This window comes from Rouxiella badensis (genome assembly GCF_026967515.2).
Taxonomy (GTDB): Bacteria; Pseudomonadota; Gammaproteobacteria; order Enterobacterales; family Enterobacteriaceae; genus Rouxiella; species Rouxiella badensis.
Genome location: NZ_CP114062.1, coordinates 2,522,834 through 2,753,519 on the forward strand (window position 1 = coordinate 2,522,834; position 230,686 = coordinate 2,753,519).

A 230,686-nucleotide genomic window follows, 5' to 3' on the forward strand; every position below is an offset into this window, starting at 1 on the left:
CTTGAAATCTTATTCCGAATTTAAATCCGGTGATAAAAACTTAGCATGATGAGGTTTTTTTAACGGGTAATGGTAATTATGGAATTTGCACACGCTTCGTCTTTATCGAATCAGCCAGCGGCCATGACGGCCCCTGAACTGATCACCAGGATAGACGCCCTGCCCTCATCACCGGGACTGTGGCGCTTTATAATATTATTAGCCATTGGTGGTTTTTTTGAGCTTTACGATCTATTCCAAACGGCTTATATCAGCCCGGGGTTAATTGCCGAAGGCATTTTTCACACCGGCAGTGCGGGCGTGTTTGGTATTTCCGATCAGGCCGCGTTCGCTTCCTCGACTTTCCTTGGCCTGTTTATAGGCACCAGCCTGCTCAGCCCTTTGGCCGACAAGTTTGGCCGTCGCCTGACCTTTATGTTTGCCCTGCTGTGGTACAGCTTTTTTACCCTGCTTATTGTGTTCCAGCATCAGGCTGAGTGGATCATTTTTCTGCGCTTTCTGGTCGGTGTCGGTCTGGGTATAGAGCTTGTCACCATCGACACCTATCTGGTAGAGATGGTCCCGACACGCCTGCGCAGTAAGGCCTTCGCATTCTCTTTCTTTATCCAGTTCATGTCGGTTCCCGTCGTCGCACTCATCTCATGGTGGTTCGTTCCCCACATGTGGTTTGGCCTGACGGGCTGGCGCTACGTATTGCTGGTCAGCGTGGTGTTTTCATTGTTTATCTGGATTGTACGCAAAAAACTGCCTGAATCGCCGCGTTGGCTGATGCAGCAGGGTCAGGCGGACAAAGCGCAGGAAGTGCTTGAGAATCTTGAAAAACAGTGCGGAATGGGCAAAGTCGAGCGCGTCACCCATCTGGTTACGTTACAGGATGAAGCCCAGTTTGAACGCCGCGGCAGGTTCCGTGAAATTTGGACGCCTCAGTTCCGGTCACGCACTATCATGCTGATGATTTTCAATATATTTCAGGCTATCGGCTTCTTCGGCTTCGGCAACTGGCTTCCCGCTCTCCTCACCGGGCAAGGCAGCAGCTTCACCCATAGCCTGTCATATTCGATTATTATCACCCTTGGATTCCCGCTGGGATGTCTGATTTCTGCGCTGTATGCCGACAAGTTCGAAATAAAATGGCAGGTGGTTGCAGGCGCATTGGGCGTGGTTATTTTTGGAGCACTGTTTGGTTTTCAGCGTAGCCCGTTGGGCATGATTCTTTGCGGATTCATGGTTAGCTATTGCAATGCCTGGATGACCTACAGCTTCCACTCTTACCAGACCGAGATTTTCCCGACACGCATTCGAGTGACGGCCGTCGGTTTCTGTTACTCCTTCAGCCGCCTCTCGACGGTGTTCAGCAGCATTATTATCGGTCTATTTTTGCAATACACCGGCAATATTGGCGTACTGGCTTTTATCGTCGCGAGCATGGCGATAGTGGTATTGGTGATTTCAGTGCTGGGTCCTAAAACCAAGGACATTGAGCTCGAAAACATCTGATAGGGCTTTAGCGCTGCGGGCCGTTTATTCGGCAAGGCCCGCAGCAGCGTCTTTCGCATGGATCAGGCGGGTAGCGTCGGCCAACGCTCGGAGGAATAAAGCCACATACGTATATTAAAGAGATAAAACAGTGGCATAAACAGATGCATATCCGTGCGGCACACCGGCTCAAGCTTGAGCAGCAGCAGGTTGAGTTCCGTCAGCAGCGACTGCGGCGGCGCAGCATAAATGTTCTTCAGACGTTGCTTGATATAGTTATTAATCTCAAACAGCAGCGCATCGGTATCGATACCGTTACTGCGTAACAACTCTTCGTGTCGGGCGTAGAAGTCGAATACGCTCACCCCCAACCAGATCTCGGTAATCAAATTGCCGCCCAGCGCCACGTTGGGAATAGGATCAACTTTAATGCGCGGCAAAATAATATTGACCTTGTCTAGCATCCCCGCCACGTATTGCTGACGGCCAAGCAGTGAAGATTTGTTCATCTTGACGGCCTGCGTAAACTGCAACAGATCTTTGATACCCTTACGCAATGCGCGCTTGGCGGTCCATGACGGTCGCTTGTTACGAATAATCGCGGTGACCAGCACTGCAATCAGAATCCCCACCACCGTCGAAATCGCCGAGTTGATGATGGAGAGCGGGTCGGGCCTGAAGTCATGACTCATGCCCATAAAGCTCGGGATTTGTGTCGCGATGATCAGGCCAAAGATATTGCTCGCGGGCTTGGCAATCACCATGCCCAACGCCAGCAGTCCCGGCGCAAGGCAGATAACCAGCGCTTCAAAGCTCGTCGCCCAAGGAATAAGCACCAGCGTATAAATCAGGCTAGCGGCGATGGCAATAATGACCGCTTTTAGAAACACCTGAAGCGAGGCTATTGGACTATCATGCGCCGCAAAGAAAGAGCAGGCGATAGCCGCCATCACCGGCGCCGTTCCGCCGTGCTTCCATCCCGTGCCTATCCAGAACAGGCAGCAGAGCATAGTCACAATAAAAATAGTCAGCGATGACAGGAAAATCAGCCCCTTGTCGGCGTGTTTCTTAAACAGCGTAAACTTGGCCGGATTTCTTTCATCGTTCAGCGCGTTTACTTTCTCTTTTACCCCCAGATAGGCGTGCGCGATACGGATAAAGTTTTGCAGTCGTTCGACCAGCCCGGTTAACAGCAGCCCTTCCTCGGCGTTCATCTCCCCGCTTGCATAGAGCGCTTTTATTCGCTCCTGCGAGGCAACCATTTCTTCAACCAAAACGTCTGTGCTGCCAAACTGCTCAGGATTGTTCACCCATACTAGGAAATGGCTGAAGGTTTCCGCGATAAAATCAGGGAAGGAAACGCCGTGTTCACTGAGCAGGATCAGCCGTTTTTCAATCGCGGTCAGCGTCGGGATCAGGTAGGACAAATGCTGATATTGCACCGTGACCATGCGAATGAGCGTGCGGGCCGAGTCTCCTTCATAGACACAGTGGGTGATCAACGCTTCGACATTGAGCGGATAGTTCGCCATCTGAATCATAATGTGCTCGTTCTCCAGCGACTTTTCTTTCGACACGCGTGTCAGCATTTCGCTGCAGAGTTTTTTGGCACTTTCGAACCAGTTATTGACGCTTATTTCCAGCAGCGTGCTCATTCGCACCGGGAAAATAATCATGTGAACCAGGGTGCTACAGACGATGGCGACCGTTATCTCCTCAATACGTGAAATCACGGTATAGGTGATTTCCAACGGCGAATCGACGTCAGCAAACCCCATGATTGCCGCGCTGTATCCTGCCAGCATAAACACGTAGCTTTTCGGCGTGCGGTCGTGCAACGAGAGATAGAGGCAGAAGGCAATCCACAGCGATACGCTCACGCTGAACAGCAGGGGATAGAGTACGGTGATTGGATAGATAAAAAAGATAAAAGCTCCGCCCAATAGCGTTCCCATGAGGCGGAACACCGATTTCGAGAGCGTCGAAGCTGAATAAAGCTGTGAGATGATAAAAACGGAGGTAAGTGACCAGGCGGGTTTATCAAGATTAAGTTTTAATGCGATGTATAAAGCCAAAAATGCAGCAATACAGGTTTTTACCGAGAACAAAAAAGCATTTTTTGTTAGCCACTTCATTTCTATTTAAACAAATCACGTAGATTTTAAAGCATTATTTTATACCCCCACGAAACTTGTTATCTTCTTTTGTTTGTAACAAAGATATTCACAATTATGTCTAAATAAAACAAAAAATCAGCATTAACTGACGTTAATAGGCCTTCTGGCGCTAACGTTAATAAAATAGGTATGACTGCAAAGCAAAAAGCCCGTTTAAGATACCTCAAACGGGCTATCCTTTAGCGCGCCCCTTTCATCATCAGGGCAGTGACGGCAGAGAGCAGGCAGCCCGCCAGCAGGTAGACAGCAACGCTGTGCCAGTCGCCGCCCGAAAAGGTGACCAATCCGGCAGCAATCAATGGCGTAAATCCCCCACCCACTACGCTGGCGACCTGATAACCGACGCCTGCACCGCTGTAGCGGTAGCTCGCACCAAACATTTCAGTAAACATCGGCTGCTGTACGCAAACCACCATGTCATGGGCAACATTGGCCAGCATAATCGCGAAGAAGATGATCCAGAAAATTGAGTGTGCTTCCAGCGCCATAAAGAATGGGAAGGCGCTAAAAGCACCGATTAGCGCGCCGGTAATATAAATGCACCGACGGCCAAAGCGGTCAGCCAGCCAGGCAAAGCATGGGATGGTCAGGCAGCTCAGGCCGCCAACTAACAAACCTATATTCAGGAACAGGTCGCGGGGCAAACCCAAATTCTGGGTAGAGTAGCTCAGCGCGAAGGTGGTGACGATATACATTGTCAGCAGTTCACTCAGGCGCAGGGCGATAATTTTTAAAAATGCGCTGGGGTGGCGTATCAATGCCTCCACAACCGGCAAACGCCGTTTAGCCTGTACGGCCGGTTTATGCTGACTCTGCTGTTCAAATTCGGCGGACTCAACGATGCCATTACGTACCCACAGCGCCGCCACCACCAATAACGTGCTGAACAGGAACGGAATACGCCAGCCCCAGCTCAGAAACTGTTCATCGCTGGTGAAATGGCTGATAAGCGAGACCAATCCGGTCGAGAGAAGAAGCCCGACGCCATAGCCAATCTGAACTCCACTGCTATAGAAAGCCTTTTTCTTCTCGGGCACGCTTTCGACTGAAAGCACGGCTGCGCCTCCCCATTCGCCCCCCACGGCAAAGCCTTGTATTGCGCGCAGCGTCACTAATAACACCGGTGCCCACCAACCCATCACGCTAAAGCTCGGCAACAGACCAATCAGTGCAGTGGCCAACCCCATCATCCACACGGTCATCATCAGCATGCGTTTGCGGCCAAGACGGTCGCCAAAATGGCCGAAAATTATCCCACCTAACGGTCGGAACAGAAAACCGACGCCAAAGGTCGCCAACGCGGCAATGGTTCCCATAGCCGGGCTTATCTGCGGGAAAAATTCACGGTTAAACACCAGGGCGGCGGTGATGCCATAGAGCAGAAAGTCATACCAGTCTACAACGGCGCCTGCGAAGCTACCCCAGGCAGCACGACGGGCACGGTTGAGTGAAGACGTCTCCTTACCAGGGGTAATCGAAATGAGGGTGGAGTCCATACTTGTCCTGTTTACACTTATTTTTTATTACGAGTATTGGTCGAGGATGATTTACGTTACGTCCGATATTTTGCGACGGCCCATGAGACTACCCTGACAACAGGTGCGAGGAAACATAAATTTGAGAAAAATACGCGAAGAGTTTAGCGCTAAGTCGGGTTTCATCCCAGGGGCCATAAAAAAAGCCCCTTTGTCAGAGGCTTTTAAATAATTATCTTATAGATTATGAGGTTATTGAGTTAACGGCAGAGTATTTTCTTCGCCTGGCCAACGCAGCGCCGGATAGAGCGCCATGCGAATGTTAAACAGATAAAACAGCGGCGCGAAGAGCTGCATATCTGAGCGGCAAAGTGTTTCGGTGCGCAGCAGCAGTTTATCCAGTTCATCAAGCAGCGACTGCGGCGGCGCGATGTAGATATTCCTCAACCGCTTTTTAAAATAGCCGGTAATCTCGGCCATCAGCGCATCGCTGTCCAGAGTATTGTCTTTGAGCAACTGGTGATGACGCGCATAAAAGTCGTAGCAGTTTACGCCGAGCCAGATTTCAGTGATCAGATTGCCGCCCAACGCCACACCTGGGATAGGATCGACCTTATTTCGCGGCAGAATGATGTTTATCTTGTCTATCATGCTGGCGACATACTGCTGACGCGACAGCAACGACGACGCGTTCATCTTGATCTCGGAGGTAAACTGCAGCAGCTCTTTGACGCCTCTGCGCAGCACGCGACGGGCAGTCCACGCAGGCCTTTTATTACGCAAAACGGCTGTAATGACTACGGCTATCACAATGCCCACGACGGTGGAAATAGCGGCATTGATAATCGACAGTAAATCAGGTTTGAGATTGTGCGTCATACCGATAAAACCGGGGATCTGGGTCGCAATAATCAGCCCGATAAAGTTGGTCGACGGATTGGCGATGACCAGCCCCAAAGCAATCAGGCCCGGTGCCAGAACGATTATCAGCGATTCGAAGGTAACGGTACCGGGAATAAAAATCCCGACATATATGATACTGACCGCGATAGCCACCAGTACGCCCTTCAGAAAGACTTTCATCGAGCCAATAGGACTGTCGAGTGAGGCAAAGAATGAGCATACGACCGCCCCCATCATCGGCGCCGTTGATCCGTCTTTCCAGCCGGTGCCAATCCAGAACAGGCAGCCGACCATGGTCGCAAAGAAGGCGGTAAAGCAGGAAAGCAGGATCATCCCGCGGTCAGCATGCCTTCTGATTAACTTGTCTTTATTGCGTTTTCGCTGCTGCCCCATCAAGTTCACACGCTCTTTAGCACCCAGATAGGATTCGGAAAGACGAATGAAATTCAACAAACGTTCCATCAGGCCAATGAGCAGCAGACTTTCCTCTGCGCTGATATTACCGCTGGCATAAAGCGTTTTTATCCTTTCCTGCGACGCGCCGATGTCGTCCTGAATCCACTGCGCATTGCCGCTTTCCTCCGGGCTGTTGAGCCACTGAAGAAAATGGCTAAACGACTCGGCGACAAAATCGGGGAAGCTTATCCCCTGCTCTGCCAGCAGGCTCAGGCGCTTTTCAATCGCGGTCAGGGTCGGGATAAGATAAGAGAGATGTTGATACTGTGCCCCCACCAGCCGAATGAGCTTTCTGGCCGAATCCCCTTCGTAAACCAGGTGAGTTATCAAGGTCTCAACGTTGAGCGGATAGTTAGCCATCTGCACCAGAATCTGGTCACGCTCCGGGGTGCTGTCTTTGGATTCTGCGGTCAGCAGCTCATTACAGAGGCTTTTGGCGCTGTTGTACCAGTTGTTGACGGTGCTTTCCAACAGATTGCGCATTCGCACCGGAAACACCAGCATGTGGATTAGGCTACTACAGATAATGGCGACGGTAATCTCTTCTACCCGCGAAATCACCGTATAGGTAATGCTCAGCGGCGTAGTCACATCGGCAAAGCCCATGATTGCGGCGCTGTACCCGGCCAGCATAAACACATAGCTTTTCGGCGTGCGATCGTGAAGAGAAAGAAACAGACAGACAGCGACCCACAGCGACACACTGAGGCTGAAAAGCAGGGGGTGCTGTACGGTGAGAGGATAAATGATAAAAATGAATATCCCGCCCAGTACGGTGCCTAAAAAGCGAAACAGCGCTTTCGACAGCGTGGAGGCCGAATAGAGTTGAGAGATAACGTAAACCGAGACCATGGCCCATGCGGGCTTATCGAGATTCAGCTTAAGTGCAATATATAACGCTAAAAAAGCCGCTATGCAGGTTTTTACCGCAAACAAAAGCGCACTTTTTGTTAACCATTTCATATTTTTATCAACAGTTCACAATTTTCTAAAACAGCATTTTATACCGATCGAGATAATAGTGCTGCGTTCTGCAAATATTAAGTTTGTAACAAATTGCTTACAAATACACCATTAGCAGAGAATAACGGGCAGCGAGGGGCTGCTGCCCGTGGATGCTGACAGGACACTAGATCCTGACGACGTTAGTGACCACCTGCATATAGGTCTGCGCTTCCTGGCGGAAGTTCATCTGGACACCGGAGGTGGTGTCAGTGAAGGTTATCGAGATAGCAGAACCACTGTAGGTTGAGACAACCACGTGGGAATAAGCCCCTCCTGAGTAGATGACAAACACGCGATAAGAACCGCAGGTACCTGCGTAGTTTGTCTTCAGTGTGATGTCATACATTGTCCCTTCGCTCAGGTATTTGTTGTTGCTTGAATCGGTGAGCAAAGCCAACACGCTGGTAGTACTGGTTGATGAAGCATAGGTGTTAGCGGAGCCAACCCCCTCATACAAGTAATCCTTCATGTAAAGCTTCTTGGCGAAGTTCACGTAGTCGGTGGTAGTGCTCATAAACGGCACCGACTCGACGGTGGTATTATACAGCGACAAGGTCGTACCACTATTGCCCACGCTCAGGCCGTGATCGCTATCGGTCAAGGAGTCAAAGGAGTTCTGATATTGAATATTTGAGGTATACAACAGTCCCCCGATAATTCCCGACAGGTAGCCCGCAGTAATCTGAATCTTAGCGAAGGCCGCCCTTTCGAAATCGTGCAGAATATCGAAGTAGTTAGTGGCGCTGGTATTATCTCCGCACACGTTCACGCTGGTATACGCCAGTGCAACGCCGGTGACCGTAGTACAGGAAATGGTTGCACCGGTTGTCCATGGGAAAGCCGACCCGCTGACGGCTGAAATATCTACCGTTGAGGCGACGACAACGTAGGTATTGCCTTCGTTGGTGTAATAGAAAAGGAACTCCAGCGGTGTGGTGCCGTCGGTGAGCTTCAGGCCGGTCTGACCGATAATTGAGCTTAACCCCGTGCTGCTTGAAAGCTCAAGAACCGCCAGTCGTTTACCGTTGAAGTCCCAATCGCCGCTGACCTGAGCGTATTGTCCTGAATCGAAGAACCAGACGCCGCCCCAGTAGTTGGAAGCGATAAATTTGACGAAAATCTTCCAGCCTTCAACGATAGGGTTAGTCCCTGTCGTTCCGCTCTTCAGGAATATCCCCATATAGTTACTGGTCCAATAATCCCCGGTTATCCAGTTCGACGCATTCGGCCATTGGTGGCTGCCCTCACGAACAACCGCAATACAGTTGGATGCATTACCGACGTGAATATGTGAAAGCGCGAAACCATAACCCGTACCAGCAATACCATCCGCTACGCCGCCACCGTTAAGCACGTTGATGAACAAGTTAAGACCCGTAATATTGCTCAAACTGTCACCGATTGTGATCATCGGCGTCGCATTCCAGAAGGTCGTGCTGGTCGGGAAAGAGCTCGTGGTGCTCAGAGAGTGAATAGAAATATTCAAACCGTAACTAAAGATATTACGGATCTTGATGGTGCCAGAAATCGCGTAACTCCCTGTCCCGCGAACCTCCAGGATGCCTTTACTGACAGCGCCATCGATTGCAGCCTGAATTGCCGTCGTCCAGTCACCGGAGGCAGCGGCGGTATCAGCATAGTCTTCGATGTCTATATAGCGCGCCAGCTTGGTGGTATTGGTAGACAGCTGCGTGCCGCCGGTATTGAAAGCTGCACCGATAGTACCACTCGAATAACTGATACTGCCGTCATAGCCCACATAGCCCGAACCTGTTGTTGCCCCCAGAGCCGACTGCATGGTTTCCAGCACACGCTGAGCCGCAGCGGTTTCCTGCGCAGTAGTGAATAGAACGGCAACGGTCGTTGAGGTTGCTCCAGTTTGCGAAGCGGTAATCACAAAACTGCCTGCGGTAGTACTGGTTACCGTGCCGTTAGCCACACCGGAGGAGTTGGTGGTCACTGAGGTACTGCTCAGCGTTGCACCCGTAGTAACAGAAAGCGTTACGGTTGAGCTCGCCACGGCAGCACCGGTCGAAGAATTGGTAACGATAACCTGATAGGAGTTGGTAGAGCTACCGTCTGCCTGTGCGCCGTTGGTAACGCGAGTTAAGGTGAGTGTATTAGCCATAATGAATACCTCGTCAGTTGGAGTGGGTTGGGTGGTTTGGGGTGATGTTGTGCTGTGGCGCAGGCTATTTCTGCCTGGCCTGTTCTATTTGGCGGATGCCATCGAGCTGGGTATTACAGTTTTGCAGGTCGGTCAGTAACAGCTCATTCCATAGAACGGAGGAGCCATAGGTAAGAGGGTTATCGGGTGGAGGTGAGGGGTCGCACTGCGCCAGCAGATTGGCCGGTATTGGCGTCACGGGTGTCTTGACGTACTGCGTTGTAGTGGTTGAGCAGGCTGTCATTAGCGGCAGCAGGCACAGACACCACAGCGCAAGGTGCCGTTTCAAGCAGCGTTTTAATAACGGTCTGGCGTTGCTGGCTAGCGGCCTGATTATTTTTTTGTTCATTCAGCGTCGCTCCTGAAATCTGATTGAATATGCCCACGCTTAAGGCCTGTGACTGAGTGATAAACTCAGCCTCATTTTTCTGTTCGGTAAGAGAAGAGAGTGCTTTCTCCTGTGAAACCGTCTTACCGTAAAAATGAAAGGCAATAGCCATCAACAGGCCGATGCAGGCCAGAATCAGCAGGGTAGTTATCACGGCGATTTTGTTGATCATGTTTGCCCCATTAGACAGACTTGCCGGTCAATTTCACGGCGGTTTATCAGGCCTCGATTACGCTGTTTATTGACATAAACCCATTTTCGCAGGCCGTCGCAGGCCTGCTGCGTATCACCGGCATTGAGGTTTCTTAGCAACGAAGAGTGCTGGAATGCGCTGATGCCCACGTTGTAGGCGAAAGAATAAAGGGCGGCTCGGGTATAGTTATCAACAGGCACTTTTACCGCCGCATCGACCGCTTTCTTGACCGGAGCCAAATGTTTGACCAACAGTTCCTCACACTCTTTGTCCGAGTAGTACCTCCCGGGAATGACGTCTGGCCCTGTGATGCCACTGCACACCGTCCATACGCCACCAACATCGCGGTACGGCGTACTTTTCTGCCCTTCAATGCCTTCTGGCCCACCGAGTAAAGCGATCACAATCGTTAGCGCGGTTGCCCCGCTCAACTTCACTAATTTGCTTTTTAAAACAGGTGACATCACCATCAGGTACCTACCTTGTTCATGACATCTTTTACCTCTTCAGCAACGTTTGCCGGCACGACTTCGGCATTATTTTTCCTGCCAGCGAGATAGGAGCGTAGGATCTCCGTTCTTTTTTCATCTTCGTTCTGCCTTTCTTTCAAGGCACGTTTGTTGTTGAGGTAGGAATTGAAAGAAAGCAATGCGCCAAAAATGGCACAAAACACATAAATCCATTGCTCGGTAGTCAGACCCGCCGCACTAAAGAGTGCGGTGATCGTCGCCCAGAAATGCGTCCAGAATCCGTCACTTTGTGGGTTCATTTTCATCGTCTCCACCTCCAACTGTCGTTGGTTGTGCTCTATGGTCTCGGGGAATAGCGTTAAAGCACCCTAGGCTACGTTGTGTTACACCAGGCGCTCGAAGGCCCTTCATGGTCTGTAGAAAGGAATCAATAGAAAGGGGTTGATAGAAAGGCCAATAAAAAAGGGCCACCTCAGTGACCCTTCTGAAAGTATGACCCGCCAAAAAGACAAAACCCCGCCAGGGCGAGGTTTTAAAATTTTTACAGTTACCGAACTCAGCAACCACTTTTAACAGAGTAGAGGATGATTTTCGGACCGCGTGAGTTTTTTTAATTTTTTAATATTAAGCGAGCCCAGAATATGGGCTCCATAGTGGCTCTACAGGTATTTTTCTTTCAACGCCACCAACTCTGCTTCTGCATCCTTCCCAAGGACCTTAATGCCCTGTTCGACAAAGGCAAAGAACGCTTCGCTCTTGGTTTTGAGCTCCGCAAGCGGTGACAAGGTCGTCGTATCCGTATTAGTCTTGCTCGCAGTCGTTGTATCGGTGGAGGTCACAGCGGCTTCGACAGCAGATGTTGTCGTGGCATCAGAGGCTGAGTTTGAAGAGGCAGCCATCACCTCGGTAACAACGGGAGATGCAGTAGTTGCAACCAAAGATGTCGTCGCGCTGAAATTGACGACAACAGCAGCAGCCGTTCCATCCGTTAGTGTAGCGGTCACGGTGGCGCTACCCGCGGTCAAACTGATAACGCTTGCGGTAATTTGGCCCTTCTCATCGGTAGACGTTGACACTGCGGTGACTTTTGCACCGTTATCTGCGCTAAAAGTGACACTTACGCCCGAGACGGCAGCACCGGTGTCGTCGACGACCGTGGCCTGTACGCTGTCTGCAGCGACCGCATCGGCAAGCTGATTATCCAGTACGGCTACAAGTGTTAATGTCGTCATCATATTCTCCTGAGTTATGTATGTTTCTGCGGGATTATTCGAGGTGTAATAAAGACCTTTCAGCCAGACAAGGAAGCACTTAATCATTTTGCCTGTCCTCGTGGAGGGTAAAATTGAATCCAATAAAAAAGGGCCACCGAAGTGGCCCTTTAGAACGTAAAAACCCCGCCGAAGCGAGGTTTTATGGGATAGGGCTACGTGACTCAGTAACCACTTTTAATAGAATAAACGGCTTTTTGCGGACCGCGTGAGCACTTTTTTTGGTTCTTTATAAATTTCAACCATCGGGTCCATGTCCAGCCGGGTATCGAGCGTAGCCAGGCAGCCCTCCACAAATCCTTCTGCCATTTGCAGCATAATGCGTACCAGTTTCTCATCCCTCTTCATTGCACGAGCGATCGCTCGCTTAGGCTGATTCATCACATAATGAAGAATCAGAATCTGGTATTCCTCTGGTTTAAGGTTTTTTAGTCGGGTTACGCAGCCGTCAATCAGCAGACCATCATCATCGCAGCATGAAAGTCGTGACTTATAGGTATCGGGGAGCAGGCTTCTGAAACCGGCGGCCGTTTTCTGCCAGTCAAGTTGACTGTTGTTTGCAGCTGCCCAGCCGCCCCAGCGCTCTAAAACTTGTGGTATATCTCTCATAAGATGTCCTCCAAAGGTCGCTTTTCTGCTCTGCCGCTGCGCAGTCCGATGAGATTGTGCATCGCTCTCCTAAGCTTTGTTAGCCATCAGGCTTCACAAGCTAAGTTAAGTTAGATAATATATTCAAGGTTAAATTTGATCAAATAAAACTAAGATAACTTAGTTAATTTAATTGAGAGTGGATTATGGAATCAGTTGGAGCACGACTTAAGAGGCTACGCAGGATAACCAAGACCACGCAAAAAGCCTTGGGTGAATACTGCGGCGTTTCAGATGTAACGGTGGGATATTGGGAGAAGGATCTCAACGTCCCTAAGGCAGAATCTCTGTTAAAGCTTGCAAAATACTTTAATACCTCAGAAGCTTATATACTTTATGGTACTGATTTTGCTGGACTACAGCCGCTGGTGACCAGTGTGAGAAAAATCCCTATCCTTTCCTGGGTACAGGCAGGCGTGTTCACTGAATCAGAATCAACTGAACTATTTGAGAGCGCAGATTACTGGATGGAAACCGGGTTAAGAGTCTCTTCAGACGCATTTGCTCTAACGGTGCGGGGTGATTCAATGACTAACCCTTCCGGACTTCCGAGTATTCCGGAAGGCTCGACCGTCATTGTCGATCCCCACGTCGAGGCAACAAACGGGAAAATTGTTGTCGCTCGTATTGCGGGAACCAGTGAAGCAACGATGAAAAAGTTGGTGATCGATGGTCCCAACAAATATCTGGTGCCCCTCAATCCTCGCTATGCCAATATTCCCATCAACGGTAACTGCGAGATAATCGGCGTGGTACGCGGCGTCCAGTACGAAATCTAGAGAAAGTTAGTTTTACCTGAAATAAAGAGTGAAAGCGGCAAAGTTTTCACTCTTTTTTTTATGTCGACTATTTAGCCGAAAGTTCTGGAAGTTGGGTTTAGGATCGCCTGTAAAGCTCATAAAATCGCCGATTTATCAAAAAACAAACGCGTCGTGCCGCCTGTCATCTTCGCCTTAAGACTTGAGATATCTGGAAAATAAACCATATTCAAAGTAATTTTCACCTTGTTGTAAGGAGTGACAGATGGCAGAGAAATTCGAAGCAGGTGACGTGGTACTGCTTAAATCTGGTGGTCCAAAAATGACTGTCGACAGTTACGATCAGGATGATGAGAAGTATCGCTGTGAATGGTTTGTTGACGGCAAAGTACAGCATCAGTTGTTCAGAGGCTCATCGCTTGAAAAGTACGTGTCCGTCGGATGGTAAGCTCCGTATGCTTAATAACTTCTGTAAATAGCGTTTCAAATTGAAAAAAAGCTCGTTACAGGAATTCTTATGAAATCTACCGAGGCCTGCTGGGCCAGGAGTGCGTTCTTCATGCGAATGCAGAGCCTGAGGCAAGAATAAATAGGCTTAGAAAAAAGAGAGATACTTGCTTCAAATGACGCCAGTCGCCGCAAAGTTTCTGTATAAAAACGAGGGGAAGACGTTAAAAACCGAGGAAGTGCAGATAACCCTCCTCTTTATAGCAGTTACAAAGCGTTAGAAGCCCTAATGACAAGGCTCTCGACGGGTTATTGCGAAGCGTAGAGAGTCATTAACTGTCACAATCAAACATACATGACTTTTGTCATAAAGGTATCATCGGCGGAAATTCCCACTCCGCTATATGAGATCTTCAATGAGTATAAAACGTCATCTTTTACGCCACTGGGGCCCCTACTTTGTCCTGTCCCTCTGCGCTTTCTGGTTGGCCTTCTCCGTACCTTGTGTTCTTTTGGCCCTCTACGGATAAACGTTTCTGCACTGCGCTCTTCTTGCCACCAGGCACCACATTCACTGCTTCCAGGTTGACTCACCGAGTAAAAAACGCAAAGCGAATCTGCCGCAGAGACAAAGCCAAAAAGTGGAGGTTTTGATGAGTTTTCACTTTGATTAATAAGGTGAAAATCTTTATTACATGCAGCAAACACTGACAGCACATTATCCCTACTAAGGCAGTGGTTAATGTATTACCATTCGCGTCCCCCACAAATAAGAATCATAGGTAATTCATGTCCAGCAATGTAGTTCTTCTCGCGGCCGCTTTGGTACTTGCGGTGATTGGCGTTTACTTCGGTTTCTCTGCATTCAAAGAACACAGAGTGAAATCACGTACCTTTAAGCGTTAAGCACATCTTTTAGCGTTAAGAACCGTGCAGCACGCTGTGCGGCTTACTCGCTGTTTCCATGGTGCCCGGGACGAGACTTGAACTTTGACCTGCTCCCCGTTGATTAGTACACCCCAATGTTAGTAATGTCTTCATTTGCCCCTTAAAAAAGGCATGAGTAGCTTCTTCATTTTGCATCAGCCATCAGGTTCAAGGTACACACGGGATGGGTTTTAACAGTCGTTGGGCTGCAGCGAGGGAAGAAGCCAGAGAGAAGTTTCCAGAAATAGAGTTTGATTTCACCTTCCATGATTTGAAAGCGAAGGGAATATCAGATTTAACCGGTACGCTGCGTGACAAGCAGGAAATTTCAGGACATAAAAATTCATCCCAAACGGCGATTTACGACCGGAAGATGAAGATAGTCCCAGTAGTAGGAGACCAATAATATTATGAAAGGATATTATGAAACCCCAAAAACAAAAAAACCACCCGAAGGTGGCATAACGACATTACTACTTTATTGCTTTTGATTATTCAGTAATTTTCCATGGTACCCGGGACGAGACTTGAACTCGTACAGCGCGAACGCCGAGGGATTTTAAATCCCTTGTGTCTACCGATTCCACCACCCGGGCTCCGGGAAAATTGGAGGCGCGTTCCGGAGTCGAACCGGACTAGGCGGATTTGCAATCCGCTACATAACCGCTTTGTTAACGCGCCTTAATTCTTTACTTATCTTGCTGTTACACAGAACATTGTTCTATATAATCGAATTTGGAGCGGGAAACGAGACTCGAACTCGCGACCCCGACCTTGGCAAGGTCGTGCTCTACCAACTGAGCTATTCCCGCTTTAATCAGAACTTACTGATTTTTTTAACTTATCTTCTGGCTAATTGCTTGCTGCCTTCCGATGCGTTGCATTCTACTTACCTGACGCGGTGAGTCAATAAAATTATCGACTCATCGTGATTGATTGCCGTTTTTTAAATCACTTCGATCAAGGTTCCAGCAAATCATTACGTGCGGCGAACAAATACTGGAACATCGACCAGAAAGTCAGCACTGCCGCGATGTATAAGGCAACCACGCCAACGCCCACGGCGATATCGTTTGGACGCCACAGCAGCGCCACCAGCGAAAGCATCTGCGCCATGGTTTTCACTTTACCAATCCATGAAACGGCCACGCTGCTGCGTTTACCAATCTCGGCCATCCACTCTCTCAGAGCAGAAATGATAATTTCGCGAGCAATCATAGTCGCCGCAGGCAAGGTTATCCACCAAGCGTGGAAATATTCGGCCACCAGAACCAGCGCAATCGCAACCAGTACCTTGTCAGCGACCGGGTCGAGAAAAGCGCCGAAACGTGTGGTTTGCTTCCAGCGGCGGGCAAGATACCCGTCAAACCAGTCGGTGATGGCGGCGAGAACGAAAATCAGGGCACAGGCTGCCGGAGCCCAGACGTAAGGCAGATAAAAAGCCAATACGAAGAACGGGATCATGGCAACGCGAAACAGGGTAAGGCACGTCGGTATATTAAATTGCATGTGCGTAGGTAACTATCTGTCCGATGTAGATATTATGAGTATGTTGCTACAATGACCCTAGTGTTTCAACGCATTATGGATTTTTTCTGCCAATGCGTGTGAAATACCCGGCACTTTTGCAATTTCCTCTGCGCTGGCATTCAACAACGGCTGAATGCCTCCCATATACTTCAGTAGAACCTGGCGACGTTTCGGACCGACGCCCTCTATCTCTTCAAGTGCGCTGGTATTTCTGACCTTGGCACGCTTCTGACGGTGACCGGTAATGGCATGATTGTGCGAATCGTCGCGAATATGCTGTATCACGTGAAGTGCAGGCGAGTCCGAAGGCAACGCAATCCCCTCTCCTTCCGCCTTGAAGAACAAAGTTTCCAGTCCGGCTTTACGATCTGCGCCTTTGGCAATACCAATCAGCAGCGGTTTTGATTTGTCCCAGGTAACATCGAGCTCCTTGAACACGTCTAACGCCATACCGAGCTGCCCTTTCCCGCCGTCGATAAAGATGACGTCAGGAATTTTTGCCTCTTCTATAGACTTGCCATAACGCCGATTAAGTACCTGAGTCATCGCCGCATAGTCATCGCCCGGGGTGATCCCAGTGATATTATAGCGGCGATATTCAGCGCGCACCGGACCGTTGGCATCAAATACCACACAGGAAGCGACCGTTTGCTCCCCCATGGTGTGACTGATGTCAAAACACTCCATTCGATTAATCTCGGAGAGATTGAGCGTCTTGGCTAATTCTGCCAATCGCTGGTGAATGGTCGAGCGTTCAGACAGACGCGTCGTCAGCGCCGTGGTGGCGTTAGTGCGGGCAAGTTTCAGGTAGCGAGCGCGATCCCCACGTGGCTTGCTCTGAATATAAACCTTACGCCCCGCCATCTCGCTCAGCGATTCGGCCAGCAGGTCTTTTTCAGGCAGGCTGAAGTCGAGCAGTATCTCGCCCGGCAACGTACGCGCCTGGCTTCCCTGCAAGTAGAACTGTCCTACGAAGGTTTGTACCACCTCGGACATCTCGGTGCCGCCCGGCACTTTAGGATAATAGCTGCGGCTGCCCAACACTTTGCCCTGGCGAATAAACAGTACGTGCAAACAGGCCATGCCGGATTCGAAGGCCACGCCGATAACGTCAAGATCTTCACTGTTACCGCTCACAAACTGGCGCTCGGTCACGCGGCGCACGGCCTGGATCTGGTCGCGATAGCGCCCTGCGTCTTCAAAACGAAGGTCTTTACTTGCCGCTTCCATTCGCTCAATCAGCTGCGTTACCACCTGCTGGTCCTTCCCTTCGAGAAACAGTCGCACATAGTCAACCTGCTGCTTATATTCCTCTTCACTCACCAGCCCGCTCACGCAAGGCCCGAGACAGCGGCCAATCTGGTATTGCAGGCAGGGACGCGAACGGTTGCGATAAACGCTGTTTTCGCATTGGCGGATAGGGAACAGCTTTTGCAGCAGCGCCAGCGTTTCTCGAACCGCATAGGAATTGGGGAAAGGACCGAAATACTCGCCCTTGGCATGTTTTGCGCCACGGTGAATAGTCAGTCGGGGATGATTATCGGCACTTAAAAAGATCAGCGGGTACGATTTGTCGTCGCGCAGCAGCACGTTGTACCGCGGCTGATACAGCTTGATATAGTTATGTTCAAGCAGCAGCGCTTCGGTTTCGGTATGCGTGACCGTGACATCGATTTGATCGATATTCTTGACCAGAGTCTCCGTCTTGCGACTCGAGACCTGGACACGAAAATAACTGGAAAGCCGTTTTTTGAGATCTTTGGCTTTACCGACGTAAATCACCGTCCCGGACGCGTCGTACATTCTGTAGACGCCGGGTTGGCTGGTGACCGTTTTTAAGAAGGCCTGTGGGTCAAAACGCTCATTACTCACTACCAGATAACGTCTCCGAGTTGAAAAGACCGTGGCGGATTGCCAGATGGGTCAATTCTACATCACCGTTGATATTTAGTTTACTAAACATTCTATAACGATAACTGTTGACTGTCTTGGGGCTAAGATTGAGCTGCTCGGAAATTTCGTTCACCTTTTGCCCTTTGGTGATCATCATCATTATCTGAAGCTCACGTTCGGACAGCGTATCAAACGGCGTTTCTGACTGTGGCTCAAGCTGGCTTAGCGCCATTTGCTGAGCAATATCGGAGGCAATATAGCGCTGGCCAGAATCGACCAGGCGAATCGCGTTGACCACTTCCTGTGGTGCGGCCCCTTTACTGAGATAACCCGAAGCACCTGCCTGCATCACTTTGGCAGGTAAAGGGTTTTCAGTATAAATAGTCAGCATGATTATCTTGATATCGGGGCAAAAGCGCACAATCTTCTTCGTGGCTTCAAGGCCGCCAATACCCGGCATGCTCATATCCATCAAGACAATATCGACATGGTTACTGCGACACCATTTTACGGCATCTTCACCACACTGCATCTCATCAACAACTTTGATGCCTTTGATATCCTCAAGAATGCGTCGAATCCCTGCGCGCACCAGTTCGTGGTCATCTACAAGAAGAACGCTAATCAAAGAGAATTCTCCAAAAATAAAGGGCGTCACACGGTCGTATTTTTCATTCGTTTGCTCAGCGGCATCGAGTTTTCATGTAAACAATCTGCAAAAACTGCAAAAACTGCAAAAACTGCAAAAGGCACAGAACAATACATAAGCAAAAAAAGAGTCTACAGCGTCAGGTCGAACGCGTACCAGGTAAAACCTGAAAGCAAAAACATGACTGCGGAAATAAAAAAATAAATTTAAGCTAATTAAATTAACCGGCGTATTTTACTGCATCCGAGGGAAATTAACCAAGCATTCATTGCAAAATCTTATCGTTTAAAAATGTAAAACTTAAATTCCATTCAGGAATCGATTACAGCGCAAGCACACAACAAAAGACTTTAAAATCATACAATAGCGTGTTTTACAACCCCTAATATCGAGTGCCTATCTACGATAAATATGACTTAGATCAACGATTATTTATTAACGAACAAAATAACAGCAGCCTAACCAAGGGATATATTGCTGATTTCAACGCGGATTATTTTCTTATGCTAGTTCAGTTAACGGTTTTTAATATGAAAAAAGCGCCGGTTGTACCTGAACTATTCTCAACACCTGCTTAAGTTTAGTATCCTTGACGAAGATGATTATTTTTTTACAAAGATTATAAAAAAATTAATCGGCTCGAGCGGGACTTCCGCTACAGCCTGCTCCCAGCCTGACTGAGGACTGTGCTAGTATGGCGCCACCATTTTTAGCCGCCTCTGCACGCAGAGACGGTAAAGCTATTGAACACGTCATCCAGCGGCCCGGTGAGGCCACTGGTTTTTAAGGAGATATTATGAGCGCATGTGATTTTACTACCCAGGCCAACGTTGAAACACTGGCAACCGAAGTTGCCTGTCTGAAAGCGACCCTGACACTCATGCTCAAGGCCATCGGCCAGGCTGATGCCGGCAAAGTCGTGCTTAATCTGGAAAAATTCATCTCCCAGATCGAAGATCCCCAGCAGGCTCAAATCTTCAACGCCACGCTACAGCAGATCAAAACAGGCTATCGCCAATAAGTCTGACATAACCAGACGATGCCTTTTCGAAAGAGAGCCCGCGCGGCTCTCTTTTTTTACACAGTGGCCCAACTCAGCGCCCTCCTGGCCTACCTCGCGACAGGGTAAAATCTGCTAAAATGAATCACCGTGGCCTTTAAAAGGATTGGCTCTCTCGAGTAAACAATCTGGAGTAAAAGAAAATGAGCGACAAAGATAGCGAAAGCAAAACCAAAGCAGACGATGTTCACGTAAGCGACGGGCTGGCGAAGCTGCATGAGGTCGCCGAGCAGTTGACCGAGGAAGAGCTCCATCAGCTTGCCGAAGAAGCGAAACAGGCTGCTGAAAAAGCCAAAAAGAATCCTCACGCCTGAGGGTGTTAATTTCATTACCGTCATTTTTCGGAAGTTAGCTTCACCATGCATGAGAATTTTTTAGCTGAAAACCAATCGCTTGCCGCTGTGGCAGTCGATTACCAACACGGCGATTGCGAACCCTCCCACCGTCACGGCTGTTCACAGCTTATTCATGCAGTTACCGGGGTAGTACAGGTATCGACTCATCACGGCGTGTGGATGGTCCCGCCCGGGCGCGGTGTCTGGCTCCCCGCCAACGTCACCCACAGTCTGCGCTTTATCGGTGCTGTTCAGGCGCGGACGCTGTTTGTTGACTCTCTCGCCCGTGCGGATCTGCCTGCACAGTGCCAGGTGGTGCAGATTTCTCCCCTGCTGCGAGAACTGATCCTCACCTCCTTCAGCGTGCCGGTCGACTATGCGCCCGGCGGACGCGACGAGCGCATCATCGAATTGATTCTTGATGAACTGCGGCTGTTACCGATTCTTCCCCTTCACCTCCCGGAACCTACCGACCCGCAACTGCTGACGCTTTGCCAGCAGATCCGTGATGATTTGTCGGCGGCGTGGGAGCTTGAAGAAATAGCCAACCGTCTGGCGATCAGCGGCAGAACGCTTTCGCGACGTTTTCAGCGGGAGACGGGGTTAAGGTTTAGTGACTGGGTTCGCAGGGCAAAGATTCTTTCGGCGATGAATGCGCTGGCGCTGGGGCAATCGGTGCTGGATGTGGCACTGGAGCTGGGTTATGACAGTCCCAGCGCCTTCAGCGCCATGTTTCGCAGAACGCTGGGCGTGCCGCCGAGCGAGTACTTCAATCCTGCGGCCCGAGCCGCAGAAACCGTGGGTTAGTTAACGCAGCAGCTGTGCGCTGGCGTTAAACAGAGCCTGCAGCGAGGCGCTGGAAACGTCGCTGTCGATGCCCACACCGTAAACTCTTTCTCCCTGCGGACGCTGGCAGCTGACATAGGCAACCGCCCGGCTGTGGCTCTGATGACCCAGCGTGTGCTCATCATAATCACCAATTTCCAGCATCAGGTCGAAGGAGCGATGCAGAGCATCTACCGCCGATGAGAGCAGGCCGTTACCGCTGCCGCTCAGCGTAATCTCTTTGCCCTGATGATTCACCTTGGCGCTGAAATGACGCAGATTGTTCTCGTCGCTGCGAATATCGTAGCTCAGCAGCTTCATCACCGGCTGGTCCACCAGACCATAGCGCTGGCGGAACAGACGCCATACGTCGCTGGTGCTCATCTCTTTACCGCTGGTGTCAGTCTCTTTCTGCACCGCTTTACTGAATTCAATCTGCAATCCACGCGGCAGTTTCAGCCCATGATTCTGCTCGAGCAGCCACGCCGCACCGCTCTTGCCGGACTGGCTGTTAACGCGGATAACCGCCTCATAGCTACAGCCCACGTCGGCAGGGTCCAGCGGCAGATAAGGCACATTCCAGATATTGCTTTCACGCTGCTTCTGCGCGGCAAAACCTTTCTTGATGGCGTCCTGATGCGAACCAGAGAAAGCGGTAAATACCAGCTCACCGGCGTAAGGGTGTCGCGGATGGACCGGCAGCTGGTTGCACTGCTCAACGATTTCGACAATGCCCTTCAGGTCGCTGAAGTCCAGACCCGGCGAAATACCCTGGGTATAGAAGTTCAACGCCATGGTCACCAGATCCACGTTACCGGTGCGCTCACCGTTGCCGAACAGGCAGCCTTCAACGCGGTCGGCACCGGCCATCAGTGCAAGCTCGGCGCTGGCAACGCCAGTTCCGCGGTCGTTGTGCGGATGAACGCTGATGGAAACCCGATCGCGACGGCTGAAGTGACGGCAGAACCATTCAATCTGGTCGGCGTAAACGTTCGGGCTGCTGACCTCAACGGTGGCCGGCAGATTGAGGATCATCGGGCGCTCGGCGCAGGGCTCCCACACGGCAGCCACCGCTTCACAGACTTCCAGAGAAAACTCCAGTTCGGTGAAGCAGAAAGTTTCCGGCGAGTATTCGAAGGTCCATTGGGTTTGCGGGTATTTTTCGCACAGCTGACGAATCTGTTTGGCACCGCGCACGGCCAAATCCAGCGTGGCGGCTTTATCCATGTTGAACACCACCTCGCGGAATATCGGCGACGTCGCGTTATACAAGTGCACGATAGCGCGCGGTGCGTCGATAAGCGCTTCAAACGTGCGCTCAATCAGGTCGCTGCGAGACTGGGTCAATACCTGAATCCAGACGTCTTCTGGGATGGCCTTGTCGTTAATCAAGCCACGAACGAAGTCAAAATCGGTCTGAGAGGCAGAAGGAAACGCCACTTCAATCTGTTTGAAGCCACAGCGCAGCAGCATGTCGAAGAACATACGCTTACGCTGATTATCCATTGGCTCCGCTAGCGACTGGTTACCGTCTCGTAAATCGCTTGAGCACCACTGCGGCACATTATCAAGGGTCTTACTCGGCCATTGACGGTCCGGTAAGTTTACCGTTGGGAAAGCAACATACTTCTTCGACGGGTCGGCTAACATAGTTTTTCTCCATTCTTGCGTGCGGACCAAATTCCGCTACCTGAAACAAGTATGGCGTAATGTGCCGATTGCTGCGCCTCGTTAAACGACATTCACCCTCGCATAACGGACAAAACGACTTCAGGAAGACGAGCAGTTGCTCAAAGAGTGTAAAAATAACAGTACATTCGCTATTAGATTCTGCAACGCCATAGCTATAATGAGCCGGAATTTAACATTATTATGGCAGATCTGCCTGACTGTCCTTCATCCTCAAGCAGCAGATCCCGCTATAAAAGCTGAGAAAAGAGCCAGATAGAGCCCTTATTCCATACATGACAGGAAGAAATAACCTATGCAACACGATACAGAAGTCATCAGTCAATCTGGGGACGAGACTCCGGAGCACCTGCGCAGAAATCTCACCAACCGCCATATCCAGCTGATCGCCATCGGTGGTGCCATCGGAACGGGCCTGTTTATGGGTTCGGGAAAAACCATCAGTCTGGCGGGTCCGTCGATTATTTTCGTTTATATGATCATCGGCTTCATGCTGTTCTTCGTGATGCGTGCGATGGGCGAGCTGCTGCTGTCCAATCTCGAATATAAATCTTTCAGCGATTTTGCCGCCGACCTGCTGGGTCCGTGGGCCGGATATTTCACTGGCTGGACCTACTGGTTCTGCTGGGTGGTGACCGGTATCGCCGACGTGGTTGCCGTCACATCCTATGCCCAATTCTGGTTCCCAGGGCTGTCGCAGTGGGTCGCCTCACTGATTTTCGTGCTGATCCTCTTCGGCCTGAACCTCGCCACGGTCAAAATGTTCGGTGAAACCGAGTTCTGGTTTGCGATGATCAAAATCGTCGCCATTGTCGGGTTGATTATCGCTGGCTTGGTCATGGTGCTAATGCACTACAAAACACCCACCGGCTCCGTCGCGGCGTTTAGCAATCTGTGGGACAACGGCGGACTCTTCCCGAAAGGCATCAGCGGTTTCTTTGCGGGCTTCCAGATTGCCATCTTTGCCTTTGTCGGCATCGAGTTAGTCGGTACTACGGCGGCGGAAACCAAAGATCCGAAGAAATCCCTGCCGCGCGCGATTAACGCTATTCCGCTGCGTATCATCATGTTCTACGTCTTCGCGCTGATTGCCATCATGTGCGTCACGCCGTGGAACGCGGTTGCCGCCGACAAGAGCCCGTTCGTTGAACTGTTTGTACTGGCAGGCCTGCCCGCTGCGGCAAGTATCATCAACTTTGTGGTACTGACCTCGGCGGCGTCTTCCGCCAACAGCGGCATCTTCTCCACCAGCCGGATGCTGTTCGGCCTGGGGCAGGAAGGGATGGCACCAAAAGCCTTCGGGAAACTGTCTTCCCGCGCAGTGCCGTCCAACGGGCTGATGTTCTCCTGCATCTGTCTACTGGCAGGCGTGGTGCTGATTTACCTGATCCCGAACGTCATAACAGTGTTTACGCTGGTCACCACCGTATCGGCCATTCTGTTTATGTTCGTGTGGACCATCATCCTGTGTTCGTATCTGGTCTACCGCCGTAAGCGCCCCCAAATGCATGCTGCTTCTGAGTACAAAATGCCGCTGGGTATTCTGATGTGCTGGGTGGGTATCGCGTTCTTCGCCTGCGTGCTGGTGCTGCTCACGCTGCAACCTGACACCCGTCAAGCCTTAATGGCAACGCCGCTGTGGTTTGTCATTCTGGGGATAGGCTACTGGCTGCGTTCTAAAAAGCGCGCCGCAGTGAAATAATGGCCGCCTGAAATCGGCATAAAAAATCCGGTGTATTTTGCGCCGGATTTTTTTTATCTTCGATATTTCATCATTTTAACCCTAAAAAATGCCCATCGGCGTGTCGGTATGGGCATTTCCCGTTGCGGGTCTAACCTCAACCCTGCGGTCGAATACCCTGCGTAATGATGTGCTGAAGATTAGCCACCGCCTGCTCGAAGAACGCCTCGTCGCCGAGGGTCTGTCCACTGATCGCCTCAATCTGTACGCCGAAGTCGGCATAGTGCTGAGTGGTGGCCCAGAGGATAAACAGCAAATGAAGCGGCTCGATAGGCGCGATTTGCCCGGCCTGAACCCAGCCACGAATAATGTCAGACTTCTCATCCACTAACACTTTGAGGTGTGTACTCAGCACCTGCTTGAGTAGCGGCGCCCCTTGCAACATCTCGAGGCAGAACAACCGGGATGCCTGGGGATGGTCTCGCGAGACGCAGAGTTTAAGATAGATGTACTGTTTTATCGCCTCCATCGGCTGCTGCTCGGGGCTTAGCGCCTTGAGCGGTTCGAGCCAGATGTCCAGCAGATCTTTCAGAACGGCGACGTAAAGCTCTTCCTTGGAGGGGAAATAATAAAGCAGGTTAGTCTTGGAGACGTCGGCACGCTCGGCCACTTTGTCGAGGCTGGTTCCGTGGAGCCCGTATAAAGAAAAGAATTCCAGCGCGGCGGCCATAATGGTGTTTCGCTTTGCCGCGACGGCGCGTGAACGCCGCGTCGGCGCCTTCTTGCTGCCGGTCAGTCCATCTGCTGCCAATTCTTCACCCTCTCTTCCTGTCAGTCTCGCTTTCGCTCAAGCATAACAAAACTCCCCCACTGCGACTATGCCCGTGCCTCTCTCCCCCAGGGAGAAATGCTGAAAATTCATTCAAAATTTAACATTTCCGCACCATTTTTGCTCATCCCTGCCTGATTTTCGTGCAGTTATTTTTTACCAAATGGTCCACTTTAGACCATTTGCTCTACCCTATTTCAAAAAACTTTTTTAAGACATTGATAATAAAGGTGATTTAAAAACTGGCATTGAGATTGCAATGTCAGTGTACGAGTAAGCGATTAGCCTGGCGCAATTAGGAACCCGCAGGATGCACTCAAGCCAGGCTTTCGCTGTTAAACGCTCCATGTTCCAGAGGCCAGACGGGCCTTTATCAAACAAGAGGTGTGCTATGAAAATCGGTGTCTTCATTCCTATCGGTAATAACGGCTGGTTGATTTCAGAAAACGCGCCGCAGTATCAGCCAACCTTTGAGCTGAACAAAACCATCGTGCAGAAAGCCGAGCACTACAACTTCGATTTCGCCCTTTCGATGATCAAATTACGCGGATTCGGTGGCAAAACCGAATTCTGGGAACACAACATGGAGTCGTTCACGTTGATGGCAGGATTGGCCGCCGTGACCAGCAAAATCAAGCTCTACGCCACTGCGGCAACGCTTGTGATGCCACCCGCCATCGTTGCCCGCATGGCGGCCACCATTGATTCCATCTCCAACGGCCGCTTCGGCGTTAACGTGGTGACCGGCTGGCAGAAACCAGAATACGAGCAGATGGGCATGTGGCCGGGCGATGAGTATTTCAGCAGCCGCTATGACTACCTGACCGAATACGTCACCGTGCTGCGCGACCTTTGGGGCACGGGCCACTGCGATATGCAGGGTAAATTCTTCAAGATGGACGACTGCCGCGTCAGCCCACGTCCACAGGCCGAGATGAAGGTTATCTGCGCCGGTCAGAGCGATGCGGGAATGGCCTTCTCGGCCAAACACGCCGATTACAACTTCTGCTTCGGTAAAGGCGTCAACACACCGACCGCTTTTGCCCCCACCGCCGCGCGCATGAAAACCGCCGCCGACGCAGAGAAACGCAGCGTCGCCTCCTACGTGCTGTTTATGGTCATCGCCGACGAAACCGACGCCGCCGCGCGCGCCAAATGGGAATCTTATAAAGAGGGAGCCGACAGCGAAGCGCTGGCGTGGCTGACCGACCAGAGCAGCAAAGACACCAAATCCGGCGCGGATACCAACGTGCGTCAGATGGCTGACCCCACGTCGGCAGTGAACATCAACATGGGGACACTGGTGGGCTCTTACGCCAACGTAGCAAAAATGCTCGACGAAATTGCGACAGTGCCGGGCACAGAGGGCGTCCTTCTGACCTTCGACGATTTCGTACAGGGTATCGAAAACTTCGGCCAGTTCATTCAGCCGCTGATGAAAACGCGCCAATACCTGCTCAATGATACATCCGTCGAAAAAGAGGTCGCATAATGAAAATTGTAGAAAATGCCGTTGTTCGTCGAGATCCGGGCGCTATTAACGGCGAAGTCATTTTGCCCGCACGTCCTGAATCGCTGGCGTTCTCACCGCAGCAAACCGCGCTTATCGTCATTGATATGCAAAATGCCTACGCCTCCAAGGGCGGCTACCTAGACTTGGCGGGCTTCGACGTCTCGCACACGGGACCGGTTATCGCCAACATCAAGCGCGCTATCGCCGCCGCGCGATCGGCGGGCATCAAGGTTATTTTCTTCCAGAACGGTTGGGATAACCAGTACGTCGAAGCTGGCGGCGAAGGTTCACCAAACTTCCATAAATCTAATGCCCTAAAGACCATGCGCAAACGCCCCGAGTTGATGGGCAAACTGCTGGCCAAAGGCGATTGGGACTACGACCTGGTTGACGAACTTCAGCCGCAGCCGGGTGACATCGTGCTGCCAAAAACGCGCTACAGCGGATTCTTCAACACCCAGCTCGACAGCCTGTTGCGCAGCTATGGCATTCACCATCTGGTATTTACCGGTATCGCCACCAATGTCTGCGTTGAATCAACCCTGCGCGACGGCTTCTTCCTCGAGTACTTCGGCGTGGTGCTGGAAGATGCCACCCACCAGGCAGGCCCAGAGTTTGCTCAGAAGGCCGCTATCTACAACATCGAAACCTTCTTTGGTTGGGTGTCAAACGTCGACAGTTTCTGTAATACCGTCGCGAAAACCAGCGAAAAAATGAGCCAAACGGCCTGAGAAATTAAAATCTTTAATTAATTTTAAAAAGGAAAGCACTATGCCAAAAAGCATCATCATCCCTGAAGGCACCGGCGTCCCCATTGCGCCATTCGTTCCGGGCACCAAGGCCGATGGCGTCGTCTACGTCTCGGGAACGCTGCCTTTCGACAAGAACAATAACGTCGTGTTTCCCGGCGACGCCGAGGCACAGACTCGCCACGTGCTGGAAATCATCAAAGGGGTAATTGAAACCGCTGGCGGCACCATGGATGACGTCACCTTCAACTCCATTTTCATCACTGACTGGAGCCACTACGCGGCAGTGAACAAGGTTTACGCCGAATATTTTCCGGGAGAAAAACCCGCGCGTTTCTGCATTCAGTGCGGTCTGGTGAAACCTGAGGCACTGGTAGAAATTGCCTCAATCGCTCACGTAGGCCACTAGTTTTTCCGAAATCAGACGGTGAGAATGGCATGAGCAAAACGTCCCTGTTTTACAAAATTAGCGGCAACACCTCGCCCACGGCGCAAACCGTGGTGCTCTCTTCCGGGCTAGGCGGTGTACACAGCTTTTGGAAACCGCAGCTGGCGATGCTCGAGCAGCATTTCCGCGTGGTGGTTTATGACCAGTTTGGCACCGGCGCAAGTCAGGGTACGATCCCCGCGGGCTATCGTATGGAGGATATGGCCGATGAGCTCGCCGGTCTGCTCAATACACTGAAGATTGACCGTTGTCACGTGGTGGGCCACGCGCTGGGCGGCATTATCGGCCTGCATCTGGCGCAGCGTTATCCGGCATTGCTCGAGAGTCTGGTGGTGATTAACGGCTGGGCGACGCTTGACAGCCAGACTCGCCGCTGTTTTCAGGTGCGTCAGGATCTGCTGCTTAACACCGGCGTGGAAGCCTACGTTCGGGCGCAGCCGCTGTTTTTATATCCCGCAGACTGGCTTTCGGCACACGCCGAGCTGCTAGAACAGGAACAAACCCATCAGGTTGAACATTTTCAGGGAATGGAAAACCTGCTGCACCGTCTACAGGCATTGATGTCTTCGGACCTCAGCGGCAGCCTCGATATCCTAAATACGCCGACGCTGGCCTTTAGCTGCAAAGACGACCTGCTGGTTCCGTGGCACTGCTCCACGACGCTGGCGCATAATCTGCCCAACGGCGAGCTGGTGCAGATGTCGTACGGCGGCCACGCCATGAGCGTGACCGACAGTGAAACCTTTAACCCAATCCTTCTCGAATGGCTGCTGCGCTTTGCCCCGCCGTCTGCCGAGAGCTCACAGCCAACGGAGACATCATGGCCGAAGCATTAATCACCAGCGCACTGGCGACCTTGTTCACAGAAGCCCGCACCCACAACGGATGGCAGGATAAACCGGTCAGCGACGAGTTGCTACAGCAGGCCTACGACTTAGCGCGTATGGGGCCGACCTCCGCCAACTGCTGCCCGCTGCGCGTAGTGTTTATCCGCACTAAAGAAAGTAAAGAGAAGCTGGCACCTGCGCTGTCGAGCGGCAATCTGGAGAAGACCCTGAGCGCGCCTGTGACCGCGATTCTGGCCTACGATCCGGCGTTTTATGACCTGCTGCCGGAGCTGTTCCCGCACGGCGATGCACGCTCATGGTTTACCTCCAGTCCTGAATTAGCGCACGAGACGGCGTTTCGTAATGCCAGCCTACAGGCGGCGTATCTGATCCTCGCCCTGCGCTCGCTCGGCCTGGATACCGGCCCGATGTCTGGTTTCGATCAGGCGAAGGTCAACGAAACTTTCCTGAGCGAGCAAGGTTGGAAAGCCAATTTCTTGCTTAATATCGGCTACGGCGACAGTGGCAAGGTTTACCCTCGCGCACCGCGTCTGGCCTTCGATCGCGTGTGCAAAATTATCTGACTACGGCCCCAGCGGAGCTCATCATGACATTACCTCTTAAGGACCTCCCCCTGGCCGAGCTGGCTGGTGTGGAAAAACAGGCATTTCGCGACGCGATGGCGCATCTCGGTTCGGCGGTGAACATTATTACCACCGACGGACCCGCAGGACGCGCCGGATTTACCGCCTCGGCGGTGTGCAGCGTCACAGACACGCCACCGACCCTGCTAGTCTGCCTGAATCGCTCGGCTTCTGTTTATCCGATTTTTGAGCAGAATCAGGTACTTTGCGTCAATACGCTGTCGGACCTCCATGAGTCGTTGTCCAACCTGTTCGGCGGCAAGACGCCGATGGAGGCACGTTTTTCTGCCGCACAGTGGCTAACGATGGCAACGGGTTCTCCCGCGTTGCAGGGCGCACTGACCTCCTTTGACTGCCGCGTCAGTCAGGTGACGCAGGTTGGCACCCACGACGTTTTATTTTGTGAAGTCATCGATATTTTACGCAGCGATGACAGCCATGGATTGGTCTATTTTGACCGACGCTATCATCCCCTGATGCGTCAAAAAACATCGGCCTGAGTTCAGGCCGTTTTCCTCTGTTTTAATCCTGGAGAAGATGATGGCGAATACGTGGTTTCCTCAATGGCGTAAAAGAACGGGCAGTCTGGAAGGGGCGGTAATAGCGCCGGATGAGCGGCTGCCCTTGGGGCCGACCATCATCATGGGACTTCAGCACGCGGTGGCCATGTTTGGTGCTACGGTGCTGATGCCGCTGCTGATGGGCTTCGATGCCAACATGGCTATTTTGATGTCCGGCATCGGCACACTGCTATTTTTCATCATCGTCGGCGGGCGCGTGCCAAGTTATTTAGGGTCGAGCGCCTCGTTCGTCGGGGTCGTTATCGCCGTCACCGGCTACAGCGGCCACGGACCGAATCCCAATATTGCCCTGGCATTGGGCGGCATTATCGCCTGCGGTGCGGTATATACGCTGATTGGCTTTGTGGTGATGGCGGTCGGAACCCGATGGATTGAGAAACTGATGCCGCCGGTCGTCACAGGGGCGATTGTCATGGCAATAGGCCTTAACCTGGCACCGATCGCCGTCGGCAGCGTCGCGGCCTCAATGTTCGACAGCTGGATGGCCGTCGTCACCGTGCTGTGTATCGGCGGCGTAGCGGTATTTACGCGAGGATTGATGCAACGGCTAATGCTGCTATTGGGGCTTATTGCCGCCTACATTATCTATTTTGTCATCACCAACGTGCTCGGCCTGGGAAAATCGATCGACTTTAGCGGCATCACGCATGCCGCCTGGTTCGGGATGCCAAGCTTTACATCGCCGGTTTTCGACAGCCACGCGATGCTGTTGATTGTGCCAGTAGCCGTTATTCTGATTGCTGAAAACCTCGGGCACATCAAAGCCGTCGCGGGAATGACCGGTAAAAATCTCGACCCTTATCTGGGACGCGCGTTCGTCGGTGACGGCCTGGCGACCATGCTTTCTGCCTCGATGGGCGGCACCGGGGTAACAACCTATGCGGAAAACATCGGCGTGATGTCAGTGACCAAGATTTACTCGACGCTCATTTTCGTGGCTGCGGCGGTGGTTGCTATTTTGTTGGGCTTCTCTCCCAAATTTGGTGCATTGATTCACACCATCCCAGGGCCGGTATTGGGCGGTGCGTCTATCGTGGTCTTTGGCCTGATTGCCGTCGCCGGTGCCCGCATCTGGTTACAAAATAACGTTGATTTAAACCAGAACGGTAACCTGATTATGGTCGCGGTGACGCTTGTACTGGGGGCTGGCAACTTTTCGCTGACCTTCGGTGGCTTCACCATGGGCGGCATAGGCACCGCAACGTTTGGGGCTATCTTGCTCAACGCGCTGTTGAAAAGCAGAAAGGTTAGCGTTATTGGCACAGATACTGCATTAAAAGATAACTGACGACCTCAGTTTCTCCTTAGCTCATCAACTTTGATGATCGCCAGCGGTTATTCGGTCCACCCGTCCGATTTAACCGCTGGTTTTTTTCTTTTTAAATCTCAAAAAATTTTTACAATCCAAAGCCCCACCGTCATCCTTTTCCGTCTATTGGAAACTCAGAGTCCGTACCGACCTCTGGCAAGTCATCAAGCTGTGGGCGAATACCTTCGGAAATATAGTCCTTGGCGGCTTTAACCTGTTTGTTGCCTTGTTCATCGCGAACCAGCACATGCTTGATGGTGCCATCCTGCAAAACCTCGCGATGAATTCCCGTAAATTGACTCATACCTTTACCCCTTTTCTCTTTGGATAATAATAAGCATAGCTTTTCGATGGCTTTTAGGGATTTGCGCGGGGGAATCAATTGGTGGAGAGAACATCGCGATGGGGAATTATTAACCTAACGTATCGCTTAATAAAAATCCGAAGTTTACACAGCGCCGTTTACAAATTCCTGTTAAATTAACATTATAGTCATTGACCCAGTGACAGGAAGAAAGCCGTAATACGTACAGGAGAAAGACACATTGGATGCGAGTACTATCAACACACTTTTTTTTATCGGCGCACTGTTGGTAGCAGCAAGTATTCTGCTTAGCTCGCTTTCTTCACGCCTCGGCATCCCTATTCTCGTGATCTTTCTGGCCATCGGTATGCTGGCCGGCGTCGACGGTATTGGTCATATCGCCTTTGATAACTACCCTGCCGCCTATCTGGTCAGCAACCTTGCCTTGGCCGTCATCCTCTTCGACGGCGGCATGCGCACCCGCGCCTCGTCGTTTCGTGTGGCACTTTGGCCCGCACTCTCACTTGCCACCGTCGGCGTACTTATCACTGCCGGTCTCACCGGTATGGCAGCGGCATGGTTGTTCCACATTAATATTATGCAGGGACTGCTGATCGGTGCCATCATCGGCTCAACCGATGCGGCGGCGGTCTTTTCGCTGATCGGCGGCAAAGGCCTCAATGAACGCGTTAGCGCCACGCTGGAGATTGAATCCGGCAGTAATGACCCAATGGCGGTGTTCCTAACCATTACCCTGATCGACATGATTGCCAAAGGTGAACACGGCCTCAGCTGGATGTTCCTGGTCGATGTTATTCGCCAGTTCGGGCTAGGTATTGCCTTCGGACTCGGCGGCGGCTGGCTGTTACAGCAGCTCATCAATCGCGTAACCCTACCCACCGGCCTTTATCCGATGCTGGCATTCAGTGGTGGGCTGCTGGTCTTTGCGGCCACGGTCGGCCTCGACGGCAGCGGTATTTTAGCGGTTTATCTCTGCGGTCTGATGCTCGGTAATCGGCCGGTGCGCAGCAAACACGGTATCATGCAAACCTTCGACGGCCTTGCGTGGCTTAGCCAGATTGCGATGTTCCTGGTGCTCGGGATGCTGCTTACCCCGAGTGACCTGTTGCCTATTGCGGTCTCGGCGCTGGCGCTTTCCTTGTGGATGATTCTTTTTGCCCGACCGTTGTCGGTGTTTGTCGGCCTGCTGCCGTTCCGAAACTTTACCCTGCGCGAGCGCTTCTTCATCTCGTGGGTCGGGCTGCGCGGTGCGGTGCCTATCATCCTTGCCGTATTCCCGATGATGGCTGGGCTGCCGCAGGCGCATCTGTACTTTAACGTCGCATTCTTTATCGTGCTGGTTTCATTACTGTTGCAGGGAACTTCGCTTGGCTTTGCGGCAAAAAAGGCCAAGGTGATTATCCCTCCTGCGCCGACGCCGATTTCTCGCCTGGGCCTGGATATTGATATCTACACCCAGTGGGAGCACTTTATTTATCAGCTTGGATCCGAAAAGTGGTGTGTCGGCGCCGCGCTGCGCGATTTGAAAATGCCGAAAGAAACCCGTATTGCAGCCCTGTTCCGCGGCACGGTTATGCTGCACCCTACCGGCAGCACGCGATTAAAAGAAGGCGACATTCTCTGCGTTATCGGCCAGGAAAAGGATTTGCCGGAGTTGGGTAAACTGTTTAGCGATACCAATGCGGTGGTGATGGACGAGCGCTTCTTCGGTGACTTTATTCTCGAGGCTGACGCACCGCTAGACGCTATCTCTCAGCTGTACGGGTTGAATCTCGATGACAGTATCGACAAAACGCTGTCGCTGGGCCATTTTGTGATTCAGCTGCTGGGCGGGGAACCGGTTATTGGTGACCATATCGAATGGGACGGCCTCACCTGGACCATCGCAGAGATGGAAGGCAATCGCGTCAGTAAAGTCGGGGTCCGCATCGTCACACAAACGGCGTAATGCTTTAGAGAACCTACAAAAAAACCTGCAACGATGCAGGTTTTTTATTTCAAACGGGCTGAGGCAAATTAGCTGCCGGTCTGAGGGTCTTTGTCGTAATCGGCACAGGTCTGGAAACCTTTATTCATCACGTGGCCGGTGTCATTAAGACTCACGAAATAAGTTTGCGCCTTGCCATCACGTGGCGCAACCGCGTAGGTCTGGCAGGTACCTTTCGCGTGAATAAGGGTAATTTCAGAAGACGGTGGGCCAGCAATCGCACGAACCTGTGCTCTTGTCATCCCTACTTTAACGTCACTTACGACCGGATCTTTAACATAGCTTGCCGCGCGGTCATAAGTCTGACAACCCGCAAGTACCGAAACCGCTGTAGCAACCATAATCAACATTTTCTTATTCATGACTTCTCCTCCAGAAGTGCTTTATGTCCTTTTAATCCTAGAAGAAAATGGTCGTTAATCAAATTTATAGAACTTTTATTTGTTGATTGAGGCCCGAATTCAGTTTTTTCTGATAAATATGGCCCCTCGAAGTCTTAAAATCGTGCCATTGCTGCCGCTTTTTTCGTGATATTCCAACGCTTTTGTTCTATACCTGATGAAGATAACTCATTGAGATTTATGCTGGCTGAGAAATTTATTCTCTCGATCGCGCTTAGCTCGCCATTTAATTGAATCAGACCAACGAACGCTGTGGACAAGGAGCAGTGCCAATGCCGCTGAATCGCCGTCGCTTTTGTACTCTTGTCGGTTTTATGCCGTTGCTGGCGTTGCCACGGTGGAGTTTTGCCGAACCAAGAGAGGTGGCAATGGAAATTTTGCATATCACCAAGCCTGAGGGCGGCGTCCCCAACAGTCCGCTTCCGGTCGTGATTTATCACCGCGTGATCCCCCCCGATACGGTCGATAACGCCAGCTATCTGGAGCACCTTTTCAGCGCTAACGGCTGGCCGCCACAGTGGCGCTATGGTGTTTATGCCTTCACGCATTTCCACAGCAACACCCCCGAAGTGCTCGGCGTTTTTTCCGGTTCGGCCAAGCTGCAACTGGGAGGAGCGAAAGGCGAGATAATTGAGGTTAACGTGGGTGACGTGCTGCTGCTGCCCGCCGGAGTCGGGCACAGGCAGGTTTCGGCCGACGATAACTTTATGATGGTGGGGGCTTATCCGCCGAACGTCTCCGCCGATTTATGTCACGATGAACCTTCAAAACTGGCGGCGCGCACCAAGGCGGTGGCAAAAGTTCCGCTGCCCCAGACCGATCCGGTGACCGGACATTCTGAAGGCAGCATGCTGCTGTGGCGCAATGCCGCAGCGGCGGCTAACGATAAATGAGGCACGCTTACAGCCAGTGCTGCGCGTGCACCCTTTCACCGTCGGTAAAGCGTGAAAAACGAAACGGGGCAGGATCGACAATCGGCGTGCTGCCCTGCACCAAATCTGCCATCAGCTGACCCGCCGCAGGGGCGATGCCAAAACCGTGCCCCGAGAATCCCGTTGCGACAAACAGACCGGCAATCTTGTCGATGCCAGAAATTACCGGTATGGCATCCGGCAGGGTGTCAATCAGACCTGCCCAGCTTTGCGCCACCTGTACACCGGAAAACGCCGGCAGAACCTGTTTAAGATCAACAATCATCTGGCGCAGTAGCGCACGATCCGGCGCGGGATCCAACACTCTGATACGTTCATAAATTGAGAGTTTATCGGCCTGCCCCGGTCGCCAATAGAGTGCTTCTTCGATAAAACGTGGCCCAAATCTGAGCTTGAGCGACGCGCGCTCAACCTTGAAAGCGGGCATAAACGGTCTCATAAAACGCAGAGAATCCGGCGTGATATCAACCACGCTGGAGGCCGAACTGGCGACAGTCCATCCGCCGTCAAGCCGCTTGCGCAATGCCACACTGCCGAGACTGACGCAGGAAGAAACGTCGGCCTCCAGCGGCCGCGTGCGCAGCACGGTAGAGAGCACTTTTAACTGAGGAATTTCAACACCGCAGCCTTGCAGCAGCAAACGTGACCAGGCCCCACCCGCTACCACCACCGACTGGCATTTAATCTCGCCGTGTTCGGTCACGACATGGCTAACTCGTCCGGCGCTACGTTCAATGCTGCGCACCGCACAGTGTTGTTGCAGATTAAGACCCGCTTCCATAGCGGCCATCGCCATCGCAGGTGCCGCTTTTTGCGGTTCAGCGCGACCGTCTGCTTCAGTAAATAGTGCACCAGCAAAGTTCGCCTTCAAACCGGGTATCCGCTCGGCTAACTGGCTTGGGGAAAGTATCTGGCTCGCAATATCATACTGTTTTGCCTGCGCTATCCAGCGCAAATGCCGCTCACGCTGCGCTTCAGTTCGAGTCGCGTAAATAATGCCGTGACGGCGAAATCCGGTCTCACGCCCGGTGGTTTCATTCAGGGTTTCCCACAACCGCATACTGGCGTTGATTAACGGCAGTTCACGAATATCGCGTCCGGTACGTCGACACCAGCCCCAGTTGCGGCTCGATTGCTCGGCGGCCACGGTGCCCTTTTCAAGCAATACCGTTTTCACACCCTGCTTCACTAACGCTAATGCCGTGGCGATACCCACAATACCGCCGCCAATCACCACGACCTCGGCCTCGACGGGGAAATGCTCAGAAGAAGGTACCAGATCGACACTCGGTCCCATTGCCCACCTCAATCGAATGAAGAGTAAAGATTATTACGAAACAGTGAACGTTGAGTGTACCGGAATTTTCTTGATACAGAAGGAGATTGGCGCTGAGTCGGCAGGAGAGAGAGTCTGGATGAGAGCGTTTTAAAAAGTACAGATGAAAAAAAAGCCGCTAATTTCTTAGCAGCTTTCTTATGTTGTTTATGGCGGAGGAGGAGAGATTCGAACTCTCGAATGGTTTCCCATCGCCGGTTTTCAAGACCGGTGCCTTCAGCCGCTCGGCCACCCCTCCGCAACGGAACGCACTATAAACTTAGGGGATGAGGATGTAAAGCCCGACGTTGTTCATTTGCTTGAAAAACAGACGTAAATTCCATTTTTTTATGCAAAAACTTCACCCGGCGTTTATTTGCTGATTTAGCAGACAAAAAGCGTCGATAAATCCGCCCCTTACTTAACACATCATCATCAGTGGAATGAATGACTTAATGTGAATTGATTAAGGTCTTGCCCACGACATACAATGTGGTGATTAGCTAAAAGGATGAAAAGTGAACAAACAGTCGACAAACTCGGGCAAAGCATTCTCCGGCAGAGGCCGACCGGCCGTTCCCGAAGCGGAACTTGTCGAAAAAATCCAAAATGCCACCTTTCAACTGCTGCTCCAAAAAGACGTGGAGGCACTTTCTGTCGACGAGATTGCGCGTACTGCTGGGGTTGCCAAGAAAACGTTTTACCGGTTTTACAGCAATCGCACCGACGTTTTAGAAAAAATCATCCTCGACTGGTCTTCCACCTTTACCCTTTATCATCTTCCTCTGCCTAAAAAACCGCATGACGCTATCGCTATTCTCGAGCAGTTTTTTGTCGACCTCGCAGCACGCGCTCTTTCGGAAAGATCGGTAGCATTATTCAAGTTTCTGCAAAATTCCCCCCATCAGAAAACACACTTCCTGAACCTCTATCGTGAAAGCGGCATCGACAATGCTGGCAAGATGCTGGATGCATGGCTGCAAGATTTACGACAACGGGGGATGATTGCCGCTGGCTGGCCAGAGAATGGCGCAAAACATCTTCAGGCGCTGATCATTGCTCCCGCCCTGCGTGATATTGCGCTGGGTATTCTGCCTGCCGTGCCGGAATTTGATATTCGCCCGCGGGTTCGCGAGGCACTGACATTAATGGCACCGCTGCTGGGACTGCCGCACTAAATCATCAGCTTTCCTCAAGTCGTTACATCCTTTTACGCTTTGTCCCTTACTCGCCGGTTAGTGGAGTCGTATATTTAATTAAGAAACGAATTTCGTTTCTTAATTTGCCCATACCCTTAAATAATCGACTTCACGCCGGAAATTTATCATGACCAATAGAAGAGATTTTTTACGTCAGGCCACCGTTGCCGCCACCGCCATGGCCACCAGCGGTACTGCGCTTATGGCAAGCACTTCACTCAGTCAGGCGGCAACGCCAGACGAGACAAAGGTCGGTGTAAAACCGCCGAGGCGTATCATCGCGCTCGAAGAACATTTTATGCTGCCGGAGTTTGTAGGCTATCTGGGCGAAACGCGGCAAAACATCCGCCCGTCGTTGTTCGATAAAGTGGTGCCGATTCTCTCAGACTTTGGTCAGGGGCGTCTGGAGGTCATGGAGACTAATGGGGTCGATTTTGCCGTGCTCTCGCTTTCCGGGCCGGGTGTACAGGTTGAGCCAAACGCGGCAAAAGCCGTACGGCTGGCAAAATACGCCAACGATCGTCTGGGTGCCGAGATGCAGCGGAATCCAAAACGCTACGGCGGATTCGCCCATCTGGCAATGCAAGACCCCAAAGCCGCCGCCGATGAACTGGAACGATGCGTTAAAGATCTTAACATGCAGGGGGCGATGATTAACGGCGAAACGGATGGACTTTACCTCGACGATCGCCGCTATGATATTTTCTGGGAACGCGTGCAGGCGCTTGAAGTGCCGATTTATATTCATCCCGGAAATCCGCCTGATTATCCGCATATGTACACCCAGCACCCTGAGATGTGGGGGCCGGTATGGAGCTGGGCGGTAGAAACATGCAGTCATGCGATGAGATTGATATTCAGCGGGACCTTCGATAGATTTCCTGGGGCAAAAATTATCCTGGGACACATGGGGGAAACGCTGCCTATCCAACTGTGGCGTCTCGACAGCCGCATCGCCACCGCCAATCTGAAATATACCTTGCAGCATCCACCGTCGCATTACGCGCGCAGAAACATCGTGATTACTACCTCAGGTGTATGCTCCAACCCTGCCCTTCGCTGTGCGCTGGACTCATTGGGGGAAGAAAACGTCATGTTCTCGATAGATTATCCGTTCGAGAATACTGCAGTGGCCACCGACTGGATCAGAAAAGCCAGGCTGACCGACGCGGAGAGAAACGCCGTGGCGTGGGGCAATGCTTCGCGCATTCTCAAAATAACTTGAGAAACTGAATGAGAAATTAAGAAACTGAATGAATAGGCTTTTTTGAGTGGTTGAAATGGGGGCTGCCTATGGAGGCATTGTTGCCGCCTGTGGGGTGCCAGTTAAAAATTCGGCTGCGCCCGCATGGCTCTCAAGCCAGCCTTCGGGCTGGTTTGTTTACACAGCCCCCCAAATTCCAGACACAAAAAAAGCCGCTAATTTCTTAGCAGCTTTCTTGTGTTGTTTATGGCGGAGGAGGAGAGATTCGAACTCTCGAATGGTTTCCCATCGCCGGTTTTCAAGACCGGTGCCTTCAGCCGCTCGGCCACCCCTCCGCAACGGAACGCACTATAAACATAGCCCATCACCTTGTAAAGCCGGAATTGATTCATTTGCCTGAAAAACCGCCTTTCGCGCATCAAGTGCTGATTTTATCGTCATTTTAGCGCCTTTTGTCGATTTCCTGACCGCGAATAATGGGGTATCTCTGCTTTCCTGATTCATTAAGCGTAAAGAACCGGCTTAGGGGGTAAAGAAGGGTAAACCTCCTTTGTGAGCCAGGAGCAACTCTCTATTATCTCATCCTGAATGCTTTTTCATCGACTTCAATTCTGTCGCTAAGCGAGATTAAAAAATGGATCGTATCGTTGCCTCTTCTTCTTCACGCGCGGGCTCGTTGCTCAGCACGCATCGAGTGCTACGTAATACTTATTTTCTGCTGGCGCTGACGCTCGGCGTCTCCGCAATTACTGCCACAGCAAGCACCGTACTGATGTTACCGTCTCCCGGCATGCTGCTGACGATAGTTGGCTTTTATGGGCTGATGTTCCTGACCTATCGCATGGCCGATCGCCCTGCGGGTATTTTGTGCACTTTCGCCCTGACCGGTTTTATGGGTTATACGCTGGGGCCGTTGCTGAGCTCACTGCTCGCAGCGGGCGCAGGTAACATCATCATGCTGGCTCTCGGGGGGACTGCGCTGGTGTTCTTCTGCTGTTCGGCATACGTGCTGACCACCCGTAAGGACATGTCATTCCTGTCGGGAATGATGATGGCAGGCTTTGTCGTGCTGCTGGTGGCGGTCGTTGCCAATCTATTCCTGCACATCCCGGCGCTGTCACTGGCGATTAGTTGCCTGTTTATTCTGTTCTCCGCCGGTGCCATCCTGTGGGAAACCAGCAACATTATTCACGGCGGCGAAACTAACTACATACGCGCCACAGTCAGCCTCTACGTTTCACTTTACAACGTGTTCGTAAGTCTGTTGAGTATTCTGGGCCTGTCATCACGCAGCAACTGATAGTTTCTTATTACCGGCCCAGCTATCAAGCCCTGCCTTAGGCGGGGCTTTTTCTTTGGCTGGAGGCGCTTTTTTGCTAAACTTGCGCCCTGCTTTCAAGATTTCGAAGTTAGAGGTTATATGTTGGAGTTTAACGGCCAGGTTATTGAGACCGACGCCAAAGGTTACCTGAAAAACAGCGCAGACTGGCACGAAGCGCTGGCCCCGATTCTGGCAAGCCAAGAAGGCATTGTTCTGACAGACGCACACTGGGAAGTGGTGAATTTTGTGCGCAGCTTTTACCTGGAATTCAATACCTCTCCGGCTATCCGCATGCTGGTAAAAGCCATGGCGCAAAAGCTTGGGGAAGAGAAAGGCAACAGCCGCTATCTCTATCGCCTATTCCCTGAAGGTCCAGCCAAGCAGGCAACCAAAATAGCCGGACTGCCAAAACCGGTAAAATGTATCTAACAGCGCAGGCTGGCGATTCTGGAATCAGTGGCGAATACTGAATCCTTCAAATTCTACCAGCGCCTTAGGCTCGGTTAAGAGTTTATCGACCCTGGCATACTGCGGACCGCCCTGCTTCAGCCACTCGAGTAATTGTTCGATTTCCGGCTGCTCGCCACACGCAACAACTTCGACGCTGCCGTCGTCCAGATTTTTGGTGTAACCGGTCAAGCCGAGCGCTTTGGCTTTTTGCTGAGTGGCATAACGAAAGCCGACGCCCTGCACTCGGCCATAGACGTAAGCGGCTATACTGGTTTTTGGCATAATTATCTCCTCATAGCGATGAGATCCGTTGCATTCTCTGCTTCATGCTCGGACAATGTCGCTCTTTTTTGTCTCCAGACTGATTGAACCTAATTATATGACTGCACGTTTGTATCTGGCCAAAGGCCGTGAAAAATCCCTTCTTCGTCGTCACCCGTGGGTGTTTTCCGGGGCGGTACTTCGCGTCGAAGGAAAGGCACTTTCCGGCGATACTATTGATATTGTAGACAATCAGGGAAAATGGCTCGCCACCGGCGCCTATTCTCCTCAGTCTCAGATTCGGGCTCGCGTCTGGAGCTTTAAGCAGGACGAAGCTATCGACATCGATTTCTTCATCCGCCGTTTGCAGCAGGCACAAACCTGGCGTAACTGGATTGCCAAACGTGACGGCCTTGACGGTTACCGCCTGATTGCCGGTGAGTCCGACGGACTGCCGGGTATTACCATCGACCGTTTCCAGAATTTCCTGGTATTACAGCTGCTGTCTGCGGGTGCAGAATATCAGCGTGCCGCCCTGCTGAGCGCGCTGCAACACTGTTATCCGGAATGTGCAATCTACGACCGTTCAGACGTAGCCGTGCGTAAGAAAGAAGGCCTTGAGCTGACTCAGGGTCTGATTCTCGGCGAAACTCCACCTGACCTGCTGCCCATTCAGGAACACGGCATGAGCCTGCTGGTGGATATCAAAGGCGGCCACAAGACCGGTTTCTATCTGGACCAACGTGACAGCCGACTGGCGGCGCGTAACTATGCCGCGGGCCGTAAAGTGTTGAACTGCTTCTCTTATACCGGTGCATTTGCCGTCTCCGCACTGATGGGGGGCTGTGAGAAAGTGACTAACGTCGACACTTCCCAGGACGCACTGGATATTGCTAAAAAGAACGTTGAGCTTAACAAACTTGACCTGACAAAAGCGGAATTCGTGCGTGATGACGTGTTCCAGCTGCTGCGCAAATACCGCGCTCAGGGCGAACAGTTCGACATGATCGTTATGGACCCGCCGAAGTTCGTAGAGAACAAGAGCCAGCTGGCCAGCGCTTGTCGGGGTTATAAAGACATCAACATGCTGGCCATTCAGCTGTTGCGCCCGGGAGGCATCTTGCTGAGCTTCTCGTGTTCAGGGCTGTTGCCGACCGATCTGTTCCAGAAGATCCTGGCCGATGCCGCACTCGATGCGGGTCGCGAGATTCAGTTTGTTGAGCAATTCCGTCAGGCCGCCGACCACCCCGTGACCGGCGCGTATCCTGAAGGCCTGTACCTGAAAGGGTTTGCCTGCCTGGTTACGGCTTGATTTTTGCCGATTAGGCCCCATATCTCTTTCAAGATGCTATTTTGAGGAGGTCGCTATGTTAGCAAGCAAATATGGGGTCGCCAGCAAGTATGGTATTGGCCAGCAGGTGCGCCACAGAATGTTGGGTTATCTGGGCGTCGTTATCGACGTCGATGCCGAATATTCGCTGGAGAAACCTGCGGTCAGCGAGATTGAAGCCGACGATAAAATGCGTGCCGCCCCCTGGTATCACGTTGTGATGGAAGATGATGAAGGTCAGCCGGTCCATACCTATCTCGCCGAGATTCAAATCGACCACGAGGCGCGCATCGCACATCCAGAACAAAGTTCGCTGGATGATTTGGCGGAGTCCGTTCGCAGTCAGCTGCTGGCACCGCGCCTGCGCAACTAATTTGAGGTTACCCTCAATAGAAAAAACCGGTCCACGTTGACCGGTTTTTTTATGCCTGCGGTTTAACTCATACCTTAATGCGACAGCCCAAGGCGGGGGATTTCAATTTTCGGGCATCGGTCCATCACGACTTTGAGCCCTGCCTCTTTTGCCAGCACCGCCGCGTGCTCATTAATGACTCCCAGCTGTAGCCACAGCACCTTGGCCCCGATTGCAATCGCCTCCTGAGCAACGCCATAGGCCGCTTCAGGATTACGGAACACGTCCACCATATCGACGGGGTGTTTAATATCCTCTAACGTCGCCACTACGGTCTGCCCTAGTAACGTTTGCCCTGCCAGTTTTGGACTGACCGGCGTGACCTCGTACCCTTGGCTGAGCAAATATTGCATGACGCCATAACTAGGACGGGAAGGATTATCGCTGGCACCCACCAGGGCTATTGTTTTGATTTGCTTTAGAATTTGACTGACTTCGCTGTCTTGCACGGATTTATCTCCTTCACGATAAGGTTTCCTAAGTGTAATCCAGTCTGACCAGAGTGAAGGTGTTTTCACCTCGCAAATTGAGAAGACAGTTGTTTCATCGCCAGGAATAAAAATACATTTTGTAAAACTTTGACACAATATAAGCAATATTCAATAATGAGAGAGTGAGTTATTGAGGTCTGGAGAGAAAGATGAATCTTGGTTTTATGGTTGCCGGTATTTTTATGGCTAACCTGATAGCGCCCGCTTACGCATTAAGCCTTAAGCTATCGCCAGAAATCGATCTCCTGGTTGTGGATGGAAGACTGGTTTCAGGGCCAATTTTAAAGGGCGCAGACAGTCTGGAGTTAGATGCAGGGCAGCATCAGATATTATTTCAGATAAGCAAACCCCTTCCGCAGGTGACCGCGGTTTATCACTCCCCGCCGATCATTGTCGCCTTTGATGCCAGGAATTTGCACGCGGTCAGCATCCGTTTACCTTCCTTGACAACCGAACAGGAAAGTCGTGATTTCAGCCAAAAAATGAATATCACTTTAATCGACGAAAAAGGGAATCAGATAGACTATCGACAGGACCGGCTTACGGGGCTACGAACTCACGATGCCACGAGCCTTGAAGCCGCGATGAACCAGTATAATTTATCGGGCCAGAGTGCCTCAATACCCGCCTTTGCGCTGTCGAAAAAAAGCGCGATGACGCTTAACGCCAGCAACCAGAGGCCAGAATCAGCTCGAATTGAGGGCAATGCCAGCGAGGTTTACCTCTCATTTTCTCTGTGGTCTATGTTGCAACATGACACTCGCAGCAGTACGACGGCGAAATGGTTTTCTGCTCAGTAATCTGACAATTGTCACGAATAAGGCCTGCCTGACGACATTTCCCCGCTTTATGCTTCCCTGAAAATCCGAGTTTAAGTAATCTATCAGTCATACTTTTCTTAAAGGCCAGGCTGATGGAATACACCACTCGCACGATTACAAAACAAAAACATATCGCCCTAGTCGCGCACGATCACTGTAAAAACAACCTGCTGAGCTGGGTAGATGCCAACAAGGCTCAGCTTGGCGAACATGTGCTCTACGCGACCGGTACCACGGGTAATCTGGTGCAGCAAAATACCGGCCTGCCGGTTACCAGCATGCTGAGTGGTCCGATGGGCGGGGACCAACAGGTGGGTGCATTGATTTCGGAAAGCAAGATTGATGTGCTGATTTTCTTCTGGGATCCGCTGAATGCCGTCCCTCATGACCCAGACGTTAAAGCTCTGCTGCGACTGGCGACCCTGTGGAATATCCCGGTCGCCAACAACCGCTCGACCGCCGATTTCCTAATCCAGTCTCCCCTGTTCAAAGAGGATGTTGAAATCAGCATCCCAGATTATCAGCGTTATCTGCAGGACCGCCTGAAATAATCTCAGAATAAACGCGTCGCGCATGATGTGGGCGACGCGTTTTAACCGTTACGGCTTACGCTGCGTGGGCACCCCCAGCGCCTCTAACTGCTCAATAAATACCGAGGGTCGCTCTTTGTCCTGCATCAGCCAGACCTGATGTTTCGCTCGGGTGATCGCCACATACAGCAGTCGACGCTCTTCCGCATCGGCAAAATCCTCTGGTTTAGGCAGTAACACTTCCTCCATCACTGACTCACGCGCCGCTGCCGGGAAACCGTCTTTGCCTTCATGCAGTCCAACAATTATCACGTATTCCGCCTGCTGACCTTTGCTGGCATGAATGGTCATAAAATCGAGATTCAGTTTAGGCCAACGCGTCGCCGCCTTTTCCAGCACTTCAGGCCGTAAGTGATGATAACGGGCCAGAATCAGGATCCGATCGTCGTCCTCAGCGAAACCACTCAGCTTGTCGAGCAGTTTCTCAATCTGGTCTTCCGGGAGTATGACGACGTTCTTTTTATTGCCCCGAGTGAGGCTGTTAAGCGGTTTTTTTAGCTGATGAGGATTCTGCAATACGAAACGATTGGCAATCTCTCCGATTCTGTCATTAAAGCGATAAGTGGTATCCAGTGCGCACTGGGCGCCTTCACCAAAGTGATGGGCAAACGCGGTGGTCAGCTCAAGCTCGGCGCCGCTAAAGCGGTAAATCGCCTGCCAGTCATCCCCAACTGCAAACAATGCCGTCTGGCTGTTTTGCTTACGCAGTGCGGACAATAGCCGTGCACGCTGCGGCGAAATGTCCTGAAATTCATCGACCAGAATGTGCTTCCACGGACTGACGAAACGGCCCTTTTCGAGGATATTGATGGCCTGATGGATAAGCCCGGAGAAATCGACGGCGTCCTCTTCTTTTAGTTTGGCTTTCCACGCTTTCATTAACGGAGCCATCAGGCGAACTCTTTTTTGGAAAAGCTCTCGCACCTCGTCAGAGGCCTGCTCAACCATCTCGGCTTGGCTGCCGCCGTGCGAGCGCATTAGCCCCAGCCATCGTTCGAGGCGACTCCCCAGCCGTTCGGCCAAGGCCTTGTTTTTCCAATAGTCGCCCTCAGGCACGTCCCACTCGAGCTCGTCAGTTAACCACTGACGCCAGCCGCTGGCCTGCGCTTTTTTTTCTGCGCACTGCTGCTGCCAGGTTTTCACCAGCAGGCTTCTGCACGCTTTGCTGTCGGTTTCGAGCTTACTGATTTTGGGGACTTTCTTGCTGCCTTCCTGAATGATTTGCAGCGCCAGTGCGTGGAAGGTTTTGGCTTTAATACCGTCAATCTGAAGTCGTTCTTTGATGCGGGTGTTCATTTCGTCTGCCGCCTGTCGCCCAAACGCCAGCAGCAAAATTTGTTCGGGGAGCGCTTCCTGACGACGCAGCAGCCAACCAGCCCGGGCCACTAGCACAGACGTCTTGCCGCTGCCCGCCCCCGCGAGCACCAGCACCGCGTCCTCACCGTTCACCACGGCGCGACACTGACTGTCATTGAGCGGAGAGGTCTCGACGCTGTCAAAAAAGTCACGATTTTGGCTGATAACCTGCTCAGTCCACGCCAGATTGCGCTGAACCACGCTTTGAGCGCCCTGATTCAGCCAGCGCAGGCAGGTTTCATAATCGTCACGGCAGTTGTCGAATTCGACAAGCCTTTCCACCGGAACCGGTATCGCTTCAAAGGCACGCTTAATTTTTGTCTGCACCTCGGCGAGACGTGAACGTTTGAACCAACTGTCCTGCTGCTCGATGCGGGTAATATTTTCAACCTGCTGCTGTAAAACGCCCGCACTGACCTCACTCATCTCCTGACTCCAGCTCTCCCATACCTTCAGCAAATGATGGTAGAACCTCTGCGTTTCCTGCCATTCAGTGCCATGCAGTCGGACCACCTTCTGCTCGGGAAGCTCGAACTCAAGCTCGCCCCAGACGATGCCGCGCTTGCAGCGGATGTTAATCAGCTGATTAAACGGAATTAGATAATGATGCTTATCGCCGCTGACCTCGACCCCCGCGTTCAGAAGCCGCACCCGATTGTAAGGGTGCTGTGCCAGATGCTTGCCAAATGATGTCGATTTCAGTTCCATGTTAATGCGCCATGTTTTTTAATTTTATGAGCGATACCCAAAGGGAGTTTACCTGCGATAGGCAGTGGCGCTCCAGCGCCAAAAACAGAGTAGAATACATAAGAGTAGGAATAAACGTAACGCAATGGCGTTGGAAAGCTTAAATCAAAGACGGGACTTTTTATGCGTACTGTACTGAACATTCTCAATTTCGTGTTGGGTGGTTTCTTCACCACTCTCGCCTGGCTGTTTGCCACTCTGGTCAGCATTGTGCTGATTTTTACGCTGCCCCTGACCCGCTCCTGCTGGGAAATCACCCGCCTTTCATTTTTGCCTTTTGGTAATGAAGCGGTACACGTTGATGAATTATATCCTGAAAAACGCAATGTGCTGCTTTCTGGCAGCGGTACCTTGCTCAATATCTTCTGGCTGATTTTCTTCGGCTGGTGGCTGTGTCTGTCTCACATCATCGCCGGCATCGCCCAGTGCATCAGCATCATTGGTATCCCGGTCGGCATCGCCAACTTCAAGATTGCCGCGATAGCCCTGTGGCCAGTGGGCAGACGCGTGGTGTCCGTTGAGATGGCAAAACAGGCCAGAGAGGCGAGCGCCGCGCGTTTAAGAAATAACGGACGTATCCGCTGAACCTATAATTAACCTTCTTGCTGGAGTACTCCGTGCTTTCAATTGCGCCAGGTTTGAGACGCTATGCTTACAACAGTAATTTGCTGTACAGCATTCGTATTTTTATCGCACTTGCGGGGACCGTTGCCGGTCCCTGGCTACTTTCTCAACCTAAACTGACCATTCCGCTCACGCTCGGCGTCGTAGCGGCCGGATTAAGCGATCTGGATGACAGGCTAGCGGGTCGCCTTCGTAACCTGCTGATCACACTTGTCTCTTTCTTTGTCGCCTCGGTGTCGGTAGTACTGCTTTTTCCTCATCCGTGGCTGTTCGCCGTGGGTCTGGCGCTGTCTACCTGTGGCTTTATTCTGTTGGGTGCGTTAGGACAACGTTATGCCACCATCGCCTTTGGCGCGCTGCTGATTGCCATCTATACCATGCTCGGCATTAATAACGTTTATCAGGTCTGGTATGAGCAATCTGCGCTGCTGTTGACGGGTACCGTATGGTATTACCTGCTCACGCTGACTGGACACGTGCTTTTGCCGATTCGCCCACTACAGGATAATATTTCACGCTGCTATCAGAAACTGGCGGTGTATCTGGATGCAAAATCCACCCTGTTTGACCCCGATCAAGAAGGTGATAACAGCAAACAGCTGGTCAATCTGGCGATGGCTAACGGCCAGTTAGTGACCACGCTGAATGAGACCAAAACCGCGTTGCAGAGCCGCTTAAAGGGTGACCGCGGTCAGAAGGGAACCCGCCGCACGCTGCAATATTATTTTGTGGCACAGGATATACACGAACGCGCCAGTTCGATTCACGTCAACTATCAGCGGCTTTCCGAACAGTTTCACCACACGGATATTTTATTCCGTCTGCAAAGACTCATGAGTATGCAGTCGGTAGCCTGTCAGCAGCTTTCACAGTGCATTCTTTATCGCCAAAAATATCAGCACAATCCACTGTTCGAGCGCGCCTTTGTTCGACTGGGTGAGGCCATCGAGCGTCAGATGGCGCTCAGCCCGGACAGTCGTCTTATCAAGGCATTACGTCACCTGATTAAAAACCTCCGCGCCATAGATGCCCAATTGTCTAACATCGAGTCAGAGCAGGCGCTGTCGGAAGCGGCGACCGCCGGACCTAAAACCTTTGCCGATGACAAACTCACCGGATTTCAGGATATCTGGCTGCGTATTTCGCGCCATCTGACGCCAAAGTCTGCGCTATTTCGCCACGCGGTGCGTATGTCTGCGGTGCTGCTTTTTGGCTATGCGTTTATTCAGATAAGCGGACTGAGCCACGGCTACTGGATCCTGCTGACCAGCCTGTTCGTCTGCCAGCCAAACTATAGCGCCACGCGAAGAAGATTGGCGCTGCGCGTTGTTGGCACATTAGCGGGCGTCGCGTTAGGCATGCCGATTCTGTATTTCATTCCTTCTCTCGAAGGACAAATGATTTTAATCGTCATCTGCGGGATGCTGTTTTTCACCTTTCGCAGCGTGCAATACGCACATGCCACGATGTTTATCACGCTGTTGGCGCTGCTGCTGTTTAATCTGATGGGACAAGGGTTCGAGGTTGCCATACCCCGAATCATCGACACGCTAATAGGTTGTCTGATTGCCTGGTTCGCCGTCAGCTTTATCTGGCCCGACTGGCGTTTTCGCCAGCTACCGACGGTGGTTAACAAGACCTTTTATGCTAACTGTCGCTATCTGGATGCCATTTTGGTTCAGTATCATCAGGGCAAAGACAACGGTCTTGAATATCGTATTGCCAGAAGGGATGCACATAACTGTGACGCAGAATTGGCGTCGGTTGTCTCGAACATGACCTCCGAGAAAGATAACGACAGAGACACGCTTGACGCGGCTTTCCGCCTGCTGTGCCTGAATCACACCATGCTCAGCTATATATCCGCGCTGGGCGCACACCGCGAAAAGCTTGAAGACAGTGAAACCTTGACGCTGCTTGATGATGCAACGCGCTATGTCGATAGCGCACTGCATCATGAAGGGACAGATGACTCTCAGGTCAAAGAATTGCTTCATACGCTCTCCGAACGTATTCAAGCCAAAACGACGGCGTCGGACACCAAAGAGCAACTAGTTCTGCAACAAATTAGGCTACTGCTGGAACATATTCCTGAAATGACCAGCCTTAATAATAAAATTTCCCCAGCCGGGAAAGGGCCTAACGTTTAAGCGCTTAAGCCGCTAAAACAAGGCCAGCGGAGAACCTGTGTTTTCCGCTGGCCCGACGCTAGGCCCTTATCCCCTGCTCTTCCTGAGTAAAGATATTAAACCAGTCGGTCAATCTGGCGCGCGACGGGACGGGCAACACCGACATGTGATACCCCAGAATCGCCCCTTCGAGGGCAAATAGCGTAAGGATGCCCGGCACCTTTTTCACTGAGCAGAGTTTAACGTAGGTTTTAATGGCCCCCTGCATTCGAAGTTCGGCGGAATTTTTAACGCCAATCTGCCACAGCATTCGCTCCATCGATAAATTGATATTCGGCAAATCCTTTAGCCTCCTCGGATCGTTCTTCTTCGCTGCCTTTTCAATTTGCATCCCCCGAATAGCATCATTCGCCAGCTTAATCAGCCGCTCAGGCTGCTGCCAAAGTGACTCACCCACCTGAAAATAGCGCAACAGGATCTCGATACCTCGTTTGTGATAAACAAACTGCCGCATAGCCATCTGCCTCATTATTTCTTCGTTTTCATTGGTGGCGCGCAGATACAGCTCTCCGTCCGCCACCAGCGCAAACATCGCATCACCGTACGACAGGCTGTACCCCCCGAATTGAGGCCGAGAATGAATCACACCCAAAGGTGATAACAAAGCTATGGATTGAGCAATCTTTTTTTTAGTTTCATTTAACATATTGATTTCCTTATCGCTTAATTCAAACGAAGTGAGATTTGATACTACATGAACCCTTTAAGCAAAATACTCAAACCCTCTTACGCAGCCAAATCTAAACTCTCTTTCTCGACGATTAACTTCAAGAGTTGCGAGATATCTTGGAAAAATTAGGTTGATCTCTCGCCATATGCACAGTACTGTATATCCGTACAGTAACTAACTGGTGGAACAACACTATGCGAACTCATCATCGTCATCATTCTCATTTCAGTCAGCATCCTTTATCGGCAAACGCGACGCCAATATGCCAAAATTCAACGGCTAACAGTGGCTTACTGAGCGAGTTCGTCTATAGTGAAAATCAGCCGGCTTTGACGCAATTGCTCTTACCGCTGCTCCACCATCTCGGTGCACAGTCTCGCTGGCTGCTTTGGCTTACTCCAACCCAAAAACTGAGCCGTCGCTGGTTGGCCCAATCGGGTTTACCCGTGGACAAGATAGTTCAGGTGAGTCAGCTTGAAGGTATTGCATCCGTCGATGCCATGGAGCGCGCTTTATTGACAGGTAACTACAGTGTAGTACTCGGTTGGCTGCCAGAATTAAGTGACTCAGATCGCAAAAGATTACAAGTCGCTGCAGAAACCGGAGGATCTTATGGCTTCATCATGAAGCCCCTGGAAGATCGATTTTCAGGTGCCGGACAACCTCCAGCAGTAAAAATTCATTCCTCCGTGTACCATTAATTCAATTTAGGAGTAATCTGACAAAAATAATCCGTTTATTAGTGATTCGTGCTGATTATCGCGCCGGAGCCAGTAAAAACGGGTGTTTTTGAGGTTTAAAAACACATAGTTTCGTCAACATTTTGTCTATGATGTTAAGAAATGTGTACATTTTCCCGTTTTTTTCCTGAGCGTAATCACATCAAGCTTGTAACTTTCTCGCCACGTTGTAGACTTTAGTTCGCCAAGGTTGCTCTTATAATGCCTACGAAAAGTGGCAAGTACCTAAGTGAAGCAATAACTTGGACGAAGGAATTTAACCAAGGGCTTAAAGCTTAAAGCTCAATTGCCTATTTGGATGATAACGAGGCGCAAAAATGAAAAAGACAGCTATCGCATTAGCAGTGGCACTGGCAGGTTTCGCTACCGTAGCGCAAGCCGCACCGCAAGATAACACCTGGTACACCGGTGGTAAATTGGGCTGGTCCCAGTATCACGATACTGGTTTCGCTAATGCTTACAATGGTATTGGCAACGGTCCAACTCACGACAGCCAACTGGGTGCCGGTGCGTTTGTAGGTTACCAAGCGAACCCATACCTGGGCTTCGAACTGGGATATGACTGGCTTGGCCGCATGGCTTACAAAGGCAGCGTAAACAACGGCGCATTCAAAGCACAAGGCGTTCAGCTGACTGCTAAACTGAGCTACCCACTGACTGACGATCTGGATATCTACACTCGTCTGGGTGGTATGGTTTGGCGTGCAGACGCTAAAGGTAACTTTGGCAACGGCAACCGCGTAAGCGACAACGACACCGGTGTTTCTCCACTGGCTGCAGTTGGTTTCGAATACGCACTGACCAAAAACTGGGCAACCCGTCTGGATTACCAGTGGGTTAACAACATCGGTGATGCTGCTACCGTGGGTGCACGTCCTGATAACGCAACTCTGTCTGTCGGTGTTTCTTACCGTTTCGGCCAGGGTGAAGCGCCAGCTCCAGTTGTTGCTCCAGCACCAGCTCCAGCTCCAGTTGTTCAGACTCACAAGTTCACTCTGAAGTCTGACGTTCTGTTCACCTTCGGCAAATCTACTCTGAAACCAGAAGGCCGTCAGGCACTGGATCAGCTGTACACCCAGCTGAGCTCACTGGATCCGAAAGACGGTTCAGTCGTGGTTCTGGGTTACACCGACCCAGTAGGTTCAGAAGCATCTAACCAGAAACTGTCTGAGCAACGCGCTCAATCAGTAGTGGATTACCTGGTATCTAAAGGTATCCCTTCTAACAAGATCTCTGCACAGGGTCGCGGTGAAGCAGATCAGCTGACCGGTAGCTTCGGTTACAAATCTGGTCGTGCTACTAAAGCTCAGATCGCAGCCTTCGCACCTAACCGTCGCGTAGAAATCGAAGTTAAAGGTATCAAAGACGTTGTTACTCAGCCACAGGCTTAAGTAATAGCGCTATCTTCTGATAGACCTGACTTTAAAAACCCCGCATTGCGGGGTTTTTTTTATGGCGTAAAAAGAGATAAAACAGCAGGCGGGGTGTAACCAGACGCATAAAGGGATCGCGTTAGCTTTCTTTGTTGTCGAGGATCTGCAAAAGATCCTGCTTGAGCGAAGACATTTGATTGGCGTACTTTTCTTTGCGTTCCGCATCTTCGAGCAGCTGAATGATGGTGTCCGACAGGGTAACGCCACGCCGCTGGGCCAAGGCAGCCAGTCTCTGCCAAACCAGAAACTCGAGATCGATAGACTTTTTACGCGTGTGCTGATGCTCCGAATTGAAATGACGCTTACGACGCGCACGAATAGTCTGCTTCAGACGATTATCCAGCGCTTTACTCATGTGGTTATCTATCCACTCGAGCACTTTGATCGGTTCGTTTTCTAATCGGAGAAGCTGCTCCACAGCATCCTGCGCCGCACTGTTCTCGATGTGGCGGGTGATCCTTTCACCTTCGCGGTGTTTTTTTACCAGATACTTCCATTTCCAACCGCTCTCAAGGTTTTCCAGTTGCTGATATTTCATCGCAGGCTCTTCTGTGACCATCTAACGTTGATAAGCATAGCAGCATTATGTCACTTTTTTCCCTAAATATGTCACGACATTACCAGAGGTAAGTGGTTAAATTTCACCCATAAACTGCATAATGTCACATCTGCATGGGCTAACCGTGACTCTCGTGGTATGCAGCACGGCTTATTCTTGTATAATCGCCCTTTCCCTTTTGAAGACTACAGCTAACACATTGACCAATAACCGACTTGATTGGCAGCTCTTACTGCCGGACTCTACGCCATACCAGACAATTTTTGCTACAGCGGATCAGTTGGCCCCGGTCGATTTTTCCCTTATTCAGCCTCGTCTTGAGAATGGACTTTCCCTTTTCTGCTTCCCTAATTCGCGCACGCGTTTTATGACGGTCAAAGGCCAGGAAAGTCGCGATTATCTCTCGCGTCTGGCCTCTGTCGTTAACGACCTGCTGCCAGAAGCTGAAGAAATTGTCGGCAGCCAGTACCATATTGACGGACGTCACGTTCAGGTACTGCCCGCACAGGACCCAACGGCCCCTTTCAGCGGAACGTCGAGCTGTCTTTATCAGGAATGGATTGAACCCGAGCAACTCTTTGGCTGTGTCCGCATCTATAAGGACCAGATTGAGCTTCAGCCCGGTTTAATTCATCAGGTTAATGGCGGCGTACTGATCCTGTCTATCCGCTCGCTGCTGGCCCAGCCGTTGCTGTGGCTGCGCCTTAAGCAGATGATCACCCAGGAAAGCTACCATTGGGTTTCTCCCGATGAAACGCGCCCGCTGCCGGTAAATATTCCGCCGATGCCGTTAGACGTTAAGCTTATCCTGGTTGGCGATCGCGTCTCTCTGGGCGAGCTGAATGATATGGAGCCGGAGCTGCTGGAGTCGGCGTTCTACGGTGAGTTTGAAGCTGACCTGCCTCTGGCCGACAATGACGACATGGAAAAATGGTGTGCCTATGTCAATACGTTGGCCGACGAACTCGAGATCCCGCGCCTTGCCGCCGACGCATGGCCTGAGTTGTTCAAGGCTGCGGTGCGCTTTAGTGGCGATCAGGGCTGCTTGCCCCTTTGCCCAACCTGGCTCTCGGCTCAACTGAGCGAGGCCGAGCTTTATAATGACGATCCTGAGCTCACCGCCAAATCTTTCGACGCGGCGATTTCGACCCGCGCATGGCGTGAAAGCTATCTTCAGGAGCGTATGCAGGATGAAATCGAGCTGGGTCAGATTCTGATCGAGACCGATGGAGAAGTGATTGGTCAAATTAACGGCCTGTCGGTGCTGGAATATCCGGGGCATCCGCGCGCCTTCGGTGAACCTTCACGTATTAGCTGCGTTGTGCATACCGGTGATGGAGAATTCACCGACGTAGAACGTAAGGCAGAGCTTGGCGGCAATCTTCATGCTAAAGGCATGATGATTATGCAGGCCTTCCTGATTGCCGAACTGGAGCTCGATCAGCCGCTCCCCTTCTCTGCCTCGATTGTGTTCGAGCAGAGCTATGGTGAGGTTGATGGCGACAGTGCCTCGCTGGCCGAACTGTGTGCGCTGATCAGTGCGTTGGCGATGCAGCCTATCAATCAGCAAATCGCGGTGACGGGTTCGGTTGACCAATTCGGCAACGTACAGCCTATCGGCGGGGCCAATGAAAAAATCGAAGGATTCTTCGAGGTTTGCCAACGTCGTGGATTGACCGGCAAGCAAGGCGTGATTATTCCTACGGCTAACGTACGCAATCTCTGCCTGCACCCGCAGGTTATTGAAGCGGTTCGCGATGGCAAGTTCCACCTGTGGGCGGTTGAGAATGCGGCCGATGCGCTGCCTATCCTGACCGGTTTACTCTTTACGAATCAAGAGGAAAACGAGGAAAGTCCGACGCTGTTGGGACTTATTCAGGAGAGGATTGCTCAGGCAACCTTATCCGAGCGCCCTCGTTATCCGTGGCCACTGCGCTGGTTAAATTGGTTTTCGCACAGCTGATCGGACTTGTTCGGCTTACAGCTGTTAGCTAAGATGCGTGCTTCAACAAAATAAGGCTTACATACAACATGGTAGATAAACGCGAATCCTATACGAAAGAAGACCTCGTAGCCTCTGGCAAAAGCGAACTTTTCGGAGCAGGTGGACCACCATTGCCGTCGGGCAATATGCTGATGATGGACCGCATCGTCAAAATGACCGAAGACGGCGGTAGCCACAATAAGGGTTATGTTGAAGCCGAATTAGATATCAATCCCGATCTGTGGTTCTTCGGATGCCACTTCATCGGCGATCCGGTGATGCCTGGTTGTCTGGGTCTGGACGCGATGTGGCAGTTGGTCGGTTTCTATCTCGGCTGGCTGGGTGGCGAAGGCAAAGGCCGCGCACTGGGCGTTGGCGAAGTGAAATTCACCGGTCAGGTGCTGCCAACGGCTAAGAAAGTGACTTATCGTCTGAACTTCAAACGCGTGATCAATCGTAAACTGATCATGGGTGTGGCAGACGGTGAAGTGTTGGTTGACGGCGAAGTTATCTATACCGCCACTGACCTGAAAGTGGGTCTGTTCAAAGACACCGCCGCTTTCTAAAAAATAAAGCGTTACCCAGGTAATTTTGGATTTAGGCAACATGGCGAAAGAGTGAATTTCAGGAGCTTACAGAAACAAAAGTAGGTGACTGGGGGGCATCAGAGACGCCAACGCAGCATAAATTCCAGATATGAAGGGTAAAAAACCTCCGCAGTTTGCTGTCAAATTGCGGAGGTTATCCTTTTACTGTCAGGGGTAGACTTACGCGTTAACTGCCCTAACCTCCATGGCCTCTCGCCAACCTCCAAGCCAGTGTGACCGCGCATCTATCGATTGGTAAGGACAAATTTCTTTCGAACGTCCTACAATACCTGCTTGGTATCCACGTGATTGTGCCCGTTCCAGGCGATCGCGTTTTTGTCTCTTCATGCCTCGTGTCCCTCATTATTCAGGTCAAGTGGAAAGAAAACAGTGTCCGCTTAACTGCGTCCACACCTAACAAATAGCCCCGATTCTCCCGTAGGTCAATGCGCAAAATTCACGCCACTGTCACAATATTGCGCTATCTTTATTGATTGCGCGCAAGCTAATCGCGCAGCTAAAGCCTCAGGCACCTGATCGCCAATAAAAAAATCCCGCCCCCTGAATGACCAGGAAGCGGGATTTTTTATCGAACTAATAAAAAGAATTTATCTTATTTGCAGGGCGATGCTGTTGGCTTCTTGTTCCCAACCCGTCGCCAAGGTCCTGACCAGCGCATCATAACCATCCTGATTCTGCTTCAGCTCGATATTGAAGTTATGCTGGCTGACCTGCCCATCACGCGTAAGCGTCCATGTGCCGCTGATGACGGCCTTGCCGTCATAGCGCCCATGGAACCCTGTTACGTTCACAGAAAGCTGCTCCTGATTGCCATCACTGGCCTGTTGGCCTGATACAACCCAGCCCGGCAGATTGCGGCCGAGGTAGGTTTGCAGAGTCTGCTGCAGCTGTTGGTCAAGCGGACTGGCCCACAGGTTATTGGCCGCCATCACGTACTGCACGTCGTTAGTCTGGTAAACCAGACCCGAGGTACCGAGGAAGTCGGCCACGCTAACCTGAGAAATCCACAGCTTCGGTTTTTGTGCGGCAGGCGTTAGCCCACCGCCTGCACTCACCACCGCTACCGGTGCCGAACTGTTGACAGTCGGCAGTTGGTAATAGGTTTTTTTACCGTCGCTGCTACAGGCAGCCAGGAACAACGCTAAGACGACAGGTATCCATTTCATCATTTATTTGGCCTTCTTCGGCTGAGGATCATCTTGCCCTGGGGCGGCGAATACCAGCGCATTACTCTTATGATTCAGAGTCCTGAGCACTGGCTGCAGTTCACGCAGCGTTTCATCCAGACGCTGCATATCATCGACCATCTTGTTGTAGGCCGGTGAACCAGGCTGGAAGCCCTGCATGCTGCGATTAAGCTGCAACAGCGTTTTCTGCATATCCTGCGGCAGATTCTTCATCTCTTTGCTCGAGACAATGGCGTTGAGCGAGTCGATGGTTTTCTGCGTCGATTGCAGCGTTTTCTGACTCTGCGCCAGCGTCTTGGTCGCTTCCGTAATCATTGGATTCAACGGCAAGGCGTTGATCTTATCCAGGGTTGCCATCAGTTTCTGCTGGATCTGTGCCAGACCCCCACTCACCGTCGGCAACAGCGCCTGACCATCAATAGACTTCGGTCCGGTCCAAGGCTTGGCGTTAGGGTAGAAGTCCAGATCGACGTACAGCGAACCGGTCAGCAGGTTGGCAGATTTCAACGATGCGCGCAGACCATGCTTGAGCGCCGCCTGAAGCTGTTCATCCATGTTGAAGTTTTTACCCAGCAGTTTGTTGAAACGCTCAGGCTCGATGCGAATCAAGACCGGAATGCTGTAACCGCTGTCGATCTGGCTCGCCATACCAAACTTCTCATAAGGCACCTGGCCGACCGTACCCAAACGAATACCGCGGAACTCAACCGACGCTCCCGGCTGCAGACCACGCACCGAATCGCTGAAGAACAGCACATAGTCGGTATGGTTGGTATACAGAGAGTCCTGAATGCTGCGCTGGTCGTTGAACAGGGCATAGGACGCGCTGTTGTCGGCTTTGTTACCGGCTTCCCAACCGTCTGGCACGTCGAAGCTGACGCCACCGCTAAACAGCGTGGTGAGCGAGCCCATTTCGACGCGAATGCCGGCAGAAGACATATCAAAGTTCACCCCGCTCTCTTTCCAGAAACGCACGTTGGTGGTCACCAGGCCATCATATGGCGCACGGATAAACAGCTGATAGCGAATCTTACGCGACTGCGGGTCGAAGTGGCTGGTTTCCACCGTCCCCACCTGGAAGCCGCGGAACAGCACCGGATCGCCTGGATTTAGCTGACCGGCACGGTCACTGGTCAGAATAACGCGAATACCCTGGGCGTCCGGAGAAGCCAACGGCGGTGCGTCAAGTAACTTGTATTGCTCTTTCTCTTCGCCTTTAGATCCCGGCTGAAGCTGGATATAGGCGCCAGACAGCAGCGTGCCGAGCCCTGAAATCCCTTCACGCCCAATCTGCGGTTTCACGACCCAAAACACCGAGTCGTTCTTGAGCATTTTTTCCATGCCAGAATCGAGTCGTGCCTTGATAATGACCTGCTGTAGGTCAGCGCTCAGACTGACCGTTTCGACCTGCCCCACGTTAACGTTACGGCTTTTTATGCTCGTTTTACCGGCTTCAATGCCTTCCGCCGACGAGGTAATCAGCGTCACCTCCGGTCCCTGATGACTAAAGTGATAAAACAGGATCCAGCCGCCGATGAGGGCGGTCAGGATCGGGATTATCCACACTGGAGACCAGCGCTTGATACTCCCGACTTCGGCTTCACCCGAGGTGTTTTCATCCCGGGTGTGTTTATTTTCCGCCATCGCGTTGCTCCTTATTATCAAAGGTTCCTGAGCGATCCCAAATCAAACGGGGATCGAAAGTGGTTGCGGCGAACATCGTGAGGATCACGACCAATGCAAACAGCAAGGCGCCGATATCTGGATAAATACTCATTAACTGCCCCATTCTGACCAGCGCCGAGAGCACCGCGATAACGAAAACGTCAATCATCGACCAACGACCCACCAGCTCCACCACCTCATAGATGACGTGCTGCCTCTCGCGGTCGACCCGTTTGCGGCTTTGTGCGTCCCAGCACAGCCAGGCGATCGCCAACATTTTCAGCGACGGCACCATGATACTGGCGATAAAAATCACCATCGCTATCGGATAAGAGCCCTCTCCCCAAAGGAACACCACGCCCGCCATAATGGTCGAGGTCATCTTGGTTCCCAGTGACTGGGTAATCATGATAGGCATCAAGTTGGCCGGGATATACAGCATCAGCGACGTCACCAGCAGCGCCATGGTCCACTGTAGGCTGTAGCGCTTACGCGCATGTCCCTTGCTGGTACAACGCGGACACACTGACTGCTTTGCCGGCAGTATCGCCATGCAGCATTCGCAGGAGCGCAGCCCCTGCGAGAGGCCGCTTTGCCCAACGCGTAAAGGCTGAGCAATCGTCGGTGTCGGTGCCGCCTGATTCCACAGCCAGTAACGGTCTGTGCACTGGAATGCGCGTACCTGAAGTAAACAGAACAAAACGTAGGGAATAAAGCTGGTGCCGATCCCCACTTCACCGTAGGCGATAAGCTTAACAAAGCTCACTAATACGCCGGCGAGGAAAATCTCGACCATACACCAGGGTTTAAGGTGGAACAGGATCCAAGCGATACGAATCTTCCACGCCCTGGGTAGCGGCGCTCTTCCGCAGAGGATAACGATTGCCAGCATACAAAATGCCGGAATAAGCTGGACCACAATCATAAACAGCGACGCCATACTGGCGTAGTCATCTGCCACCAGCACCTGCGGAATTTGAATCAGGGTTATCTGGCTGGTCAGCCCTTTGACGTTCATGTTCACGAACGAGAACATATTCGCCAGCACCAGCATGAAGAGTGCACAAAGCGCGTAGCCAAGCGGCCGTTTACGCGGCTCTTTCCAGCGCGTGGTCAGCGTAGATTTACAACGAGGACAGCTGGCCTTTTGGCCATATTGCAGTGCGGGCAGCGTCACCAATAAATCACAGTCGGGACACAGTATGTGCGGGTCATGAGAGTGTGAACACACATTCAACTCCTCAATGGCGAAACACGGGGAAAACCGAAAACCTTACCGCCTTCCCTTCACTGGGAAAGCGGTAAAGCCAAGACGCAACCTTAGCCGTTTTTCTGGGCTTCAAGCGCTTCCCAACGCTCAAACGCCTGCTCTAATTCGAGCTCGGCACTGGCAAGGGCATTCAATACTTGCTGGGTTTCATCGTGAGGGCGCGTAAAGAAGTCGGCGTCACTCATCTGCTTGCCGAGTTCTTCGATACGTGTTTCCAACTCACTGATTTTCTGAGGTAACTGTTCCAGCTCACGCTGTTGATTGTAGCTCAGTTTATTCGCAGTACGTTTTACCGGCTCAGCTTTTACCGCCGCCGCCGCTTTAGTCTCTACCGGTGCAGACTGACGCAGCACGCGCTGGGATTTACGCTGATGGTGCGCATCGTGATAACCGCCGACGTAGCTGTTAATCACGCCGTCGCCTTCGTAGATCCAGCATTCGGTCGCGGAGTTGTCGACGAATTCACGGTCGTGGCTGACCAGCATAACGGTACCCTGGTAGCTGTCGATCAGCTCTTCCAGCAGTTCCAGCGTTTCTACGTCAAGGTCATTGGTTGGTTCATCGAGAATCAACAGGTTGCTTGGGCGCAGGAACAGTTTAGCCAGCAGGAGACGGTTACGCTCACCGCCGGACAGCGCCTTGACCGGGGTCATTGCGCGTTTTGGGTGGAACAGGAAGTCCTGCAGATAGCCCAGCACGTGACGTGAACGGCCGTTGACCATCACCTCTTGCTTGCCTTCTGCCAGGTTGTCCATCACGGTGCGTTCTGGGTCGAGCTCGGCACGGTGCTGGTCGAAGTAGGCAACTTCCAGCTTGGTACCGCAGTGAACGCGGCCGCTGTCGGCTTCGAGCTGACCTAACATCAGCTTGAGCAGCGTCGTTTTACCACAGCCGTTCGGGCCTACCAGCGCAATCTTGTCGCCACGCATAACCTGGGCGGTGAAATGGCTAACCAGCTGTTTACCAGACACATTGTAGCTGACGTCTTCCATTTCGAAGACAATCTTGCCTGAACGAACCGCTTCTTCCACCTGCATTTTGGCGGTGCCCATCACTTCGCGGCGCTCGGAGCGCTCGCGACGCAAGGCTTTCAGTGCACGCACGCGGCCTTCGTTACGGGTACGACGTGCCTTGATGCCCTGGCGGATCCACACTTCTTCCTGCGCCAGCTTCTTGTCAAATTCGGCATTTTGCAGCTCTTCCACGCGCAGCGCTTCTTCTTTGCTGGTCAGATACAGCTCATAGTTGCCCGGATAGGACACCAGCTTGCCGCGGTCGAGGTCGACAATACGCGTCGCCATGTTGCGGATGAAGGAACGGTCGTGGGAGATAAAGATAATGCTGCCCTGGAACTCTTTCAGGAACTCTTCCAGCCACGCGATACTTTCGATATCCAGGTGGTTAGTCGGTTCGTCAAGCAGCAGAACCTGCGGTGAGCTGACCAGCGCACGGCCCAGCGCCGCTTTACGCAGCCAGCCGCCGGACAGTGCAGAAAGCTCGGTATCACCGTCAAGACCCAGCTGCAGCAGAACTTCCGAAATACGGCTGTCGAGCTGCCACAGGCCCTGGTGATCGAGGATCTCCATAATCTGCGCCAGCTTGTTCATGTTCTTCTCACTCGGGTCGCTTTCGACCAGATGTGAAATCGCGTGGTAGGCTTTGAGATGCTCGGCCTGCTCGGCAACGCCTTCGGAGACGAAGTCAAATACCGTGCCGCCGATGTTGCGCGGAGGATCCTGCTGCAAACGCGCAACAATCAGGTCCTGCTCATACACAATGCGTCCGTCATCCAGCGGCACTTCGCGGTTGAGGATCTTCATCAGCGTTGATTTACCCGCGCCGTTACGCCCAACCAGACAGACGCGCTCGTTAGGTTCGATATGTAATTCAGTGTTGTCTAAAATGGGGGCATCGCTGAAGGACAGCCATGCACCTGACATGCTAATTAACGACATAGACTTTATTTTTCCTCGCCGGCATGAGTGAGCAGCCAGCAGTTGTGAATTTGGCGGTTACGGGCAAAATCCTGAGACAGCGTTTGGCCGGTTATCTCTTTTGCATTCAGACCCAGCTTGCTCAGACCCTCAAGATCCATCTGGAATCCGCGTTTGTTGTTAGAGAACATAATGGTGCCGTTGCGACGTAAAATGCGCTTGAGATCTTTCATCAGCGCCAAATGGTCGCGCTGCACGTCAAAACTTTCGGCCATACGTTTCGAGTTGGAGAACGTCGGAGGATCGATGAAGATCACGTCAAACTGTTCATCGGCGTTACTCATCCATGACAGGCAATCCGCCTGAATCAGACGATGCTGGCGACCCGTCAGGCCGTTGGCACGCAGGTTTTTCTCTGCCCACTCGAGATAGGTACGCGACATATCTACCGTGGTGGTGCTGCGCGCGCCGCCGAGACCGGCGTGTACGCTTGCGGTACCGGTGTAAGCAAACAGGTTAAGGAAGTCTTTTCCTTTACTCATTTCGCCCAGCATCTTGCGGGCAATACGGTGGTCCAGGAACAGGCCTGTATCGAGATAGTCGGTCAGGTTAACCCAGAATTTGGCCCCAAACTCTTCGACCATCAGGAACTCGCCCTTCTGCGCCAGCTTCTCGTACTGGCTGGTGCCTTTCTGGCGCTCGCGCGTTTTCAGCACCAACTGATTGGATGAAATATCCAGCACCGACAGCGTGGCATTGATCACGTCAAACAGACGCTGACGCGCCTTTTGCGCATCAATCGTTTTCGGTGGCGCATATTCCTGTACCACAATTTTGCTGCCGTAGCGGTCAACCGCCACGTTGTATTCTGGCAAGTCGGCGTCATACAGACGGTAGCACTCAATGCCCTGCTGCTTCGCCCACTTTTCCAATTTCTTAACATTTTTACGCAGTCGGTTAGCGAAATCTTCGGCAATCTGCGCCCCTGCTGTGCCTTGAGGATTCTCTGCCAGCTGGTAGTTCTTCTGCACACATTCGAGCGGACCGTTCTTCGCCTTGAATTGACGATCGGCGCGCAGCTGCAGACAGCTCAACAGCTCCGGCGAGGCGCTAAACAGAGAAAGCTGCCAACCGCCGAACTGCGTCTTGGCGATGCGACCCAGCAGGTTATGCAGGGCAATCAGCGCCGGTTCGCTCTCGAGACGTTCGCCGTAAGGCGGGTTGCTGATGAGCGTACCTACCGGGCCTTCCGGCAGAGGATTTTTCAGCTTGCCGACTTCTGCCGCGTCAAAGCTAATGAGCTCGGCCACGCCTGCACGACGGGCGTTGGACCGCGCCATCTCGATGACACGACGGTCGATATCAGAACCGAAGAAGCGAGAAGGGGTTTCCTGAATCGCGCGGCGCGTACGCACCTGTGCTTCAGTGGTCAGTTCACGCCACAGCGCTTCATCAAATTTAGACCAGGCGGTAAAGCCCCAATGCTGACGATGCAGACCCGGCGCACGATCGCCCGCGATCATCGCCGCTTCGATAAGCAGCGTACCGGAACCACACATCGGATCGACCATCGGTGTCCCGACCTGCCAGCCGGAACGCATCACGATCGCGGCTGCCAGGTTCTCTTTCAACGGAGCCTGACCGGTCAGATCACGGTAGCCACGCTGATGCAGACCTTCGCCGCTGAGATCCAGCGCAACGCTTGCAGTATCACGCTGCAAGAAGACGTTGACACGAATATCAGGCTGCTGTTTTGCGACGTTTGGACGCTGGTCAATCTTGCGGGTGAAGCTGTCGACGATGGCATCTTTAACCTTCAACGCGCCGTACTGGCTGTTGCGGATCTCGTCATTCAGGCCGCTGAAGTGCACGGCGAAGGTTTTTTCTACGCCGAAGATAGACGGCCAGTCAATTGCCATCACGCCCAGATAAAGGTCGAGATCGCTATGAACTTTAAATTCATTTAATGGAAGAAGGATGCGTGATGCCAGTCGGCTCCAGAGCAGACTCTTGTACATCAGGCGATCGTCGCCCTCAAAATGCACTCCCCCCTGCACCACTTTGCAGGCCTGCGCACCCAGCGTTTCAAGTTCGCTTTTTAATAGTTCTTCCAATCCACGCGCCGTGCTGGCAAACAAAGAGTTCATATTGACGTAATCACCTAGAAGTTATTTCCTACAATTAAAAACAGCCCTACCCATCAATCAGGCAAGGAGTGCCCTGAGTTCCTGACGTGAAGATTCAAGTTCTGCGGACAAAAGAGCGCGCATTATAGCTAATACTGCAAGATTGTCATAAAGTCTCTGGTTACTATTCAAAAAGAGACCTATCCCGCATCATAAGCATCCTGTTAAAGGTCTGCTGATGGCGCGGCCTGGAGCCCAAAGTGATTACCCTGTCGAGATTATACGTTCACCCCGTCAAGTCCATGCGCGGTCTGCAACTGTCGCATGCTCAGGTTACAGCCAGTGGCTTGGCCTTCGATCGCCTCTTTATGCTAACCGACCCGCAGGGAAAGTTTATTACCGCCCGAAAAGACTCCCAACTGGTTCAGTTTACGCCCGCTTTGCTCCCCGATGGATTAATTTTAACCTCTCCCGATGGAAGCGAAAGCGTCTGTATAAAATTCAGCGACTTCAATCCACAGCCGCTGGAGACCGAGGTGTGGGGCAGCCATTTCACCGCCCTGACTGCGCCAAAAAATATCAACCAATGGCTGAGTGGCTATCTTAAACGCGAGGTTGAGATGCGCTGGGTCGGACCCGAGTTGACTCGTCGCGTTAAGAATCAGCCCCAGGTACCGCTCTCCTTCGCCGACGGCTTTCCTTATTTACTCATTAATGAAGCCTCGCTGCACGACCTAAAGCAACGCTGTCCGGCCAGCGTGAAGCTCGAACAGTTCCGCCCTAATCTGGTCGTTACCGGCGCTGAGGCCTATGCCGAAGACACCTGGAAAACCATTCGCGTCGGCAGCGTTATTTTTGATTTGGTAAAACCCTGTAGCCGCTGCGTGCTGATCACCATCAGCACCGAACGCGGCAGAAAGCATCCCGCCGGTGAACCACTTAAAACGCTGCAAGGTTATCGCACTTCTGAAACCGGCAGCATCGATTTCGGGCAGAACATGATTGCGCGAAACGAGGGCATTATTCGGGCGGGCGACAGTGTAGAAGTGCTGGCAACCCACCCTGCCCGTGTCTATCGCGCCGGTGACGTGCTGGAGAAGGTCTCTCTGTCGCAGACGGCCGCACAGGAGGTCGCCATTACTTATCAGGGCACCGCTTTCAAGGGGAACAATCAACAAGTCCTGTTGGAACAGCTTGAACAACAGGGATTTATCATCCCTTATTCGTGTCGTGCGGGAATCTGCGGGAGCTGCAAACTAAACGTGATCGAGGGCGAAGTGACGGCATTAACGTCCAGCGCCATCGGCAAACAGGGCAAGATCCTCTCGTGCAGCTGCGTTCCGGTGACGGATTTAATATTGGAATAAAAAGGCTATAAAAATAAAGAAACGTGGGGTTGAGAAATTACACAGCCCTGTCGTAAATATTTTCCGAAGCAATAGAAATTGGCATTAAGCGATCGTGCATCACTTTAATCGCATCGCCTAAAACCATGCCGCGACCGGCTACGGTCAGACGCTCCTGTGCCAGCAAGCACAGGCTGGCGTTATCACCAGACTCTACCACCAGCAGCGTTGCCTGCTCGCCGGACTCCGTCACGCTGACGCTGGCAAGCTGGCCATTATCGGGCTGGAAAGGACGATGCTGCTGAGTAAAATGCCAGCTCTTTGGCATCAGCGGTTTCAGGAAACGATAAGCGACCAAAGCATTAAGCACTAATTCGGCACGATGTTCAGCAGCCAATTTAATTTTCTTGCACTGCTCTTCGAAGTCGAAATAGAGCGCCGCATCATCAACGCAAAAAGTGGTTTCGGCAAACGCGTCGGGGGTCAGCATTTTAGCAGGAAAACGAGAACGGAAAATCATGCCATTGGCTAGGTCCAACATCAGTCGGTCATGTTCAGCGTCAAAATACCAACGCCAATTATCATCAGGTTTGATTTTCATTTCGTTATCCTATTGTCCATTGCCCAACGTTAACATTATTCTCGGTAACCTCTATATAGGACAAATCGCAGGTTAGCCTTGCCGCAAGAGAGATAATGACTGGGGTAGTACATTAAATGCTCAGTTAAGAAAATATAAACGAGGCCGGGGCAGAAATAAAGCCCCGACCAAGCTTTGTTTGCAAAATTAGTGTGAGCAGTAACTATATATGCATCAGAATATTTTTAATCAGCTGCGGGCCGTGATAGATAAACCCGGAATAGATTTGAATTAACGATGCACCCGCCGCCATTTTTTCACGCGCGGAGGTTAATGAATCAATGCCGCCGACGCCGATAATTGGCATCGCGCCTTTAAGTTCTGCGGAAAGCATGCGGATAATCTGGGTGCTTTGCATTTGCACCGGACGGCCGCTCAATCCGCCCGCCTCGTCGCCATAATTCAGACCAGCAACCAAATTACGCTCCAGTGTGGTATTGGTCGCAATAACGCCATCCATATTATGACGGACCAGACTGTCGGCTATTTGGATCAACTCTTCTTGAGAAAGATCTGGTGCGATCTTCACCGCCACCGGCACATATTTCTGATGACGCTGCTGAAGTTCGAGCTGCTTATTCTTGATGGAACCGAGCAGATCGTCAAGCGCTTCACCATATTGCAGGGTACGCAGTCCCGGAGTGTTCGGCGAAGAGATATTAATAGCGATATAACCGGCATAAGGATAAACCTTCTCCATGCAGATTAAATAATCGTCTTTGCCGTTCTCGACCGGGGTGTCTTTATTCTTGCCGATATTAATACCGAGCACGCCACCGAAGTGTGATTTCTTGACGTTATTGACTAAATTATCGACGCCGTGGTTGTTAAACCCCATGCGGTTAATTATGCCTTCGGCCTCAACCACGCGGAACATTCTCGGCTTGGGATTACCGTCCTGCGCACGCGGCGTTACGGTACCCACTTCAACGAATCCAAACCCCATCGCACCAAAGGCGTCGATACATTCCCCGTTTTTATCCAGACCTGCGGCCAGACCCAGCGGGTTCTTGAAGTTCAGTCCCATGCAGGTAACCGGCTTGCTCGGCACCGATTGGCGAATCAGAAACTCGAACGGCGAACCGGAGAGGCGGCTGAGTTGGCGAAACGTTAATTCATGCGCGCGCTCTGGATCGAGCTGGAAAAGTGCTTTCCTAACGAAGGGATAATACATGGATTCTCCTGAGGTCCCGGTGGCTAATGGCTGGTGGCCAGTCGGGGCGGTATTATCGGCTAAGCCATCACTAATTGGAATTGATTCCCGTCAAAAATCGGTAATCCAGGCAAACGTTTTCTTTTTGTTTTCTTCTTTAATACATCCACGTCACAGCAAATGCGCAAAGATTGGCTGATTTTCGGCTCATATCCACTTTTGGTCTAAGAATTCCCGGAATTTAGATTTCCTGTCATAAGCTATCGCCTGTTAATTTAATCCAAATTCTGAACAAATTTGTTGGTTATATAACTTACAGTTATAAGGGAGCACAATGAAAGTCATATCACTCGCAGGTAGCCCACGTCAGCCGTCACGTTCATCTGCCCTGCTTGCTCTCAGCGAACAGTGGCTCAGCGCCCGAGGCGTAGAAGTTGTGTCATACAGTCTGCAAGATTTCGCCGCCGAAGATTTGCTGTTTGCCAACTTTTCCAGCCCACAGTTAAAAGAACTGGTTGCTCAGTTGGAAACCGCCGATGGTCTGCTGATTGCTACCCCGGTGTATAAGGCTTCATTTTCCGGTGCACTGAAGACGCTGCTTGATCTGCTGCCCGAACGCGCACTCGAGCACAAGGTCGTGCTGCCACTGGCCACCGCCGGTTCAACGGGCCACATGCTGGCGATCGATTACGCACTCAAGCCGGTATTAAGCGCGCTGAAAGCGCAGGAAGTGCTACAGGGCGTATTTGCCCACGACAAGCTGGTCGGCCAATACCAGAGTTTCCCGGCAGAACTGGAAGATGAATTACAGGCGCGTCTGGATGATTCGCTGGAAACGTTTCTTGCGGCATTAGGCCATCGCCATTCGCTGGCTATCGCTCGCGCAAAACGTCAACACGCTCACGCTTAATTGGAAAAAATTTTAATGAATATTTTAGGTTCTCGTTTGCCTTCACTGTTGTCTTTGCAACCCAAGAAATGGCTGCCGCTGTTGGCTTTGGCCCTCGGCCTGTCGAGCGTCGTTTCCGCTCAGGCAGAAGAAAAAGATCCGGCTGTGTTTCACATCGCTATCCAAAAAGGCTCCATCGGTCTGATTCTGGCACAGAGTCATCACCTGCTGGAAAAACGTTTCCCGAACACCAAAATCACCTGGGATCAGTTCCCCGCTGGCCCGCAGATTCTTGAAGCGCTGAACGTTGGCAGCATCGACTTTGGCGGCACCGGCGACCTGCCGCCGCTGTTTGCCCAGGCCGCAGGCGCGGACTTGCTGTACGTCGGCTATCAGCCTCCACAGCCTAAGGCTGAAGTGATTCTGGTTCCGGAAAACAGCCCAATCAAGACCGTCGCCGACCTTAAAGGCCACACCGTAGCCTTCCAGAAAGGCTCAAGCTCGAACAATTTCGTGCTGCGTGCCCTGCAAAATGCCGGCCTGAAGTTTACCGATATCAAACCGATTAACCTTGCACCGTCTGATGCGCTGGCCGCCTTCCAGCAGCACGACGTCGACGCCTGGGCAATCTGGGACCCGTACTATTCTGCGGCCTTCAATCACGGCGGTGCTCGTGTGCTGCTCGACGGCACCACGCTAAACCAGACCGGCGCTTTTTATCTTGCACCGCGTAAGTTTACCGAAGCGCATCCACAGTTTATCTCTGAAGTCTTGCAGGTCCTGACGCAGGCCAATGGCCTGATCAAAACCGAGCAACAGCAGAGTATTCAGCTGTTGGCGAAATCTACCGGCCTGCCGGAAAAGGTCATCGCCACCTATTTCACTCATCTGCCGGACGATGAAACCATTCGCCCCGTTGATGACAAAACCGAAAAACTGCAACAGGCAACCGCAGATTTATTCTATGCGAACCATCTGCTGCCGAAGCCGGTCGAGATCAAGGATCGCATCTGGCATGCCCCTGCCGCCGCGCAATAAGACTGTTTCATAAAATTATTTCAATAACTCACATTGCTGCTTCACCGTACGCGGTGAATTAAAGAGGAATATCACATGAGTCTGAACGTATTTTGGTTTTTACCTACCCACGGCGATGGCCATTATCTCGGTACCGATGAAGGTGCGCGCGTGGTCGACCACGGTTATTTGCAGCAAATTGCCCAAGCGGTTGATCGTCTTGGCTTTGGCGGCGTACTGATCCCGACCGGTCGCTCATGCGAAGACTCATGGCTGGTTGCCGCCTCGCTGATTTCCGTTACCCAGAAACTGAAGTTTTTGGTTGCGCTGCGTCCCGGTATTATTTCTCCGACGCTGGCAGCACGTCAGGCAGCGACGCTGGACCGCCTGTCCAACGGCCGTGCGCTGTTTAACCTGGTGACCGGTGGCGATCCGTCCGAGTTGGAAGCCGAAGGCCTGTTCCTCAATCACGAAGAACGTTACGAAGCGTCGGCAGAATTCGCCCACATTTGGCGCAAAGTGCTGGAAGGCGAAACGGTGAACTTTGAAGGCAAACATCTGAAGGTCAAGAACGCCAGCCTGCTGCACCCGCCGGTACAAACGCCGCGCCCTCCGCTTTATTTCGGCGGTTCGTCCGAGGCCGCCCAAGACTTGGCCGGCGAACAGGTGGAACTTTATCTGACCTGGGGTGAACCGCTGGAGCAGGTAAAAGAAAAGATTGCTCAGGTGCGGGCCAAAGCCGCCAAACACGGCCGTACCGTAAGATTCGGCATCCGTCTGCACGTCATTGTGCGCGAAACGACCGAAGAAGCGTGGAAAGCGGCAGAGCGTCTGATTGCCAATATTGACGACGAAACCATTGCCCGCGCCCAGGCTAAACTGACCAGCACCGACTCGGTTGGCCAGCATCGTATGGCCGCGCTGCACGGCGGTAACCGTGACAAACTGGAAATTGCGCCTAACCTGTGGGCAGGCATCGGTCTGGTTCGCAGCGGCGCAGGTACCGCGCTGGTCGGCGATGGCCCAACGGTTGCGGCAAGGATGCAGGAATATGCCGACCTCGGCATCGACACCTTTATTTTCTCAGGTTATCCACACCTGGAAGAAGCCTATCGCGTGGCTGAACTGCTGTTCCCACACCTTGATTTGGCAAAAGAAGATAGCAGCGTTACCCCACTGCGCCGTAGGATTGAACCGCGTGGGGAATTGGTCGCCCACGAATTTGTGTCCAAGCGCGCTGTGAAAAGTTAAGGAAAGCATCATGAGCAACAAGACTGAACGTTGGATAAACCGCATTAGCCCCTGGTTTTTACCGGTGGTATTACTCGCCAGCTGGCAGTTGGCGGTACAGGTAGGCTGGTTGTCGAACCGTATCCTGCCTTCGCCGAGTGCGGTCGTCGAAGCCTTCTGGACGCTGGCGAAATCCGGTGACCTGTGGCAGAACCTGAAAATCAGCACCTTCAGGGCGCTGACCGGCTTTGTCATCGGCGGCAGCATCGGTCTGTTGCTCGGCTTTATTACCGGCCTGTCGCGCTGGGGTGAGCGCCTGCTGGACAGCTCAATGCAGATGTTGCGTAACATTCCGCATCTGGCGCTGATCCCGCTGGTTATCCTGTGGTTCGGTATTGATGAATCGGCGAAGATTTTCCTGGTGGCGCTGGGAACGTTGTTCCCGATTTATCTCAACACCTACCACGGTATTCGCAATATTGACCGTGGACTGCTGGAGATGTCTCGCAGCTACGGATTATCTGGATTCCCGCTGTTTTATCAGGTGGTGTTGCCGGGCGCGCTGCCGTCAATTATGGTCGGCGTGCGTTTCGCACTGGGCTTCATGTGGCTCACGCTTATTGTGGCGGAGACGATTTCCGCAAACTCCGGTATCGGTTATCTGGCGATGAACGCCCGCGAATTCCTGCAAACCGACGTCGTCGTAGTGGCCATCATCCTGTATGCCATCCTCGGTAAACTGGCCGATATCGTGGCGCGTTCGCTTGAACATGTCTGGTTGCGCTGGCATCCAGCCTACCAGAAAAAACAAGGAGAAACCGCATGAGTGAACCGACTCGCATTCCGCAAGGTACGCCGGTAACGCTGGCGGGCATTGTTAAAAATTACGGCAACCGTACGGTGCTTAAAGACATCAATCTGCGTATTTCTCCAGGGCAATTTGTCGCCGTAGTTGGCCGCAGCGGCTGCGGTAAAAGTACCCTGCTGCGCCTGTTGGCCGGTCTGGAAAAAAGCAGCAGCGGCGATCTGCTTAGCGGCAGTGCGCAGCTCAGCCAGGTCAGCGACGATACGCGTCTGATGTTTCAGGATGACCGTCTGCTGCCGTGGAAGAAAGTGATTGATAACGTTGGTCTTGGCCTCAAAGGCAAGTGGCGTGAGGCCGCCATGGCGGCACTGGAAGAGGTCGGTCTCGCCGACCGCGCCAATGAGTGGCCCGCCGCGCTGTCCGGCGGACAGAAACAGCGCGTTGCCTTGGCTCGCGCGCTGGTTCATCGCCCACGCCTGTTGCTGCTCGATGAGCCATTGGGCGCATTGGATGCGCTGACTCGCATCGAAATGCAGAGTCTCATTGAACGTCTGTGGCAGCAGCACGGTTTTACCGTCCTGCTGGTGACCCATGATGTAAGCGAAGCGGTGACCGTTGCCGACCGCGTTATTCTGATTGAGCAGGGTGAAATCGGTCTCGATTTGCAGGTCGATCTGCCGCGTCCGCGCCGTCGTGGTTCCGTACGACTGGCCGAGTTGGAAGAACAGGTACTGGAAAGAGTACTGCGACCACAGCCTGTGAGCGCTGAAGTAAAACGCGCGCAGAGATAACCCTTTCATCTTCCTCATAAAAAAGGGCGACATCACTGTCGCCCTTTTGTTTTTCAACCTTCAAATACGCGGTCAGGCATCCAGCGCCTTGCTGATTTTCTCATAAAGGTCACCGGAGAGATTCTCCAGACCTTTCAGCGTCTGCAACGCCTGACGCATCAGGTTCTGACGGTTTTCGTCATAGCGTTTCAAACGAATCAGCGGCTCAACCATACGTGCAGCAACCTGCGGGTTGCGGGTGTTGAGATCAGTCAGCATCTCGACCAGGAAGGTATAACCGCTGCCGTCTGCGGCGTGGAATGCCGCCGGATTTCCCTGTGCAAATGCGCCAATCAGTGAGCGAATGCGGTTCGGGTTACCCATGCTGAAGGAGCGATGCGACAGCAGTGCGCGCACCTGCTTCAGCACGTCCTGCGCCGGGCTGGTGGCCTGCAGAATGAACCATTTATCCATCACCAGACCATCCTGATGCCAGCGTTCGTCGTAGGCGCTAAGCAGACGGTCACGACACGGCAAGTCTGCCGCCACGGCCGCCGACATCGCCGCCAGCGAGTCGGTCATATTGTCAGCGCTCTCGAACTGGGCGCTGACCAGCTTGTCGGCCTGAGCCGCATCGGCAAAGGCAAGATAACGCAGGCAGACGTTGCGCAGCGAGCGCTTGCCAATATCGGCATGCTCAACGCGGTAGGACAGCAGGCGATTAGCGTGGTAAACCGCCAGGAACTCGTCGGCCATCTCCCCCGCCAGGCAGCGTGTAATCGACTCGTGCACCGCGCTTATCGCTTCAGGATCGATGATGTCGAACAGCTCGGCAATCTCGTTTTCTGACGGCAGCGTGAGAATCTGCGCCGCAAGCGCCGGATCGATGCTCTCGTCCAGCAGCACTGCGCGGAACGCATCGGCCACGTGCAGCGGCAGAGACAGTGGCTGTTTCTGCTGGTGACGCGCCACATTGAGCTTAATGTAGATAGCCAGCAGACTTTGCGCCGCGTCCCAACGCGAGAAGTCATTGGTCGCATGCTTCATCAGGAACGTCAGCTGGTGATCACCGTATTTATAATCGAGCTTAACCGGCGCGGAGAATTCACGTAATAAGGAGGGGATTGGCTGATAGGCAACGTCTTCGAACACGAAAGTCTGCTCGGCTTCGGTCACGTTAAGCACATTGCTGACCTTCTGGCCGCTTTGCTTGAGCTCAATCACACCGCCCTGTGGATCGTAAAGTTCGATATCCAGTGGGATATGCAGCGGAAGCTTCTCTTTCTGATCCGCAGTCGGCGGCGTTTTTTGACTCACGGTCAGCGTGTAGGTCTGCTTCTCGACGTCATAGTCGTCGCGTACGGTCAGGATTGGCGTACCGGACTGGCTATACCAGCGGCGGAACAGCGACAGGTCAACGTTGGAGGCGTCTTCCATCGCCTGCACGAAGTCGTCACAGGTCGCTGCGCTGCCGTCGTGGCGTTCGAAATAGAGCTGAATACCGGCCTGGAACTGCTGCTCACCCAACAGAGTGTGCATCATGCGGATCACTTCCGAGCCTTTGTCATACACGGTTAGCGTGTAGAAGTTATTCATTTCAATAACTTTGTCTGGGCGGATTGGGTGCGCCATCGGGCTAGCGTCTTCGGCAAACTGTGCACCGCGCATCACGCGGACGTTGTCGATGCGGTTCACCGAACGAGAACCCAAATCCGAACTGAACTCCTGGTCGCGGAAGACGGTCAGGCCCTCTTTCAGGCTCAGTTGGAACCAGTCGCGGCAGGTCACGCGATTACCGGTCCAGTTGTGGAAATATTCGTGGCCAATGACGGCTTCAATGCCCAGATAGTCTTTATCGGTCGCGGTTTCTGCTTTTGCCAGCACGTATTTGGAGTTAAAGACGTTGAGGCCTTTGTTTTCCATCGCGCCCATGTTGAAGAAATCAACGGCAACAATCATGAAGATGTCGAGGTCATATTCCAGATTAAAGCGCGTTTCGTCCCACTTCATGGACTGCTTCAACGACTCCATCGCCCAACCCGCACGATCGAGGTTGCCACGATCGACGAAGATTTCCAGTGCGATATCGCGGCCTGAACGGGTGACGAACTTGTCGCGCAGCACGTCGAAGTCACCGGCAACCACGGCAAACAGATAGCAAGGTTTCGGGAACGGATCCTGCCATTTGATCCAGTGACGTCCGCCTTCCAGCTCCCCGCCATCAACGCGGTTGCCGTTAGAGAGTAAATAAGGATAGAGCGACTTGTCGGCCACAATGCGTGTGGTGAAACGTGCCAGCACGTCCGGGCGGTCAAGATAATAAGTAATGTGACGGAAACCTTCCGCTTCACACTGGGTACACAGCGCTTCACCAGAGAGATAAAGGCCTTCCAGCGCGGTGTTTTTCGCAGGATGAATCTTGTTAACCACCTTCAGCTCAAACGCTTCAGGCAGGCCATTGATGACCAGCTGGCTTTCTCGCAGCTGATAGTTTGGCCAGTCCTGACCGTTAACTTTAAGGCTTATCAACGTTAGGTCTTCACCGTCCAGAACCAGCGCAGCGCCTTCGGCACCCAGACGCTTGATCTGGCTGACCGCAGTCACCGTAGTGGTCTGTGCATCAAGATCAAAGTCAAGGTCGATATCGGTGATGGTATAGTCTGGCGCACGATAATCGTGGCGATATTTTACCTGCGGTTGTGATGTTGCGTCGGTCTGTTGTTCTGTTTGCAGCTGGTCAGTCATAAAAGAACCTTTTGGCGTTTTCAGGAGGATACGCGTGACGCGATTAAAATAAACTTTATCACAGAAGGTGAAAATTCCCAGATTGTTACCCCAATGGCCGCGGCAACCGGCGAGCTTTTGCCCAAAGCGGTCAGTACTGCTTCATAAAGATAAAAAATATTGCGCTCAACATTTCACCTTTCTTTAACTTTTTTGTGCTATTTCAGTTAACACTGCCAATAAATAATTTCGCCGGTCGGCAATTTCATTTTATCGAATCGAGTCAGCCTTTCTGCCCATCAAAAAACGATCAACCTCATGTATTTTATAATAATTAACTAAAAGACATTATTATTTAACGGGTTATATCGTTGTTAACAATCTTCGGAAATCCGTGTTTAATATCCTTAACAAGGCACATTTGGCCCTCGACCTGGCCCGATGAATTGTGCTGAGATGAGGGTTCATTGACTTGATAATGCGGTATACTTCCCGAACTTTGCCGTTTAAATCAGGCTAAAACAAACACGATACTCAACGTTTTTGGAGTTGCTTCAGGGACGAAGAGTAGTACTCAGCGTCACTGACGTTGCAGTAAGGCATTGAGCGAACCCAACTAATGCCGCTGCAGCTTCCAGGACGAAGAGTATGGCCTGTTGCTTTTGACGAGGATGTCGCGCATGACCCCATACGCTTCCCCGATTTTGACTTCGTTGTTAGACACCGACGCCTATAAGCTTCACATGCAGCAGGCGGTTTATCATCGTTACGCGGATAGCCGCGTGGTCGCCGAGTTCCGTTGCCGTGGCGACGAACTGCTGGGCGAATACGCAGAGGAAATTCGTCATCAGGTTGAACTGATGAGCGAGCTGGCGTTGAGCGAAGATGAATTTAACTATCTTTCCGCCCTGCCTTTCTTTAGTCAGGATTACCTGCAATGGCTACGCACATTCCGCTATAACCCTCGACACGTCGAGGTGTCCAATCGCAGCGGTCATCTGCATATCCGTATCGCAGGCCCTTGGCGTGAAGTGATTATGTGGGAAGTTCCGCTGCTGGCGGTAATCAGTGAAGTGGTGCATAAACATCGCTCTCCAGGCGTCACGCCGGAAATGGCGGTCGAACAGCTGCGTAAGAACCTGCAGAAATTCAAACAGGAATCTGCCGATATCGACACTTCAGCCTTTAAGCTGATGGACTTCGGTACCCGCCGCCGTTTCTCCGGCGAGGTGCAGCGCGCGATTGTCAGCACGTTGAAGCAAGAATTCCCGTATCTGGTCGGGACCAGCAACTACGATTTAGCCCATAAGCTACAGTTGAATCCCGTGGGTACGCAGGCGCACGAGTGGTTCCAGGCGCATCAGCAGCTAAGTCCGGTTCTGGCTAGCAGCCAACGCGCGGCGCTGCAGGCGTGGCTTGACGAATACCCGGACCAACTGGGGATAGCACTCACCGACTGCATCACTATGGACGCTTTCCTGCGTGACTTTGGCCCCAAGTTTGCCAACGCCTATCAGGGTCTGCGCCACGACTCTGGTGATCCGTTTGAATGGGGTGAAAAAGCCATCGCCCATTATCAAACGCTGGGTATTGACCCCATGACCAAGACGCTGGTGTTCTCCGATAACCTGGATCTCGATAAAGCGCTGGATTTGTATCGTCACTTCCACACGCGGATTAAACTTATTTTCGGTATTGGTACCCGCCTGACCTGTAATATTCCGCAGGTCAAACCGCTGAATATTGTTATCAAGCTGGTGCAGTGCAACGGCAAGCCGGTGGCCAAGCTGTCCGACAGCCCGGGTAAAACCATTTGTCAGGACAAGGCTTTTGTGAAGGCGTTGCGTAAAGCTTTCGATCTGCCGCTGGTGAAGAAAGCCTCCTAATCATCCGCACTGCTTTTGCATTTCCGTCTTCCCCTCCCACAGGTGGGGGAAGACGCGAAAGAACGTCAATTGAGGTTCCTGCGTCCTCTTCTCTTCATCTATATCCTCTTCTCTCCTTATATATAGAAAGAAAAGCGCAATGAGCGATTTTTTCGCCACTTTCACCCTCTCAGGTTTTGCCGTGTTTAAACTAATCGCGGTAATGGCACAAATGTTGCGGTCGCAGGGCGATTTCTGCTTGTGTCCTGAAAAAGGCTAAGTAACATAGCAAAACCCTTTCGTTTAAGGTGTGTGGCTTTTTCATACAGGTTTTTTATACATATTTAAAACCATCGGTATCATCAGAACTATTTTAAGAGAGAAATCTATGAGCGTTGTGCCTGTAGTCGACGTACTGCAAGGCCGTGCTGCGGTTGACAGTGAAGTCACCGTACGCGGTTGGGTACGTACCCGGAGAGATTCAAAAGCTGGCATCTCCTTCGTCGCCGTTTATGACGGCTCCTGCTTTAATCCGTTACAGGCCGTCGTTAATAATTCTTTGCCTAATTATCAGGATGAAGTACTGCGCCTGACCACCGGCTGTTCTGTTGAAGTCACCGGTACCGTAGTGGCATCTCCTGGCGAAGGCCAGAGCTTCGAACTACAGGCAACGGCAATCAAGGTCGTTGGCTGGGTTGACGATCCTGATACTTACCCGATGGCGGCAAAACGTCACAGCATCGAATATCTGCGCGAAGTAGCTCACCTCCGTCCGCGCACCAACCTCATTGGTGCCGTTGCGCGCGTTCGCAACACCCTGTCGCAGGCGATTCACCGTTTCTATCATGAAAACGGCTACTTCTGGGTTTCGACTCCGCTGATCACCGCTTCAGATACCGAAGGTGCAGGCGAGATGTTCCGCGTTTCAACGCTGGACCTGCAAAACCTGCCGCTTACCGACAAAGGCGAGGTTGATTTCAATGAAGATTTCTTCGGTAAAGAAGCCTTCTTAACCGTCTCTGGACAGCTGAACGGTGAGACCTACGCCTGTGCGTTGTCCAAGGTTTACACCTTCGGCCCAACCTTCCGCGCAGAAAACTCCAATACCAGCCGCCACCTTGCCGAGTTCTGGATGGTTGAGCCGGAAGTGGCTTTTGCCACTCTCGACGACATCGCCTCACTGGCTGAGAGCATGCTGAAGTATGTTTTCCAAGCCGTTTTGGATGAAAGAGCGGACGATATGGCATTTTTCGCAGAACGCGTAGACAAAGATGCTGTTTCACGCCTTGAACGATTTGTAACCTCAGATTTCGCGCAAGTTGACTATACCGATGCTGTTAAAATTCTGATCGAATCCGGTCAGAAATTCGAAAATGAAGTCTCCTGGGGCGTCGATCTCTCTTCTGAGCACGAGCGTTACCTTGCCGAGAAACATTTTAAAGCGCCGGTTGTGGTTAAAAATTACCCTAAAGATATCAAAGCCTTCTATATGCGCATGAACGATGACGGTAAAACCGTTGCCGCCATGGACGTTCTGGCTCCGGGAATTGGCGAAATTATCGGCGGTTCTCAGCGTGAAGAAAGGCTAGATGTGCTGGACGCTCGACTTGAAGAAATGGGCCTGAATAAGGAAGATTACTGGTGGTATCGCGATCTTCGTCGCTATGGCACCGTACCTCACGCTGGTTTCGGTTTAGGCTTTGAGCGTCTGGTTGCTTACGTCACCGGCGTGCAAAACGTGCGTGACGTTATCCCATTCCCACGTACTCCGCGTAACGCAACATTCTAATTATTTAAGAGTTATTAATTTAACAACTTTAGATACAAATCTAAGGCCAGCGATGCTGGCCTTAGCTATTTTTAAACGTAGATCCCTGTCACAAAGTTCCCTAAATTTAATATTTAGTAACACATTTTTTCTTACTGAAACATAATTAGGTGTTTAGTAGCATTTTCGATGTAGATTAAGCTCACCCTCAATGGAACACTGCGTTCAGACACAGGAGACACCAAACTATCAACAATAGTTCTGTAAATTATTGTAGGCAGTGGCAAGGTGTCCAAATAACTCCAATGAGGGTAATAAAATAATGATGAAGCGCAACATTCTTGCAGTGGTAATTCCAGCCTTGTTAGCTGCTGGCGCAGCTAACGCAGCCGAAATCTATAACAAAGACGGCAACAAGCTGGATCTGTACGGTAAAGTCGACGGTCTGCATTACTTCTCTGACGATTCAAGCAACGATGGTGATGAGACTTACGTTCGTTTCGGCTTTAAAGGCGAAACGAAAATCAACGACAACATCACCGGTTACGGCCAGTGGGAATACAACGTTCAGGCTAACAATTCAGAAGGCAATGACGCACAGGACGGCAACAAAACGCGTCTGGGCTTCGCTGGTCTGAAATTCAACGAATACGGTTCATTCGACTATGGTCGTAACTATGGTCTGATGTATGACACCATCGGCTGGACCGATATGATGCCAGAATACGGCGGCGACTCTGGTTACTCAGACGGTTACCTGTCTGGTCGTTCTACTGGTGTTGCAACTTACCGTAACCACAACTTCTTTGGTCTGGTTGACGGTTGGGACTTCGCCGTTCAGTACCAGGGCAAAAATGACCGTACCGGCGACGACGTTCTGCGCGGCAACGGTGACGGCTACGCGCTGTCAACCTCTTACACCTCTTCAATGGGTCTGGGAATCGTAGGTTCCTGGTCTGAGTCTAACCGTACCGATGCTCAGAAAGCATTGACCTACGGCGAAGACAAAAACAAAGCACGCAGCTGGGGTACCGCGGTTAAGTATGATGCGAACAACATCTACATCGCTGCTCTCTACACCGAAACTCGCGATGCGGCTCGTATCACCAACAACAACCTGACCACTGATAACGACGGTTTCGCTAACAAAGCGGTGACCACTGAAGTTATCGCTCAGTACCAGTTCGACTTCGGCCTGCGTCCGTCTATCGCCTACGTTCAGTCTAAAGGCAAAGACATCGAAGGTATCGGCGATGCTGACCTGTACAAATACTACGAAGTTGGCGCAACTTACTACTTCAACAAAAACATGTCTACCTACGTTGACTACAAAATCAACCGTCTGGACGACAACAACCCACTGGGTCTGGCAACCGACGACGTTGTTGCCCTGGGTCTGGTATACCAGTTCTAATTTAGCCTAAACGCAACGCCTTCGGGCAAAGCAACAGGTTAAAGAAACAGGCAGAGCTTCGGCTCTGCCTTTTTTATGTCGCACCGTATTTGCTTTCTTCCTTTATAAATGCGCCGTTCTTCGCGGTAAATTCTCATCGCTTATGCCCTTTTTGTTGTCCAGTTTCATCAGAAACTTTAATGCTGAAGCCCTGCTCACAACTCTGCTTTCTTTTTCTCGCAAACGGTTGGCAAAGAATAAATCTGGCGGTAACCTGAACGCCTCTTTCTGTTGATAACAGGTCATGGAAGTATCCAAATGTTTGAAAAAATCACTGCCGCACCCGCTGATCCGATCCTGGGTCTAACCGATCTTTTCCGCGCTGACGATCGTCAGAATAAAATCAACTTGGGGATTGGTGTCTACAAAGACGAAACAGGTAAGACGCCGGTTCTGGCCAGTGTTAAAAAGGCCGAACAATTCCTGCTGGAAAACGAGACTACTAAAACCTATTTAAGCATTGACGGTCTACCCGATTTCGCTCATTGCACTCAAGAGTTGCTCTTTGGCGCTGACAGCGAGATAATTCGCGACAAACGTGCACGCACGGCTCAAACGCCGGGCGGTACGGGCGCACTGCGCATTGCGGCTGATTTCGTGGCCACGCAGACCACCGCGACACGCGTCTGGATAAGTAACCCAAGCTGGCCTAACCACGTCGGCGTGTTTTCTTCGGCAGGCCTCGAAGTCGCTGAATACAATTACTACGATGCACAAAAACACGCACTGGACTTCGACGGCATGCTGAAAAGCCTGAGTGAAGCCAAGGCGGGCGACATCGTGCTGTTCCACGGCTGCTGTCATAACCCGACCGGCATCGATCCTACCGTCGATCAATGGAAACAGTTGGCGGATCTTTCCGTGGCTAACGGCTGGTTGCCCCTGTTTGACTTCGCGTATCAGGGGTTCGCTAAAGGTCTGGAAGAAGATGCTCAGGGCCTGCGTATTTTCGCCGCCAAGCATGACGAGCTGCTGGTTGCCAGCTCCTATTCCAAAAACTTCGGCCTGTACAACGAACGTGTCGGCGCCTTCACGCTGGTAACCCGCGATGCAGAAAACGCAGACCGCGCATTCAGCCAAGTGAAATCGGTTATCCGCACCAACTATTCCAACCCGCCGGCGCACGGAGCTTCCGTGGTTGCGACCATATTGGGTAACCCTGCTCTGCGTGCACAGTGGGAGCAAGAGTTGAGCGACATGCGTCAGCGTATTCATCGTATGCGCCAACTGTTTGTGACGACCTTGCAGGAAAAAGGCGCGAAGCAGGACTTCAGCTTTATCATCGAGCAGAACGGCATGTTCTCCTTCAGCGGCCTGACCAAAGATCAGGTACTGCGCCTGCGTTCCGAATTTGGGGTGTATGCGGTGAATTCCGGGCGTATCAACGTAGCCGGTATCACGCTAGACAATATGGCGCCGCTGTGCGAAGCCATCGTCGCTGTGCTGTAAGCGATTTTTAGACACTAAAAAAGCCAGCCGGTGACGCCGAGCTGGCTTTTTTTATGCATTATCGTCGAGACGTTTTAAAGAAACGGGTTGTTCAGTCTTTCATAGCCCAGCGTCGACATTGGGCCATGCCCCGGTAGGAAAACAATATCATCCCCCAGCGGCAGCAGTTTGGTTTTGATCGAGTTAATTAAGTCTTCATGGTTGCCACGCGGGAAATCGCTGCGCCCCACGCCACCTTTGAAAATCACATCTCCCGAGACGGCAAATTTGGCCGCCTGGTTAATAAAGACGATGTGTCCCGGCGTGTGTCCCGGACATTCGAGTACGGTCAGTTTTTCTTCACCCACCTTCACCACGTCGCCTTCTTCGAGCCAGACGTCCGGCGTCAACGCGTCGCAGTGCTCGAGACCAAACATGCGGCTTTGTTCCGGCAGGCCAGCCAACAGGAACTGATCTTCTTTGTGAGGACCGACAATCGGCACCTGATAATAAGCGGCTAATTCTGCGGCAGCGCCAACGTGATCGAGGTGTCCGTGAGTTAACAGTACCTGAGTCAACGTTACGCCCAATGCGGCAACTTCAGCTTTGATCTTTTCGGCGTCGCCGCCGGGGTCGACCAGCGCGGCCTCATTGGTTTTAGGGCAGGAGATAACCGAACAGTTCTGGCTGAAAGCCGTAACAGGAATAATGTGATATTTCATAGGGCTCCACAATAATCTGGCCTAAAAATAGGCCAGATTAGATATTACGCACAGGATCAGGACCAGCTTCGATTGGGTCCAGTATCGATGTGCACAAAGTCACTTCGTGGATAATATCCTACACCACCCATCCGCATTTTTAATGCTGCTTTGCGGATATTTGCCAATTCAACGCCCTCAATGTGGAAATCCATCGCTCTGCCCAGCGTGTGATAGCTGTGTTTGGCGACGCCACTGCCCGGCTTGCGCAGCATATTATTGGTCGCCAACGTACGATAGCCCGAAACGAGCTGTACGGGTTTGTTGGTGCCAAGCGCAATCTGGAGACGATAGAGGTGATCGAACAGTTGAGGGTCGATGTTTTTAACCTGACCGCCAGCACGATAATCGCGGAACAAATGATTCAGTCGTGCCAACTCGTCCCTGTTGTATTGCTTACCATCAAAAAACTCAGTTTTGAGGGTTTCACCAGTGTGGAGGTTGTTAATCACCAAAACACGAGGTCTTGGTGTGGCAAGCATGGCAAATGCATCGTTTGGGAGCATCGCCATACCCATGGCAGCACCGCCAAGTGCCAGCCATTTTCGACGATATTTATCTATTTGGTCCATGTAAACGTAATTACCCGATAGCTATATCTAAGAGAAGGTTGTAATAAAGGGCCAATTTCTGACCCCTCGCAACCATAACCGCCTTGATTAGGTGAGTCAACCGGACAAAACAGGCTTTGAGAAGCCTGATTTCGCCGGATGTCTCAGGGTCAGGTCGGTATTTCAGACAGTTATCAGGTTAAAATTACTGCATTTATTACAGCAATTTTTCGGCTTGTGATGAGATTTGCGCGCCAGATCGCGCGGTGGAATCATAATTGTAAATATCTGTTCTAAACTGCGGCTTACCATCTTCTGAGACCCAAGCCGTTAAATAGAACAATTTAACCGGTATATGATGCCTAATTGGCACGAATGTCGTGCTTCCGCCCTTCACTGTCGACGAAATTCTTGCATCATTCCAGCCCGTGTCCTGCAACAGCATATTGGCCAGCTCAGAGGCCTTATTGACGCGCACGCAGCCCGAACTCAGGGCACGGACATCACGCTGGAACAGATTATGATTCGGCGTATCGTGGAGATATATCGAATCTGAACTCGGCATGTTGAACTTGTAACGACCCAGCGCACTCATCGAGCCCGCCTGCTGGCGCACACGATACGGGAAGTGGTCAGGTGAGATCATGCTCCAGTTAATGGTAGAAGGATCGACCACCTCGGCGTCATTGCTCCAGCCGGACAACAGCGTAAATCCGTGCTTTTGCAGATATCCCGGGTCACGCATCAGCTTCGGCACAATGTCTTCCCGCACCAGCGAGGTCGGCACATTCCACGGCGGATTCAGCACCACGTTGCTTAGCACGCTACTCATCAGCGGCGTTTTACGGCTCGGACGGCCAACGATGACGCGAGACGTCAGTACTTCACTGCCGTTCAAATAGTATTTCAGCGAATAGTTGGGAATGTTCACCATGATGCCAGTGTTTACATCACCCGGCAGAATGCGCAGACGCTGGATATTTAGCGCCAGCAGCGTCGCACGGATCCGCGGTGAGGCGTTAAGCCATTGGCGCGTGCTCGGCCCGATAACACCGTCTGGCTCCAGGCCTTGCCACTTCTGGAAACGTTTCACGGCCTCCACCAGCTGCGGCGTATAAATGTTGTCGGAAATCACCACAGGTGCGGCCGTTGCCGTTGTCGTGCTGCCCTGCGGCGCATCAGGCGTCGGAGCGGGTAATACGTCATGCACCGACGTGGCTGACGGACTTACCGCCGGGGTCGGTTTCTGGGTTTTTTCGGCCGTTTCGTCTACCGAGAAATCCTCAACGTTATTATTGGTCGGATTTTGGGCGATAGTTTCTGCAGTAGGCGCAGGCGTAGAGTTATCGGTGACGTCGATCATCGACGCACTGCGAGACAGGATCTGGCGCAGCGCAGGCACATCATTGCTCACCTGCCCCGGACGCAGACTTGCCGGGCTGGTCATCTGCGGCCAGGCTTGAGTATCCGCCAGCAGGTGCTTCAGCGCGGCATGCATCTTTTTATACTGCGGATGCTGCGGTTCTAGCGTGGTCACAAAGTGCTCGGTGGTGCCATGACGCACCGCCAGCTGCCACTGATTAATCACGGTCAACGGTGGCGTGGTCATCTTGTACGGCGTATTGCTGTATAGCCAGTTGCTGCCGTTAATCTCGACCCCGCTGGTAAACTGCAGATAACCGAGCATGGCATCTGAGAGCACCACGTCACGTGACATACCGGTGACTCTTGGGTCGGTCAACCATCTTACCCATTGGGTAAACTGCGGCTGAATGCCGGAAAGGGCCACCTCAGCCAGCTGCTGCTGGAACTGATGGACCGCCTCCCGATCTTGCCACAGGGGCTGCATATGATTGGCGGCGTAGAGCGACGCCAGCGTAGAAAGGTAAAGCGGCTTCACACCCGCTGGCAGCTCGGCCTGCAGTTGACTAAAGCTTTGCACGCTGGATAGCGTGGTGGTTCGGACCGGCATTCTTGGTACAGCCGCATAGCTCTGGGTTAATGGGGCAATACTCGCTGCCAATAAACTACTGGCCACCAGCACCCTGAGAGACTCTTTACGCTTAAGCATCATCCCCTGCCTCACTTAAATACCACGATGAAATAACTGCCGGAATACTCAAGCAAACTGCCCATAGATTAAGTATATAGACAGAATCTTAACTTTGCTCAGGTCGACAAGATAATTGCCTCCTCAGTCATAAGAAGACTCTATGTTACTGGCTGGGCGAATTAAAGCCTTACACCCTGCTTTATTATTTCAACCTGGTTGAATGTTTAAAAAAACGACAATAAAAACAAAAAGCCTCAACCCATATTATTTGGTCGAGGCTTTTATTTGAGCAATGATTTTGCTGCTTTTTTTTGCGAGTAAATGTTGCAACCGGGGAGCAACAATATTGCAAATAAGCGTTACAGACGATAATTAGCCTTCAGCGGCTATATTCGCCTCACTATTTTCAATAGCCGGAAGTTCTGCCGCAAAACCTCTCAGACCGACCACGTGAACGTGCTCGGTATTCTGGAAGACTTTACGCACCAGTTTATAAGTGGTGCCTTTTTCAGGGCTGATATTTTCCGGTGCTGCGATAATAAGCTGCATCTGCAAACGGTCGCACAGCTCGAATAACGTGGCGATGGATTTAGCATCCAGACGCGCGGCTTCATCGAGGAACAGCAGACGACAAGGAGAAATATCCTTACCGCGCAGGCGGCTCGATTCGTCTTCCCAGCTCTGCACCACCATCACCAGAATGGACATCCCAGTACCGATAGCCTCACCGGTCGACAGCGCGCCGCTCTCTGCACGCAACCAGCCATCGGAACCACGGTTAACTTCCACTTCCATCTCGAGATAGTTACGGTAGTCCAGCAGCTCTTCACCGATGGTCTGCGGCGTACGCTGCCCCATATCAATCTGCGGATTCAGACGCTGATACAGCTTCGCCAGCGCCTCGGAGAAGGTCAGACGATTGCTGGTGAACAGGTCCTGATGCTGCTCCTGCTGTTCAGACAATACGTCGAGCAGGCCAGAATGCGCCTCCCGCACGTTGACGTTCAGACGTACGCTCTTCACCTGTCCGAAGGCCACGGCCTGCAGACCCTGGTTCAGCATGCGAATACGGTTCTGTTCGCGCTGAATAGTTTTGCGGATGATGTTCGCCACGCTCTTCGAGCTAATGGCCAGCTGCTGTTCGCGGGCAGTCAGCTCTTCGGTCAGGCGGCCCAGTTCAATTTCCATCTGTTCGATGGCTTCGACCGGGTCGTCGGTGCGGATAATATCCTGACGGATACGCTCACGCAGGTGCTGATACACCGCGATATAGAACTGAATCTTGCGCTCAGGGCGTTTCGGGTCTTCGGACAAACGCAGCACGTCGCGCAGGTGTTCGTTGTCAGAAACGGCGAGGCGCAGCGCACCCAGCGATTTATCCGACATAGAACGCAGCTCGTCGCCGTTCATATAAGCCAGCTCACGACGGTGCAGACGGCGCTCAACGCCATTGTCTTTCACCAGACGCATTACCGCACACCATCCCGCTTTCGAGGTGACAACCTGCTCGCGGCTCTGATGATAATCGCGTTCAAGCTTGCGCAGTTTCTTCTGCAGATTGTCCATCTCGGCTTCACAGAAGGTAATCTGTTTCTCGAGCTGATTGCAGCGGGCACGGTTGGTACTGAGTGACTGATGCAGCTCATCGCGACGCGCACGGGCGCGCGCTTCGGCGTTAGGGTCGGCCTGCACGCCGATGTCCTGTAGTTCCTGGCTCAACTCTTTAAGCATGTCACGCTTGGCTTCGAACGAACTCTTCAGCGACGCCAGAACCTGGCTGTACTGAGTCAGCTGCGTCTGATGCTGGCGCACCTGCTCACGGGCGCGGCTTCGGTCGGCCTCTGCGCTTTCAAGACGGCTGCGCAGTTTGTCGTTGAGATCGGCATTTTCGTTCAGCATGCCGGCAGAGTCGGTATAGCTGAAGTGCGCACGACGCTGCACCACTTCTGTCAGGGCAAACGCCTGCTGCTTGGCCAGACGCTGCGCGTGCTGCGACTGGGCATAATCTTCTTTCAACTGCTCGTGCTGCTCGGGGTCACTCTGCAATACCGACACCAGCGGCTCCAGCTTGCTCAGAGACACGCCGTGCTGCTGGATAAAGCGGGCAGCATCCTGCGCTTCTTCGAATTCTTCACGAATTTCTTCAACGCGGTCGATTAGCGTTTCGTCACACAGCAGGCCAACGCGAGGTTGCAGCTTGTTAAGCAAAGCCACCGCCTCCTTCGCCTGCTCGTACTGCTGGCGCTGCTGCTGATTCTGGCCTTCGTGGGCGCTTAACGCACGCTCAAGCTCGCCGCGACGGGCGCTGAGTGAGCGGATATCGGCTTCAGGGTCGGCATCAAACGCGACCGCGAGGTGGCTGCCGATGAAACGGCTGAAGGCCTGATGCAGGCGCTGAATTTTCTGTACGTCGAACGACAGGTTCGCGTAACGCTCGGACAGAGTTTCACGCTCTTTGTGCAGCACTTCTAAACGATTTTCACGCGCAGCGCGGCCAAACAGCGGCACCTCAGGGAAGTGCGAGTAGCGCCACTGACGGTCACCGGTTTTAACCAGCACCGCGTTTTGCATTTCTTCAACGGCAAACACGCTGTCATCGAAGGACTGTGGGTCGCCTTCGACCAGATACAGGTCTTCCGGGCAGTCGTCGAGACCGTCGAGCTGATCGCGGATGCGGGAAAGGTCGGGCACCACGATAGCGTGGCGAGACGGCCCATAAAGCGCGGAGAAGTAAGGCGCGTCGTCGATGGTCACATCGTCATAAATTTCAGACAGCAGCACGCCGCCGAAACGTTCGGCAAGAGCTATCATGCGCGGGTCTTCTGCGCCGCTCGGTTGGCTCAGACGGGTAATCTGCCCTTCAATTTTGCGCTTGCGGGCAGCAACCTGATCGCGTTCAACGGTGGTATCACGCTCGGTTTCGAGCAGCTGCTGCATAAACTCGGTGACCTGCTGACTGCTTTCCAGCGGCTCTTTGCTCTGCTCGCTCAACTGACTTAGTGCGTCCTGCGCCGCCAGCCAGACAGGCGCGCGGGTAGTCAGTTCACGAATACGTGCCTGAATCTGCTCAAGCTCCTGACGCATCTCCATGCGGCGTTCACCTGCCTGAGAGACTACGCTGTATAGCTCTTCAATCTGTACGTCCAGCTCGCGCTGAAGTTCGTCGAGATCCTCCGGCTGCACGTCTTGCCCGGTACGCTTGCAGAAATCCTGCAGCTGGCGCTCGGCGTCCTGTTGCTCGCGCAGACGCCCTTCCAGCTCGGCGAGGCGCATGCGCAGAGGCTCTACGCGCTCGGCCTGATGCTGCTGGGAAGACCAGTCGCGCAGCAGTTCGCGCGCGGTTTGCCAGGCTTGGCTGCGGCTCACTTCACCGGCGATTTTCACCACCAGCTGGTAGGCATTTTCAAACTGACTGTGCGCAGCCTGGGCGACGCTCATCTTTTGTTCGAGCATCAGCAGGACTTCTGTCGCTTCCTGCTCGCGACCGTGGAAGGTTTCCAGCCAGTCTTCACTGTTTTCAACGGTCAAATCAGGCAGCTGACAGAGCTCACGTGCACGCTCAATGGCCTGCAACGCCTGCTGATACTGAATGGCGCGCGTCTGCTGCACGTCCAACGCCTGCTGGTAATCAGCGAGCTGGCTTTTCAGTTCATCAACTTCAATTTCGGCGGCTTCGGCGCGGGCTTCATGCTCGGCGTGAAGCTCGCTGGCTTCGGCAACCACCTCATTCTGCTCTTCGAGACGGTAGGTCAGCTCTTCTAAATCGGACTGATAGCGTTCGATTTTTTCCTGCTGGCGCATCGCGGTCTGCACCAGATTCAGGTGATCGCTGGCGGCCTGATAGTCGGTTTCGAGGTCGCTCTGAGCGCTACTCTGCTCGGACAGTTCGCGCGCCATTTCGACGTGGCGATACTGTTCGCTGGCCAGCTGTTTACGGCTGGAAAGCAGCTCATTACGCAACACCAATGCCCCATCGAGATGGATGCGACGATCGTTGGCATGACGCATATAGTCGGCTGAAACGTAGGAAGTCGCCTCAGAAATCAGATGCTTGAACAGGTCGCGGTCCGACTGGGTGACGCGAATAGCTTCGAGCGTCATGCGGTTTTCGCGCAGCGCAGCTTCCATGTCCTGGAACGCCTTACGCACGCCGCTGTTTTCTGGCAGCAGGTAGTCACGCAGCGAGCGAGTAATGGCGCTGGAGATACCGCCGTACAGCGAGGCCTCAATCAGGCGATAGAACTTGCTGCGATCGGAGGCTGAGCGCAGGCGACGCGGGATAACGCCCAGGTCGAACATCAGCGAGTGGTAGTCGGTGATGGAGTTGAACTGCTTGAACTGCACCCCTTCCATCTCTTCGACGCGGTCTTTCAGCTCCTGGAGAGAGAGTACCCGCGCCTGACGGTCACCTACGGTCTCGGTCAGGATTTCAGTCGGTTGTACCGAGGTCGGCAGTCCCTGAATGGTAAAGGGCTTGATGTCGACCTTGCGGTCACGACCGGCTACCTGCTGTAGGCGTACGCCAACAATTACGCGCTGGTGGCGAGAGTTGACGACGTCGAGCGCGGAATAACACACGCCCGCACGCAGTTTCCCGTGTAAACCTTTGTCACGCGAGCCCGAGGTCGCCCCGGCTTCGGTCGTGTTACGGAAGTGCAGCAGGGTCAAATCGGGGATAAGCGCCGTGACAAACGCGGCCATGGTCGTTGACTTGCCCGCACCGTTACCGCCGGAAAGCGTGGTCACCAGTGAGTCGAGGTCAAAGGTCCTGGCAAAAAAGCCGTTCCAGTTAACCAGCGTCAGTGAGCGAAATTTACCGCGTTCAATCATTCCTGTTCATCCTCTGCACCTTCTGGCCCATGGTCTGCCTGCGCTTCACCCTCTTCGCTCTCATCGTTGAGCGACAGGCTGCTTTCAATTGGCATCGCTTCGCCGTCGCGGATCATACGCAGCTGCGCTTCACGCGCGTCATCACCGCTGCGAACGTCTGCGCCAAAGCGGAACACGGCTTCGGTAATTCTAAACTTGGTGCTGTCAGGGCCCATAAAATAAACCATGCCAAGTCTGCGCAGGCGGTTGAGCGACGTCCTGACTTTTTCCTGAAGTTTTTGACGGTCGAGATCTGAACCGGTAGAACGCTGGTTAACGTATTTCAGCAGTTTGCTTTCATCCGCCAAACTCAGCAATTCATCATATAACTCTTGCTGAGTGAAAATGCCTTCATGCGCCAGACGCTCAGGACTCAGGTATAGATAACAAAGAATTTTACCGACCATCATGTCCAGCTCAGACAATACCGAGCGTGGGATTAGCGTGGTGGAGCGCGGACGAAGGTAGAAAAACCCTTCAGGCGCGCGGATAAGTTCTACGCTGTAACGACTGTAGAAAAGCTCAATCTCATCCTGATAATCCATCAGGAAAGCGTGGTTATCTAATTCATCAATACCGATATGACGGCCAGAACGAAGCTGACTGTCGAGAGCCGGAAACAGGGAATTAGCCAACGCCTGTGCCAGCTTGGCTGGCATTATTTGTTCAATATTTGTCGATGACATGGGCCTGCACCTTGGCTCCGTAATCATTGATTGCCTGCCACTGTGCCGGCAACCCTGAAAAATCTGCTTCAGCCACACCAAGGCGTACTGCCTGGTCGACCATGATTCGCGCAACGTCAAAATGGCGCACGCGAGGATATTGTTCGAGGTAATCGCGCATCACCAGCCCCAGATTCAGCGGCACTTTGTCCTGCTGATAAACCCGCAGCGCCTCTTCAATCAAGGCGGCAAGCTGTTCGCGGATCTCGCTGAACTCTTCAAATTCGAGGTCTGGAGGAAGTTCGCCGGTGACCTCATCGCTGCGCAATGCCAACTCTTCGTCGCGCATGTCGAGCAGGCGATCGGCGTTGGCAAAGGTGAGGGTCCACGGATTATCGAAGTAATTTTGCACCGAAAGGCGCAGACGCTGAGCGAACACGCGGTTTTTATCCATATCGATAGCGGTACGGATAAACTTGTGCACGTGACGGTCATAGCCAATCCACAGGTCAATCGCCTGCTGACCCCAGCTGGTAATGCGGTCCAGTTTGTTTTGCAGGTCGTAAACCAGCTTGTCGATGAAACCGAGATCCGGTCCGCTCAGCGTGGCATCCTGAATGCGCAGTAGATGCGCCTGAAGCAGATCGCCCGCGGCCTCAAGCGTGTCCTGAAGTTCACGCAGCGTGCCCGAGGTTTCAGACAGCAACAGCTCACAGCTAGAAATGGCCGCACGCCAGTCCTTGCTCAGTAGCGCAGCGATATCGTCTTTCACACCCTGCTGCTGTTCGTCCATGATGCGTTGAGTCATGTCGATACTGTCGAAGATTTCTGCGACCGAGTATTTAAGCGGGGCAAAGACGTTGCGATGCCAGTGGAATTCGTCACCGCCTTCCTCGGCTGCATCCGCCGCGCGTTTAAGTTCTTGAGCAACGATGGACAACTGCATAGAGAGGCGCAGCGTGGAAAACTCACGCTGGCGAATGTAGTAATCGGTGATGCCAATACCCAGAGGCGTCAAACGATAAATCGCGTTACCGTCTGCCTGTTCACTGACAAAGCGGTTAAGCAACCGTTGGCGCACCATATCATTGATAGCGTTGTTGGCGCGTACGGTAATGGTTTCGTTGGTTTGCTCAAACCCCTTGCTAACGTGGCGAAACGCATCAATCAGTTCGCCCTCGCTCATTTCTCCGTCAAGACGCTCGCCGTTGAGGGTGGCAATCGCCAGAAGAAAAGCCAGTCGCTCCGTCGGCAATGAAATTGAGAAATCATTTTTACGTGCCCAGGCCACCAGTTCGGGGACAGTCTGGGAAAATTCACTCATAATTCGTCCTTCCGGTCGGGTTTGTGCGCCATCACGTGGATGTATCGCCCCAAACTAACAAAAGGCTCCTGTCGGCAATAACGCTGTTCCAGCGCCAGAAGCTCGTCAAAATCCTGTTTATGCTGTTGCCTGTTACGCAGATAATCGTGGAATACTCTCACGCCGGTCTTGCCGGTAATCTGAAGTCCCATTTCCTCTAACCACCGATAGACGTTTTCTGGCTCCAGTGGATAGTCGGGCAGCAACGAGCTTTTTTTTATTTTGGGTAACCCTGCTTCGACATGGCCAAAATTACCCAGCACCATGTGGCGCATCAGCAAACCTTTGACGTTATAAAACATCAGAGAAAGTGCGCCACCGGGTAGCAGACAGTCGTTCAAAGCCTGAAGCGCCTGCTGCGGTTCTGCTAGCCATTCGATTACAGCATGAAACAATATCAGATCAACCGGCTGTTCCAAATACTGTGCAACGTCCTGAGCGGGGCATTGTACAAATTGCATGTTGTCGCTCACACCTTTTTCGGCGGCGGCGGCCTGCGCCCGCTTGATCATCTCACCGGAAAGATCGCACAACAATACCTGATGTCCTAAAGCGGCCAACTCGCAGGCCATTTGCCCTTCGCCACCGCCGGCATCAAGTATACGCAAAGGACGCTGTGGAAGCTTGGTTAAAAGTTCACGCAGGTCCTCTCCAAGCACCGCCTGGCGAATACGTCCTTTGGTCGTTCCGTAGATATTGCGCGAAAATTTTTCTGCCATATCATCGAAGTTGCGACCCTGGGGAGACGGTTCTACCGTCACTGTACGTTTTTTTTTGCTCAACTTTTTGTTTTACCAGTAGGCAGACAAACGAATTATGGTGCTATTTTGGCACAGGCTGGCAGAGAATAAATCATCCTGACCAAGAATCTCACCCGGATGCCGTTTTTTCACACAAAAGGACCGATTATCTGATGTTTTTTGCCCTGAAAAAATTTGTCGGCGGCTTAATGATGCCATTACCCCTTTTACTGCTAATGATGGCGGTAGCACTGTGCCTGCTCTGGTTCAGCAGAAGGCAAAAAACGGGAAAAGTCATTTTTTTGGTCAGTTGGTTGCTGTTGGCGCTGTTGAGCCTGCAACCCGTCGCCGACAGGCTACTGCGACCGCTGGAAAATACCTTTCCAACCTATCGCGGCCAAGGGCCGATTGACTATGTCGTGGTGCTTGGCGGCGGCTATACCTACAACCCTGCGTGGGCGCCCAGTTCAAATCTCATCAGCAACAGTTTGCCTCGAGTGACCGAAGGGATACGTATCTACCTGATGAATCGGGGAGCTAAGCTCATCTTTACCGGCGCGGCGACGCCGACGAATCCGGTGAGCAGTGCCGCAACGGCAGCCAAAGTGGCGGAAAGTCTGGGCGTTCCTGCGAAGGATATCATCACCCTCGACCAGCCAAGAGACACGCGTCAGGAAGCCCAGCAGGTGGCGCAACAAATTGGTCATCAACCTTTCGCGCTGGTCACGTCGGCCAATCATCTGCCGCGTGCGATGGTGTTTTTCCAGCAACAGGGTTTAGCGCCAATTCCGGCACCGGCCAATCAGCTGGCGATAGACTCACCGCTCAACCTGTGGGAGAAAGTCCTGCCACAGTCGCTTTATCTGTCTCATTCAGAAAGAGCCTGGTACGAAACGTTGGGGCGCCTGTGGCAGAAGCTGACGGGCAACGACGTGCCCAAACAGTCGGTTAGCGCCACCTCACAGTAGCGCGAGTCCGTTATTTATTGGCAAAGAAGGCGCGCACACGCTGCAGATCTTCTGGTGTATCGACACCCACGGAAGGAATTGCTTTCGCTACTGCCACGTGGATCTTCTCGCCATACCACAGCACGCGCAGCTGCTCGAGGAGCTCGATTTTTTCGAGCTGGCTCGGCTCCCACTGGACGTAACGGCGAATAAAACCGGCGCGATAGGCGTAAATGCCGATGTGGCGCAGGAAAGTATCGCCGATGGTCTCTTTCGAGCTGGCAAAACGCTCACGTTCCCACGGAATAGTGGCACGCGAGAAATAGAGCGCAAAGCCCTGTGCATCCATGACCACTTTCACCGCGTTGGGGTTAAACGCCTCTTCGGCGTCTTCAATCGGCACGGCCAGCGTCGCCATTCCGGCACCGCACTGTGCCAGGTTATCGGCGACCTGACGAACGATCACCGGCGGGATCAGCGGCTCGTCGCCCTGCACGTTCACGATGATTTCATCGTCGGCGAACCCGCATAGCTCGATAACCTCAGCCAGACGCTCGGTGCCAGACTGGTGATCAGGGCGGGTCATACAGACTTCCCCCCCCGCGGCTTCAACGGCGGCTTTGACATCCGGATGATCGGTCGCGACGATAACGCGTGAAGCTCCCGACTCGCGGGCGCGCTCCATGACGTGAACAATCATCGGTTTGCCATCAATGTCGGCCAGCGGCTTGCCGGGCAAACGGCTAGAAGCATAGCGAGCAGGAATAATGGCAACAAAACTCATGGATGGATCTCGTCGGCAGAGAGTGAACGCGCTTCTACTTCGAGCAGCACGGGAATACCGTCGCGAACCGGGTAGGCCAGGCCGTCTGCTTTACAGACCAACTCTTGAGATTCTTTGTTGAAATACAGCTTGCCGTTGCAAACAGGACAAGCAACGATTTCGAGTAAACGATGATCCATAGATCCTCCGTGAGGCGTAGTTAGAGCACTCACTTGCGTCAAAAAACGGACGACAGGTAAGTCATTATGGTGACAGAGAATAGCACAGCGCCTACCCGCCGTTAACTGTTCGGGCTTAAGAAGTTTTTGCGCGGATATTGCGAATTCTATTAGGCAGGCGTATGATTTTTTTGTGACCAATGTCACATAAAAACACTTACTCAAGAGCCAAGAAATGAAACTTTTCCACAAAATTATCGCTATGTTCGCCAACTTCAGCAACTAATGCGCGTTGGTAACGGGTAAACGGCTGCCGACTGCAGCCGTTTTCTATTTACGCCTCCTGCCAATGTCTTACGGCAATAGACTCCAGCCCTCTTCCCAAAACGTTTTCAGCATCTGCGGAATATTGCCCAGTGTCACCTGAGTCGCCCCCTGCCAGCGCGCAAAGCGGCTAATCGCCTCGGTAATATCCTTCACCCTGCGCGGCCCAATGTTAACTCCCGGTTCAAGATGCAGACTTTTTATCTCGAGAATCCCCTGCTTACGGTGCATTTTGGCATCTGTACGGCCAATGATTTCACCACGATTGAGGATAGGCAGGGTGAAGTAACCGTATTGCCGCTTGGCCTCGGGGGTATAGCACTCGATACGATAGTCAAAGTTGAATAGTTCAAGCGCGCGCCGACGGTCCCAAACGACGGGGTCAAAGGGTGACAACAGCGTGGTAACGGTAGAGGTTATCTTGCCTGCCTCGGCCTCGGCCAAAAGGCGGTGCAGAGACTGATGAACATACAGCGGAGAGCTGAAACCGGCGACCTCGACGGGCGTAATAAGGCCGAGATCCAGAAGCTGGGCAGTGAGTTTTTTGCTGTTAACGCGCTTTAGACGATAATAGTCCGCCAGCCACTCTATTCGAAAGATGCCCAGCGCCTGCGCCGAGCGGCAGAGCATGTCGAACTCGGCGTGTTCCTGACTCAGCGTCTGGGTTGCGTCGTCCCAATGCGGCAATATATTGCTACGCAGGTCGTAGACGCGGTGGAAATTACGCCGTTCTGCCACCATCAATTCACCGGAGGTGAACAATGTTTCCAAATGGCGCTTGTGCGGCTTCCAGTCCCACCAGCCGGTGCTTCCTCGCTTATCCAGCGTAAAATCCGCCGAACGTACCGGTCCTTTTTCAGCAATATGATCGAGCAGATCCTTGATGTCAGATTCGTGCTTGTCGAACCAGGCCTGATTAAATTTCCAGCCCATGTTTTGCGGATTCAACATACGATGACGCAGCAGACGGTAATCTTCGACGGGGATAAAGCAGGCCTCATGCGCCCAATACTCGAATATTTTGCGCGCTAAAAGCGCCTCTTCGAGCCATTCGGAAGGGTAGTTTCCAAGGCGGCTAAACAGCACCAGATAAGGGCTACGCGCCACGACGCTGATGGTATCAATTTGCAGAAGCGCCATTTTTTTGATAGCAGAGAGCAGATCATCAGGTTTCGCCTGACGTTTTAGGGGATTTTGCAGCTGTTGTGCGGCGAGATGTAGCGTGCGCGCAGTAGAGAGGGAGAGGCTTGCAGTAGGCATATCGATATCCGTCAAAGGATTAGGTTGCGGATATCGATAGCATATTTTTGTCAGGGGGTAAAATTCACCGCCGCTGAACCTGGCTTAGAAGGCAATAACGTCCGCTGCCGCCGGGCCATGAGTCGAACTGTTGTAAATGGTGAATTCTACACTCTGGCCTGGATTAAGCGATTTATTACGCGTATTCGCAATGGAATTACGGCTTACATAAATCTCTGAAGTACCATCGAGTGGAGAAATGAAACCGTAGCCTTTAGCCGGGTTGAACCATTTAACTAAACCCATTTTTAACATCATAATTTTTATTTCCTTAATTTCGGGCATCCATGACAACGCTTTTTATTATTGTTCGGATGCGTTTGCCCATACTAAAGTTGTTCTTATAAAAAACCTCTAATGAGCAAATTTTGAACCCACCATTGGGGCAGGCATTTAGTCGAGTCAATCGCCACTTCACTGTAGCTTGTTGAATTTGACAACAAGAACAGATGAGAGTTCACAGAAAGTAACCCATTTCATTTTGCCGTAAGGCAACGATGGCCATTTTTATAGAAAGAATACTTATGGGGGGTGATGGGAAGGTTCGTCTTTTTAGCGGAATCAAACTTTTGGTGGAAACAAACAGGAAGATAACGTCTTGGGAGGAACAAATTCACTATAGGGTTAACAACTTTTTGTTGTTAACGATACTGCCTCATAAATAGCTCTGTAATCACAGGCCGTGCAGCATTAACTCATATAATGCTACGCAGGTCAAGTTTTAATCACGATTTCGTGACTAACGAGCTGATGCCTTCAAGCAACGAGGTCGCACCAGGTTCTGAGAGGTATGCATCAACCGGCAAATACCACCAGTTGGCCTGCGCAAAACTACGGCACTTCACTGCATCCTTTTCAGTCATCAGCAAGGTTTGATTATCAGTGGCCAATGCCGCGAGCTGCGCAGACTGGTAGGCCTGATGATCGGCAAAGGAAACTTCACGCTGCGTATGAACGCCGAGCTGGTTGAGCGTGGCAAAGAAACGAGGAGGATGTCCGATACCCGCCATCGCCACCACGTCAGACAACGTTTGCGCCTGGCGCTTCTCGCCGGTCAACACGTTCACCACGTTCCCGGCCTGAAGCCGCATGCCTATCTCATCGCCCTGCCCCTGACCGTCGCCGTTGACGATAATCGCATCGACGCTTTTCAGCCTTGAAGCTCTTTCACGCATCGGTCCGGCAGGAAGCCAGTGGCCGTTGCCGAAACGGCGCACGCCGTCAACCACCACTATCTCGAAATCACGCTGTAATGCGTAATGCTGTAGCCCGTCGTCGGTCACGATAATGTCGACAGAAGAGGCTTTCAGCAGGGCTTTGACGGCGTCGGAACGCACGGGAGAAACGGCAACCGGTGCGCCGGTGCGCTGAAAAATCAGCACCGGCTCGTCACCGGCCTGTGCCGTAGACGTCCCCTCATCAAGTATTAAAGGATAGCTTTCAGCCTTGCCACCGTAACCACGTGAAACGACGCCAACGCGTAATCCCCGCTGCTGCAGCTGCTCGACGAGCCAGATAACGACCGGAGTCTTACCATTACCTCCGGCAGTCAGATTACCGACGATCACCACGGGAACCGGTGCTCGCCAGCTTTTCTTCCACCCTTTTTTATAGCTAAAACGCAATACCAGCGTGATCAATCCATACAGCCAACTGAGTGGCAGTAACAGCAAATAAAGTGCCGATTGACCCGACCAGATGCGCGCTATCATTGACCAAACTGCATCCGGTGAAGCTGGGCATAAGCCCCACGTAGCTCAAGCAGTTCGCTATGCGTTCCGCGCTCAACCACTCGACCATCTTCGACAACCAGGATCTGGTCAGCTTTTTCGATGGTAGAAAGACGGTGCGCAATCACCAGCGAGGTACGGTTTTTTTGCAGTTCGTCGAGAGCAGACTGAATCGCACGTTCGGACTCTGTGTCCAGCGCAGAGGTTGCTTCGTCGAGGATCAGAACCGGTGAGTCACGCAGCAGCGCACGCGCAATCGCGATACGTTGGCGTTGTCCGCCTGACAGCAGCACGCCGTTCTCACCGATGACCGTATCAATACCGTTATCCATTTTGCTAATGAAATCCATGGCATGTGCCATAGTTGCGGCCTTGATAACGTCTTCACGACTGTACTTTTCAGTACGTGCATAAGCGATGTTGTTGGCAATGGTGTCATTAAACAGATGCACGTTTTGTGAAACCAACGCAACCTGATCGCGCAGCGACGCAAGCGTGTATTCGCGCAGGTCGTGGCCATCGAGCAGGATCTCACCTTCCTGAATGTCGTAAAAACGGGTCATCAGGTTGGCAATCGTTGATTTTCCAGAGCCTGAACGTCCCACCAAAGCAACGGTTCTGCCTTCAGGAATTTCAAAAGAGATGTTTCTAAGGGCCGGTTTTTCGCTTTTGCCATAGCTAAAGGTGACGTTTTTGAACTCGATGTCGCCTTTTGCGCGCTCAACGGTCAGCTTGCCTTCGTCTTTCTCTTGTTCCATATCGAGGATACTGAACAGGGTCTGACAGGCTGCCATACCACGCTGGAACTGGGCGTTAACGTTGGTCAAAGATTTCAACGGACGCATCAGTGCGATCATTGAGGAGAAGACCACGGTGATTGTACCGGCAGTCAGCGTTTCCATCACGGATGGGAAGCTCGCGGCATAAAGCACGAAGGCCAGCGCCAGTGAGGCAATCAGCTGAATGATCGGATCAGAAATAGAAGATGCAGAAACCAGACGCATGCCCTGACGGCGCATGTGGTTGCTGACTTTATCAAAACGCTCGGTTTCAACCGTCTGACCACCGAAGATAAGCACCTCTTTGTGCCCTTTCAGCATCTGCTCGGCACTGGTGGTTACCTGGCCCATGGTGTTCTGCATATTCTTGCTGATATTACGGAAACGCTTGGACACTACGCGAATAACCGTAGAAACGATAGGCGCGATAATGACCAGAATGACCGACAACTGCCAGCTGTAGTAGAACATCATGATGAACAGGCCGATAATCGACGCCCCTTCACGTACGACGGTGACCAGCGCGCTCGAGGAGGAGGAAGCAACCTGCTCGGAATCATAGGTGATACGTGACAGTAGCGTTCCGGTGGACTGCTGATCAAAGAAGGCCACTGGCATTCTCATCATATGGCCAAACAGCCGGCGACGCATTTGCATCACAACTTTTCCGGAGACCCAGGAAATACAGTAACTTGAAACATAGCCACTGACCCCACGCACCAGCATCAATCCAATCACGACCAACGGCATCCACAGCAATACGGAGCGATCGGTTTTACCAAAGCCGTCATCCAGCAGAGGTTTTAGCAGCGACAGCATGAGGGTATCACCGGCGGCATTGACCACCAGCGCGATAGCGGCGGCAATAAGCCCGGCTTTAAAAGGTGTGATCATCGGCCAGAGGCGACGGAATGTCTGCCAGGTGGAGAGATCTTTATCATTCATCATGCAATTAACCAGCAGCGAAATAAACAGCGGCCTATTCTACGCATTATCTCCTCTAACGCCAAACCACTGATGATACCAACGTGGCACTAATTGATCACGCAGGCCTTTAATTACCCAATAATTGTTGAAAAAAAACGCACTCAACTGCCCTGCACGTGAAGTATCGTGCCAAATCATCTCGTTTTCGCGATATCGATTTTTTATTTTTTGCGCCGGTAAACGCCATACGTTGTAGCGAGACGCCGAGGCGATAGCGACTTCTGCCCCCGAGGCTCGCAAGAAAGGCCCGAAGGAGGAGGTGTTACTGCCGTGATGTGGAACCTGCAGTAAATTAACCTGTAACCTCGCCCTGCTCTGCTTTACCAGTACAGTTTCGGCAGCACGCTCAATGTCGCCGGTAAGCAGCACGCTAAATTTATTATCGCTGACGCGTACGACGCAGCTGTCATCATTGCCGGCATGGTCTTTCAGCGCGGGGGGCCAGAGCACCTCAAAATCCAGTTCCTGCCACCGCCAGCGCTGTCCTTTCACACAGGGTAAATTTCCTTTAAAAGAGGTCCGCAGACTGGCAGAAGGAAAAGCGGCGCGCACCTGTTTGGTTCCTCCGTTGTGGTCCATGTGGCTATGGCTGACGATTATCTGATCGAGCACGATGTTGCGCCACTGAAGATAAGGCAGGATTTGCATCTGCGCCTGGGACCCCGTCTCCCAACGGTTTCCGGTATCATAAAGTACGCCTCGCCCGTTCTTCTCGATTAATACTGCCAGTCCATGCCCTACGTCCAACATATCGACGCGCCAGTTTTCCCGAGTCGAGGATTGTCGCCACAGCAGCATCACGCCGCACAGCGCAATGACGTCCATCGGATAGGTTTTGATCCATCCCATACGCCAGATTATGATGCCCAGCCATCCTGTCAGGCTGAAAATAAGCACGTTCTCACCTAACGGTAACCAGTAGTTTTCCGCCTTGTTGAGCCCAGCCTCAACCCAATCAAGGCTAATATCGGCGAGCGTCCACATCGCCTGAGTAACGGGAAAGGCAATATCATAGGGGAGAGGCGTTAAAAAGAGCGCCGCTAATACCAAAGGGACGGTAAAAAGCGATACAATCGGCACTGCCCAGAGGTTGGCGAAAAAGGATGCGCTGCTCAACCCATGAAAAATCCCAATTTGCATCGGCAACAGCAATAGGGTCATTCCTGCCTGAAGATGCCCCCAGCGGACCCATGCCCAGTACCAGTGCCGCGCATATCGACTCGGTAAGGGCACCCACTGAAACCAGAATATCAGCCCGGCGACAGCAAAACATGACAACCAAAAACTGTCTGAAAGAATGCTCAATGGGTCGCTAACCATAAGCAACGCCACGCCCCAGCTCCATACTTGCCATGCGGTACAACGCAGACGGCACAGCTTGAGCAACTGCCAAAGTGAAATCGCCAACGCGGCACGCATTGCAGGAGGATTAACCCCCGACAGCCAGGTATAAAACAGCATCGCCAACCAGCTAACAATGAGCGGGAACCGATAGTCTATCCAGCGGAGCGGCAGCAGAAACTGTGTTGCACGCGCCAACAGCCAACCAATGAGTGCCGCCACACCAATATGCAGACCAGAAATAGCCATCAGATGCGCTGTGCCGGTGACCTTATACAGTTGACTCAATGGTTTGCTGATAAGCCCTCGCTCACCAAACGCTAGAGCAAGTAGCACCGGCATATTATCCAGCGTGGTGATTTGCCGCTGTACGTCGCTAATGATCTGCTGGCGTAAAGAACACCCGGCGGTTATTCGCTCTGCCGAGTTAATACGCCCACTTAGCGTCTGGCGATTGGCAACCGCCCAACGCTGACCGTCAAAACCGCCGAGGTTTAACTGGCTGTGCACCGGCCTCAGACTCATGGTGAGCAACCAACGCTGCCCGGCACAGTATCCTTGAGGAAAACCCTCACTGGAGACTTTCGCCGCAATCGGCGGAAATACCCTGACGCCATTGACCTCTTTTAAGGCGATGGGGACATTGTGTTTTTCCTCACGCTGCAAAAAAGGGCTTTCAATGCGCGCCACAACCTGCTGCCTACCGCCGCTAAAGTCTCGCGTTTGCTGCAAAATCTGATTTCCGTTTGCCGTCGCCCAAAGCAGTCCCAGCAGCGCAATGCAAAACAGTTTTGTGCTGCGATAGGGCAAATACCCGGCGATGCAGGCAAGGCAAAATAACGCGATGCACTGATAGCTGTCGGGCAATATCGGCAAAACCGTCAGCGGAAGTATCCCTGCCACTAATGCCAGCGCAGTCTGGGTATAGGTGATATTAATGATGCCCATCCTTAATTGCCTCCGCCACAGGGAGGGTATGCGGCAAGCCGCGAACTGAGAGGACGAGTGTTATTGAGAGACCTATGAGGCGCAATCGGCAAAAGCGGAGGCTGGGAGACGTTGCCCAGAATAAATAAATAAAAAAAACAGGCTTTTAAAATATGCGTCCGAAAGCAAAAAAAAAACGGTGCCCGTGAGGACACCGTTTTATTCGCTATAGGCATACATCTAAGCTAAGGACGAGTCCTTAACCATAAATGTTCGCACGGTCACGCAACTCTTTACCTGGCTTGAAGTGAGGAACGTATTTGCCGTCCAACTCAACTTTGTCACCCGTTTTAGGGTTGCGTCCCACGCGCGGAGCACGGTAGTGAAGAGAAAAACTGCCAAACCCGCGGATTTCGATGCGTTCTCCATCAGCTAAGGTTGCAGCCATATGTTCAAGCATCTCTTTCACGGCATCCTCAACGGCTTTCGCCGGGACATGAGAGTGCTGGCCAGCAAGTCTTTCAATGAGTTCAGACTTGGTCATATAACCTCCAAGCTTTGCAGCTAAACTACCGTTATAGAAGCAGCTCCATCATGGAGCTGCGTCCCGTTATTACTCGCCTTTTGCCGCTTTGAACGCTTCAGCCATAGCGTTAGAGAAGTTGCTTTCGTCTGGCTTGTTGTTAACCACAGCGATTGCATCTTTCTCGTCTGCTTCGTCCTTAGCACGGACGGACAGGCTTACAACGCGGTTCTTACGGTCAACACCGGTGAATTTAGCTTCAACTTCATCACCAACGTTCAGAACCAGAGTTGCGTCTTCAATACGGTCGCGAGAAGCTTCAGAAGCACGCAGGTAACCTTCTACGCCGCCTGCTAATTCAACTGTAGCACCTTTAGCGTCAACTGCAGTTACTTTACCAGTAACAATAGTACCTTTCTTGTTTACAGACAGGTAGTTATTGAACGGGTCTTCTGCCAGTTGCTTCACGCCCAGGGAGATACGCTCACGCTCTGCGTCAACCTGCAGAACCACAGCTGCGATTTCGTCGCCTTTTTTGTATTCACGTACTGCTTCTTCACCTGCAACGTTCCAGGAGATGTCAGACAGGTGAACCAGGCCGTCGATGCCGCCGTCCAGACCGATGAAGATACCGAAGTCAGTGATTGACTTGATTTTACCTTCAACACGGTCGTTCTTGTTGTGAGTTTCTGCGAATTGCTGCCATGGGTTAGCTTTACACTGCTTCAGGCCCAGGGAGATACGACGACGTTCTTCGTCGATGTCCAGAACCATAACTTCCACAACATCACCCACGTTAACAACTTTGGATGGGTGGATGTTTTTGTTGGTCCAGTCCATTTCAGAAACGTGTACCAGACCTTCAACGCCTTCTTCGATTTCTACGAAGCAGCCGTAATCAGTCAGGTTGGTTACACGACCAGTCAGCTTGGTGCTTTCTGGGTAACGTTTAGCGATAGCAACCCATGGATCTTCGCCCAGCTGTTTCAAGCCCAGGGAAACACGAGTACGCTCACGGTCGAATTTCAGAACTTTAACAGTGATTTCGTCGCCAACATTCACGATCTCGCTTGGGTGCTTAACGCGCTTCCAAGCCATATCTGTGATGTGCAGCAGGCCGTCAACACCGCCCAGATCAACGAAGGCGCCGTAGTCAGTGAGGTTCTTAACGATACCTTTAACTTCCATGCCTTCCTGCAGGTTTTCCAGCAGTTGATCGCGCTCAGCGCTGTTCTCAGACTCAATTACTGCACGACGAGAAACAACAACGTTGTTGCGCTTCTGGTCCAGCTTGATGACTTTGAACTCAAGATCTTTGCCTTCGAGATGCAGCGTGTCGCGAACAGGACGCACGTCTACCAGTGAACCTGGCAGGAACGCACGAATACCGTTCAGCTCAACGGTGAAACCGCCTTTAACTTTACCGTTGATAACACCGGTAACAGTTGCAGCTTCTTCGTAAGCTTTTTCCAGCATCAGCCATGCTTCATGACGCTTAGCTTTTTCACGGGACAGCAGGGTTTCACCGAAGCCGTCTTCTACCGCGTCCAGCGCAACATCAACTTCGTCGCCAACCTGGATTTCCAGTTCGCCCTGTGCGTTTTTGAACTGCTCTGCCGGAATAGCAGACTCAGACTTCAGACCGGCGTCAACCAGTACAACGTCTTTGTCGATAGACACGACAACACCACGGACGATGGAACCCGGACGGGTTTCGATTGTTTGTAAGGATTCTTCAAAGAGTTGAGCAAAAGATTCAGTCATGTTGATAATCTTTAGTTTCTTAAGTTTAACGTCCATCTGGCTTCATGCTGGATGGGGTTGTTTCAAATGCCCCACTACCGTCCTGGCGGCGAGGTTAAAAAAAACTGTAGCCAAAATAGGCACTGACCCTGTTCTTTACAAAAAAAGAATGGAGCAGCACCCATAATAGCTCGAATCACCGGGTTTGTTTTTGCGGCAATCCTAGAATTTCAGTGGCATAAGCCAACGCTTTTTCGATAACTGCATCGATGGACATACTGGTTGAATCCAGCATTAATGCATCTTGAGCAGGCACTAAAGGCGCTATAGGCCGATTACGATCGCGGTCATCCCGCTCTTTTATCTCGGCTAAAAGACGTTCAAAGTTAACACTAAAGCCCTTTTCCTGCAACTGTAGCATTCTTCTGTTTGCACGTTCTTCAGGGCTGGCGTCGAGAAAAATCTTCACCGGCGCTTCCGGGAACACCACGGTTCCCATGTCTCGGCCATCGGCAATCAGGCCAGGCATCTCTTTAAACGCACGTTGGCGGCGAAGAAGCGCTTCGCGAACGCGCGGAAAAGCAGCCGCCTGTGACGCGGTATTGCCTACGGTCTCGGTGCGGATCTCGTGCGTGACGTCCTCACCTTCCAAAATAACGTTCAGGTGTCCGTTATTCGCTACAAAGCGAACGTCGAGGTGGGCAGCGAGCGGCACCAGAGCCTCTTCTGACACGATATCAACCTGATGATGCAGCGCCGCAAGAGCCAGAACACGATAAATTGCACCGGAGTCCAGCAGGTGCCATCCAAACGCCTCAGCCAGAGCCTTACACAGTGTGCCTTTACCCGCACCACTTGGCCCGTCAACGGTTATCACTGGGGTTATAGACGAAGTCATAGCCGTCATTCTCTCTCCTTTCGGTGGGGAAAACCCCTCATCGTTAGCCCAACGGGGCTAATTCAGGTGCAGCATTATACGCTGCCTTTAGCCGAACTGTTACCCCGCATCACTATGTTGCGGAAAATAAGCTCACTAACGGGGCAAAACTATTCAACAATTAGGCAAAACAGAGATTATTTAAGCATAGCGGCGGCAGGATGACTGTGCGAAAAAGAAAAAACGGACATCCAAGGACGTCCGTTTTGAAAATTTCAGCAACTTAAGACTTTTTAAGCCGGAGTGCTGAGGGAGGCAAGACGGTCAAAATAGTCTGGGAACGTCTTAGCCGTGCATTTTGGGTCAAGAATAGTAACCGGCGTGTCTGACAACGCCACCAGCGAGAAGCACATCGCCATACGGTGATCGTTATAGGTGCCAATCTCGGCAAAGGTCAGCGTCGCAGGCGGCTCAATGTGAATATAGTCTTCGCCCTCTTCGACCGTTGCCCCCACTTTGCGCAGCTCTGTCGCCATAGCCGCCAAACGGTCAGTCTCTTTCACGCGCCAGTTATAGATGTTGCGCAGCGTCGTCGGGCCCTGAGCAAACAGCGCCGCAGTGGCGATAGTCATAGCCGCATCAGGAATGTGATTCATGTCCATATCGATGCCGTGCAGCTCACCGCGAGTACATTCGATGTAGTCTTCAGACCAGGTGACTTTCGCGCCCATTTTCTCCAGCACATCGGCAAAGCGAATGTCGCCCTGCATGCTGTTCTTACCGATACCTGTTACACGCACGGTGCCCCCCTTGATAGCCGCCGCCGCCAGGAAGTAAGACGCAGAAGACGCATCGCCCTCGACCAGATAGCTGCCCGGAGAAATATAGCTCTGGTTGGCCTGCACGCGGAACTGCTGATAATCCTCGTTGACCACGGTCACACCGAAGGTTTTCATCAGGTTGAGGGTAATGTCGATATATGGCTTCGAGACCAGGTCACCCTTGATGCGGATAAGGGTGTCATTTTCGGCCAGCGGTGCAGTCATCAGCAAAGCGGTCAGGAACTGGCTGGATACGCTGCCGTCAACGCTGATTTCGCCGCCTTTGAAGCCACCGCGCAGGCGCAGTGGCGGATAATCGGTTTGCTCGAGATAGTCTATTTGCGCGCCGCCCAGGCGTAATGCGTCGACCAGATGGCCAATCGGGCGCTCTTTCATGCGTGGCTCACCGGTCAGGACCACGTTCTGCTCACCCAGACACAGAGCCGCGGCCAGAGGACGCATCGCCGTACCCGCGTTACCGAGGAACAGCTCGAGGGAGTCGGCTTTAGGGAAAATACCACCGAGGCCGTCAATCTCGCAGTGAGTGCGGTCTTCGGACAGGCGGTGTGTCACACCCAACTGGGTCAGGGCGTTCAGCATGTGGCGAACGTCATCGCTGTCCAGCAGATTAGTCAGGCGAGTGGTTCCCTTGGCGAAAGCAGCCAACAAAAGCGCACGGTTGGAGACACTTTTCGAGCCAGGTAAGTTGATTGTGCCGTTTACTCGCGCAACAGGTTGTAGGGTCAGGGCTTCCACAATTTCTCCGTACATCGGTATTAGTTTAAAAAAACATAACCCCGGATTTAGGCCGGGGTTATTGTTCAATCAAAAGCATTTGTAAAAAATAAAATGCAAATCAAACAGTTAGTGAAACGTCGACTTAGCCGTGACGTTTTTCGAAGTCGCTCATGAACGCGGTCAGCGCCTGAACGCCTTCCAGCGGCATCGCATTATAGATGGAAGCACGCATGCCGCCTACCACACGGTGACCTTTCAATGCGTGAAGACCGGCTTCAAGTGATTCTTTCAGGAAGACGGCATCCAAAGCAGAGTCTGCCAGCTGGAACGGCACGTTCATGCGTGAACGGTTAGCGTCAGCCACCTGATTACGGTAGAAACTGCTGTTGTCGATGGTGCTGTAAAGCAGCTCGGCCTTGGCCTTGTTGCGTTTTTCGATTTCGACCAGACCGCCCTGCTCTTTCAGCCATTTAAAGACCATGCCAGACAGGTACCAGGCGAAAGTCGGCGGCGTGTTGAACATGGAGTCGTTCTCTGCCAGCACGGTATAGTCGAGGATAGAAGGCAGCTCTTTACGGGCTTTACCCAACAGATCGTCGCGGACGATAACCAGCGTCAGTCCCGCAGGACCGATATTTTTCTGCGCGCCGGCGTAAATAACGCCAAAGCGGCTCACGTCGATTGGGCCGGACAGAATGGTTGATGAGTAGTCGGCAATGACGACTTTATCGCCAAAATCAGGCATTTCGGTGATAGCCAGGCCGTCGATGGTTTCGTTCGGGCAGTAGTGAACATAGGCTGCGTCTTTGCTGAGTTTCCACTCGCTCATTGGCAGCAGACCACGTTTGTCACCCTGAGTGGTGGTGATGTCGATGACGTTCGGGGTGCAATATTTCTGCGCTTCTTTGACCGCGCTGTGCGCCCAGTAGCCGCCGTCGATATAGTCAGCGGTGGCTTTGTCGCCCAGCAGGTTCAGTGGAATAGCAGCGAACTGGGCGCGCGCGCCACCGTGACAGAACAGCACTTTATAGTTCGAGGGGATGTTCATCAGGTCACGAATATCCTTTTCGGATTCCTCGGCTACCTGAATAAACTCCTTGCTACGGTGACTGATTTCCATCACCGAGGTACCGAGACCGTGCCAGTTACAGAGTTCTTGTTCAGCACGACGTAAGACTTCAGCCGGGATCATTGCCGGACCTGAGCTAAAATTATAAACCTGAGTCATTTCCCCTCACCACTTCTCTTTGATAGCTACTTGAAAGCCAGTTGAGTTGTTGATAGTTCGCCACATTGAATCGTTTGCGTGTATCAACAACCAGTTTATCGGTTTTATCACTGGTCACCACCGGCTGCAATTGTTATTCACCAAAGATTAATAATCAGTAATAAAATTCATGTCGGCGGCCGTCATATTCTTTTTCCTTAGTGGCATGAATACGTGGAGCTCAGGTCAAAAACCCCGTATCATTGCGCGTTTTTAGAACGCACAAAAGTGAACTCAATGACGCAAACTTTTATCCCTGGCAAAGACGCGGCGCTGGAAGACTCCATCTCCCGTTTTCAGCAAAAACTCACCGACCTCGGCTTCAATATTGAAGAGGCCTCGTGGCTGAATCCGGTCCCGCACGTCTGGTCCGTGCATATCCGCGACCGCGACTGCCCGCTGTGCTTTACCAACGGCAAGGGAGCCAGTAAAAAAGCGGCATTGGCCTCGGCGCTGGGCGAATATTTCGAACGCCTGTCTACCAACTACTTTTTCGCCGACTTCTATCTCGGAAAAGATATTGCCGAAGGCGATTTCGTTCACTACCCAAATGAAAAATGGTTCCCGATCCCGGCCGACAACAGTCTGCCTGCGGGCATTCTCGATGAGCGTCTGCATGCGTTCTATGACGCAGAGAAAGAGCTGACCGGCAGCGAGTTGATCGACCTGCAGTCCGGCAATGCCGATCGCGGTATCTGTGCCCTGCCGTTCACCCGTCAGTCAGACCAGCAAACCGTCTACATTCCGATGAACATTATCGGTAACCTGTATGTCTCCAACGGCATGTCTGCGGGTAATACCGCTAACGAAGCGCGCGTTCAGGGTCTGTCAGAAGTCTTCGAACGTTATGTCAAGAATCGCATCATCGCTGAATCTATCAGCCTGCCGGAAATTCCTGCCGACGTGCTGGCGCGCTATCCTGGCGTCGTTGAAGCGATTGCCAAACTGGAAGAAGAAGGCTTCCCTATTCTTTCTTACGACGCCTCCCTGGGCGGCGAATATCCGGTTATCTGCGTCGTGCTGTTTAACCCAGCCAATGGCACCTGTTTCGCCTCCTTCGGCGCTCACCCTGACTTCGGCGTTGCGCTTGAGCGTACCGTTACCGAACTGCTGCAGGGCCGTAGCCTGAAAGATCTCGACGTGTTCACTGCACCGACCTTCGATGATGAAGAAGTGGCAGAGCATGCGAACCTTGAAACCCACTTCATCGACTCAAGCGGCCTTATCTGTTGGGACCTGTTCAAGCAGGACGCAGACTATCCGTTCGTTGACTGGAGCTTCAGCGGGACCACCGAAGAAGAGTTCGCGACGCTGATGGCTATCTTCGACAAAGAAGACGCCGAGGTTTACATCGCCGACTATGAGCATCTCGACGTTTACGCTTGCCGCATCATCGTTCCAGGCATGTCCGACATTTACCCTGCCGAAGACCTGCTGCTGGCTAATAACAGCATGGGCGCCCACCTGCGCGAGCAAATCCTGGCGCTTCCGGACAGCGATTTCGCTCCAGAAGAATATCTGGAAATGATCACCCAGCTGGACGACGAAGGTCTGGACGACTTCACCCGCGTTCGTGAACTGCTGGGCATTGCCAGCGGTAAAGACAACGGCTGGTACACGCTGCGCGTTGGCGAGCTGAAATCTATGCTGGCGCTGGCCGGCGGGGATATGGATCAGGCGCTGACCTGGGCTGAATGGGCGCACGAGTTTAACGCCTCCGTTTACAGCGCAGAACGCAACAACTACTACCGTTGCCTGCAAACGCTGCTGCAGCTGGCGCTTGAGCCAGAGCGCGAAGCGTCCCAGTACTACACGGCGTTTGTTAAGATGTACGGTCAGGAAGCCGTTGACCGTGCTTCTGCTGCTATCAGCGGTGAAGAGCGTTTCCATGGCCTGTTTGCGGTTGACCCCGAGCTAAAAGCGCTGCCAGCGCATCAGGGTCTGCTGGCCGCTTACGAAAAATTGCAGGCCGCCAAGCGTCGTCACTGGTCAAAAGCCTAAGGCTTCAGCCTGATCATTGACTCCATCAAACCGGCGGGAAACTGCCGGTTTTTTATTAGTACGTTATGAAAAATAAGCCGGTTTTCACGACCTCGATTCCAGTGAAAAAATAAATTGGTTTAACTGCTTTGACTCTCCGAGCAAACAGGCGTTAAATATCGCAAAATTGCTCCCTGACATTAAAATACGCTGCAAAGCGGCACTTTTATATTTCAAAATAACAGACAGCCCCAAAGGTTCGTACCGCAGGGTAATTTCTGATTATTGCATATAATTCAATGAACAAGCGCAATAACCTCAGGTTACCTTCAACATTTTTTGCAAGAATTAAAAAGTTTTTTTACATTAAAAATCATAAGGTTAACTATAAAACTACGTATTAAAATCCCGCAACACTCCCTCGTTCAGACCCGACTTATGATCCAAATCAATATCTCAACTACACTACGTTGCTAATATCTTTCTTGCAGTGCATGGCCCTTCATAAGAGAGAGTTAATGTGAACGCTGACAACCCCTTCAATTTATTATTACCCGCTGCCACAGCAAAAGTTGCTGAAGATGCAGGGGTGTACAAAGCCACTAAGCAACCTATCAAAACTTTTTTCCTGGCGATAACCGCTGGCGTCTTTATTTCGATAGCCTTTGTTTTCTACCTGACCTCAACCACCGGCACTGCCGCCGTGCCTTTCGGCTTGGCAAAACTGGTTGGGGGCATCTGTTTCTCACTCGGCCTGATGCTGGTGGTGGTCTGCGGCGCAGACCTGTTTACCTCCACCGTGCTTATCGTCATCGCCAAGGCCAGTGGCCGAATTACCTGGGGGCAGCTCGCACGCAACTGGGCCAATGTTTATATCGGTAATCTGATCGGTGCGTTGCTGTTTGTCGCGTTGATCTGGTTCTCCGGCATGATGATGACCGACAACGGTCTGTGGGGACTCAACGCACTGCAAACCGCCGACCATAAAATGCATCACACCTTCATCGAGGCCGTTTGCCTCGGCATTTTGGCCAATCTGATGGTCTGTCTTGCGGTGTGGATGAGCTACTCGGGCCGCAGCCTGATGGACAAAATGTTCGCCATGATTCTGCCGGTCGCGATGTTCGTTGCCAGCGGATTCGAACACAGCATCGCCAACATGTTCATGATCCCACTGGGCATCGTCATCAAATGTTTCGCGCCAGCCAGCTTCTGGCAAGCCGTTGGCAGCGCACCAGAGAAGTTCGCCGAACTCAATATCACCAACTTTATCGTCGACAATCTGATCCCAGTGACTATTGGCAACATCATCGGCGGTGGTCTGCTGGTCGGCCTGACCTACTGGGTCATATATCTCCGTGATGAGCAGCCTCACTAATATCCGACGCGGCTTGTCTCAAAATTTTTAAACTTGTTTTCAAGTTATCTCGATAACGCAATTTCTTGAAAAATCAAAATTAGAAGGTAGGTACAAAATGTCTAATCTCAATGAAAAATTGACCTCTGCATGGCAAGATTTTACCCCGGGAGAATGGCAGACCGAAGTTAACGTTCGCGACTTCATTCAGAAAAACTACGCCCCTTACGAGGGTGACGAATCTTTCCTGGCTGGCGCAACGCAAGCGACCACTACCCTCTGGGACAGCGTCATGGAGGGTATCAAGCAGGAGAACGCCACCAAAGCGCCTGTGGATTTCGATACCGACCTCGCCTCCACCATTACCTCGCACGATGCGGGATACATCAATAAATCGCTGGAAGCCATCGTCGGCCTGCAAACCGACGCGCCGTTGAAACGTGCCATTATCCCGTTTGGCGGCATCAAAATGGTTGAAGGCTCCTGTAAGGTCTATGGCCGCGAACTTGACCCACAGTTGAAAAAAGTCTTCACCGAATACCGTAAAACCCATAATCAGGGCGTATTTGACGTTTACACCAAAGACATCCTTAACTGCCGCAAATCCGGTGTACTGACCGGTCTGCCTGATGCCTATGGTCGTGGACGCATCATCGGTGACTATCGTCGCGTAGCGCTTTACGGTATCGACTTCCTGATGGCTGACAAACTTGCCCAGTTCCAGTCTCTGCAATCTCGTCTCGAAAATGGCGAAGACCTGCAAATGACGCTGCAACTGCGCGAAGAGATTGCCGAACAGCATCGTGCGCTGGCTCAAATAAAAGAGATGGCCGCCAAATACGGTTTCGACATTTCAGGACCGGCTAGCAGTGCACAAGAAGCCGTACAATGGACCTACTTCGGCTACCTCGCCGCAGTAAAATCGCAGAACGGTGCAGCCATGTCGTTTGGCCGCGTGTCCACCTTCCTCGATATCTTTATCGAGCGCGACATCAAGGCCGGTAAGCTGAACGAAGAGCAGGCGCAGGAGCTGATTGACCATCTGGTGATGAAACTTCGCATGGTGCGCTTCCTGCGTACGCCAGAATATGACGAGCTGTTCTCCGGTGACCCAATCTGGGCGACTGAGTCTCTCGCCGGGATGGGCGTAGACGGCCGTACTTTAGTGACTAAAAACAGTTATCGTTTCCTGAATACTCTCTACACCATGGGTCCGTCACCGGAGCCAAACATGACCATCCTGTGGTCAGAAAAACTGCCGGTGAACTTTAAGAAATACGCCGCCAAAGTGTCTATCGACACCTCATCCATTCAGTATGAAAACGATGATTTGATGCGTCCGGATTTCAACAATGACGATTATGCAATCGCCTGCTGCGTAAGTCCGATGATTGTCGGCAAACAGATGCAGTTCTTTGGCGCACGCGCTAATCTGGCGAAAACTATGCTGTACGCCATTAACGGCGGCGTGGATGAAAAGCTGAAAATTCAGGTTGGCCCTAAAGAAGCGCCGATGATGGATGAGGTTCTCGACTACGATAAAGTGATGGAACGTATGGATCACTTTATGGACTGGCTGGCGAAACAGTATGTGACCGCACTGAACTGTATTCACTACATGCACGACAAATACAGCTATGAAGCCTCGCTGATGGCGCTGCACGACCGCGACGTCTATCGCACCATGGCCTGTGGTATTGCTGGGCTTTCAGTCGCCGCCGACTCACTTGCTGCCATCAAGTATGCCAAAGTCAGCACCATTCGTGATGAAGACGGTCTTGCCGTAGACTTTAAAATCGAAGGCGAGTACCCACAGTTCGGTAACAATGATTCACGCGTTGATGATATCGCCTGCGACCTGGTTGAACGTTTTATGAAGAAAATTCAGAAACTGCCAACCTACCGCGATGCCGTAGCGACCCAGTCAGTGCTTACCATCACCTCAAACGTGGTGTACGGTAAGAAAACCGGTAACACCCCAGACGGCCGTCGCGCGGGTGCACCGTTTGGTCCAGGCGCTAACCCAATGCATGGCCGTGACCAGAAAGGCGCCGTTGCCTCTCTGACCTCGGTAGCCAAACTGCCGTTTGCCTACGCGAAGGACGGAATTTCCTACACCTTCTCCATTGTGCCAAACGCACTGGGTAAAGATGATGACGTGCGTAAAGCCAATCTGGCGGGTCTGATGGACGGTTACTTCCATCACGAATCGTCTATCGAAGGCGGTCAGCATCTGAACGTTAACGTAATGAACCGCGAGATGCTGCTGGAGGCCATGGAAAATCCTGAGAAATTCCCTCAGCTGACTATCCGCGTTTCAGGCTATGCGGTACGCTTCAACTCACTAACCAAAGAACAGCAGCAGGACGTGATTACCCGTACCTTTACTAAAACGCTGTAAGAGAGTGATGAGTTAATCGCTTCGTTCTTTAAGGCTCCGCTCACGTGGAGCCTTTTCACATTGGAGAACACCCGCAATGTCTGTTCAAGGTCGCATCCACTCCTACGAATCTTGCGGTACCGTTGACGGTCCCGGTATCCGTTTTATCGTCTTCTTTCAGGGCTGCCTGATGCGTTGCATGTATTGCCACAATCGCGATACGTGGGACACTCACGGCGGTAAAGAGATCAATGTTGAAGACCTGATGAAAGAGGTGGTGAGCTATCGCCACTTTATGAACGCTTCCGGTGGCGGCGTGACGGCCTCGGGCGGTGAGGCCATTTTGCAGGCAGAGTTTGTTCGCGACTGGTTCCGCGCATGCCATACCGAGGGGATTAACACCTGCCTCGACACTAACGGCTTTGTGCGCCGTTATGATCCGGTCATTGATGAACTGATCGACGCGACCGACCTGGTGATGCTTGACCTCAAGCAGATGAATGACGAAGTCCACCAGAAGCTGGTCGGCGTATCAAATCACCGTACGCTGGAGTTTGCGCAGTATCTGGCAAAACGCAATCAGCGCACCTGGATCCGCTATGTCGTGGTTCCCGGCTGGTCAGACGATGATGAGTCGGCGCATAAACTCGGTGAATTTACCAAAGACATGACCAACATCGAGAAGATTGAGCTGCTGCCGTATCACGAGCTTGGCAAGCATAAATGGACTGCGATGGGCGAGAAGTATGGGCTTGATGGCGTGAGTCCGCCGACGAAAGAGATTATGGATAGGGTGAAGGGAATTTTAGAAGGCTACGGCCACAAAGTGATGTACTAAAGTCCCTGGTCTCTGGAGCCGCAGCCGGGTTGGCTGCGCTCAATCACCCGAATCACTGACCTATGTCAGCTCATCGGGATGAGTTCTCTTGCCGCCTTGTTGCGACGAAAATGAGTTTTCCTGTTAACTGATTGATAATTCAGGCAGTGGCAACAGGGGTAGACTGATGGTCCGCCTTGCGCAGCAGCATCACCAGGTAGACCAACGCCACCGCGGCTATCATCACAAACAGTACGCGGTCAGAGTAGTTCTGCATCAGCATTGCAGTCATTGAAGGACCGGCCAGGCTTCCGATGGTATAACTCATCAGCAACGCCTGATTCATGGCGACCAGCTCGTCGGGGTTCACCTTTTCACAGGCCCAAGACATCGCCACCGGATACAGCGTAAAGCCTGCACAGCCGAGGATGAACAACGCGGGCGCCATTGCATAGCCGCTGAGCATGGCGATACTGCCCAGAATGACCACAAACACCTGAACCCGCAGCACCGTCAAACGACCATAGCGGTCAGCGAGACGCCCAACCGGCCACTGACCGATAATGCCGGAACTCACCAGCAGTGCCATCCAGTAACCGACGTCCGCATCGCTTAACCCGCGATGAGCCAGGAACAGCGGCATCAGGCCGTATAATGAACCCAGTACAATACCCGAAATCACACAGCCGTTAATGCCCAGACGGGCGCTGCGGCGTTTGAACATAGGCCAAATAGAGGTGTGTGGCTGTTCGCTGTCCTGATTGGCGATGTGCGCAAACAGCAGTGGCAGCATAGCGACCACAATCAGTCCGGTTACCCACGGGATAACGGTAAACAGTTCGGTCGAGACTTTGCCCAGCAGCAGTTGCCCGGCTACGGTGCCGATATAATAGACAATCATATAGGCGGCAAGCAGCTGCCCCCTATTTTTAACCGTGCCGCTACGCAGCAATGCGCTCTCAACGACTACCCAGATTAACGCACAGCCCACACCGGCCATAAAACGCCAGCTTATCCAGCCCAAGAAATTCACAGACAGTGCCAGACCGGCGGTCGCCACGGCGAAAAGAATGCAGGAAAGCTGATAACTGACGTTAAAGCCCAGGCGTTTAATCAGGCGGCCCGCTATCAGCGTGCCGACTAAATTACCTGCATAGTATGAAGAACTTACCAGTCCAACTTTCCAGGTGGGCAGGGCTTCATGCGTCAGCCATAAAGGGACGAGGGTGCTCAAAACCGCAATGGACACGGTCAACAGTAAAAGGCCACAGAGCAGCAATAGCACCGGGCGAGAGTAAGCAGACATAGGGAATGAGCGACCAGAAATACGATGAAATTGCGCGCATAATGCCACTGGCCGGATAAAAGTCAATTGGGCGAAATCACTCCGCCGCACAATCTGTATTTCTATGATTTAAATAACTAATCAATCACTAAACGTTGCCGCTAAGTGTCAAAAATAAAAAATGGGTATCAAAATGATAAGTAAGGGATTTATTCAACAGGCGCGCTAGATATTTGATAAATATTTAAGTTGTATTCCCGTTTCGATTAAAAAATATCGCCGATGAAGATCATCGCTCTGCCCTCTTCCCTTACGCCTAAAAACAAAGGCCAATCGTGTAAGCGATCGGCCTTTGTGAATGCAAGGGAAGGGGATTCTTTACCCGGTAAATTAACCGATGAATTCCAGTCCACGCATATAAGGACGCAGAACTTCTGGTACCGCAATGCGGCCGTCTGCCTGCTGGTAGTTCTCGAGAACCGCAACCAGAGTACGGCCCACTGCCAGACCAGAACCATTCAGGGTATGGACCAAACGGGGTTTCTTCTCGGTTTTACTGCGGGTACGAGCCTGCATACGACGTGCCTGGAAATCCCACATGTTTGAGCATGAGGAGATCTCACGATAGGTGTTCTGCGCAGGCAGCCACACTTCCAGATCGTACGTCTTGCAAGAGCCTGCGCCCATATCACCGGTGCACAGCAGCATTTTACGATACGGCAGGTTCAGCAGTTGCAGTACTTTCTCGGCATGGCCGGTCAGCTCTTCCAACGCCTGCATGGAGTCTTCAGGACGGACTATCTGTACCATCTCGACTTTGTCGAACTGGTGCATACGGATCAGACCACGGGTATCGCGACCGTAGGAACCGGCCTCAGAGCGGAAGCACGGCGTGTGCGCAGTCAACTTGAGCGGCAGAGATTCTTCTTCAAGAATTTCGTCGCGCGCCAGGTTAGTCAACGGTACTTCGGCAGTTGGGATCAACGCATAGTTGCTGCTGCCCGCTTCTTCGCCCAGTGGCTTGGTATGGAACAGGTCTTCGCCAAATTTCGGCAACTGACCGGTACCAAACAGTGAATCGTGGTTCACCAGATACGGCACGGCAGTTTCGATATAACCGTGCTGCTCGGTGTGCAGATCGAGCATAAACTGCGACAGTGCGCGGTGCATACGGGCAATTTGCCCCTGCATCACAACGAAGCGAGCACCGGTCAGTTTAACACCGGCGGCGAAATCCAGGCCACCGGCCAGTTCGCCAAGGGAAACGTGGTCGCGAACTTCAAAGTCGAATTGACGCGGCTCGCCCCAACGGCTGACTTCGAGGTTTTCACTGTCATCTTTACCAACAGGAACGCAATCATCAGGCAGGTTTGGCAGCGCCTGAGTGACTTTGTTCATATCTTCCAGCAGTGCTTCTAGCTCGGATTTAGCCGCGCTCAGCTTGTCACCCAGTTCGTTAACTTCCTGACGCAGGGCATCGATGTCTTCGCCGCGAGCCTTGGCCGCACCGATCGATTTCGATCGTGCATTCCTTTCAGCCTGAAGATTTTCCGTTTCAACTTGCAGCACTTTGCGACGCTCTTCTTGAGCACGCAATGCTTCTACATCGAGTTTAAAACCTCTGCGAGCGAGTTTTTCTGCAACTGCGTCTAGCTCATTACGCAGCAGATTGGGATCGAGCATGCTAATCCTGTTAGTTTTGAATTAAATAAAATTTTGATGGCACATACTGCCTGAAACGGCAGCATGTCAAAGAGTTATCAGCGATAACCTTACCGCAACAGCAAATTTATCGGTAGCGTTTTGTCGGGCTATTTTGATCTTGTTCAGCCAACCACGCCAGCTTTTCTCCGATTTTTCCTTCCATGCCGCGTGCGGACGGATAATAGTACTGCGTTTTGGCCATCTCAGGGGGGAAATAGTTCTCGCCAGCGGCATAGGCGTTGGGTTCGTCGTGCGCGTAGCGGTACTCTGCCCCGAGGCCCATTTCTTTCATCAGCTTGGTCGGCGCATTGCGCAGATGTTCAGGCACGTCAAAATCGGCCTGCTCTTTGGCGTCACGCATCGCGGCTTTGAAGGCGGTGTAAACGGCATTGCTCTTCGGCGCGCAGGCAAGATACACGATGGCCTGAGCGATAGCCCTTTCACCCTCCGCCGGACCAACGCGGGTGAAGCAGTCCCAGGCAGCTATCGCCACCTGCATACCGCGCGGATCGGCGTTGCCGACGTCTTCGGAGGCGATAGCCAACAGACGCCTTGCCACGTAAAGCGGGTCACCCCCGGCGGTAATAATCCGCGCATACCAGTACAGCGCAGCATCGGGTGCCGAACCGCGCACTGATTTATGCAGCGCAGAAATCAAATCGTAATAGCGATCGCCCTTGTTATCGAAACGTGCGCTGCGCTCGCCCGAGATCTCTTTCAGCAGCTCCGGCGTCAGTATTCTTACCCCGTTAGCATCGACTTCGGCCATATCCGCCATCATTTCGACGCTGTTCAACGCTCGGCGAGCATCACCGTTAACCAACTCGGCCAACATACGGCGCGTCTGCGGCGGAATACGAATATTTTGCCCCGCATAGCCACGGTCGGCATTGCTCATCGCCTGATCGATAACCTTCTCGATATCGTCTGGGGTCAAGGCTTTCAGCAGATAAACGCGGGCACGTGATAGCAGTGCAGAGTTAAGCTCAAACGAAGGGTTCTCGGTTGTCGCGCCAATGAAGGTGATGGTGCCGTCTTCAATGTGCGGCAAAAAAGCATCCTGCTGACTTTTGTTGAAACGATGGACCTCGTCAACGAACAGAATGGTGCGGCGGCCTACGTCACGGTTCTGACGCGCTCGCTCAATCGCCTCGCGGATCTCTTTGATGCCGGACGTCACCGCAGAAATGCGTTCAACGTCGGCATTGGCGTAGCGACCAATGAGCTCGGCCAGCGTCGTTTTTCCCGTTCCCGGCGGTCCCCACAGGATCATGGAGTGCAGTTGCCCCGCCTCGATAGCGCGCGGCAAAGGTTTTCCGGGAGCCAGCAGATGCTGCTGACCAATATATTCAGCCAGCGTTACCGGCCGCATTCTTGCGGCCAGTGGCTGAAACTCATTGTGGGAAAAATCGAGTGACAGATTGCTCACCAAGTCCTCACTGACGCTGATCGTCCAGCGTGACGCCTTTAGGCGGAGTAAATTTAAATTTAGCATCATCGACGGCAGCATTTGGCTCGCCCTTCAGCGCGTAGGCGCTACGCTGCCCGTCTTGTTCAATCGCGGTAAAGCTTTTGATGGTGCCGGTCGGGGTGACGGTAATTGAGAATTGCTTCAGGTTACCGGTCGCCGATTTCGGAGTCAGATTGAAGTCATCCCCCTTTTGCGAAACGTTATATTTTGCCCAGTCGCTGCTGTCGTTACGAGTAATCAGCATGAACGGCGTATTGCCGGTGGCATTTTTAAGCCAGGTCGCCGTTACCTGCTCAACGAACGGGTTGTAGAACCACAGCGTCTTACCGTCTGAAACCAGAATGCTTTCGTCCGGCGTTGTCATGTGCCAGTTAAACAGGTTCGGACGCTTCACCCACAGTTGGCCTTCTCCCTGCTGGATATTGGAACCGTCATCGCCGGTTACGGTTTGCGTAAAGCTGGCGTGGAAGGTATTCAGCTTACCGAGGCGGCTCTTTAAATCGCTGCTGGCGTCGGCCAGCACAGATCCTGAAATAAATGCGGTCAATAAACAGCTTACGGCTAATAATTTCTTCATTGTTATTGTTACCTCAAAATCCATTGCGAACAGACGACCTCTCCCAACAATTGGGGGAATACCCGGGAAAACAACCCCAGGAGCTAAACTTTAGCGAAGCAAGGGACGCTTCGATAGCTCAATCGTCTGAGAAGGTTAGCTTTTACGATTCTTTGCATTTGCTGAAATAGCCAAGGGCCGCATTCGCGGCCCTTGAGAACTCCCCACTTATTCGTGAGGAGGCGGTGCAAGAACTTCACGGTTACCGTTGTGTCCCGGTGCACTGACAATAGACTGCGCCTCCATTTGCTCAACGATTCGCGCCGCACGGTTATACCCGATGCGGAACTGACGCTGAACGCCGGAGATCGATGCACGACGTTTTTCAACCACAAACTCCACGGCCTGATCGAATAACGGGTCAAGCTCCTCGCCCTCCTCCAAACCGGCCGCGCCGCCTTCGCCCTCTTCACCGCCCTTGATAATGCTGTCGATGTATTGAGGACGCCCGCGCGCTTTCCAGTCTTGAACGACCGCGTGCACTTCCTGGTCGCGAACGAATGCGCCGTGAACGCGGATAGGAATCGATGAGTTAGGGGCCATATAAAGCATGTCACCCATCCCCAGCAATGATTCCGCGCCGCCCTGATCGAGGATAGTCCTCGAGTCGATTTTGCTCGAGACCGTAAAGGCGATACGGGTTGGGATATTTGCCTTGATTAGACCGGTGATAACGTCAACCGAAGGACGCTGGGTCGCGAGAACCAGGTGAATACCCGCCGCACGCGCTTTCTGCGCCAGACGAGCAATCAGTTCTTCGACCTTTTTACCTACGGTCATCATCAGGTCGGCAAACTCGTCAACCAGCACGACGATAAACGGTTCTTTCCCGAGCTTTCTCGGCTCGTGACCCATGCTGTCGCTAGGCTTCCAGAATGGATCAGGGATTGGCCATCCCATCGCTTCCGCTTCTTTAATCTTCTCGTTGTAACCGGCAAGGTTACGCACGCCAAGCGCCGACATTAGCTTATAACGTCGCTCCATCTCACCGACACACCAGCGCAGCGCATTAGCGGCATCTTTCATATCAGTGACCACTTCGGTCAACAGATGAGGGATGCCTTCATACACTGACAGCTCGAGCATTTTCGGGTCGATCATGATAAAGCGCACGTCTTCCGGCGTGGCCTTATACAGCATGCTGAGGATCATGGCGTTAACGCCCACCGATTTACCCGAACCCGTAGTACCGGCTACCAGCAGGTGAGGCATTTTCGCGAGGTCTGCCACCACCGGTTCTCCGGCGATGTCTTTACCCAGTACCACGGTCAGCGGAGAGGGATCGTTTTTAAACTGCGGGCAATCGAGCACTTCGCGCAGGTAAACCGTCTGACGCTTTTTGTTTGGCAGCTCCAGGCCGACGTAAGGCTTGCCTGGAATAACCTCGACGATACGTACGGCCACGGTAGACAGTGAACGTGCGAGGTCGCGAGACAGGTTTGAAATACGTGCCGCTTTTACGCCCGGTGCCAGATCAAGTTCGAAACGGGTGATGACTGGGCCAGGCAGCTTGTCGACCACTTCGGCCTTGATGCGATAGTCATTCAGACGGGCTTCAATGAGCTGCGCCGTTTGCTCAAGCGCAAACATGTCGACCGGTTCTTCCGTTGCCGGGGCCGAGGTCAGGAGATCAAGGCTTGGCAATGGCGTGGTCGGTCTGCTGACAGGATGCTCGTTACGCATCAACGCAGGGTGAATTAGGCTGTCCATCTGCGGTTTCTGCGGCTCGACGGGCTGCGAAGTCTCAATCGGCGCAGAAGGTGCACTTTGACTGTAGGCAGAAGGTTGCCTTGACTCATCAACCTGCGGAGAGAGCGTAAACAGCGGCTCGACCGGCGTATCGTCAACCAAATCAGCCATCGGAGAGAAATTGAAGGCGTCGTGGGTGCTAATATTCTGGCTCGACACCGGGCTCACGCGCGCAGCCTGATCGTACTGAGGCACTTCCTGACGGAAAGTGGTCTCCTGATAAGGCTGAACGTGCGCCTGCTCAGGTTCGGCAGTTTGGTAACGCGCCTGCTCACGTGCGGCAAATTCCTGACGCAGTTGAGCCTGTAACAGCGCATCTTCATCGTCTACTGTTTCTTCGCTTGCCTGTTCGAAAGCCTGGCTCTCGGTCTGGCCGTAGCGCTGATTCTGTTGATCGACAAATGCCTGCCTGAGCGCGGCTTCCTGCATCGCCTCTTGGTCCTCAACCGAGTGGGATGCAGCCTGCTCTTGCTGAACCTGTGCTTCCTGCGCACGGCGTGCGGCTTCCTGCTCCTGCTGCTCGGCGATACGTTGCGACGGCAGCTTGATGCCATAGGAAGCTAGCTCACGGCGCGTTGGAAGCTTGACAGGATTCGGACGAGGTAGCTCAGGGCCGAAGCCTTTCTTGATTTGCGGATTCTCATCACTGACTGCGCTGAACGCGGGCATAAAGGTATTGCCAGCCTCGGCGGCGGCAGATTTCCCTGCCTGCGCCAAACCGGTTGCCAGCGCCGCCGTTGCGGCAATACTCGCCACTTCTGGGGCAGCATTGAAATCAAACGGTGAACGCTCGTGATGCGGTTCAGTGACCTGATTCCAGTCGCCCAACTGCGGCTCATCAAAGCGACGAGAAGTCGCGGAAGGCTGAACGTTTCTCGGTGCAGGCGTTTCTTCCGGCAATTCGAAGCTGTAAAGCGGTGGCGTTTCTGGATGTCCAGGCTGTTGCGCATCGTTGACAGCCGGCGTCGGTGCCTGCTGTTGCACGGGTAAAGGTTGCACAGAGACCTGTTGAACAGATGAATACTGCTGTACCGGGGCCTGTGGCTGCACAGGTGCCGGCGTGACGGCAGCAGGTTCCTGATGCACAGGGGCGACCGGCTCAACCTCAGACTGCGGCGCAGCATTAACCGCTGCAGCGGCCTGAGGTGCGACCGGCGTGCCGTGCACTGAAGGCGCGGAGAACAGGACGTCATCGTCTTCGGCAGCCAGAGCGGCGGCAGACACAGCAACCGCTGGCGCAGCGGAAACCGGCGCGCGAACAGGATGTTCTTCGTCGTCAAGCAGCGGATCGTCATGGTCATGGCGATCGTCGTAGTCGTAGTCGTCGTCACGGCGAGAGCGGTTGGTCATAAAGGTGGTCACCCCTAGCACCGCGCCGCCAATTTTCTCGGCGATCGTCAGCCATGACCAGCCGGTAAACAGCGTCAGACCGGCGGCCCACACGCAAAGCAGCACCAGCGTGCCCCCTACGTTGTTGAACCACGGCGTCATGGCTGTGCCCAGCAGACTGCCTATCACGCCGCCAGAAGCGAAGTAATAGAGGTCATCAATGTTAAGTGACGCAAGACCGCATGACGTAATAACGAGCGCCAGCGTCCCTATCAGACGTAATGACAGAGTGAAAAAGTCGATATATTCCTGACTGTCTCGCTGGCGGAAAGAGGCCCAGCAAAGGCAGATCATGATTGGCGGAATGGCATACGCCAACACGCCAAAAATGAAGAATAGCGTATCGGCCATCCAAGCTCCGACACCGCCACCCAAATTATGGATAGGACCGTGCCAAGAGGTTTGAGACCAGCTCGGGTCGGACGGATTGAAACTGAGTAGTGCTGCCATAAGGTAAACAGCAAACACCGCTACCACAACCAGCAAGGCCTCCAGAATACGGCGGCTGCTGCTGAGTTTTTTCAGGGTAACGTCTTTATCTTCTGTATATTCCTGGCTCAAGAAAGGCTCTCCAGGTTCCTGTGAACTGAAATAGCGATAGCGCCGAGAAAAGTTCCCGACGCCAGAGCTGTATGGATACACAGGAGTGTAGCTAAATTAATTAGGTTTTGCACCTGTACCTTTTACTTACCGAGTCTTAATGACCAGGCGGTTAGTCTGTTTCACTTCTTCCATTACCACGTAGGTACGGGTGTCGTTAACGCCAGGTAAACGAAGCAGCGTTTCGCCCAGCAGTTTACGGTAAGCAGACATGTCAGGTACACGGGTTTTCAACAAGTAGTCGAAGTCCCCAGAAACCAGGTGACACTCCTGAATATCTTCTAGTTTTTGTACTGCTGCATTGAATTGCTCAAACACATCCGGTGCACCACGGTTGAGGGTAATCTCAACGAAAACCAGCAACGAAGCATCCAGATAGTGTGGATTAAGCAACGCAGTGTACCCATGAATGAAATTCTGACGTTCCAGACGACGAACGCGTTCCAGACATGGCGTAGGCGACAAACCTACACGCTTGGAAAGCTCAACGTTAGAGATCCGGCCATCCTTTTGCAGCTCATTAAGAATGTTACGGTCAATGCGGTCGAGATCTTTTCCCGGACGTTTCTTGTTATCTACCATTATTATTATCTCTCTGATGTCCTTCCATGCACTTGCCATACCCTAACCAACTTCAATGTAATAAGGGTTTATCCTAAGCGAAGACCTGTTTTTTATAGGTTGCGACTCACCTTAAGACGTCTTGCCCCTGTCAGAAGAAAACGAATTTTTTTAGTGAAGCCAAAAAAAGAAATAACGCTAAGTGACTAATTAGGCGCAATAAAACCTAAACTCGTAGCTGCCGATGTCTAAAAAGTGAACACTGCAATACCCACAACGGGTAAACCGGCATCACATTGCGTAATTTTGAGACACAAGCTGGCGTTTAATTTCTTCTTACCTAGATGTTTTCGCAAATGCACAGCGGATTGTCAAAGCAAAAGAAGCAAAATCAGAAGAACGTGCCAGATTGAAAACCCTCAACGTCCTTTTTCGCTGTCTTTTCAGATTGAACAATAACAAAAGTAAAAAGAGAAACTCATACCAAAATCATTTTTACCTGCGATTACAGGTAAAAACTATCAGACAAATCGCTAACAACATCGGAGTATGCTTTTTTTACGCCGCACTTTTCCCTACAATCCCTATCATCACGTAGTTCGCCATCACGGAGATGAATTTCCCATGGGTACAGTAAAACATAGTAAGTTATTGATTTTAGGCTCCGGCCCTGCGGGTTACACCGCCGCAGTTTATGCTGCGCGCGCCAACCTGAAGCCGGTTCTCATCACCGGCATCGAAAAAGGCGGTCAATTGACCACCACCACGGAAGTGGAAAATTGGCCGGGAGATCCTGAAGGTTTAACTGGACCAGGCCTGATGGAACGTATGCACGAGCACGCGGTAAAATTTAATACGGAAATCATTTTTGACCATATTAATCGCGTCGACTTCCAGACTCGCCCGTTCCGTCTGTTCGGTGACAGCGAAGAGTACACCTGTGACGCGCTGGTCATCGCGACAGGCGCATCGGCACGCTACCTCGGTCTGCCTTCAGAAGAGTCCTTCAAAGGTCGCGGCGTTTCTGCCTGCGCAACCTGCGACGGTTTCTTCTATCGCAACCAGAAGGTCGCGGTGGTCGGCGGCGGCAACACCGCCGTTGAAGAAGCACTTTATCTCGCTAATATCGCGTCTGAAGTACACCTGATTCACCGTCGCGAGAACTTCCGCGCCGAGAAAATCCTGATTGACCGTCTGCACGACAAAGTTGCCAGCGGTAAAATCGTGCTGCACACCAACAAGACGCTTGAAGAAGTTGTCGGCGACGAGATGGGTGTAACCGGCGCCAACCTGCGTGACGTACACAACGGTGAAATCAGCAGTCTGGACGTTGCCGGTATGTTTATCGCCATCGGCCATAGCCCGAACACCGGCATCTTCGGCGGTCAGCTTGAGCTCGAAAACGGCTACATCAAAGTGCAGTCAGGTATCCAGGGCAACGCGACCCAGACCAGCATTCCGGGCATCTTTGCCGCAGGCGACGTGATGGACCATATCTATCGTCAGGCAATCACCTCTGCCGGAACGGGCTGTATGGCTGCGCTGGACGCAGAACGTTATCTCGACGGTTTAGCACAGGCTAACGTCGAATAATGTTACGCACTGGCAGTGAATGTTAAACGTTCTGATCTGCTAAGCATAAGGCGACCCTCGGGTCGCCTTTTTTGTTTGTAAATGCAGCATTTTTTTGTAAAAGTCGGGTGTGTTCAGCGCCATAAAGACCCTGTAGAATGTGCGGGATTTCCGGCCAACACGGAAAACAAAGGACAATCGCACTCTCACAGTGCTTTTTGAGATTATGCGTTCTGCATTCGCCTTATCTGGGATGAATAAATCTGGGATGAACAAAACACGGCAACAAGAGTTAATCCGCTGGCTCAAGCAACAAAGTGCGAGAGCAAAGCGCTGGATCCACCTTTCCATGATGCTTGGCCTGTTGTCTGGTCTGCTTGTTTTAGCGCAGGCCTGGCTGCTGGCGGGGCTGCTGCACAGTTTGATCATCACCCACACGCCGCGCGAGACGCTGTGGCAAAGCTTCCTGTTTTTAGCATTGACCTTTTTGCTGCGTGCAGGGGTGACCTGGCTACGCGAACAGGTCGGCTTTGTCTGCGGTCGCGTTATCCGTGAGGAGATGCGCCGGCTGGTATTGGACCGCCTGCACGTGCTCGGCCCGGCGTGGATCAAAGGCAAACCAGCAGGAAGCTGGGCGACGCTCATCCTCGAACAAATCGAAGACATGCACGACTACTATGCACGGTATCTGCCGCAGATAGCGTTGGCGGGTATTATTCCGCTGCTGATTCTGGTTAGCCTTTTCCCGATCAACTGGGCCGCTGCACTAATTTTGCTGGCGACGGCGCCGCTAATCCCCCTTTTCATGGCGCTGGTGGGCATGGGGGCGGCCGATGCCAACCGCCGCAACTTTCAGGCACTGGCCAGGCTTAGCGGGCAGTTTCTTGACAGCCTGCGCGGCCTGGATACGCTGCGCCTGTTTCACCGCGCCGACGCCGAAATCCGCCAAATTGAGGAGTCCACCGAGAACTTCCGCGCGCGAACGATGGAAGTGCTGAGACTGGCGTTTCTCTCCTCCGCCGTGCTGGAGTTTTTCGCCTCGATCTCGATTGCCGTCGTGGCGGTTTACTTTGGCTTCTCCTATCTCGGCGAACTCGACTTTGGTCATTACGGCACACCAGTGACCCTGTTCGCCGGATTTCTGGTGCTTATCCTGGCCCCAGAATTCTTCCAGCCGCTGCGCGATCTCGGGGTGTTTTACCACGCCAAGGCACAGGCGGTTGGGGCAGCAGAAAGCCTGCTGACGTTCTTGACCGCCGAAGCAGAACAGCCGATGAAAGGTACCCAGCATTGGCAAAGCAGCGGCCCGGTCGCACTCGAGGCCGCGGGGCTGCGAATCTTCTCTCCACAGGGACAGCAAATTGCCGGCCCGCTGGACTTCAGCGTACCCGCAGGACGCAGTATCGCGATTGTCGGCCTCAGCGGTGCCGGCAAAAGCTCTCTGCTCAATGCCCTACTCGGCTTTATGCCGTATCAAGGGCAGCTTCACGTCAATGGGCAGGAGTTGAAAGACATCATCGCGACGCAATGGCGGCAACAAATAAGCTGGGTGGGGCAAAATCCGCATCTGCCCGAAGAAACGCTGCGCCAAAACATTTTGCTGGGTCAGCCGAATGCCAGCGAAGCACTGCTTAAAGAGGTCATTGCACGCTCATACATTGACGAGTTTCTGCCGCGCCTGCCGGAAGGCCTTGATACCGCTGTCGGCGAAGATGCGGCTCGCCTGTCGGTTGGACAGGCACAGCGCGTCGCGGTGGCTCGTGCCCTGCTCTCCCCCTGTCAGCTCCTGTTGCTCGATGAGCCCGCTGCCAGCCTTGATGCAGACAGCGAGTCTCGCGTGATGAGCGCACTCAACGCGGCGGCTAAAAAGCAAACCACGCTGCTGGTCACTCATCGCCTTGAAGAGGCTGCGCAGTACGACGAGGTGTGGGTGATGGACAACGGTCTGCTGGTCGAAAAAGGCAGTTACCAGCAGCTGAGCACTCAGGCGGGGCCTTTTGCCAGACTGCTTGCCCAGCGGAGTCAGGAGACGCGGTCATGAAAATTTTGCTGCCCTATCTTGCACTGTATCGCCGCCACTGGGTGCGCATGGCGCTGGGCGTTGTGCTCGCCATAATCACCCTGCTGGCAAGCATCGGTTTGCTCAGCCTGTCGGGCTGGTTCCTTGCCGCTTCAGCGCTTGCCGGACTCGCTGGTCTGTACAGTTTTAACTACATGTTGCCTGCGGCCGGGGTTCGCGGCGCGGCAATATTTCGCACCGCCGGGCGCTATGCCGAGAGGCTGGCAAGCCACGACGCCACCTTCCGCGTGCTGGCACATTTGCGGGTGTTTACTTTCAGCCGCCTGCTGCCGCTTTCTCCAGGTGGACTGGCTGGCTTTCAAAAGGCTGAACTGCTCAATCGACTGGTGGCCGACGTCGATACGCTTGATCACCTCTATCTGCGCGTCATCTCGCCGCTGACTGCTGCGCTGGTAGTGATTGTGGGGGTAACCCTCGGACTGAGCTATCTCGACCTGCAGTTAGCGCTTACCCTCGGCGGAATTATGCTGGCACTGCTAGTGCTACTGCCGATTATATTCTACCGTGCGGGCCAACCTATCGGCCGCGACCTGACTCAGCTTCGCGCTGAATATCGCACCCAGCTTGGCGGATGGTTGCAAAGTCAGTCCGAGCTGGTGATTTATGGCGTTGAGTCGCCGCGCAGGCAACAGCTTGATGATATCGAACGACGCTGGCTTAACCGTCAGGCTCAGCAGGCTAAACTTTCCGCGCTCTCACAGGCGTTGATGATTGCCGCATCTGGCCTGACGCTTTGTCTGCTGCTGTGGCTGGCCGCAGGCGGCGTGGGATCGCTGCCTGAGCCGGGTGCGTTATTGGCCCTGTTCGTCTTCACGCCGCTGGCGGCCTTCGAGGCGCTTGGGCCGGTGGCCGGAGCCTTCCAGCATTTCGGACAAGTGATGGCCTCTGCCGAAAGGGTGACGCAGATTGTTAGCCAGCGGCCCGCCGTGGTGTTTCCTGTCACGGGCGCATCCGTGTTGCCTGAGGCCAGCATTTCGATTCAGGGAGTGAGCTTTGCCTATCCCAATCAACCCTTGCCGGTGCTGGAAGACATCAGTCTGGACATCCGCGCCGGGGAGCATGTGGCGCTGCTGGGTAAGACAGGCTGCGGCAAATCCACGCTGGCACAGCTGTTGACCCGCGCCTGGGACCCTCAGGAAGGCCGTATACTGCTTAACGGCGTTTCATTAATGGAATACCAAGAATCTAACTTGCGCAGCATGGTGAGCGTTCTAAGCCAGCGGGTGCACGTTTTCAACAACACACTGCGGGATAATCTGCTGCTTGCCGCGCCCGCGAGCCACGACGAACGTCTTGCCGAAGTATTACGCCAGGTTGAATTGGGCAATCTCCTCGATAACGACGGGCTCAACGCCTGGCTTGGTGAAGGCGGTCGCCAACTCTCCGGCGGCGAACAGCGCAGGCTTGGGTTGGCGCGCGCGCTGCTCCACGATGCGCCACTGTGGATCCTCGATGAACCGACGGAAGGGCTGGACGCAGCAACCGAACGCCATATCCTTGCTCTGCTTGAGACGCTGGGTCGGAATAAAACCCTGCTGATGATTACGCACCGACTTGCAGGCCTCGACAAGATGGACCGCATTTGTAAAATGAGCGCAGGTCGCATCGAAGGACACCTTTAGCCCCCAACCTCATCTATAATCAGTAGATTATCTTTCGCGTTTACGGGGAGCTACAGCTCCCCTACGATTAGGAATTTTATGCGTTTGGTGCAGCTCTCACCCAATACTGTCGGCTTTCCCAGCCCGGAAACCGCCCTGCGTCAGCCAAACGGCCTGTTGGCGATAGGCGGCGATTTAACCCCTACTCGCCTGCTGTCGGCCTACTTTAGCGGTGTGTTTCCCTGGTTCGAGCCGGGTGAGGCTATTCTCTGGTGGTCCCCGGACCCGCGTGCAGTATTGTTTCCAGAAGAGCGCCATATCAGCCGCAGCCTGCGTCGTTTTCTGCGCCAGACCGAGTATCGTTATACGCTGAACCATGCGTTCGAACAGGTTATTGCGGCCTGCGCCGAAGAGCGAAGCGAAGGGACATGGATTGGGCCGCTGGTCAAAGAAGGCTATCTGCAACTGCATAAAGCGGGACAGGCGCACTCCATAGAGGTGTGGTCGGGCGATGAACTGGTGGGCGGAATGTACGGCGTTGCGGTAGGTGGATTATTTTGCGGAGAGTCGATGTTTAGCCGCCGTTTGAACGCTTCCAAGTGCGCAATAATGACTTTTTGCCAATATTTTACCCGTAATGGCGGAGAACTGATTGACTGTCAGGTTCTCAACCCTCACACTGCGTCGCTGGGTGCGAGAGAGATCCCACGCCGCCAATTTTTGCAGCAGTTATCCAGGCTTTCCCAACAACAGTTGACGCCGGGATGCTGGTTGCCACAAGACTTACCCCCACATGACGTTGATTTGCCATCCCTCCTAAAGGAATAGGGAATGAGTGCGGAAAACGCCAACAATTCTTTACATAATGTGGGTTTTTCGGCATTATCTTGCCGGTTAAAAACTATGGTAGTAACACCTAGAGGACTCGATGGCCAAAGAAGACAACATTGAAATGCAGGGCACCGTATTGGATACGTTGCCAAACACCATGTTCCGCGTGGAATTAGAAAACGGACACGTGGTCACCGCACACATCTCCGGTAAAATGCGCAAGAACTACATCCGCATCCTGACGGGCGACAAAGTCACTGTAGAGCTGACCCCGTACGACCTGAGCAAAGGCCGCATTGTCTTCCGTAGCCGCTGATAGGCTCACTCATCGCTGATTTATCTCGCGATACCTGAGGTTGCCCCATTTCGCTCTTCCCACTTTCAGCAATGAATGTTGGCGAGGGCGTTTTGTGGTTTCCGCAATCCGGTGAAAGCCGGGCGTAAAAAAGGCGATGTTTCCATCGCCTTTTTTCATTTTACAGCTTCAGACAACGTTGCTTAGTGCACCGCGCCCTCTTCCTTGATTTTCTGCGCACTCATAAAGTGATAGGTCAGCTTGTCGGCCGATTTATCAAGGGCCACAGAGACCGATCCCCCGTCAACCAGTGAACCAAACAGCAGTTCATTAGCCAACGGTTTCTTCAGGTTTTCCTGAACGATACGCGTCATTGGACGAGCCCCCATCGCGCGGTCATATCCTTTAACAGACAACCAGTCGCGAGCTTCATCGCTAACTTCAAGCGACACCCCTTTTGCATCCAGCTGTGCCTGCAGTTCGACGATGAACTTGTCGACAACCTGCTGGATAACCTCAGGGGACAGGTGATTAAACCAAATCACGTTGTCCAGACGGTTGCGGAACTCAGGGGTAAACACTTTCTTAATCTCTTCCATTGCGTCAGGACTGTTGTCCTGATGGATAAGACCAATCGATTTACGCTCTGTTTCACGCACACCGGCGTTAGTGGTCATCACCAGTATCACGTTGCGGAAGTCAGCTTTACGGCCGTTGTTGTCGGTCAGTGTCCCGTTATCCATGACCTGCAACAGCAGGTTAAAGACATCGGGGTGCGCTTTCTCGATTTCATCGAGCAGCACGACGGCGTGAGGATGCTTAATAACCGCATCGGTCAACAGACCGCCCTGATCGAAGCCAACGTATCCTGGAGGTGCACCGATCAGACGACTCACGGTGTGACGCTCCATGTATTCCGACATATCGAAACGCAGCAGCTCGATATCCAGCGCTTTCGCCAGCTGCACCGTAACCTCGGTTTTCCCGACGCCGGTTGGCCCCGCGAACAGGAAGGACCCGACAGGCTTGCGGTCCTGGCTCAGACCGGCACGGCTCATCTTGATGGCTTCGGTCAGCACTTCAACCGCAGTATCCTGTCCGAATACCAGCATTTTCAGGCGATCGCCGAGGTTTTTCAGCACGTCACGGTCGGTAGCTGACACGGTTTTCTCTGGAATACGGGCAATACGGGCAACCACGCTTTCAATATCGCTGACGTTGACGGTTTTCTTGCGCTTGCTCACCGGCATCAGTCGGGCACGCGCGCCAGCTTCGTCAATCACGTCAATCGCCTTGTCAGGCAGATGACGATCGTTGATGTATTTAACCGACAGCTCAACCGCAGCACGCACCGCTTTAGCGGTATAACGTACGTCGTGATGCGCTTCGTATTTGGTTTTCAGACCGTTGATTATCTGAATCGTCTCTTCAGGTGAAGGTTCGGTAATATCGATTTTCTGGAAACGGCGTGCCAGCGCGCGATCCTTCTCAAAGATACTGCTGAACTCCTGATAAGTCGTTGAACCAATTACGCGGATCTTACCGCTGGAAAGCAGCGGTTTGATCAAGTTAGCCGCATCAACCTGCCCACCGGACGCAGCGCCCGCACCGATGATCGTGTGGATCTCATCGATGAACAGAATGCTGTTCTTGTCCTGTTCAAGCTGTTTCAGCAACGATTTGAAGCGTTTTTCGAAATCGCCACGGTATTTGGTTCCTGCGAGCAGTGAACCGATATCCAAAGAGTAGAGCGTACAGTCAGCCATGACTTCCGGCACGTCACCCTGTTCGATACGCCATGCAAGGCCTTCGGCAATTGCCGTTTTACCTACGCCGGATTCCCCCACCAGCAGCGGGTTGTTTTTGCGGCGACGGCACAGCACCTGAATAGCGCGTTCCAGTTCTTTATCACGGCCAATCAGCGGGTCGATTCCACCAACGCGCGCCAACTGGTTAAGATTTGTGGTGAAGTTCTCCATACGATCTTCCCCTGCCGACTGCTCTTCGTTAACCGGGTTCTCCGCATTGTTCGGAGCCTGGCTCGCTTCGTCTTTACGCGTACCGTGGGAGATAAAATTCACCACGTCAAGGCGGCTGACATCGTGCTTACGCAACAGATAAGCAGCCTGAGATTCCTGTTCACTAAAGATGGCAACCAGCACGTTAGCGCCGGAAACTTCACTTCGGCCTGAAGACTGCACATGGAAAACGGCGCGCTGTAGCACACGTTGGAAACTCAACGTAGGCTGGGTATCACGCTCTTCTTCACTGGCGGGTAAAGTGGGTGTGGTCTGTTCGATGAAGGCTTCCAATTCCTGACGTAAGGCCACTAAATCGACCGTACAGGCCTCAAGCGCTTCACGAGCTGCAGGGTTGCTAAGCAACGCCAACAGCAGGTGCTCGACGGTCATAAACTCATGCCGGTGCTCGCGGGCTCTTGCGAAAGCCATATTGAGACTGAGTTCAAGTTCTTGATTGAGCATAGGCACCTCCCAAATAGATTGCCTTAATCAGGCTTTTTCCAGCGTACACAGCAACGGATGCTCGTTCTCCTTAGCGTAGCTATTCACATGTGCAACTTTGGTTTCGGCCACTTCTGCGGTGTAAACGCCGCATACGGCTTTGCCCTTATAGTGCACAGTAAGCATCAGTTGCGTTGCACGTTCAATATCATAAGAAAAGAACTTTTGCAGTACGTCAATCACAAATTCCATTGGTGTGTAATCGTCGTTGTTTAATATAACTTTATACATAGATGGCGGTTTTAGCTCATCCTTTTGTTTGTCTGCCGCCAAATGTTCGAAATTTTGCCAACTTTGATTGTCGCCCATCGCCTGTCCACTACCTTTACATTTGATATCTGTTGGATAAGGTTGATTCGACACATGCCGAAAGGGTTAACCTCGCCTCTCATCATGGTCACTAGATTACTCCAACCATTTTATCATTTTTTAGTCATCCTTGCCGAAGGACATAAAATAGGAATTTTTTCTGCCCGATCGACGCAAAATTTGCCTAAAAAATCTCAATATCGTTACCTGCTTCAAACTTTGATGAACTGCTAGCGTTAGACAAATAGCCATCTCTTGACGTCCAAGAGTAATACACTAGAGTGTAAATTTATAAGCCGGATGAGCTGTTATTCATCCCCTTTTTCGCGTATTTTTCAGCATCATCACGCGTAAATTCAGGCTTTATCTCTTTAACTATTACTTCGACCATAGTCATGAGAGGGATGTGAGAGCATGGAGACGGGTACTGTTAAATGGTTCAATAATGCCAAGGGCTTTGGTTTCATTTGTCCTTTGGGCGGAGGTGAAGATATCTTCGCGCACTACTCCACGATTAAAATGGAGGGTTACCGAACACTCAAAGCTGGACAGCAGGTCAGTTTCGACGTTCATGAAGGCCCCAAAGGAAACCATGCAAGCATTATCATTCCATTGGAAACTGAAGTGGTCGCCTAACGACCCCACTCAACCCCGGGTGATAACCGAAGACAATCCTGCAAACTTTATAAAATACCAGTCACTCATTGGCTGGTATTTTATTTATGGGGGATAACATTCGCAGGTTCAAGCTTTGCCATCAAAAAAATTTATTTTTTGTTTAATATTCTCGTCATTCAGACTAATCCGTTTCAACGTAAACCATCTATAAACAATCCGCTAAGATATATTTTAGCCCATAGTGCCGTTGTTATCTGGTTTAAAATCTAGCTGTTCAAATGGTTCCAATATCATTTATTGGTTACCGAACATGTCAATCTTAAGCTTTCCGGCTTCTCGCGTTAGAGCACAGTCTGGCGTCGCACTAATATCCTCATTAATTACCGGGCAATTTATTCCGGGTAAGATGTGGAGCAAACCTTTCTATCGCATAAAGTTTCTGGCGCGCTGCCTGGTTTATCCACGTTCGACCCTTAAATTGATGAATGACATCGCATCTCATCCGCTTAAAGACGAGATCTTGATGGCACAGCCTACTCTGCCCTGCAAGGTCCATCGCCCTTATCTGGCGGTGAATATGACGCGGGAACAGCACGTCAAAGGTTTGCGCGATCACTACCGCTATATGCGCGATCGCATGCCGATTACGATGCAGATTGGGCATCTGGGTAAAGATTCTCTGACGCTGGCAACGATAATTGGCAAAGACGACAATGCTTATTCTATCAGCATGAATGCTAATCATCATTTAGACAAAGAAGGGGAAGTTACCCTTATGTTTAATAATGAAATGGGTATCCCGCTGGCGAATATTACCTTTGCACTGATTGATTATAAGAAACAGTCAACGTTATTTATCGGGGCATTGCAGGGACCCGGCCAACAGGTCGAACATCAGCAAATTCAAACTGCGACCAAAGCCTGCCATGGCCTGTTTCCAAAACGGATATTAATGGAAGCCGTGCTGCTTATTGCCGAGAAACTAAATATGTCGCAGGTGCTTGCCGTGGGGAATCAAACTCATATCTACGAAAGCCCGCGCTATAACAAACGTAAACAGTTTGTCTTTGCCGATTATGACGCCTTCTGGGAGACGCTAGGCGCACATCGTCATCCCGAGGGTTATTTCCATTTCCCACCGCAGGTGAGCCATAAATCGCTGGACGAAATCGCTAGCAAAAAGCGCGCCGAATATCGACGCCGCTACCAGTTGCTCGACGAAATGGAGACCCAAATCCGCGGTAAATTCGCGTAATAAGCGCATCCCCAGGAGCTGACACAAGTCAGTAACTGGGGTAAGCGCGCGCAGCCAACGCCGTGGCAGCGCCAGGCAAGAAGGCCATAGCCAAGTCATTGGTGCTGCAACAAGGCGGCAAGTAAGCGCATCCCCAGGAGCTGACACAAGTCAGTAACTGGGGTAAGCGCGCGCAGCCAACGCCGTGGCAGCGCCAAGGACGAAGGCTATTAGTCGGCACGCCCACGGGCGAGCCATGCCACTCGCGAAAACATCTGCTTTAACACCGACGGTACCGCACTGTTACCCCGCCCCGACGCCGACATCGCTACCTCGATGGCTAAATCCGGTTTCGAGCTGCGGTGCACCGCCTTTTCGATGATATGACGTGCGGAAATGGGAGCGTGCTCCGGCGTTCCCGCCGCGCGACGATAGACGTCTTCAAAACCATTGCGATAGAGATAGTTTTCAATGTCCAGCGCTGGCAATGCCGTCAAGCGGTCGCGCAGAATATCGTCGTGATTCTCTACCAGACTGGCCACCGTTGCGGCGTATTTTCTGCCCGCTTCGTCGCCGTCCACCAGCACGTGCCACTCAATCCCCATCTGACGAGCAAAACGCAGCAGCGGCTTAAGCCCGCTTTGTGCAAACTCGATCACCTTGATGCCTTCCGACTCAAAATTATAGCCACACTGGCGTGCCAACTGGTTCAACAGCCAGACCTCGGTTTCCCCCTCCACCAGCAGCCAGCAGCGTGCAAACAGCGACGAAGGACGGCTATAGCGGATATGAAACGCGATGCGGCGACTGTCTTCAGAGCTCATGCCCTGTGGCCCAATGCTGTATGCCGCGACCTTGCCCGACTCCCTCACCAATCTGCATATCTGCTCGACCGGTACCAGCGACAGCAGGTCGCCCGAGTTGGTGGTAGTGATGCGCTGTAGGGGAAGCTGTTCGAGCAGCCCCCACGCCACAGAAAGCATGATCGGATGCAGGCGCGTTTCCGGGTCCTCAATCAGCAGCAGTGGGCGCGCATCGGGATGCAGCGCAACCGACCCCTTGGCCTGGAGCAGCGTCGAAAACATCGCCAGCAGCATCACGCGCATACTGCGACTGTTAGGTTCAGCAATCATCTGGTTAATGTTATTCAGCGATCGCCATGCCTGACGGCTCTCCGCCCTGCCGTGGCGCTTTTGCTGCCAGGACTGACGGCTTCGATTACGCTCGTCGACGGCAGAATTTCCGCCCTGCGTAATGCTGTTCATCCCAAAGTAGTGCTCGAGCAGCTGTTGCATCGCCGCCAGACCTTGCCGCAGTTCGGCATTGGTCAACGCCTGCGGATTATGGATCAGGCTGCGCGTCAGTTCGTCGAGTTGCTTGGCCATTTTACCGGCATCCTGCTGCAACTGCGGCGCAAGATCTTCCTTACGGATCCGTCGAACAAAACGCGCATCGCGAAGGCGTAAAACAGGATGGAGTTTGATCAACACTTTGGCCAGAGGATCAATGGTACTGAGCGCCAGCGGTTCCCCGTTGGCGGCCAGAAACGATCGCCACGTCGCCACACTGCCGTCGTTGTCCATCTCACCTTCAAGCCGATAATAGATGCGATTAAGACGATCTTCGCAGCGCACCCAGAGCGGTGACAGTGGGTTGAATCGCGGGGACATGTGATTGCCTGGCTGGTTCTCACAGAAGGTGAAGACGACGTGAAGATAACGCTGTTTTTCCTGCTGTTCACCGGCCGGGAAATGAAAATCCTGTTCCTGAAAACAGTAAAGCTCCGGCTCTGGCGATAACAACAGCGTCAGGGCATCAAGCAGGCTCGATTTACCCCACGCATTTTCCCCCAACAGAACGGTGTTAGTGTTAATAGTGCCCAAATTGGCCTGTCCACGCTCTTCATGGAGCGAGTCCAGCGCCACCCCACGCCGGTCTGGCTGGGTCAAGGTCAGCGAGAGACGGTTAATCCCCCGAAAACCGACAATATCGATATGCTCAAGATACATTGGCACCTCCCGTGCGACTATTTTCTGGTCCGGTTCCCGCGTTGAGCATGGCTATAAAAAAGGGCGCTGTTACAATGCTTACCATTATTACAATACTTCGAATTATCACAATAACGAATGGACTCTGTTAAAAATGTACTCTGGCTTGTTAATTATTCTAGTCCCGCTAATCCTCGGTTACCTCATTCCGGTTAAAAACCGCCGCCTGCTGCACACGGTCGACAGGCTGCTGAGCGCCATGGTGTATGTGATCCTTTTTATCATGGGCGTCAGCCTGGCATTTCTCGATAACCTAAGCGCCAATTTACTGATGATTTTCAAATACACGGCGGTTTTTTTCGTCTGTATTTTTGCCGTCAATTTGATTGCCCTGTGGCTGCTCGAACGTCGTAAGCCGTGGAAAACCCAGTTTCGTCAGGAAAAACTGCCCTCTCGGCTCGGCATGGCGCTCGACTCACTGCGCCTGTGTGGCGTCGTGGTCGGCGGCTTTCTGCTGGGTCTAACGCAGTGGCACTGGCTCACCTATGCCAGCGAAGCCAGCGAGGCGGCGCTGATCTTTCTGCTGGTGATTGTCGGCATCCAGCTGGGCAATAGCAGCCTGACGCTGCGTCAGATAATCCTTAATCGCCGCGGAATGATGGTGGCAACCGTGGTCGGCGCAACGTCGCTCGGCGGCGGACTGCTCGCTGCACTGCTGTTGGGATTACCGCTGAAAACCGGGCTGGCGATGGCCTCCGGCTACGGCTGGTATTCGCTCTCCGGCATTGTATTGACCGATGCTTTCGGACCGGTGATTGGCAGCGCGGCCTTCTTTAACGACCTGGCGCGCGAGCTGTGCGCGATTATGCTCATCCCCACGCTGGTGCGCAGCAGCCGCTCCTCGGCTTTGGGCCTGTGCGGTGCGACCTCGATGGATTTCACCCTGCCAGTGCTTCAGCGCAGCGGCGGGCTGGACATGGTTCCCGCCGCCGTGGTGCATGGGTTTGTGCTCAGCCTGGTCGCCCCCGTCCTGATGGCGGTATTTTCATCCTGAAACGCCGATAAAATCTTATCGTCTATGCTTACCTCCAGAAGTTTTAAATTTATTGATACCGCAGAAAATTTCTCAGCGGCTTGAAAAATCTAAAAACACCGGAGGGATTCATGAAACAAACCGTAGCGGCATTTATCGCGAAAACGCTCGAAGAAGCTGGCGTAAAAAGAATTTGGGGCGTGACCGGCGACTCGCTTAACGGCCTGAGCGACAGCCTTAACCGTATGGGCACTATCGAGTGGATTGGCACCCGCCACGAAGAGGTCGCGGCCTTCGCCGCCGGTGCCGAGGCGCAGATTACCGGCAAGCTTGCGGTCTGCGCCGGTTCGTGCGGACCGGGCAATCTGCATCTGATTAACGGGCTTTACGACTGTCATCGCAACCGCGTGCCGGTGGTTGCCATCGCTGCGCATATTCCCTCCAGCGAGATAGGCAGTGGATATTTTCAGGAAACACACCCAACCGATATCTTTCGCGAATGCAGCCATTACTGTGAGCTAATAAGTAACCCGGAGCAGTTGCCTCAGGTGCTCGCCATCGCGATGCGTAAAGCGATTCTCGACAAAGGCGTCTCGGTTATCGTGCTGCCGGGCGACGTCGCCCTCAAGCCCGCGCCTGAAGAGGCCAGCACGCAGTGGTATCAACCGCTGCCGCCGGTAGTCCAACCGCAGGGTTCAGAGATTGCAAAGCTCGCCGAACTGCTAAACGGCTCCTCCAATATTACGCTAATGTGCGGCAGCGGCTGTGCGGGTGCCCATCAGGAGGTAGTCAAGCTTGCCGAAACGCTGAAAGCGCCGGTGGTGCATGCCTTACGCGGGAAGGAATACGTCGAATGGGACAACCCTTATGACGTCGGCATGACCGGTCTCATCGGTTTCTCTTCCGGTTATCACGCCATGATGAACGCCGACACGCTGGTCCTGCTCGGCACTCAGTTCCCGTATCGCGCCTTCTACCCGACCGATGCCAAAATCATTCAGATTGATATCAATCCGGGCAGCATCGGCTCACACTGCCACGTTGATGTCGCCCTGGTGGGAGACGTGAAATCTACGCTCGCCGCCCTGCTGCCCGGCCTGGTGGCTAAAACCGACGCCAGTTTTCTGGATAAGGCGCTAAAACACTATCAAGAAGCGCGCAAAGGGCTTGACGACCTGGCGACCCTCAACGACAAGCAGCCGATTCACCCACAGTACCTGGCTAAACAGATTAGCGAGTATGCCGCCGATGACGCGATATTTACCTGCGACGTTGGCACGCCAACCGTCTGGGCCTGCCGCTATCTTAAAATGAACGGCAGACGCCGCCTGCTGGGCTCCTTCAATCACGGATCAATGGCCAACGCCATGCCACAGGCTATCGGCGCGCAGGCTATCGACAGAAATCGACAGGTGGTGGCGATGTGCGGCGACGGCGGATTCGCCATGCTGATGGGAGACTTCCTCTCCATCGCCCAGCACAAACTGCCGGTCAAGCTGGTCATTTTCAACAACAGCTCGCTGGGATTCGTGGCAATGGAGATGAAGTCCGGCGGTTATCTGACCGACGGCACCGAGCTGGAGAACCCGAGTTTCGCTGCTATTGCCGAGGCCTCCGGTATTAAAGGTATTCGTGTCGAAAAGGCTTCGCAGCTTAATGCCGCGCTGCAAGAGGCCTTCGCGCACGAGGGTCCAGTGCTGATTGATGTCATCACCGCCAAGGAAGAGCTGGCGATGCCGCCGCAGATCAAAATGGAGCAGGCCAAGGGCTTTAGCCTCTACATGCTGCGCGCGATTATTAATGGTCGCGGCGATGAAGTGGTTGAATTGGCTAAAACCAACTGGTTACGCTGAAGAAAACCCTTCCGCATTGCGCATATTTATAGGTATATAGTGGAAAGAATATTCCACCGAGGGGCGTATATCGCCCCTTTTCACCCCCCAAAGTTCAGGCCATGAGTGAGAGGAAGCAACGTTGATCGATTTACGCAGTGACACCGTTACGCGCCCAAATGAGGCTATGCGTCAGGCCATGTACCAGGCCGAGGTAGGCGATGATGTGTATGGCGATGACCCGACCGTCAACGCCCTTCAGGCACTGATCTGTGAGTTGACAGGCAAAGAGGCCGCCCTGTTTCTCCCCACCGGCACTCAGGCCAACCTGGTGGCCCTGCTGACCCACTGCCAGCGCGGTGATGAATACATCGTTGGCCAAAAAGCACACAACTATATGTATGAGGCCGGAGGCGCAGCGGTACTCGGCAGTATTCAGCCACAGCCGCTGGACATGGCCGACGACGGATCCCTTCCCCTCGACAAAGTCGCAGCAGCTATCAAAATTGACGACATTCACTTCGCACGTACCCGCCTGCTAAGCCTAGAAAACACCCACAGTGGCAAGGTATTGCCGCTGGAGTATCTGAAAAAGGCCTTTGAATTCACGCGTGAAAAAGGGCTGGCGTTACATATCGATGGCGCGCGCATCATGAATGCCGCCGTCGCACTCGACGTGCCGCTGAGTGAGATTACCCGCTATTGCGACACCCTGACCCTCTGCCTGTCGAAAGGGCTCGGTGCGCCCGTAGGCTCCTTGCTGGTGGGCAGTAAAGAGTACATTCATCGCGCCAATCGCTGGCGAAAAATGACCGGCGGCGGCATGCGTCAGTCGGGGATTCTGGCGGCGGCGGGAATCTATGCGTTGGAAAATAACGTCCAGCGCCTGAAAGAAGACCACGATAATGCCAAATGGCTCGAGCAGCAGCTGCGCGGCATTGGGCTGGAGATCGCCGCCCCCGGAGCGCAGACCAATATTCTCTATGTGCGTCAGTCAGCGGAACAGGCGGCGAAGCTGGGCCCATGGATGCGCGAACACGGCGTGATAATCTCGTCAGGTCCGCTGACCCGTATCATCACTCACATCAATATCAGCCGTCAGGATTTACAGAAGGTTGTCGATTTATGGCAACGTTTTCTGACTAATCAGGCGTAATACGCTGCCCGCAGACCGAATGGAAGCAGGGACGTCGCTCTCCGTCTGCGGGCGCTTTTCTTCACACTGAAAGAGCAAAATGGAAGATGCCAACACTCAACGCAGAGACCCGCGTCGTCGTTCTCGGCGCCAGCGGCTACATCGGCCAACACCTTGTCCCCTATTTGACTCAGCAGGGTTATAAGGTTACCGCTGCCGCAAGACGCCGAGACTGGTTAGTCGCGCAAAAATGGCCGGGCGTGCGCTGCTGCTTTGCCGACGTATACCACAATGCCAGCCTGCGCGATGCGTTTGCAGGCGCTGACGTGCTGATTTATCTGGTACACGCCATGAGTGATGACGAGGATCTGTTCGAGAAAGAGCGTCAAGCGGCGCAGAACACCCTGCTGGCACTCAAAGACTCCTCGATCAAACACGTTATCTACCTCGGTTCAATGCAGCCGGAGAAGCCCTTTTCACCGCATTTGCAGGCACGCAAGTTGACCGGTGACCTGTTCCGTCTGGGCCCTATTCCGGTCACCGAGCTGCGGGCGGGCATCGTCATTGGCCCGGGCGCTGCGGCATTTGAGGTGATGCGCGACATGATTTACAACCTGCCGGTCCTGACTCCGCCAAGATGGGTAAGAAAACACTCGTCCCCGATAGGCCTCAACGACCTGCTCTACTACCTCAATGGGCTCATCGAGCATCCGTGCGTCGCGCATCGTATTTTTGACGCCGCCGGACCGGAATACATGAGCTATCGTCAGCTGATGGAGCGTTTTATCGCGCTGAGCGGCAAACGCCGCTGGCTGGTGCCGATCCCTCTGCCCACGCAGCTGCTGACGCTGGCGTTTCTCGGCCTGTTGACGTCGGTGCCAACGCCGCTGGTTCGGGCGCTGATTCAAGGCCTGAAGCAGGACCTGCCCTCCGACAGCGATGCCCTGCGCCAGCTTCTACCTCAGCCGCTGACCTCAATTGACGAGGCGATTAATCTGGCGCTGGCGCAAGAGGAGGAAAGCGTTTTGAACACCCCTGAGTGGGGCAATGATCCGGACGCACACCGCCGCTGGCGCAAGGGTTACGGTTTCTATGCCAAACAGGTGGGATTCCGTCTCGAGACCTCGGCGTCACTCAACGGTCTGTGGTGGGTTATTCAACAGCTGGGCGGTGAGGAAGGGTTCTTCTTTGCTCCAGGGCTGTGGCGTTTCCATCAAAGAATCGATCGGCTGTTAGGCAACAAAATACCACCGGGTCGGCCCGCGAAGGCTACACTTTCGGTCGGGGACAACGTGGATGGCTGGAAGGTTATCAGCAAGGTATCAGAAAAATCACTGACCCTATTGTTCGGCATGAAGGCTCCGGGGCTGGGCAGGCTGACGTTTACGCTGAAAGACCACGGCGAAAGACGCAGTCTCGACATTAGCGCCTGGTGGCATCCGGCCGGCGCGCGCGGTCTGTGCTACTGGTATGCAATGATGCCTGCGCACCTTTTCCTTTTTCGCGGCATGGCGAAAAGAATAGCCAGTCTGGCGCGGCAAAAAGACCGGCGCGGTCACTGAAAAAGCGGCCGGTCTATTTTGCAGGCAAACGCACCGGCCAGCGTCACAAGTTATCCTGTTTCTCATTGCATAGCGTTGAAATTCGAGAAAGAATGGCCGCCTATTTGCCAGGGGTCTGTTTAGAGACCGACTGCAACGACATTTTCACGGAATTCGGATATTTATGAAGGTATTGGTTACCGGTGCAACCAGTGGTCCAGGCCGCAACGCAGTGGAATATCTGCGGAGAAAAGGCATTAAAGTCAGGGCAACCGGCCGCAATGCGGCAATGGGTCCATTACTGGAAAAACTGGGTGCGGAATTTATTCATGCCGATTTGACCAATCTGGTTTCCTCAGAGGCAAAAGTGCTGCTGGCAGACGTCGATACGCTATGGCACTGCTCGGGGCTGAGCGCGCCGTGGGGGAGCGAGCAGGCTTTCGAACTGGCGAACGTCCGTGCGACGCGTCGCCTCGGCGAATGGGCCGCCGCCTATGGCGTAGAGAATTTTATCCATCTCTCCTCGCCGGCGATTTATTTCGACTTTCACCATCATCGCAATATTAAAGAAGACTTCCGCCCTGCGCGGTTTGCCAATCAGTTTGCCCGCAGCAAGGCGGCTGCCGAACAGGTGATCACCACGCTGGCGCTGTCGAATCCGCAGACGCATTTCACTATCCTGCGCCCGCAGGGGATTTTCGGCCCGCACGACAACGTGCTGCTGCCGCGCCTGCTGCAAATGATTAAATATGGCACCCTGATGCTGCCGCGCGGCGGAGAGGCGCTGGTGGACATGACCTACGTCGAGAACGTGGCGCACGCGATGTGGCTGGCGACCGAGAGTCAGAATCATGAGTCAGGCCGCGCCTACAACATCACCAACATGCAGCCGCGTCCGCTAAAGACGATTATCGAGCAGTTGATGGCCGGGCTAGACGTGAAATATCGCATCCGCACCGTGCCTTATCCGTTGCTGGACATGATGGCGCGCGGGATGGAGAAACTGGGACGCAAGCAGCACCGCGAGCCGATGCTGACCCACTACAGCGTCGCCAAACTCAACTTCGACGTCACTCTGGACACCCAACGTGCCGAGACCGAGTTAGGCTATCACCCGATTGTCTCACTCGACGAAGGCATCCAGCGCACCGCGCTGTGGCTCAGAGACCACGGAAAACTGCAACAGAAGCAGGGTATTATCAGTCACCCGAATTAATTTGCCGCCGACGGATACTGTTGTAACAGGGCGTCCGCTATGGCTTCACTCTCCGCATCCGGATTTCCGCGATAGTCACGCTGCCTGAAGTGCATCTGAAACGCCGCTACCACCCGACGCTGCTGACGCGGCGTCATATCTTGCGTCACTGGATACCCATAGCGCGCCAGTTTATCCAGTAATCCCGCCATCGGCACCGACTGCTGCGGGTCACGTCCGTGCAATAATGCCTTCACGCGCCACGCCTGCGGCCAGGCACCGACGCCCTTCTCCGCCAGCTGCTGCCACGGGAACAGCGGACCGGGATCTTCTTTGCGCTGTGGCGCAATATCGCTATGAGCAACCACGTCCTGCGGCTGTATCTGATAGCGTCTGACGATGTCCCGGCTCAGCGAGGTGACCAGTGCCACCTGTAACGCAGGGTAAGGATAGAACTGACGCTCGAGCAGGCGCTGGGTAAAGCCTTTATTCTCAAGCTCGATGCCTATCGAGGTATCGTTAATATTGGTTCTGCCGCGCCAGCCGCTCTCGCCCGCGTGCCAGGCACGCATCGACTCAGGCACCAGCTGCCAGGCAACGGGCTGGCCGTTAACGATCGGCGGTTGCGCAGGAATAAGATAGTGGGCGCTCACGTGCTCGTCGGTCAGCGTATTCAACGCGGTATGAAAATCTTCGGCGGTATAATGAATCACCAGAAAACGAATACGCTGGTCCGCGCCCTGCGCTTGACGTGATTTTTCCAGCACATAGTCGCGATGCGGCGTTACGGAAGAGGATGACTGGCATCCCGCCAGCAGCATCAGGCTGCCAAGAATGATGGCCTCACGCCAACGTATTGAAAAACGCCTCATTTCCATCCTTTCCCGGTTTATATTTTGGTTTGCATTTGCAGTGTAATGCGTCTGAGGTGTATACAAAAATAACCAGCTGTAACACCTCGTTAACGATATCTTATGCTAAGTTTATGATTCAGGTTGCACACAAATAAATTTTAACCCTCCTTTGTTGCATAACTATGCTACAGAGGGTACCCTCTGCGGCATTAATGGCTATTCAGTATTTGCGCATGAGTATTCAACTAAACAGTATTAACTGCTTCTACGGAGTCCACCAGGCACTCTTTGACATTACGCTTGACTGTCCTGCGGGCGAAACCTTGGTGCTTCTGGGGCCAAGCGGCGCGGGTAAAAGCTCACTTCTGCGGGTTCTGAACCTGTTGGAAATGCCGCGCTCAGGCAACCTGCAAATTGCGGGCAATCAATTCGACTTCCAAAAGAAGCCGGACGAAAAGGCTATCCGTGAACTGCGTCAGAACGTCGGTATGGTATTCCAGCAATACAATCTGTGGCCACATCGCACCGTGCTGGATAACCTGCTCGAGGCACCGTGTCGCGTACTCGGTTTAAGCAAAGAGGCCGCGATGGCGCGCGCCGAAAAGCTCTTGACCCGCCTGCGCCTGAAAGATTTCGCCCAGCGTTATCCATTACATCTGTCCGGTGGGCAGCAACAGCGTGTGGCGATTGCCCGTGCGCTGATGATGGAACCTCAGGTCCTGCTGTTTGATGAACCGACGGCCGCGCTTGACCCTGAAATTACCGCACAAATCGTCAGCATTATTCGTGAGCTGGCCGATACCGGCATTACGCAGGTTATTGTGACCCACGAAGTAGAGGTCGCCCGTAAAACGGCAACACGCGTGGTGTATATGGAAAATGGCCGCATCATCGAACAGGGTGATGGCAACTGCTTCGCGCAGCCGCAGACCCGCGAGTTTGCCAGCTATTTATCACACTGATTTGCCCCTTTTAGATTACATATGGAGTAGTTTGCAATGAAAAAGCTCATTATTGCGGCTGTTTTAGCCGGTGTCAGCCTGTCTGCTAGCGCGGCAGAGACCATTAATTTCGGCACCGAAGCGGGTTATGCTCCGTTTGAATTCGTTGATTCAAACAACAAGATCCAAGGCTTCGATATCGATCTGGCCAACGCCATGTGTAAACAAATGCAGGCGACCTGTACCTTTACTAATCAGTCGTTCGACAGCCTGATCCCTAGCCTGAAATTCCGCCGTATCGACGCGGTTATCTCGGGTATGGACATCACCGCCGAGCGTCAGAAACAGGTTTCCTTCACCAACGCCTACTATGACAACACCGCGACCTTCTTCGCACAGAAAGGCAAATTTGCCGACCTGGCTGCGCTGAAAGGCAAGCGTGTAGGTATTCAAAACGGCACCACGCACCAGCGTTTCCTTCAGGACAAACATCCTGAGATCACCGCGGTGCCTTACGACAGCTATCAGAATGCCGTGCTCGACCTGAAAAATGGCCGTATCGATGCCGTATTCGGGGACACTGCCGTAGTGCATGAATTCATCACCAAGAACCCAACGCTCAGCACCTTGGGCGAGCCTGTTACCGACAAGACCTACTTCGGCAACGGTGTGGGTATCGCGGTACGTAAGAACAACACCGAGCTGCTGGGTAAAATGAACGACGCACTTGCGAAAGTCAGACAAGACGGGACTTACAAAGCGTTGTACACCAAATGGTTCACGCAATAATCTCACTATCGATGATTGAACTCCAACCTCTGCTAAGCGCCGCCGGGATGACCGTCGGCCTTGCCATTTGTGCACTGATCCTGGGCCTGTTCCTGGCGATGCTGTTTGCCGTCTGGGAGTCTTCTCCCTGGAAACCGCTGAGCTGGCTGGGCACCGCCTGGGTGACGATTTTGCGCGGCCTGCCGGAAATTCTGGTGGTACTTTTTATTTATTTCGGCTCTTCGCAGCTGCTGCTGACGCTGTCCGACGGTTTTGACCTCAATCTTTATCTGTTCCAGATCCCGGTTAAACTGCCACTCGATAATTTCGAGGTCAGCCCCTTTGTCTGCGGTGTGATTGCACTGTCGTTGCTGTATTCCGCCTATGCGTCACAGACGCTGCGCGGCGCGCTGAAAGCGGTTCCTCAGGGACAATGGGAGTCGGGTCAGGCGCTCGGCATGCGTAAGACGGCTATCTTCTTCCGGCTGATTATGCCGCAGATGTGGCGCCACGCCCTGCCCGGCCTCGGCAACCAATGGCTGGTCTTGCTCAAGGATACCGCGCTGGTGTCGCTCATCAGCGTCAACGATCTGATGCTGCAAACTAAGAGCATCGCGACGCGCACCCAGCAGCCCTTCACCTGGTATGTGACGGCGGCGGCTATCTATCTGGTCGTTACCCTGTTCAGTCAGTTCGTCATTAAACGCATCGAACTCCGTACCACCCGCTTTGAACGGAGTGCTTCCTGATGTGGGACTATTTGCCTGAAGTATTGAAAGGCCTGCATACCAGCCTGACGCTGACCGTGGCGGCATTGATTGTCGCTCTGCTGCTGTCGTTGCTGTTTACGGTTATCTTGACGCTTAAGGTACCGGTACTGAATCCTCTGGTACGCGGCTATATCACGCTGTTCACCGGTACGCCGTTGCTGGTGCAGATCTTCCTGATTTACTACGGTCCGGGGCAGTTTCCGTCTATTCGCAACATTCCGTGGTTGTGGGAAATGCTCTCCCAGCCATGGCTTTGCGCGATGTTTGCCTTGGCGCTGAACAGCGCGGCCTACACCACCCAGCTTTTTGCCGGTGCGGTCAGGGCAATTCCGGGCGGTCAATGGGAATCTTGCCAGGCGCTGGGCATGTCAAAGGCGCAGTCGCTGCGTATTCTGCTGCCGTTTGCGTTCAAACGAGCACTGTCGTCTTACTCGAACGAAGTGGTGCTGGTGTTCAAAAGTACCTCACTCGCCTACACCATCACTCTGATGGACGTCATGGGACACAGCCAGCAGATGTATGGTCGTACCTATGACGTGATGGTGTTTGGCGCGGCGGGCGTGGTTTACCTCTGCGTAAACGGTCTGCTGACGCTGATGATGCGCCTGATAGAACGCCGCGCGCTGGCTTTCGAAAGAAGAAACTGAGTCAAGCTTCCAGAATGAATTTCCTGGCATCATAAAAAACCCGAAGATATTTTTATCTTCGGGTTTTTTATCTCTTATAGTGCCCTTATTAATCGCGCAGGATTTCCTGCATAGGTGCCTTTCACGGTTATAGGTTTCACTACCACACTGCCTGCGCCAATCACTGCGCCCGCGCAAATGGACGGTGTGAGGATAGTCGCCCCACTGCCAATAGTGACGTTATTTCCAATGAGGATGCTAATCCAATTCCCGGCATCGGGATCGGGTGCACCGCCTTTAAACAAATCATTGGCAAAGCTCACGTTGTGGCCAATAAAGCAGTACTCGCCGAGGATGACATTTTCACAGATAAACGTATGCGACTGCACACGGCTTCCTTTACCGATGACGCATCCTTTCTGAATTTCGACAAACGGGCCGACGAAGACATCATCCTCCAGGGTGCATCCATAAATATTGGATGGCATAACAATCGTGACATTTTTTCCCGTCGCCACGTCGCGAACACCGCTCTCGATGATTTTCATTAGACACTCGCCCTCCATTTGATGACCAAAACCTGCGAGACATCTCGCAATTTGCCAAGTTATTGCATCAATTTCATAAATATAGTGATACTTGTCACATAAGAAACACTAAAAGCGTCTTAGAATAGCCTGCCAAAATGCTACCAAGGATGTCTCCATGCACACACGTTTCATCGATGCTTATGCTGGCCTGCCCGCTCCACTGCAATCTGCCCTTGAGCCGATACTCCGCCATGACGACTTCCCCGCGATGTTTACCGCCGCACAGGTCAACCAACTTAAATCACAAACTGGACTGGACGACGCCGCGCTGGCCTTTGCCCTGCTTCCTCTGGCCGCAGCCTGCTCGATTGCCCCTATCTCAAACTTCTACGTCGGCGCAGTCGCACGTGGCGTGAGCGGCAATCTGTACTTTGGTGCCAACATGGAATTTCGTGGCGCATCAATGCAGCAAACGGTGCACGCAGAGCAGTCTGCCGTTACCCACGCCTGGATGCGTGGTGAAGCCCAGCTGGCCTCGATTACGGTCAACTACACCCCCTGCGGGCACTGCCGTCAGTTTATGAATGAACTCAACAGCGGTACCGAACTGGCCATCCATCTGCCAGACCGCGAGGTGGCTACGCTGGGTGACTATCTTCCCTACTCATTCGGCCCGCGCGACCTTGAGATTGCCACCCTGCTCATGGACAGCGTCGACCACGGTTATCACAATGCCGAAGGCGATGCACTGGTAGAACAGGCGTTGTCGGCCTGCAACCAGAGCCACGCCCCTTACAGCCAGTCGCACAGCGGCGTGGCATTAGAGAGTGCCAGCGGAAAAATTTATACCGGCCGCTACGCCGAGAACGCCGCATTCAACCCGAGCCTGCCACCGCTACAGGCGGCACTGGTGGTACTGAATTTGTCGGGCGAGAGCTGCCTGACGATTCGCCGCGCTGCGCTGGTGGAGAAGAAAGATCCGCTCGTTAGCCAGTTTGACGCAACCCGCGCAACGCTTAAGGCGCTGGGCTGCGATCAACTGCAGCACGTCCAGCTCTGATTTACTTTATAAATCAACACGCCCCATAATGCAGGGCCATTGTCAGATGGCCCTGTCGATTCAACTATTCATTAACGAATTTTCAACATTTCTCCCCATTCCGGGCTAAATAATTGAGTTGGCCCTTTCACCTCTGCTAAAGTCCTTGAGTCACACAACGCTGTTAAAAATCGATGTGACCATCGCGCTTTATTAACTTTGCCTTTCCCGCCTTTCCGAGACCTGAAGAGTAAATCAATGGAACTTGAATACGAAAGTAAACGCCCACTCTATATCCCTCATGCCGGCCCAATCCTGCTTGAGTTTCCGTTATTAAACAAAGGTAGCGCCTTTAGCCAGGAAGAGCGCGCCAGCTTCAACCTTCACGGCCTGCTGCCGGAAACGGTTGAAAGTATCGAAGAACAGGCCGCTCGCGCCTATCGCCAGTTTCAGGACTTCAAGACCGATATCGATAAGCATATCTACCTGCGCAACATTCAGGACACCAACGAAACCCTGTTCTACCGTTTGATCGACGAGCATCTGAGCGAGATGATGCCGGTGATTTATACTCCGACCGTGGGCGCTGCCTGTGAGCACTTCTCCGAGATTTATCGTCGCGCGCGCGGCCTGTTCATCTCTTATCCGAACCGTGAACACATCGACGACATGCTGCAAAACGCCACCAAGCAACACGTCAAGGTGATCGTGGTTACCGACGGTGAGCGTATTCTCGGACTGGGTGACCAGGGCATCGGTGGGATGGGGATCCCTATCGGGAAACTGTCACTGTATACCGCCTGTGGCGGCATTAGCCCGGCGTACACGCTGCCCGTGGTGCTTGACGCAGGCACCAACAATCAGCAGCTGTTGAATGACCCGCTGTACATGGGATGGCGTCATCCTCGCATCACCGGTGACGAATACTATGCGTTCGTCGATCAGTTCATTGAGGCGGTGAAAGTTCGCTTCCCGAACGTACTGTTGCAGTTTGAAGACTTCGCGCAGAAGAACGCCATGCCGCTGCTCAACCGTTATCGCGAAGAACTGTGCTGTTTTAATGACGACATCCAGGGGACCGCTGCGGTCACCGTCGGCAGCCTGTTGGCCGCCAGTCGCGCGGCGGGCAGTCGTCTACGTGACCAGACCGTGACCTTCCTCGGCGCAGGTTCTGCGGGCTGCGGCATCGCCGAACAGATAGTGGCGCAGATGAAATCTGAAGGCCTGAGCGAAGCAGAAGCCCGCGCCCGCATCTTTATGGTTGACCGCTTTGGCCTGCTGACCGACAAACTGACCAACCTGCTCGACTTCCAGAGCCAGCTGGTGCAGAACAGCGAGAATCTTAAGGACTGGGACGTCGACAGCGACAATATCTCCCTGCTTGAGGTGGTACGCCACGCGAAACCGACGGTGCTCATCGGCGTCTCCGGCCAGCCAGGCCTGTTCACTGAAGAAATTATTCGCGAGATGCACGCCCACTGTGACCGTCCTATCGTGATGCCGCTGACCAATCCAACGTCACGCGTTGAGGCCCATCCGGCCGATATCATCAACTGGACCGACGGGGCCGCGCTGGTCGCTACTGGCAGTCCGTTCGCGCCTGTCAGCTATAAGGACAAGGTCTACCCTATTGCCCAGTGCAACAACTCCTATATCTTCCCGGGTATTGGGCTTGCGGTCATCGCCTCTGGGGCCAAACAGGTAACAGACGGCATGCTGATGGCAGCCAGCCGCGCACTGGCAGACTGCTCACCGCTGGCGACCGATGGCGTAGGCTCACTGTTGCCAGACGTGAACGACATTCAGGGCGTATCAAAATGTATCGCAATGGAAGTCGGCAAAGCGGCGCAGGTAGAAGGCGTGGCGCAGGTCACCACTGAAGACGCGCTGTCCAAAGCCATTGAGCACAACTTCTGGATACCGCAGTACCGTACCTATAAGCGCACGTCGTTCTAAGCCGCAGATTACCTCGTTGCCGCATTAACGGCTGAGTCGTAGGTGCGGTAGCAAGGCGGTAAATTTAAAAAACCCGATGAGCTTACTCAGGTCAGTGATTCGGGTGATTAACTGAAGCCAAGGCGGCTACCGCGCCAAATACCCAGCATCCCGTTTAAAAAAGGAGCATGTGACATGTTCTAAGCCTTCGCTTATTGCGTCGGCCGGGCAGGTAAAGTAGCCTTGAACCCTTCGCCTCCCTTCACAGACTTAAAGGCAATTCCATGATTAAGCGGCTAATAGTAGGCTTTATCAGCATCGTAGTATTCATGCTGGTTGTCGCTATTGGGCTGGACAGATGGATTAGCTGGAAGACCAAAGACTATATCTACGATGAAGTGCAGGCACTGCCGCATCGCCAGGTCGGCGTCGTATTGGGCACCGCCAAATATTACCGCACCGGCGTTATCAATCAGTATTATCTCTACCGCATCCAAGGGGCGATTAACGCTTACAACAGCGGCAAGGTAAAATATCTGCTGCTCAGCGGCGATAACGCACTGCAGAGCTATAACGAACCGATGACCATGCGTCGCGACCTGATGGCCGCGGGGATCCCTTCGAGCGACATCGTGCTCGACTACGCAGGATTCCGCACGCTGGATTCGATTGTGCGCACCCGCAAAGTCTTCGACACCAACGACTTTCTGATTATTACCCAGCGTTTCCACTGCGAGCGGGCGCTGTTTATCGCCCTGCACATGGGAATTCAGGCGCAATGTTTTGCCGTGCCTTCACCTAAAGATATTCTGACGGTGCGCGTACGTGAAATCTTTGCCCGTCTGGGCGCGCTGAATGATCTGTATATTTTGCATCGCCAGCCTCGCTTCCTCGGCCCTCTTATTCCTATCCCAGCCGTGCATCATATTCCTGACGATGCGCAGGGCTATCCTGCCGTCACCCCAGAACAGGTTGTCGCATTGCAACATCAGTTAGCCGCCGAGAAAAAGGCCGAGAAGAAAGCAGCAGAAAAAACGCCCCCCGCCGTCGCGCCTCCAGCCGCAGCCGGTAAATAGCAGGCAAAAAAAAGCAGAACACAAATCCTGTGTTCTGCCGTTAAAGGGCTTCTGTAACGTACCCGTTTCGGGTGCGTAAAACTGTAAGCTAAAGCTTACTTCTTCTTGGCATACTTCAATGAGTCGAGCGCAACGGCGAAGATGATGATGCCGCCCTTGATAATGTACTGCCAGTAAGGGTTCACGCCGATATAGGTCAGGCCATAGTTGATGACGGTAAAGATAAGCACACCGGTCACCACGCCAGCCACAGAACCGACCCCGCCCGCAAACGACACGCCGCCGACCACGCAGGCCGCGATGGCGTCCAGCTCATACATAAAGCCGAGGTTGTTGGTTGCACTGCCGATACGCCCCGCCTCGAGCATACCGCCGAAGGCATAGAACACACCGGACAGCGCATAGATCATGATCAGGTTAAGCGGTACGTTAACACCCGAAACCTTCGCCGCTTCAGGGTTACCGCCAATGGCAAAAATGTTTTTGCCAAAGCGCGTTTTATTCCACAAGACCCAAACGAAGGCGATAGCAATAATCGCGTAGAAGGTGATGTAGGACAGCTTCAAGCCGCCGAGGCTAATAAAGCCTTGTGCGAAATGCGAGAAGTGTGAGTCAAAACCCGCAATCGGCGAAGCGCCCACGTAGTCGTAATACAGCGAGTTAATGCCGTAAACAATAATCATGGTACCCAAAGTGGTTATAAACGGCGTCACGTTGAGGTAGGCGATAATAATGCCGTTGACCAGACCAATCACCGCGCCAATCAGGCAGACGGCAAGAATAACCAGCGGAATCGGCACCACGTCAAGATGCGGGAACACCTTGTTGACGTTGTCCATACCCTGCAGCATAGTTGCCGCTACCACAGCGGCCAGACCCACCTGACGGCCGGCTGAAAGGTCGGTACCCTGGGTCACAATCAGCCCCGCCACGCCCAGTGCGATAATGACGCGCACGGAAGACTGGGTCAAAATGTTGCTCAGGTTAATCAGGCTCAGGAAAGTAGGATCCTGAAAAATAATAATGGCCAATAATACAAACAGTACAACGTAAATCCCGCCCTCTTTAAGATAAGTGAGCATGCTTTTCTTATTTAACGCATTCATAATAAGAACCCTTAGAAATTAGAGGTGCAAGGATGCAAGGCGTAATATTTCATTCTGCGAAGTACTTTTTGTTTCAACAATACCCGCGACCTGTCCATTGCTCATAACCAGTATTCTGTCAGTAATACCCAACAATTCTGGCATTTCGGAAGAGATAATAATAATGCCTTTCTCTTTCTTTGCCAGCTCTGTTATTAACTGATAGATTTCAAATTTTGCACCCACGTCGATACCGCGCGTTGGTTCATCCAACATCAGTATTTCTGGCTGGGTCAATAACCACCTACCAATAATAACCTTCTGCTGATTACCGCCTGAAAGCGAACCAATATTGGTTCTATGCCCAGGTGTTTTAACACGCATGGAGTCAATAACCCATTGGGTATCGCTTTTCATACGGTTATTATCCAGCAGACCGATTTTATTCTTATAGTTACGAATATTCGAAATCAGCGAGTTAAAACCAATATCCAGATAAGCATAAATACCGGTTGAACGACGCTCTTCCGTCACCAGAGCAAAGCCATGATTAATGGCTTCATTCGCACTATTATTGTTAATTTTTTTACCGTGAAGCTTAATGGTTCCCTGTAGCTTTTCACGAATACCAAATAATGTTTCCACAATATCGGTGCGCTTGGCGCCTACGAGCCCGGCGATACCGAGAATTTCACCCTTATGCAAATCAAAAGAAATGTCACGAATTGAAGGCTGACGCAAAGAGGTCAGATTCCGTACCTCGAGAATAACCTCACCCGGTTTGTTAAGGCGGTCGGGGAAGCGTTGGCTTAGAGAGCGGCCAACCATCATCGAGATTATCTTGTCCATGTCCAGCCCTTCGAGCGGCTGAGTAATAATCCATTGTCCATCGCGCAGGATGGTAATTTCATCACACAGCTGGAAGATCTCTTCCATCTTGTGAGAAATATAAACAATGCCGCAGCCTCTATCTTTCAGCTTACGAATAATCGTGAACAGATGATTAACTTCTTTTTCGGTTAAAGAAGACGTTGGCTCATCCATGATGACTATTTTTGCATCGTAGGAAAATGCTTTCGCTATTTCAATCATCTGCATTTGAGAAACAGATAACTTACCGACTTTCTCGCGTGGATCGATATCAATATCCAGCTCATCAAAGATGGCCTTGGTGTCATGATACATTTTGTTCTGATCGACGAAAATGCCTTTCGTTGGATAACGACCCAGCCACATGTTATCCATAACGGTGCGCTGCAATACCAGGTTTAATTCCTGATGCACCATCGAAACGCCCTGCTCTAATGCTTCTTTCGAGCTTTTAAAATTAACTTCCTTGCCCTGAAAAAGAATGGTCCCTGAGTCCTTACTGTAAATACCAAACAGGCATTTTAATAATGTAGATTTACCCGCGCCGTTCTCACCCATCAATGCATGAATGGAGTGTGGACGAACTTTTAAATTTACATTGTCTAACGCCTTTACGCCCGGAAATGACTTATTAATTCCGCTCATTTCCAGCAGCCACTCGCGGGGCTGTTCCGTATTAAGACTGGCCATAGCGCTACCTAAGTAAATGAAATCTGGCTAAAGGATAAAATTGCCGGTCAGAAATAACCTGACCGGCTGACCTAAGCGACATAACGCAAAGTAGGTTTACTCAAACTGCTTTGTAAAACTTGCTTAAAACATGCCACTGCTTTTAGCTTATTAGCCGTTTGACTTATTTTTGTTTCTTCAGGTCAAAAGTGTTGGCTGCAATATCTAAACAAAAAGAATTCTGGACTATTGCCGCCTTAGCAAAGGCGCTAGAGCGGCAAGAAGAACGAATTACTTCACAAACTGAGAGAGATTGTCTTTATCAACCGGTACATAGGCGACACGCACAACTTTATCAACAATTTTCCACTTTGTGCCGTCTGCCGCAGGTTTGCCTTCGGCCAGATTTTTAGCCAGATCAAAGGTCGCTTTTGCCTGGTTTTCCGCATCGTTCAATACGGTACCGGCCATCGCACCCGATTTAACCAGAGCCAACGCTTCCGGTAAGGCGTCAACGCCGAATACCGGAATATTGGTTTTGTTGTGGGCTTTCAAGGCTTCAACCGCACCCATCGCCATCGCATCGTTGTTGGCGATCACCACTTCAATCTTGTTGGCGTTAGGACCAGAGAACCAGGCGTCGGTCTTGTCTTTCGCCTGTGCGGTGTCCCACATGGCGGTATCAAGCTGAAGCTGCTGGGTCTTGATGCCCTCTTTCTCGTTCAGCGTTTTGATAACGTAGGTGGTGCGCGCTTCGGCATCCGGGTGGCCCGGTTCGCCTTTTAACAACACATACTGAATGACGCCGTCTTTATTCAGGTCCCATGACGGGTTGGCTTTCCAGTGTTTGGCAATCAGCTCACCCTGGATAACGCCAGATTCTTTGGAGTCGGTGCCGACATAATAGACCTTGTCATAGCTGTCCAGCGCCTTACGAGAAGGTTCTTTGTTGAAGAACACCACAGGAATACCGGCAGCACGGGCTTTTTCGATAACAACCGGAGCAGCAGCGGGGTCAACCAGGTTGATAGCCAGCGCTTTTACGCCTTTGGCAATCAGTACGTCAACCTGATCGTTTTGCTTGGACTGGTCGTTCTGTGAGTCATTCATCAACAGTTGAACGTCCGGAGCCGCTTTTGCATCTTTCTCGAGATCTTTGCGCAGGCCAGACATAAAGTTGTCATCGTATTTATAAATAGTGACGCCGATACGGGTGTCTGCGGCATGGGCAACAGAGCCAAACATCATGCAGGCAGCCAGTGTAGCCAGGGTGAAAACCTTCTTATTCATTGGTATCTCCGGTTTTTATGTAGGGGGTACAGAATTTGGCGTCCACCGCTCTCTTATGAGAAGTCGATTCTCTGGATGCCTGTCTTCCTTGACGAAGATCTTCCGGAATTGCTTATCATCACTGTTTTAGTTTTTTGCTACTGCATTGCCTGTCGCCTGATTGCCAGAATCGACAGGCAGAATATTCATTGCTACCGTCATTCATTCAAAATGATACAGACGGAATCATCTTGAAAACGAATGAATCATAATAGGTGCGATGTTAATAAACTGTGAAAGTTCTCACATATTGAAAACGGTTACATCCTAATAAATTCTCAGGGAGTGACCGGTGCCACACTTTGCCACGGCGCCACAGAATGCCGCCTCACTAGCGTCGGCATAAAGCAGTGTGAGACCCCCGCAGTGAGCTGATTTGCCGCCCCCTGAAGCGCCAATTCGGTCGCCAGCGTCGCCATCGAAATAATGGGATAACGCACGGTGGTGAGTTTTGGGCTGGTATATCGCGCAATCGGAATATCATCGAAACCGATCAACGAAAAGTCATGAGGAACGCGAATTCCGTTCTCTTTCAATACGGCAAGCGCTCCGGCGGCCATCGAATCGTTGTAGGCAAACACGGCGCTGAGGTGCAGATTGCGCCCAAGCAGTTCAACCATCGCCGCCTCGCCGCCCTGTAAATCGGGTGAACCCGACGCACGCCAGGTTTCAAACGGGGCCTTTTCGCCATGACGTACCTGCTGCATTGCGGCGACGTATCCCTGAAAGCGCTCTTCTTCATCGGCAATGCCGTGGCTTGAGCCGATATAGCCGATTCGCTGATGCCCTTGAGAGATCAACAACTTGGTCGCCATCTCTGCGCCAACCACATTATTGAGCGAGACGCAGCGATGTTCGTAACCGCTTACTACCCGGTTAACCAGCACCATACCTGGAACCTGCTCCATGAACTGAGCCAACTCAGCGTCACCTAACGCTTTTGCATGGACAATCAGTGCGTTACAACGCTGGCGGATCAGCACTTCAATGGCATGACGTTCTTTCTCCGCCTGATGATAACTGTTGCCGATCAGAACGTATTTGTTGTGCTGCTGGGCGACGGTATCGACGGCCTTAACCAGCGCGCCGAAGAAGGGATCGGAGACGTCCATGACCACTACGCCGATGGTATCGCTACTTTGGGTTGCCAACGCCTGCGCGTTCGCATTCGGTCGATAGCCCAACGTCTTGACCGCTTTGAGCACCTGCTCGCGCGCCTCTTTGCTGGCAATTGCTGGATTATTCAATACCCTGGAGACGGTGGCGACAGAAACGCCGGCCAATTTGGCCACATCACGAATGGTAACCATAGGTCGCTCCGCTGGTCGTTAACAGAGGCCGACGGAAGCAAAAAAGAGATGAACCCCGGGCAGAAGATAAGAAGTCTGGCAAAAGAGAAAGTACAGTGATCATACGGTTTTCCTGTTTTAGTGTAGCGATCGGCTTGCTCTGCACGACCGCTATCCTAAACGCTTTGACGACAAACCAGCGTGAATTACGTCACAGCTCAGAAAACGTTTACATACAATTTTGCAACTTTTATCGCAGCATCACATTCAGGCTATCAATGCGTTCCATGATGTGACTCGCCCGCCGCCTGAGCGGTCAGTTTGCGCCATAGCCACTCCATCGGCCCCTGACGGAAATAACGCAGCCACACCCGCGTCACGGCCAGGTTGATAGCCCATACCGCAGGCACTAACGCCACCAGCTGTAAGCGGTTGAAATGCTCATAAAAACCGAGAGTATTGAAGAAAAAGGTGCAAATCAACGTTTGCAGCAGATAGTGAGTCAGTGCCATGCGCCCGACCTGAGAAATCCGGTAGACCCAACGCTGTTTGACCAGCTGCGGCCAGAAACCGTAGCAGAGCGCCAGATAGCCCACTGCCTGCATCAATGCGCCGATTTCACGCGGTGCCTGTAGATAAAAACCGCTCCAGCGGTATGACCAGCCGGTATGCCAGGCAAAAACTACGGCAGGAATTTGGATGGCCAATGAAAACGGTAACAGTATCGCCGCGAGCTGCAAATAGTAAGCGGGGCTAAATTGCCCCTTCAGCCAACCGCTGCGCATCAGGCTTGCGCCCATTAGCATTGCCCCGCCCAGCTCCCAGCCGTACTGCACGGCCACCGAAATCAGGCTGGAAGAGAGGAGATCAAGGCGATTATTGATTGCCTCAATGCCCCCTTTGAGCCGCCAGAACTGTTCATACTGTAGCTCCGCGTAGCCCGGCAGCCAGTATCCGCCGGGATCGGGGGAAGAAATCAGCCCAAGCAGCACGAGTATGCCGACGCCCGCCAGATACAACACGACGCCGGTGCGAAAAAGTGACGCATTGCTTTTTGCGTCACGAATCAGTCGCCAGAACACCAGGCCAATCAGCCCATAAGACAGCAGGATATCGCCATCCCAGAAAAATATCGCATGTATCAGCCCGCAGAGCAGCAGTAGCGACAGCCTAGACTGGATCCACGCCTTACCGCGCGGCAACAGCAGGTAAAGGCCGCCACCAAACAGCATGGCAAACATCATCAGGAATTTTCCCTGCGCGACCACGTCGAGTATCGCCCAGGTCCAGGCGTTGCTCGCTGAAGGTTCTCCCGCATAGGCTGGATTCAGATAAGCGGCTTTTGGCAGGCCGAAGGAGCTAATGTTGAGCAGAAGAATGCCTAAGATGGCAATACCACGGGCAAAATCCAGCGTGGCAATACGTGGGCGCATTGATGACGTCCTGTTGCGGGAAAGATCCATAGACTAACGGCACCCATAGGGTGCCGCAAGTGCTGACGCTAAATAACTATTTATCAATCAATTACAGAAGTAATTAGTTGTGACGAATAGTCCGCAGGAATTCCTGACGTGTATTTTGGCTGGTTTTAAACAGGCCGCCCAGCGAGGTGGTGGTCGTCGCACTGGTCGCGTCACGAATGCCGCGCGCTTTCACACAGTAGTGAACCGCGTCAATCGATACCGCGACGTTGTTGGTACCCAGCAGCGTCTGCAACGCGACCAGAATTTGCTGAGTCAAGCGTTCCTGCACCTGAGGGCGCTGGGAGAAGAACTGTACGATACGGTTGATTTTGGACAGACCAATCACCGAATCCTTAGGGATATAGGCCACCGTCGCTTTACCGTCGATTGTCACAAAGTGATGCTCGCAGGTACTGGTCAGGGTGATATCACGTACTGAAATCATCTCGTCAACCTTCATCTTGTTGGTAATGACGGTGATTTTCGGGAAGTTTGCGTAGTCCAGACCGGAGAAGATCTCATCGACGTACATTTTAGCAATACGCTTCGGCGTCTCGGCTAGGCTGTCATCGTTCAGGTCAAGATTAAGCAGTTGCATGATACCGGTCATGTGCTCCTCGATCCGCGCTTTGCGTGTCTCGGCGTCTAACGACGGCTCTTCACGCAGGGGGGTTTCAAGACCGCGGGCAATCAATGCCTCATGAACCAATACAGCTTCTTTACTCAATGTCGCCATTCTCTTTTTCTCCAGCAGTTATTATCACCATGACGTGGATCACATCAAAGTGAGGTGGCCTACTTTAGTTGACTCCGTCCACAGAATCCAGTGATTGTCCTTCATGATGGCTGAAATAGCCGCAAGTTATCAAACTCGCTTAATAACCAACGCGCCAGCGAGCAGGAATCCGGCAATGGCCACATAAAGCGCGGGGTCAAGATGGTGCGTTAACGAGGTCGAAACCGCCGACAGCAGCGGTCCCATCAATTGTCCGATGGCATAACCGGTCGTCAGCAGACCCGCCAGATAACGGCTGTGCGTCGGGGCCAGTTCGCGGCTATATTGCAGCGCCAGCTGCACCACGCAGAGGAAGCCACCGCCGGTCAGCACCGCGCCAATAATCAGCCCGTTCACGCCTGGAACAATCTCGGCGCACAGCACGCCTATTCCCTGCAACCACAGTACGACGGCCAACCGCTGGTGGGTTTTGAGCCAGTGACGCGTCAAGATACCGAGGGCAATGCCTACCATCGCGGCACCGCCAAACACCGGCCAGACAAACTGGGCGAACAGACTGTCGGGGAAACGCGCATTCGCCATCTGCGAAAAAAATGTCGCCGGAAGAATGTAGCCAAAGCCCGCGAGGCTGTAGCTCACGACCAGACGTTTGAGGACTGGTGTCAGCGTCAAAGGCGCAAGCGTGCTATTGGGACGGTGCAGCTCCCCAGCTCGCGGAAAATTACGGGTCACTAACAGCGTCAGAATCAGCGCCAACGCGCCATAAACCGCCCAGGCTTCGGCCGCACTCAGCGCCATGCTGTGAATGCCGACGGCCAGAATCCCGCTCAGGAAGATACCCGCGCCCGGCCCCGCAAAAACGGCGGCGCTCATCGCCGGGCGGCCCAGCTGCGCAAGACGTTCATTACACCAGGCGGCAACCAGAACCATCGCCCAACCGCTGGTCCAGCCTATCGCGAAACGCACGACCGAGTGCCATACTTCGCCGGTAATCGTTGCCGAAACTAGCGTCAGGACGACCGCCCCCCAGACGCCAATCCACAAGCGGCGCTCCACGTGACGCGTCGATTTCATCGCGTCATAGGCACCAAACAGGTAACCGAGATAGTTGAATGCCGCCACCAGCCCGGCGCCGGTCAGAGTAAACTGATGTTCGGCAATCATCAGGGGAACCTGTGGCGTAAAGGCAAAACGCCCTATTCCCAACGCCACGACAAAGGCCAGAAAACCCGTTAACGCAACACGAAATGCCATACCTACCTCATGCGATTTTTTTATAGACAGGTGAACCCTGATTCAATGCTTCTAATAAAAGCTTTTAATCATAATGGCGCAAAGATAGAATCACGAATAGTGAATAATACAAACAAACTTCGTGACGATAAGAGAACAACCTATGGATCTTACCCAGCTACGAATGTTTTGCTGCGTGGCAGAAACCGGCTCGGTGGCGCGTGCGGCAGAACAGCTGCACCGCGTTCCCTCGAACCTGACCACCCGCCTGCGCCAGCTTGAACAAGAGCTTGGCACAGATTTATTTATCCGCGAGAAACAGCGTCTGCGGTTGTCGGCTCTCGGTCACAATTTTTTAAGCTATGCGCAGCGCATTCTGGCATTGAGCGACGAGGCGCTGGCACTGACTCATACCGGCGAACCGGCAGGGCAATTTGCGCTTGGCGGGATGGAGAGTTCGGCGGCAACGCGCCTGCCGGGGCTGCTCGCGGCCTATCACCAGCGTTATCCGCAGGTTGCTCTCTCTTTGACCACTGCCACCTCGGGCGAAACCATTGAAGGTGTACGTTCGGGGAGACTGGCGGCGGGGCTGGCCGACGGTCCGATAAGCGACGATGACCTGCACGGCTGCGTCGCCTTCCATGAGCGCATGGTGATTATTTCCCCTCTGGGTGAAGCGCCGATGGTCGACCTGCCCGGCCGGCCGGGACATACGGTATTTGCGTTTCGCCCCAGCTGCTCTTATCGTCAAAGGCTGGAGAACTGGTTAAAGCACTCGGGGCTACAGGCGAACACTACGATGGAGATCCAGTCATATCACTCGATGATGGCCTGTGTCGCCAGCGGTGCCGGCATTGCTATGCTGCCGCAAAGTCTGCTGGCGCAGTTGCCTGGCGCAGAGCGCGTGCAGGTTAATGAGATAGAGGATGAGTTTGCTGAGACGGCCACCTGGCTTTTCTGGCGTCGAGATGCTTTCGGCCCGAACGTAAGGGCCTTGAAAGAACTGATTTTGGGGCAGCAGAGTCCCCCCGTTTCCACGCATTGATTTCAAAAATACTAAAGGAGTAACAGATGAGCATTTCGATAGAACTTCTGGAAGAACACCGGATGTTCGACGGTTGGCAACAGCGTTACCGTCATTTCTCCAGCAGTTTGCAATGCAGCATGACCTTCAGCATATACCTGCCACCGCCGCGTGATGACAGTCCGCCGCCGGTTGTTTACTGGCTGTCGGGTCTGACCTGCAACGACGAAAACTTCACCACCAAGGCAGGCGCACAGCGGATTGCGGCCGAACTGGGTATCGTACTGGTGATGCCCGACACGAGCCCGCGCGGCGATGACGTGGCCAACGACGAAGGCTACGACCTGGGACAGGGTGCCGGTTTTTATCTGAACGCGACTCAGTCACCGTGGGCGGCGCACTTCCGTATGTACGATTACCTGATAGACGAGCTGCCGTTGCTGGTGCAGGAGCACTTTAACATCAGCGATCGTCAGTCAATTATGGGCCATTCGATGGGCGGCCACGGCGCACTGATGCTGGCGCTGAGGAATCCGCAGCGCTTCCGTTCTGCCTCAGCCTTCGCACCGATTGTGAACCCTTGCCAGGTCCCCTGGGGACGTAAAGCCTTTACCGCCTATCTCGGCGCAGATGAAAGCCAGTGGCTACAGTACGACAGCTGTCATCTGCTGAGCAGTTTACCGTCAGAGCAAGAGACCTTCCCGATCCTGGTCGATCAGGGTGATAGCGATCAGTTTCTTGCCGATCAACTCCAGCCTGCCAAACTTGCCGAGCTCGCCCGCCAGCGCGGCTGGCCACTACAGCTGCGCGTTCAGCCCGGCTATGACCACAGCTATTATACGATTGCGAGTTTTGTGGAAGATCATTTGCGTTTCCATGCAGCGCGGCTTTTTTAATTCTTTAATTTCTGGATCAAGGGCATGCGCCTTGCGCGCTGGGCAATGACTCTGACCCGCCAAGGAGGGCTTGAGGCAAGCCCTCCTCAAAGTCTGTATTTTAATTTTTTGTGGACCCACACCAGCAGTACAGAAGCGATACTCGACAGCACGAGCACAAAGGTATTTTCGTCTACACGTGGAGTATGTTGTTCGTAAATTGCCATGAAGAATGGGTGAATAACTAACAGAGCCGTTGAATAATTGGCAAGTCGCTAACCGTTGCCATTAATGACTTTATAATAAAATAAAGAACAATCCCCACCCGTCCCAAGCAGTTTAGATACCATAACGTTCCATATCCACCAGCAACGTAATGATAATCCATTTTAAATTGGCACCTGCAAACTACCCTTAACCAATGCAAAGCCGATTGTGGGATCTAGGGCGGCTAATATATCAAGATGAATTAAAACGTTGCTATAAGCCAAGACTGCTTATAAGTAGTCCAGCGATAAATTTCTCACTGAGTATCCTCTAAACCCTACGACACTGTAGCTAAATTTTTAAATTAATAAACAAGGTGTTATCGTTATTCACGGGAAGTGGATCCGCCATCATGGACAAAAGTGCTGAACGCCTGAATATAAATGTTGAATGCAAGACCTAACGCTTACTGATTGAAAAGTTAAATATCATTTACTAAAAAAGTAGTATTCTTAACCATTATTTATGTCAAATTTACATTTAAAATTTAAGGGTTTTATAAATAATTTCTATTTCAATTCATTACTTAGATTGAATGCTGTACCTTCCAGACAGGGTTTCTGAAGCGATAGACTATAGAGAGAAAAATAAAACGCCGCTTAAGTATTTGAGTCAGATTTGGGCAAAACAGGCTGCAATGCCCAATGAGATAAGGAGTCTTAGTTTTTCAATTTTGGATCCAGCGCGTCCCTCAGACCATCACCTAATAAATTAAACGCCAACACCGTCAAAAATATCGCCAGACTCGGGAAAATGGCTTCGTGCGGCGCCGTGACCATGTCCGCCCGCGCTTCGTTGAGCATTGCACCCCATTCCGGCGTCGGGGGCTGTGCCCCCATGCCGAGAAACGATAGGCTTGCCGCAGTAATAATCGATGTCCCGATGCGCATCGTAAAATACACCACAATCGAGGACAGCGTACCCGGCAGAATATGGCGAAACAGGATGGTGACATCCGACGCCCCAATGCTGCGCGCAGACTCGATATAAGTTAGCCCTTTCAGCACCAGCGTATTAGCACGCACCAGACGCGCGAAAGCGGGAATGCTGAAAATCGCCACCGCGACAATCACATTGGCCATGCCGTTGCCCATCACCGCTACGACGGCGATCGCCAGCAGGATACCAGGAAAGGCAAACAGCACGTCGCAGATGCGCATGGTGATTCTGTCCCACCAGCCCTCGTAGTAGCCTGCTATCAGTCCTAACAGGGTACCGATGGCCGCACCGAGGATAACCGACAACACGCCCGCCGCCAGCGAGATCCTCGCCCCCATCAGAATGCGGCTAAAGATATCACGCCCCAGTGAGTCCACGCCTAACCAGTGCAGCGGCGAGGGCCCTTCGTTCAGCCGATCGTAATCAAAATAATTTTCCGGATCGAACGGCACTAACCAGGGAGCAAAGGCCGCCGCCGCGATCAACAGGATGACAAACGCGCCCGCTATCAACGCAATATGCTGTTTGCGGAAACGTCGCCAGAACGCGCGCAGCGGCGTACGCACCGGCGGCTGGCTCAGGCTTTCTCGAGTTACTAATGGCATGGATGCCAGCGCGGCTTTGCGTCGCCAGTTTTTCATGCGCTCACTCACTTATATCGAATTGAAGGATTGATGACGGCATACAGCATGTCCACCAACAGGTTAATCAGTATGAACTCCAGCGAAAACAGCAGGACCTCCGCCTGTATCACCGGATAGTCGCGCATCTCGACGGAATCAATCAGTAAGCGTCCCAGTCCCGGCCAGTTAAAGACCTTCTCCACCACGATAGATCCGCCGAGCAGGAAACCAAACTGCAGGCCCATCATGGTCACCACCGGGATCATCGCGTTGCGAAGCCCGTGCTTAACCACGACCACGGACTCGCGAACCCCTTTGGCCCGCGCGGTGCGCATATAGTCTTCCTGCATGACCTCGACAAAAGACGCGCGGGTAAAGCGTGCCATGATTGAGGCCACCGCAGCTCCCAGCGTGATTGAGGGTAAAATATAGTTACGCCAGCCGTCTGCTCCGATAGTCGGTAACCAGCCCAGATTGACGGAAAAAATCTGCATCAACAGCATACCGAGCGCAAAGGCCGGAAACGAAATGCCCGATACGGCCAAGGCCATGCCCAGACGGTCGGGCCAGCGGTTGCGCCACACGGCGGACACTACGCCAATAATCAGCCCGAAAATCACCGACCACAGCATGCTGGTCAACGTTAAATAAAGTGTCGGCATAAAGCGGGACGCTATCTCATCGATAACCGGTCGCTTCGACACCATAGAATGACCAAAATCACCGCGCAGCGCATGGCCGAAGAAGGTCAGAAACTGCTGCCACAAAGGCTTATCCAGCCCCAGATCCTGACGAACCAGTTCCACCACGCTCTGATCGGCATCTTGCCCGGCCATCATACGCGCAGGATCACCCGGCAGCAGATGGACAAATAAAAACACCAACACGGCCACGATAAGCAAGGTTGGGATCAGGCCCAGCAGCCGTTTGATAAAATAATTCAGCATAATAAATGGTTAACTCGATCCATTGGGCCTTCCTGCAGTGCCCCGCGCGAAACCACGGGGCATGCAGTCATGCTATTTCACATCGGCATTATCAAAGTTGAACGACGTATCCGGCATCACGTAGAAACCGGTCAGACGCTTGTTGCTTGCCGACAGCAGGCGCTCGGTGGCCAGGAATGCCCACGGCGCGTCAGCCCAGATATGGTCCTGTGCATCTTTATACAGCTTGGCCTTAGCGGCTTTGTCGGTGGTATTCAGCGCATCGCTGAGATCTTTGTCGACCTGAGGATTGCTATAGAAAGCGGTGTTAAACTGCTTCGGCGGTGCAGACTGCGTTGCAAACAGCGGCGTCAGCGCCCAATCAGCTTCTCCCGTTGAAGCTGACCAGCCGGTATAGAACATCCGCAGACCCGACTCCTTCTGGCCCACGTTTTCAACCTGAGCCGCACGTTGCGCGGCGTCAAACGCGGTCACGGTTACCTTGATACCGACCTGCGCCAGCTGCTGCTGAGTGAACTGCAACACCTTCTGAGCGGTGCTCGAGTTGTGCGATGACCACAGCGTGGTGGTGAAACCGTTCGGATAACCAGCCTCTTTCAGCAGCTCGCGCGCCTTGGCCGGGTCGTAAGGCCATGGCTGATACTTAGCCGAATATTCGATGCTTGCAGGCAGTGGGCCTTCGGCAGGCACGGCGTAACCGGCAAACGCCACTTTGATCAGCGCCTGCTTGTTGATGGCATAGTTAATCGCCTGACGCACCTTCAGATTATCAAACGGCTTTTGCGTCACGTTGAAGCTGATATAACGCTGTAGGATCGACGGCGAGGTCACCAGCTGCAGCTTGCTGTTTTTCTCCAGCAGCGCCGCCTGCTCGTAAGGCACCGGATAGGCTAAATCCGCCTCGCCGGTTTGCAGCATCGCGGCGCGAGTGTTGTTATCGACGACCGGACGCCAGGTGATGGTATCCAGCTTTGGCTCACCCTTCTTCCAGTAGCCGTCAAATTTCTTCACCTTGACGAAGTCGGTCTGGTTCCACTGATCGAGGGTATAAGGGCCGGTTCCGACCGGATGGAAGCCAATGTCCTTGCCGTATTTCGTCAATGCAGCAGGGGAAATCATCACCGCAGAGGGGTGTGCCAGGTTATTGATAAAAGCGGAGAATGGCGCTTTCAGCACGATTTTAACCGTGGTCGCGTCGACAACCTCGGTTTTGGCGATCATTTTGAACAGGTTGTAGCGCTTGAGGTGGCTGTCAGGATTGCTGGCGCGATCGAGGTTAACTTTCACCGCCTGTGCGTTGAAATCGGTGCCGTCCTGGAACTTGATGCCCGGATGCAGCTTGATGGTGTAGGTCAGGCCATCCTGACTCACGGTGTAACTGTCGGCCAGCACGTTGACCAACTTCATATCTTTATCAAAGCCGAACAGGCCCTGATAGAAGGATTTTGCCACCGCCTGAGAGAGCGTATCGTTGGCGTCATAAGGGTCAAGCGAGGTGAAATTTGAACCGACCGCAATCACTACGTCCTTCGCTGCCCAGGCCGAGCCGGAAGCCATCGCGCTGACCATTAAGGTCGCCAGAACGGCCTTGCGCACCATTTTCTGCTTCATACTGATTTCCTTTACCTTAGATTTATAAAAGACCCTGTAGAGGTACCCTTCGACTGTCAATAAACGCTGGCAATGGTATGACGGGCAACATAGTGCCCCTCAGAGACACGCACCAGCGGTGCAATAATAGGTTCATCGCCAATCGGGCGGATGGGGCTTGGAATTTCGTCCACCAGCAGCGCCTGCTCGGCGCGTCGATGGGAGGGATCGGCCACCGGCACGGCGGCCATCAACTTGCGGGTGTAGGGATGCTGTGGATTCTCGAATACCGCCGCACGCGGCCCTATTTCCACAATCTGCCCCAGATACATCACCGCAACGCGATGGCTGATGCGCTCCACGACCGCCATATCATGAGAAATAAACAGAAACGCGATGCCGAACTCTTTCTGTAAATCCATTAATAAATTGACAATTTGCGCCTGAATGGAGACGTCCAGCGCCGAGACCGACTCATCGGCGATAACCACCTTGGGGTTCAGCGCCAGCGCACGCGCGATACAGATTCGTTGCCTTTGGCCACCGGAAAACTCGTGCGGATAACGATCGGCGTGTTCAGGGAGCAGCCCGACCCGCTCGAGTAGCCAGGCGACGCGCGCTCTGGCCTCCTGCCGGGTGCCAATCTTATGCACCAATAGCGGTTCCATAATCGAATAACCGACGGTCAACCGTGGGTCAAGCGAGGCGTAAGGGTCTTGAAAAATGAACTGAATGTCACGACGAAGGTGCTGTAATGCGGCACCGGAAAGCTGCCCGGCATGCTCGCCGTCAAACACCGTTTTACCGTTGAAAATCACCGACCCGCTCTGGCTTTCGACCAACCTTAACAGCGAACGGCCGGTGGTGGATTTACCACAGCCCGACTCTCCCACCAGCGCCAGTGTCTCGCCGGGATAGAGGTCAAAACTGACCTTTTCCACCGCATGCACGTAGCGGGTTACGCGATTAAAGAGGCCGCTGCGCAGCGGAAAGCGCGTGACCAGATTGCGCACCTGCAAAATGGGAGGGGCACCGGGAACGAGCGTTGACTGCGTCAGCCCAGCGTCAGGGGGAGCAAGAGGATCTTCGGCGACATTGAGCAGCGGGAAACGCGCAGGCAGCTGCGTTCCTTTCATCGCCCCAAGCCTCGGTACGGCCGCCAACAGGGCGCGGGTGTAGGAGTGCTGCGGGGTATGGAAAACGCGGCTCACGTCGCCCGTTTCGACGTTTTCCCCCTTGTACATGACCAGCACGCGGTCGGCGATTTCAGCGACGACGCCCATGTCATGGGTGATAAAAATCACCGCCATCTGCATCTCTTTTTGCAATACGCGGATGAGTTGCAGAATCTGCGCCTGAATGGTGACATCCAGCGCGGTGGTGGGTTCGTCAGCAATCAGCAAAGCCGGTTTGCACGACAGCGCCATGGCGATCATCACCCGCTGACGCATGCCGCCCGAGAGCTGGTGCGGATAGCTATCGAGGATATTTTTCGCCTGTGGGATACGCACCAGTTCCAGCATACGCAGCGCCTCTGCGCGAGCGGCCGCATGGCTCATGCCCTGATGCAGGCGAATCGACTCGGCAATCTGTTCCCCGACCGGAAACACCGGATTCAGCGAAGTCATCGGCTCCTGGAAAATCATCGCCATGTCCGCACCGCGCAGTCTGCGCATCTCGGACTGGCGTGCGGCGGTCAGGTCAATCACCTCACCCTTGCGGCGTCGAAAAAGGATTTTACCCTGATGGAGTACGCCACCGCCCTGCTCCACCAGACGCATTAAGGCCAGCGAGGTGACAGACTTTCCGGAACCAGATTCGCCGACGATAGCCAGCGTCTCACCGCGATTAACCTCGAAGCTGAGGTCACGCACTGCGTCAATGGCCTGCCCTTCATGCTCGAAACGGACGCTAAGATTACGTACCGACAGCACCTTTTCATCCGGCAAGGTCGGCACAGACAACGGCGAGGATTGAGAAATAATCTGGCTCACCAAGACTCCTTAAAATTTACGGCTCCCTGAATACTTTTGCTGCAACATAAGGAGACTTATCGATAAATAGCGACCTGCGGAGACTGGCCGACGTAGGCAAAACCGCGATACATGCCTTCACTGTTAAACGGCAGGCAGACGTTGCCGAAACGGTCGATAGCAATCATGCCGCCGGACCCGCCCAGCGCGCCGATTTTTTCCATGACCACTTTGTCGGTGGCCTGTTGCAGCGTCATGCCCGCATAGTCAATCAGCGCCGCCACGTCGTAGGCTGCCACGGTGCGCATAAATACTTCGCCAGTGCCGGTGCTGGAAATAGCGACCGTCTGGTTACTAGCGTAGCAGCCAGCGCCGATGATAGGCGTGTCGCCGACGCGTCCGGCCTGTTTATTGGTCATACCGCCGGTCGACGTTGCTGCCGCCAGATTACCCAAAGAATCCAGCGCCACGGCACCCACGGTGCCAAATTTGCGATCGGGATCCAAAGGATCGTCCGGCGCTGTCGCATTGAGCGTCGCCGCGTCGTGATCCAGCATGACGCCTTCACTAGCTCTGGCACGCATCAGCTGATCGTAACGTTCCTGGGTATAGAAATAGTCGGCAGAGACAATTTCCTGCCCATGCTCGCGGGCAAACGTTTCCGCGCCTGCGCCGGTAAACAGCACGTGCGGGCTTTCTTCCATGACCTTTCTGGCGGTCAGGATAGGGTTACGGATGTGGCTCACGCAGCTCACCGCGCCGGAGTCGAGCGTGCGGCCGTCCATGATGCAGGCGTCTAGTTCATGCGTGCCCTGATGGGTCATGACTGCGCCCGTTCCGGCGTTGAATAAAGGACACTCTTCAAGCAGGCGCACCGCTTCTGTTACCGCGTCGAGTGCGCTGCCGCCCGCCGCCAAAATGGCCTGACCGCTGCTGACAATCCGCTCCAGCGCCTGCAAATAGAGACGTTCTTTCTCCGGACTCATCGCCTTACGGGTGATGGCACCCGCACCGCCGTGAATAGCAATAGCCGCAGCGGGCTTTTCATTAACAGCAGTTGGAATTGTTGTGCTCATGTCATGCGCTCTTGGAGCCGAGAAGGCCGTATAAAGAATAATCGAGAATTTTGACTATATTTAGCCGGTCAGCGTATGTAAAGCTGAAAATGAAATCCAGCCTCATGACGCTAATTGCTTAGAATATTTATAGAAATTTAGTCAGGAGATCGAATAACGAAAGGGGTAAACAAAAAAAGGAAAATCAGCCACGCTGATTTTCCTTCTCTATATTGCGGGTGTTCAGCTGTGTGAGACGCGCTGCAAGCTGTTTATCCAACCGTACGAAGGCGGTGGATCTACACGACGTGCCCGACCATGGCGGCGCTGAATCAATCCTTTGTCTTGCATTTCGTTTAAGTCACGGCGAATCGTTTCCAGACTCACCTCTAACCAAAGCGCTAACTCGTTAACCTGAACTACCTCATGCTGATCCACCAGTTTCAGGATAGCCTGATGGCGGTTTTTTTTCATCACGATGTAACTCCAGATGCAGAAGACAATTTAGTGTGATAGCAGTCACAAAAAAGCGTGTAATCATACGACGGATCGGCAATCATTTTTGCGATCGATCTCATTCTTTTAGAATGTTTTCGCAAATTTTTCATTCTAAATAAACTTTTTTAATGCCGATTTCTGCTAATGCTGCCCGGCTTTACGCAGAGTTAATGCTCTGGCGTTAGTTTGGGGGTGAGTGTTTTTCTCTGGCATAATAAAAAGAGTGTTTTGTCACTTTGACCGGCGCACCTCGCATGCAGCCCTGCAGTCGTTAGCCGGTAATAAAAGGGTTTAATAATGGAAAATACGTTCACTTCAGGCCTGATTTCTCTGCAGGAAGCGCTGGATAAAATGCTCGCGCAGACCGCGCCGCTGACAAATGCCGCCACCGAATGGCTCCCTTTGACCGAATCCGCAGGTCGTATTACCGCCAGTCCGGTTCGCTCCCCCATTTTTGTCCCGCCGTTCGACAACTCGGCGATGGACGGCTATGCCCTGCGTCGCAGCGAATTTAGCGCCGACAAAATCTTCCCCGTTGCTGGCAAAGCCTTTGCCGGTGCTCCCTTCTCCGGCGAATGGCCTGCGGGGAGCTGCATCCGCATCATGACCGGCGCACAGATTCCTGAAGGCGCCGATGCGGTGGTTATGCAGGAAGAGGCTGAGGTTACCGACGCCGGTGTACGTTTCACCGCGCAGATCGAAGCCGGTCAAAATATTCGCCTCATCGGTGACGATATTCGTGAAGGACAGGAAGTCCTGGAAGCGGGTGTGAGACTCGGCGTGGCGCATCTGCCGCTCCTGGCCTCGCTCGGTATCGAAAAAGTTGAGGTAAACCGTCGCCTGAAGGTTGCCGTTTTCTCTACCGGTGACGAGCTACAGCCTGTCGGTACGCCATTGCAGGAAGGTCAAATCTACGACACCAACCGTTTCGCGGTGCATTTGATGCTCGACCAGCTGGGATGTGAGGTGTTGGATCTCGGTATTATCCGCGACTGCCCCGTTGCCCTGCGCCGCGCCTTTGAGCAGGCCGACGACTTTGCCGACTTAGTCATTAGCAGCGGCGGAGTGTCGGTGGGTGAAGCGGATTACACCAAAACGATGCTCGACGAGCTCGGTGAAATTGGTTTCTGGAAGCTGGCCATCAAGCCAGGTAAACCCTTTGCCTTCGGTAAGCTGAAAAACGCCTGGTTCTGCGGTCTGCCGGGTAATCCGGTCTCGGCCGTGCTGACCTTTTATCAGCTGGTACAGCCACTCATCGCCCAACTCTCGGCGCAGAGCGACTGGCGTCTGCCGCCGCGCCTGCGTGCCAGAGCGGCGACTCGTTTCAAGAAAACGCCGGGACGCCTCGATTTCCAGCGTGCCGTTTTCAACCATAACGCTCAAGGCGAGCTGGAAGCGTACACCACCGGACCGCAGGGCTCGCACGTGTTCAGTTCCTACAGCCTGGCAAACTGCTTTGTGGTACTTGAACGCGAGCGTGGTGACGTCGCTGTAGGAGAATGGGTTGAGGTTGAGCCTTTCAACGCGCTGTTAAAGGAATAAAATGATGACGCTGCCTGAACTGAGCGACGCCGAGACGCTGCGCTATAACCGCCAGATAGTGCTGCGCGGCTTTGATTTCGACGGGCAGGAAAAGCTCAAGGCCAGCCGTGCGCTGGTGGTCGGACTCGGTGGGCTAGGCTGTGCAGCCGCGCAGTATCTGGCCGCTGCCGGTATCGGTGCCCTCACCCTGCTCGATTTCGACAGCGTCTCGCTTTCCAATCTGCAACGCCAAACGCTGCACAGCGATGCGCGCATCGGCATGAAAAAAGTGGCCTCGGCAGCCATCGCGCTGGCGGCAGTGAATCCGCACGTCAGTTTGCAGCAAATCGACCAACGGCTTGAATCGGACGCGCTACTCGCGCTGATAGGCGAATGCGACGTGGTGCTCGACTGCACCGATAACGTCGCCACGCGTAATCAGTTGAACCAGGCCTGCTTTCAGCTCAAAAAGCCGCTGGTGTCCGGCGCGGCCATCCGTATGGAAGGGCAGATAAGCGTCTTCACCTATCGCGATGACGAGCCCTGTTACCGCTGCCTGAGCCGGTTGTTTGGCGAAGAAGCGCTAACCTGCGTCGAGGCGGGCGTCATGGCCCCGCTGGTCGGCACCATCGGCAGTTTACAGGCGATGGAGAGTATTAAGCTGCTGACCGGCTATGGGGAAATCAAAAGCGGAAGGCTGCTAATGTTTGACGCCATGACGCTACAGTTTCGTGAAATGAAACTGCCAAAAAATCCGCGCTGCGACGTTTGCGGGCAATAGCGGAGACAAAAAAAGCCGGTCACAGAATGACCGGCCTTTCTATTGGCACAACAACCTGATTGATTAGTCGTTGATGCCCTGGCTGCGCAGGTAATCTTCGTAATTACCGGTGAAGTCAGTGATTTTGTTTGGCGTGATTTCAATGATACGCGACGCCAGTGAACTCACGAACTCGCGGTCGTGGGAAACGAAGATAAGCGTGCCTTCGTACATTTCCAGCGCCATGTTCAGCGATTCGATAGATTCCATATCAAGGTGGTTGGTGGGTTCATCCATAATCAGGATGTTAGGGCGCTGCATCATCAGCTTGCCGAACAGCATACGGCCCTTTTCACCACCGGAAAGCACTTTCACTTTCTTCTTGATATCGTCCTGACCAAACAGCAGACGGCCCAGAATACCGCGCACGGCCTGCTCGTCGTCCTTTTCGGACTTCCACTGGCTCATCCAGTCGAAAACGTTCAGCGAGTCGTCAAACTCGTATTCGTGGTCCTGCGCGTAGTAACCAATTTTGCAGTTTTCAGACCATTTCACGGTCCCGCTGTCAGGCTGAGCATCACCGACCAGCGTTTTCAGCATGGTGGATTTACCCACGCCGTTGGCACCCAGAATCGCAACTTTTTCGCCAACTTCGAGCATCAGGCTGAAGTCTTTGAACAGCGGGCCGTTGTCGAAGCCTTTAGTAAGCTTTTCAACTTCCAGCGCGTTACGGAACAGTTTCTTGTCCTGCTCGAAGCGCATGTAAGGGTTCTGACGGCTGGAGGCCTTGATCTCGTCGAGCTGGATTTTATCAATCTGGCGCGCACGTGACGTTGCTTGCTTGGACTTGGAGGCGTTGGCGCTAAAGCGGCTAACAAAGGACTGCAGCTCGGCAATCTGTGCCTTCTTCTTGGCGTTGTCGGCAGTCAGACGTTCACGCGCCTGAGTTGCGGCCGTCATATACTCGTCGTAGTTGCCCGGATAAACGCGCAGCTCGCCGTAGTCCAGGTCAGCCATGTGGGTACAAACCATGTTTAGGAAGTGACGGTCGTGCGAAATGATGATCATGGTGCTGTTACGTTCGTTCAGCACCTGCTCAAGCCAGCGAATAGTGTCGATGTCGAGGTTGTTCGTTGGTTCGTCGAGCAGCAGAATTTCTGGGTCAGAGAACAGCGCCTGTGCCAGCAATACGCGCAGCTTGAAGCCTGGAGCGATTTCGCTCATCGGGCCGTAATGTTGCTCAACAGGGATACCGACACCCAGCAAAAGTTCGCCAGCACGCGACTCGGCGCTGTAGCCGTCCATTTCGCCGTAGGCAACTTCGAGGTCGGCCACTTTATAGCCGTCTTCTTCGCTCATTTCTGGCAAAGCGTAAATTCTGTCGCGCTCTTCTTTGACTTCCCACAGCTCGGAGTGGCCCATGATGACGGTGTCGAGAACGCTGTACTGTTCGAAGGCGAACTGGTCCTGACGAAGTTTACCGAGACGCTCGTTCGGGTCGAGCACGACGTTACCGCCGGAGGGAACAAGGTCGCCACCGAGGATTTTCATAAAGGTAGATTTGCCACAGCCGTTCGCGCCGATCAAACCATAACGGTTACCGCCGCCAAACTTAACGGAAATGTTTTCAAATAGCGGCTTGCTGCCGAATTGCATGGTGATGTTGTAAGTACTTAGCACAGAGCTCGCTCTTAAGTTTAATTGAGTTACGTGATTTGGCGCGCATTATGCCATAAACAGGGGAAGAGATCGTGCGAAGTTTTGGTGAATTATTGCGCTATCCGTAGGAATAGCGCATGTGAAAGCCTTAAAACTTAGCTCACCAGGCTGCCAAAGAGGCGTTTGAGGAGCGGTTTTCTTTTTTTGTTGCCGGAGGTGTTTTGCGACTGTTTATTGAATTCGCCGAAGACCTCAGGATTGCGATAGTCGTCGATGGAATACCCTGCGGCAATTGCTTCATGATAGTACTGCTCAAACACGTCAGCGAGCTCCTGGCGCGGATGCGGCTCAATTCTGCCGTCAAACCAGTGTCCCTTCTGCTCGGCCTGCAAACGCGGCAGTGAAAACTGATGCGAGAACTGAGTATCCATCTTGGAGTAATGCACTGCCTTCAGCTGCTCAAGCGGGATGTCATCCCCGTCGATATTGCTATATTCCGCGCCCAATGGCTGAACTTTGTGCGGATTTTCCTCAAAGAAATTTTGCAGCTTTTTATGGCCAAGGGGGTCGCGGTGCAACTGATGGATATCAGGCACAACCGCTTTGGCGGCCGCACAGTCCCACACTAGCTCACCCAGACGCAGCTCTCTTCCTGCGCCGGAAGCCAGTATCGCCCGGCCTCCGCCGATCGGGTGATTCCACATCTCGGCAACGTCACTCATGAACATGATGTCGGCGTCGAGATACAGTGCCCTTCCCTCAAAGTTGCAGTACGCCGGAATGCCCCAGCGAAAAGCCGAGAAAGGCGTTGCCCAACGATCGGTAGTCCAGCCACTGCCTTTGCCGTCGGAATACCAGAAACTGTCGGGGTTACGCGAAAGCCTCATCCATTCAATTTCAATCGGAATAGAAGAGTGTTTACGCAGACTGTATTCCAGCACCATCATTTGTTCGAGATCACAATCGTTGGGATCGCAACCGACAAAAATACGCGCAACATGAGAAGAAGGGAGCATATAAATAATCCTTTTTACAATCAACCCAGCAACAATTACACAATCTTAATAGATAGTTCAAATTGTGGAGAAGCGCAGGCGATTTTCATAATGATTTCTTAATTTTTCCCCAAACTAATGCAAAATAATTAAACGAAAGTTAAACGAATAAAAAACCGCCGCAGGAATGCTCCTCTGCGACGGTTTTTTTATTGTTTTAAAACAATTAATTAGAAACTGTAGCCGATCACTGCGTAGTAACCCCATCCGGTGGTCTTCGCCGTGAAGTTGCCGTTACCGAAGTTGAGTTCAGTTCCGTCAGCCCACTGACCGCCGTTATGGAAGTAACGCGCCACCAGCGAGTAGTGCCAGTGCGCATAGTTCAGCGCCAGGATGTGGCTTGAAGCGATGGAGTGGTTAGTGCGCGAGTAGTTTTCGTTGTCCGCCAGCTGCGAACCGAAATCGAAGTTAGTGAAACCGATGTAGCTGACCTTCCCGCCCCACATCTCACCCAGTGGCAAGAAGTATTTAACCTTGAAACGGTAGCCGTCCCACTGGTTCTCATTCGCTGCACCATAGTTCTGCCACTGGTATTTAGCATAAATATTCAGAGACAGGTTCAGCGGGGTGTAAGTGTTAACGTCGGTGCCCAGCCCCATATACCAGGTGTTCTGGCGGTTGGCGTTATTCGGCCCCATATCGTAGATATAGTTGTTGGCGAAATACCACTCTTTGAACGGACCGAAGCTCAGGTCTTTACCGGTCAGCTTATCGATAGAGAAACGCGGTTCAATCTCCATGAACAACGGAGAACCGACCCCCTTGTCCCACATACCGTTATCATTGCCGTTGCCTGTGCCAAAGAATTTAGGCAAGTCGACATAACCGTAAAAATCAAACCAGTCTTTATGCGCGAAGGCTTCATACTCGAGATACAGATCGTTATTTTCCTGCGGTCCAAAACGGGTGTGATAGCTGCCAACGACGTTGACGCTCTGATGCCACCAGTCGGAAACATATTGATCTTTGCCGTCGTCAGCAAGCGTTTGCGCGCTGTAAGAAGAAACGAGAAGTGCACCTGCTAGTAAAATTTTAGTTTTCATGGGTTACCAGAAGCAATGAGAAAGCAACTCCCTGTATCAAGGAGACTGTGGGTGTTAAAAACGAACAAAAATGACAAGGCAAAATTCGGCAACATTCCGGGAAAAAACGCGTTCAAAAAAACGCCTTCTCAGAAAAATCTGTAGCCGCCCCTAGCGCCGCCTCTTAATTATCGATTCGGTCAACATTTGTCAATTTACGTTTCATTTTCATACACTCTTTATGTGATCGATATCACATAAAGTTCATCTTTCTGTGATTCTGCTTTCTGGCTTCTGTCTTTTCAAAAAATGCTGCATAAATGCTATGGAGATGTTACTTCCGTTTTCCTGGCCCGCGAGATGCTCTCCCATGCGGCGACTACAATGACAATAAGCGTCGTGAGCCCGTTTACCATCAGCACGTCAGTAACGAAACTGAACGGCACAAGGACAACCAACGCAGCGATGCCGACAAGATGTGATAACGGGATACGTTGATAAACAAAAAGTTTATAGACCGCATTGGCGCAGAGATAAACCAGAGGCCCGCCTATCAGCACGGCTGCCGTGAGGGTATTGATGTGGCTTGCTGGCTCGTTGATAACCCGCTCATTCGCCACCGCACAGACAATTATCGCGCCGACCAGCACCACGTGAACGTAGTGAAATCTGGCCCCCATTTTTCCGGGATCTTTCGCATGGACGATCGCTTCACTTCCGGCTTTACTGGAGGTATCAAAGTAAATCCACCACAGCGCCAAACTGCCGACGAAGGCGACGAGTGAGGCAATAATCACCGGGGGAGTCCACGGCGTGAGCTCACTCAAGGTCGCGCCGGTGATCAAAATGGTTTCACCCAAGGCGACGATAACAAACAGCTGATTGCGCTCGGCGAGATGATGCCCGTCAATCGTCCACTCACGGCGGCTGCTTGAACGTCCCAATCCGGGTAGCGGAAAACCAAACATCGGTGACACATATTCGCACAGCACTGCGATGGCCCAGAGCAGCAGCCTGGTCTCACCCTGACAAACGCCACCCGCCAGCCAGAACACCGCCGAGATAGACACCCAACCAAGAATACGTTTGAAATTGCCTGAGAGCGCATGTTGCCAGCCAAGCATGCTCAGCACGCACAGCGTACGCCCCACCTGTATCAGCACCAGAAACAGAGCGAACACTCCCCCGCGTTGGCCAAAAGCCTCAGGGATTGCCGAGGACATAAACAGCCCCATCAGCATTACGGCAAACAACATCAGGCGCACGCTACGCAGATCAGGGTTAAACCAGTTGGTCACCCAGGCAGTGTACTGCCACGCCAGCCAGACCGCGAACCACATGACCAGCGTTTGCAGCGCGCCAGTCCAGCTGAGGTGATGCAGGAGATAATGTGAAAGCTGGGTGACCGCAAAGACATAGATGAGGTCAAACAGCAGTTCGGAATAGGAGACCGACGCTTCATGGCCGTTGCGTTCACGCAGTAGCGGGTGGGATTGATTCATGGAAACCTCTCGGACGCTGAAAAGGACCAGACATAAAAAAAGAGATAACCCGAGGTTATCTCTTTTCATCATGCCTTAAGCGTTCTGGGCGGTAAATCTATGCTCAGGCGCTTTTTTTCAGCGTCACGGCCTTCAGGGGTTCGCCTCTGACCGGCGCACCGTCGGCCACATAATACTCGGCGGTGCTTTTCGGCAGCGCCTCGCGGCCCCGAATAGCATCGGCAATTTTCTCGGCGATCATGATGGTCGTCGCGTTCAGGTTGCCGGTGATTATCTGCGGCATGATGGATGCATCCACCACGCGCAGCCCCTGCATCCCGTGTACACGGCCCTGCCCGTCAACCACCGCCATCTCGTCGCTGCCCATTTTACAGGTACAGGATGGATGGAACGCCGTCTCGGCATGCTCACGCACGAAGGCATCAAGTTCTTCATCACTCTGCACCTCAATACCCGGACTGATTTCACGTCCGCGATAAGGGTCAAGCGCAGGCTGATTCATAATTTCGCGGGTGATGCGAATCGCGTCGCGAAACTCCTGCCAGTCCTGTTCGGTAGACATATAGTTGAACAGGATGCTCGGATGCTGGCGAGGATCCTTGGATTTCACCTGCACGCGGCCACGGCTTGGTGAACGCATCGAGCCAACGTGTGCCTGGAATCCGTGCTCTTTCACCGCGTTGCTGCCGTTGTAGTTAATCGCCACCGGCAGGAAGTGATACTGAATGTTCGGCCAGTCGAACTCTTCGCGGCTGCGAATAAAGCCACCGGCCTCAAACTGGTTGCTCGCGCCCACGCCGGTCCCGTTAAACAGCCATTCCGCACCGATTTTCGGCTGATTAAACCATTGCAGCGCCGGGTACAGCGACACCGGTTGTTTACAGCTGTACTGTAGATACATCTCCAGATGGTCCTGCAGGTTCTCACCCACGCCCGGAAGGTCATGAACCACGGGAATATCCAGCGAAGTCAGCAATGCTGCCGGGCCGACGCCTGAACGTTGCAGGATTTGCGGAGAAGCTATCGCGCCGCTGCACAGCAGAACCTCACGTTTGGCACGCACCTCGATGGGATGCAGGTCGTCTCCCTTCATGTAGCTCACGCCGACAGCTTTCTTGCCGTCGAACAGGATGCGGTCAGTCAACGCGTGCGTCACGATAGTCAGGTTGGCGCGCGGTCTTGCCTGATCCAGATAGCCTCGCGCCGTGCTCGCACGACGGCCTTTTGGCGTCACGGTGCGGTCCATCGGACCGAAGCCTTCCTGCTGATAGCCGTTGAGGTCATCGGTGCGCGGATAACCCGCCTGTACGCCCGCCTCGACCATCGCGTGGAACAGCGGATTATTGCCGGTTTTCGGCGTGGTCACGCTGACCGGACCGTCCCCGCCGTGGAAATCATTCGCGCCGATGTCGCGCGTTTCCGCTTTACGGAAATACGGCAGGCAGTCCAGATAGCTCCAGTTTTCAAGGCCCGGTGCTTTCGCCCAGTTGTCGAAGTCCATCGCGTTACCGCGGATATAGCACATGCCGTTGATAAGCGATGAACCCCCCAGCCCTTTACCCCGGCCACATTCCATGCGGCGGTTGTTCATGTGCGGCTCAGGGTCGGTCTCATAGGCCCAGTTATAGCGACGCCCCTGTAAAGGGAAAGCCAACGCGGCAGGCATCTGGGTACGGAAATCGGCACGATAGTCCGGACCGCCCGCTTCGAGCAGCAGCACGTTAACGCTGCTGTCTTCGGTTAATCGGGTCGCTAATACGTTACCGGCAGAACCGGCACCAATAATGATGTAATCGTAATCCATTGAAATCTCCTCTTGCGGTCGGCGGTTTAAAACACCGAACTAAATTCGCCCAGCTCAACCTGCACGGATTTGATTTGTGTGTAATGTTCGAGAGTACTCACGCCGTTTTCACGGCCTACGCCTGAATGTTTGTAGCCCCCCACCGGCATCTCTGCCGCCGATTCGCCCCAGGTGTTGATCCAACAGATGCCAGCCTCGAGCTGGTGAATCACCCGGTGCGCCGCATTCAGGTCGCGCGTCACCAGTCCGGCCGCCAGGCCAAAGTCAGTGTCATTAGCGCGACGCACCACTTCTTCTTCGCTTTCATAGGTCAGAATGCTCATGACCGGGCCGAAGATCTCTTCACGGACGATTTCCATGTCATCCGTGCAGTCGGAAAATACCGTGGGCGCAACGAAGGCGCCTTTGCCGTATTCGCCGTCGGTGACGCGGTGACCGCCCGCCAGCAGACGAGCTCCGTCCCGCTTACCGCTTTCGATAAAGCGCAGCACGTTTTCCATGTGCGGGAAGCTGACCAGTGGCCCAAAGTTGACCTGCTCGTCGGTCGGCAGGCCCAGCTTGATACGCTTGACGCGTTCAACGATTTTCCCTTCGAACTCGGCCTGCAAATGTTTTGGCACAAACACGCGCGTGCCGTTGGTGCACACCTGACCGGAGCTGTAGAAGTTGGCCATCATCGCGATATCCGCCGCCAGATCCAAATTGGCATCCGGGAAGATAATCAGCGGCGACTTGCCGCCCAATTCCATGGTCACTTCTTTCAGCGTCGAAGCTGAGGCGCTCGACATCACCTTCTTGCCGGTAACCACGCCGCCGGTGAAGGAGATTTTTGCGATCCCCGGATGCTCGGTCAGATACTGTCCAATCTCGGCCCCGTTACCGGTCAGCACGCTAAACACGCCGTCCGGCACACCCGCTTCGGTATAGATTTCAGCCAGCTTGAGCGCGGTTAGCGAGGTAACCTCACTCGGCTTGAAGATCATGGCGTTACCCGCCGCCAGCGCCGGTGCAGACTTCCACAACGCAATCTGAATCGGATAGTTCCAGGCACCGATACCGGCGACCACGCCCAGCGGCTCACGACGCGTATAAACGAACGAGGTGTCGCGCAGCGGGATCTGCTGGCCTTCGATGGCCGGGATCAGACCGGCGTAATATTCCAGCACGTCGGCACCGGTGACGATGTCCACGGCGGTGGTTTCAGACAGCGGTTTTCCGGTGTCCAGCGTTTCAATTTGCGCCAGTTCGTCGTTGCGTTCACGCAGGATATCCACGGCTTTGCGCAGGATGCGGGAGCGCTGCATAGCTGTCATCGCGGCCCAGACTTTCTGTCCCTTCTGCGCCGCTTCTACCGCACGGTCAAGATCTTCGCGGGACGCAGAAGCAATCTCGGCGAGGATTTCACCGTTGGCCGGGTTGATGGCCGGAAAAGTTTCACCGCCGGTGCTGTCCTGATAGCGACCGTCGATATAAAGTTTTTGCATGCCAAAGCGGGACATAAGTTCTCCTGTTTCAAAGCGGGCGACAAAGTGAAGGCATTGACCTTCAGCGTGCGGCAGACTGCGCCAGTGATTCGATGTAGCGATGCGTAATCAGCAACGCTTCCTGACGGTCAAACACCTCGTGACTCAGTGCGCTGCGTAACCACAAACCGTCAATCAGTCCTGCCAGGCCTTTCGCCGCCAGACGCGCCTCGTGATGAGGTAAAAATCGTCGAAATTCGACGCATAGATTCGAGTAGAGCCTTCTACTGTTGACCTGCTGCAAACGGTACAGCTGGGGGTGATGCATGCTGCTGGCCCAAAAGGCCAACCAGGTTTTCATCGCCGGATCGTTGGTCTGCCCTTCATCAAAGTTTGCCTGTGCAATCGCCCGTAAACGCGCGGTCGGCGCATCGTCGTTAAGCGTAGCCAGTCGTTGCTTAACGCTGTCGCCGAGGTGGCTCAGCAGATAACGCATCGTCGCCTCGAGCAGTCCGTTCTTGTCACGAAAATAGTGACTGATGATGCCGTTGGATACGCCCGCTCGACGGGCAATCTGGGCAATCGAGGCGTCATGCATGCCAACCTCATTCACGGCGGCAAGCGTCGCATCAATTAACTGCTGCCGCCGAATCGGCTGCATTCCAACTTTTGGCATTGACTCCACTCCTGAAAATGGCGTGATGAAACGGCTGTCTTGATGCCTGTTTCAATTTTATTTAACGCCGGAACTGCCCCTATTAAACTTTTTTTTGATTGAACGTTCAATAAAAAATGAATATATTTTATTACCGTCTGGTAACGAATTTGTAGAAACATTGAGGCAAATTCTTTCACAAGCGGTTGATAAAAAGCAGGTTACTGGCAATATCAGAACTTGCTTATTTTCAGGTCGATGAAGGCGTTTTAAAGCCAGTGCACTCAGCGGATCTCCTGTCAGGACATTTTTTTAGCGTCATAAACCTTGTCCCCGGTGTTCTTGATATGCGCTAAGGCGCGCTGCTTTTAAACACCACTCCCGACCTTGTGTTTTGTCTTTTATGACCTTTGGAAAACGGGAAAACGATGGCTTCTATCGAACTTTCGGAAAAACCTAAAGACTCGCTAAACAAGGTGGTATTTTTTACCTCGGCGGGGCTGATTCTGGCCTTTACGCTGATGACCATTTTCTTTACCGATATCTCGGGAAAAGCAATTAGCGTGGCGCTGGAATGGGTATCAGCCACCTTCGGCTGGTATTACATGCTGGCCGCAACGCTGTACATTGTGTTTGTGGTATTTATCGCCAGCTCGCGCTTTGGCTCTATCAAGCTCGGGCCCGAGCAGTCAAAACCTGAATTCTCCATGATGAGCTGGGCCTCGATGCTGTTTGCCGCCGGTATTGGTATCGACCTGATGTTCTTCTCGGTAGCCGAACCGGTCACGCAATATATGATGCCGCCGGAAGGCCAGGGCCAGAACATTGCGGCGGCACGCCAGGCGATGGTCTGGACGCTGTTCCACTACGGCCTGACCGGCTGGTCAATGTATGCGCTGATGGGTATCGCGCTCGGTTATTTCAGCTATCGCTACAATCTTCCGCTGACCATCCGCTCGGCGCTGTATCCTATTTTCGGCAAGAAAATCTACGGCCCGATTGGCCACAGCGTGGATATTGCGGCGGTGGTCGGCACTATCTTTGGTATCGCCACGACCTTGGGTATTGGGGTGGTTCAGCTAAACTACGGCCTGAAAGTGCTGTTCCATATCCCGGAAGGTCTGGGGGTGCAGGCGGCGCTGATTTTGCTGTCGGTAATAATGGCCACGGTGTCGGTCACTTCGGGCGTCAACAAGGGCATTCGTATTCTTTCCGAGTTGAACGTGCTGCTGGCGCTGGGGCTTATCCTGTTCCTGCTGTTCTTCGGCAATACCGAGTTCCTGCTCAATGCGCTGGTGCTGAATATTGGTGATTACATCAATCGCTTTATGGGCATGACGCTCAACACCTTCGCCTTTGACCGCCCAACGCAGTGGATGAACAGCTGGACCCTCTTCTTCTGGGCCTGGTGGGTTGCCTGGTCGCCGTTTGTGGGCCTGTTCCTGGCGCGTATTTCGCGTGGCAGAACCATTCGCCAGTTCGTGCTGGGGACGCTGATTATTCCGTTCGTGTTCACGCTGTTCTGGCTGTCTATTTTCGGCAACAGCGCGCTGTATCAGATTCTGCACGGCAATATTGCCTTCGCCAACGAAGTGATTGCGCACCCGGAGCGCGGCGTTTACAGCCTGCTGGCGCAGTATCCAGGCTTTACGCTGAGCGCCTCTGTGGCAACCATCACCGGCCTGCTGTTCTACGTTACCTCGGCCGACTCTGGCTCGCTGGTACTGGGGAACTTCACCTCTAAGCTGGCCGATATCAACAACGATGCCCCCAACTGGCTGCGCATCTTCTGGTCGGTCACCATCGGCGTGCTGACGCTGGGAATGTTGATGACCGACGGCGTATCAGCGCTGCAAAACACGACGGTTATCATGGGACTGCCGTTTAGCTTCGTTATCTTCTTTGTGATGGCCGGACTGTATAAATCGCTGCGTCTTGAGGATTATCGACGTGCCAGTACGCTGCAAAACTTTGCGCCTGCGACACCGTCCGCCGGTGATGCAGCACTGAACTGGAAGCAGCGTCTGTCGAGGGTGATGAACTTCCCGGGAACCACGCACACGCAGAAGATGCTGGATATTGTCTGCCGTCCTGCGATGCAGGAGGTAGCGAACGAGCTGAAGCTGCGCGGTGCCAAGGTAGAATTTACCGAAGGCGCACCGGTGGATGATGAGAAACTCAACCATCTGGAGCTGCTGGTCAAACTGGGTGAAGAGCAGAACTTTATCTATCAGATTTGGCCGCAGCGCTACGCCGTACCGGGCTTCACCTATCGCGCGCGTTCGGGCAAATCGCACTATTATCGCCTGGAAACCTTTTTGCTAGAGGGCACGCAGGGCAATGACCTGATGGACTTTACCAAGCATCAGGTGATCAACGATATTCTGGACCAGTACGAGCGTCACCTAAACTTCCTGCACATCAATCGGGAAGCGCCGGGCAATACGTTGACGTTTCCGGAGTAACGGGGATTAAAGGTTAAGGGCACGCGCCTTGCGCGCTGGCCCTTGACCTGCCAACCAGCTTCTTCAACAAATAAAAATAATCGCTCAATGCTGGATATCACTAAGCTCTGCCTGATGAACATCGCGGCTTTTTATTCCGGCGTGGGTCATTTTCTCGCGCGCCTCCTCGATATCGCCCTGCTCAATTTCCAGCTTCTCCTGCGTACTGCCCTCTCGAGGATTAAGGACCAGTTCCACCATAATCGGAAAGTGATCGGAACCCATAGGTTCAAGGCGTTTCAGGTCAACCAGCGTGAAGTCTTTGCTGTGGAAAACGTGGTCCAGCGGCCAACGGAAACACGGATAGCTGGCGTGGAAAGTATTAAACATTCCGCGTCCGCGACGTGGGTCGAGCAGCCCGCTGATTTTCATAAACAGCCGGGTAGTCCGTGACCAGGCCACGTCATTCAGGTCTCCGGTCACAATGGTTGGATAAGTCGCCCGTGCGCAGGTATGCCCGACAGCAATCAGCTCGCCGTCGCGGTTGGTAGACTCGTCGTCCTCGGTCGGGCTAGGCGGCATCGGATGCAGGCAGTGCAGAACCACCTGCTCCCCGCCCTCAAGCTCGACGCGAAAATGCATCGAAGGGATCCCCTCCGCCACCAGATACTGAATTTTTGCCTCAATGAGGGGAAAGCGCGAGTAGACGTGCATTCCATAAAGGTTCTCTAACGGGCATTTGAGCGTGTAGGGATGACTGGCCTGCAACGGCGCCATCTGCTGCTCCCACCATAGATTGGTTTCGAGCAGGACGATGACATCGGGTCTGTTCTGCGCAAGGATTTCCAGCAGTTTTTCAGACTTGCGGTTGGTCATCAGCACGTTGCAGTTGAGGATTTTAATGCGAGGATGCTGGCTGGCGGGCGTTTTTTTTACCTGCACTTTCGAAAGGCCAGTGTAGGGAAATATCCACCAGCTCTGATAAATCGTGCAACCCAGGGCGAGCAGCACGATGAGCCATGAAAACTGCCCGCCTCCGGGCAGAAAACACAACTCAAGCAGGAGAAACACCAGCGACAACACGGCCATTTGCAGGCGTGGGAAGTCCCAGATACGCACCCACCAGCGCTGGTTACGAGATAAAGGCAACAGGGTCAACAACGTCATAATCAGGGTGAGAATCCCCACCACTAGACGCGCATTATCCATTTTTTGTTCTCATTATTTTCCCGTAGTCGGTACGTGACACCAGTTATGCTGTTCCACGATGCCACCGTTCGGCGAAGTGTAGCCAATACAACCTAATATACTGTCGAAAAGTTTCTCATGATAGGCCGGCGCTTTGTTCCTGGCCATGATTTGCAACTGCTGAAACGCCTGACGATTCTGATCGTTGGCCAGGAATTTGTCAGATGCCCACACCATAATAGGGACGGTACGCTGCTCAATCGGCGCATGATCCCGCGGGGTGCCGTGGAAATGCATGTTTTGCGAGATAGATTCGCCGTGGTCGGAAGCATAGAACACGATGGCGTTTTTATCACGCATCTGATTAAACACCTGCTCAAGGAAATCATCGGTATAAAGCAGGGAGTTATCGTAAGCGTTAATCATCTCTTCGGTCGAGCAGGCGTCATCAATGCCCATACACTCCGGCTGATAGCGTGCGAAGTTACGCGGATATCGCTCTGAATACAGGTAATGCGACCCTTTGGTATGCAGAATAATCAGGTGCTTGCCCTGTGGATGGTTGGCAATCGAGTCCTTCATTTCGTTGATCAGCAACATATCGTCGACCGGTTTACCGGCATTGCGCTTTTCAGAGCCGATGCTTTCACGCAGCGAGTATTCATCGGCTTTGGTTTTGTTGTAGAACCAGGCTTCACTCTGCATGGAGTACAGGTCAGAACTAAAGCCCTGATTCTTAAGCACAGAGAAGACGTTCATCTCTTTGAGAGTCCGCTCCGGATTGTCGCGAGTTCCGCCCATACGTACAAACATGCAGCGTAACGAAAGTTTGGTCGAGGTATCGCAAGAATATCCCTGTAGCGCGACCAGATTCTTCTCTTTCTCAAGGTTAGGCGTATTGTCACGCGCATAGCCGTAAATGCCCATGTGGTCGCGTCGTGCGCTTTCGCCAATCACGAAAACCACGTACAGATCTTTCACGTCTTTTGGCGGCACATAAGTGAAATGTTTTGAAGGATCGAAGAGATTTTTAGTATCTTCGGCCTGACTGTAGGAGCTATAGATATAAAGACCCAGCCCGGACAACCAGTTAGAAGGTAAGTAACTCCCCGCCACTACACCGCCGTAGCTGGCCATCATGCGGTTGTTTATGCGGTCATGCGCTTCCTGCGCGCCGCCCATCAACTTGAGTGGCACCCAACAGGCCAGTCCACTGACAACCAAAAGCACTATTTTGATGGCAACGGTGCGAAAGCGCGTTTCTTTCAGCGACGAACCGGGCATTTTACTGCCCCAAAGCAGGATAAGCGGGATAAAGCTAACGGCAATGAGCCAGATAAAGAAGTGGCTGCCCACCGACTCTTTAGACAGGTCGAGCGAGTCCACTGCCAGCGCCGAAGCCAGAATGCCGTAGCCGATGTCGACATTGAAGATAATCATGTAGTAAGCCGCCGCCACAGAGGCCACGACAACAATAGAAAGCAGCACTCGATACACGGTTTTACCGGTAAAGGAGACAAGCTTGGTGAGGAAATAGACCAACGCAAATGCCGCCACCATCTCAACCATCAAAGACAAGGTATTGTCATAGTGTAATTCGTGATAGCGACGGTAAAAAATTGGAAGGTTGAGCAATATTCCCAGGTACAAAGCAATAAAAAGTGAAATCTTCTGTTGCGATAAGTCTCGTATTTTATACATCAGTCGGTAAAAGCTCTTTCAAAGGTTCTATTCGCGTATGCTGCGCGCCCGTGCCGGAGGCAAATGACCTAAAAGCGTCAATTTGTGGCTGCCGATGACACTATGAGACCCTGAAAATGCCGATTTCTCATAAATTCAATTATTACATTGACTAAGGAAATGTAACAAAATTAACGATATCCTTATATTTCATTGCGTTACGTGAGGACGAAAAATACACTTTTTACGCTTTATTTAATATTTATTTAACGATGAGTTTATCGCCTCGGTTTCTACGCTCGAGGGAAGGTCAACGTGAAACGTGTTCTGCCCTGCGGAAGATTCGAGACCGACACACTGCCGCGATGCAGCGTCATAATGGCCTGAACAATCGCCAGCCCCAGACCGTTTGAGCTCCCCCCTTCGCTACGAGACGGATCCGCACGATAAAAACGGTCAAACAGTTTGTCTATCTGGTCCGTGGGAATAGCCGGACCGGCGTTATCGACGTTAACGGCGCTGCTCTGTGGATGATGCTCGACCCAAACCTTGACTTCGCTGTTTTCATCCCCGTAATTAATGGCGTTAGCCACCAGATTGCTCAGCGCCCGCTGGAAAAGCAGAGCGTCGGCAAACACCATGCCCTCGCCTTCACACGCCAGGCGAATGCCGCGCTCTTCGGCCAGCCCTTCAAAATAGTCCACCACCCGCAGCGTTTCGTTCTCCATCGACAGCGGCACAATATTAAGCACCGAACGTGCATGCGAGGCGCGGGCCAGGAAGAGGATATTCTCGACCATACGCGAAATACGCTCCAACTCGCCCATGTTATTGGCCAGCAGGGTCTCATACTCTTCCGTTGTGCGGGTTTGGTAAAGGGCCACCTGACAATGCCCCATCAGCGCGCCGACCGGCGTGCGGATCTCGTGCGCCAAATCGGCCGAAAATTGATTGAGCCGCTGATAACCGTCCGACAACCTGTCGAGCATCGCGTTGAAAGAAACAATGAGTTGCTGGAGCTCCAGCGGTGCGCCCTCTTCACTTAGCCGCGTAGACAGGCTGGTTGGATGGATTTTTGCGGCCTCATTGGCCATTTTCTGCAGCGGGCGTAGTCCGCGACGGATAACCACGTAACCGAGTCCGGCGATCAGCACATACGCCAGCAGCACGGAGGCAATGATCTCCCAGCGGAACGCATCCAGCATCTTGGTTTCACCCGCCATAAAGTGCCCGGCGAGAATCTCGACCGTTTGACCGTCTTTCATACGCACGTCGGCGAGAGCGAAACGCACCGGCGTATCGTCTTCGGCCAAAACATGGTGCACGCTTTGCAGGGTGAGCGTCTGACCGACCGGAACGGCCGCAACCTCTGGCAGCACAATGTGGCCTGGATTGACGTTGATGATTGGCGCTTGGCCGAGAAGGCGAAAACGAAGAATATCGCGCTCGTTACCGAGCATATTCTCAAATAATCCGGGATTGTGGCTGAGCTGCGTCAACGGAAAATCATTGCCCAGCAGCTGGCGGAAATACTGCACCCTGCCCGCGACCTGATAATCTGCTCGGCGGATCATCTCTTTCTCCATCGAGTAATAGAGATAAAAGCCCACGCAGCTGACCACCAGGGCGGCAATCAGGGCAAAGAGCAGCGTCGAACGCAGGATAAGTGAAAAAGGTTTACTCATAGTCTCGCACTTCACACACGTAGCCGATACCGCGCACGGTATGGATAAGCTTCACATCATAGGGCCGGTCGATTTTACTGCGCAGGCGTTTGACCGCCACGTCGACCACGTTGGTATCGCTGTCAAAATTCATGTCCCAGACCTGCGAGGCTATCATGGTGCGCGACAGCACCTCCCCCTCACGGCGCATCAGCAGATGCAATAGCATGAACTCTTTATTGGTTAAGGGAATAACCGTGTCCTGCCGCGTCACCTTACGGCGCAGCACATCAATGTGCAGGTCGGCCAGCGAATAGGTGTCAGACTCACGCACCGTGCCTCGACGCAGCAGCGTTCTCACGCGCAAGACCAGTTCGGTGAAGGAGAAAGGCTTGATAAGATAATCATCAGCGCCTAGCTCAAGCCCGTGAATACGGTCCTGCACTTCATCGCGTGCCGTGAGGAACAAAACAGGCACGTCGCTCTTCTTGCGCAGCACTTCCATCACCTGCCAGCCGTTGAGCCCCGGCAGCATGACGTCGAGGATCACCGCATCAAAGTTGTCTTCCAGCGCCAAAAATAGCCCATCTGCGCCGTTACGCGCCAAATCAACGCGATAGCCCGCCTCTCCCAGCCCTTTCTTAAGGTAGTCGCCGGTGCTGACGTCATCTTCAATAACCAGTATCCGCATGTGTGCCTCTTTGACTCCGCATTCCTTTGTAAAGTCTATCAGTTCTGGAAGAAACCTTTGATGACATTATTGTCATCAACTTGTCATCAATGAGTCCCTGTATGTCGTCCATCCTGTCTATTATTAATTAGCAAACATTAGGCTGATTTTTATATTGATGCGTCACCTGACTTCCCTTGTAGTTCTCATATGAATAATTTGGAGAGTATTATGATTAAATCCTCACGCCTTGCCGGTCTGCTGCTGTCTTCCCTACTGATGACCAGCGGGGCTTTTGCAGCAGACGCTAGCAACACCATTAAACCGACCCGTGGCACCATCGATTCTGTGACCCCTACCTCCCTCGAGCTCACAACCCGTCAGGGCGAAAAGCTGGATGTCAAGCTGACCGATCAGACCAAAATTACCCAGGTTACCGAAGGTAAAATGTCGGACATCAAGGCTGACAGTTTCATCGGCACTGCCGCCGTACCTCAGCCTAACGGTACCCTGAAGGCGCTCGAAGTTCACGTATTCGCCCCAAGCCTGCGCGGCAGCGGTGAAGGCTTCAACCCGTTCGAGTCCGCAGACGGTAAAATCAATACCATGACCAACGGCACCGTCGGCAAACTGGTCAACTCCAATGGCCGTACACTGACCGTGAAATACCAGAACGGCGAAAAAACCGTAGTAGTACCGGATGACGTACCGGTCGTTCTGCTGGCACCGGGTGACCGCAGCCTGCTGAAACCAGGTGCTCACATCGTGCTGTTCCCAATTAAAGATGCTCAAGGTGCCCTGGCCGCTCGCGGAATTGCTGCCGGCAAAGACGGCGTTACCCCACCGATGTAATGTGAATTGAATACCAGCGCCGGTTCGCCCCCTCACGTGTCTGCGCTTCAAGGCGGACTGGCGCTGACCTCCCTCCAAGGAAAATCTTATGCGTAAAAAAAGAATCCATCCCTGGCCGGTGAGGCTCTGCCACTGGGTCAATCTGCTGGTGATGATTGGCATGGTCATGAGCGGCTGGGGTATCTATAACGCTGACCCCATTTTTAATTTTACCTTTCCACAAAACGCCACGCTCGGCGGATGGCTCGGCGGCAATATCGGCTGGCATCTGGCAGTGATGTGGGTACTGGCGGCAAACGGGCTTTTCTACCTGCTCTGGGGTTTGTTCAGCGGCCATTTCAGGCAGCGTTTTTTCCCTTTCACGCCGGCCTCAGTCTGGCATGACCTGGTAAGCGCACTGCGTTTTCGGTTATCCCATAAGTCTAATCAATATAATGCGGTGCAAAAGCTGATGTACGTCGGCGTGCTGTTGCTCGGCCTGCTGTTAGTGATTTCGGGATTGTCCATCTGGAAACCGGTGCAGTTTAGCGGACTGGTGTATTTGATGGGCGGATTCACCGTCGCTCGCTACGTCCATTTCTTTGCGATGAGCGGCATTATGCTGTTCGTTGTTGTACACGTGGTAATGGTGCTGCTGGTGCCGAAAACCTTGCCGGGCATGATTACCGGCGGCAACGCTGCGACCAAAAATGCAGGAGAAAGCGCGGATGACTGATGAAAAGAAACGGCCAAAGTTAATTCTTGAGCCGGACCAGCGCAAGCAGCTGGTTAACGTTCAACGCCGCCTGATGATTAAGTCTGGCCTGACGCTTGGCGCAGTGTCGATGCTAACAGGCTGCAATATGCAGGACGGAGATGACGTCGATAAGGTGCTGTGGGCGATGTCACGCTGGAACGACCGCGTCCAGAGCTGGCTCTTCAGCGGTCAGAAGTTAGCGCAAACTTACTCGGCGGACCAGATTACCAAACCCTTTCGCTTTAACGCTTATTATCCCGAGTACAACGTGCCCGAGATAGATATCCCCAACTATCGCCTTGAAGTCTCTGGGAAAGTGGAGAAAAAAGCGCCCTGGACGTTGCAACAGCTGCAGCAATTACCGCAAAGCAGCCAGATAACCCGACTGATTTGCATCGAAGGATGGAGCGCTATAGGCCAGTGGAGCGGCGTGCCGCTGAAGACCTTCTTGCAGCATGTCGGCGCGGACCTGACCTGCAAATATGTCGGTTTTAAATGCGATGACCGCTATTACTCCAGCATCGACATGGCAACCGCGCTGCATCCGCAGACCATTCTGGCGCTCGACTTCGGCGGAAAACCTTTGCCGCCCGACTTTGGTTATCCGCTTCGTCTGCGTATGCCGACTAAGCTTGGCTTCAAAAATGCCAAACATATCGGGGCAATTTTTGTGACCGACACCTACCCAGGCGGATATTGGGAAGACCAGGGGTATAACTGGTACAGCGGGATTTAAGCAAAATGCAGGACTAACAGACGGAAAATAAAAAAAGAAAAACCGCCCCGAGAGGCGGTTTTTTTTCGAAACATCGTTGCCTGAATCTTTAAAGACCGAGGCAGCCAGGTTTCTATAATTAGAAGCTGTAACCCACGCCTGCGATCCAGGTGCCAACGTCAACACTGCGGATACGGCTCTGCTCGTAAGAAACGTCAAGAGCGACGTTCTGGATTGGGTTGAACTGGAGACCTGCACCGTAGGAGAAACCAACGTCGCTGGTGTCAGACTTCTGACGCAGAACGGTAGAGTCTGGGTTTTCGGTATTGCTGAATTTACCGAAGCCGATACCTACTACGCCGTAGATGCTAGCCCAGTCATTCAGACGGTAAGCTGGACCTGCGGTGATGCCGTAGTACTGACCTTTCTGATAAGAATTATCAGTCAGAGAGTGATCTTTTTCAGTGTAGGTGAAAGAGCCGATCACACCCAGTGGGTTGTTGTCTTGCTCGTAACGGTATTTCAGGTTGAAGCCGTTTGCTTTATTAGCCACGCCCTGCATATCGCTCTGAGCATAACCAGCTGTAACAGTGCTGGTATCAGCGAATGCACTTGAAGTACCTAAAGCTACTACGCAAGCTAATGCGGAAAGACATGCAATTTTTTTCATAACCACCTCAAAAAAGGGAACCAAAATAACCTTCACCATGAAAATATAACAAAAAGTAGTGTGAAACTCTGCCTCAATTAAGATGTCCAATGCACTTTATGGTGTAACAAAAAGTTTCCAAATCGACGTATCCAGCTAATTTAAAAGAGTTTTTTCACCGTAATAATATAAGATAAACTTATTGAACTTTTTCAAATTAGCGGAATATTCCTAATGTTTTGCGCAAATAATCAGCGGTTTTGTTGTGCAATTGTCTCATTCATCCCCTTGAGACAAAAGTTTTTTTACCTTCTGCTAACACTAATCCACTAAAAATTTCTGGTTGCCAGTACAATATCGGCTTTTCAGCGGCGCTCTATCCGCCTTTTACTCTGTACGGACCCGTTACCTTTGAAAAATAATTCTCTTAAAAATCAGTCGGGGCAACTTTTAACCGATACCGTTTCACCCGCAGCGGCTAAAGCACACAATCCGCTGATTGCCGTTGCAATGATATTGATTGCCATGCTTTCTCTGCAGGGCGGTGCTGCAATGGCGAAGTCATTATTCCCCCTCGTCGGCTCACAGGGCGTGACCGCACTGCGTCTTGGCATGGGGTCGATAATCCTGCTGTGCTATTTCAGACCGTGGCGAATAAAAATGCGCGGCGGCAATCTGCGCTCGTTGCTGATATACGGTCTGGCGCTGGGTTGTATGAATTATACCTTCTATTTGGCAATTCGCACGGTTCCCTTAGGCATTGCCGTGGCACTAGAATTTACCGGTCCGCTGGCGGTTGCGATGTTTTCCTCTCGCCGCCCTATCGACTTTGTTTGGGTGCTGCTGGCGGTGATTGGATTAGGGTTCCTCCTGCCAATAGGCCATAGCGTGACTGGCATCGATCCCGTCGGTGCCGGCTTTGCATTGATAGCAGGCGCTTGCTGGGCGGTTTACATCCTCGCTGGCCAGCACGCTGGCAGCAGCTATGGGCCGGGCACGGCGGCGCTGGGGTCAAGCATCGGCGCACTGATCTTCTGCCCGATTGGCATTGCACAAGCGCACAGTGGTCTGTTTAGCCTGGATATTCTGCCGATAGGTCTGGGTATTGCGCTGTTGAGCTCGGCGGTGCCGTATTCGCTAGAGATGATGGCGCTGACGCGGCTTCCGGCCAAGACCTTCGGTACGCTGATGAGCATGGAACCGGCGATGGCTGCTTTCTCGGGTATTCTGTTTCTTGATGAAATACTGAATCCGATGCAGTGGCTTGCGCTGGTGGCTATCATCGCCGCTTCGGCGGGCTCGACGCTGACGGTACAGAAGCGCGCTAAAATTCGCGCGATAAAAGTGGATCCGCAATAAAATAAATTTTATTTTAAAATCATATAATTAAAGACATTATGTCGAAAAAGAAAATCTTTTTGCTTCACCGCTGCATCCAAAAGGCGAGCTGGGTCGTATGTACTTATGTCAGGCAATAAGTCCTACCCTCAACCCTAAAGGATTACATCATGAAAACATTTATCCGTACCGCTCTGTGTGCTTCAATTCTGTTTAGCAGCGCGTCAATGGCTGCAATGATGTCAGACAACACCACCATGGTCGGTGGTGCAGCAATGTACCCTTCAAAAAATATTGTTGAGAACGCCGTAAACTCTAAAGACCATACCACTCTTGTCGCCGCCGTGAAGGCAGCCGGTCTGGTCGATACCCTCTCCAGTAAAGGGCCTTTCACCGTCTTTGCGCCTACTAACGCTGCCTTCGCCAAATTACCGGCCGGTACCGTAGACAACCTGGTCAAACCTGAAAATAAAGCCACGCTGACCAGCATCTTGACCTACCACGTGGTTGCGGGTAAATACGAGATGAAAGATCTCGAAAAACTGCTGAAAAAAGGCGGCGGTCATGCCGAGCTTAAAACCGTTAACGGTCAAGCTCTGTGGCTAATCAGCAATGGTCCGCACAATATCCAGTTGAAAGATGCCAAAGGCGACGTGGCCAACATCAGCACTTATGATGTTAACCAGAGCAACGGTGTCATTGACGTTATCGATACCGTATTGATGCCTAAATAAAAACCCTCTCCTATAATGAGCTGTGTCGTATTCGGACACAGCCGGAGGGATGCAGTGCCGCCGGTGTGCTGCTCCCTCCGAGGTTTTAGGAAGAACTGATGAAAGAAAACGCATTGGACAATCCGGCAACCGACAGCGTATTGCAAAGAGAGTTGATGCAGTCTGTCGCTGCTGGCGACCGTCAAGCCTTTGAACAACTCTACCGGTTAACCTCCCCCCGCCTTTTTGCGGTTGCGTTGCGCATGCTGCGTCGCCACGCCTGGGCAGAAGAGGTCTTGCACGACAGCTATATTACCGCCTGGAATCGTGCGGCAAGCTACAACCCTGCACTGAGTTCTCCCATGACCTGGTTGACGCACATCGTGCGCAATCGCGCCATTGACTGGATGCGCGGGAGTGATAATCAGTGGCTGGAACTGGAAGAAGGCGTAGAGGATACTCTCGGCAATGATGAGTACGATCAGCCGCTCATCCGTTTGCAGCAAGATACCGATGCAAAAAAACTGGCGGAATGTCTGGGGCATCTCCCTGCGGAACAACGACAGAGTCTGGTGTTGGCTTACTACCAGGGGCTCTCGCACGGCGAAGTTTCCGACCACTTGCAACAACCTCTTGGCACGATTAAAAGCTGGATCCGTCGCGCCCTGGATCACTTGAAGAGCTGCGTGGGCCTATGAAAAACAGACGCGAATATCACGCTGCTCTGTCGGCAGAGTATGCGCTAGGAACCCTAAGGGGGCCTGCTCGCCTACAGTTTGAGCAGCAGATGCAACAAGACCCGGAGCTGGCGGCAGAGGTCGCACGTTGGCAGGAGGCCTTTGCGCAGTTGGACAACCAGTTAAAGCCCGTAGTGCCGCCCGATTCAGTGTGGAAACGCATTCAGCTGCAGCTGCCGCCCAAACCGCCTGCTACTGACACAACCTACCAGAGCACTTCTTCTAGGCTTCCCGGTATAAGCAGGCTTAACAGCGCCTATATTGGCTGGGCGGTGGCGGCCTGTCTGGCGATTGTCTTAGTGCTGCCTAAACTTTGGGAATCCTCGTCGATGCTTTCGTCTCAAGCAACGCCAGTGGCTATTCTTGGCAACGGCGCGGGGACAGCGGATTCCGGACAATGGGTGGTGACCGCCAGTAACACCTCCAGTCATGTTCAGCAGTTGACCATTACGCCGCTGCACGCCGCGGAGGTCGCCAGCGATCGCAGTCTGGAACTTTGGGTTATCCCTGCCGGCGGCAAACCGCAATCCCTGGGGCTGTTGAGCAACAGCGCCGCGACGCAGTTGGCATTAAACGACAATCTCGCCAACGGCAACTCGACGCTGGCTATCAGCCTTGAGCCTAAAGGCGGCTCCCCTACCGGCCAACCCACAGGTGCGGTGCTCTACAGCGGACGCATCACGCTTTAGCATTGCCCCCACGTCTTATATATTGAGGAAGGCAGCACCTTCCTCAATATACCGATTTAAATTTCCGATACAGCGTGAATAATCTACCGCACCAATAGCTCAAATAAACATGAAATAATGCAGAATTGTCTTAATGAATTCTTTAAAATGCTCATGACAAAAGCCAATGAAAATAAATCACATTCACACCCACCATTTAATCAAACTCAAATAAAATAAATAAATTCAAATAAAACAGAGATTTAGTTAAAAAACTACGTTTCAGGGGTTGATATTAACGTTTATGGGCCTTAGGTTATTTAAAAGCAGCGCGGAATAAGAAATTAGGGCTAGGTATAATTTCCTGGGTGGTGGATGGCCCGCTTTTTATTAATTAGCCCACGGCTATAAGAGTGATAGGAAATATTTTTCAACGTCATCTCCAAAGCTTGCTATACTTATTCCCGTGATCAAATACATAACTACTCACTGAAGAGGATATTAATGATGAGTACCGCTAAACTGGTAAAAACGAAATCTTCAGAACTTCTTTATACGCGTAACGATGTAGATGAAAGCACCAAACTCGAGACCATCAAGGTTCTGAACAAACTGGTTGCCGAGTTCATCGACCTGTCGCTGATTACTAAACAGGCGCACTGGAACATGCGTGGCGCAAACTTTATCGGCGTGCATGAAATGCTCGACGGCTTCCGTACCGCAATCACTGAGCACCAGGATACTATCGCAGAACGTGTTGTTCAGTTAGGTGGGGTTGCGCTGGGTACCGTGCAGGTCGTGAACGACAAGACGCCGCTGAAAAGCTATCCAACCAATATTCATACCGTCCAGGAGCATCTTAAAGCCCTGGCAGAACGTTACGCGATAGTTGCCAACGATACCCGTAAGGCGATTACTCAGGTCGAAGATGAAGATACTGCGGATATCTTTACTGCCGCATCTCGCGACCTCGATAAATTCTTGTGGTTTATCGAATCCAACATCGAGTAACGACGGAAAGTATTATTTATCCGTCATACGTCATCACTAACGACGATTTTTGAACAGATGAGGAGCTTCGGCTCCTCATTTTTTTTGCCCAAACTTGGCCCTTCCTTTCACCACCGCCCTATAAACGTGCATCAAAAGACATTATTGCCTCCTGCTCCGTTTTAAGACACACTCCACGCTCCATAAAAAGGCATACCACCGCCTTTGCAAGCAATTTTGTTAGCAGAAGCACGTACTTTATGTATAACAATGTTAATAAATGCGCAGTTTTGAGATAAAAAATAGTTTAGCCTAGTGATTCGCACCAAAATGGACATCCGCGAAAAACCAAGGCACCAATTTGGTGCAAACCCTGAGGCATTTTAGCATTTCATGCCAATGAATGGCGACTAACCCCTTGAAATTAAACAAAGATAGAAATGTGGCATAACTTTTGCTTATCACCCACGTAACTATAAAAGGGTATGTTCTCCCATAAATATACAAAGGAAATTGCACTTATGAAGTCGATGTTAAAAGTTTCCCTGGCCGCACTGACTCTGGCCTTTGCAGTAAGCTCTCATGCAGCAGAAGAAAAACTTATCGTGGCTACTGATACCGCATTTGTTCCTTTTGAATTTAAACAGGGTGACAAATACGTCGGTTTCGATATCGACCTGTGGGCAGCGCTGGCGAAAGAAATGAAAGTTTCTTATACCCTGAAGCCTATGGACTTTGACGGTATCATCCCCGCTTTGCAGACCAAAAACATCGACCTGGCTCTGGCGGGTATCACTATTACCCCACAGCGCGCGCAGGCAGTTGATTTTTCTGACGGCTACTACACCAGCGGCCTGATCACCATGGTTAAGTCAAACAATACCGATATCAAAGGGACTCAAGACTTGAACGGTAAAGTGGTGGCAGTGAAAAGCGGCACCAGCTCCGTCAACTATTTGGCTTCAAACCTGAAACCTAAAGACGTTCGCCAGTTCCCGAACATCGACAGCGCCTACATGGAGCTGGGTACAGGTCGTGCTGACGCGGTACTGTTCGATGCCCCTAATATTCAGTACTACATCAAAACCGCCGGTCACGGTAACTTTAAAACTGTAGGTCCAGCCGTTGCAGGTCAGGACTACGGCGTTGCCTTCCCGAAAGGCAGCCCACTGCGTGATAAAGTTAACGCTGCACTTAAAACGCTGCGCGCGAACGGCACTTACGCTGCTATCTATAAAAAATGGTTTGATGCCGAACCTAAATAATTGCACTAACGAGGTATAGCTGTCCTGCGTGACTCACGCACAGTCTATATCACCGGCCCTGAGTGGAATATCACCAGGGTCGGCTTTGTTTTGTTTATCAGGAGATTAATCCATGCAGTTTGACTGGAGCGTTGTTTGGGCCGCTCTTCCTATCCTTCTTGAAGGCGCCAAGATGACCCTGTGGATTTCTATCCTGGGTTTAGTTGGGGGCGTTATCATTGGCGTCATCGCGGGCTTCGCGCGCGCGTTTGGCGGCGTTATCAGCCGTAATATCGCTCTGGTATTCATTGAGCTGATTCGTGGCACTCCAATCGTTGTCCAGGTGATGTTTATCTATTTTGCCCTGCCGATGATGATAAGCGGTCTGAGAATCGATCCGTTTACCGCGGCCGTGGTCACCATTATTATCAACTCCGGTGCCTATATCGCGGAAATCACGCGTGGTGCGGTGCAGTCTATCAATCGAGGCTTCAACGAAGCGGGCCTGGCGCTGGGACTTTCCCGTCGTGCAACACTGCGTTACATCATCATGCCGCTGGCTTTGCGCCGCATGTTGCCACCGTTGGGTAACCAATGGATCGTCAGTATCAAAGATACTTCGCTGTTTATCGTTATCGGCGTAGCGGAACTTACACGTCAAGGTCAGGAAATTATTGCCGGTAATTTCCGCGCAATGGAGATCTGGAGTGCTGTTGCCGTTATCTATCTGATCATCACGCTGGCACTGAGCTTTGCTATGCGCCGCTTAGAACGCAAACTGAAAATTTTATGATTGAATTTAAAAACGTCTCCAAACACTTTGGGAAAACCCAGGTGCTGCATGATATCGACCTGAAAATTTCTCAGGGTGAGGTCGTGGTTATTATCGGGCCATCGGGCTCTGGCAAATCAACCCTGCTGCGCTGCATCAACAAGCTGGAAGAGATAACCTCCGGCGACCTGATTGTCGACGGGCTGAAGGTCAACGATCCGAAGGTTGATGACCGACTGATTCGTCAAGAAGCCGGGATGGTATTCCAGCAGTTCCACCTTTTCCCGCACATGACGGCGCTCGAGAACGTGGCCTTTGGCCCGATTCGCGTCCGTGGCGCGAGCAAGGATGAGGCTCAAAAGCTGGCGAAAGAGCTGTTGGCGAAAGTCGGTCTGTCTGAAAGGGCGCACCACTATCCGTCAGAGCTTTCCGGTGGCCAGCAGCAGCGCGTCGCTATTGCTCGTGCACTGGCGGTGAAGCCTAAGCTGATGCTGTTTGATGAACCAACCTCCGCGCTGGACCCCGAGCTGCGTCACGAGGTGTTGACCGTCATGAAAGACCTGGCCGAAGAAGGCATGACCATGGTTATCGTGACCCACGAAGTCGGCTTTGCCGAGAAAGTGGCCTCACGTCTGATCTTCATCGACAAGGGACGCATCGCAGAGGATGGTCCGCCAGCCGAGCTTATCAGCAACCCGCCAAGCGAACGCCTGCGCGAGTTCCTGCAACACGTTTCGTAAAAAAAGGCCCCATAAGGGGCCTTTTTTTAATGCGGAAAACGCGGTAATTATTTCCAGCGCTTACCGGCCCAGGCTTTCTGCTGGGAAGGCGTCAGGAAGGTCCAGGCGACAAAACGGCTGACTTTCTGCCCTTGCGCCATCTCGACGGTGCGCACGTTGGTCGCGCCGGCTTCTTCCAGCGCGTCATAAATCAGCGGCAGCGTGGTTTTCTTTGAGATAAGCACCGTGTACCACAGGCAGTTATGCGCCTTTTGCGCACTCTCTTCTACCATGCGTACCACGAAGGCCTCTTCACCCCCTTCACACCACAGTTCGTTGTGCTGACCGCCAAAGTTCAGCTCGGCCTTGTTGTCGCGGCCTTCAAGCCCAAGGTTCTGGCGCTTACGCTGGCTGCCTGCGGCGGCTTCGGCGGCTGAGGCGTGGAACGGTGGATTACACAGCACGGCATCGTAGCGCTCGTCGTGACGAATAATCGTGTCGAAGATGCGCGGCGGCTTAGCCTGTAGACGGAAACGGACCTGATTGGTAAGCACTGGGTTAGTCGCGACTATTTTCTTGGCTGCTGCCATCGAGACTTCATCAATCTCGCTTGCGGTGAAGCGCCATCCGTACTCGCGCAAACCGACTATCGGATAGATACAGTTAGCGCCAACGCCGATATCCAGAATCGCCACGTTTTTACCCTGCGGGATAACCCCACCGTTGCTGTCGGCTAGAACGTCCGCCAAGTGGTGAACGTAGTCGGCGCGGCCAGGGATCGGTGGGCAGAGGTAGTCTGCCGGAATATCCCAGTTTTCAATCTGATAAAAATGACGCAGCAGAGCGCGATTCAGCGCTTTTACAGCCTGAGGATCGGCGAAATCAATAGACAGATCGCCCCATTTGTTTTCGGCAACAAATGCCCCAAGCTCTGGGCTGCTGGCAATCAGTGCAGGAAAATCATAGCGGCTACGGTGGCGATTTCGCGCATGAAGCCCGCTTTTCTCCTGCGGGAAAACTATCTTTTTATCCTGCGGAATCGCTTTCTTTCTTTCCACCTGAATGACTCTCCAATATCAATGTTAAGCTTACCCAATGTGTGAGCGTAGTCGTCACGTTACACACCTCGGGGAAAATTCTGCCGCGTAAGATAACACAAACGGCCCGCCATGACTGTCAGCATGACACACCAGGCCACTGTAATTCGACGCCGCCTTGGCTAAGCTATTGAGAAACTGCCTAATGACTGACGCACATTACGCCAGTGGGCAACGCTAAATGACCAAAAAGGTGAACTATGAGCTCCGACGATCGCTATTTTTACGAGCCCGCAAAAGGGCACGGCCTGCCGCACGATCCGCTGAACGCCATCGTAGGCCCCCGCCCGATTGGCTGGATAGCCTCGCGCAACGCGCAGGGCCAGCGCAATCTCGCCCCCTACAGCTTCTTCAACTGCTTTAATTATCGTCCACCGATCATTGGTTTCGCCAGCAGTGGATGGAAAGACAGCGTGGCGAATATCGTCGAAACCGGAGAATTCGTCTGGAACCTGACGACCCGCAGCCTGGCGGTGAAAATGAATGAAAGCTCGGCCTCGCTGGCCCATGGCCGCGATGAGTTCGAGTTTGCCGGGCTGACGCCAACGCCGGGCACGCTGGTTGCCGCCGATCGCGTTGCCGAAAGTCCGGTCAACTTCGAGTGCAAACTGTCGCAGTGCATTCAACTGCAAAGCGCGGCCGGTGAGAAGATTGATACCTGGTTAGTGATGGGGGAAGTGGTGGCAGTACATATTGCCCGCCATTTGCTGAATGAAGACGGGATATATCAGACGGCACTCGCCGAGCCGGTGCTGCGCGCCGGAGGGCCCTCGGCCTATTATGGAATTTCAGAAGACCTGCGTTTCGACCTCACGAGGCCTGACGCACGATAAGCGCGTGGGGGATATCCGTCCCCCACGCTTCTCACCGCTATTTCCTGAAGTAAGTCTGCTCGACAAAGTCGGCGAAGTCCTGACACATCGCCTCATCACCCTCGGCGTTATCCGCCAGCACGCGCTTGCCGTCAACCACCTTGATATGAACGTTGAGATCAAAGTCGGCAGGGGGCTGTTCTCGGCTCGCAGCGTCGGCAATAACCTGCTGCGCCTCTTCCCACGCTGCCGCCACCGTCTGGTTGCAGGCCTGCGCCAGATAATCCGGATTAAATCCCTCTCCCGTCAGGCTACGTAAGGTCTCGTCATGACTGACGCTGTTGCCCGGAGTCCAATAATGTTTCGCCAGGTCGGGGCCAATGGCCGAATTATCGGTCAGATAGCCGTCACGTTTGAGGAAGAATGCCCGCGTCTGCTCCACCGCCATCAGCGCCAGCAGGTATCCCTGATAAGAACACGCCGACTCAAGCGACAGCAGGTGTGGCACCGCAAGGGTTGGCCTTGGGCTACCCGCCACGCCGAGGATGTGCGTTTCGACGTCGCGAGCCAGCGCGGTAATCGCCTCCGGCGTGCACTTCTCTTCCGGCCACTGATAAAGCTGCCACTCAAAATACGGCATCAGCAGGATATGACGATCGTTGAACGCACGCATCGGCTGGCGTGCGGCAATATTCTGCTCGATTAAGGCATCAGGCACCGGTTCGCCTTGCGCATTTTTCGCATAGCGTTTAAGCCAGTCGGCATCGTCGAGCAGGCTGTCGCAGAACATCGACTGCGTTTCGGCATAGGCCATCGACGTCGGCGGGAACTCCTGCGAGAAGCTCGGCGCATTCTGGCGAATATTGGCGAAGTGCGCCGCGTGGCCGCCCTCATGAAACAGCGTATTCAACCCGCTCGCACCGCTGCCGACCTGATCCGGTTTTGCCAGGCTGGTAAAGTTTATCTGCGCGGGCACCCATTTGCCGTTATCGACAAACGCAGGCACAGGGGCATGCATAAAGCCGTTCTCATATTTGCCTTCGCGCACCAACAGGTCCAGCTGCATCGTTGCACCGTTGAAACCGATATTCAGGCGCTTGAAGCTGTTGACCCAACGGCTCAGCGAGTCGGCAAACGGGAAGTAGGGATCCAGCTGACGCGTCACGTCACCTGCGCTGGCATAACGGATATTCCACGGCATCAGCGCGGCATCGCCTTCGCGTGCCACGAGCTCGTTGAGGCTGCGCACGTTGGCGTCGCGGGTTTGCTCCTCGAACCTGTCCAGGATAGCGAACAGCTGCTCCGGGCTCATCTGCTCGGTTTTGTTAACTTTGTAATCGAAGTAGTTACGGTAGCCCAGCTGACGGGCAAAGCGGTTGCGCAGCGCAATAAGCTCGGGGAAACCGTTATGCAGCAGCCACTGTTCCAGCTCTCGGAGCGCAACCTGGGAACTGCGGCGATACTCTTCGTTTTCGTTAGTGGCCTGATTGGTCAACAGCTCGCCGAGCGACGCCGTCACTTGCTCGCCCTTGCTATTGAGGTGCATCAGGCGATGCTGCTTGCGTTTACCGTACAGCGCGGATTCGGCCTGAATGATTTCATCAAGGATTTCCTGCGCCTGCGGATCTTCGATAGCATTGCAGTCGAAAAAGCGGTACCAGCCGCGCAGCCCGGTCAGCAGCGATTCACGCGCCGCGCTCTCGGGTTCAGCCTCAACGGCGGCAATCTGCTCACGCAGCTCCGCCAGCCTGGCCGGGTTGGCGATAAAGCGTTTAAAGGCACTTTCTGCAGCCGAGAAACGCTCGGCGACGTCGTCGTCTCCTGTGCCCATATAATGCTGCCAGAACAACGCTTCCTTGGTTTTATGGACCTTGAGATAGTCGTGATTCAGCGCCGCAAAATAATCCTGTGACTGTTTCATAAGCATCCTTCTTGGCTGAAAATAAAAGAGATTATCTTTTGAGTGTAAATTCAGAGCCGCAGTCTGTCGACCAGGCTTGCCCTAAAAAAGCCGCTCAATCCGAGTTTGAGCTTCGGACATATCCTCGGCCAGTCCGGTGCCGACCAGACAGCAGGCGAGTTGATTTAAAATCGCCTGAGGGACCGGAACCTTAGCCAGCAAACAGTCGGTTATCCAGTCAGCGGTTGTCTGTGCGTCTTTCGATGCAGGCAGCGTCAGGCCGCTAAACTCCTGGCGGTCGAGCAGGAGCTGCTGCTCTCCGGCCCCAATCAGGTGAACCTGCGGGCTGCGCTGTGGATTGGCGTATACCTCGCCTTCCGTCCCCTGCGACAGCAAGGCAAGGCCGGAAACATCGTGGAAGAATGATGAGACGCGCTGGATATATTCAGGATGTGAGACGCTGGCGAGACGCAGCGCAGGCTGCTCGAAAAACGGCGTCGCGAGCTTGGCCAGCGTATGGCTGCTGTTGCGCACGCCCATCTCCCAGCGCAGATTCAGCTGTTTATCAATGGCGGGACAGAGCACGGATACGGGGATAAACACCGGGCCGACGCCTGCATCCAGCATCGACTGCGCTTGCTCTGCGGAGCCGGCAGCGGGGATGTTCAACGCCTGGAAGATTTCATAACTGGTCACGCGGCTTGGGTCTGCTGTGACGCCATGAACCACGACCGGCAGGCCCAGGCGATGCAATAAAATTGCCAGCAGCGGCGTCAGGTTGGCCTGTTTACGCGCGCCGTTGTAGCTGGGAATGACCACCGGCATCGGGCCGTCGGCGGGAGCGCGCAGTTTGATGGTCTGCTCTTCCATCGCCTGATAAAAGCCCAGCATTTCCTGCTCGGCTTCACCCTTGATACGAAAAGCAATCAGCAGCCCCCCGAGCTGCAAGTCGGGTACCTTACCCGCCAACATCAAACGGTAGAGCGCCAGCGCCTGCTCCTGGTCGAGGTCACGGGCATGGTTCTTCCCGCGTCCGACTTCTTTAATAATTTTTGTGTAATCCATCTTGGTTCCCTCACCTGCGAATTACACCAGCATAACCCAGCCAATGACGGGGAGAAACCTTGGTGTCCCTGCCCGCTGAGGCTCAGCGTTTTCTCCGCGCTTTAACGACCTTGGTTTGGGTCAGTGGAACGTATTTATTAAAGCCGGGAGCCGGCATTTCACGGTGCTCGATAGGGAAGACCGGTAGCGCGGCGAGCAGCCTGGCGCCATAGTTTTTAGTGATCAGCCGACGATCGTAGATGACAATTTCACCCCGGCATTCGTGGCTGCGGATCAATCGTCCCACCTGCTGGATCAGGTTGAACGACGCACTCGGCAAACTCTGTACTTCGAACGGGTAGCGCTTGAGCGTTTTAAGCCATTCACCCTCGGTGAGGATAACCGGGCTGTCGATAGGCGGAAAGGCTATCTTGTGAATGTGCACCTGAGTCAGCAGGTCGCCTTTGAGATCCAGCCCTTCGGCGAAGGACTGTAGCCCCACCAGCACGCTAACCTTTCCGGCTTCGACGCGCTGACGATGTTCCTCGACCAGACGATAGCGCGGTTGGTCACCCTGAACTAACAGCAGCAGGCGCAGGTCAGGCATCAGTTCGACAAACTGCTGCAGTGCGCGATTGCTGGCAAACAGCACCAAAATACCTTTGTGTTTTTCGGTGGCCAGCTCGGCGCGGAAAAAGTCGCTCATCTCCTGAATATGCTGCGCTTCGTTGGCCATTAACGGCTCGTGGCGCATCTGCGGAATGACAATTTTCCCCTGCTCGACGTGATTGAACGGCGAGTCGAGGCTAATAAACACATCGCCGGCTTTCTCGTTGAGACCGCTCATTTCCTGGATACGCGCAAAACTGTTGAGGGACCGCAGCGTCGCGGAGGTTATGACCACGTGCGGCACCTTGCGCCAAAGCAGTTTCTCTAACTGCTCGCTGACGCGAATTCCCGCGCAGTGGAACAACAGATGGCTCTGGTTATCGAAATACTCGCGCGTCACCCATTTACCAATGGGCGCATTGGAAGCTTTGTCGAGGGCCGCGAGCCGCCAGAGCTTGGTCATGGTCTCGAGATAACCGAGCATTCTGCTCATCTGTAAAATAGAGCGATGCAGGCGCAGCACGTCGTGCTTGCCGGTTTTTTCGCTCAGATCGTTGAGCATAAACTCGGCTAAACCGCGCAGTGCATCAGTCAGCTTGAACTGCCGGGCGCAGAGTTCGGAAAGTTCGGGCGGCAGCGCGCCCATCTCGAAGCGATATTCGCCTTCAGGCTCGGCGGCGGGGAGATAGAGATTAACCTGCTGCTCAATCAACAGCAGCAGCTCGCGCATTTCGGCACAGTGATTGTGTAAACGCTCAGCGTTGGCCAGCGGCGGCGGATTCTTTGGGGTAAACAGCGCGATGCACTGCTCAATCTGGCGCACGAAGTTATCCAGCTGCAGATGGTTCCATACCGCGGTGATTTCGGCGTCCACTTCAAGCGCGTCGCGTGCAACCTCTGGCAGATGGTGGCCTTCATCGAGCACCAGCAGCAAATCTTTGGCGTTAGGCAACACGGACTCCGACTCGAGAGCGGCCATCACCAGCGCATGGTTGGTGATAACCACGTCCGCACTTTCGATTTCCTTGCGCGCCACAAAATAGGGGCACTCGCGATAATAGTGGCAGTTGCGGCCGAGACAGTTGGCCTTATCGGTGCTTATTTTCAGCCACAGCGGGTCCTGAATGGTTTTTTTGTAGTGGTCACGCAGTCCGTCCCACTCGTAGCGCGCCAACGCTTTCTCGAGCGTGCTGCAAAACTGCTGCTCTTCCGTACTGGAAGGAGCAAGCTCGTCACCGAGAAACAATCCAAGATCGCCCTGCGCATTTTCAGTGCTCATCATCGACAGATTGCGCGGACAGACATAGCGCCCACGGCCAAACGCCCCGGTAAATTTGAGGTCTGGTATGATTCTCTTAAGCAGTGGCAGATCTTTACTGAAGATCTGGTCCTGTAGCGCAACGTTGGCGGTGCTTATCACCAAAGGCTTTTCTTCGGCCCGACTGACGGCAATCCCAGGAATAAGATACGACAGCGTCTTACCTACCCCGGTGGGCGCCTCAATCGCGAGGTGTCGAGCTGAATCACTGGTAAAGGCCTTCGCAACCTCAGCAATCATCTGACGTTGAGGGGCGCGGGAAATAAAATCCGGAATTTGCTGCTGTAGGGCTTTGTACCACTGGCTAATCTGATCTTTTACTGCGGAGGACAGCGCCATGCATCTCTTATCATTTTCAAAATTTGCGTTATTGTCCCACACTCGCCCGCTCACGTCAGCCGCAAATTGAATAGCCGCCAACTTAATAGACATCACTATTATTAGCTAGCTTATTAAAATCATTCACTTAAAAAAAAGAAAGTTCATTTCCCGATGTCATAAATCGATCACAAATATAGGGTAAAAAACTCTCGCTGTAGAAATTTCCGCTCATAGATGGAAATAACAGCACACATGATGAATAGCGTCTTTTAATTAAAAACGTTTGACACGACGTTTAAAAACAAATACAGGGTTAACAATGAAACGTAATCTTCTGGCAATATTAATCCCATCATTATTAATTGCCTCAGGCGCACACGCAGCAGAAATTTATAATAAAGACGGAAATAAACTAGACTTTTACGGAAAAGTTAAAGCCGAACACTATTTCTCTGATGCAAGCGGCAGTGATGGTGACCAGAGTTATGTACGTTTTGGCTTTAAAGGTCAGACTAAAATTAATGATATGATTACCGGCTACGGCCAGTGGGAATATCAGGTTGCCGATAACGTCTCTGAAGCACAGGGCTCAACCGGTTCTAAAACTCGTCTCGGCTTTGCCGGTCTGAAATTCGCCCAGTACGGCTCCTTTGACTACGGCCGTAACTACGGCGTACTGTACGACGTCGCGGGCTGGACCGATATGTTCCCAGAGTTCGGCGGCGACGGCTATACCAAGGCTGACCGCTTTATGACAGGCCGTGGCAACGGCATGGCGACCTATCGCAACCGCGGTTTCTTTGGCTTGGTCGACGGTCTGAATCTCGCCCTGCAATACCAGGGTAAAAACGACGACAGCAGCACCCGTTCCGCAACGGCTTCAAACGGTGACGGCTATGCCGCTTCCGCAACCTATGACATCGGTGCAGGTATCAGCGCAGGTGCGGCCTACACGTCCTCTGACCGCACCAATACCCAGGCCGCAACGACGCTGGGCAAAGGCGATAAAGCCACCGCCTGGAACGCCGGTCTGAAATATGATAATAACGGTGTTTATTTAGCCGCTATTTATGCCGAAACTCAACGTATGATTGCGGTATCTGTTCCTGCGGGCGTTTCCAGCCAGACAAGTTCAGCCGTCAGCGGTTATGCGGATAAAACACAAACGTTCGAAGCCGTGGCTCAATATCAATTTGACTGGGGTCTGCGTCCTTCTCTTGGATATGTGCAAACCAAGGCGAAAGATATTGAAGGCGTAGGTGATGCGGACCTGATTAAATATATCGATCTCGGCGCGACCTATTATTTCAACAAGAATATGTCAACCTTCGTAGATTATAAAATCAACCGTTTGAGCACCGATAATAAGTTGGCATTGAATACTGATAATGTGGTTGCTGTCGGTCTGACCTACCAATTCTAATAATAACACCTCGCTTCATTTTAATTTCATTGGATATTTTGCCGGGCTCATCCCCCGGCTTTTTTCGTCATACGAAAAGCTTATCCAGCGCAAATTTCTCGCCCTTCGCCCTTCCCCAGCCCGCTGAATCTGCTAAAGTTTTAGGCCCTTGTCTGGGAATAATAACTTTTCTAATCACACCATCACAGGACGATACAGATAATGATGAAGAAAGCTTCTCTTTACGGCACCGGCGCACTGCTATTCCTGGCCTTGACCGGCTGTGCTCAGCAAAGCAAATCGGATGCCGCTGCACAACTTAACGACCAATCGGTGATGGCGCTGAACTGGTTCCAGCAGTCTGGTGAATATCAGGCGCTGACCTATCAGGCCTTTACTACGGCCACCTACGCCTTCGACAAAGCGCAATCGCTGACGGGAAAACCTAAGGCCGTGATCGTTGACCTTGATGAAACCATGATCGACAACAGCGCCTACAGCGCCTGGCAGGTCAAGGCAAACAAGCCGTTTGAGGATAAGAGCTGGTCCCGATGGACACACGCCGAGCAGGCTAACGCGGTACCTGGTGCTGTCAGTTTTGCGCAATACGTTGACAGCCACGGCGGCATTATGTTCTACGTTTCCAACCGTGACCAGAAAGACTATGCCGCTACGCTTGCCAACTTACAGCGTCTTGGCTTCCCGAATGTTAATGCTAAAACGCTGCGTCTGAGCACGACGACGTCGAACAAACAGGCGCGATTCGATGCCATCAAAAACGAAGGTTATAACGTCGTGCTGTACGTCGGTGACAACCTGAACGACTTTGGTGCCGCGACTTACCATAAAAGCAACGCCGAGCGCCGCAATTTCGTGAACAGCAATCACAGCCTGTTCGGTACTCAGTTCATCGTGCTGCCTAACCCGCTTTACGGCGACTGGGAGAGCGGGCTGGCGCCGGGCTATAACAAGCTGACGCCAGAGCAGAGGCTGAAAGTCAGAGCTGATGCGCTGAAAGCCTGGGATGGCAAATAATTTTTCATTGCCACGCTGGAATTAAGATCCTTTAAAATAAAGGGTATGTGCTTCACATGCCCTTAAAATGGAATCTAAAAACCAGGTTGTCTTCAAGAGCCGATCTTCTTGTACATCACACTGGTCGAATCAAAGACTCCTTCGGTAGACAACGCATACCCCGGAATAACACCGCACAGGGCATAGCCCAGCGAATGGTAAAGTGACTGGGCATCACTGTCGGTGACCGTATCCAACACCAGCAGCGTCTTATCAAGCTTAACCGCCAGCTTTTCAGCAGCCTGCATCAGTTTTCTGGCAATCCCCTGCCTTCTCGCCTCAGGATGGACCAGCAGTTTCACCACGTCGGCACGATGCTGACCGTTGCCCGGCATATCGACCACCAACTGCACCGTGCCAATAATCTTATCGTTGAGACGCGCCACCAGAATTCGACGCTCACCGGCCGCGAAAGCGGGTAACAGCTTGTGCCAAAACGTCAGCGCCTCGGCCTGACCAAAAGGGAAAATAAATCCGACGCTCGCGCCAAGGCTGACGCAGCCCACCAGCGTGTCGGCAAGGTCAAGCAGGTCGGCACGCGAGAAATCCTGCGAATAGGGCTCGTTTTTCAATTCACTGATGATAACCACAGACTTCTCCTTACGCTTAGGGACGACAAATAACAAGGGTGTAACAGGCATCTTGCGGGCCGGGCACGTGAAACGTCGAGCTGCCGTAAAGATGAAAACGCAGGCAGTCGCCCGCCTCCAATCGATAGCGCTGGGCGTCGAGCTGTAATTCAATGACGCCAGACAACATCCAGATATGCTGCTCAAGTCCGAAAACCGGCGGCGCATCGTAGTGGATTGTCGCCCCCGCACGCAGCCGACCGGACATAAACTCGGCGTGAAAATCTCGGGCAGGCGGTGAAATTGAACGCCGCTCAAAACCGGTTTCCGTGTCATGCCAAACTGACTGCTGATTGTGGCGAATGAGTTCGGCAGTATTTTCGTCGAGATCCATCAGCAATCGCGAAGTCGGCAGGCCGTAAACCGCACTTAGCTTACCGAGCAGCGAGGCAGTCGGGCTGGTTTCCGCCCTCTCTATCCGCGAGAGCGTGGCACGGCTAATCCCGGTTTTCTCGGCCAGTATCTCCAGCGACCAGTTTTGATTTATTCTCAACGTCGACAGTCTGTGCGCCAGTTTTTGCTCATCGTTCATCGGTATTATTTCCCACCAAATTCTCTTTAGTGAGAATTTATCTCTTATTTGAGAAATTAGCAACGGGTTACGTCGCGAAACACAACACTCGGTATAATGGCAAACATCATGACTGCTCTGACCTCTCACCTCTAAAGTTGTATCACTTTATAAGTTGTACAAGAACAATAAACTTGTACAACTTGGCGATGAACGGCTAGAGTTAATTAAGGCTTAGTAATTTAGCGGAATATCTTTTATGTCTCTGTACAGCATCGGCGAAGTCGCACGCATTTGCGGCATCAATCCGGTTACGCTGCGTGCATGGCAGCGGCGTTATGGCTTGCTCAAGCCTCAGCGTACCGAGGGCGGACATCGACTGTTCGACGATAACGACCTGGAAACTATCCGCACCATTTTAGGGTGGATTAACCGTGGCGTTCCCGTCAGTCAGGTCAAAGGACTGCTCGAGGGGAGTATCACGCCACATCCCAGCGGCTGGTCGCAGCTGGAACAAAAGCTGCTTTCCGTTTTGCAGGAAGAAAAAACGCAGAAAGTCCGTCAGCTAATTATCGAATTTGGCCGGGAATATCCCCCTGAAAGTTTGGTAAATAACGTGCTGAGGCCGCTTCGCACACGATTAGTCTCAAATGCCTCTACACTGTATCTGCGTGGACTGCTCGACGGCGTGCTGATTGAACATGCCGTAATGTGCATGAATGCGGCGAGAAAAAAAGCCGGAACCAAGGTGCTATTGGCCGGATGGGGAGAAATAGATCGCACCGAGCTTTGGCTTGAAGCTATTGCCCGCAGCGGTGATGGCCTGCATATCGACCTGTTGCCCGATCCCCTTCAGGACCCGCATTTCGAAGGCGTGCAGGCCAAGCTAATCTTGCTGTGGGCGGAAGGAAAATTAACCAGCGTTCAGCGTACACGCTATTTGCACTGGCAACAGTTGGGGCTCCCTGTTTCACTTTTGGGAAGTGCAGCCGTATTGCTGCAAACCCCGCCAGATGAAGAACCTGACGCGATTATCAGATGAAGGAGACGTTAATGACATTTGCCTCAACAGCCTCCACATCCGGTGAAACGGGTGCACGTCAGAACACGCTCGAAAAGCTGAAGGAATTTTATCGGCATCTGGATTCTGCTGCCCTCTCCAAACTGGCTGATATCTATCATCAGCAGACGGTATTGATCGACCCCGTCGGTCGACATGCGGGCATTGACGCCCTCAGAAACTATTTTGAAAAACTGCTCGCGCAGACCCAGCACTGCCGTTTCGATATCCAGCAGACCCTGACCGATGGCGAAGATACTGTCTTAATCTGGAAGATGTTTTACGCCCATCCACGGATAAACAAGGGTAAGGAGCGGGTGCTTGAGGGCAGCAGTCACCTGCGCTTTAGCGAAAACAGAGTCATTTACCAGCGCGATTACTACGACCTGGGCGCGATGCTCTACGAACACGTCCCGGTGCTCGGTAGCGTAGTAAAAGCCTTGAAATCAAGGCTGTCGTCATGAAAAGCGTATTGATTACCGGCGCAAGCTCGGGGATTGGCAAACAGCTCGCGCTCGACTACGCCGCCGAAGGCTGGAAAGTCATAGCCTGTGGCCGTAATGCTGAACGACTTGAGGCGCTGAGCGCGGCTTCGGCGCAGATAAGCACGTTGACCTTTGACATGACCGACCTTGAAGAAACACGTAAGGCGCTGGCATGGGTGCAGGCGAGCCTGGTCATCCTGTGCGCAGGGACCTGTGAATATCTCGACAACGGCGTAGTCGAGGCGGACAAAGTACTGCGCGTGATGACCACCAACCTGATGGGGCCGGTTAACTGCCTCGATGCCCTGCTGCCAGGCATGGCTTCGGGGTCCCGCATTGCGCTGGTCGGCTCGACCGCCGCGCTGTTTCCGCTGCCACGGGCCGAGGCCTATGGCGCGTCAAAGGCGGCGCTGGCCTATTTCGCCCGCAGCCTGGCGCTTGACCTGACTCCGCGCGGCATTGCTATCTCTTTGGTACAGCCCGGTTTCGTGAAAACGCCGCTGACCGACAATAACGACTTTCCAATGCCGATGATGATAACCGTTGAGAAATCCTCGGCATTCATCCGAAAAGGCTTGGCTCGTGGGGCAAGCGAAATCGCTTTCCCCCCTCTGTTTACCTGGCTGTTGCGCTTGCTTTCTGTGCTGCCGCGAGGCGTTCAAAAACTTTTGGCTAAAAAGTTAGTAAGGTAAATCGCGTATGAAGGTTGCCATTATCGGCAGTGGTATTTCAGGGCTGAGCTGCGCATGGATGTTGTCGCAGCGCCTGACCGCGTGTGAAATTACAGTTTTTGAAGCCGGCCCGACCTTGGGCGGGCATACGGCTACCCGAGACATTACGCTCGACAACCGCACCTATGCCGTGGATACCGGCTTTATCGTCTATAACCAAAAAACCTATCCACGCTTTATTGCGCTGCTTGAGCAACTGGGGATCCAGGGACAGCCCACGGAGATGAGTTTTTCCGTGCACAACCCTGACAGCAATCTTGAATATAACGGCCACACCTTTAACACGCTCTTCGCCCAGCGCATCAATCTGCTCAAGCCGAAGTTCTGGAAGTTTCTGCGTGAAATTCTGCGTTTTAACCGGCTTTGTAAAGCACGACTGGAAAATACCGGCAACGATACGACGACCTTATCGGACTTCCTGCGTCAGAACGGCTTTTCAGCCTTCTTTGCGCTGCATTACGTGTTGCCGATGGGCGCGGCCATCTGGTCCTCGTCGCTCGATGATATGGGTAAGTTTCCACTGACGATGTTTCTGCGCTTCTTTGACAACCACGGGCTTCTCGACGTGGCCAATCGCCCGCAGTGGCTGGTGGTACCGGGAGGGTCAAGAGAATATATTCGCCGCATGCAGGAAAAGCTGCCCGCCAGTGTCACTCTACTGACCAGTACCCCGGTTTTATCGGTTAAACGCGACGATACCTCGGTAATGCTTGAAACCTCACGCGGCGGTGAAACCTTCGATCAGGTTATCTTTGCCTGCCATGCGGATCAGGCTCTCGCCCTGCTTGCCTCGCCGACCGAAAACGAACGCGAGGTGCTCGGCGCGTTACCCTATCAGCCTAACGATGTGGTTCTGCACACGGATATCAGCCAACTGCCCAAGGCACGACGCGCCTGGGCAAGCTGGAACTATCAGTTACCCAAAGGCGTCGACAGCGCGTTAGGGAAGACGCCCTCCGCCACGGTGCATGCCGCTATCGTGCGGGGCCGTAAAGCCAGCGTCACCTACAATATGAATATTTTGCAGGGTATTGATTCAAATCAGGTATTTTGCGTCACGCTGAATCCCATGAGCTCGATAGACGAGAGAAAGATTCTTTTTAAAACCGAGTATTGGCATCCGGTGTTGAACCTTGCCAGCTATCAGGCACAGAAGAAACGCGGGCTGATAAACGGTCAGAACCGCACCTGGTACTGCGGGGCTTACTGGCACAACGGCTTTCATGAGGACGGCGTGAGAAGCGCCGAGGAAGTGGTTGAACAGCTGCTCGCCAGGGATGACGCATGAACAGCGCACTTTACGTCGGCAGCGTGCGCCATCGGCGGTTCAAACCGATTGAGCATCATTTTGATTACGGTATTTTTATGGCGCTGATCGACCTGGATGAAATCGACCAGTTGCCGCACACCGGCATCCGGCTTGAGCGTTTTTCGGCTGCGACCTTTCGTCGCAGCGACTATCTCGGCGGTGGTGATATTAAGGACACCGCCCAGCGGCGTATTTTAGCGCTCACCGGCGACAGGGTTGAGGGCCGCGTTATGCTCCTCACCCAGCTGCGCTACTTCGGCTGTTATTTTAATCCGGTAAATTTTTACTATCTCTACGACAACAACAATGTACTGCAGTGGATGCTAGCGGAAGTGCGTAACACGCCGTGGAACGAGCGCCACACCTACGCGGTGGTACCCGATGGGTCGCAGACAATAGACAAAGCGTTTCACGTCTCACCCTTTAATCCGATGGATATGGTTTATCACTGGCAGTTAACACCCCCGGGAAAACGTCTGCGTGTGCACATCGAGACTCATCGCCAGGAACGCGAATTCGATGCCACGCTGTCACTGGTTTATGCACCGTTGACGCGTCAAAACCTACGCAAGCAGCTTTGGCGCTTTCCGTTGATGACGGTAAAAACCGCACTTACTATTTATTGGCAGGCAGTGAAACTTTGGTTGAAACGTGCACCAATCTATTCGCATCCTCCCGTTGATAAGGATTGACCATGAACTCACCTGATTTGCGACTTGCCCAACAGGCGGGCAGCCGTCGTCGCAAGGGATCGCGCGCGATATTACTGAGGATGCTAAGGCAGCTGCGCGGTGCGGGCCTAACGCTGCAGGAAATGGGCAATGAGCCGATGTTTTTCGGCGATGAAACCGCGCCACTGCAAGGCCAGATTGAGGTGCAAGACCTGCGCGTCTATCGTCGGGTTCTGCTGGGCGGCAGCATTGCGGCCGGTGAAAGCTATATCGACGGCGACTGGACCACGCCGAATTTAACCGTGGTACTGCAACTGCTGGCGGAGAACCTGGGGTTGGTCGATAAAATCGAATCAAAATTCAGTTGGTTAACCTCACCGGTCAACAGCGTGGTGCATTTCTTCAGAAACAACAGTCCGAGTCAGGCGCGTAAAAATATCTCGGCGCATTACGACCTCGGCAACGATTTCTATCAGGGCTTTCTCGACGAACGGATGCTTTATTCTTCGGCGTGGTATCAAACCCCGCACATGACGCTTGAACAGGCACAGGAGGCCAAGATGCGCCGTCTGTGCGAACAGCTGCAGCTGCGTGCTGAAGATCATCTGCTCGAGATTGGCACCGGTTGGGGCGCGATGGCCGAGTTTGCCGCACGGGAATACGGCTGTCAGGTGACCACCACCACCATCTCGCGCGAGCAGTATGATTTCGCCTGCCAGCGAATTGAAAAGGCAGGGCTGACCGAGCGCGTGACCGTGCTGTTTGAGGACTATCGCGCCCTGCGCGGGCAGTACGACAAGCTGGTTTCCATCGAAATGATTGAGGCGGTCGGTAAACGTTATTTACCGACCTTCTTTAAACGCTGTAATCAGTTGCTGAAACCTAAGGGGCGTATGGCGATTCAGGCCATTACCATCGTCGACCAGCGCTATAAACACTACAGCCGTAACGTGGATTTTATTCAGCGTTACGTCTTCCCCGGTGGATTCTTGCCCTCGATTAACGCGATGACCGAAAGCATGACGCGGCACACCGCGCTAGTGGTGCGGGATCTGTTCGATATCGGCAACGACTATGCGCGCACGCTGTATGAATGGCGCGAGCGCGTCCAGCGCTACTGGAGCACACAGAATGCCCAATACAACGACGAGCGTTTCCGCCGCCTGTGGGTATTTTACCTGTGCTACTGCGAGGCCGGGTTCAGGGCGCGCACTATCAGTACCGTCCAGCTGGTTGCCGAGCGACAGGCATGAACACGCTGCGCTTTTGGCTCCTGACACTGGGCTTCGACCTCTGGTGGACGCTGGCAGTGTGGGGACGCGAAAGCGTGGAGCTATTGCTGGTGGTGGGCGCGCTGCTGATGCTGTTTTTCACGCCTCCAGAGCGCAGAAAATGGGTGCTCTTTGCCTGTGCGCTGGGTATTGCGATGGACGGTATCTGGGGGGCACTGAGCCTGTTTTCATTCAGTGACGGCGCGGGCGTACCGCTGTGGATGATGGCCCTGTGGCTAAGCTTCAGCGCCTGGTGGCTATGGTTTTGCAGTCATCTCTCCCTGCGCTGGCCGTGGCTGGTGTTACTCGGGGCAGTCAGCGGTCCGCTGGCCTATTATCTCGGCATGCGCCTGGATGCTATGCAGCTTGAGGCCTCGCCGTGGCAGGTCTTTTCTACCCTGGCACTTGGCTGGGCGTGCTTTCTACCGATTGTCAGCCTGCCGGTGCTGCGTAAACATCAGACCTTAAGGAGCTTATCGTGAGAACGCGTTTTTTGACGCTATTACTGCTGCTCGGCAGCCTCTGCCTCAGCTCGACCTCGCAGGCGGCCGCTTGGTCCGCATGGCCACAAACCGGTTCGGCCAAACTGACCTGGGCTTTTCTCGATGTCTACAACTCCCAGCTGCGCACCCCTTCGGGGAAATATCAGCCCGGTGTGTGGCCTCAGGCGTTGATCATTGACTATCTGCGCGACATCAGCAGTCAGGATCTGACCGAGGCAACCTCAGATCAATGGAAGGCACTCGGCTTGCTCGATGAAGCCAACCAGCATCAATGGCTGCAAAAAGTACAGGCGATTTGGCCAGACGTCAGCGCGGGCAGCCAGATAACCTTTCTCGCCGATAAGCAAGGCGGGCAGTTCTACTATCTCGCAAGCAACAATAAAAACGGTGCGCCTGTGCCCATTGGTCCACGTTTTGACGCTTCGTTTCGCGATGCCTTTCTGGCTATCTGGCTTTCTCCGTCCACTCAATACCCTCAACTGCGTAAAGGCCTGATCGGGGCCCGCTAATACAGGAGTTACCATGCTCAATATTCAGGGTTTTATCCGTTTCATGACGCTGGCCGTCGCCTTGCTGCTCGCAGGATGCAGCGCGAAAATAGATGACTACAAGGGCACACAGCCGCAGCTGGATATTTACAGCTACTTTCAGGGCAACAGTCATGCCTGGGGTATGATTCAGGATTACAGCAACAAGCAGACGCGGCGCTTCTCGGTGATCATTCGCGGTGACGTGGTGGGCGATACGCTGACCTTGCACGAAGATTTCACCTACAACGACGGTGAGAAACAGACGCGGGTATGGCACATTCAGCGTCAGCCTGACGGCAGCTATCGCGGCACGGCGGGGGATATTATCGGCGTAGCGACCGGCCATACGCAGGGCAACGCCTTTAACTGGAACTACGTGATGGATATCAAAGCCAGCGGCAAAACCTACCGTCTGACCTTCGATGACTGGCTGTTTCAACAAGACGATCGGCATCTGATGAACGTGACATCGCTGACTAAATTCGGTGTCCAGGTTGCCAGAGTCACGCTGTTCTTCGAAAAACAGTAATGACAGCGCCCTCTCTCGCCGCAGCGAGCGAGGGCGTTTCAGACGCTAGACCTTAACCTTATCAAGCGGGGCAGGCTTCGGTTTGAATACGAAGCGCCCCAGCGTCACCAGCAGCACCGCACTCAGGATGACCCCGAGCGCCAGCCATTCGACCCGCGACAGCGACTCCCCCGCGAAGCCGATGCCTAGCAGAACGGCGACGATAGGATTCACGTAGGCATAGCTGGTTGCGATGGCCGGTCTGACCGTTTTTAGCAAGAACATATAGGCGCTGATAGCAATCATCGAGCCCAAAACCACCAGATACGCCAGCGCCGCAAATGCGCTGGCGGAAGGAACATGCGTTAGCTTCTCACCGCTCAAACGACTCACCACCAGCAGTACGACACCGGCAATAATCATCTCGGCTGCACCGGCCATCAGCCCTTTCGGCAGCTGCACGCGGGCACTCAGCACCGACCCAAAGGCCCAGCTCAAAGAGGCCAGCAAAATCAACAGCGCTCCCCAGGGATTGCCGCTGAGATTGCTGCCAGTATTAAGCAAAACAATGCCGCAAAGCCCCATAGCGACGCCGGTCCATTCAAGCCGACTGTTCGGCATGCCAAACAGTCGGCTGAAGCACAACGTAAACAGCGGCACGGTGGCCACCATCACGGCGGCAATGCCGGAGGGCACCTCAAGATGCTCGGCGACGGTCACTAAACCGTTCCCCACGGCAAGCAGTAGGATACCTATTACCCCCGCAGCCAGCCACTGCGTCATCGACGGCACATTGTGACCGCGCAGCAGCAAAAAGGTGAACAGGATAACGCCCGCCACGAAGAAACGGATCCCTGCCATCATTAGCGGCGGCCAGCTTTCAACGCCCACGCGGATCACCAGATAGGTTGAACCCCAGATAAAATACAGCGCAAACAAGGCACTCATTAACGGCAACAGCGTACGCAAAGTGGAACGTGACATAATTTTTGCTTATAGCGAAGACAAGAGGCACTCAGTTAACGCTATCTCAGGGATGGCTAGCAAGTTCCGCCGTGCTATTTAGCGAAAAGGTAACGAGAAAGTTTCTTGAAGTTTATGGAATGTATCCAGAAAGTATTTTTCGCACAAATAATGACTGTGTCATGCGGCTTAAAAGTTTTATACTGAGCGCCTGTTTTTTGGAAAAAGTCCGGCAAAAATGAATACTCTAGGTAAAAAACTGTTTATCGCCTTGTTCGGCCTGATGGCTATCGGCGCTATCGGCGGTGTAATGGTGGCAGGCTATGCCATCGTTATTGAAGAGCCCGTGAAACTGCCAGGCGGCGCGCCCACCCCTGTTACCGCACCAGCGCCTGCCTCCACGGCTTCCTGAAGCCCCGCCACTGGCACAATGCGCCTGAGCAGGCATAAACTGGATTTCGCTTATTCCACGTGCCTGCTGAATTATTCACGTTAATTCCATATTGAAACTGTATTTTTTTGTCGCTGCTATTTTCTCTATACTGCCGCCTGACCCTCCCTCAATAATATTAAGGAATACACCATGTGCCATGCTGTCAATCCGCCCCCCTTTATGGCTCCCAGAGCTCCCCTACAGAATAGCCAACCTGAAAATACTTTTAACGGAAATAACAGACCCTCTACGCCACGGGCAATGACTGAATACTTAAAAAGCGCTAAAAATAGAGAGATTTCCTTTACCCCTTATAAGGACAATACCGTTAAAAGCAGTAATAATCCCGTCCAGGTAGAATTAACTCATAGTTTAAAAAAAAACTTACTTGAGTACTCTGATGCATTATCCGATTTATTGAGAGGTAAAAGAGGTGCCCCTCGACTACGCCAGCAGAGCGAGCCCATTAAAGTGGACAGTTCTCCACTACGTTCGCCTTCACTGGTGCTCGCCATCGAGAGGAAAATGAGTCGAAACAATACTGATAAGATAAAAATCATCTATCCAAACCTGGCCAGCCATTCATTGGATAAAATAAAAACGTTAGAGGAAGAAATAGGCGAAATCAATAATGATTTACGTTTAATCGAACGTTCATTAGCGAGGTATGAAATCACGTCAGAGGAAAAAGAAAAAACCCTCCACTATTTGAAAAATGATTTAAATAATAACTTCCTAAAGAATTATAAAAGCAATATTCTTTCCTCAAGCCACATCGTTAAACAGCCTGCGGATTTTCTATCACGATTTGTTTAATAGATCATCCATAGTATTATTATCGTCTCAGTAAGCTACTCTCGCGCTGAAGGCTGCCAATTTTGTAGACGACGACTCCAGCGCTCAAATATCATATCAACAATAATGGCCAGCAGCGCCACCACGATGGCCCCCTGCAATACATAGGCCGTATTGAATCCGCTCAGCCCGATAATAATCGGCGAACCGAGGCTCTGTGTCCCCACGCTAGAGGCGATGGCCGCCGTGCCAATATTAATAATCACCGAGGTGCGGATGCCTGCCAGAATGACCGGCGCCGCCAGCGGCAGCTCGACCTGGGTCAGTACCTGTAATCGGCTCATGCCGACCCCTTCGGCAATTTCGCGCGCCGAGGCGGGTACCGATTCAAGGCCGGTAATGGTGCCCTGTAAAATCGGCAGCAGCCCGTAAAGCACCAGCGCGATGATGGCCGGTTTCTCACTGAATCCCATCACCGGCACGGCGACGGCTAACACCGCCACCGGGGGAAAGGTCTGCCCCATCGCGACCAGTGTTTCAACCAACGCCCTGAACTCCTTGCCGGCCTGGCGCGTGACTCCCATCCCCGCCAGCACACCGATGACGACCGCAATCGCGCTCGAAACGCCGACCAGCACCAGATGTGCCAGCACCAGGCTGCTGAAGCTGTCTTGCAGATAAACCGGCCTGTCGAGGTCAGGAAACAGCCAATGAAAGACTCCGCCTAAAGAACGCATCCCAAAGATAAGCGCAAGGAACACCGCGATAACCCAAGTCAGCGGATCGCGCAGTGCTCGCAGCCAGCGATTGCCCGTCAGGTTGCTCATAACGCCTCCCGCTCTGCCACCAGATCGGCGAAGTGAAGTACCCCGATTAACCGCTGATTGTCATCAATCACCGGCAGACGTTCGGTGTGACGGGCCACGAAAATCGACAGCGCCTCACGTAGCGATATAGACGCTAATACCGGTTCGCCCTCGGCAGTTTCTCCCCGGCGCGTTCTCTCGCCGACGGACGCTAACGACAGCAGTTTTATTCCAAGCTCGCTGCGCCCGAAGAAGTCACGCACAAACGGCGTCGCTGGCTGCGTCAGCAGCTCCAGCGGCGTGCCCTGCTGCACGATTTGCCCATCGCTGAGCAACACAATGCGGTCCGCCAGACCTAACGCTTCATCGATATCGTGCGTCACCAGGACGATAGTGCGCCCGGAAAGCTGATGAATGCGCGCAATCTCTTTCTGCAGCGTCGCACGCGTAACCGGATCCAGTGCACCGAAGGGTTCATCCATTAGCAACACCTCAGGGTCGGCGGCCAGCGCTCGCGCAACCCCCACCCGCTGCTGCTGGCCGCCGGAAAGCTGGTGCGGATAGCGATGACGAAACTGTTCAGGGTTAAGGCTCAACAGCTCCATCAGTTCGGTCACGCGGTCGCGAATTTTGGTCTTTGGCCACTTAAGCAACTGCGGCACGGTGGCAATATTCTGTTCCACCGTCCAATGTGGAAACAGCCCGATAGACTGGATGGCGTAACCCATTCTACGGCGTAAATCCTGCGCGCGAAGCTTCTCGATAGGCTCATCGGCAAAGGTAATTTGCCCGCTGTCGTGCTCAACCAACCGATTGATCATTTTAAGCGTGGTTGATTTTCCCGAACCGGAAGTCCCGATCAGCACGGTAAACTCCCCCTTAGCGATGTGCAGATTGAGATCGCGCACTACCGCCTTACCGGCAAAGAATTTGCTTACCTGTGAGAAATTGATCATTTGCGCGAGGTCTCCAGAATTGAGACTAAAAATTTAAAAATTCCGTCAACCACGGCCGCCATCAACACCGCCGGGATCACGCCAAGCAGCACCAGATCCAGTGCGCTGCTGAGCAGTCCCTGAAACATGATGGCCCCTAGCCCACCGGCACCGATCAGTGCGGCGACCATCGCCATGCCCACGGTCTGTACCGCGACGATGCGGATACCGGACAAAATAACCGGCAGCGCGATAGGAGTCTGCACCTTATAAAAGACCTGAAAACGGCTGAGGCCCATGCCGGTGGCCGACTCTATCACGCCGGGCGCGACGGAGTTCATTCCCGCTATCACGCTTCGCACCAGAGGCAACAGCGAATACAGCACCAGTGCGATAATTGCCGGTGCCGCACCGATGCCGCTTATGCCGTGTGCGCCGAGCCAGGGAACGGCCTTGGCAAGCCCCGCCAGCGGGGCGAGAAGGAGGCCAAACAGTGCGATCGACGGAAGCGTCTGGATAATATTGAGTATGGAGAGCACCGACGGCTGCCAGCGCGGCAAACGGCAGCACAGCATACCGAGCGGCAGGCCAATCAGAATCGCGGGTATCAGCGTGCCGACCAGCAGTCCGAGGTGCTGCCAGAGTGCGTCATTGAACACGTCCGAACGATTCTCATACTCTTTGAGCAGGGAAAGCTGCGACAGCTGCCCGCTCGCGAGCAGCACCACGATGGGCACAGCAAGCTGGAGGTTAAGCAACACCCGCCAGCTGTGATTGGCGGTCAAACGGCTGATGGCGTCGGAGGCCGTCAGCAGCGACAGCGCGGCGCAGGCCCAGAATCCCCCGCCAAAAGAGATGCGTGCCAGGCTGTCTTCATCCCCTCCAGTCAGCGATAAAGCCGCGTGCCCGGCCAGCGCCACCAGCAGCGCTAGCAGCAGTTCGGCCAGCAGCATGACCAGCCAATAAACGCCTCGCGACGGGGTAACAAAAGAAAGCAAAAATAAAAGGATAACCGGCAATAGCAGCAGCACAACGGGCCCGTTGAGCAGCGAAGACAGGGCAATGCCCTGTCCCGAGATCAAACGATTGGGCGCGTGGGTGATAAACGCCAGACCGGCACCGGCGGCGATTATCAGCACCAGCAGCGTAAAAAGTACGCGGTTCTTTATTATGCGGTGAGCCAACACAACGTTAGTCAAAAAAAACTCTCCCTGCCCCCTTAACCTATTGTCAGGATGACTTCTTGATGAAGCCTTTCTGCTGTAGATATTTAGCCGCGACCTTCTTCGCATCCGCCCCGCCGACCGCAATCTGCGCGTTGAGCTTTTGCAACGTCGGACCGTCCAGCGAAGCGAAGACAGGCTTCAGCAGGCCGGGAATTTGCGGATACGCTTTCAGCACCGCTTCACGAACGATCGGCGTCGGGGCATAAATGGGCTGCACGCCTTTCGGATCCTGTAAGGTTTGCAGCCCCAGTGCCGCGACCGGTCCGTCGGTGCCGTAGGCCATCGCCGCATTAACGCCTGAAGTTTTCTCGGCGGCCGCTTTAATGGTCACCGCCGTATCGCCCCCGGCCAGCGACAGCAGCTGGTTCTGGTTAAGCTTAAAGCCGTAGGCATTTTCGAAAGCAGGCAGCGCATCGGGACGCTCGATAAACTCCGCCGAGGCCGCGAGCTTGAAATCACCACCGCCGTTGACCCACTTGCCTAAATCGGCCAGCGTTTGCAGATGATTGGCCCTGGCAACGTCATCACGTACCGCGATAGTCCAGGTATTGTTCGCCGGAGACGGGTCAAGCCAGACGATTTTATTCTGGTCATAGTCGAGCTTTTTCACCTTCTCGTAGCCTTGCTTTGCATTTTTCCACGCGGGGTCTTTCTCGTCAGAGAAGAAAAATGCGCCGTTACCGGTGTATTCAGGATAGATATCGATTTCGCCTGCGGTGATGGCCCCACGTAACACTTTGGTATTGCCAAGCTGCAGTTTATTGGTGGTCTTGATGCCGTTGGCGTCAAGTACCTGAATAATGATATTTCCCAGTAGTGATCCTTCGGTATCGATTTTAGATCCCACCTTGACGCTGTCTGCCGCCTGAGCAGAAAGACTGAAGGTAGTGACCACTGTCAGTGCCGCTGCGGCAGCTATACTTCTCAATCGAGCATTTCCTGTTGTGCGCGCCATGCATTTTCCTCTTATCGGGCAGAAGGCCGACCTGGATCAAAGTTAATTAACAGAAATCTGTACATAAAATGAGGGTGTTACAAGGATAGTTCAATTTTTGCTTGTGCATAAAATGGCCACACATAAAAGCAGTTGCTCAAGGTGCAGTAAACTGACTTTTAGTGCATAGCTTTACTAAAACTTCGCTGATTAATCCGAATTAATCGTGACACCGCCGAAAAGCGGTCTTTCATTGAGGAAAGAGGCAGATATGAGCAATGTTACCCAACCCAGAGCAGTTAACGCCGCTGTCGTTAACAGTCACCATCACATGGATTTTCATCAGATCCAGCTTGCGGCTCCGCTTGAGAACGAGGTCGGGGTGAGGATAGTCGCCTGCGGCATTTGCCACACCGATCTCGGCTTTATGACCGAAGGCGCGATTTTGGGCCACGAAGGCGCTGGCGTCGTCGAGCAGGTCGGCAGCGCGGTTAAATCGGTCAAACCGGGCGATCACGTTTTACTCTCCTACCAGTCGTGCGGTGTGTGTGCGGAATGTCAGGACCATCATCCGTATAACTGTGAACACTTCTCAAAGCTTAACTTTGGCTTTCAGCGAATTGACGGAACCAGTGCTTATCCAGAGGGCGTGCAGGGCCACTTTTTTGGTCAGTCGGCGTTTGCCGACTATTGCCTGGTCACCGAACAGAATCTGGTGAAAGTTGCGCCCGAGCTGCCGCTTAACGTTCTGGCCCCGCTGGGTTGCGGTATCCAGACCGGTGCGGGAACCGTGTTTAATACGCTAAAGGTTAAGCCAGGCGAAAGCCTGATGGTCATGGGTACCGGTGCCGTAGGACTTGCCGCCATCATGGCCGCTAAAATTGCCGGGGCCAAAACGATTATCGCCGTTGACCGTGAACCGCGCAGGCTGGCGCTGGCCCGTAAGCTTGGGGCGACGGAGAGCATTAATTCCGACGAAGAAAACTACCTTGCGACGCTGTGCCCGCATCTTGATTATGTTATTGATACAACAGGAATATCTCATCTCGACGAGCTGGGTCAAGACGTCCTGAAGGAAGGGGGAACGCTGGTTCGCCTGGCCGGTATAGCCGGTGAGCCGCTGACTCGTGGGCGTAAGGCGATTAGCGTGATTCAAGGTGACTCGGTGGCGCAAGATTTTCTGCCAAAACTGATCGAATACTGGCAGCAGGGGCGCTTCCCACTCGAGCAGATGATTACTTTCTACGATTTTGATGACATAAACCGCGCGCTTAAAGAGGCGAACAACGGCAGCGCCGTCAAAGCGGTGTTAGTCTGGGAATAGAATAAAAAAGCGCTCACCAGATGCTTTAATCGACAATAATTAGATCTTTTTATTTTAACTTATACTCATTTTGATCTTGTTGCGTAGCTGTCTGGACGTCTATACTGCTTTTTTTATTAAAAGCGTAGTTAAAAAAATGTCTGACACTATTGCGGCTTCTACCGCCGCCTCATCAGGGTATACCCACACATCCAACGTCGACGATGCGCCGACGTTGATCCGTTCCGCGGCCGATATCACACGCCTGGTGAATCAGGGCGCAACCAAACTTAGCGATGCCCGTATCGTCGTCGCCATCGCACTGGGAGGCGTTTTCCTCGACGCTTACGATCTCGGTGGGCTGGCCTTCGGTATGAAAGACATTACTCGCCAGTTTGGCCTGTCGCCGTCGGGCGCGGGTCTGGTGGCTTCGGCAATTACGCTCGGCGCAATCGTAGGCGCCTTGTTTGGGGGTTACCTCACCGACAAAATTGGTCGCTACCGCGTCTTCATGGCCGATATGTTCTTCTTCGTCGTTGCCGCACTGGCCTGTGCATTCGCCCCTAACGAGTGGGTTCTGGGCGGTTCTCGCTTCGTGATGGGCATTGGCGTCGGCATCGATTTACCGGTAGCGATGGCGTTTCTGGCCGAGTTTTCAAAGCTCTCGGGCCGCGGCAACAAAGCTTCGCGGGTCGCGATGTGGTGCCCGACCTGGTATGCGGCTATCAGCATTTCCTACCTGCTGGTTCTGTTGCTGTATGCGGTGCTTCCCGCTGACAAGACCGACATCCTGTGGCGTCTGATCCTGGGCTTTGGCGCGGTGCCTGCACTGCTTATCATTGCTATCCGCCATCGTTACATGAATGAATCGCCGGTCTGGACCGCCAATCAGGGCGACCTTGAAGGCGCAGCGGCAATTTTGCGTCGTTCTTATAATATCAACGTAGAAGTGGCGGCAGACGCCAATCTGCAACCGCAGCCGGAAGTGCGCAAAGCGGCCTGGAGTAACTACGGCGAGCTGCTGAAAGGCATTTATCTCAAGCGTACGATCCTTGCCACCGTGACGTCGCTGGTTTCACCGTTTGCTTACAACGCCGTTGCCTTTGGTTTGCCGGTCATTCTCTCAACCTTCCTCAAACAGTCGCTGATGAGCACCATCCTGTTTTCGCTGGGGCTAAATCTGTGCTTTGCGTTCGTGGGTGGGCTGCTGGCGGTGCGTCTGGTGCCTAAGTTAGGCGCGTGGAATATGACGCTGGCAGGCTATGCATTGCAGCTGATTGCGATGGTGGGTCTGGCGCTGGTGGGCCGTCCGGCTGACAGTGCCGAGGCGGCTATCTCCATCTCTATGCTTGCATTGTTCCTGTTTGGTCAAGGCATCGGTCCGGGATCGCACACCATGACTTTCGCCTCGCTGAGCTATCCCACGTCGTTGCGCGGCGTCGGGGTCGGTTTTAACCAGATTCTGGTTCGCGCCAGCTCGACGGCGTCACTGTTCCTTTTCCCCGTGCTCTCTGCCGCACTCGGCACTAGCGTATTCTGGGTTATCGCGTTTGCGCCACTGGCGGGGCTGATTGTGCTGCTGGCTATTCGTTGGGAACCTTCAGGCTATGACGTCGACGCGGAAGACTTCGAACCGGTCAAGGCATAAAAAGTAACAGTCCGCTCCCCCGTGGATTAAAAATGGAGGAGCGGATGTATCAAACTACCGGTGCGCGCGGCGCAAAGACCGGCTGTACGCCCGCCTCGGTCAGCATCGCAACCAACGCGTGCCCACCGTTCGGGCGGCTCTGCGCGAACTCGAGTTCGGTCGCCACTATCGGGCTTATCCAAAACAGGTTAACCGGATCGCCGTAGCTGCGCGGCATCTCAAGTTTTCCGAGCGGTGCGCCTAACTCCGCCGACACCACGTGACCTTCATAGCCTAACGGCGCAACCGGCGAAAGCAGCGTGTGCCCCTCCCCCAACCAACTCAGCGTCGTCCAGGGCAGTTGGGCATACTCTGACATCGCACTCGCCATCTGCACCGCATTGGCCTCATCGACGTACTCTTTGCCGACCGCAAACGCCAGTTCGATACGACGATGATGCTCAGCCTCATCGTTAAAAATCAGCTCAATCTGCGGCATCGGGCGGATACTCATGCCCAGGGTGAAGAAGTAGAAATTCTCGTCATCTTCATGCTGTGAAATCGCCATCGGCGGCCACGTGCCCTGATCGATAGCGTAATATTTTACCGCCGGGCCGAAGCGTTGTTCATAGCAGGCGATGAAATTACGCTGGTGTTTAGGCCAGGGATTGTGCTCGTTATGCTGCCAGTCGCGCCAGAATTGCCGGGTTTTGTCCGCCAGCGCGTATTGGGTATTGGTCGAGGCAGAGCCCAGGGGGAAGGTTAAGGAGTTCTGCTGAATGCACCCGGCGGAATAGCTGACCGAGTGGTCGATATACAGGCTCCAACCGGGGATAACCGCCAAGAGAAGTCCGTGATACCAGAGCGCCGCGCCGTCGTCGCTTTCATTCCACAGGATTTGAATCCCTTCGGGATCCAGCGGTGCCTCGGCCTCAAGGCTGCGACAATATTGCGCCGCCAACATCGGTGGCAAGCCTTCAGCCATCGCCTGCGCGTCGTCCTGTGCTGGTGCCGGAGACAGGTTTCTCACCCAGCAGCCGCGCATTCGCGGAAAGCGATCGCGTAAGTCTTCACGCGCATAGATGTAAAGATAAGCGACCCTATCGTCCTGTTCGACCATGGCGATGAGGGTCTGTTTATCGTTGCTGACCTGAGCGAGTATTTCTGACTGGCGCATGCTACCTCAATAGGATTAGTCGCTTCTTATTCTATGAGATAAAGTGTAGAACGTCTTCAGCATCAGGTTAACGGGCAAAAATCCCAAAACTCGGCTTGAACGCCTTGAATAGGGTGATTTTTGCGCCATTTTTCTCATTATCGGCAGTAAAGCCGGAAAAGCTGTGCTAAGTGCGCGGCCATCGGCGACAGCGTTGAGTCTTTACGTTGGATGAGATGAAAGGTTGCCTTGGGCAGAGGCAGATCAAGATCCAGCGCGACCAGGCTCTGGCCAAGCAGGGGGTCGTTGATGATATCGACCGACAGCACGCTCAGAAAATCTGTCTTCGCCAGCAGGCTGGTGCAGGACATAAAGGTCTCACACACCACGCTGATTATTGGCTCAGCTTCCATTTCGCTGAACATCTCGCTCAATAGCTTGTAATAGCTGCCGCGCGGCGTCGGCATGGTCCAGTCACAGTGCAGAAGCTCTTTTATACTGCGAGCCTTCTCCATCGGATGTCCGCGCCGACACACCACCCGATACTCCTTATCCATAAGTTTTTCATATAACAGTTCGTTATCATAGGCGCTTTGATAATAAGTGTTGATGGTGAAGTCCAACTCTCCCTGCCGCAGCTCCGGGATCATCGACACCAACTGCCCTTCGGCAATCCTGATCTTTACCTCGGGAAACTCGCGATGAAAACGGTCTATGACAATCGGCATAATGGTGCGCGCAATGCTGGCCCCGACGCCGAGGTTGACCTGCCCGCTGTGCGTACCAAGGCGCTGGGCAATATCCTCCTGCGCGACGCGTAATTCCTCAAGAATCAGGCTGGCCCGCTTGAAAAAAATCTCCCCGCATTCGGTTAGCGTGACGCCCTGACGTCGACGAATAAACAGCTGTGCGCCGAGGCTGTCCTCAAGCTCCTTGATTGACTTGGTCAATGCCGGTTGAGAAAGACTCAAAAAGCGGCTGGCGGCGCGAATACTTCCCTGACGGCTCACAGCCACAAAAGCGCGCAGTTGATGCATTTTTATTTGTGATGACATGACCGCGACTGATAACCCCTGATTATCACCATTAAGATTTTGGCATCTTATACGCCATGGTCGCTTTGTGTACATTGAAATCAAAGTGTCACATCTCATCTTCGAAAAATATCGGTCTTACCGCGACTAAAAGAGAGCTAATCATGGTTACAGAGGCATCCGAATTGAGCGCACCATCTTCCCTACAGGCGCTGTCAAAACGCGTCGATACACTTTTTACCGATCTCCAGACCCGCCGCCGCGATTTGCATAAATATGCCGAATCCGGCTGGCTCGAGTTTCGTACCTCCACGATTGTTGCCGAGCGTCTGAGCGAACTCGGCTACAGCCTGCAACTGGGGCGTGAGGTGATCGATGCCGATTCGCGTATGGGCCTTCCGTCTGCCGAAGTCCTGCAACAGCAGGAGCAGCGCGCATTGGAACAAGGCGCAATTGCACGCTGGATGCCTCATTTCTCCGGCGGATTCACAGGAATTGTGGCAACGCTTGAGACCGGCAGACCGGGTCCGGTTATCGGCTATCGCGTGGACATGGACGCGCTGGACCTCAATGAGCTTCAGAACGATGACCATCGTCCTTATCGTGAGGGTTTTTCCTCGCTGAATGGCGGCATGATGCACGCCTGTGGCCACGATGGGCATACTACGATTGGGCTCGGGCTGGCACAGCTGCTGATGGAACTGCGCGATCGGCTGTGTGGCACCATTAAGCTTATCTTCCAGCCTGCCGAAGAAGGCACGCGAGGCGCAAAATCCATGGTGGCAGCAGGCGTCGTCGATGACGTCGATTTCTTTACCGCCGTGCATATCGGCACCGGTGTGCCGGCCAATCATATCGTCTGCGGCAATGATACTTTTATGGCTACCACCAAACTCGACGTCGTCTTTACCGGCGTCGCTGCGCATGCGGGCGGCAACCCTGAGCAAGGGCGTAACACTCTGCTGGCGGCGGCACAGGCAACTCTCGGCCTGCACGCCCTGCCGCGTCACAGCGCGGGTAGCTCGCGGATTAATGTCGGCGTACTCCAGGCCGGCACCGGTCGTAACGTGGTGCCTTCGAGCGCGATGATGAAGGTCGAAACCCGTGGGGCGACTAACGAGGTGAACGAGTTTATTTATCAGCAGGCGCTGAAGGTGATTTCCGGTGCCGCCGAGATGTATCAGGTGCAGTTCGAAACCCGCCTGATGGGAGCGGCTCAGAGCAGCACGCCGACCGAGCCATGGGTGAAGTACATCCATCGTCAGGCCGAGCAGTTGGGTCTGTTTGAAGAGATTATCGACCGTCAGGAAGGCGCTGCCGGTTCAGAAGACGCCACCTACATGATGGAGCGCGTCAAATCACTGGGCGGTCAGGCTTCTTACGTCATCTTTGGCACCGATCTTAGTGCTGGACATCACAATGAGAAATTCGATTTCGATGAGAAGGTCATGACTCAGGGAATCAAGACGCTGGCTGCGCTGGCGCTGAATATCAACTCATTCAAGGAGCATTGATTATGCTTGCCAATCAAGAAATTATCAGCTTTGTCGACGATTTTATCGATACCCAACGCGACGTATTATCGGCTATCAGCGATGAAATCTGGGACCATCCTGAAACGCGTTTCGAGGAGTCTATCTCCTCAAGACTGCTTGCCGACAAACTTGAGGAATCAGGCTTTCAGGTCGAGCGCGGCGTCGGCGGCATGGACACCGCGTTTATTGCCAGCTTCGGCGAGGGAAAGCCGGTTATCGCTCTGCTCGGTGAGTTTGACGCGTTGGCGGGACTGAGCCAAAAGGCGGGCTGCGACAGCGAGCAGCCGCTGGTAGAGAACGGTAACGGCCACGGCTGCGGTCACAACCTGCTGGGCACCGCGGCGCTGGGTGGTACACTGGCGGTGAAGGCGTGGATGGAGAAAGAAGGCCTGAAAGGCACGGTACGATTTTACGGCTGTCCGGGCGAGGAAGGTGGCTCAGGCAAAACCTTTATGGCCCGCGAAGGCCTGTTTGACGGCGTGGACGCCGCGCTAACCTGGCACCCCGAAACCTTCAGCGGCATGTTCAGCAACCCGACGCTGGCCAATATTCAGGCCGCGTTCCACTTCAAGGGTGCCGCCGCACACGCCGCCGCCGCCCCGCATCTTGGCCGCAGCGCGCTCGACGCCCTGACGCTGATGAACACCGGTGCCAACTTCCTGCGTGAGCACATTATTCAGGAAGCACGCGTGCATTACGCGGTGACCAATGCGGGCGGTATCTCGCCGAACGTGGTACAGGCCGACGCCGAAGTGCTGTATCTGGTGCGGGCACCGCAGCTCGATCAGGCGCAGGCCATTTTTGACCGCGTAGTCGATATCGCCAAGGGCGCGGCACTGATGACCGGCACCCGCATGACGATGCGCTTCGACAAGGCCTGCTCCAACTATGCCCCCAACCATAAGCTGGAAGAAGTGATGTATCGCTACGTGCAGGCCTTCGGCACGCCGCAATACAGTCAGGAAGAGCAGGCGTTCGCCCGTTCAATCCACGCCACACTCAGCGAACAGGACATCGATAACAGCTTGAATACGATGGCGAAAACCGGCGGCATCGCAGGCAAAGCCTTCGCCGAGACACTGCGCCATTCACCGCTAACCTCCGCCGTCGCACCCTACTGTGCCAATGAAAATATCCTTTACGGCTCCACCGACGTCGGCGACGTAAGCTGGATAGTCCCTACCGCGCAGTGCTTTAGCCCCTGCTTCGTGGTCGGTTCACCGCTGCATACCTGGCAGATTGTGTCACAGGGCAGAACCTCTCTTGCCCATAAAGGCATGTGTCTCGCGGCGAAAGTCATGGCCTCCACGGCCGTCGCGCTGTTCTCCGACTCGGCGCTGCTGGATGCCTGCCAGGAGGAACATCGTGCGGTGCGTGCGCGACGTCCCTATCACTGTCCGATCCCGGAAGGCATTAAGCCTTCACCTTTGAAGTAAAAAACGCTAC

General features: G+C 53.0%; 197 protein-coding genes, 5 tRNA genes and 2 pseudogenes. 99 read left to right on the forward strand and 105 right to left on the reverse strand.

Annotated elements, in window-relative coordinates; genetic code table 11:
• Window positions 1–69 precede the first annotated feature (69 nt).
• Entirely contained in the window at window positions 70–1,497 is a 1,428-nt protein-coding gene (locus O1V65_RS11715) for an MFS transporter (RefSeq protein WP_017490458.1), read from the forward strand.
• Window positions 1,498–1,559: 62 nt separating this feature from the next.
• On the opposite strand, the gene O1V65_RS11720 is transcribed toward O1V65_RS11715, so the two are convergent.
• From O1V65_RS11720 to O1V65_RS11765, 10 genes are all read right to left on the reverse strand, one after another.
• On the reverse strand, window positions 1,560–3,611 hold the full coding sequence (locus O1V65_RS11720; RefSeq protein WP_227952752.1) for an FUSC family protein: 2,052 nt from the start codon (window positions 3,609–3,611) through the stop codon (window positions 1,560–1,562).
• A gap of 221 nt (window positions 3,612–3,832) precedes the next feature.
• Window positions 3,833–5,149 (reverse strand): shikimate transporter, encoded by a 1,317-nt coding sequence (gene shiA, locus O1V65_RS11725; RefSeq protein WP_269129750.1) that lies wholly within the window; start codon window positions 5,147–5,149, stop codon window positions 3,833–3,835.
• Between the two features lie 231 nt (window positions 5,150–5,380).
• Entirely contained in the window at window positions 5,381–7,450 is a 2,070-nt protein-coding gene (locus O1V65_RS11730; RefSeq protein WP_192503493.1) for an FUSC family protein, read from the reverse strand.
• A 166-nt stretch (window positions 7,451–7,616) separates the two neighbouring features.
• Window positions 7,617–9,620 (reverse strand): Ig-like domain-containing protein, encoded by a 2,004-nt coding sequence (locus O1V65_RS11735; RefSeq protein ID WP_227952750.1) that lies wholly within the window; start codon window positions 9,618–9,620, stop codon window positions 7,617–7,619.
• 64 nt (window positions 9,621–9,684) lie between these two features.
• Window positions 9,685–9,903, reverse strand: coding sequence for an Rz1-like lysis system protein LysC (gene lysC, locus O1V65_RS23165; protein ID WP_419722282.1), 219 nt, complete (start codon window positions 9,901–9,903; stop codon window positions 9,685–9,687).
• On the reverse strand, window positions 9,800–10,219 hold the full coding sequence (locus tag O1V65_RS11745) for a hypothetical protein (RefSeq protein ID WP_051040046.1): 420 nt from the start codon (window positions 10,217–10,219) through the stop codon (window positions 9,800–9,802). The genes lysC and O1V65_RS11745 overlap by 104 nt, the downstream gene beginning before the upstream one ends.
• Complete coding sequence (locus O1V65_RS11750; RefSeq protein WP_269129751.1) at window positions 10,216–10,710, reverse strand: lysozyme; 495 nt, start codon at window positions 10,708–10,710, stop codon at window positions 10,216–10,218. The genes O1V65_RS11745 and O1V65_RS11750 overlap by 4 nt, the downstream gene beginning before the upstream one ends.
• Window positions 10,710–11,015: a hypothetical protein gene (locus tag O1V65_RS11755; protein WP_017490464.1), complete on the reverse strand. Its 306-nt coding sequence runs from the start codon at window positions 11,013–11,015 to the stop codon at window positions 10,710–10,712. Before O1V65_RS11755 ends, O1V65_RS11750 begins: the two co-directional genes overlap by 1 nt.
• Window positions 11,016–11,369: 354 nt before the next feature.
• Window positions 11,370–11,945 (reverse strand): Ig-like domain-containing protein, encoded by a 576-nt coding sequence (locus tag O1V65_RS11760; protein WP_158086750.1) that lies wholly within the window; start codon window positions 11,943–11,945, stop codon window positions 11,370–11,372.
• Between the two features lie 213 nt (window positions 11,946–12,158).
• Window positions 12,159–12,590, reverse strand: a complete 432-nt coding sequence (locus O1V65_RS11765) for an antiterminator Q family protein (protein ID WP_017490465.1) — start codon at window positions 12,588–12,590, stop codon at window positions 12,159–12,161.
• 185 nt (window positions 12,591–12,775) lie between these two features.
• Here O1V65_RS11765 and O1V65_RS11770 point away from each other — a divergent pair, with 185 nt between their 5' ends.
• The 3 genes and pseudogenes from O1V65_RS11770 to O1V65_RS11780 all read left to right on the forward strand — a co-directional run.
• Window positions 12,776–13,408 carry a LexA family protein gene (locus O1V65_RS11770; RefSeq protein ID WP_017490466.1) on the forward strand — a complete coding sequence of 211 codons (633 nt, stop codon included), beginning with the start codon at window positions 12,776–12,778 and terminating at the stop codon, window positions 13,406–13,408.
• A 244-nt stretch (window positions 13,409–13,652) separates the two neighbouring features.
• Entirely contained in the window at window positions 13,653–13,835 is a 183-nt protein-coding gene (locus tag O1V65_RS11775; protein ID WP_017490467.1) for a YodC family protein, read from the forward strand.
• Window positions 13,836–14,875: 1,040 nt separating this feature from the next.
• Window positions 14,876–15,167 (forward strand): annotated as a pseudogene (locus tag O1V65_RS11780) (site-specific integrase); the annotation flags it as partial.
• 103 nt (window positions 15,168–15,270) lie between these two features.
• Here the strand turns inward: O1V65_RS11780 and O1V65_RS11785 are convergent.
• The 6 genes from O1V65_RS11785 to uvrY all read right to left on the reverse strand — a co-directional run bounded on the left by O1V65_RS11785 (window position 15,271) and on the right by uvrY (window position 18,812).
• Window positions 15,271–15,357: transfer RNA gene (locus O1V65_RS11785), tRNA-Leu, on the reverse strand.
• A gap of 11 nt (window positions 15,358–15,368) precedes the next feature.
• A tRNA-Cys gene (locus tag O1V65_RS11790) sits at window positions 15,369–15,442 on the reverse strand.
• Between the two features lie 55 nt (window positions 15,443–15,497).
• Window positions 15,498–15,573 (reverse strand) — tRNA-Gly (locus O1V65_RS11795).
• A 148-nt stretch (window positions 15,574–15,721) separates the two neighbouring features.
• The gene (gene pgsA / locus O1V65_RS11800; RefSeq protein ID WP_017490470.1) at window positions 15,722–16,270 is read right to left on the reverse strand and encodes a CDP-diacylglycerol--glycerol-3-phosphate 3-phosphatidyltransferase; all 549 of its coding nucleotides are present in this window, start codon (window positions 16,268–16,270) and stop codon (window positions 15,722–15,724) included.
• 57 nt (window positions 16,271–16,327) lie between these two features.
• Entirely contained in the window at window positions 16,328–18,163 is a 1,836-nt protein-coding gene (gene uvrC / locus O1V65_RS11805; RefSeq protein WP_026110337.1) for an excinuclease ABC subunit UvrC, read from the reverse strand.
• Window positions 18,156–18,812: a UvrY/SirA/GacA family response regulator transcription factor gene (gene uvrY / locus O1V65_RS11810; RefSeq protein ID WP_026110338.1), complete on the reverse strand. Its 657-nt coding sequence runs from the start codon at window positions 18,810–18,812 to the stop codon at window positions 18,156–18,158. The genes uvrC and uvrY overlap by 8 nt, the downstream gene beginning before the upstream one ends.
• An 817-nt stretch (window positions 18,813–19,629) precedes the next feature.
• On the opposite strand from uvrY, the gene O1V65_RS11815 reads away from it, so the two are divergent.
• The 3 genes from O1V65_RS11815 to O1V65_RS11825 all read left to right on the forward strand — a co-directional run bounded on the left by O1V65_RS11815 (window position 19,630) and on the right by O1V65_RS11825 (window position 21,035).
• Window positions 19,630–19,854: a DUF2594 family protein gene (locus tag O1V65_RS11815; RefSeq protein WP_017490474.1), complete on the forward strand. Its 225-nt coding sequence runs from the start codon at window positions 19,630–19,632 to the stop codon at window positions 19,852–19,854.
• Window positions 19,855–20,036: 182 nt separating this feature from the next.
• Window positions 20,037–20,207 (forward strand): hypothetical protein, encoded by a 171-nt coding sequence (locus O1V65_RS11820; RefSeq protein WP_017490475.1) that lies wholly within the window; start codon window positions 20,037–20,039, stop codon window positions 20,205–20,207.
• A 45-nt stretch (window positions 20,208–20,252) separates the two neighbouring features.
• A complete protein-coding gene (locus O1V65_RS11825) occupies window positions 20,253–21,035 on the forward strand; it encodes an AraC family transcriptional regulator (RefSeq protein WP_026110339.1) in 783 nt (260 codons plus the stop codon).
• On the opposite strand, the gene leuA is transcribed toward O1V65_RS11825, so the two are convergent.
• Window positions 21,036–22,703: a 2-isopropylmalate synthase gene (gene leuA, locus O1V65_RS11830; RefSeq protein WP_269129752.1), complete on the reverse strand. Its 1,668-nt coding sequence runs from the start codon at window positions 22,701–22,703 to the stop codon at window positions 21,036–21,038.
• Between the two features lie 334 nt (window positions 22,704–23,037).
• On the opposite strand from leuA, the gene cycA reads away from it, so the two are divergent.
• Window positions 23,038–24,444: a D-serine/D-alanine/glycine transporter gene (gene cycA / locus O1V65_RS11835; RefSeq protein ID WP_017490478.1), complete on the forward strand. Its 1,407-nt coding sequence runs from the start codon at window positions 23,038–23,040 to the stop codon at window positions 24,442–24,444.
• 136 nt (window positions 24,445–24,580) lie between these two features.
• Here the strand turns inward: cycA and rutR are convergent, their stop codons facing one another.
• The gene (gene rutR, locus O1V65_RS11840) at window positions 24,581–25,234 is read right to left on the reverse strand and encodes an HTH-type transcriptional regulator RutR (protein ID WP_017490479.1); all 654 of its coding nucleotides are present in this window, start codon (window positions 25,232–25,234) and stop codon (window positions 24,581–24,583) included.
• 409 nt (window positions 25,235–25,643) lie between these two features.
• Here rutR and rutA point away from each other — a divergent pair, with 409 nt between their 5' ends.
• From rutA to rutG, 7 genes are read left to right on the forward strand one after another with little or no spacing between them, the layout of a single operon-like run.
• Entirely contained in the window at window positions 25,644–26,744 is a 1,101-nt protein-coding gene (gene rutA / locus O1V65_RS11845; RefSeq protein ID WP_017490480.1) for a pyrimidine utilization protein A, read from the forward strand.
• On the forward strand, window positions 26,744–27,496 hold the full coding sequence (rutB, locus tag O1V65_RS11850) for a pyrimidine utilization protein B (protein ID WP_017490481.1): 753 nt from the start codon (window positions 26,744–26,746) through the stop codon (window positions 27,494–27,496). The genes rutA and rutB overlap by 1 nt, the downstream gene beginning before the upstream one ends.
• A 40-nt stretch (window positions 27,497–27,536) precedes the next feature.
• Window positions 27,537–27,923 (forward strand): pyrimidine utilization protein C, encoded by a 387-nt coding sequence (gene rutC / locus O1V65_RS11855; RefSeq protein WP_084912978.1) that lies wholly within the window; start codon window positions 27,537–27,539, stop codon window positions 27,921–27,923.
• Between the two features lie 44 nt (window positions 27,924–27,967).
• Window positions 27,968–28,798 (forward strand): pyrimidine utilization protein D, encoded by an 831-nt coding sequence (gene rutD, locus O1V65_RS11860; RefSeq protein WP_084912992.1) that lies wholly within the window; start codon window positions 27,968–27,970, stop codon window positions 28,796–28,798.
• Entirely contained in the window at window positions 28,783–29,373 is a 591-nt protein-coding gene (locus O1V65_RS11865) for a malonic semialdehyde reductase (RefSeq protein WP_017490484.1), read from the forward strand. The genes rutD and O1V65_RS11865 overlap by 16 nt, the downstream gene beginning before the upstream one ends.
• Window positions 29,374–29,396: 23 nt before the next feature.
• Entirely contained in the window at window positions 29,397–29,933 is a 537-nt protein-coding gene (gene rutF, locus O1V65_RS11870) for an NADH-dependent FMN reductase RutF (protein WP_017490485.1), read from the forward strand.
• Window positions 29,934–29,973: 40 nt separating this feature from the next.
• On the forward strand, window positions 29,974–31,302 hold the full coding sequence (rutG, locus tag O1V65_RS11875; RefSeq protein WP_017490486.1) for a pyrimidine utilization transport protein G: 1,329 nt from the start codon (window positions 29,974–29,976) through the stop codon (window positions 31,300–31,302).
• A gap of 130 nt (window positions 31,303–31,432) precedes the next feature.
• On the opposite strand, the gene O1V65_RS11880 is transcribed toward rutG, so the two are convergent.
• Window positions 31,433–31,627, reverse strand: coding sequence for a hypothetical protein (locus O1V65_RS11880; RefSeq protein ID WP_017490487.1), 195 nt, complete (start codon window positions 31,625–31,627; stop codon window positions 31,433–31,435).
• 241 nt (window positions 31,628–31,868) lie between these two features.
• Between O1V65_RS11880 and O1V65_RS11885 the strand changes: the two genes are divergently transcribed.
• A complete protein-coding gene (locus O1V65_RS11885) occupies window positions 31,869–33,596 on the forward strand; it encodes a potassium/proton antiporter (protein ID WP_084912980.1) in 1,728 nt (575 codons plus the stop codon).
• A gap of 68 nt (window positions 33,597–33,664) precedes the next feature.
• On the opposite strand, the gene osmE is transcribed toward O1V65_RS11885, so the two are convergent.
• Complete coding sequence (gene osmE, locus O1V65_RS11890; protein ID WP_017490489.1) at window positions 33,665–33,997, reverse strand: osmotically-inducible lipoprotein OsmE; 333 nt, start codon at window positions 33,995–33,997, stop codon at window positions 33,665–33,667.
• 311 nt (window positions 33,998–34,308) lie between these two features.
• Here osmE and O1V65_RS11895 point away from each other — a divergent pair, with 311 nt between their 5' ends.
• Window positions 34,309–34,929 (forward strand): cupin domain-containing protein, encoded by a 621-nt coding sequence (locus O1V65_RS11895; protein ID WP_017490490.1) that lies wholly within the window; start codon window positions 34,309–34,311, stop codon window positions 34,927–34,929.
• 7 nt (window positions 34,930–34,936) lie between these two features.
• On the opposite strand, the gene O1V65_RS11900 is transcribed toward O1V65_RS11895, so the two are convergent.
• Window positions 34,937–36,265 (reverse strand): NAD(P)/FAD-dependent oxidoreductase, encoded by a 1,329-nt coding sequence (locus tag O1V65_RS11900; protein WP_084912981.1) that lies wholly within the window; start codon window positions 36,263–36,265, stop codon window positions 34,937–34,939.
• A 189-nt stretch (window positions 36,266–36,454) separates the two neighbouring features.
• Window positions 36,455–36,542: transfer RNA gene (locus tag O1V65_RS11905), tRNA-Ser, on the reverse strand.
• A gap of 259 nt (window positions 36,543–36,801) precedes the next feature.
• Here O1V65_RS11905 and O1V65_RS11910 point away from each other — a divergent pair.
• The gene (locus O1V65_RS11910) at window positions 36,802–37,461 is read left to right on the forward strand and encodes a TetR/AcrR family transcriptional regulator (RefSeq protein ID WP_017490492.1); all 660 of its coding nucleotides are present in this window, start codon (window positions 36,802–36,804) and stop codon (window positions 37,459–37,461) included.
• 148 nt (window positions 37,462–37,609) lie between these two features.
• Entirely contained in the window at window positions 37,610–38,707 is a 1,098-nt protein-coding gene (locus tag O1V65_RS11915) for an amidohydrolase family protein (protein WP_269129753.1), read from the forward strand.
• 226 nt (window positions 38,708–38,933) lie between these two features.
• Here O1V65_RS11915 and O1V65_RS11920 read toward each other — a convergent pair.
• A tRNA-Ser gene (locus tag O1V65_RS11920) sits at window positions 38,934–39,021 on the reverse strand.
• Window positions 39,022–39,320: 299 nt separating this feature from the next.
• Between O1V65_RS11920 and yccA the strand changes: the two genes are divergently transcribed.
• Window positions 39,321–39,986: an FtsH protease modulator YccA gene (gene yccA, locus O1V65_RS11925; RefSeq protein ID WP_017490494.1), complete on the forward strand. Its 666-nt coding sequence runs from the start codon at window positions 39,321–39,323 to the stop codon at window positions 39,984–39,986.
• 120 nt (window positions 39,987–40,106) lie between these two features.
• Window positions 40,107–40,436, forward strand: a complete 330-nt coding sequence (gene tusE, locus O1V65_RS11930) for a sulfurtransferase TusE (protein ID WP_017490495.1) — start codon at window positions 40,107–40,109, stop codon at window positions 40,434–40,436.
• A gap of 24 nt (window positions 40,437–40,460) precedes the next feature.
• Here tusE and yccX read toward each other — a convergent pair whose 3' ends face one another.
• Window positions 40,461–40,739, reverse strand: a complete 279-nt coding sequence (yccX, locus tag O1V65_RS11935) for an acylphosphatase (RefSeq protein WP_084912983.1) — start codon at window positions 40,737–40,739, stop codon at window positions 40,461–40,463.
• 97 nt (window positions 40,740–40,836) lie between these two features.
• Between yccX and rlmI the strand changes: the two genes are divergently transcribed.
• Together rlmI and hspQ are read left to right on the forward strand one after the other, a co-directional pair.
• Window positions 40,837–42,030 carry a 23S rRNA (cytosine(1962)-C(5))-methyltransferase RlmI gene (gene rlmI, locus O1V65_RS11940; protein ID WP_026110345.1) on the forward strand — a complete coding sequence of 398 codons (1,194 nt, stop codon included), beginning with the start codon at window positions 40,837–40,839 and terminating at the stop codon, window positions 42,028–42,030.
• 55 nt (window positions 42,031–42,085) lie between these two features.
• Entirely contained in the window at window positions 42,086–42,421 is a 336-nt protein-coding gene (gene hspQ / locus O1V65_RS11945; RefSeq protein ID WP_017490498.1) for a heat shock protein HspQ, read from the forward strand.
• A gap of 74 nt (window positions 42,422–42,495) precedes the next feature.
• On the opposite strand, the gene O1V65_RS11950 is transcribed toward hspQ, so the two are convergent.
• Window positions 42,496–42,909, reverse strand: a complete 414-nt coding sequence (locus O1V65_RS11950) for a CoA-binding protein (RefSeq protein WP_017490499.1) — start codon at window positions 42,907–42,909, stop codon at window positions 42,496–42,498.
• 191 nt (window positions 42,910–43,100) lie between these two features.
• On the opposite strand from O1V65_RS11950, the gene O1V65_RS11955 reads away from it, so the two are divergent.
• Both O1V65_RS11955 and O1V65_RS11960 read left to right on the forward strand, forming a co-directional pair.
• Window positions 43,101–43,751: a YccT family protein gene (locus O1V65_RS11955; RefSeq protein ID WP_269129754.1), complete on the forward strand. Its 651-nt coding sequence runs from the start codon at window positions 43,101–43,103 to the stop codon at window positions 43,749–43,751.
• A gap of 113 nt (window positions 43,752–43,864) precedes the next feature.
• Window positions 43,865–44,323, forward strand: coding sequence for a methylglyoxal synthase (locus O1V65_RS11960; RefSeq protein WP_017490501.1), 459 nt, complete (start codon window positions 43,865–43,867; stop codon window positions 44,321–44,323).
• A 48-nt stretch (window positions 44,324–44,371) separates the two neighbouring features.
• Here O1V65_RS11960 and helD read toward each other — a convergent pair whose 3' ends face one another.
• A complete protein-coding gene (gene helD / locus O1V65_RS11965) occupies window positions 44,372–46,426 on the reverse strand; it encodes a DNA helicase IV (protein ID WP_227952741.1) in 2,055 nt (684 codons plus the stop codon).
• A 162-nt stretch (window positions 46,427–46,588) separates the two neighbouring features.
• Here helD and O1V65_RS11970 point away from each other — a divergent pair, with 162 nt between their 5' ends.
• Together O1V65_RS11970 and yccS are read left to right on the forward strand one after the other, a co-directional pair.
• Window positions 46,589–47,050 (forward strand): YccF domain-containing protein, encoded by a 462-nt coding sequence (locus O1V65_RS11970; protein WP_017490503.1) that lies wholly within the window; start codon window positions 46,589–46,591, stop codon window positions 47,048–47,050.
• A 32-nt stretch (window positions 47,051–47,082) separates the two neighbouring features.
• On the forward strand, window positions 47,083–49,239 hold the full coding sequence (gene yccS, locus O1V65_RS11975) for a YccS family putative transporter (protein WP_017490504.1): 2,157 nt from the start codon (window positions 47,083–47,085) through the stop codon (window positions 49,237–49,239).
• A gap of 58 nt (window positions 49,240–49,297) precedes the next feature.
• On the opposite strand, the gene O1V65_RS11980 is transcribed toward yccS, so the two are convergent.
• On the reverse strand, window positions 49,298–49,924 hold the full coding sequence (locus O1V65_RS11980) for a TfoX/Sxy family DNA transformation protein (RefSeq protein ID WP_017490505.1): 627 nt from the start codon (window positions 49,922–49,924) through the stop codon (window positions 49,298–49,300).
• A gap of 218 nt (window positions 49,925–50,142) precedes the next feature.
• Here O1V65_RS11980 and sulA point away from each other — a divergent pair, with 218 nt between their 5' ends.
• Both sulA and ompA read left to right on the forward strand, forming a co-directional pair.
• Window positions 50,143–50,649 (forward strand): SOS-induced cell division inhibitor SulA, encoded by a 507-nt coding sequence (sulA, locus tag O1V65_RS11985; protein ID WP_081601386.1) that lies wholly within the window; start codon window positions 50,143–50,145, stop codon window positions 50,647–50,649.
• A 356-nt stretch (window positions 50,650–51,005) separates the two neighbouring features.
• The gene (gene ompA, locus O1V65_RS11990) at window positions 51,006–52,079 is read left to right on the forward strand and encodes a porin OmpA (RefSeq protein ID WP_017490506.1); all 1,074 of its coding nucleotides are present in this window, start codon (window positions 51,006–51,008) and stop codon (window positions 52,077–52,079) included.
• Between the two features lie 121 nt (window positions 52,080–52,200).
• Here ompA and matP read toward each other — a convergent pair whose 3' ends face one another.
• Window positions 52,201–52,659, reverse strand: a complete 459-nt coding sequence (gene matP / locus O1V65_RS11995; RefSeq protein ID WP_017490507.1) for a macrodomain Ter protein MatP — start codon at window positions 52,657–52,659, stop codon at window positions 52,201–52,203.
• 220 nt (window positions 52,660–52,879) lie between these two features.
• Here matP and O1V65_RS12000 point away from each other — a divergent pair, with 220 nt between their 5' ends.
• On the forward strand, window positions 52,880–54,643 hold the full coding sequence (locus tag O1V65_RS12000; RefSeq protein WP_165428994.1) for an AAA family ATPase: 1,764 nt from the start codon (window positions 52,880–52,882) through the stop codon (window positions 54,641–54,643).
• 68 nt (window positions 54,644–54,711) lie between these two features.
• Window positions 54,712–55,230, forward strand: a complete 519-nt coding sequence (gene fabA, locus O1V65_RS12005; RefSeq protein ID WP_017490509.1) for a bifunctional 3-hydroxydecanoyl-ACP dehydratase/trans-2-decenoyl-ACP isomerase — start codon at window positions 54,712–54,714, stop codon at window positions 55,228–55,230.
• 201 nt (window positions 55,231–55,431) lie between these two features.
• Here fabA and rmf read toward each other — a convergent pair whose 3' ends face one another.
• From rmf to rlmKL, 6 genes are all read right to left on the reverse strand, one after another.
• Window positions 55,432–55,599, reverse strand: coding sequence for a ribosome modulation factor (rmf, locus tag O1V65_RS12010; RefSeq protein WP_269129755.1), 168 nt, complete (start codon window positions 55,597–55,599; stop codon window positions 55,432–55,434).
• A 260-nt stretch (window positions 55,600–55,859) separates the two neighbouring features.
• Entirely contained in the window at window positions 55,860–56,441 is a 582-nt protein-coding gene (gene pqiC / locus O1V65_RS12015; protein WP_192503487.1) for a membrane integrity-associated transporter subunit PqiC, read from the reverse strand.
• A complete protein-coding gene (gene pqiB / locus O1V65_RS12020; RefSeq protein ID WP_084912987.1) occupies window positions 56,442–58,103 on the reverse strand; it encodes an intermembrane transport protein PqiB in 1,662 nt (553 codons plus the stop codon).
• A complete protein-coding gene (gene pqiA, locus O1V65_RS12025) occupies window positions 58,090–59,355 on the reverse strand; it encodes a membrane integrity-associated transporter subunit PqiA (RefSeq protein ID WP_017490512.1) in 1,266 nt (421 codons plus the stop codon). Before pqiA ends, pqiB begins: the two co-directional genes overlap by 14 nt.
• A gap of 89 nt (window positions 59,356–59,444) precedes the next feature.
• Entirely contained in the window at window positions 59,445–61,349 is a 1,905-nt protein-coding gene (locus tag O1V65_RS12030; RefSeq protein WP_017490513.1) for an ABC transporter ATP-binding protein, read from the reverse strand.
• Between the two features lie 5 nt (window positions 61,350–61,354).
• Entirely contained in the window at window positions 61,355–63,475 is a 2,121-nt protein-coding gene (gene rlmKL / locus O1V65_RS12035) for a bifunctional 23S rRNA (guanine(2069)-N(7))-methyltransferase RlmK/23S rRNA (guanine(2445)-N(2))-methyltransferase RlmL (protein WP_017490514.1), read from the reverse strand.
• A 239-nt stretch (window positions 63,476–63,714) separates the two neighbouring features.
• Between rlmKL and O1V65_RS12040 the strand changes: the two genes are divergently transcribed.
• Complete coding sequence (locus tag O1V65_RS12040; protein ID WP_165428990.1) at window positions 63,715–64,821, forward strand: YcbX family protein; 1,107 nt, start codon at window positions 63,715–63,717, stop codon at window positions 64,819–64,821.
• 37 nt (window positions 64,822–64,858) lie between these two features.
• On the opposite strand, the gene O1V65_RS12045 is transcribed toward O1V65_RS12040, so the two are convergent.
• Window positions 64,859–65,401, reverse strand: a complete 543-nt coding sequence (locus O1V65_RS12045) for a cell division protein ZapC (protein ID WP_017490516.1) — start codon at window positions 65,399–65,401, stop codon at window positions 64,859–64,861.
• Window positions 65,402–65,603: 202 nt separating this feature from the next.
• The gene (gene pyrD / locus O1V65_RS12050; RefSeq protein WP_017490517.1) at window positions 65,604–66,614 is read right to left on the reverse strand and encodes a quinone-dependent dihydroorotate dehydrogenase; all 1,011 of its coding nucleotides are present in this window, start codon (window positions 66,612–66,614) and stop codon (window positions 65,604–65,606) included.
• Between the two features lie 313 nt (window positions 66,615–66,927).
• On the opposite strand from pyrD, the gene ssuE reads away from it, so the two are divergent.
• The 5 genes from ssuE to ssuB all read left to right on the forward strand — a co-directional run bounded on the left by ssuE (window position 66,928) and on the right by ssuB (window position 71,325).
• Window positions 66,928–67,503 (forward strand): NADPH-dependent FMN reductase, encoded by a 576-nt coding sequence (gene ssuE, locus O1V65_RS12055; RefSeq protein ID WP_269129756.1) that lies wholly within the window; start codon window positions 66,928–66,930, stop codon window positions 67,501–67,503.
• 15 nt (window positions 67,504–67,518) lie between these two features.
• A complete protein-coding gene (locus tag O1V65_RS12060) occupies window positions 67,519–68,520 on the forward strand; it encodes an aliphatic sulfonate ABC transporter substrate-binding protein (protein WP_192503485.1) in 1,002 nt (333 codons plus the stop codon).
• Window positions 68,521–68,595: 75 nt separating this feature from the next.
• A complete protein-coding gene (gene ssuD / locus O1V65_RS12065) occupies window positions 68,596–69,750 on the forward strand; it encodes an FMNH2-dependent alkanesulfonate monooxygenase (protein WP_017490520.1) in 1,155 nt (384 codons plus the stop codon).
• Between the two features lie 10 nt (window positions 69,751–69,760).
• Window positions 69,761–70,555, forward strand: a complete 795-nt coding sequence (gene ssuC / locus O1V65_RS12070; RefSeq protein ID WP_017490521.1) for an aliphatic sulfonate ABC transporter permease SsuC — start codon at window positions 69,761–69,763, stop codon at window positions 70,553–70,555.
• Complete coding sequence (ssuB, locus tag O1V65_RS12075) at window positions 70,552–71,325, forward strand: aliphatic sulfonates ABC transporter ATP-binding protein (RefSeq protein WP_017490522.1); 774 nt, start codon at window positions 70,552–70,554, stop codon at window positions 71,323–71,325. Before ssuC ends, ssuB begins: the two co-directional genes overlap by 4 nt.
• Window positions 71,326–71,397: 72 nt before the next feature.
• Here the strand turns inward: ssuB and pepN are convergent, their stop codons facing one another.
• On the reverse strand, window positions 71,398–74,049 hold the full coding sequence (gene pepN, locus O1V65_RS12080; protein ID WP_269129757.1) for an aminopeptidase N: 2,652 nt from the start codon (window positions 74,047–74,049) through the stop codon (window positions 71,398–71,400).
• Between the two features lie 659 nt (window positions 74,050–74,708).
• On the opposite strand from pepN, the gene pncB reads away from it, so the two are divergent.
• The 4 genes from pncB (at window position 74,709) to O1V65_RS12100 (ending at window position 80,563) form a co-directional block, all read left to right on the forward strand.
• Window positions 74,709–75,914, forward strand: coding sequence for a nicotinate phosphoribosyltransferase (gene pncB, locus O1V65_RS12085; protein WP_017493485.1), 1,206 nt, complete (start codon window positions 74,709–74,711; stop codon window positions 75,912–75,914).
• A gap of 367 nt (window positions 75,915–76,281) precedes the next feature.
• Window positions 76,282–77,682, forward strand: coding sequence for an asparagine--tRNA ligase (gene asnS / locus O1V65_RS12090; RefSeq protein ID WP_017493487.1), 1,401 nt, complete (start codon window positions 76,282–76,284; stop codon window positions 77,680–77,682).
• Window positions 77,683–77,983: 301 nt separating this feature from the next.
• Window positions 77,984–79,075 carry a porin OmpC gene (gene ompC, locus O1V65_RS12095; protein ID WP_017493488.1) on the forward strand — a complete coding sequence of 364 codons (1,092 nt, stop codon included), beginning with the start codon at window positions 77,984–77,986 and terminating at the stop codon, window positions 79,073–79,075.
• A 297-nt stretch (window positions 79,076–79,372) separates the two neighbouring features.
• Window positions 79,373–80,563, forward strand: coding sequence for an amino acid aminotransferase (locus O1V65_RS12100; RefSeq protein WP_017493489.1), 1,191 nt, complete (start codon window positions 79,373–79,375; stop codon window positions 80,561–80,563).
• 74 nt (window positions 80,564–80,637) lie between these two features.
• On the opposite strand, the gene O1V65_RS12105 is transcribed toward O1V65_RS12100, so the two are convergent.
• The 7 genes from O1V65_RS12105 to cmoM form a co-directional block, all read right to left on the reverse strand.
• Window positions 80,638–81,264 (reverse strand): MBL fold metallo-hydrolase, encoded by a 627-nt coding sequence (locus tag O1V65_RS12105; protein ID WP_017493490.1) that lies wholly within the window; start codon window positions 81,262–81,264, stop codon window positions 80,638–80,640.
• Between the two features lie 56 nt (window positions 81,265–81,320).
• A complete protein-coding gene (gene mepK / locus O1V65_RS12110) occupies window positions 81,321–81,875 on the reverse strand; it encodes a peptidoglycan L,D-endopeptidase MepK (RefSeq protein WP_017493491.1) in 555 nt (184 codons plus the stop codon).
• A 196-nt stretch (window positions 81,876–82,071) separates the two neighbouring features.
• Window positions 82,072–83,928 carry a L,D-transpeptidase gene (gene ldtD / locus O1V65_RS12115; RefSeq protein WP_026110748.1) on the reverse strand — a complete coding sequence of 619 codons (1,857 nt, stop codon included), beginning with the start codon at window positions 83,926–83,928 and terminating at the stop codon, window positions 82,072–82,074.
• Window positions 83,929–84,279: 351 nt separating this feature from the next.
• Complete coding sequence (gene mukB, locus O1V65_RS12120; RefSeq protein ID WP_084912755.1) at window positions 84,280–88,737, reverse strand: chromosome partition protein MukB; 4,458 nt, start codon at window positions 88,735–88,737, stop codon at window positions 84,280–84,282.
• Window positions 88,734–89,462 carry a chromosome partition protein MukE gene (gene mukE / locus O1V65_RS12125; protein WP_026110749.1) on the reverse strand — a complete coding sequence of 243 codons (729 nt, stop codon included), beginning with the start codon at window positions 89,460–89,462 and terminating at the stop codon, window positions 88,734–88,736. Before mukE ends, mukB begins: the two co-directional genes overlap by 4 nt.
• A complete protein-coding gene (gene mukF, locus O1V65_RS12130) occupies window positions 89,443–90,765 on the reverse strand; it encodes a chromosome partition protein MukF (RefSeq protein ID WP_017493495.1) in 1,323 nt (440 codons plus the stop codon). Before mukF ends, mukE begins: the two co-directional genes overlap by 20 nt.
• Window positions 90,762–91,586, reverse strand: a complete 825-nt coding sequence (cmoM, locus tag O1V65_RS12135) for a tRNA uridine 5-oxyacetic acid(34) methyltransferase CmoM (protein ID WP_084912754.1) — start codon at window positions 91,584–91,586, stop codon at window positions 90,762–90,764. The genes mukF and cmoM overlap by 4 nt, the downstream gene beginning before the upstream one ends.
• A gap of 131 nt (window positions 91,587–91,717) precedes the next feature.
• On the opposite strand from cmoM, the gene elyC reads away from it, so the two are divergent.
• The gene (gene elyC / locus O1V65_RS12140; protein WP_227952730.1) at window positions 91,718–92,512 is read left to right on the forward strand and encodes an envelope biogenesis factor ElyC; all 795 of its coding nucleotides are present in this window, start codon (window positions 91,718–91,720) and stop codon (window positions 92,510–92,512) included.
• 10 nt (window positions 92,513–92,522) lie between these two features.
• Here elyC and kdsB read toward each other — a convergent pair whose 3' ends face one another.
• The 12 genes from kdsB to serC all read right to left on the reverse strand — a co-directional run bounded on the left by kdsB (window position 92,523) and on the right by serC (window position 106,750).
• Window positions 92,523–93,275: a 3-deoxy-manno-octulosonate cytidylyltransferase gene (gene kdsB, locus O1V65_RS12145; protein ID WP_084912752.1), complete on the reverse strand. Its 753-nt coding sequence runs from the start codon at window positions 93,273–93,275 to the stop codon at window positions 92,523–92,525.
• A complete protein-coding gene (locus O1V65_RS12150) occupies window positions 93,272–93,454 on the reverse strand; it encodes a Trm112 family protein (protein ID WP_009636632.1) in 183 nt (60 codons plus the stop codon). The genes kdsB and O1V65_RS12150 overlap by 4 nt, the downstream gene beginning before the upstream one ends.
• 333 nt (window positions 93,455–93,787) lie before the next feature.
• Window positions 93,788–95,017 (reverse strand): winged helix-turn-helix domain-containing protein, encoded by a 1,230-nt coding sequence (locus O1V65_RS12155; RefSeq protein WP_227952726.1) that lies wholly within the window; start codon window positions 95,015–95,017, stop codon window positions 93,788–93,790.
• Window positions 95,018–95,101: 84 nt separating this feature from the next.
• Entirely contained in the window at window positions 95,102–95,314 is a 213-nt protein-coding gene (locus O1V65_RS12160; protein ID WP_017494095.1) for a cold-shock protein, read from the reverse strand.
• A gap of 467 nt (window positions 95,315–95,781) precedes the next feature.
• Complete coding sequence (gene lpxK, locus O1V65_RS12165) at window positions 95,782–96,768, reverse strand: tetraacyldisaccharide 4'-kinase (protein ID WP_269129758.1); 987 nt, start codon at window positions 96,766–96,768, stop codon at window positions 95,782–95,784.
• A complete protein-coding gene (msbA, locus tag O1V65_RS12170) occupies window positions 96,765–98,513 on the reverse strand; it encodes a lipid A ABC transporter ATP-binding protein/permease MsbA (protein ID WP_017494098.1) in 1,749 nt (582 codons plus the stop codon). The genes lpxK and msbA overlap by 4 nt, the downstream gene beginning before the upstream one ends.
• A gap of 36 nt (window positions 98,514–98,549) precedes the next feature.
• Window positions 98,550–100,841 carry a ComEC family protein gene (locus tag O1V65_RS12175; RefSeq protein WP_269129759.1) on the reverse strand — a complete coding sequence of 764 codons (2,292 nt, stop codon included), beginning with the start codon at window positions 100,839–100,841 and terminating at the stop codon, window positions 98,550–98,552.
• A 238-nt stretch (window positions 100,842–101,079) separates the two neighbouring features.
• A complete protein-coding gene (gene ihfB, locus O1V65_RS12180) occupies window positions 101,080–101,364 on the reverse strand; it encodes an integration host factor subunit beta (protein WP_009636638.1) in 285 nt (94 codons plus the stop codon).
• Between the two features lie 69 nt (window positions 101,365–101,433).
• Window positions 101,434–103,107 carry a 30S ribosomal protein S1 gene (gene rpsA / locus O1V65_RS12185; RefSeq protein WP_026110510.1) on the reverse strand — a complete coding sequence of 558 codons (1,674 nt, stop codon included), beginning with the start codon at window positions 103,105–103,107 and terminating at the stop codon, window positions 101,434–101,436.
• A gap of 175 nt (window positions 103,108–103,282) precedes the next feature.
• Window positions 103,283–103,984 (reverse strand): (d)CMP kinase, encoded by a 702-nt coding sequence (gene cmk, locus O1V65_RS12190; protein WP_026110509.1) that lies wholly within the window; start codon window positions 103,982–103,984, stop codon window positions 103,283–103,285.
• Between the two features lie 272 nt (window positions 103,985–104,256).
• Window positions 104,257–105,540, reverse strand: coding sequence for a 3-phosphoshikimate 1-carboxyvinyltransferase (gene aroA, locus O1V65_RS12195; protein WP_084912748.1), 1,284 nt, complete (start codon window positions 105,538–105,540; stop codon window positions 104,257–104,259).
• Between the two features lie 124 nt (window positions 105,541–105,664).
• On the reverse strand, window positions 105,665–106,750 hold the full coding sequence (gene serC, locus O1V65_RS12200; protein WP_017491742.1) for a 3-phosphoserine/phosphohydroxythreonine transaminase: 1,086 nt from the start codon (window positions 106,748–106,750) through the stop codon (window positions 105,665–105,667).
• A 276-nt stretch (window positions 106,751–107,026) separates the two neighbouring features.
• On the opposite strand from serC, the gene ycaO reads away from it, so the two are divergent.
• The 4 genes from ycaO to pflA all read left to right on the forward strand — a co-directional run bounded on the left by ycaO (window position 107,027) and on the right by pflA (window position 113,344).
• Window positions 107,027–108,790 (forward strand): 30S ribosomal protein S12 methylthiotransferase accessory factor YcaO, encoded by a 1,764-nt coding sequence (gene ycaO / locus O1V65_RS12205; RefSeq protein WP_227952724.1) that lies wholly within the window; start codon window positions 107,027–107,029, stop codon window positions 108,788–108,790.
• Window positions 108,791–109,289: 499 nt separating this feature from the next.
• Window positions 109,290–110,147 carry a formate transporter FocA gene (gene focA / locus O1V65_RS12210; protein WP_026110508.1) on the forward strand — a complete coding sequence of 286 codons (858 nt, stop codon included), beginning with the start codon at window positions 109,290–109,292 and terminating at the stop codon, window positions 110,145–110,147.
• A 97-nt stretch (window positions 110,148–110,244) separates the two neighbouring features.
• Complete coding sequence (gene pflB, locus O1V65_RS12215; protein ID WP_227955328.1) at window positions 110,245–112,527, forward strand: formate C-acetyltransferase; 2,283 nt, start codon at window positions 110,245–110,247, stop codon at window positions 112,525–112,527.
• 76 nt (window positions 112,528–112,603) lie between these two features.
• Window positions 112,604–113,344, forward strand: a complete 741-nt coding sequence (gene pflA / locus O1V65_RS12220; RefSeq protein ID WP_017491737.1) for a pyruvate formate lyase 1-activating protein — start codon at window positions 112,604–112,606, stop codon at window positions 113,342–113,344.
• Between the two features lie 139 nt (window positions 113,345–113,483).
• Here the strand turns inward: pflA and O1V65_RS12225 are convergent, their stop codons facing one another.
• The 6 genes from O1V65_RS12225 to lrp all read right to left on the reverse strand — a co-directional run bounded on the left by O1V65_RS12225 (window position 113,484) and on the right by lrp (window position 122,719).
• On the reverse strand, window positions 113,484–114,629 hold the full coding sequence (locus tag O1V65_RS12225) for an MFS transporter (protein WP_017491736.1): 1,146 nt from the start codon (window positions 114,627–114,629) through the stop codon (window positions 113,484–113,486).
• Between the two features lie 369 nt (window positions 114,630–114,998).
• A complete protein-coding gene (gene serS, locus O1V65_RS12230) occupies window positions 114,999–116,291 on the reverse strand; it encodes a serine--tRNA ligase (RefSeq protein ID WP_017491735.1) in 1,293 nt (430 codons plus the stop codon).
• Window positions 116,292–116,397: 106 nt separating this feature from the next.
• The gene (locus O1V65_RS12235) at window positions 116,398–117,741 is read right to left on the reverse strand and encodes a replication-associated recombination protein A (RefSeq protein WP_017491734.1); all 1,344 of its coding nucleotides are present in this window, start codon (window positions 117,739–117,741) and stop codon (window positions 116,398–116,400) included.
• Window positions 117,742–117,748: 7 nt separating this feature from the next.
• Window positions 117,749–118,360: an outer membrane lipoprotein periplasmic chaperone LolA gene (gene lolA, locus O1V65_RS12240; RefSeq protein WP_017491733.1), complete on the reverse strand. Its 612-nt coding sequence runs from the start codon at window positions 118,358–118,360 to the stop codon at window positions 117,749–117,751.
• Between the two features lie 207 nt (window positions 118,361–118,567).
• A complete protein-coding gene (locus O1V65_RS12245; RefSeq protein ID WP_269129760.1) occupies window positions 118,568–122,098 on the reverse strand; it encodes a DNA translocase FtsK 4TM domain-containing protein in 3,531 nt (1,176 codons plus the stop codon).
• Between the two features lie 126 nt (window positions 122,099–122,224).
• The gene (lrp, locus tag O1V65_RS12250) at window positions 122,225–122,719 is read right to left on the reverse strand and encodes a leucine-responsive transcriptional regulator Lrp (protein ID WP_009636652.1); all 495 of its coding nucleotides are present in this window, start codon (window positions 122,717–122,719) and stop codon (window positions 122,225–122,227) included.
• Window positions 122,720–123,322: 603 nt separating this feature from the next.
• On the opposite strand from lrp, the gene trxB reads away from it, so the two are divergent.
• From trxB to infA, 5 genes are all read left to right on the forward strand, one after another.
• Window positions 123,323–124,291, forward strand: coding sequence for a thioredoxin-disulfide reductase (trxB, locus tag O1V65_RS12255; RefSeq protein ID WP_017491731.1), 969 nt, complete (start codon window positions 123,323–123,325; stop codon window positions 124,289–124,291).
• Between the two features lie 247 nt (window positions 124,292–124,538).
• On the forward strand, window positions 124,539–126,311 hold the full coding sequence (cydD, locus tag O1V65_RS12260) for a heme ABC transporter permease/ATP-binding protein CydD (RefSeq protein WP_269129761.1): 1,773 nt from the start codon (window positions 124,539–124,541) through the stop codon (window positions 126,309–126,311).
• On the forward strand, window positions 126,308–127,972 hold the full coding sequence (gene cydC / locus O1V65_RS12265; protein ID WP_337251911.1) for a heme ABC transporter ATP-binding protein/permease CydC: 1,665 nt from the start codon (window positions 126,308–126,310) through the stop codon (window positions 127,970–127,972). The genes cydD and cydC overlap by 4 nt, the downstream gene beginning before the upstream one ends.
• A gap of 78 nt (window positions 127,973–128,050) precedes the next feature.
• The gene (aat, locus tag O1V65_RS12270) at window positions 128,051–128,779 is read left to right on the forward strand and encodes a leucyl/phenylalanyl-tRNA--protein transferase (RefSeq protein WP_017491728.1); all 729 of its coding nucleotides are present in this window, start codon (window positions 128,051–128,053) and stop codon (window positions 128,777–128,779) included.
• A gap of 100 nt (window positions 128,780–128,879) precedes the next feature.
• Window positions 128,880–129,098, forward strand: coding sequence for a translation initiation factor IF-1 (gene infA, locus O1V65_RS12275; protein ID WP_002211347.1), 219 nt, complete (start codon window positions 128,880–128,882; stop codon window positions 129,096–129,098).
• 182 nt (window positions 129,099–129,280) lie between these two features.
• Here infA and clpA read toward each other — a convergent pair whose 3' ends face one another.
• Both clpA and clpS read right to left on the reverse strand, forming a co-directional pair.
• Window positions 129,281–131,560: an ATP-dependent Clp protease ATP-binding subunit ClpA gene (gene clpA / locus O1V65_RS12280; RefSeq protein ID WP_017491727.1), complete on the reverse strand. Its 2,280-nt coding sequence runs from the start codon at window positions 131,558–131,560 to the stop codon at window positions 129,281–129,283.
• A 27-nt stretch (window positions 131,561–131,587) separates the two neighbouring features.
• Window positions 131,588–131,908, reverse strand: a complete 321-nt coding sequence (gene clpS, locus O1V65_RS12285) for an ATP-dependent Clp protease adapter ClpS (RefSeq protein ID WP_017491726.1) — start codon at window positions 131,906–131,908, stop codon at window positions 131,588–131,590.
• A gap of 414 nt (window positions 131,909–132,322) precedes the next feature.
• On the opposite strand from clpS, the gene cspD reads away from it, so the two are divergent.
• The gene (gene cspD / locus O1V65_RS12290) at window positions 132,323–132,544 is read left to right on the forward strand and encodes a cold shock-like protein CspD (protein ID WP_017491725.1); all 222 of its coding nucleotides are present in this window, start codon (window positions 132,323–132,325) and stop codon (window positions 132,542–132,544) included.
• Window positions 132,545–132,836: 292 nt separating this feature from the next.
• Complete coding sequence (locus O1V65_RS12295) at window positions 132,837–133,781, forward strand: VirK/YbjX family protein (RefSeq protein WP_026110506.1); 945 nt, start codon at window positions 132,837–132,839, stop codon at window positions 133,779–133,781.
• 209 nt (window positions 133,782–133,990) lie between these two features.
• Here O1V65_RS12295 and O1V65_RS12300 read toward each other — a convergent pair whose 3' ends face one another.
• A complete protein-coding gene (locus O1V65_RS12300; RefSeq protein ID WP_017491723.1) occupies window positions 133,991–135,769 on the reverse strand; it encodes an ATP-dependent nuclease in 1,779 nt (592 codons plus the stop codon).
• 133 nt (window positions 135,770–135,902) lie between these two features.
• Here O1V65_RS12300 and O1V65_RS12305 point away from each other — a divergent pair, with 133 nt between their 5' ends.
• From O1V65_RS12305 to O1V65_RS12325, 5 genes are all read left to right on the forward strand, one after another.
• The gene (locus tag O1V65_RS12305; protein WP_017491722.1) at window positions 135,903–136,802 is read left to right on the forward strand and encodes a LysO family transporter; all 900 of its coding nucleotides are present in this window, start codon (window positions 135,903–135,905) and stop codon (window positions 136,800–136,802) included.
• A gap of 110 nt (window positions 136,803–136,912) precedes the next feature.
• Window positions 136,913–138,634, forward strand: a complete 1,722-nt coding sequence (gene poxB, locus O1V65_RS12310; RefSeq protein WP_269129762.1) for a ubiquinone-dependent pyruvate dehydrogenase — start codon at window positions 136,913–136,915, stop codon at window positions 138,632–138,634.
• A 121-nt stretch (window positions 138,635–138,755) separates the two neighbouring features.
• On the forward strand, window positions 138,756–139,769 hold the full coding sequence (gene ltaE, locus O1V65_RS12315) for a low-specificity L-threonine aldolase (protein ID WP_269129763.1): 1,014 nt from the start codon (window positions 138,756–138,758) through the stop codon (window positions 139,767–139,769).
• A gap of 86 nt (window positions 139,770–139,855) precedes the next feature.
• A complete protein-coding gene (locus O1V65_RS12320; protein WP_084912740.1) occupies window positions 139,856–141,310 on the forward strand; it encodes a DUF2867 domain-containing protein in 1,455 nt (484 codons plus the stop codon).
• 163 nt (window positions 141,311–141,473) lie between these two features.
• Window positions 141,474–142,505: an NAD-dependent epimerase/dehydratase family protein gene (locus O1V65_RS12325; RefSeq protein WP_084912739.1), complete on the forward strand. Its 1,032-nt coding sequence runs from the start codon at window positions 141,474–141,476 to the stop codon at window positions 142,503–142,505.
• On the opposite strand, the gene O1V65_RS12330 is transcribed toward O1V65_RS12325, so the two are convergent.
• Window positions 142,502–143,356 (reverse strand): N-acetylmuramoyl-L-alanine amidase, encoded by an 855-nt coding sequence (locus O1V65_RS12330; protein ID WP_165428979.1) that lies wholly within the window; start codon window positions 143,354–143,356, stop codon window positions 142,502–142,504. The two genes, O1V65_RS12325 and O1V65_RS12330, sit on opposite strands and share 4 nt — an antisense overlap.
• 215 nt (window positions 143,357–143,571) lie before the next feature.
• Here O1V65_RS12330 and artP point away from each other — a divergent pair, with 215 nt between their 5' ends.
• The 4 genes from artP to artM are packed head-to-tail and all read left to right on the forward strand — an operon-like array spanning window position 143,572 to window position 146,464.
• Window positions 143,572–144,300 carry an arginine ABC transporter ATP-binding protein ArtP gene (gene artP / locus O1V65_RS12335; RefSeq protein WP_086005814.1) on the forward strand — a complete coding sequence of 243 codons (729 nt, stop codon included), beginning with the start codon at window positions 143,572–143,574 and terminating at the stop codon, window positions 144,298–144,300.
• A gap of 36 nt (window positions 144,301–144,336) precedes the next feature.
• Window positions 144,337–145,068 (forward strand): arginine ABC transporter substrate-binding protein, encoded by a 732-nt coding sequence (gene artJ, locus O1V65_RS12340; RefSeq protein WP_017491715.1) that lies wholly within the window; start codon window positions 144,337–144,339, stop codon window positions 145,066–145,068.
• Window positions 145,069–145,079: 11 nt separating this feature from the next.
• Window positions 145,080–145,796 carry an arginine ABC transporter permease ArtQ gene (artQ, locus tag O1V65_RS12345; protein ID WP_017491714.1) on the forward strand — a complete coding sequence of 239 codons (717 nt, stop codon included), beginning with the start codon at window positions 145,080–145,082 and terminating at the stop codon, window positions 145,794–145,796.
• Complete coding sequence (gene artM, locus O1V65_RS12350; protein ID WP_017491713.1) at window positions 145,796–146,464, forward strand: arginine ABC transporter permease ArtM; 669 nt, start codon at window positions 145,796–145,798, stop codon at window positions 146,462–146,464. The genes artQ and artM overlap by 1 nt, the downstream gene beginning before the upstream one ends.
• A gap of 74 nt (window positions 146,465–146,538) precedes the next feature.
• Here the strand turns inward: artM and O1V65_RS12355 are convergent, their stop codons facing one another.
• Window positions 146,539–146,991, reverse strand: a complete 453-nt coding sequence (locus O1V65_RS12355; RefSeq protein WP_017492407.1) for an acyltransferase — start codon at window positions 146,989–146,991, stop codon at window positions 146,539–146,541.
• Between the two features lie 157 nt (window positions 146,992–147,148).
• Between O1V65_RS12355 and cdd the strand changes: the two genes are divergently transcribed.
• From cdd to sanA, 3 genes are all read left to right on the forward strand, one after another.
• On the forward strand, window positions 147,149–148,033 hold the full coding sequence (gene cdd, locus O1V65_RS12360) for a cytidine deaminase (protein WP_017492408.1): 885 nt from the start codon (window positions 147,149–147,151) through the stop codon (window positions 148,031–148,033).
• A 237-nt stretch (window positions 148,034–148,270) separates the two neighbouring features.
• The gene (locus O1V65_RS12365) at window positions 148,271–149,968 is read left to right on the forward strand and encodes an NAD-dependent malic enzyme (protein WP_017492409.1); all 1,698 of its coding nucleotides are present in this window, start codon (window positions 148,271–148,273) and stop codon (window positions 149,966–149,968) included.
• 263 nt (window positions 149,969–150,231) lie between these two features.
• Entirely contained in the window at window positions 150,232–151,023 is a 792-nt protein-coding gene (gene sanA / locus O1V65_RS12370) for an outer membrane permeability protein SanA (protein WP_017492410.1), read from the forward strand.
• 95 nt (window positions 151,024–151,118) lie between these two features.
• On the opposite strand, the gene mglC is transcribed toward sanA, so the two are convergent.
• The 7 genes from mglC to O1V65_RS12405 all read right to left on the reverse strand — a co-directional run bounded on the left by mglC (window position 151,119) and on the right by O1V65_RS12405 (window position 159,718).
• Entirely contained in the window at window positions 151,119–152,129 is a 1,011-nt protein-coding gene (mglC, locus tag O1V65_RS12375; protein WP_017492411.1) for a galactose/methyl galactoside ABC transporter permease MglC, read from the reverse strand.
• 18 nt (window positions 152,130–152,147) lie between these two features.
• A complete protein-coding gene (mglA, locus tag O1V65_RS12380) occupies window positions 152,148–153,668 on the reverse strand; it encodes a galactose/methyl galactoside ABC transporter ATP-binding protein MglA (RefSeq protein ID WP_017492412.1) in 1,521 nt (506 codons plus the stop codon).
• Between the two features lie 270 nt (window positions 153,669–153,938).
• The gene (mglB, locus tag O1V65_RS12385) at window positions 153,939–154,937 is read right to left on the reverse strand and encodes a galactose/glucose ABC transporter substrate-binding protein MglB (protein ID WP_017492413.1); all 999 of its coding nucleotides are present in this window, start codon (window positions 154,935–154,937) and stop codon (window positions 153,939–153,941) included.
• 317 nt (window positions 154,938–155,254) lie between these two features.
• Window positions 155,255–156,286: an HTH-type transcriptional regulator GalS gene (gene galS / locus O1V65_RS12390; protein ID WP_017492414.1), complete on the reverse strand. Its 1,032-nt coding sequence runs from the start codon at window positions 156,284–156,286 to the stop codon at window positions 155,255–155,257.
• Between the two features lie 254 nt (window positions 156,287–156,540).
• On the reverse strand, window positions 156,541–157,698 hold the full coding sequence (gene yeiB, locus O1V65_RS12395) for a DUF418 domain-containing protein YeiB (protein ID WP_269129764.1): 1,158 nt from the start codon (window positions 157,696–157,698) through the stop codon (window positions 156,541–156,543).
• A 103-nt stretch (window positions 157,699–157,801) separates the two neighbouring features.
• Complete coding sequence (gene folE, locus O1V65_RS12400) at window positions 157,802–158,464, reverse strand: GTP cyclohydrolase I FolE (protein ID WP_017492416.1); 663 nt, start codon at window positions 158,462–158,464, stop codon at window positions 157,802–157,804.
• A 129-nt stretch (window positions 158,465–158,593) separates the two neighbouring features.
• Window positions 158,594–159,718 (reverse strand): YbfB/YjiJ family MFS transporter, encoded by a 1,125-nt coding sequence (locus O1V65_RS12405; RefSeq protein ID WP_017492417.1) that lies wholly within the window; start codon window positions 159,716–159,718, stop codon window positions 158,594–158,596.
• Between the two features lie 142 nt (window positions 159,719–159,860).
• On the opposite strand from O1V65_RS12405, the gene ptrR reads away from it, so the two are divergent.
• Complete coding sequence (gene ptrR, locus O1V65_RS12410; protein ID WP_084912735.1) at window positions 159,861–160,742, forward strand: putrescine utilization regulator PtrR; 882 nt, start codon at window positions 159,861–159,863, stop codon at window positions 160,740–160,742.
• 26 nt (window positions 160,743–160,768) lie between these two features.
• Window positions 160,769–161,617, forward strand: a complete 849-nt coding sequence (gene fghA / locus O1V65_RS12415; RefSeq protein ID WP_084912734.1) for an S-formylglutathione hydrolase — start codon at window positions 160,769–160,771, stop codon at window positions 161,615–161,617.
• A gap of 905 nt (window positions 161,618–162,522) precedes the next feature.
• Here the strand turns inward: fghA and gsiD are convergent.
• The 6 genes from gsiD to O1V65_RS12445 form a co-directional block, all read right to left on the reverse strand.
• Window positions 162,523–163,443, reverse strand: a complete 921-nt coding sequence (gene gsiD / locus O1V65_RS12420) for a glutathione ABC transporter permease GsiD (protein WP_017492420.1) — start codon at window positions 163,441–163,443, stop codon at window positions 162,523–162,525.
• Window positions 163,444–163,451: 8 nt separating this feature from the next.
• Entirely contained in the window at window positions 163,452–164,372 is a 921-nt protein-coding gene (gene gsiC, locus O1V65_RS12425; protein WP_017492421.1) for a glutathione ABC transporter permease GsiC, read from the reverse strand.
• Window positions 164,373–164,444: 72 nt separating this feature from the next.
• Window positions 164,445–165,971 (reverse strand): glutathione ABC transporter substrate-binding protein GsiB, encoded by a 1,527-nt coding sequence (gsiB, locus tag O1V65_RS12430; protein ID WP_376783538.1) that lies wholly within the window; start codon window positions 165,969–165,971, stop codon window positions 164,445–164,447.
• Window positions 165,972–166,039: 68 nt separating this feature from the next.
• Complete coding sequence (gene gsiA, locus O1V65_RS12435; protein ID WP_192503469.1) at window positions 166,040–167,956, reverse strand: glutathione ABC transporter ATP-binding protein GsiA; 1,917 nt, start codon at window positions 167,954–167,956, stop codon at window positions 166,040–166,042.
• 56 nt (window positions 167,957–168,012) lie between these two features.
• A complete protein-coding gene (locus O1V65_RS12440) occupies window positions 168,013–169,011 on the reverse strand; it encodes an isoaspartyl peptidase/L-asparaginase family protein (RefSeq protein ID WP_017492424.1) in 999 nt (332 codons plus the stop codon).
• Between the two features lie 222 nt (window positions 169,012–169,233).
• Window positions 169,234–169,464 (reverse strand): DeoR family transcriptional regulator, encoded by a 231-nt coding sequence (locus tag O1V65_RS12445; protein ID WP_009638252.1) that lies wholly within the window; start codon window positions 169,462–169,464, stop codon window positions 169,234–169,236.
• A 321-nt stretch (window positions 169,465–169,785) separates the two neighbouring features.
• On the opposite strand from O1V65_RS12445, the gene moeA reads away from it, so the two are divergent.
• Window positions 169,786–171,030 carry a molybdopterin molybdotransferase MoeA gene (gene moeA / locus O1V65_RS12450; RefSeq protein WP_084911495.1) on the forward strand — a complete coding sequence of 415 codons (1,245 nt, stop codon included), beginning with the start codon at window positions 169,786–169,788 and terminating at the stop codon, window positions 171,028–171,030.
• 1 nt (window position 171,031) lies between these two features.
• A complete protein-coding gene (gene moeB / locus O1V65_RS12455; RefSeq protein WP_084911498.1) occupies window positions 171,032–171,790 on the forward strand; it encodes a molybdopterin-synthase adenylyltransferase MoeB in 759 nt (252 codons plus the stop codon).
• 63 nt (window positions 171,791–171,853) lie between these two features.
• On the opposite strand, the gene O1V65_RS12460 is transcribed toward moeB, so the two are convergent.
• The 7 genes from O1V65_RS12460 to betI all read right to left on the reverse strand — a co-directional run bounded on the left by O1V65_RS12460 (window position 171,854) and on the right by betI (window position 180,950).
• On the reverse strand, window positions 171,854–173,449 hold the full coding sequence (locus tag O1V65_RS12460; protein WP_081601415.1) for an ABC-F family ATPase: 1,596 nt from the start codon (window positions 173,447–173,449) through the stop codon (window positions 171,854–171,856).
• Window positions 173,450–173,583: 134 nt separating this feature from the next.
• The gene (locus O1V65_RS12465) at window positions 173,584–174,444 is read right to left on the reverse strand and encodes a glycosyltransferase family protein (protein ID WP_084911500.1); all 861 of its coding nucleotides are present in this window, start codon (window positions 174,442–174,444) and stop codon (window positions 173,584–173,586) included.
• Window positions 174,445–174,653: 209 nt separating this feature from the next.
• Window positions 174,654–175,526 carry a nucleoside-specific channel-forming protein Tsx gene (locus tag O1V65_RS12470; RefSeq protein ID WP_017492429.1) on the reverse strand — a complete coding sequence of 291 codons (873 nt, stop codon included), beginning with the start codon at window positions 175,524–175,526 and terminating at the stop codon, window positions 174,654–174,656.
• A 302-nt stretch (window positions 175,527–175,828) separates the two neighbouring features.
• Entirely contained in the window at window positions 175,829–177,007 is a 1,179-nt protein-coding gene (locus O1V65_RS12475; RefSeq protein WP_192503465.1) for a low temperature requirement protein A, read from the reverse strand.
• Between the two features lie 103 nt (window positions 177,008–177,110).
• Window positions 177,111–178,811, reverse strand: a complete 1,701-nt coding sequence (gene betA / locus O1V65_RS12480; RefSeq protein WP_017492432.1) for a choline dehydrogenase — start codon at window positions 178,809–178,811, stop codon at window positions 177,111–177,113.
• 26 nt (window positions 178,812–178,837) lie between these two features.
• A complete protein-coding gene (betB, locus tag O1V65_RS12485; RefSeq protein WP_084911507.1) occupies window positions 178,838–180,310 on the reverse strand; it encodes a betaine-aldehyde dehydrogenase in 1,473 nt (490 codons plus the stop codon).
• Between the two features lie 46 nt (window positions 180,311–180,356).
• Entirely contained in the window at window positions 180,357–180,950 is a 594-nt protein-coding gene (gene betI / locus O1V65_RS12490) for a transcriptional regulator BetI (RefSeq protein ID WP_269129765.1), read from the reverse strand.
• Window positions 180,951–181,357: 407 nt separating this feature from the next.
• Here betI and O1V65_RS12495 point away from each other — a divergent pair, with 407 nt between their 5' ends.
• Window positions 181,358–183,394 carry a choline transporter gene (locus tag O1V65_RS12495; RefSeq protein ID WP_084911510.1) on the forward strand — a complete coding sequence of 679 codons (2,037 nt, stop codon included), beginning with the start codon at window positions 181,358–181,360 and terminating at the stop codon, window positions 183,392–183,394.
• Between the two features lie 84 nt (window positions 183,395–183,478).
• On the opposite strand, the gene O1V65_RS12500 is transcribed toward O1V65_RS12495, so the two are convergent.
• From O1V65_RS12500 to O1V65_RS12515, 4 genes are all read right to left on the reverse strand, one after another.
• Window positions 183,479–184,582 (reverse strand): endonuclease/exonuclease/phosphatase family protein, encoded by a 1,104-nt coding sequence (locus tag O1V65_RS12500; RefSeq protein WP_017494236.1) that lies wholly within the window; start codon window positions 184,580–184,582, stop codon window positions 183,479–183,481.
• Window positions 184,583–184,594: 12 nt separating this feature from the next.
• Window positions 184,595–186,262, reverse strand: a complete 1,668-nt coding sequence (gene eptB, locus O1V65_RS12505) for a kdo(2)-lipid A phosphoethanolamine 7''-transferase (RefSeq protein ID WP_017494237.1) — start codon at window positions 186,260–186,262, stop codon at window positions 184,595–184,597.
• A gap of 272 nt (window positions 186,263–186,534) precedes the next feature.
• Window positions 186,535–187,926: a heavy metal sensor histidine kinase gene (locus O1V65_RS12510; protein ID WP_269129766.1), complete on the reverse strand. Its 1,392-nt coding sequence runs from the start codon at window positions 187,924–187,926 to the stop codon at window positions 186,535–186,537.
• Window positions 187,919–188,596, reverse strand: a complete 678-nt coding sequence (locus O1V65_RS12515) for a heavy metal response regulator transcription factor (RefSeq protein WP_084911520.1) — start codon at window positions 188,594–188,596, stop codon at window positions 187,919–187,921. The genes O1V65_RS12510 and O1V65_RS12515 overlap by 8 nt, the downstream gene beginning before the upstream one ends.
• 210 nt (window positions 188,597–188,806) lie before the next feature.
• Here O1V65_RS12515 and O1V65_RS12520 point away from each other — a divergent pair, with 210 nt between their 5' ends.
• The 3 genes from O1V65_RS12520 (at window position 188,807) to O1V65_RS12530 (ending at window position 190,899) form a co-directional block, all read left to right on the forward strand.
• Window positions 188,807–189,427, forward strand: a complete 621-nt coding sequence (locus O1V65_RS12520) for a hypothetical protein (protein WP_017491594.1) — start codon at window positions 188,807–188,809, stop codon at window positions 189,425–189,427.
• An 88-nt stretch (window positions 189,428–189,515) separates the two neighbouring features.
• Window positions 189,516–190,142 (forward strand): cytochrome b/b6 domain-containing protein, encoded by a 627-nt coding sequence (locus O1V65_RS12525; protein ID WP_017491593.1) that lies wholly within the window; start codon window positions 189,516–189,518, stop codon window positions 190,140–190,142.
• Complete coding sequence (locus O1V65_RS12530; protein WP_017491592.1) at window positions 190,135–190,899, forward strand: molybdopterin-dependent oxidoreductase; 765 nt, start codon at window positions 190,135–190,137, stop codon at window positions 190,897–190,899. Before O1V65_RS12525 ends, O1V65_RS12530 begins: the two co-directional genes overlap by 8 nt.
• Window positions 190,900–191,017: 118 nt before the next feature.
• Here the strand turns inward: O1V65_RS12530 and ompX are convergent, their stop codons facing one another.
• Window positions 191,018–191,548: an outer membrane protein OmpX gene (gene ompX, locus O1V65_RS12535; protein WP_026110492.1), complete on the reverse strand. Its 531-nt coding sequence runs from the start codon at window positions 191,546–191,548 to the stop codon at window positions 191,018–191,020.
• A 390-nt stretch (window positions 191,549–191,938) separates the two neighbouring features.
• On the opposite strand from ompX, the gene rhtA reads away from it, so the two are divergent.
• The 8 genes from rhtA to glnQ all read left to right on the forward strand — a co-directional run bounded on the left by rhtA (window position 191,939) and on the right by glnQ (window position 198,729).
• Window positions 191,939–192,886, forward strand: coding sequence for a threonine/homoserine exporter RhtA (rhtA, locus tag O1V65_RS12540; RefSeq protein ID WP_017491590.1), 948 nt, complete (start codon window positions 191,939–191,941; stop codon window positions 192,884–192,886).
• A gap of 149 nt (window positions 192,887–193,035) precedes the next feature.
• Window positions 193,036–193,599, forward strand: a complete 564-nt coding sequence (locus O1V65_RS12545) for a fasciclin domain-containing protein (protein ID WP_017491589.1) — start codon at window positions 193,036–193,038, stop codon at window positions 193,597–193,599.
• Between the two features lie 98 nt (window positions 193,600–193,697).
• The gene (locus O1V65_RS12550; protein ID WP_017491588.1) at window positions 193,698–194,276 is read left to right on the forward strand and encodes an RNA polymerase sigma factor; all 579 of its coding nucleotides are present in this window, start codon (window positions 193,698–193,700) and stop codon (window positions 194,274–194,276) included.
• Complete coding sequence (locus O1V65_RS12555) at window positions 194,273–195,004, forward strand: anti-sigma factor (RefSeq protein WP_227952703.1); 732 nt, start codon at window positions 194,273–194,275, stop codon at window positions 195,002–195,004. Before O1V65_RS12550 ends, O1V65_RS12555 begins: the two co-directional genes overlap by 4 nt.
• A 486-nt stretch (window positions 195,005–195,490) precedes the next feature.
• On the forward strand, window positions 195,491–195,994 hold the full coding sequence (gene dps, locus O1V65_RS12560) for a DNA starvation/stationary phase protection protein Dps (protein ID WP_017491586.1): 504 nt from the start codon (window positions 195,491–195,493) through the stop codon (window positions 195,992–195,994).
• Between the two features lie 500 nt (window positions 195,995–196,494).
• The gene (gene glnH, locus O1V65_RS12565; RefSeq protein WP_017491585.1) at window positions 196,495–197,238 is read left to right on the forward strand and encodes a glutamine ABC transporter substrate-binding protein GlnH; all 744 of its coding nucleotides are present in this window, start codon (window positions 196,495–196,497) and stop codon (window positions 197,236–197,238) included.
• A 112-nt stretch (window positions 197,239–197,350) separates the two neighbouring features.
• Window positions 197,351–198,010 carry a glutamine ABC transporter permease GlnP gene (gene glnP / locus O1V65_RS12570; RefSeq protein ID WP_017491584.1) on the forward strand — a complete coding sequence of 220 codons (660 nt, stop codon included), beginning with the start codon at window positions 197,351–197,353 and terminating at the stop codon, window positions 198,008–198,010.
• Window positions 198,007–198,729, forward strand: coding sequence for a glutamine ABC transporter ATP-binding protein GlnQ (glnQ, locus tag O1V65_RS12575; RefSeq protein ID WP_017491583.1), 723 nt, complete (start codon window positions 198,007–198,009; stop codon window positions 198,727–198,729). The genes glnP and glnQ overlap by 4 nt, the downstream gene beginning before the upstream one ends.
• 47 nt (window positions 198,730–198,776) lie before the next feature.
• Here glnQ and rlmF read toward each other — a convergent pair whose 3' ends face one another.
• Entirely contained in the window at window positions 198,777–199,766 is a 990-nt protein-coding gene (rlmF, locus tag O1V65_RS12580) for a 23S rRNA (adenine(1618)-N(6))-methyltransferase RlmF (RefSeq protein ID WP_017491582.1), read from the reverse strand.
• Window positions 199,767–200,005: 239 nt separating this feature from the next.
• On the opposite strand from rlmF, the gene O1V65_RS12585 reads away from it, so the two are divergent.
• Window positions 200,006–200,638: a flavin reductase family protein gene (locus O1V65_RS12585; RefSeq protein ID WP_017491581.1), complete on the forward strand. Its 633-nt coding sequence runs from the start codon at window positions 200,006–200,008 to the stop codon at window positions 200,636–200,638.
• Window positions 200,639–200,675: 37 nt separating this feature from the next.
• On the opposite strand, the gene O1V65_RS12590 is transcribed toward O1V65_RS12585, so the two are convergent.
• The 3 genes from O1V65_RS12590 to dinG form a co-directional block, all read right to left on the reverse strand.
• The gene (locus tag O1V65_RS12590; RefSeq protein ID WP_017491580.1) at window positions 200,676–202,538 is read right to left on the reverse strand and encodes a M3 family metallopeptidase; all 1,863 of its coding nucleotides are present in this window, start codon (window positions 202,536–202,538) and stop codon (window positions 200,676–200,678) included.
• An 81-nt stretch (window positions 202,539–202,619) separates the two neighbouring features.
• A complete protein-coding gene (ybiB, locus tag O1V65_RS12595; RefSeq protein WP_017491579.1) occupies window positions 202,620–203,582 on the reverse strand; it encodes a DNA-binding protein YbiB in 963 nt (320 codons plus the stop codon).
• Window positions 203,583–203,664: 82 nt separating this feature from the next.
• The gene (dinG, locus tag O1V65_RS12600) at window positions 203,665–205,827 is read right to left on the reverse strand and encodes an ATP-dependent DNA helicase DinG (protein ID WP_026110491.1); all 2,163 of its coding nucleotides are present in this window, start codon (window positions 205,825–205,827) and stop codon (window positions 203,665–203,667) included.
• 301 nt (window positions 205,828–206,128) lie between these two features.
• Here dinG and ompC (O1V65_RS12605) point away from each other — a divergent pair, with 301 nt between their 5' ends.
• Window positions 206,129–207,232 carry a porin OmpC gene (gene ompC, locus O1V65_RS12605; protein WP_017491577.1) on the forward strand — a complete coding sequence of 368 codons (1,104 nt, stop codon included), beginning with the start codon at window positions 206,129–206,131 and terminating at the stop codon, window positions 207,230–207,232.
• A 204-nt stretch (window positions 207,233–207,436) separates the two neighbouring features.
• Complete coding sequence (locus O1V65_RS12610; protein WP_227955382.1) at window positions 207,437–208,246, forward strand: 5'-nucleotidase, lipoprotein e(P4) family; 810 nt, start codon at window positions 207,437–207,439, stop codon at window positions 208,244–208,246.
• Between the two features lie 92 nt (window positions 208,247–208,338).
• On the opposite strand, the gene O1V65_RS12615 is transcribed toward O1V65_RS12610, so the two are convergent.
• Window positions 208,339–208,875 carry a GNAT family N-acetyltransferase gene (locus O1V65_RS12615; protein ID WP_192503459.1) on the reverse strand — a complete coding sequence of 179 codons (537 nt, stop codon included), beginning with the start codon at window positions 208,873–208,875 and terminating at the stop codon, window positions 208,339–208,341.
• 16 nt (window positions 208,876–208,891) lie between these two features.
• A complete protein-coding gene (locus tag O1V65_RS12620) occupies window positions 208,892–209,446 on the reverse strand; it encodes a helix-turn-helix domain-containing protein (RefSeq protein WP_017491574.1) in 555 nt (184 codons plus the stop codon).
• A gap of 238 nt (window positions 209,447–209,684) precedes the next feature.
• On the opposite strand from O1V65_RS12620, the gene O1V65_RS12625 reads away from it, so the two are divergent.
• From O1V65_RS12625 to O1V65_RS12665, 9 genes are all read left to right on the forward strand, one after another.
• Window positions 209,685–210,467, forward strand: coding sequence for a MerR family transcriptional regulator (locus O1V65_RS12625; protein ID WP_017491573.1), 783 nt, complete (start codon window positions 209,685–209,687; stop codon window positions 210,465–210,467).
• 11 nt (window positions 210,468–210,478) lie between these two features.
• Window positions 210,479–210,949 (forward strand): nuclear transport factor 2 family protein, encoded by a 471-nt coding sequence (locus O1V65_RS12630; protein WP_084911528.1) that lies wholly within the window; start codon window positions 210,479–210,481, stop codon window positions 210,947–210,949.
• Window positions 210,946–211,662, forward strand: coding sequence for an SDR family NAD(P)-dependent oxidoreductase (locus O1V65_RS12635; RefSeq protein ID WP_269129767.1), 717 nt, complete (start codon window positions 210,946–210,948; stop codon window positions 211,660–211,662). The genes O1V65_RS12630 and O1V65_RS12635 overlap by 4 nt, the downstream gene beginning before the upstream one ends.
• A gap of 7 nt (window positions 211,663–211,669) precedes the next feature.
• A complete protein-coding gene (locus O1V65_RS12640) occupies window positions 211,670–212,989 on the forward strand; it encodes an NAD(P)/FAD-dependent oxidoreductase (protein WP_269129768.1) in 1,320 nt (439 codons plus the stop codon).
• The gene (locus O1V65_RS12645; RefSeq protein WP_017491569.1) at window positions 212,986–213,702 is read left to right on the forward strand and encodes a DUF1365 domain-containing protein; all 717 of its coding nucleotides are present in this window, start codon (window positions 212,986–212,988) and stop codon (window positions 213,700–213,702) included. Before O1V65_RS12640 ends, O1V65_RS12645 begins: the two co-directional genes overlap by 4 nt.
• An 80-nt stretch (window positions 213,703–213,782) precedes the next feature.
• Window positions 213,783–214,934, forward strand: a complete 1,152-nt coding sequence (locus O1V65_RS12650) for a class I SAM-dependent methyltransferase (protein WP_376783537.1) — start codon at window positions 213,783–213,785, stop codon at window positions 214,932–214,934.
• Window positions 214,931–215,434 (forward strand): DUF2878 domain-containing protein, encoded by a 504-nt coding sequence (locus O1V65_RS12655; RefSeq protein ID WP_017491567.1) that lies wholly within the window; start codon window positions 214,931–214,933, stop codon window positions 215,432–215,434. Before O1V65_RS12650 ends, O1V65_RS12655 begins: the two co-directional genes overlap by 4 nt.
• Window positions 215,431–215,964 (forward strand): chalcone isomerase family protein, encoded by a 534-nt coding sequence (locus O1V65_RS12660; RefSeq protein ID WP_017491566.1) that lies wholly within the window; start codon window positions 215,431–215,433, stop codon window positions 215,962–215,964. Before O1V65_RS12655 ends, O1V65_RS12660 begins: the two co-directional genes overlap by 4 nt.
• Window positions 215,965–215,977: 13 nt before the next feature.
• Entirely contained in the window at window positions 215,978–216,514 is a 537-nt protein-coding gene (locus O1V65_RS12665) for a DUF3833 domain-containing protein (protein WP_192503455.1), read from the forward strand.
• A 45-nt stretch (window positions 216,515–216,559) separates the two neighbouring features.
• Here O1V65_RS12665 and yedA read toward each other — a convergent pair whose 3' ends face one another.
• Window positions 216,560–217,477 (reverse strand): drug/metabolite exporter YedA, encoded by a 918-nt coding sequence (yedA, locus tag O1V65_RS12670; protein WP_017491564.1) that lies wholly within the window; start codon window positions 217,475–217,477, stop codon window positions 216,560–216,562.
• 217 nt (window positions 217,478–217,694) lie between these two features.
• Here yedA and O1V65_RS12675 point away from each other — a divergent pair.
• Window positions 217,695–217,793: pseudogene (locus tag O1V65_RS12675) on the forward strand (hypothetical protein); the annotation flags it as partial.
• 246 nt (window positions 217,794–218,039) lie between these two features.
• Window positions 218,040–218,705, forward strand: a complete 666-nt coding sequence (locus O1V65_RS12680) for a hypothetical protein (RefSeq protein WP_269129769.1) — start codon at window positions 218,040–218,042, stop codon at window positions 218,703–218,705.
• A gap of 35 nt (window positions 218,706–218,740) precedes the next feature.
• Here O1V65_RS12680 and O1V65_RS12685 read toward each other — a convergent pair whose 3' ends face one another.
• The 4 genes from O1V65_RS12685 to osmF are packed head-to-tail and all read right to left on the reverse strand — an operon-like array spanning window position 218,741 to window position 222,606.
• Complete coding sequence (locus tag O1V65_RS12685) at window positions 218,741–219,511, reverse strand: ABC transporter permease (protein ID WP_017491561.1); 771 nt, start codon at window positions 219,509–219,511, stop codon at window positions 218,741–218,743.
• On the reverse strand, window positions 219,508–220,446 hold the full coding sequence (locus O1V65_RS12690; RefSeq protein WP_192503454.1) for an ABC transporter ATP-binding protein: 939 nt from the start codon (window positions 220,444–220,446) through the stop codon (window positions 219,508–219,510). The genes O1V65_RS12685 and O1V65_RS12690 overlap by 4 nt, the downstream gene beginning before the upstream one ends.
• A complete protein-coding gene (locus tag O1V65_RS12695) occupies window positions 220,443–221,624 on the reverse strand; it encodes an ABC transporter permease (protein WP_265576787.1) in 1,182 nt (393 codons plus the stop codon). Before O1V65_RS12695 ends, O1V65_RS12690 begins: the two co-directional genes overlap by 4 nt.
• A gap of 31 nt (window positions 221,625–221,655) precedes the next feature.
• Window positions 221,656–222,606, reverse strand: a complete 951-nt coding sequence (osmF, locus tag O1V65_RS12700; protein WP_026110488.1) for a glycine betaine ABC transporter substrate-binding protein OsmF — start codon at window positions 222,604–222,606, stop codon at window positions 221,656–221,658.
• A 250-nt stretch (window positions 222,607–222,856) separates the two neighbouring features.
• Between osmF and O1V65_RS12705 the strand changes: the two genes are divergently transcribed.
• Together O1V65_RS12705 and O1V65_RS12710 are read left to right on the forward strand one after the other, a co-directional pair.
• Complete coding sequence (locus tag O1V65_RS12705) at window positions 222,857–223,909, forward strand: NAD(P)-dependent alcohol dehydrogenase (protein ID WP_227955350.1); 1,053 nt, start codon at window positions 222,857–222,859, stop codon at window positions 223,907–223,909.
• A gap of 136 nt (window positions 223,910–224,045) precedes the next feature.
• Window positions 224,046–225,536, forward strand: coding sequence for an MFS transporter (locus tag O1V65_RS12710; protein ID WP_017491556.1), 1,491 nt, complete (start codon window positions 224,046–224,048; stop codon window positions 225,534–225,536).
• A 49-nt stretch (window positions 225,537–225,585) separates the two neighbouring features.
• Here the strand turns inward: O1V65_RS12710 and O1V65_RS12715 are convergent, their stop codons facing one another.
• Window positions 225,586–226,692, reverse strand: coding sequence for a suppressor of fused domain protein (locus tag O1V65_RS12715; RefSeq protein ID WP_017491555.1), 1,107 nt, complete (start codon window positions 226,690–226,692; stop codon window positions 225,586–225,588).
• Window positions 226,693–226,829: 137 nt separating this feature from the next.
• Window positions 226,830–227,726: a LysR family transcriptional regulator gene (locus tag O1V65_RS12720; protein ID WP_227955354.1), complete on the reverse strand. Its 897-nt coding sequence runs from the start codon at window positions 227,724–227,726 to the stop codon at window positions 226,830–226,832.
• A gap of 143 nt (window positions 227,727–227,869) precedes the next feature.
• Here O1V65_RS12720 and O1V65_RS12725 point away from each other — a divergent pair, with 143 nt between their 5' ends.
• Window positions 227,870–229,219, forward strand: a complete 1,350-nt coding sequence (locus O1V65_RS12725; protein ID WP_269129770.1) for a M20 family metallo-hydrolase — start codon at window positions 227,870–227,872, stop codon at window positions 229,217–229,219.
• 2 nt (window positions 229,220–229,221) lie between these two features.
• A complete protein-coding gene (locus O1V65_RS12730) occupies window positions 229,222–230,676 on the forward strand; it encodes a M20 family metallopeptidase (RefSeq protein ID WP_084911538.1) in 1,455 nt (484 codons plus the stop codon).
• Window positions 230,677–230,686: the final 10 nt, after the last annotated feature.

What these genes read in the sequence shown, in the direction of transcription:
- O1V65_RS12525 (WP_017491593.1), top strand. Translation starts at nt 189,516, where the DNA reads ATGCGTAAAAAAAGAATCCATCCCTGGCCGGTGAGGCTCTGCCACTGG.
- O1V65_RS12405 (WP_017492417.1), bottom strand. Translation starts at nt 159,718, where the DNA reads ATGGCATTTCGTGTTGCGTTAACGGGTTTTCTGGCCTTTGTCGTGGCG.
- O1V65_RS12465 (WP_084911500.1), bottom strand. Translation starts at nt 174,444, where the DNA reads ATGCTCCCTTCTTCTCATGTTGCGCGTATTTTTGTCGGTTGCGATCCC.
- ycaO (WP_227952724.1), top strand. Translation starts at nt 107,027, where the DNA reads ATGACGCAAACTTTTATCCCTGGCAAAGACGCGGCGCTGGAAGACTCC.
- artQ (WP_017491714.1), top strand. Translation starts at nt 145,080, where the DNA reads ATGATTGAACTCCAACCTCTGCTAAGCGCCGCCGGGATGACCGTCGGC.
- O1V65_RS12645 (WP_017491569.1), top strand. Translation starts at nt 212,986, where the DNA reads ATGAACAGCGCACTTTACGTCGGCAGCGTGCGCCATCGGCGGTTCAAA.
- lpxK (WP_269129758.1), bottom strand. Translation starts at nt 96,768, where the DNA reads ATGATAGCGCGCATCTGGTCGGGTCAATCGGCACTTTATTTGCTGTTA.
- eptB (WP_017494237.1), bottom strand. Translation starts at nt 186,262, where the DNA reads ATGTATAAAATACGAGACTTATCGCAACAGAAGATTTCACTTTTTATT.
- ompC (WP_017491577.1), top strand. Translation starts at nt 206,129, where the DNA reads ATGAAACGTAATCTTCTGGCAATATTAATCCCATCATTATTAATTGCC.
- fabA (WP_017490509.1), top strand. Translation starts at nt 54,712, where the DNA reads ATGGTAGATAAACGCGAATCCTATACGAAAGAAGACCTCGTAGCCTCT.
- O1V65_RS12100 (WP_017493489.1), top strand. Translation starts at nt 79,373, where the DNA reads ATGTTTGAAAAAATCACTGCCGCACCCGCTGATCCGATCCTGGGTCTA.
- O1V65_RS11900 (WP_084912981.1), bottom strand. Translation starts at nt 36,265, where the DNA reads ATGGGACCGAGTGTCGATCTGGTACCTTCTTCTGAGCATTTCCCCGTC.
- O1V65_RS12445 (WP_009638252.1), bottom strand. Translation starts at nt 169,464, where the DNA reads ATGAAAAAAAACCGCCATCAGGCTATCCTGAAACTGGTGGATCAGCAT.
- dps (WP_017491586.1), top strand. Translation starts at nt 195,491, where the DNA reads ATGAGTACCGCTAAACTGGTAAAAACGAAATCTTCAGAACTTCTTTAT.
- cmk (WP_026110509.1), bottom strand. Translation starts at nt 103,984, where the DNA reads ATGACTTCGTCTATAACCCCAGTGATAACCGTTGACGGGCCAAGTGGT.
- O1V65_RS12730 (WP_084911538.1), top strand. Translation starts at nt 229,222, where the DNA reads ATGCTTGCCAATCAAGAAATTATCAGCTTTGTCGACGATTTTATCGAT.
- O1V65_RS12175 (WP_269129759.1), bottom strand. Translation starts at nt 100,841, where the DNA reads ATGGGCATCATTAATATCACCTATACCCAGACTGCGCTGGCATTAGTG.
- mukE (WP_026110749.1), bottom strand. Translation starts at nt 89,462, where the DNA reads ATGTCATCGACAAATATTGAACAAATAATGCCAGCCAAGCTGGCACAG.
- mepK (WP_017493491.1), bottom strand. Translation starts at nt 81,875, where the DNA reads ATGGACCAAATAGATAAATATCGTCGAAAATGGCTGGCACTTGGCGGT.
- O1V65_RS12500 (WP_017494236.1), bottom strand. Translation starts at nt 184,582, where the DNA reads ATGGATAATGCGCGTCTAGTGGTGGGGATTCTCACCCTGATTATGACG.
- lolA (WP_017491733.1), bottom strand. Translation starts at nt 118,360, where the DNA reads ATGAAGAAATTATTAGCCGTAAGCTGTTTATTGACCGCATTTATTTCA.
- O1V65_RS12045 (WP_017490516.1), bottom strand. Translation starts at nt 65,401, where the DNA reads ATGAAAATCAAACCTGATGATAATTGGCGTTGGTATTTTGACGCTGAA.
- mglA (WP_017492412.1), bottom strand. Translation starts at nt 153,668, where the DNA reads ATGGCCAGTCTTAATACGGAACAGCCCCGCGAGTGGCTGCTGGAAATG.
- rutC (WP_084912978.1), top strand. Translation starts at nt 27,537, where the DNA reads ATGCCAAAAAGCATCATCATCCCTGAAGGCACCGGCGTCCCCATTGCG.
- kdsB (WP_084912752.1), bottom strand. Translation starts at nt 93,275, where the DNA reads ATGAGTTTTGTTGCCATTATTCCTGCTCGCTATGCTTCTAGCCGTTTG.
- O1V65_RS12520 (WP_017491594.1), top strand. Translation starts at nt 188,807, where the DNA reads ATGATTAAATCCTCACGCCTTGCCGGTCTGCTGCTGTCTTCCCTACTG.
- O1V65_RS11765 (WP_017490465.1), bottom strand. Translation starts at nt 12,590, where the DNA reads ATGAGAGATATACCACAAGTTTTAGAGCGCTGGGGCGGCTGGGCAGCT.
- ssuB (WP_017490522.1), top strand. Translation starts at nt 70,552, where the DNA reads ATGAGTGAACCGACTCGCATTCCGCAAGGTACGCCGGTAACGCTGGCG.
- gsiB (WP_376783538.1), bottom strand. Translation starts at nt 165,971, where the DNA reads ATGGTGCGCAAGGCCGTTCTGGCGACCTTAATGGTCAGCGCGATGGCT.
- O1V65_RS12160 (WP_017494095.1), bottom strand. Translation starts at nt 95,314, where the DNA reads ATGATGTTAAAAATGGGTTTAGTTAAATGGTTCAACCCGGCTAAAGGC.
- rmf (WP_269129755.1), bottom strand. Translation starts at nt 55,599, where the DNA reads ATGAAGAGACAAAAACGCGATCGCCTGGAACGGGCACAATCACGTGGA.
- O1V65_RS11770 (WP_017490466.1), top strand. Translation starts at nt 12,776, where the DNA reads ATGGAATCAGTTGGAGCACGACTTAAGAGGCTACGCAGGATAACCAAG.
- ompC (WP_017493488.1), top strand. Translation starts at nt 77,984, where the DNA reads ATGATGAAGCGCAACATTCTTGCAGTGGTAATTCCAGCCTTGTTAGCT.
- yedA (WP_017491564.1), bottom strand. Translation starts at nt 217,477, where the DNA reads ATGTCACGTTCCACTTTGCGTACGCTGTTGCCGTTAATGAGTGCCTTG.
- mukB (WP_084912755.1), bottom strand. Translation starts at nt 88,737, where the DNA reads ATGATTGAACGCGGTAAATTTCGCTCACTGACGCTGGTTAACTGGAAC.
- O1V65_RS11955 (WP_269129754.1), top strand. Translation starts at nt 43,101, where the DNA reads ATGAATCTTGGTTTTATGGTTGCCGGTATTTTTATGGCTAACCTGATA.
- O1V65_RS12680 (WP_269129769.1), top strand. Translation starts at nt 218,040, where the DNA reads ATGTGCCATGCTGTCAATCCGCCCCCCTTTATGGCTCCCAGAGCTCCC.
- asnS (WP_017493487.1), top strand. Translation starts at nt 76,282, where the DNA reads ATGAGCGTTGTGCCTGTAGTCGACGTACTGCAAGGCCGTGCTGCGGTT.
- O1V65_RS12690 (WP_192503454.1), bottom strand. Translation starts at nt 220,446, where the DNA reads ATGATCAATTTCTCACAGGTAAGCAAATTCTTTGCCGGTAAGGCGGTA.
- yeiB (WP_269129764.1), bottom strand. Translation starts at nt 157,698, where the DNA reads ATGCGCCCACGTATTGCCACGCTGGATTTTGCCCGTGGTATTGCCATC.
- yccA (WP_017490494.1), top strand. Translation starts at nt 39,321, where the DNA reads ATGGATCGTATCGTTGCCTCTTCTTCTTCACGCGCGGGCTCGTTGCTC.
- infA (WP_002211347.1), top strand. Translation starts at nt 128,880, where the DNA reads ATGGCCAAAGAAGACAACATTGAAATGCAGGGCACCGTATTGGATACG.
- O1V65_RS12655 (WP_017491567.1), top strand. Translation starts at nt 214,931, where the DNA reads ATGAACACGCTGCGCTTTTGGCTCCTGACACTGGGCTTCGACCTCTGG.
- O1V65_RS11730 (WP_192503493.1), bottom strand. Translation starts at nt 7,450, where the DNA reads ATGAAATGGTTAACAAAAAGTGCGCTTTTGTTTGCGGTAAAAACCTGC.
- O1V65_RS12470 (WP_017492429.1), bottom strand. Translation starts at nt 175,526, where the DNA reads ATGAAAACTAAAATTTTACTAGCAGGTGCACTTCTCGTTTCTTCTTAC.
- moeB (WP_084911498.1), top strand. Translation starts at nt 171,032, where the DNA reads ATGATGACGCTGCCTGAACTGAGCGACGCCGAGACGCTGCGCTATAAC.
- O1V65_RS12515 (WP_084911520.1), bottom strand. Translation starts at nt 188,596, where the DNA reads ATGCGGATACTGGTTATTGAAGATGACGTCAGCACCGGCGACTACCTT.
- moeA (WP_084911495.1), top strand. Translation starts at nt 169,786, where the DNA reads ATGGAAAATACGTTCACTTCAGGCCTGATTTCTCTGCAGGAAGCGCTG.
- mglB (WP_017492413.1), bottom strand. Translation starts at nt 154,937, where the DNA reads ATGAATAAGAAGGTTTTCACCCTGGCTACACTGGCTGCCTGCATGATG.
- O1V65_RS12585 (WP_017491581.1), top strand. Translation starts at nt 200,006, where the DNA reads ATGAGCTCCGACGATCGCTATTTTTACGAGCCCGCAAAAGGGCACGGC.
- O1V65_RS11970 (WP_017490503.1), top strand. Translation starts at nt 46,589, where the DNA reads ATGCGTACTGTACTGAACATTCTCAATTTCGTGTTGGGTGGTTTCTTC.
- rlmKL (WP_017490514.1), bottom strand. Translation starts at nt 63,475, where the DNA reads ATGAACTCTTTGTTTGCCAGCACGGCGCGTGGATTGGAAGAACTATTA.
- cycA (WP_017490478.1), top strand. Translation starts at nt 23,038, where the DNA reads ATGCAACACGATACAGAAGTCATCAGTCAATCTGGGGACGAGACTCCG.
- O1V65_RS12305 (WP_017491722.1), top strand. Translation starts at nt 135,903, where the DNA reads ATGTACTCTGGCTTGTTAATTATTCTAGTCCCGCTAATCCTCGGTTAC.
- O1V65_RS11750 (WP_269129751.1), bottom strand. Translation starts at nt 10,710, where the DNA reads ATGGTGATGTCACCTGTTTTAAAAAGCAAATTAGTGAAGTTGAGCGGG.
- elyC (WP_227952730.1), top strand. Translation starts at nt 91,718, where the DNA reads ATGTTTTTTGCCCTGAAAAAATTTGTCGGCGGCTTAATGATGCCATTA.
- cdd (WP_017492408.1), top strand. Translation starts at nt 147,149, where the DNA reads ATGCACACACGTTTCATCGATGCTTATGCTGGCCTGCCCGCTCCACTG.
- ihfB (WP_009636638.1), bottom strand. Translation starts at nt 101,364, where the DNA reads ATGACCAAGTCTGAACTCATTGAAAGACTTGCTGGCCAGCACTCTCAT.
- pyrD (WP_017490517.1), bottom strand. Translation starts at nt 66,614, where the DNA reads ATGTATTATCCCTTCGTTAGGAAAGCACTTTTCCAGCTCGATCCAGAG.
- mukF (WP_017493495.1), bottom strand. Translation starts at nt 90,765, where the DNA reads ATGAGTGAATTTTCCCAGACTGTCCCCGAACTGGTGGCCTGGGCACGT.
- O1V65_RS12510 (WP_269129766.1), bottom strand. Translation starts at nt 187,926, where the DNA reads ATGAGTAAACCTTTTTCACTTATCCTGCGTTCGACGCTGCTCTTTGCC.
- O1V65_RS12590 (WP_017491580.1), bottom strand. Translation starts at nt 202,538, where the DNA reads ATGAAACAGTCACAGGATTATTTTGCGGCGCTGAATCACGACTATCTC.
- helD (WP_227952741.1), bottom strand. Translation starts at nt 46,426, where the DNA reads ATGGAACTGAAATCGACATCATTTGGCAAGCATCTGGCACAGCACCCT.
- O1V65_RS12155 (WP_227952726.1), bottom strand. Translation starts at nt 95,017, where the DNA reads ATGCCTACTGCAAGCCTCTCCCTCTCTACTGCGCGCACGCTACATCTC.
- cspD (WP_017491725.1), top strand. Translation starts at nt 132,323, where the DNA reads ATGGAGACGGGTACTGTTAAATGGTTCAATAATGCCAAGGGCTTTGGT.
- pqiB (WP_084912987.1), bottom strand. Translation starts at nt 58,103, where the DNA reads ATGGCGGAAAATAAACACACCCGGGATGAAAACACCTCGGGTGAAGCC.
- O1V65_RS12625 (WP_017491573.1), top strand. Translation starts at nt 209,685, where the DNA reads ATGTCTCTGTACAGCATCGGCGAAGTCGCACGCATTTGCGGCATCAAT.
- O1V65_RS12105 (WP_017493490.1), bottom strand. Translation starts at nt 81,264, where the DNA reads ATGAAATATCACATTATTCCTGTTACGGCTTTCAGCCAGAACTGTTCG.
- O1V65_RS12330 (WP_165428979.1), bottom strand. Translation starts at nt 143,356, where the DNA reads ATGAGGCGTTTTTCAATACGTTGGCGTGAGGCCATCATTCTTGGCAGC.
- O1V65_RS12555 (WP_227952703.1), top strand. Translation starts at nt 194,273, where the DNA reads ATGAAAAACAGACGCGAATATCACGCTGCTCTGTCGGCAGAGTATGCG.
- O1V65_RS11760 (WP_158086750.1), bottom strand. Translation starts at nt 11,945, where the DNA reads ATGATGACGACATTAACACTTGTAGCCGTACTGGATAATCAGCTTGCC.
- mglC (WP_017492411.1), bottom strand. Translation starts at nt 152,129, where the DNA reads ATGAATGCGTTAAATAAGAAAAGCATGCTCACTTATCTTAAAGAGGGC.
- O1V65_RS12545 (WP_017491589.1), top strand. Translation starts at nt 193,036, where the DNA reads ATGAAAACATTTATCCGTACCGCTCTGTGTGCTTCAATTCTGTTTAGC.
- hspQ (WP_017490498.1), top strand. Translation starts at nt 42,086, where the DNA reads ATGTTAGCAAGCAAATATGGGGTCGCCAGCAAGTATGGTATTGGCCAG.
- O1V65_RS12725 (WP_269129770.1), top strand. Translation starts at nt 227,870, where the DNA reads ATGGTTACAGAGGCATCCGAATTGAGCGCACCATCTTCCCTACAGGCG.
- O1V65_RS11915 (WP_269129753.1), top strand. Translation starts at nt 37,610, where the DNA reads ATGACCAATAGAAGAGATTTTTTACGTCAGGCCACCGTTGCCGCCACC.
- O1V65_RS12060 (WP_192503485.1), top strand. Translation starts at nt 67,519, where the DNA reads ATGAATATTTTAGGTTCTCGTTTGCCTTCACTGTTGTCTTTGCAACCC.
- pqiC (WP_192503487.1), bottom strand. Translation starts at nt 56,441, where the DNA reads ATGATGAAATGGATACCTGTCGTCTTAGCGTTGTTCCTGGCTGCCTGT.
- rutA (WP_017490480.1), top strand. Translation starts at nt 25,644, where the DNA reads ATGAAAATCGGTGTCTTCATTCCTATCGGTAATAACGGCTGGTTGATT.
- lrp (WP_009636652.1), bottom strand. Translation starts at nt 122,719, where the DNA reads ATGGTAGATAACAAGAAACGTCCGGGAAAAGATCTCGACCGCATTGAC.
- cydD (WP_269129761.1), top strand. Translation starts at nt 124,539, where the DNA reads ATGAACAAAACACGGCAACAAGAGTTAATCCGCTGGCTCAAGCAACAA.
- rutB (WP_017490481.1), top strand. Translation starts at nt 26,744, where the DNA reads ATGAAAATTGTAGAAAATGCCGTTGTTCGTCGAGATCCGGGCGCTATT.
- sulA (WP_081601386.1), top strand. Translation starts at nt 50,143, where the DNA reads ATGCGAACTCATCATCGTCATCATTCTCATTTCAGTCAGCATCCTTTA.
- O1V65_RS12550 (WP_017491588.1), top strand. Translation starts at nt 193,698, where the DNA reads ATGAAAGAAAACGCATTGGACAATCCGGCAACCGACAGCGTATTGCAA.
- artJ (WP_017491715.1), top strand. Translation starts at nt 144,337, where the DNA reads ATGAAAAAGCTCATTATTGCGGCTGTTTTAGCCGGTGTCAGCCTGTCT.
- O1V65_RS12630 (WP_084911528.1), top strand. Translation starts at nt 210,479, where the DNA reads ATGACATTTGCCTCAACAGCCTCCACATCCGGTGAAACGGGTGCACGT.
- rpsA (WP_026110510.1), bottom strand. Translation starts at nt 103,107, where the DNA reads ATGACTGAATCTTTTGCTCAACTCTTTGAAGAATCCTTACAAACAATC.
- O1V65_RS12610 (WP_227955382.1), top strand. Translation starts at nt 207,437, where the DNA reads ATGAAGAAAGCTTCTCTTTACGGCACCGGCGCACTGCTATTCCTGGCC.
- O1V65_RS11980 (WP_017490505.1), bottom strand. Translation starts at nt 49,924, where the DNA reads ATGTTAAATGAAACTAAAAAAAAGATTGCTCAATCCATAGCTTTGTTA.
- ssuE (WP_269129756.1), top strand. Translation starts at nt 66,928, where the DNA reads ATGAAAGTCATATCACTCGCAGGTAGCCCACGTCAGCCGTCACGTTCA.
- ybiB (WP_017491579.1), bottom strand. Translation starts at nt 203,582, where the DNA reads ATGGATTACACAAAAATTATTAAAGAAGTCGGACGCGGGAAGAACCAT.
- serS (WP_017491735.1), bottom strand. Translation starts at nt 116,291, where the DNA reads ATGCTCGATCCCAATCTGCTGCGTAATGAGCTAGACGCAGTTGCAGAA.
- O1V65_RS11825 (WP_026110339.1), top strand. Translation starts at nt 20,253, where the DNA reads ATGCATGAGAATTTTTTAGCTGAAAACCAATCGCTTGCCGCTGTGGCA.
- artP (WP_086005814.1), top strand. Translation starts at nt 143,572, where the DNA reads ATGAGTATTCAACTAAACAGTATTAACTGCTTCTACGGAGTCCACCAG.
- O1V65_RS12150 (WP_009636632.1), bottom strand. Translation starts at nt 93,454, where the DNA reads ATGGATCATCGTTTACTCGAAATCGTTGCTTGTCCTGTTTGCAACGGC.
- poxB (WP_269129762.1), top strand. Translation starts at nt 136,913, where the DNA reads ATGAAACAAACCGTAGCGGCATTTATCGCGAAAACGCTCGAAGAAGCT.
- O1V65_RS12635 (WP_269129767.1), top strand. Translation starts at nt 210,946, where the DNA reads ATGAAAAGCGTATTGATTACCGGCGCAAGCTCGGGGATTGGCAAACAG.
- cydC (WP_337251911.1), top strand. Translation starts at nt 126,308, where the DNA reads ATGAAAATTTTGCTGCCCTATCTTGCACTGTATCGCCGCCACTGGGTG.
- betB (WP_084911507.1), bottom strand. Translation starts at nt 180,310, where the DNA reads ATGTCCCGCTTTGGCATGCAAAAACTTTATATCGACGGTCGCTATCAG.
- glnP (WP_017491584.1), top strand. Translation starts at nt 197,351, where the DNA reads ATGCAGTTTGACTGGAGCGTTGTTTGGGCCGCTCTTCCTATCCTTCTT.
- rutG (WP_017490486.1), top strand. Translation starts at nt 29,974, where the DNA reads ATGGCGAATACGTGGTTTCCTCAATGGCGTAAAAGAACGGGCAGTCTG.
- O1V65_RS11745 (WP_051040046.1), bottom strand. Translation starts at nt 10,219, where the DNA reads ATGATCAACAAAATCGCCGTGATAACTACCCTGCTGATTCTGGCCTGC.
- O1V65_RS11815 (WP_017490474.1), top strand. Translation starts at nt 19,630, where the DNA reads ATGAGCGCATGTGATTTTACTACCCAGGCCAACGTTGAAACACTGGCA.
- pncB (WP_017493485.1), top strand. Translation starts at nt 74,709, where the DNA reads ATGACCCCATACGCTTCCCCGATTTTGACTTCGTTGTTAGACACCGAC.
- O1V65_RS12225 (WP_017491736.1), bottom strand. Translation starts at nt 114,629, where the DNA reads ATGTCTGCTTACTCTCGCCCGGTGCTATTGCTGCTCTGTGGCCTTTTA.
- pepN (WP_269129757.1), bottom strand. Translation starts at nt 74,049, where the DNA reads ATGACTGACCAGCTGCAAACAGAACAACAGACCGACGCAACATCACAA.
- trxB (WP_017491731.1), top strand. Translation starts at nt 123,323, where the DNA reads ATGGGTACAGTAAAACATAGTAAGTTATTGATTTTAGGCTCCGGCCCT.
- O1V65_RS12715 (WP_017491555.1), bottom strand. Translation starts at nt 226,692, where the DNA reads ATGCGCCAGTCAGAAATACTCGCTCAGGTCAGCAACGATAAACAGACC.
- O1V65_RS12530 (WP_017491592.1), top strand. Translation starts at nt 190,135, where the DNA reads ATGACTGATGAAAAGAAACGGCCAAAGTTAATTCTTGAGCCGGACCAG.
- ssuC (WP_017490521.1), top strand. Translation starts at nt 69,761, where the DNA reads ATGAGCAACAAGACTGAACGTTGGATAAACCGCATTAGCCCCTGGTTT.
- shiA (WP_269129750.1), bottom strand. Translation starts at nt 5,149, where the DNA reads ATGGACTCCACCCTCATTTCGATTACCCCTGGTAAGGAGACGTCTTCA.
- yccX (WP_084912983.1), bottom strand. Translation starts at nt 40,739, where the DNA reads ATGCCAAAAACCAGTATAGCCGCTTACGTCTATGGCCGAGTGCAGGGC.
- pflB (WP_227955328.1), top strand. Translation starts at nt 110,245, where the DNA reads ATGTCTAATCTCAATGAAAAATTGACCTCTGCATGGCAAGATTTTACC.
- O1V65_RS11720 (WP_227952752.1), bottom strand. Translation starts at nt 3,611, where the DNA reads ATGAAGTGGCTAACAAAAAATGCTTTTTTGTTCTCGGTAAAAACCTGT.
- clpS (WP_017491726.1), bottom strand. Translation starts at nt 131,908, where the DNA reads ATGGGCGACAATCAAAGTTGGCAAAATTTCGAACATTTGGCGGCAGAC.
- lysC (WP_419722282.1), bottom strand. Translation starts at nt 9,903, where the DNA reads ATGACAGCCTGCTCAACCACTACAACGCAGTACGTCAAGACACCCGTG.
- pflA (WP_017491737.1), top strand. Translation starts at nt 112,604, where the DNA reads ATGTCTGTTCAAGGTCGCATCCACTCCTACGAATCTTGCGGTACCGTT.
- glnH (WP_017491585.1), top strand. Translation starts at nt 196,495, where the DNA reads ATGAAGTCGATGTTAAAAGTTTCCCTGGCCGCACTGACTCTGGCCTTT.
- O1V65_RS12640 (WP_269129768.1), top strand. Translation starts at nt 211,670, where the DNA reads ATGAAGGTTGCCATTATCGGCAGTGGTATTTCAGGGCTGAGCTGCGCA.
- pgsA (WP_017490470.1), bottom strand. Translation starts at nt 16,270, where the DNA reads ATGCAATTTAATATACCGACGTGCCTTACCCTGTTTCGCGTTGCCATG.
- O1V65_RS12620 (WP_017491574.1), bottom strand. Translation starts at nt 209,446, where the DNA reads ATGAACGATGAGCAAAAACTGGCGCACAGACTGTCGACGTTGAGAATA.
- O1V65_RS12440 (WP_017492424.1), bottom strand. Translation starts at nt 169,011, where the DNA reads ATGAGCACAACAATTCCAACTGCTGTTAATGAAAAGCCCGCTGCGGCT.
- O1V65_RS12320 (WP_084912740.1), top strand. Translation starts at nt 139,856, where the DNA reads ATGCCAACACTCAACGCAGAGACCCGCGTCGTCGTTCTCGGCGCCAGC.
- ldtD (WP_026110748.1), bottom strand. Translation starts at nt 83,928, where the DNA reads ATGATGCTTAAGCGTAAAGAGTCTCTCAGGGTGCTGGTGGCCAGTAGT.
- osmF (WP_026110488.1), bottom strand. Translation starts at nt 222,606, where the DNA reads ATGGCGCGCACAACAGGAAATGCTCGATTGAGAAGTATAGCTGCCGCA.
- osmE (WP_017490489.1), bottom strand. Translation starts at nt 33,997, where the DNA reads ATGAATAAGAAAATGTTGATTATGGTTGCTACAGCGGTTTCGGTACTT.
- O1V65_RS12325 (WP_084912739.1), top strand. Translation starts at nt 141,474, where the DNA reads ATGAAGGTATTGGTTACCGGTGCAACCAGTGGTCCAGGCCGCAACGCA.
- betA (WP_017492432.1), bottom strand. Translation starts at nt 178,811, where the DNA reads ATGGATTACGATTACATCATTATTGGTGCCGGTTCTGCCGGTAACGTA.
- serC (WP_017491742.1), bottom strand. Translation starts at nt 106,750, where the DNA reads ATGACTCAGGTTTATAATTTTAGCTCAGGTCCGGCAATGATCCCGGCT.
- O1V65_RS11735 (WP_227952750.1), bottom strand. Translation starts at nt 9,620, where the DNA reads ATGGCTAATACACTCACCTTAACTCGCGTTACCAACGGCGCACAGGCA.
- tusE (WP_017490495.1), top strand. Translation starts at nt 40,107, where the DNA reads ATGTTGGAGTTTAACGGCCAGGTTATTGAGACCGACGCCAAAGGTTAC.
- gsiD (WP_017492420.1), bottom strand. Translation starts at nt 163,443, where the DNA reads ATGAAAAACTGGCGACGCAAAGCCGCGCTGGCATCCATGCCATTAGTA.
- clpA (WP_017491727.1), bottom strand. Translation starts at nt 131,560, where the DNA reads ATGCTCAATCAAGAACTTGAACTCAGTCTCAATATGGCTTTCGCAAGA.
- O1V65_RS12650 (WP_376783537.1), top strand. Translation starts at nt 213,783, where the DNA reads ATGCTAAGGCAGCTGCGCGGTGCGGGCCTAACGCTGCAGGAAATGGGC.
- ompA (WP_017490506.1), top strand. Translation starts at nt 51,006, where the DNA reads ATGAAAAAGACAGCTATCGCATTAGCAGTGGCACTGGCAGGTTTCGCT.
- O1V65_RS11895 (WP_017490490.1), top strand. Translation starts at nt 34,309, where the DNA reads ATGCCGCTGAATCGCCGTCGCTTTTGTACTCTTGTCGGTTTTATGCCG.
- O1V65_RS11715 (WP_017490458.1), top strand. Translation starts at nt 70, where the DNA reads ATGGTAATTATGGAATTTGCACACGCTTCGTCTTTATCGAATCAGCCA.
- fghA (WP_084912734.1), top strand. Translation starts at nt 160,769, where the DNA reads ATGAGCATTTCGATAGAACTTCTGGAAGAACACCGGATGTTCGACGGT.
- O1V65_RS12685 (WP_017491561.1), bottom strand. Translation starts at nt 219,511, where the DNA reads ATGAGCAACCTGACGGGCAATCGCTGGCTGCGAGCACTGCGCGATCCG.
- O1V65_RS12365 (WP_017492409.1), top strand. Translation starts at nt 148,271, where the DNA reads ATGGAACTTGAATACGAAAGTAAACGCCCACTCTATATCCCTCATGCC.
- folE (WP_017492416.1), bottom strand. Translation starts at nt 158,464, where the DNA reads ATGGCGACATTGAGTAAAGAAGCTGTATTGGTTCATGAGGCATTGATT.
- O1V65_RS12665 (WP_192503455.1), top strand. Translation starts at nt 215,978, where the DNA reads ATGCTCAATATTCAGGGTTTTATCCGTTTCATGACGCTGGCCGTCGCC.
- aat (WP_017491728.1), top strand. Translation starts at nt 128,051, where the DNA reads ATGCGTTTGGTGCAGCTCTCACCCAATACTGTCGGCTTTCCCAGCCCG.
- O1V65_RS12355 (WP_017492407.1), bottom strand. Translation starts at nt 146,991, where the DNA reads ATGAAAATCATCGAGAGCGGTGTTCGCGACGTGGCGACGGGAAAAAAT.
- glnQ (WP_017491583.1), top strand. Translation starts at nt 198,007, where the DNA reads ATGATTGAATTTAAAAACGTCTCCAAACACTTTGGGAAAACCCAGGTG.
- O1V65_RS11880 (WP_017490487.1), bottom strand. Translation starts at nt 31,627, where the DNA reads ATGAGTCAATTTACGGGAATTCATCGCGAGGTTTTGCAGGATGGCACC.
- ompX (WP_026110492.1), bottom strand. Translation starts at nt 191,548, where the DNA reads ATGAAAAAAATTGCATGTCTTTCCGCATTAGCTTGCGTAGTAGCTTTA.
- rutF (WP_017490485.1), top strand. Translation starts at nt 29,397, where the DNA reads ATGACATTACCTCTTAAGGACCTCCCCCTGGCCGAGCTGGCTGGTGTG.
- dinG (WP_026110491.1), bottom strand. Translation starts at nt 205,827, where the DNA reads ATGGCGCTGTCCTCCGCAGTAAAAGATCAGATTAGCCAGTGGTACAAA.
- artM (WP_017491713.1), top strand. Translation starts at nt 145,796, where the DNA reads ATGTGGGACTATTTGCCTGAAGTATTGAAAGGCCTGCATACCAGCCTG.
- O1V65_RS11960 (WP_017490501.1), top strand. Translation starts at nt 43,865, where the DNA reads ATGGAATACACCACTCGCACGATTACAAAACAAAAACATATCGCCCTA.
- sanA (WP_017492410.1), top strand. Translation starts at nt 150,232, where the DNA reads ATGATTAAGCGGCTAATAGTAGGCTTTATCAGCATCGTAGTATTCATG.
- O1V65_RS11865 (WP_017490484.1), top strand. Translation starts at nt 28,783, where the DNA reads ATGGCCGAAGCATTAATCACCAGCGCACTGGCGACCTTGTTCACAGAA.
- ptrR (WP_084912735.1), top strand. Translation starts at nt 159,861, where the DNA reads ATGGATCTTACCCAGCTACGAATGTTTTGCTGCGTGGCAGAAACCGGC.
- msbA (WP_017494098.1), bottom strand. Translation starts at nt 98,513, where the DNA reads ATGATGAATGATAAAGATCTCTCCACCTGGCAGACATTCCGTCGCCTC.
- O1V65_RS12030 (WP_017490513.1), bottom strand. Translation starts at nt 61,349, where the DNA reads ATGTCGTTAATTAGCATGTCAGGTGCATGGCTGTCCTTCAGCGATGCC.
- O1V65_RS12295 (WP_026110506.1), top strand. Translation starts at nt 132,837, where the DNA reads ATGTCAATCTTAAGCTTTCCGGCTTCTCGCGTTAGAGCACAGTCTGGC.
- leuA (WP_269129752.1), bottom strand. Translation starts at nt 22,703, where the DNA reads ATGTTAGCCGACCCGTCGAAGAAGTATGTTGCTTTCCCAACGGTAAAC.
- O1V65_RS11820 (WP_017490475.1), top strand. Translation starts at nt 20,037, where the DNA reads ATGAGCGACAAAGATAGCGAAAGCAAAACCAAAGCAGACGATGTTCAC.
- O1V65_RS12300 (WP_017491723.1), bottom strand. Translation starts at nt 135,769, where the DNA reads ATGTATCTTGAGCATATCGATATTGTCGGTTTTCGGGGGATTAACCGT.
- betI (WP_269129765.1), bottom strand. Translation starts at nt 180,950, where the DNA reads ATGCCAAAAGTTGGAATGCAGCCGATTCGGCGGCAGCAGTTAATTGAT.
- rlmI (WP_026110345.1), top strand. Translation starts at nt 40,837, where the DNA reads ATGACTGCACGTTTGTATCTGGCCAAAGGCCGTGAAAAATCCCTTCTT.
- ssuD (WP_017490520.1), top strand. Translation starts at nt 68,596, where the DNA reads ATGAGTCTGAACGTATTTTGGTTTTTACCTACCCACGGCGATGGCCAT.
- O1V65_RS11755 (WP_017490464.1), bottom strand. Translation starts at nt 11,015, where the DNA reads ATGAAAATGAACCCACAAAGTGACGGATTCTGGACGCATTTCTGGGCG.
- O1V65_RS11775 (WP_017490467.1), top strand. Translation starts at nt 13,653, where the DNA reads ATGGCAGAGAAATTCGAAGCAGGTGACGTGGTACTGCTTAAATCTGGT.
- O1V65_RS12475 (WP_192503465.1), bottom strand. Translation starts at nt 177,007, where the DNA reads ATGAATCAATCCCACCCGCTACTGCGTGAACGCAACGGCCATGAAGCG.
- galS (WP_017492414.1), bottom strand. Translation starts at nt 156,286, where the DNA reads ATGGTTACCATTCGTGATGTGGCCAAATTGGCCGGCGTTTCTGTCGCC.
- O1V65_RS12720 (WP_227955354.1), bottom strand. Translation starts at nt 227,726, where the DNA reads ATGTCATCACAAATAAAAATGCATCAACTGCGCGCTTTTGTGGCTGTG.
- O1V65_RS12495 (WP_084911510.1), top strand. Translation starts at nt 181,358, where the DNA reads ATGGCTTCTATCGAACTTTCGGAAAAACCTAAAGACTCGCTAAACAAG.
- matP (WP_017490507.1), bottom strand. Translation starts at nt 52,659, where the DNA reads ATGAAATATCAGCAACTGGAAAACCTTGAGAGCGGTTGGAAATGGAAG.
- O1V65_RS12710 (WP_017491556.1), top strand. Translation starts at nt 224,046, where the DNA reads ATGTCTGACACTATTGCGGCTTCTACCGCCGCCTCATCAGGGTATACC.
- O1V65_RS12705 (WP_227955350.1), top strand. Translation starts at nt 222,857, where the DNA reads ATGAGCAATGTTACCCAACCCAGAGCAGTTAACGCCGCTGTCGTTAAC.
- gsiC (WP_017492421.1), bottom strand. Translation starts at nt 164,372, where the DNA reads ATGCTGAATTATTTTATCAAACGGCTGCTGGGCCTGATCCCAACCTTG.